We start from the raw sequence: 230,686 nt of genomic DNA, 5'->3' as shown, positions 1-230,686 counted from the left end.
GGAGCGTTGTGGTTGCTGCAACGTTGACTCAGTGCGCATGACGGCCCCCGTTGCTGTATTGCTGTTCAATATCACCGCAACCTTGCATCATCGGCCCAAAGTAGGGGTTTAATATGGTGGCCTGAGGCTGTAGCCAGCTTGCGCCCTCCCCGTCGCCTGCCATCGGACAAAAGGCCCGGTACCAGCCAGCCGCTAATATACCCTGCTCTGCCAGCTGCAACAGCGCCTGCACCTGCTGATAATAGTGTTGGCGTGCCTGCTCAAGGTCGTTTATATGCTGACTATGACCGGCGCCACGCTGCAACTGCGTTAGCTGTGGTTGCAAACTGTCAGGCCAGTCAACCCCGGCAATCGCTTGCTCAAAGGCAGCGGTGCCCTGCTGCCAGCCTGCCAGATCGTCCTCAGTTAAGGCCAGGTACAGTTGCTGATAAGGCTCCAGAATGGCTGTTTGTTGCTCAGCGCTGAGAGTAAATTCTTCGGCCTGAGCCGGTGTCGCCATCTGCTGCTCTGTTTGTTGCGCCGGTTTTGGCTGATGAGCATGCTGCGCATGGGGGTCGCCACTGCGGCCATCCGCAGCGAGCATACTGGGTAAACCGCGGATCTGCAGCTCGCTATCCAACCGGAATGCGCCCTTGCTTACCACCAGCTCACCTTCAGACAAACCACTCAGCACCTGATAGTCGTCAGCAAAACGCCGGCCCAAGGTTACATGCCGGCCAGAAAACTCTGTCGGCTGTTCCGGATGCTGCACATAAACTAACGAGCGTTGACCGGTGTGCAGCACTGCTGATGCGGGAATAAGCAATACGTCATCCTGCCTGTCAAGCAAGCTGGCACGGGCCAGCATACCGGGCAGCAGGCGGCCATCCGGGTTATCCAGCAGTGCCCGCACAGTGACCGTCCGCCGGTTACTATCCACTTCAGGTTCCAGTAGCAGCACTTCGGTGTTAAACGTTTGCCCCGGCAGTGCCAGGAATTCGACACTGACTGGCTGCCCCGGGCTGATAGCGGTAATCTGGTGCTCAAAGGCCTCCAGCTCCAGCCAAAGCTTGTCGAGCGCCAGCACAGTGAACAAAGGCTGGCCAGCACTGACATAAGCCCCTTCGTTCACCCGCTTTTCCAGCACCCGGCCGGAAACCGGCGCACTGATAGTTACGGTATCTTGCAGATCTTCACTTTCTAAAATACTGTCAATCTGGCTGGCTGGCACTCCTAGCAGGCGCAAACGCCGCCGCGCTGCTGCCAGCGTGCTGTCCGCTGGCAGGCTGGTACCTCTTGCCGCAGCCAGTTGTTTGGCCTGCACCAGCTCCTGTTGAATAACGATAAGATCCGGGTTAAAAATTTCCACCATTGGCTGGCCGGCGCTAACATCGACCCCGCTGGTATTAAGATAAAATTTGTCGATCCGGCCTGATGTCCAGGCACTAATGGTTTTTAAGCGGCTTTGATCAGCAGCCAGTTTTCCGACTAAGGCTATACTGCCCTCGGCCGGCTGACGCCGCACCGGGCTAAGCTCAGGTTGCAGCAGTGCAAAGGCGCGAGGGCTTAAGCGCACCGCACTGGCAGCATCGCTGGCACCCGAAGCAGGATTTTCTGACCTGTCGCTGGTTACCGGAATAAGCGCCATACCACAAATAGGACAACGGTCATCAGGGTTAGTGGAGCGCACGTGCGGGTGCATTGAACAGGTATACACCGTGGCTTGTTCAGCAGACGCAGTTAATTGCTGCAGTGGGCTTTGCTTTGTAGCAGGGCTTTGCTGGGCAGCGGCTGCCACAACATTGCTATGGAGAAATAATAATACTGGCAAACTGGCCAGCATGGCGCTTTTAACCGGGATAAACATAGTAAAACCTCTGCTTTTGACATACCAAAAATGACCGTAGCGAAAACGGCAGGTATCAAATCAGCAGCAGACTTTTACGTAAATAAAGGGGAACAGAGGGTCGCGGGGGGGGCGCCTGAGCAAACCAGTTATTAGCCGGTTCAATAGCCGGCCAGATATCAGCCGGATGCAGCCAGCTTACCAGCAATATTAATGCTGGTAGTGACAAAGGATCGAGTTGGGTGGCCTGAGTATCGCAGCCGGAGCAGTTATCATGCTGCGCGGTAAGTGGTGGCAGCTCTGTGCCATCAACACTGGTTGGCGGCAATTGACCATGGCACGGCGGCGTTGTCGCAAGCTGCGCGACAGACTGCTGCTGATGGTCAGTGGCCTCGGCATGTGCCTGATTCACTAAACCATCACACAGCAATAAACACCAGGACAAAGCAAGGCTGACCATCAACGGGATAGTCCAGTGCTTTTGCTGTTGTACCATAGTACTTAACATAATTTGCTTAACAGAAGTTGTTTAACATAAGTTTGCCAATGGCAATTGCCGCTAAGGTTACTCCCAGGCGGCAAATAAGTCAAAACTGCAATATAAGCTCAGTCGCTTAATTCCGCCACAAAACCCGGCTGCTGATACGCCGCCAACCGCTGCTCCAGTAAGCTGGCCAGCGCCAGTAATTGGGGCTCAGACCAGGGTAAACCCACCAGACTGACGCCCAGTGGTAGAATACCGCTATAAGTCGCTGGCAAAGTAATGGACGGATAACCCGCCACCGCCGCCGCTGTTGAGGTACCAAAATTGAAGTCGTCGCCGTTAACATGATCAATTGGCCAGGCCGGACCATAAGACGGCATAATAATCGCATCAAAACCCTGCTCACGCAGATACTTATCCAGCGCCTGTTCTGCTAATTTCCGGCTGTCAGATAATGCCTGCTGATAACTGGCCTTATCGGCTTCCAGATCGATGGCGGCGGCTTGCTCTAAATACTCCTGGCCATAAAATGCCAGCGCGGCTTGGCCTTGCACCTGGTTAAACTCCACAATTTCTGCCAGGGTGTCTCGCTCTGCAGGTACCTGATACGTCGTTAGCCAGTGCTCTAAATCACGTTTAAATTCATAAATTAATACTTTCAGTTCTGCCTGATACAATTCTGGCGGCAATTGCCAGTTATCAGTGCTGACCACCTCAATTCCGGCAGCATTCAGCTCTGCTGTCAGCTTATCCAGCATAGGCGCTAACGCCGCATCCTGTTTATCATATGCGCGCACCACCAGCACTTTCTTTGCAGTGGGCCGCTGGGCTGCCGCTTCAGTTAGCGATACCGCAAATTTATTTTGTGCCGCAGGCGTGGCTAATGCATCCAATAGTAATGCCGCACCATATACTGTTCTGGACATTGGTCCGGCAATGTCCTGGGCCTCAGCTATCGGGATAATACCCTCACCTGACACCGCACTGCGGGTTGGCTTTATGCCAACAATGCCATTAATAGCAGCCGGGCACATTATCGAGCCATCGGTTTCAGTACCGACAGCCAGCAAAGTTAAATCAGCAGCCACCGCGACGGCTGAGCCCGAGCTGGAACCACAAGGTGTATGGCTGAGTAAATGTGGATTGCGCACCTGGCCACCAAGCGCCGACCAGCCACTGGCTGACTTTTCCCCCCGGAAATTGGCCCATTCCGATAAATTGGTTTTCGCCAGAATAATAGCCCCGGCGGCCCGCAACTGACTCACCAATGCAGCGTCTGACGCCGTAAGGTGGCCCTGCAACGCCAGGGCGCCGGCTGTAGTCGGCATGCTGTCGTTAGTGGCTATATTGGCCTTCAGCACCACCGGTAAGCCATGCAATGCAGAGCGCAGCTTGCCCTGACGCCGCTCGGCATCAAGTTGCCGCGCCTGTGCCAGGGCATCCGGATTAATGTCACTGATTGCGGCTAACTGATACCCGGTTTTGTTATGCGTTTCAATTTGCTGCAGGTAATAGGTAACCAGCTGTTCACTGCTTAACTTACCACTGGTCAGCGCCTGCTGGGCAGCACTGGTGCCAAGCCAGGCAGGGTTAAACTCAGTTTCTGATGAGGCTTGGACGGCCCCTTGCGACCCAACAGACGAGGTATTTCCGGTACAAGCAACCAGTGACAGCAGTAAACTCAGGCTTAAAACAAAATTGCGCATTGGTATTCCCTATTCATCAGTAATAGCTAATCGTAACCGCTTTCTGGTAGTTGCCGGCACCCTTTTGTCGCACCCCACCGGCTGTTGTCCGCAAAAACTTCAACATCTGGCGGCGCTATCGATTTTGTTGACCGCCAGTAACGGCTGACCATCAGCTGTGCAGCATTCAGCGTATAAATAGCCCAGCAAGGACTCCACTACCTCAAACTGCAACTGACAATACAAGGTGCGGCCGTCGCGCTGCTGTTGCAATAAATCTACCTTGATCATTCGCGCCAGATGGTGCGATAAGGTTGAACCAGGAATATCAAGTTGTTGCTGAATATCACCGACACTTAGCCCCTGCCCGCCTGCTTTAACCAAAATACGAAATATTGCCAGCCGGGTACTATGCCCAAGTTCTGCCAGCCGGGCGGCGGCCAATTCAAGTTCCATTACTAACTCCTGTTACTACCGTTGTTCGTCAGAAAATATAATCATTCTATATTTATCGAAGCATGTTGACAATTCCATATAAATGGAAATAAAATAATTCCACATTAATGGAAATGTGTATGCCCAGCCGGGCTTTTTTATCACTCAATATTTCGATATTTGCGGAATATTAAAAATGAGGAGTTCTATCATGCTGGATATAATCAATCTTGAGCAAAATGCGCTTTACAGCAGCATCCGGTTTTTTGTCATCGTGTTCAGTGAACTGGTGGTGTTGTTCGTGCTGATCAGCATGCTGGTCAGCTGGATACAACATAAAATCCCCAAAGCACGGGTTAAGGCGCTTTTATCAGGTAAAAGTGGCTACTTGCTGGCCGCTGGTCTGGGTGCTATCACGCCTTTTTGCAGTTGCTCAACGCTGCCAATGATGGTGGGGTTATTGCGGGCCAATGCTGCTTTTGGCCCGGTCATGACCTTTCTGTTTACCTCACCACTGTTAAACCCGTATTTAATTGCCATGTTATGGGTAATTTTTGGCTTGAAACTACTGCTAATTTACAGCTTAGCCGTACTGGGGGTAGCTATCAGCAGCGGAATTTTTCTGCAAGCCTTTAATTTCCAGCGCTTTGTAACCTTACCTGCTGTTGCCAAAAGCTGCTGTGGCAGCAGTAGCACCGAACCTGCGATACAAGCAGCGAACCCCTTGTCACTAAAAAAATTACTACAACAAGCAATCAGTGAAACCCGCAGTTTTTTACCACACATTGCCTTGGGTGTGGCGGTAGGTGCAGTTATTCATGGCTACGTGCCGGCTTCATTGCTGGCAGGTTTAAGCAGCGCTAACCCCTGGTGGCTGATCCCTGCCGCAGCCCTGAGCGGCATCTTGTTGTATGTGCGGGCCAGTACCATGTTGCCACTGGCGGCAACCCTGGTCGCCAAAGGGGCCAGTTTAGGTAGCGTAATGGCGCTGACCATCGGCGGTGCCGGCGCCAGTCTGCCGGAAATGATTATTCTAAAACGACTGTTTCAGTGGCCGCTGATGATTGCCTTTGTGTTGGTGGTACTGGGTACCGCAATAATAACTGGTTTCAGCATTCAACTACTCCTTGACCAAGCCCTGGTCTGACTATGGCCAGCTGATTTTGTTGCTAACCCTTGACTCTGGAGTAAGCTCAAGGGTTTATACTGTGCACGTAGTCGTTTAAAGCGATAGCAGGAGCACTCAGATGAAGATTGGCGAGTTAGTTAAACGGCATGGGGTCAGTGTTGATACCATCCGCTTTTATGAAAAACAACAGCTGTTAAGCCCCAGCGCCCGCTCTGACGCCGGCTATCGCTTATACAGTGAAGACGACAGCCAGCGCCTGGCCTTTATTTTACGGGCAAAAAGTGTTGGGTTTAGTTTGCAGCAAATTCATGAATTGCTGCAAATTGAAGATAACAAAAGCCAGTGGCAATGCAGCGATGTCAAAGATAAGGTGCAGCAAAAAATCCGGGAAATCAGTGAGCAGCTGCGCGAGCTGCAGCAGTTTAAGCAAGCCCTGCAACAGCTCGACAACGCCTGTTGCGGCGGCAGCATCAGCGCCACAGAGTGCTCTATTCTGACGGCACTGGAGCAAGGCAGCGCTGTTAAACCCGAGCAACATAATATGCCCGCAACAACAGCAGGAGCATAACTGATGCTGGATTTTATAGATAACTTCTGGCAGCTGTTTGTGCTGTCCGCACCCTGGTTACTGGTTGGCTTGGCAGTTGCAGCAGTGATGAAGGCTTGGATCCCGATGGACTGGCTGCAGCGGCAACTGGGTGGCGAAGGCGTAAAACCGGTGGTAAAGGGTGCGCTGTTGGGCGCACCTTTGCCACTTTGCAGCTGCGGCGTTATCCCGGCAGCAATCCAGTTACGCCGCGGTGGAGCGAGCAAAGGGGCGACAGTGGCATTTTTAAGTGCCACGCCGGAAACAGGGGTAGACTCTATTTCAGTATCTTATGTGCTGCTCGGGCCGGTGATGGCGATAGTACGCCCGGTTGCGGCTATTATCAGCGCCATTACCGCCGGTTTACTGGTTGGCCGGGCCACTGAAGCGCCGGCGCCCGCTGATATCAGTAATAACGTTAAAAGCTGCTGTGCTGCAAAAGCAACGCCGATCAGTGAGCCGGTTAAGCCATCCTGCTGCAGCGCCAAGCCCAAGACAGCGGCAAAACCTTCGCTGTGGCAGCAGGCGAAAGAGGGCCTGCAATACAGTACTGGCAAGCTGCTGAGCGATTTCTACCTGTGGCTAATGCTGGGCTTTTTTTTCGCCGCACTGGTGCAAACTCTGGTACCAATGGACTCCCTGACCCGGTATGGCAGCAGTATCTGGACCATGCTGTTAATGGTGCTAATCTCCGTGCCAATGTATGTCTGCGCTACGGCATCAACACCTATTGCCGCAGCAATGATGCTGGTCGGAATCTCCCCCGGTGCGGCGCTGGTCTTTATGCAGGCCGGTCCCGCTACCAATATCGCCACAATTAGCGTGGTATACAAAGAATTAGGTAAACGCGCGCTGGCAGCATACTTATTCGGGGTCATTGTGATGTCGGTACTGTTTGGCTGGTTATTGGACCAGGGTTTGGCTTATTTTGATATAACAGTGCAGGGTGCCATGCAACACCAGCATTCCGTATTGCCTGGCTGGCTTGAACTGGCCGCGGCATTGCTGCTGGCCGGGTTAATTTTGCGGATAATCGGCCAGCAGCTTAGTCAGCGCTGGCTGCGCCATCAGCTACAGTAACAGCCCGTTGCCGTTGCGTTTATCGACACTGTTTCAACCACCGGCGGCTGACAAACGCCGGTGTGCCTGTTACCTTATATAACAGCACTGACTGTGACGATAAAGGATGTCCTATGCTAACCCTGCTTGCCCGAATTCTGAAAGTACTGAACTCTGAAGCCTCCCCCTGGCAAATTGGCTGGGGCATCGGCCTTGGCCTACTCGCCGGCTTATTGCCGTTTGGCTTACTGACGCTGCTTATCCTGCTGCTGGTGTGTCTGTTAACTGTTAATCTGGCTACCTTTCTACTGGTCTGGGGCCTGTGCAGCGGCCTGATGTTTATTTTTGGTGACTCGCTGGAAGCTGTTACCTGGCAATATGCGCAAAGCCCCGGTTTGTTGCAACTGCTGGCGCAAAGTGAAACCTTGCAACTGTTTCATTTACATCACACGCTGGTGCTGGGCGCCTTTGTCCTGGGCATACTGTTACTGCTGCCGGTTACCTGGCTGGGTACAGTATTGGTCAAGCAATATCGTGGCCGGGTCATGAGTAAACTGCAGCAATGGAAAGTGGTGCAGATGTTAAAGGCCAGTAAGCTGGTGCAACTGTATGAAAAATTAAATTAAGGAGCGTCAGATGATCCGTAAATCCGGTTGGTTAATTTTTCTGGCAATGCTGGCAGCAGTCCTGGCACTCGTTTATCTGTTTCTTGGCACCGCTATCCGCTTTGGCATGGTGTATAGCCTGGAAAAAGCAGTTGGCGCTGAAGTCAATATCAGTGATGTTTCGGTCAGCCTGGCACCGCTCACCCTTAACGTCAGTGAATTACAAATTACTGACAATGCTAAACCAAGCCATAACACCATTAGTTTCAGCAATGCCCGGGCCGCACTGGAAGTGTGGCCGGCCTTACTGGGCTATTATGTAATTAACGACCTGGCGGTCGACGGCCTGGCCTACGGTACTGAGCGCAGCAGTCCGGGCAAGGTATTTCGTGGCCCACATGCTGACCCGGCCGACAAAGTCGATTTACAGCAGTTGCTCAGGCTCGACTTACCTAACGCCGATGAACTTCTGGCCCGGGCAGATTTACAAACTGTTGGCCGCGGCGAGGAATTAAAGCAGCTTGCCGACGAGCAGCAACAAGTGCTGCGCGACTTACAATCACAGTTGCCTGACAAAGCGAAACTTGAGCAAATTCAGGCTGATATTAAAGCGCTGACCGACAGTAAAATTGCCAACCCCGCCGATTTAGCCGCTAAGGCAGCTGAACTGAAAAAACTGCAGGACACGCTGCGCGCAGAGCGCGACCAATTAAAGGCGGTGCAGCAGCAGCTTAGCCAGAGCCGTCAGCAGTTGCAGCAGGCGGTAACAGCCCTGCGTGATGCCAGCAGCAGTGACTGGCAGAAATTACAGGATCTGGCCAATATTGGTGAGAGCGGTCTGGCACCCATCAGCCAGATTTTACTGGGCGATTTCTGGGGCGAGCGGATTGGTCAGCTGGAAGCGGTGTATCGCCTGGCACGGCCTTACATTCCGGACAATTTACCCGGCAAAGCGCAAGGCGAAGAGCCTGAAGTCACGCTGCCCAACCGCATTCTGCCTCTGCCAAGCCAGCCCTACCCGGATTTCTGGATTAAAAATGCCCGGGTTAACTGGCTGATTGGCGGCGGTGAAGCCTTAGTAGAGCTGCAGGATATTACTGCCCAGCACCAGATCATCAACGCGGCAACCCGCTTTAATGCACAAGTAACCGGTTTGCCGCAGCTTTCACTGCTGAAACTGGATGGCGACTTCGCCGTACTGGAGCAAATGGTCACCAATGTAAACTGGCAATTGCAGGGTATTAATGTCGACAGTATGGCTATTGGCGGTGGCGATACCCGACTAGAGCTCGCTGGTGCCATGCTGAACAGCACGGGTAAGCTAAATCTGGTCGACAACCAGGTGCAGCAGCAGGCCCAACTGGTGCTGCAACAGGCCGAGTTTACCCCCAGCGACAATAAATACATGCAGCAACTGGTCACGCTGTTGAACCAGCAGGCAGAAATCCCTCTTAATTTAAACGCAACGGGTTTGATTAGTGCACCAGATGTTAGCATTCGCTCGCCGCTGGATAAACTGCTGGCTGATGCAGTACTGGGTGAAGCCAAAGCGAAAATTGCTGCGTTGCAAACAGATCTGCGCAGTAAGCTCGACAGCGAGTTACAACAGCAGCTGGGTGGCCAGAGCGACTGGCTGAGTATGTTGAATCAACAAGACAGTGCGGCCGAGTCGCTGGAGGGCAATATTGAGCAAATGCTGAACGCCAAACTGGCCGGCGTAAAAGAGCAGGCCGCTGACAAGTTAAAAGATAAGCTGCGCGACCGGCTTGGCGGTGGAGGTTAACAGCAGATAGCTACTGCAACAAACACTACCGAAACTGCCATTAAAACAAAAAGCCGCTATAAAGCGGCTTTTTTGTTTTTAATTAATACCTTACTCTTCGTCGTCATCCAGATCAAAGTCTTCTTCGTCGCCTTCAAAGTAAGTGCCCCAGCCGTCGTATTCCACACCGTGTTTGTGGGCCAGTTCTTCCAGTTTAATGGCATCAGCAACGATAGGGTCGACCTCCAGTGATTGCTCGCGAATGGCATCGAAAACCCAGGCACTGGCGCCGTCTTCAAATTCAACTTCTTCGGCGTCAGTGACTTCATAACCCAGTTTAAAGAGCTCAACGGCCAGTTTTTCCAGCTTGTTAAAGTCTTTGTCGTAGAAATGATGCTCTACGGTATAAAGCGCATCCGGATCGCTGCCATCTTCCAGCAACGCGCCTATGGTATCTTCAGTAAATTCCTGCCAGTTTTCCATGCAATTACTCTTTTGATTTGCTGTTTCGCGCAGTGTAGTCGTTGCCGAGCTCTTCATCAAGCTGCTGAATTTGTGCGGCCATCTGTAAGCGGATATTTTTGGCAAACTGACGCAGATTGTCTTCTTTGCTCAGCGGCGCGGGCGCGGCAAACTGGACGATAACCTTGCCGTTATTCCAGCGGTTAAGTTTGAACTGATCATGGGTGCTACTCATGGTTACCGGCACCAGCGGTACGTTGGCCTCCAGTGCGATATGAAAGGCCCCCATTTTAAAAGGTAACAGACCCCGGCCGTAACTACGGGTACCCTCGGGAAACATCCAGACTGAAATTTTGTGCTGCGATATCCGCTCGGCTGCGGCCAGCATGGTACTTAATGCTTTATTTTTGTCGTTACGGTCAATCATGATATTGCCGCTTAACCAGTATAACTGGCCAAAAAACGGGATATATTTCAGGCTTTTTTTACCAATGGTTACCGTACGGGGTAATACAGTACCACTGAGTGTGAATAAGTCGAGGTTGTTCTGATGGTTGGCAATAAACACATAGGGCTCACCAGCGACAATTGCCGGATCGCGCCGCACTTCAACTTCAATCCCCAGGATCCAGGCAACCTTGCCGTACCAACGACTGAACAGCGCGACGTTGTCAGGATGAAAAGGTCTGAACAAACAGACGATTAACCCTGCCACAGTACTGATAATAAAAAATAACGTCAGTAATATTAGACGAACAACCGCAATCACTAGCTGGCCCCTTTAGGATAAAAGGGGCACAGTATAGCGGCTTTAGCTGTCACTGCTGGTTTGATCACTGGTGGTTTCATCAGTTTGCTGGCTGTCGCTGGCCCCCTGCTGCACCTGCACTTCGTCAATCCGCTGCAAGCCGCGTGGCAGTTTGTTGCCTCTGCGGCCTCGCTCGCCAACATAGTGCTCTAAATCAGCTGTTTTCAGGGTCAGTTTACGCTTACCCGCTACCAGAGTAACGCCGCCCTCTGCCGGTACCACCGCCAGCTGACAAACGTACTCTTCCCGGCTGGCTGCCCGGGCTGATGGAATAGACATTAATTTATTGCCTTTACCCTTGCTGAGTTTCGGCAATTCACTGACCGGAAATACCAGCATCCGGCCTTCATTGGAAATACATAGTAATAAATCGGTCTCGGGCTGTTTCACCACCAGCGGCGGTAACACTTTAGCGCCAACTGGCAGGCTAAGCACCGCCTTACCCGCTTTATTACGGCTGAGTAAATCACTGTATTCGGCTACAAAACCATAGCCGGCGTCGCTGGCCAGTAATAATGCCCGCTTGTCATCGCCCAGCAGCACATGGTCGACCGTTTCACCGGCAACAATGGTAAAGCGGCCACTTAACGGCTCGCCCTGACCACGGGCCGACGGCAACTCATGCGCTTCGGTGGCATAGCTACGGCCACTGGAGTCGATAAACACCGCCTGCTGATTGGAACGACCGCTGGCCATCGCTTTAAAGGCATCACCGGCTTTATAACTCAGGGCATTGCCATCGACATCATGGCCTTTGGCACAGCGTACCCAGCCTTTTTCAGACAGCACTACCGTCACCGGCTCACTGGGTAGCAACTCTTTTTCACTTAATGCTTTAGCTTCACCGCGGGTGACTAATGGGCTGCGTCGTTCATCACCGTATTTTTCAGCATCGGCCAGTAATTCATCGCGAATAAGCTTGGTGAGTTTTTTCTCTGAGCCTAAAATACTTTGCAGTTTGTCCCGCTCTTTGGCCAGCTCGTCCTGCTCGCCCCGGATCTTCATTTCTTCCAGCTTGGCCAGATGACGTAATTTCAGCTCTAAAATGGCTTCGGCCTGGCGTTCGGTTATACCGAAAAACGCTATCAGCTCCGGTTTTGGCTCATCAAAAGTACGGATAATCCGGATAACATCATCGATATTTAGAAAGGCAATTAATAAACCTTCTAACACATGCAGGCGGTCTAGCACTTTATCTAAACGATATTGTAAACGACGACGCACGGTGTCACGCCGGAAGCTCAGCCATTCGCTGAGAATTTCCAGCAGGTTTTTCACCCGCGGCCGTTGATCCAGCCCCAGAATATTTAAGTTAACCCGGTAGCTGCGCTCTAAATCGGTAGTCGCAAACAAGTGTTGCATTAACTGCTCAATATCTACCCGGTTGGAACGCGGTACAATTACAATCCTCGTCGGGTTTTCATGATCGGACTCATCGCGCAAATCGCTAACCATCGGCAGCTTTTTCGCCTGCATCTGGCCGGCAATTTGCTCCAGAATTTTTGCACCAGACGTTTGGTGTGGCAGAGCGGTTAGCACAATGTCGCCGTCTTCCAACTGATAGACTGCCCGCATTTTGATGCTGCCACGACCACTTTGATAAATTGCGGCAATATCACTGGCCGGGCTGATAATTTCGGCGTCAGTCGGGTAATCCGGCCCTTTTACATACTGCATTAAATCAGTAACAGAGCTTTGCGGGTTGTCCAGCAATGCAGCACAGGCGTTAGCCACCTCCCGCACATTGTGCGGCGGAATATCGGTTGCCATACCCACGGCAATACCGGTAATACCGTTTAACAAAATATGGGGTAACCGGGCAGGCAGGACTTTGGGCTCTTCTAAAGTACCATCGAAATTCGGCAACCAGTCGGTGGTGCCAGAGCCAAGCTCGGATAGTAGTACCTCGCTAAAACGGGATAACTTGGCTTCGGTGTAACGCATGGCGGCGAAGGATTTCGGATCATCCGGCGCACCCCAGTTACCCTGGCCGTCTACCAAGGGGTAACGATACGAGAACGGTTGCGCCATCAGTACCATCGCTTCGTAACAGGCGCTGTCACCATGCGGATGAAATTTACCCAGCACATCACCGACAGTACGGGCCGACTTTTTGTATTTGGCAAGGTGCGACAGGCCGAGCTCAGACATGGCGTAAATAATCCGCCGCTGCACAGGTTTTAAACCATCGCCAATATGCGGTAATGCCCGGTCCATAATGACGTACATCGAATAATTTAAGTAGGCTTCTTCAGTAAAGCGGCGCAGCGGTAACTGCTCAACGCCGTCCTGGGATAACACCGTTTCTGTCATGCCGGTTCCTGTTATATTTACGCTAATTCGTTATAAATTCGGTCGTTAAAAACTAATGTAATTAAAGTGGTAAGTTGGTTTTTTTACGACCACTTTTATCGGCGCGCCGGGTAAATTGCCATAATACTATGCCCAGTAAAATCAGGGTTGTACAACCGAGGATCCCTAACCACAACAGCTGAATTTGCCGTTTGCGTTCCACTTCCTGCAAGCGCAGCGCTTTTAATTCATTCTCGGCCTCCAGCAAGCTGGTACGAACCTGTTGCCGTTCACTGTCAAATTCAAGCCGCATATGCTCCAGCGCCAATTCATTTTCTTTGTTTCGAAGCTGCTGAAAGCCATCAATAAAATCATGCAGGGCAAAGTAAGCTTTCTGGTATTGGTCTTGCTGCGCCAGTAACTCCGCCCGTAGTAATTTTATGGCCAGTGCCACATGGTCGGCCTGCTCAGCAGGTTGCCTGCTGGCTTGCTCCGCCAGCATCAGCTGTTGCATTGCCAGCGATGTTTGCTCTAAATCACGATAAATCAGGGCTTTTTCGTAATGGTGAGACTGCACGTGATAACTGGACTGCAAATTTGCTAAGTATTGCTCCGCTTTCTCAATATAACCGAGTGCAGCCTCAGTGCGGTTCATTTCAGCGCTGGTAATCGCCAGCCCGAGATAAGCGTGATACAAATTGACGTCATCATTTGCTGCCAGACTGCGTTGCAGCATCTGATTAAAATGGTCCAACGCCTGCTGATATTTTTCCTGATAGCTGTACGTCCGGGCCAGATTAAACAGTACTGCTATTTCGTTTTTAACCCAACCTAATTGCTGATATAACACCAGCGCCCGCTGCAAAAACTCCAGCGCATCATCTTCAAATGCCAGTGAAGAATACATCAGGCCCAGCTGGGCATTCACCTCTGCCAGTATTTCCGGGTCCTGCAGCAATTCAGCACGCTGATACACGTCTTTTAACAACGTCAGTGCCTGTTGATCATTGTTTTGTTCGCTCATGATTGCCGCCTGATTGATCTGGCCTCGCAGAATGAGCTTTTCATTATCAAGCAGGGTCGCTAAGGCGGTGCCCTGTTGATAATGCTGCAGTGCGTCGGATAACTGCACCTGCATTTCCAGCGCATAGCCCAGTTCGTACCATACTTCCACTTTTAAAGCCGATTCAGTATCCTGCAGTAACGCCATTGCCCGACGGGCAGCCTGTTGCTGTTGCTGATGTCGGCCAAGCGCACTGTACAAGGCAGCTTGTTGCCGCAACCAATAGGCCTTTACCGCATCTGGCTGACTGGCAAACTCTGGCTGACGCTCCAGCAAAGTAGCCAGGCTTTGCTCAGGCTGACGATGTTTCAAGCTATCCAGCTCCTGTAACCAGTCAGGGATTGGCTCCGCCCGAACCAGAGATACCTGGATCAGTAACAACAGCAGCAATAAGTAGCGGCAGATTTTCATCAAAACAGTTTCATATCCTTAATTGTGATGCGACTTCTTTGGCGCCGGCAAACCTGGCCCCAGCGCTAGGCAATCAGCGCCCGGTCCCCTTTTAACTCCAGCCAGTCCCGTCGATCAGTTGCCCGTTTTTTGGCCAGCAACATATCCATCAGCTCCATGGTCTGAGCCACGTCATCAATGGTTAGCTGCACCAGGCGCCGGGTATTCGGGTCCATCGTCGTTTCACGCAATTGCAGAGGGTTCATCTCACCCAACCCTTTAAAACGTTGTACGTTAACCTTACCGCGTTTTTTCTCAGCTTCAATCCTGTCCAGCACCCCGGTTTTTTCATCTTCATCCAGCGCATAATAAACGTCTTTACCAATATCTATCCGGTACAGCGGCGGCATCGCGACATAGACATGCCCGGCTGCTACTAACGTACTGAAATGGCGCATAAATAAGGCGCAAAGCAAGGTGGCGATGTGTAAACCATCTGAGTCGGCATCGGCCAGAATACAAATTTTGCCATAGCGCAGCCCGGTTAAATCCTGACTATCGGGATCAATACCTATTGCCACAGAAATATCGTGTACTTCCTGCGAGGCCAGGATCTGGCCTGATTCCACTTCCCAGGTATTCAAGATTTTACCGCGTAGCGGCATCACCGCCTGGAACTCCCGATCCCGCGCCTGCTTGGCACTGCCCCCTGCTGAGTCACCTTCAACCAGAAATAATTCAGTCTGGTTTAAATCCTGTGCAGAACAATCGGTTAACTTGCCCGGCAAGGCCGGGCCAGACGTCACTTTTTTGCGAATAATTTTTTTGGCTGCTTTTAAGCGTTTCTGGGCGTTATTAATACAGAAATCAGCTAATGCCAGCGCGATATCAGTATGCTCGTTTAACCACAGGCTGAACGCATCTTTAACTATACCCGAGACAAAAGCCGCACACTGGCGTGACGACAAGCGCTCTTTGGTCTGGCCGGCAAATTGCGGGTCCTGCATTTTCACACTGAGTACATAGCTGCAGCGGTCCCAGACATCTTCCGGCGACAACTTAATGCCACGGGGCAGCAAGGTGCGAAACTCACAAAATTCACGTAAGGCTTCCAGTAAGCCCTGACGCAAACCATTTACATGAGTACCACCCTGCGCGGTGGGTATCAGGTTAACGTAACTTTCGGTAACCAGCTCGCCCCCCTCCGGCAGCCACAATAAGGCCCATTCCACGGCTTCCTGTGAACCGCTGAAATTACCGACAAAGGGTTGCTCTGGTAGCGCAATATAGTTTTGCACTGCTTCGGCCAGATAATCTCTTATGCCCGCCTGATAACACCAGCTGTATTGCTGCTGGTTGGTTTTATCGTCAAACTTTACCGTTAAGCCCGGACACAATACTGCTTTGGCTTTCAATACATGCAGCAGCCGGCTGACTGAAAACTTTGGCGAGTCAAAATAGCTTGGTGTCGGCCAGAAGCGCAGGCGGGTGCCGGTATTGCGTTTACCTACCGAGCCGGTAATCGCCAGCTCGCTGACTTTGTTACCGTGCTCAAAGGCAATATCGTAGACATTACCGTCACGGCGGATGCTGACATCAACCCGGCTCGACAAAGCGTTAACAACAGAAATACCCACACCATGCAATCCACCGGAGAACTGGTAGTTTTTGTTGGAAAACTTACCACCGGCATGTAAGCGACACATAATAAGCTCAACACCCGATACTCCCTCTTCCGGGTGAATATCGACCGGCATACCACGACCATTATCGATGACCTCTAAAGACTGGTCGTCATGCAAAATAACCTGCACCAAATCAGCATGGCCCGCCAGCGCCTCATCCACGCTGTTATCAATAACTTCCTGGGCAAGATGGTTGGGACGGGTCGTATCGGTATACATGCCTGGACGGCGCTGTACAGGTTCAAGCCCGGTTAATACTTCAATCGATTCGGCGTTGTACAGTTGTTCTGTCATAGTTTTTATCACTGTCTGGTCACTGGGAGCCCGCGATAGCCGGCGGTACTAACTGGCAAAATTCAGCAATAGCCGGCAGATAATCGGCAAAACCGCTAAAGCTGTGATCGCCACCTTTAATCACCTGTTGCCGGGCTCCCCGATAATAGCTAACGGCTTTGCGGTAATCTAACACTTCATCACCGCTTTGCAACAGTACTAAATAGTTGGCAGGGTAGCGTAACTGCAAAGGCATCAGTTGCTCCAGCTCGGCCATGTGGCTTTGCTGAACGGTAAAGTGTTGCTGCAATACCGGATGATGATATTCCCCCAGATAATCTGCCAGTACCTGATGTGGTGCTACCGCCGGGTTAATTAAACAGGCCCGGCAATGATACCGCTCGGCCATAACCGTTGCCAGAAATCCACCAAGCGAACTGCCGATAATAGCGCGGGGCGGCGCTTTATCCATCGCTGCGGTTAACTGAGCCATGGCTTCCGCCGGAGTGTAGGCTAGATCAAGAGCGACAAAATCTGCAGAGGGATAGTGTGTTGTAAAGTACCGGCGGGCCTGCACTGCTTTGACCGACAGTGACGAACTGGCAAAGCCATGTAAATAATAAAGGGTCAAACGTAGTCTCTCCTGCTGTCCATGTTACGGACCTACGGTGATAAATTGCCAGTCAACCTGGCCATCTGCCTTAAATTGCCACTGACAATACATAGGCCCCTGATCCAAGGTATGCCAGCTGTCCTGCTGGCAAAACTGCACCGAGCTGGCCGGGCAACCCACCAGCTGAATAGCCTGATGCTGACTGCTGTAGGCATGATGGCAGTGGCCATGTGCCAGGCCCCTTACCCGGGGCTCGGTTGCCAGTAACTGCCAGAAAGGAGCAGCATCCTGCCAACCGTGCTTATCAATGGCACTGCCAAGCGGTAACGGGTGATGATGGCTGAACAACCAGAAGTGGCTGGCGCTGCTGGCGGCAAAACGTTCAGCCAGCTCGTTGCGCCGCACAGCCTCAAAATAGCCGGCCGGCGTATCCCCTTTGGTATCGAGCAACAGCAACTGCCAGCACGCTAATTGTAAACTTGTCGCATCAACCAGCGGTGCCTGACTGGTTAACCAATTTAGCTGGTTGTAGTCATCATGATTGCCGGGTAACACCAGTACCGGGCAACGCAGTGGCGCCAGCAACCGGGCCAGTAGCTGGTATGATTCAGCACTGTGATCCTGACTTAAATCGCCACTGAGAACCAGCGCATCCGGCTGCTGCTTGCTACTGGCAAGGGCCTTTATGACCCGCTCCAGATAGCGGCCGGGTTTAACACCCTGATACTCGCCGTCAACGTCAGCCAGCAGGTGACAATCGCTTATCTGCACTATCTGATAGTGCTGATAGTGCGCTTTATCGGCTAACTGCAACACTGACATTATTTGAGTTCCACCGCCGCTGCATTATAGCCCTGGCTGATGCATAACTTCAGCCAGTCGGCCAGTAACAGATTGATCTGGCGTTTCTCATCCGGTTGCATCATCTGCGGGTTGGGGTAAGGATAGCGTGGTGCAAACTTACGGTGGCGGGCCACCCTTACCACTTCTGCCAGCTGAGCATCATGGTACAACTGCACATCAAAACTGGGACTGACAAAGTTGCTGCCAGTTGACGGCTGGCCTTGCGCTATAAGCTCAATTTGTAACCGGGTAGTAAAAGGGCCGCACTCCAGCACGGTTAACTGATAACGCTGTTGCGGATTTATGGCAATAACCCATTGCAAGCCAGGCGCGAAGTCGGCTGGCAATAAGCGGTTCAGGCGGGCATAATTTCGCTCGCACAAACTGAGAAAATCCGGTAACTGCGGCTGATATTGCCGCGCTTTAGTCAACAGCATTATGACTCCAGGCGCTACGCACCTCGGTTAAATGTAAACTTAGCCACTGTAGCGCAATGACGGTGGCGGCGTTATCAATTTTGCCCTCTGCCAGCAATTGCAGGGCATCCGCACGGGACAACACCTGCACTTTAATATCTTCATGCTCAGCAGTCAGGCCATAAATGCCGGGAATAACGGGCCTGCTTAACTGGCCAAGATATAACTGCACCCGCTCGGTACTGCCCCCCGGGCTGGAAAAATAACTAAGCATAGGCCATAGCTCGCCCAGTTCAAGCCCGGCTTCTTCCAATGCCTCGCGCCTGGCAGTTTGCTCAGCACTCTGGTTGTTATCTATCATACCGGCAATAATTTCCAGCAGCCAGGGGCTGCGGTTGTCAATCATTGCCCCGGCCCGGAACTGCTCAATCAGCACCAGTTGATCAGTGTCTGGATTGTAAGGTAGCACAGCAACAGCGTGGCCCCGCTCAAAAATCTCCCGCACCATAGCGCTACTCCAGCCACCGCCATACAGTTTGTGGCGCAACTGACAACGTTCAACCCGGAAAAAACCCTGAAAAACCGTGCTTTTATCGATTACCTCTACATCTTGCGCTGCAAATGATGGATAATCATCGTTATTGACTCCAGACATGTCTGCCCTCACATTTTGTTACACTCTTGACGGTAACTTTACGGTTTAATCCTGACTTAGTTTACCGTAACAGGTTATCATTTGGGCAGTTTCCTTTAAGCCAGGACTTGGTGATTATGAAAAAAACGCTTTTAAGTACTTTAATTCTGTCATCGTTAACCGTATTCAGTGTTAGCGCTTTTGCAGAAAATTTAGCCACTGTTTATCAGCTGGCTACCCAGAAAGATCCGCAATTGCTGCGGGCCGAGGCTATTCGCAACGCAGCCAGGGAACGGATTGATATTTCTAAAGCCCGTCTGTTACCTCAACTTAACCTGACGGCCGGTTACAGTAAAAACTTTTCTGAGAGTCCGGAGTTCGTTGAGGAAGGTATCATTATCGTTGATTCCGAACGTACTGGCTGGAGTGCTGAAGTCAGCTTAAGCCAGTCAATATTTGACTGGACTAATTGGAAGGACCTGAACACCGCCGAAAAACTGGCGATGCAAAGCCAGACCATTCTGGATGCCGAAATACAGGGTTTGATTGTTCGGGTATCGCAGGCGTACTTTAACGTGTTAAAAGCGGTAGACGATCTTGGCTTTGCCGAGTCAGAAAAACGGGCAATTGAACGCCAGCTTGAGCAAACCAAGCAACGCTTTGCAGTAGGCCTTACCGCCATTACCGACGTGCATGAAGCCCAGGCTCAATACGACAGTGCGGTAGCACGGGAAATTTCTGCCCAGAATATGCTGGAAACTGCCCGCGAGACCCTGCGTGAAATTACCGGCCAGTACCATAACGAGCTGGCCAGTTTAGACACCGATAAGTTTGATACGGTGCAGCCCTCACCGGCGACTGCTGATGCCTGGGTGACTATCGCCGAAGAGCTGAACCTGAATATCAAGGCCAATAAACTGGCACTGGATGTTGCGCAGAATGATATCGAAAATGCTAAAGCCGGCCATTACCCGACATTAAGTCTGGATGCGGCCTATGGTTCGGGCAAATCAGAAACTGAAAGCACCTTTCGCGGCACCACCCAGACAACAGATTTGCCAAGACTCGATAACAGCCGGATCGGGGTAAATTTACGGGTACCACTGTACAGTGGTGGTGGCACCGTAGCCGCTACCGATGTGGCGCGGGCCAACTATGTTGCAGCCAGTCAGGATTTAGAACAAAGCTATCGTACTGCGGTGCGTCAGGTTCGGGTTTCGTTTAACGATATTAATGCCAATATCGCTACTATCAGAGCACTGGAGCAGGCAGTAATATCAGCTGAGAGTGCGTTAAATGCTACAGAAGCCGGCTTTGAAGTGGGTACCCGTACCATCGTTGATGTGTTGCAAAGTACCCGTAACCTGTTTGAAGCACGCCGTAATTTATCAGGCGCCCGTTACAACTATGTTATTGCTATTTTGTCGCTGAAGCAGGCTGCAGGCAACCTGTCTGAGCAAGACTTAGTGGCGATCAATCAGGCATTAACCGAGTAATGTTGCTTAAGGTTCACCGCAGACGCGGTGAACCTCTTACCAGTTTGGTCTTTTCTGGTGGTTTTTTTCCGTTACAATAGTCCCATTATTTTCTATTGAGACAGCCACTGTGGTTAATGCTCCCCGTTTTAGCTGGCATTTTTTGCTTCCCCAATACTGGTTATTATGGCTGGGCGTAGGTCTGATGTGGCTGATTAGTTGGCTGCCCTACCGGGTATTAATGCTGTTAGGTCGTGCCGTTGGCGCCTTGCTGTATAAGCTTATGTCCTCCAGACGCAAAGTTGCAGCCCGCAATATTGCCTTATGTTTTCCTGAAATGCCGGCAAAAGAACAACAGGCACTTTTAAAAGCAAATTTTGCCGAGTCAGGTAAAGCTCTGTTTGAAACCATTATTGGCTGGTGGTGGCCAGACTGGCGGGTGCGGAAACTGGCGCATTTTCAGGGTTATCATCATATCGAAGCGGCCCGGGCTGAGGGTAAAGGCGTGCTGTTGCTGGCCGGACATTTTCTGCATTTAGAAGCGGCCTGCCGGGTATTTGGTTTAACCCACCCCAGTGTTGGCTTTTACCGGCCCCATAACAACCCGTTAATGGACTATTTGCAGTACCATGGCCGCAACCGCGCCAATAAATATATGGTGGGCAAACGTGATGTAAAAGGGCTGATTCAGGCACTTAACCAGCAGGAAGTGTGCTTCTATCTGCCGGATCAGGACTATGGCCGCAACCGTGCTGAATTTGTGCCTTTTTTTGCCGTAGCAGAAACGGCGACCACCACCGGTACCCTGTTGTTCGCTAATGCAGCTAACTGTGTGGTGATCCCGGTCTATACTTATCGCCTGCCGGGCTATCAGGGGTATCAGGTCGAGGTATTACCGGCATTGAACAATTTCCCGAGTGGCGATGATAAAGCCGATGTCACCCGGGTGAATCAATGGGTTGAGCAAGCCGTGTTAAAACATCCTGAACAATACATGTGGTTGCACCGCCGCTTCAAAACCCGGCCACAGCCAGAGGACCCGTCGTTGTATAAAACAGAGACGCCCGCCAATGCTAACGGGAGGCAGTAACAATGTGGTACTGGGTACGCACCTGCATTATTCTGGGCGCGCTGGTAGCCGCCGGCTACTTGCTGCTAACCAAAGCCGATATGATTTTTAAGAAAGAAACCGTCAACACTGCGGCCCGCGGATTCAGTGAGTTCTACAGTAAAATCCGCGGCAACCAGGCGGGCAGTAACGAGCAGAGTGATTATCATATTACCCTGCCAGACACCAGTGGCCAGTTAAGCCGCAACCTGGCCCAGCGTGGCCGGGAAGTGATGCCGGCTGCTGCGACCTGGCAGGGCCTGGTTACTGACCGGCGGTTCCGCGCGGGTGACAGTTTAAAAACCACCCTGAGCAATTATGCCCGCAGTGAGGGTATCGAATTATATTGGACGTTGCCCCGCGATTATGTGATTAAACAGTATTTTCAGACCGATACCACCTTGCTTGGCACAGTGCATAATATTGGCAAAGCCATTGCCCCTGATTTTGCTGAACCGGTACTAACCTACTTTTGCCCGAATGAACGCGCCGCCGTCATCACTAACCGGCTTACTCCCTACCTGCAACAGCATTGTCAGCCTATTGTTAGTCCAAATCCAGGCTAATGGGTCGCAAACAATTGTTGCCAAACCTGCTCTACGGTAGCACGCGCTGTCGCCAGCCTGCTTTCGGTGGGCACTCTGGCCGGCGCCAGCGTCAGCCGATGGCCCCAGCCCCGCAGTAACTGATACGCTTGCTGTAATTCAGTCACCTGTTGTTTGGCAAGTAAACCAGCATCAGCAGCGGCAGCAAGAATGCGGATATTATCACTGAACCGGTATAACGCCGGGTATGCTTTGCCATGGGCAAGCACCAGATACTGGCTGATAAACTCCAGATCAACAATGCCGCCGCTACTATGCTTGATATCATCGTCCGCACTGCCATGGTGGCTGCGCAACTTCTGGCGCATGGTGATAACATCCTGGCACAACTGAGCGGGGTCGCGTTGCAGTTCAATAATGTCGGCCCGGATTTTATTAAAACGCGCTGCCATCCGCTCTGAACCAATAATTAACCTGGCCCTGACTAACGCCTGATGCTCCCAGGTCCAGGCTTCGTCACGCAGATACTGAAAATAAGTATCAATATGGATGGCCAGCAGGCCGGAATTGCCGGAGGGCCGCAGCCGGGTATCGATGTCGTACAACACACCACTGTTGGTGCGGGTCGTTGCCAGGTGCAAGACCCGCTGGGCTAACTTAAGATAAAACTGGCGCGAATCAATTGCCTTATCGCCGTTGGTACTGGCCAGGCTGTCGCAGTGATGGACAAACACCAGGTCGAGGTCTGAGCCATAACCCAGCTCCAGGCCGCCCATTTTGCCATAGGCGATAACCGCAAAACCACGATCCGCCTCGGTTGCGCCTTCCGGTAAGCCATAGCGGGCGGTCATTTGCTGCCAGGCCAGTGTTACCACCTGCTCCATCACCACTTCGGCCAGCCAGGTCAGATGATCACTTACTTGCATCAGTGGTAAGGCGTCACTAATATCAGCAGCGGCAATCCGCAATTGTTGTGCCTGTTTATACTGCCGCAAGGTTTCCATCAGCAGCTCTAAGTCATCTTCCGGCACCCGTAATAAATATTGGCGGAGCCGATCCTGATAATCAGCTTTATCGGCTACCCGGTACAACTGTTCCGGATCAATCAGTTCATCCAGTAACATCGGATAGCGGGCCAGCTGCTCTGCCAGCCAGCCACTCTGGGTGCATAACAGCACTAATTGCTGCAGGGCAGCCGGATTTTCAAACAATAATTCCAGGTAGGCGGTGCGGGTCATTATTTGCCGGAATACCCCCAAAACCCGGCTCAGTACTAAGCTGTCTGCCTGCTCTGTTTGCAATAAATGCAGCAAAATTGGCATTAGCTTACTTAAAAAATCGTGGCCTCTCGGACCGACACTGCGTTTCTGGCAATCCTGTCGAAAAGCATGGATATCTTCAATCATCGCCACGGCAGCAGACGGGTCAAGCCAGTCCAACTGTTCCGCCAGCTCTGTAGCGGGTAACTGGCTGCCCCACAACAAGCGGCCAACACCTAATTCTTCCTGCTCCGGGCTGTCTTCGTGGTCGATAACTAACTTAAACTGCTGATGCACCCGCTGCATGGCATCTGCCACCTGCTGCTGCAGGTTAGCCCATTTATCAATATTCAGGCATGTCAGCAGCTGCAACCTGCCAGTTTCATCGCCAGGCAGGGTTTGCGTTTGCTTATCGTCAATGCCCTGCAGCGCCTGCTCAACCCGGCGCAACAATAAGTAGTCCGTTTTTAATTCGTCGGCCTGGTTTGCTGACAGCATTTCATGCTGCACCAGGCCTTCCAGCGCGGCTAACAGGCTTTGCTGCTGCAGCTGAGGGATCCGGCCACCCCGGATCAACTGCAACGTCTGCACGACAAACTCTACTTCGCGAATACCCCCGGCACCCAGCTTGATATTGTCTACCCGGTTACGCCGCCGGTTCTCCTGCTCTATCAGCTGCTTCATTCGGCGCAACGATTCTATCGCTGAAAAATCGATATATCGCCGGTAAATAAAGGGCTTCAGTAACTTTTGTAATTCCGGTGCATGGCGTGGGTCCGGGTTCAGTACTCTGGCTTTAAGCAGAGCATAACGCTCCCAGTCACGCCCCTGCTCCTGATAATAATCCTCCAGGGCGGCAAAGCTCAGCACCAGCGGGCCGCTATCGCCAAATGGCCGTAACCGCATATCGACCCGGTAAACAAAACCGTCCGCGGTCGCCTGATGCAGGGCAGCAATCAGTTTCTGGCCAACTTTGGTAAAAAACTGCTGGTGCTCCAGCGTGCGGCGGCCGTCACGGGTTTCCCCATGACCAGGATAGGTAAAAATCAGATCGATATCAGATGAAAAATTAAGCTCTTTGCCGCCAAGCTTACCCATACCCAAAATAAGCATTGGCATAGCCACGCCTTGCTCGTCATAAGGTGTACCATTTTGTTGCTGTTGCAGCTGATACGCCCAGCGATATGCACTGTTAATCAGGCAATCTGCCAGAGCCGACACCCTGGCCAGCCCCTGTTCTGTGCTCTGTAGCTGATAGATATCGGCGGTCAGCAACATCGCCAGTGCCTGGTTGCGGTAGCGCCGCAAACTCCTGAATACCGCCGCCTCATCGGTTAATTCGACCCTGCTCAATGGATCGACCCACGGCTGTTTCAGCTGCTGCACCAGGGCGCTTTTATCCAGCAACAAAGCCGTCAGTTCTGGCTGCTGGGTTAGGGTACGGCCTAAAAATAAACTGGCTTTTAACAGGGTAATTAGTTGTTGCTGCTGTTCGGTGGCAAGTGCAGTACTGTTAAGCTGGTTATAGGCCTCCTGCCAATAACTGTCCGGTTGAGTCATGACTTCTCCTGGCCCGTTAACACACCACTTTGTTGTAATAATAACACCGACAGTGCCAGCAAGAAGCTGTTGTAAGCCTTAAGCTCAAAGACAACCACACCTTGGCTCAGCTGACCGGCCAGGGTAGACGCCTGTTGACTGTAGCCGCTAAATTGCAGAGTATTTAGCTCAGCTGAGAGCCGCTGCAAATAGTGACTGGCCTGTTCCAACAAAGGCAGTTGCAATTGCAACTCAGCCACATTCGACAGTTGTCTGTAATACACCGCTTCCACACATTGCAGGGCGCTCAGGTTAGCAATTAACCCCTGCGGTTCGGCGACCGGCATGCTCAGTTGCTGTTTGTCTGCCAGCAGATACCCCCGGGCCGCCTTACTAAGCCAACCGGTGCGCAGCGGCAATTTACTGATTAGTTGTTCTGCGACACTAAATAACGGATTAACATTACCGTTAAGCAGTTCCAGCTCAAGTTCAGCAATGGCTTCGGTCTTAGTGCCCGCGATCACATCGCCAGTATCATATACAACATCCAATACCGTACCATCGCAGGCTAGCTGCCAGCTGTGGCGGATAAAATCGGTACGGAATATTTCAGTCAATTGTTGTTGCAATGCCTGAATATCAGTATCAGCCGGCCAGATCTCCAGAGGAAAGGCCGCTAAATCGGGAACGATATCGGAGGTTGGCAGATTAAACTCCGGCCGGGCCTGCAGCGCGCCATGTTGCTGTCCGGCCAGTTTAATGGTTTGCTCAAAGCAGCCGTTTTTCAGGCGGGTACGCAATCCCATATTCTGACGACGAAACCAGTTATCCGGCGTATCATAATATGCGTTCAGTAGTGCTACCGGGCCGCTGTCGGTAATCCTGCCGCAGGAGGCTAACAATGCTGGCAGCAGATCACTGTGCGCAGGGGCCAATAAAAACTTTAATTCGAGCTCTATACTCATATCAGGCTATCCTCTATAGCAGGCTGCGGCCAGCCCGGCCAACTTTTACACTTGTCAAGTTGCTGACAACTCCCTATCATCCGGAGTATTGTGTTAACCCCTGCACAAGTGTAACCGTTGATTAGAATGGATTAGGATACCTATGTTTAGATTATTTCGCAGCTCTGTTTCCCGGATATTTTTCCTGCCGTTAATTGTAATGACCCTAAGCTGGCCAATACTGGCCCAGCAATCTGCAGAAGAGAGACCGGCTTTTATCAGTGATGCACTGTTTGTTTATCTGCATTCCGGCCCGGGCAATCAATACCGGATTGTCGGCACTATTAATGCCGGTGAGGACGTGACTTTTATCAGTGAAGACAATGACTATGCGCAAATCAGATACGAAGGAAATAAAACCGGTTGGTTACCCAAGGAATATATCAGTTATACCCCTGGCCTGGTGACACAACTGGAAACCCTTACTGAGCGCTTTGATAACCAGCGGACCCAACTGCAACAAGTAGAAGAGGAACGTAATAACTTAAGCAGCCAGCTCAATAGTGCCATTGTTGAAAGGGAAAATGCGCAAGAACAGCTAGCCCAGGCAAACCGTTCTTTTGAGCAACTGAAAGCGCAGCTGGAAGCAACCCAAACCAGTATCTGGCAAAACCCGATGGTGATTGGTTCGGCCATTTTATTAATTGGCCTTATTTTTGGCCTGGTTCTTCCTGCCTTATGGCCTAAACGTCGCGAAAGCGAACGTTGGATGTAAAACACTGAATTATCCCAGGCTGTCGTTAGCTTTCAGCGGCAGCCCGGTATCGCGTTTTACCTGCTCGATCACTACATAAGTGTGGTTTTTCACAACACCGGGCAAATCAACAATTTGTTCCAGAATAATCCGGTAAGCATCCATATTAGGCAAGCGTAACTTTAACAGGTAATCAAAGCCTCCCGCGACCATATGACACTCCACCACATGCGGCACTTTTAATACTTCATCTTTAAAGCGATCAAACACCGCGCTGGTCGTGTTATCCAGAGTAATTTCAATAAAGACGGTGGTGCCAAACCCCAGCATAGCGGCATTTAACCGCGCGCCGTAGCCTTCGATATAGCCATTTTTTTCCAGACGCTTTACCCGGTCGATGCAGGGACTGGCACTTAAGTTTACTTTTCTGGCCAGATCGACATTGGCTATCCGCCCCTCTTTTTGCAAGGTATCGAGAATATTCAGGTCAATACGGTCCAGGCTTTTGGGTTTCAACGGTAAAGTCATCAGAGCGGCTGTCAGGCTAAAAATGAATAGGCCGATTATATACTGATAATTATCAAAAATAACCAATCCGGCCGCTCGTCTGGCAATAACAAACAAAAACAACAAAGTTGCCAGCTTTTGCTATGCTTACAGCTAATTAAGTATAAAACGCTGAAGCAGTCCGCTTAACCGCAGGATCACGCCGTTTAACCGAAGCGTTAACGCCAGGTTAAGTCGATCAGCGTATAATCAACCTGAATTTTGGCATAGGTTAAAGCTGGCAATTGGATGGCATATCAAAAAGTTTCTGTCACTGAGCTGCAACCAGGCAGCTATGTTGTTGAAGTTGTAGAGCAACGCGGTGATATTATCGTTAAGCATGCTGGCTGGGTTCGCAGTCAGCAAGCTATTGCTCAGTTGCAAGCTAAAGGAGTACTGACGGTCCTGGTTGATCCGGCCAGATTTTTAGCCACAGACGACGCATCAGCTACCCCACCTGCCGAAAAACCAGCACCGCCACCAACTGAAACGGACACTGCGCCGGTACGGCATTTATTCGCTGACGAGTGGCCGCGGGCCGAAAAAGCGCTGCTGCAAAGTCAGCGGGTGCAGCAGTTGGTGCTAGACGCTACCCGCAGCCAACAACCCATTGATTTAATGTTGGTCCACGAAGTCAGTGCCGGTTTGTCTGATTCAGTAAGCCGTAATCAGGATGTTTTGTTATGTTTAACCCGGATAGCTGAGCAAAGCGACAGTTTGTTGCAACATAGCGTCAACTGCGCGGTTTATATCGCCGCCTTTGCCAAGTTTATCAATTTACCCAGCGATCGCAGCAAAACACTGATTACCGCCGCGCTATTGCATGATGTTGGTAAAGCCCTGAAACCTGAATTGATGAACCAGCCCGATGCAGCCGCCATCGGCACCAGCCTGGCCGCATTACAACGCAATAAAGACTTAGCCGGTCAGGTCTCGTTGTGGATCAGTCAGCACTGTGCTTTGCTTGATGGCAGTGGTTCACCGCCGATCAAAGGCGCCCAGATAGCAAAAGGCAGCCAGATGCTGGCTATCGTTAACCAGTATGAAAAACTGACAAACCCGGCCAACAGCAACCAAAGCCCGCTGGCAGCCTCGCGCTATTTACTAAGCCTGACCCCGTTACAGCTGGACACCGAACTGTTACAGTTGTTTATCAAGTGCATTGGCGTTTACCCGCCAGGTACCGTGGTTAAATTAACTACCGGCAAGCTGGCACTGGTGCTGGAAAATAACCCGAAGAAGCCCACCCAACCGAAAGTGAAGTTGTTTTACCACAGCGTGCACCAACACCATATTATTCCGAAGATAATGGATTTATCGCGCCAGCAGGAAGAGCATATTGAAGGTTGCGTCGATTTAAAAAAATATGGTCTGGATGTACGTAACTATCTGTAAACCAAAACAGATCATTTATAGTCAGTCAGTGCAGGCATACTGAATAATTCGTTATCCATTTTCAGCAATACAAAGTGCGGGGTAATTTCCTGCAACTGAATATCTGCAGTAACCCATTGTCCTTCCTGTAAGCTCTTACCATTGACTTTGATCCAGCGCTGAGCTCCCTGAGTGGCATATACGTGAGCTTCAAACCGCAGAGCTGGAATTTGTTGTTGCAGCGCGGGTGCCAGCTCGCTGATATCCTGTGCCGGAGCACTATTGCCACGCAGGGCAGATCTGGACTGGCGGTTATCCACCTCACTGGCCGCCATCGCTGAGGCAAAACGCTGACGCAACTCATCTGACACTTCAACCTCTGGCTGCGATGAAACAGCCGGTTGCGCTGCAATTTCACCTGAGTCTGGCTCTGATGACGGCGCAGTTACACTGACCACTTTAGGTTCAGCTTTAAACTGCTCCTGCCGGGGCCTGGATGACTTAACGGCAGGTTCAGCGCTCAACGCTGTCTCGGTTTCGGGTGGTACGCTTAACAGCGCGGCTACTATGGTACTGCGAGTGGCAACGTCAGGCTCGGCGGGTTCGGCTATGGTATCACTGGCAACTGGCTGGGGCGCGTTTGTTGTCTGCCACCAGCTGGCCAGGGCAAAGCCCAGTAACAAGGCCAGACAAAAACCCAGCAGCAGTGCCAGATTACGCCAACCATTAGCTGGTTGCGAAACGGTTGTCGCCGTGACCGGCTCTACCTGTTGTTTCAGTGCATCCATTAAAATTGACACCATTAACCTCTTAACTTCTTAGCCTTTAAACACGGGCAGTAAAACCATCGCCAGTAAAAACCCGACAACTATACCAGTGCAGGCCAATAACGGCCATAACCATCCTGGTAACGGTAACCTGGCGGCTGTATGACCCGCTGACTGGCTAAGTGGTAATACTTCTGTCGCCGCGCGTTGCACCTGCGCCGTCTCGACAATCGGCATTTGCTGACTGTATGCGGCCAGCATGGCACGATCAGCCAATAGATTAAGTAATCTCGGAATACCGCCACTATGCTGATAAAGCGCAGCAACCGCTTTCTGGCTGAAAACAGGCCGGCTGCAGCCCGCTACCTGCAAGCGGTATTTCAAATAGTGCTGTACTTCGTTTAAATCCAGCGGTAACAAATGATAGCGGGCGGTGATCCGCTGTGCTAACTGGCGTAAGTCGTTCCGCTGCAATAATTGTTGCAGTTCCGGCTGGCCAATTAATATAACCTGCAGCAATTTTTTGGTATTGGTTTCCAGATTGGTCAGCAGCCGCAACTGCTCCAATACCGCCGGCTGCAAATGCTGGGCTTCATCAATTATCAGAATGGTTTTTTTGCCGGCCTGATGATTTTTTTGCAAGCGCTGGGTAATTTTATCGCCCAGCAGTTTTAAACTGGCATCGGCTTTTTTATAACGGATTCGAAGTTCATCACAAATGGCAGCCAGCAGCTCCAGCTCCGACAATGTCGGGTTCAGAATAAAGGCTATATCAGTATTACTATCGAGTTCCTGCAGCAATGATCGCGACACGGTTGTTTTGCCGGTACCCACTTCGCCGGTCAGCAACACAAAACCGCCGGCATCACCCAGGCCATAGCGCAAATGAGCCAGCGCCTCGGTATGCCTTGTCCCCAGATACATAAAATCCGGATTCGGGGCAATGGAAAAAGGGGGGCTGGTTAAACCGAAAAAACCGGTATACATCAAAGCATCCTGCGTTAATAGCGCTGCAAATTAGACTGACGGCGCTATAATGGCAAAAAATAAGCAATCAGGAAAGCATGTGCAGATATATCTTGTTGGCGGGGCCGTAAGAGACGAGCTGTTAGGCTATCCATTTCATGAGCGGGACTGGGTGGTCGTCGGTGCTACACCGGAACAAATGCTGGATGCCGGCTATCAGCAGGTGGGGAAAGATTTCCCGGTATTTCTGCACCCGCAAACTAAAGAAGAACATGCGCTGGCCCGTACTGAGCGTAAAAATGGTAAGGGTTATACCGGTTTCAGTGTTTACGCTGCACCCGATGTGACGCTGGAGCAGGACTTACAAAGGCGCGACCTGACCATCAATGCTATCGCCAAAGACAGTGCTGGCCATTATATCGACCCCTATCATGGTCGCGCAGATATTGAGCAGAAAATACTGCGCCATGTCTCAGATGCCTTTGCAGAAGACCCGTTGCGGGTACTGCGGGTGGCCCGCTTTTATGCCCGTTATGCCCACTTAGGTTTCACCGTTGCTGACGAAACTCTGGCTTTAATGCGTAAGCTTAGCAAAAGCGGCGAGCTCAATACCTTAAGCCCGGAACGGGTATGGCAGGAAACGGCCGAGGCGCTAAGTAGCCAAAGTCCAGCCGCTTATTTTCAATTGCTTTATGATTGCGGCGCGCTGACAGCTTTAATGCCCGAACTGGCTGCGCTTTGGGGCGTGCCGCAACCGGAAAAATGGCACCCGGAAATCGACACAGGCATTCATACCTTGCTGGTACTCGAGCAAGCAGCAGCGTTGTCTGAGCGGCTGGATATCCGTTTTGCCTCCCTGGTGCATGACTTAGGCAAGGGGGTGACTAAAGCTGAGCTGCTACCCGCTCATCATGGCCACGAATACACTGGCTTGGCGCTAATTAACCAGCTTTGTCAGCGGCTCAGAGTACCCAACGATTGTAAAGAATTGGCGCTGCTGGTTTGTGAGTATCATCAACTGGTGCATAAAGCCCGCGAATTAAAAGCGGCAACGGTGTTAAAATTATTTAATGGTATTGACCTCTGGCGTAAACCGCAGCGGCTAGACGATATTCTGCTGTGCTGCACAGCTGACTTGCGCGGCCGCACCGGCTTTGAACAGGCAACGTACCCACAAGCTGACTATCTGCAACAACTGGCAAAGGCAGCACTGGCGGTTAATGTGCGGGAAATCGTCGCCAAAGGCCTGAAAGGTGAAGCGATAGGGGCTGAATTGCAAAAGGCCCGCTTAGCTGCCATTAGCGCAGCAAAACGGGCCTGGTCGAATACTTAGATCGAGTAATACCTTAAACCGCGTACCAACTAAGGAAAATAATCAGCCCGACCCCTAACAACAGCCGGTAAATCACGAAAGGTAGCATGCCCATCCGGCTGATAATTTTCAAAAAGAAGTGAATGCAGATTAATGCACTGATAAACGCCAGACCCATGCCCAGAAAGATAGCGGCTAAGTCAAACCGTTCCGGCTCAGCCAAAAGCTTGCTGGCCTGATAACCGCCACTTAATATAATAATCGGAATTGATAACAAAAACGAGAAACGGGCCGCACTGACTTTATCCAGCCCGAGCAGCATCGCGGCAGTCATGGTAATGCCCGAGCGCGAGGTACCCGGGATCAGTGATATCGCCTGCGCCACGCCGATAAATAATGCCTGGCGCCAGCTTAATTGTTCCATACTTTGTTGTTGCTTTGCGGTGGCATCTGCCCACCACAGCGCCAGACCAAACACAATAGTAGTTATCGCTAAAACCCAGGGCGAGCGCAGATAGCTTTCAATGTAATCGGCTGCCAGTAACCCGGCTAATCCGGCCGGAATTGTCGCCAATATAACCCACCAGGCCAGTTTACTGTCAGTGCTGTGCCGGCCACCAAGACTTTGCACCCAGCCCACCATTAAGCGGCCAATATCCTGGCGGAAATACAGCATTACGGCCAGTAAGGTGCCGACGTGTACCGCAACATCAAAGGCGATACCCTGATCCTGCCAGCCGAAAATGGCAGAAGGTAAAATAAGATGAGCCGACGACGAAATCGGTAAAAATTCAGTGATGCCCTGCAGAATTGCTAAAATGATGACTTCCAATGTACTCAATTAAATTCGCTCCAGTTAAAAGGCACAGGCCAGATCTTTTGTTTTGTTTTAGGGTAAGCTTGCCATAATTCGGCGTAGCGTTGCTGTGTCAGCGGATGAATAGCTGTCGGCGCCAGCTCGGCCATTGGCCATAACACAAAAGCATTTTCGGTAATTTCGCCGCGTGGCAGAGTAATGGGCTGCTGACAAATCACCTGATCATAAGTCAGTAGATCTAAATCGAGGGTACGACCACAGAATTTCTCCGCGCCACGAATACGACCATGGCTGTCTTCAATTTGCTTTAGTACCTGCACACAATCAGCAATGCTGAGCTCGGTATCGGTGGCCGCCACTAAATTATAGAAAGCATCGCCATTAAAACCGACCGCCTCACTTTCATACACAGACGACAATTGTACTTCGCCGAAGTATTGCTGCAGTGACAATACTCCGGCCCGGATGTAGTGGTCGCGGTCAGTATTGCTGCCAATGCTGATAAAAATGCGGGCCATCAGGCGTAATCCTGTGGCGGTGTCGCAACCGGTGCAGTGCGCACAATATGCACACCAACGGTTTGCGCCTTAGCAACTGCGCCGGGCTTGCTGACAGTCACTTCCACTTTGCTGGTGGCAAACTCCGCTAACAGCATAGCAGCAACTTTCTCTGCTACCGTTTCTATCAGCTCTATTGGCTCGGCGGTTATCAGCGCCGTTACTTTTTCGGCAATCACGGCGTAATCCAGGGTCAGGCTGATATCGTCTCTGGCAGCTGCCGTACGCTGGTCTGCTGTCAGCGCTAAATCAAGCAACAATCGCTGCTGAATGGATTTCTCCCAGTCATATACCCCTATGATGGTATCGACTTGTAGCTGTTTTATAAAAACTATGTCCATTCAGTTAAATCCGGATTGCGTTATTTTTCGTTTCAGGTAGGCTGGTCACAGTGGTAAAAAGCTAGCACACCTTTATCCTGCTGCCGTACAGCGAGATGCAATCTTATCGCAAAAACTGGTGCTGAGGAACCGTCGAAATGACCCTGCTGATTGTTATTATGATGTTCGCTGCCTATTTGCTGGGCTCGGTGTCATCAGCAGTGCTGGTTTGCCAGTTATTTCGCCTGCCCGACCCGCGTTTTCATGGTTCAGGCAACCCTGGTGCCACCAACGTGTTACGCCTCGGTGGGCCTGTGCCGGCGGTGCTGGTATTACTGTTCGACATTCTTAAAGGCACTATTCCGGTCTGGGGCTCGTATTTTCTGCAAATTGAGCCGGTATGGCTCGGCGCTATCGCCATTTGCGCCTGTCTGGGCCATATTTACCCGGTATTTTTTGGTTTTAAAGGTGGCAAAGCCGTTGCAACGGCCTTTGGTGCCATGATGCCAATTGGCCTTGATCTCGCTGGGCTGTTAATTGCCAGCTGGGTGTTATTGGTTGCGTTAAGTGGCTACTCATCGTTAGCCGCTATTATTACCGTGGCGCTGGCGCCGTTGTTTACCTGGTGGATTAAACCGTTATATACCGTGCCGGTGCTAATGCTAAGTATTCTGATTATCGCCCGCCACCGCCAGAATATTGTCCGGCTGTATCAGGGCAAAGAAAGCAAAGTGTGGGATAAATCCAAACGCATTCGCGAGTGATTCGTTAGCACGTCTAAAACAAACTTTTGTTTATAAAGACCAATCTCGTAAAGCAAGGTTGGAATCCCGCCTAACCGTCAGGGCTTCCGGTTGCAACTCCCGCCCTGGCTCGCCACAGCAACTATCTCGGGCTTCCTGCCCTCACCAAGCCAGCTAAAGCTGTTCAAATTCGTTCCAGACGAATTTGTCGCTCGCGCTAGCGCGCTCACTCAGACACTCTGTGGCGCCCAAGTCGGGATTCCAACCTTCAGCTAATAGAGCTCAGCGCAACTTATTTAAACCGGCGCTAACTCCTGCATTGGCCAGCGTGGCGTCACGCCTATGCTCAGGTCTTGCTGCTGGCCAGCCTTTAGCCGCTGGTAGCCAGCATAAGCAATCATCGCGCCATTATCTGTACAAAACTCTTTGCGCGGATAATACACCTCGCCACCGCGATGCTTTAACAGCACCGCCAGTTGCTCGCGCAACGACAAGTTAGCACTTACCCCGCCGGCAATCACCAACCGCTGATAACCGGTTTGCTCCAGTGCCCGCTCGCATTTAATCACTAAGGTATCTACCACCGCCTGCTGAAACGACGCGGCAATATCGGCCTGCACCTGTTCACTACTGCCCTCTTTGGCAATGACATTAGCAGCGGAGGTTTTCAGGCCGCTAAAACTGAAATCGAGGCCGGGCCGGTCGGTCATTGGCCGTGGGAACTTATATTTTTTATTGTCACCGGTTAACGCAAGCTTCGCCAGCAGCGGGCCACCGGGATAATCCAGACCCATTAGCTTTGCTGTTTTATCAAAGGCTTCACCAGCAGCGTCATCTATCGACTCGCCCAGTAACTGATAGCGGCCAATGCCTTCGACACCTACCAGCTGAGTATGGCCGCCAGAAACTAACAGCGCTAAAAACGGAAAAGGCGGCGGGTTGTCTTCCAGCATCGGTGCCAGTAAGTGACCTTCCATATGGTGCACGGCCAATGCCGGTTTTTGCCAGGCATAAGCCAGGCTGCGGCCAATAGTGGCCCCCACTAACAATGCACCGGCTAAGCCGGGGCCAGCGGTATAGGCCACGCCATCAATATCGCTGGCACTCAGGCCGGCTTGTTGCAAAGCTTGCTTAATTAATGGCAGTGTTTTTTTAACATGATCACGCGACGCCAGCTCAGGCACTACCCCGCCATAATCGGCATGCAGCGGAATTTGGCTGTACAGCACATGGCTTAATAGCCCTTTTTCGCCATCATAGACAGCAATAGCCGTTTCATCACAAGATGTTTCAATACCTAATACGCGCATCGCCTTCCCAAAATAATCATGTTAAAAAATCAGCAAATAGTAGGATCTGGCCGGAAACTTCAGGTACACTTGCCGGCCTTTAACGCGCGCATTGTAACGACTTCACCCTGTCAGAGCCAGAAGATCTGATTTAAGATCACTTATTCGCTTTACATTGGTAGGGGTTTTTGCGTAAAATGCCGCACCATTTTTAATCGTAATTGGTTACTGATAACCAAGTTTGACCGAGGTGAGAATTTAATGCCTGTTGTTAAAGTAAAAGAAAACGAACCCTTTGACGTAGCGTTACGTCGTTTTAAGCGCTCTTGTGAAAAAGCTGGCGTACTAGCTGATGTACGCGCTAAAGAATTTTACGAGAAGCCTACCTGGGTTCGTAAGCGCAAGAAAGCAGCAGCGGTAAAACGTCATGCTAAAAAGCTTTCTCGCGAGAATGCACGTCGGATCCGCCTGTACTAAGTTACAGTCAACCGGCGTTAACCTGCCCAACTGCACAATAGCGGTTCTGGAAAGCAGGTTCGCAATCAGGCGTCAGGCCGATATCTGCACACCGTGTTCTTTGAGCACGGTTTGTCTTTTTCTGGAAACCATATAAAGGACATTAGTGGCAGGACAAATACCCCGTCAGTTTATTGATGATCTGCTCGCCAGAACAGATATCGTTGAACTGATAGACCAACGCGTACCGTTAAAAAAAGCAGGTAGTAAAAACTACGCTGCCTGTTGCCCGTTCCATAACGAAAAAAGCCCGTCATTTACCGTCAGCCCCGATAAGCAGTTTTATCACTGTTTTGGTTGTGGTGCCCATGGCAATGCCATCAGCTTTATGATGGAGTTTGAGCAACTGGAATTTGTCGAAGCCATCGAAGAGCTGGCCAAACAGTTGCATATGGAGGTACCACGCGAGCAAGGCAAAGGGCCAGCACGGCCGGCGGCTCAGGCCGACGATTACAGCCTGATGCAGCAAGCCGCCGATTATTACCAACAGCAGCTGCAGCAGCATGCTAATGGCCCGGCAGTGCAGCAATATTTGCAAAAACGGGGCTTATCAGCACAAACCATCAGTGACTTTCAGCTGGGCTATGCACCCGATGGCTGGGACGGGGTATTAAAGCAGCTAAGCAATGGCAAACCCAGAGCCGTGCGCGAGCAGTTGATTGAGCTGAAGCTGGTTAACCGTAACGATAATGGCCGTGAATACGATTTTTTCCGTGACCGGCTGATGTTCCCTATTCACGATAAGCGGGGCCGGGTAATTGCTTTTGGTGGCCGCATTTTAAATGATGGTCAGCCAAAATACCTGAACTCACCAGAAACCCGCTTGTTTCATAAAGGCCGTGAACTGTATGGCCTGTATCAGGTACGCCAGCAACCGGGACATTTAAAGCAAGTGTTGGTGGTTGAAGGCTATATGGACGTGGTGGCGCTGGCCGAGCATGATATCCGCTTTGCTGTCGCTTGCCTGGGCACCGCCACCACCTCGGATCAGATGCATACCTTGTTTCGTTACAGCCCGAAGGTGATTTGCTGTTACGACGGTGACCGCGCCGGCCGCGATGCCGCCTGGCGCGCCTTGCAAAATGCTCTGCCGCAATTAAAAGATGGTGTAGAACTTAACTTTGTATTTTTGCCCGACGGTGAAGACCCGGATTCACTGGTACAAAAAGAGGGTAAAGCTGCCTTTATGGCGCGGCTAGAACAAGCACTGCCATTAAGCCAGTATTTGTTTGAGCATTTATTACAAGAGTTTGATGCCAATACTGACGGCGGCAAGTCGGCTTTAATGGCGAAAGGCAGTGAACTGATTAAGCAAATTCCCAGTAGTTTTTATCAGGAAACCCTGCAACAAAAACTGGATAATTTGTTAGGCCGGGCCAGCGAGCGGCTAAAACCAGTAAGTAACCGGCCACAAGCACGGCCAACACCCGCCAGTATCAAAATGACGCCGATGCGCCGGGCTATTGCCCTACTGTTGCAGACACCAGAACTGGTCAATGTGATGCCTCATGCGCCGGAACTGGCCAGTGCCGACATTCCGGGCATTAATTTGTTACTGGCCGTACAGCAGCATTTACTGGATAAGCCCGGGCTTACTACAGCGCAATTGCTGGAATACTGGCGCGATCTGCCAGAGCATGCCATCCTTTTGAAACTGGCAGCATGGCAACACCAGATAGAACCGGAGCAGCTGTCAGCCGAATTTCTGGACACGTTCCATTCAATTGAAGATCAATATCTGCAGCAACGGCTGGAAGCTCTGGAACGAAAAGATAAACTAAAACAGCTGACCCAGGCCGAACAACGTGAATATGTGCTGTTGCTAAAAGCACTGAAAAGCAAAAAACCGCGACCAGCAAGCTAACTCCGACTGGCTAGAAAAGCTTCGGTTTGTTATAATCGCTAGTTCGCATTTTTATATTAATCAACATTGGTGGAAGATAAGTCTCTATGGAGCAAAGTCCTCAGTCGCAGTTAAAACTCCTGATCATTAAAGGTAAAGAGCAAGGGTATCTTACCTTTGCCGAAGTTAACGATCACCTTCCACAAGACATTATCGACTCTGATCAAATCGAAGATATTATTCGAATGATCAATGATATGGGCATTCAGGTGTTTGAAAACGCCCCCGATGCCGATGATTTGATAATGTCCGATGCCTCCACGGATGAAGACGCCGCAGAAGAAGCCGCTCAGGCGCTGGTCAGCGTCGACAAAGAGCTCGGCCGCACAACCGACCCGGTACGGATGTACATGCGGGAAATGGGTACCGTTGAGCTGTTAACCCGTGAGGGTGAGATTGATATCGCCAAACGGATTGAAGACGGCATTAATCAGGTACAAACCTCGGTCGCCGAGTATCCCGAAGCCATCACCTACCTGCTGGAGCAGTGGGACAAATTTGAAGCAGAGGAAATTCGTTTAAGCGACATTGTTTCTGCTTTTATCGATCCTAACGAAATTGATGAAGCGCCGGTTATCGCCAGTCATATCGGCTCTGAAGTGCCGGCAGATAAGCAAGATGATGATAACGACGATAACGATGACGACGACAGTGACGACGATGCTGAAGCCGATACCGGTCCGGATCCGGAAGAAGCCCGGATTAAATTTGGCGAACTACGCAGTCAGTACGACGTTACTCGCAACTCGATCGAGCAAAATGGTCGTGAGCACGCCACCACCAAAGCTGAAATTGAAAAATTAAGCGAAGTGTTCCGCTGCTTCCGCCTGGTACCAAAACAATTCGACCGCCTGGTTAAAAACATGCGCGAAATGATGGACCGGGTACGGATCCAGGAACGGCTGTTAATGAAGCATTGCGTTGAATACGCCAAAATGCCGAAGAAAACCTTCGTTAAAGCCTTTACCGGCCATGAAAACTCCACTGCCTGGATCGATGCCGAAATTAAAGCCGGCAAAGGCTATTCTGGGCGCTTGGAAGAAATGCGCGAAGATTTGGTTCGCAGCGTTGAAAAACTGAAAAAAGTTGAAGAAGAAACCGGCTTAAGTATCTTTAAAATTAAAGACATTAACCGCCGGATGTCGATTGGCGAAGCCAAAGCCCGCCGTGCCAAGAAAGAAATGGTTGAGGCTAACTTACGACTGGTTATCTCTATTGCCAAAAAATACACTAACCGCGGTTTGCAGTTCCTTGATTTGATTCAGGAAGGCAATATCGGCCTGATGAAAGCTGTCGATAAATTTGAATACCGTCGTGGTTATAAGTTTTCAACCTATGCCACCTGGTGGATCCGCCAGGCCATTACCCGGTCTATTGCTGATCAGGCCCGCACCATCCGGATCCCGGTGCATATGATTGAAACCATCAACAAGCTGAACCGGATTTCCCGCCAGATGTTGCAGGAAATGGGACGTGAGCCAACACCGGAAGAATTGTCAGAGCGGATGCAAATGCCGGAAGACAAAATTCGTAAGGTGTTAAAAATAGCCAAAGAGCCTATCTCGATGGAAACCCCGATTGGTGATGATGAAGATTCGCATCTGGGCGACTTTATTGAAGATGCCGGTGGTGAATCACCACTCGACTCTGCCACCATGGAAAGCCTGAAAAACGCGACCAACGAAGTACTGGCCGGCTTAACCGCCCGTGAAGCCAAAGTACTGCGGATGCGCTTTGGTATTGATATGAATACCGACCACACGCTGGAAGAAGTAGGTAAGCAATTTGACGTAACCCGTGAGCGGATCCGGCAAATTGAAGCTAAGGCATTACGTAAGCTACGCCACCCTTCACGCTCTGAAGTATTAAAAAGCTTCCTGGACGAGTAAGCTTCGGCTGCATCAGCTACCCAGATAAAGGCGCCAGACGGCGCCTTTACTATTTATATCGGCTTAAAGCCTAAAAAAGCAGCAATTAACTGCACTTAGCCTAATAAGCCGGATGACAAAGCTAACAAAAGTTTTTATACTGCCTGCCGCTTTAAAGCACAAAGTTTTATGTGGCCCCATAGCTCAGTTGGTTAGAGCGCTCGACTCATAATTAGTGAGTCCATGTGGTACCATAGAAAAAGTTGGTTCAAGTTATAAAATCGTGGCCCCATAGCTCAGTTGGTTAGAGCGCTCGACTCATAATCGATCGGTCGCTGGTTCGAGTCCAGCTGGGGCCACCACTCCACTAAATACGCGGCTTCTAGCTGTGCTAAGTACCAAAATCCATCACTCTTACTAGAAAAATCGACTGGCTATAGCTGAAAAAGCTTGGGCTAGTAAATTATCTATGGTTTCAAGCACAACCAAAGCACCACGGAATACACCGGCTACAGCATAGTGTAAAAAGTCGTAAGGGCTTTATTCCACCTAGCAAAATTGGTTTTAATACGGAAAAGCTTTCTTGAACCCATAAAAAAAAGCAGCTAAACTCCAGTTCCCCAACTGTTAGTAGTTTAACTGCTTTCAGCATAAAAGCGGTGTTGAAACTAGTTTTCAATTACCGCTTTTTATTTTCCACGTCCACTACCATTTTTAGTAGGGTCTACGAGAATATATCCTTGCCCACTCGTTGGAGTAGGTGGCATAGGCTCACCACGAACTATCGTCCGTTCTTCACCTGTTCTGCCACCCCGTGGTCCTACTATTTCATATTGGCCTGAGCGTGGAGCACCTTGGCCCGGTTTAAGTCTATCAGTCATCAGCAATACCCCTTAAGGTGATGTTTAATTAAATTGCCACAACAAGTTCGTTATAGCAATACAGATAATAATACCAAAGCAATCCACTATCAAGTGATCTGGTACAAAAAGTTTCACCATAGCGAACTTTAAGCTATACTCGCAATCCGTAAGTGATGCGTGTTAGTAACTAAGAGGTGTACAGTGTTTGGTGAAAGGCTTCAGACTCGCCGAAAAATGATGAATTTAACTTTGGAGCAACTGGCGACAAAAGCCGGTACTACCAAGAGCTACATTTGGGAACTAGAAAACAAGCCAGATATCAAACCATCTGCAGATCTAGTTAACCGCTTAGCCAAAGAGCTTGATTGCACTGTTGAGCATTTGGTTCACGGTGATGGTAATGATGAAGATCAAGTTTTTTTCCGAGAATATAAATCGCTGGGTTCAGATACAAAAAACACATTACAGAAAATTCTAAAATCTCTTAAAGATAAGCCGAATGACTGAGATTCACCCAGCAAAAAAGGCGGCAATAGATCTTTTCAAAGCTTTCTCTTTGGGCAGATCTAGCAATGAGTTGTACCCTGTAGATTGTGAATTTATCGCGAAAAACCTTGGTATAGAAGTTATTGGCGAGAGCATGGCGGATGATTTCCAAGCATGCTTATACCTATCAGGGAAAGTCAAAGCAATAATTTATAACTCCGCCGTTTCTGTTTTGGGGAGATTGAACTTCACGATAGCCCACGAATTGGGCCACTACTGTTTACATCGGAATCTGGGGGATCGTAAATGTACTTTAGATGATCTTGATAATATCGGTAGCACTCCGCCCCACAGCCAAGATATTGAGAGAGAAGCAAACCTTTTTGCGGCTAACTTGCTCATGCCAGCTTCTGATTTTAGAACACAGCTAATGGGTTCTACAGCAGATCTTGAGTTAGTAGCATCTCTATCTGACAGGTACGGAACAAGTCTTCTTGCTACGCTTTATAGGCTTAAAGAGCTATCAGCCAAGCCTGTTGCTGTAATTATGGTAGATAAATACGATGCGATTATTTCCGTTTGGAAAAATCGTGGTTTTGAAGAATTGTATATACCGAAAAGCTACCAACTTGATGAACCTCTTCCATGCAACCGCACGCATACCGTTGCAAGTCCAGAGTATTTTGGCATTCGGCCAAACAACTGCCCTTTTGTTCTTTATGAGTCATCTATGAACTACAAATTTAAAGGTATGAAAATTGTTTTGCTTACTGGTGAGCCATATTAAATTGGGAATAGCTAACTTTCTGAACTCAAAATACCCATGCAACTCCATTAACGGGAAATAACGAGCACTACAAAAGCATAATTTAAATCAGAACACTGAAATAACTAGGGCTGATGGATTATTCATGTATCCTTACTGAGAAAATATGATGGTATAAATTTCACTACGCTTACTAAACGCTGATACTTAGCAACCATGCAAAGTAGCGTACAAATTTATTAATAGTTACATCAGTACGTTGTAAACTTCAGCAGCTAAGACAGTTGTAAAACCGGTTCTTAGAAGCTAAAGTACTGTATAAAAGAACAGGCATAAGAATTTAAGACATGAACCGGAAATATTCATTAGTTGAACTGTTTTGTGGCTGTGGGGGCTTTTCCTCGGTTTCGAAATGTCAGGTAAGTTCGAAACCAAGCTTGGTGTCGATATCAAGAAAGAAGCTCTGGTTTCGTTTCAGGAAAATCACGCAATTAAACCTGATGTGATCTGTGAAGATATTCGAGAAGTATCTGATGAGATCTTACTTAGTATTCTGGCAAAACAAGGAATCGGTGTTGGAGAATTAGATTGCTTAGTTGGCGGCCCTCCATGCCAAGGCTTTTCACAGATGAGACGACTGAGTTATCGCGATAAATCCGAAGTAGCTAAATTCAAAGGCTATAGTAAACTTGCTGAAGATCCCCGAAACGATTTGATTCTACGTTTTCTTGAAATTGCTGTTCTGCTAAAACCAAAATTCATAATTATTGAAAACGTTAAACAAGTAAAAAATCATGTTCTTAACGGGAAAGAAGGCGGATTTATAAAAGCAATCGAAGAAGTACTCGGTGAATCAGGCTATGACGTTACCCACTCAATACTTAATGCTGCACAATATGGTGTCCCTCAACTGAGAGAAAGAGCCTTTGTCATGGCCTCTCGAGTCACAAAAGCTTCTTTTCCAGAACCAACTCATTCTCAAGAACCAGACTTATTTAACACGTTGCTCCCATTCGTCAGTGTTGAAGACGCTATAAGTGATTTACCTGCTCCAACTTTGGACACAGACGAATTAGGTGGGAGCTCTCTAACAACTTATAAGTCTCAGCCTAGCAATGACTATCAACGATTGATGCGAAAAGAAACCTCAACTTTCCCGTATGGACACATAACCAGAAATTATTCCGAAAAAATAATTAACATTATTAAAGAAATGCCACAAGGTAAAACTTGGAACGAAGTCAGTAATGCCAAAGTTAATGATTACGAAAATCTCATTAGTTGTATAGTAAGTCAAACTGGACAAAGCAGAGAAGAAGTTATCAATGAGTTGATAGTTTCAGAGAAGATTAATCCAGTTTTTTACAAAAAATACTACTGGAGTGCTTACACAAGATTACATCCCCAGAAGCCAGCTCTTACAGTAACAGCTAACGCAAACTTTCTCGGCTCGGGGCCGTTATACACATCCATCTCAGGAACCGTGGTATAACAGCCAGAGAAGCTGCAAGACTTCAATCATCTCCTGATTCATTCAAATTTATAACAAGCGAAACTGATCTGAATTCAACAAATCGATTGGGGGTTGCAATCGATATGATTGGGGAAGCTGTGCCCCCACTACTTGCAAGCAAAATCGCGGAAAAAATTGCTAAAGAGCTTGATGCTCTGAATGAGAGCAGTCAACCAACAAGAAAAACAGCATAGCAAAGTTAAAACTAGCTACCTGAGAGTCACTATTGCTGATAGCTTGGCTCTCAGAATGCATTTTAATAATTCTTGTTTAGACGGATTTTCTTTTGGAATCAGAATATCCACGCATGAGCTTTCACCATCACTTTTTATTCCCGATGGTATGTTAAATTTATTAAGCAACTCTACACCACCACTCTTATTAAACCCTAAAGATAAAAAATTGACCGTTGATTTTTCTTCACCATCAAACTTATTAAGGGTTAGTTTAGTTGTTAGAGCAATATTTTGGAGTAGCTTATCTTGAACTACCCAATATGTCTTACTACCCCAACTTTCAGCAAGAACCGATTTAGCGAATAATTGCGTTGCCATTCGCCCCCAGACCTGTCTTTTATTAATGCCAGGGCACTCATAATCGTCACCATTCAGCATTTTTATATAAGCAGATTTTATATCAGTTCCTTTTTCTGTATTAGAACCGCTTGTACTAGCAGTCATCACTTCGAGAATTGGAAAACTCTGCAAGATCTGGAAAATACCTGAGAAAATCAGTATCTTTAGCTTTAGGTTCAATTAGCCTTACTTTTCTTAATGTGGTTTTTAATTTCTTTTTATCCTGCTCATCAGTTATTAATAGCTCTTTATACACATCTTGTAATGAAACGCTATTCTCACGAATCTTGCAGACAATATAGTCAAAATGATAATTAATTTCCGACTCATCATTAGAATATTTAAGATAAACCTCTGGCCATACACCAAGAAGATCACCCGATTTGAACCCGCAGTTGATAAGAATATCATTCTCGTATTCGCTCAATTGGTTTTTTATATTTACCGATCCATCAAGCAGCTTTGGAAAAGAAAATAAACGCCTTGGGCATACAATCCAAGGATCATCACCATAATCTACTGAACAAACAGCTGGGATTTTGGCGTCTGTAATTACTTTGCCATCGAGTATATTTAAAAATCTTTTTCACCTAGCTTTGTTTGATGCCTATTCCCACCACCATCACAAGGGCTATCACTCAATGGACATACCCCCCTTCTTAATAATTCAACAGTGTCTATGCTCGATGGTCTCTGACAAAAAACTTGGTGAAACTTTGGCATTCATTACTTCCTAATCACGGATTCGTTATAAGGTATAAGTATGCCCTTTAGGTAAGCCCCTGTAAATCAGCAGCTTTGATAGGCTTGTACGAGAAACTCTTAGGGAAAATATTAGCGCGCATCCATGTATCGGATGGATTTTCGATAGTTTTAACGTATGCAAACCATTTCTGTTGTTGGCTGTTGGCTCTTTACCCTATTGACCGGATAGTACCCATTATCAGTTCAGTAACGGGTTTCAAGATGGCAATCTACAAACGCAAAAACTCATCTAACTACTACTGTGAAATCACTATTAACGGCAAAACCGTTATCCGTAGCACCAAAACAGCTAAAAAGTCGGATGCTTTACGCTTTGAAGCCCAGTTACGTGAGCAGCTGTATCGGCAGGTGGTATTAGGTGAGCAACAAACTATTACTTTGGAACAGGCCATTTCTGATTATGCTAAATCCAAAGCTGGTTCGGTGAATGGTCGTAACCTTAAAACACAGATCACCACGCTACATACTCAACTGAACCGAGTGTACTCACTTAAAAACGGTTTACATGGCTTAAACGGTGGTCATTTAAACCGCTTAGTTGCACTTCGTCGGCAAGATGATGTATCCGATGGCACTATCCGCTTAATGTTCACCACGTTAAAAGGGGTGATCAACTTCACTAAATCAGCAGGCTATCTGCAACCAACTAATCTGGTTATCCCACGTTTAAAAGTCAGCAACCAGAGAACCCGAACCCTGTCAGATGCTGAAGAACAACGTTTACTGGCTATCCTGCAAACACATAAAAACCCAGATGATTACGATTTGGTGGTGTTACTGCTTGATACCGCAGCACGTTTAAATGAAATCCAGCAACTTACATGGGGTTCAGTAGATTTAGCAGCTGCTGAACTGCGTGTATGGCGCACCAAAACACAAACTGAATCACTATTAAAGCTTACAGATAGGTCACTGGCTATTCTGCAACGCAGAGCAGCAAGCAATCAGGGTTCGTCACTGGTGTTTCCATCAAAATCAGGTGGCATTCGTCGCACTACACCAAAAACCATTCAAAAGGCTTACAAACAGGCTGGCTTAGATGATTTTTGCACCCACAGCATTCGCCACAGCACAGCAAGTAAGCTGGTTAAAAACGGCATGAGCTTGTTTGCTGTATCAAAAATCCTAGGCCATTCCAGTATATCCATGAGTCAACGTTACTCGCATCTGGAACAAGCAACGGTAGCTGAGCAAGCCATGCAAATTCTTAATAACTGATACCGTGGTACTTGCTGCCAAGCTTCGACCACATTTTTAGTAAAAGTGCCGCCAAGCTTGGCTATCCCCCGTTTTCCGTAAGCATAAATAGTTGGAAAGTAACCGCATTGTAACGATGTAAGGAGTCCAGCAATGAGTGTTTTCAAACGAAATGGCATAGGTAATTACTATATCCAGTTCAATCATAACGGCAAAACCTACTGCAAAAGTTCAAAAACCAGCAATAAGCGCACTGCTGAACGCATGGAACGGGATTGGCGTGATGAAATTCACCGGATTGAAGAACTTGGTGAACGGCCACGCATTACCTTAAAAGATGCTTTAAACGGCTACGTTCAAAGCAAAGCCAATACAGGAAGCAGTGTGTATGCAAAAAACAACCTACCCGCTATCGAATCCAAGATGGATACGTCAGTGTTTATCGATGAACTACGGGATTGGGATTTAAACAAATTTAAATCCAGCCGTGAAGCTGATGGTATGGCACCCCAAACCATAAAACATAACCTGCAAGCTATTCGCAGTGCTATTGCATGGGCTAAAGATCATGGCTATCAGATTAAACCGTTAACCTTTCCCAAGTTAAGCTTAATAAGCACAGGTTACGTTACCTGTCACACGATGAAGAAGCTCGTTTACTGGCCGATTTAGATCCAAAACGTAAACGGCCATATCGCCCTGATTATGAGTTTCGTCCTGCTGCTGAAAACCGGATGTATCAGGATAACTACGATTTGGTGGTGTTACTGCTGGATACGGGTGCTCGTTACAGTGAAATAGCTAATATCAAGTGGTCAGCCATCGATCTGGAAAATGGAATAATCAACCTGTGGCGTCCTAAAGTTCGCAATGAGTCCATCATTTACATGACCAGTCGGGTAAAAGAAATTCTCACCCGTCGTTATTCAGATCGGGTAAGTGATGATCACCTGTTTACCAATCTGGATGGTCAGCAACGGGGTTATCAGTCAAAAGGTATTCGTTCTGCTTTTCAACGTGCTGGTATTACTGATTTTAAAATCCATGATTTGCGTCATACCTGTGCCAGCAGATTGGTACAGGCTGGATTATCCCTCTATGAAGTTGCCAGCATTTTAGGACATACGGATGTTTCAACCACACAGATATACGCACATCTAGAACGCAAAGATGTCAGCGCAAAAGCGCGTGATGTACTGGAAAACCTGCATCGTCTCACACAAGGAGAACTACAATGAAAGTCGATGATATTTTAACCGAAGATAACGGCTGGGAAGCAGTACGAAGATGGCTGGATAAGTTATTTGGCTTAACCACAGATTTACCCTCGAAACTCAAACGGGTAAAACAGGGCTTTGATGAAAAAACCGGAGAACACGTTATTTACTTGGAGTATCGTGCTAAAGCTCCGTTTCAACAGGCATTACCGAAACCCGCAAAGGTTAAGGCAATACCTGATAATCAACGCAAGAAAAAGTAAGCTACAACAGCATCCGAACTGCGTTACCAATGGCAAACTGTACGCCAGTTGCGTAACGGGTTCGGTCTGATACTTTACAGTACCATCCCAACAACACCCCGCCAGGTGTTCTGGCTTCAATCCTGTCTGGTAGCTCCCTTATACGTCCGATAATCTGGCCATTCGGATAACGGATTATTTGCTCGTTCATAGTGATACCTCCTGATGTTGTAGTACCACCATCCCGCTAAAAAGTTTTAGGGTCAACGCGTTGCCATTAAGGGTAAACGGTTTGATGCTTACCCCATCAAAACCAATGGAACACAAACCATGATTACCGATAAACACCTTACCGCAGAGCAAGTCATCCAGCTGTCAGAAATGGTCGCTGAATTGCTTAGTGGGCAAGCTTTAACCCGTGAAACAGTCGATGAACTCACTGGGATGCTGCTTGAAGATGTATCCGGTCTGGAATGTGTTTCTGATACTGAAATTAAGGAGATTACCAATGAAATCTGGCAACAACTTACCAGTAACTAAACCTGTTAAAGCTGATGTATCTGCACCTGCTGTCAATACAGATGCAAAAGCACCAGCTACTAAAATGGAACGGGCTACGGCTCTTTACAGCAAGTTACTGGCGGATGATCCACATATCCCCCGTAAAGATATTATTGATGAATTCGTCAAGCACTGTGAATTAACCCCAGCTGGTGCAGCTACTTACTACAGCACTATTAAAAAACGGGTTTCCAGTAAAAAGTCTTAAAATCTGTTCAGGCGTCCCATCGAACTAGGCAATACGTGGAACTATTACCACGTATTGTTTTACCTGCTATACAATCCAGATCCGCTAACTATTTTCACGGTGTTGGGTAACTCGCGAAATACCGTTCACACTGCATCGATGTTCGATACCACTGCTTCCTCGGATAGGATACTTTGTAGTCACGTTGATACCACATCTAAAATCGATTTTAACAGTGGTTGCTCACTGTCGTGATGAGCTATCAGCAAAAGGCATTGCATCGGCTTACAATCGTTTATAGATGTGGTTTATTCTCTGTAGCAGCTAACAGGCTCCACAGCTCTGGTTATAGCAATATCACTGTCGAAAACCTCTGGCATAGAAATGGCCATGGTGTTTCGCTCTATCCAGTACATCAATCTTACCAAAAGATCGGTCAAGTACCTTAGCTTCACACCTTATACATAGGTGTACTGGTCCATAGTTACTTTTAAAATACTTCCATGCTGGTGAACGCCACCTTTTGCACTCATGGCACTGCTCCCTGTCCATGGTTCTCCGGTTCGCTTTGGATTCCAGTATCAGCTTGGCTGACTTTGGTTCTTTAACTTTGGTACTCATTTGAAATCTCCAAATAGATTGATGTGTCAGAAAGCAACCCAACACGGTTACTGGATCTGCTACCACCAAACTCAAATTGCTTGGTTAAGTATCGTTCCAGCTTGTTGCTTCCGTCGTTGTAGTAGTCTTGTAGTAAGTAGTGGGCTATGTAGTACTGGCTGTTGTAGCGCTTCAGATAGTCCAACTGCTTGTTTAACAGCTGCTCAAACCTGTCATGCGTGGGTAAACAGTAATCATCAGCAATCAGTGTGTGGAAGTGGTATGTTTGCATTGCAGTGGTATATTCCTGCACTGCAAAACCGTTTAAATACGATAAACCTTTTTTAAAACGTCGCTTATAGATTGCTCTGTTCAGCTGCTTGATAAGCTTGTTTAATCGGGAAACGCATACAGGCTCAGGGGTAAACCTCGTAAACGTCAAAGTAAGGTGATATCGGGTGTTATTGGTCAATAACCAGTCAATCATTGCATTACGTGTAGTAGTAGCTGCTACCATGTTCATGTTCCATCAAACAATAGAATAACCAACGCACTACCGTTAACGGTGTGCATGAGTTATCTGTATTGTGGAAGCAACAGCAAGAGGACCCATTAAATAAAAACGTAATCATTGCTGCAGCTATGGAAAGGTAGATGCTGTTAAATCTTTAACATCTACCTTATTTATCATCTGAATTTACCTGTGTGCATTAACGTATAAAACAATGCTACAGGTGAAAATTGTGATGACTTCTAGATATGCAGTTCTGCTACAACAATGTTTTGAACCATCCGATTATCATCGTGAACATCACGATAGTAATCACATATAACGACGTAGGCGCAATCATCATTCCGTTTAAAATCCAGTTCCATTTCTGCAGGGTTATAGGTATAAAAGCCCGAGCTGTAACGCCCCAAGTATTCATACAGCACATCTTGAACGTGCTTGTCATGCGGTTCATACACGCGCTTATGATCATATCGTTCTATGCGATCAGCACCAGAAGCAGCAAAGTTAAAATTGTCGCATATTTGTACAGCTGTTAAATGACACGGATTTTCTGGATCAGTGTCATGTTCGAACATAAGGTCTAGCAAAAAGCCAGAAATAATCGGTACGATGCTACCGCCTAATACATAAGCATAGAAGCCTTCAAGTTCGTCTTGGGTTAGCTTGCTAGAGCCATCAGAAGAATGTATTTCATCAGCGAGCATAGCTTCTTTAGGGCTTTCATACTCCGATGGATATATTTCGATTACACCCTGTTCGAAAGCTTCTGAATCTGACCGCAAAATAAAACAAAGCATTTCATTTTCATTAGCTTCAGCAATTAACAAACCATTGTCATGACTTGTTGATACGATGGTTTGGTTATTTTTTTTAGTGAAAGGTATAGTTGCACTCATACGAGTAAGCTCCTGTTTTATTTAAATTTAAATTAATTTTTGTCTTAATGACGAACAGGAGTTTACTGGTGAATACAGAATAAAGCGCCGAGGCAACAAGCTCTTTGACAGTCAGTCTCTTTTTATGTTAGTGGCTGAGTGAGTAATATCCTTTAACGGCCAATAGATTTAATAGACAGGTTGTTTGTTGCTGATTGTAAAAAAATTTAACTTTTTTGCTGGAACTTCTATTTGTGATATACCCAGAAAGCTCATCACACAACTCTACAATCGAGAATGAACGTGGAACTTTGTTCTCACATTCGAAATCTGCAGGGGTTGAAACTGTTATAAATTTTTTAATCCAGAGCTTCTCTAAATTCTCTACGTGCTCTTTTTTTGTGTCTTCTGAGGTATAGTGCTGGGCCATCTTTTTTGCATTTTCGACAACATCATAATAACTTTGGCCATTATTATCTTTAAGTTTAGATAGCACTTTAGGGTCATTAAGCCAGTCATTAACATTTTTCAGCAAGCGCTTGAAGTAATCATCAGAAACCCCGATTAGTGCTGCTAACTCAGCTTGAGTAAAAAACATATTCTCATCGCCATCGTCATCGTCATAATCTGGTTCAAGGTCGTTAGGTAAAAACTCCCCCCAATACTTTCCATCGTATCGAAAGCGAGTAAAAGCTGATAACACAAAGCAGCAAAAGTATCTTTCTGATTCGGTGATCCCTATAAAATTGTAATTGTAAAACTCTAAACGTACTTTAAAGAGCATATACAGCGAATTAATAACGTTATATTCGTCTGAGCCCAAATCATCTAAATTCCACTTTTCGGGACACTTTCCAAGCAGCACGTAATCTTTTATTAGGTTAATGTTTGCGTAAATTTTCGAATCTAAAAAGCTTGGAGCTTCAGTGCCAAGGTAATCACTGAGATAAGAAGTTGTAGCCTTGTAGAACATTGCTGCCCCAACGATTACTTCTTGAAATATGTACTCACTGTTGTTGTTTATTAGAGGGTTTATCGTTATTCCACGGTATTTGTACATCAATGACTCCCCATCTGCTTGATTCACTATTACTTTTCTAGCTTTTAAAAAACGGTTTAGGGAATTCCATGAAACAACCTTCAGCCGTTAATTTCGCAAATTTTAAACACTTAAAAACTGAAATCTCAAACGAAAACAACGTAATACCATGAATAATGTGATAGGAATTTAAAATCGAACGACCGTTTCAAACATTGAAAAAAAATATACTGAAATAGTGATGATACCAATAGCTAAAAAAAATCAATTAATTAGCCGATGTGGAAAATGTGGTTAGACTCAAATCTTCAAACAGCATTTTCAAGGTCATTTATTAATCATTTACCGCGATTGGCGGCTAATTCGGTTACTCATAGGGAAATGCAATATTAAACAAAATGATGCAAAAGAAACAGTGTTGTTTCACACAGGTTTAATTTATGATTCATCATGGTGGTAAGAGTTGAGAGCAACCACATTGGTAGCTAATGGGGAGATGAGCAAAGCCATGGTAATACGTTACCAGTATAACGTTACACTGGTAACGAAACTGGTAAGGTAGCTAACCTGCATGGTGGTTAAAGCGCAGAAAATGCGGTGGTATTTGCTTGCAAACGGAGTCTCATAATCGATCGGTCGCTGGTTCGAGTCCAGCTGGGGCCACCATTTCAAGCTTCGCTTTCATGTTAACCCACAGCGGACTATTCCCTCTTGCAGCTAAAGCAGCTGCGCGTTCAACTCGCACAAAGCGCTGCTTTGTTACTGCGCTCGTTTCACCCAGCTGGGGCCACCATTTTTAAAGGCTTATCGTTTTACCCTACTTCCTGAAAATAGCCCAGTGCTACCTCTGTGCTACCGACATCGTACGACCTCTGCACTTTGTTTTTCAACCATACTTCTATTTGAGTAAATTCGATGTACCCAAATAATCCGCATATTGTGTTTACGCGAAAAGTGTTTTCATCCTTAATTCCGAAATATCGCTTATTAAGAACCTGGTTAAATTATCCAGCCAACGCAATTCGGTATGGCTCTAACTTTCTGACTAAACCCTAATAAATTACCACTCTCGGTAATGAGAACGCTTGTCATTTGCTTTCGCATAAATCATAATATCGCGCCTCAAGAACAATAAACGGAAACCTGAAAATGACGTATTGCGCCGGTAATAGCATCAAAGATACTGAACAAAACAGCAAACTTTTCCGTCACTCTCGCATTGTGGTGAGCGTTGCGTCTGCATTGAGTTTGTCGGGTATGACTTGGTCTGCCACAGCTCAAGAAACAACAGATGAAAGCGAAGTTGAAGTGGTAGTGGTGGTTGGAAATAAATACAGACCTCAAGAGACCTCCTCGTTAGGGGTTGATCTTGATATGAATAAACTGCCGGCGAGTATCGCCGTATTATCTGAAGATTTTATTAATAATTCGCAGACTGACAGACTCAGAGATTTACTGACATATGTTCAAGGCGTAACACTATCTGACGATGGCGGATGGACGGCTGATGGCATCATCATCAGGGGCTTTGACACTAATGGCCAGCTTTATTTCGATGGGGTTAAACAGGCCCCCCTGTCCATCCGGCCAAATTTCGCAACCATTGAACGGGTTGAAGTACTGAAGGGTGCCGCAAGCGCCGACTTTGGGGTAACTGAACCGGGCGGCGTTATTAATATTATCCGTAAAAAGCCGTTTAATGGCAGCAAAAGGAACCTTACCTTATCAGCGGGGACCTATGGTCAGCGCGAAGCCACTGTAGATATCAACGAATCCTTTATGGATAGTGGTCAGCTGCAGACCCGTTTTATTGGCTCTTACACTGAATCAGCAGAATGGCGTAAGGGCAGAAAAGACAACGACAGTATTTATGACTATGTGTTCGCCCCTTCCGTTCGTTGGGCATATAGTGATACTGGCAGTATCACGACCATGTTTGAACGGGTGTATCAGTCTGATCCTCAAGACCGTGGAATCATTTATGTTGAAGGTGCATTTGACGGTGGCTTTGCGCCGCGCGACTGGAGCTGGCATCAGAACTCTGGCGAGCAAGTTAACGAAATAGACCGCCTGACGTTTGAAATAGCAGACCAGCTTACAGATAGCCTTTCAATACGTGGTATGTATAGCATCACAGACTATCAATATATAAACCGTGAATACCGAAACGCAAATTCGGAATATTTTGGTGGCGATGCCAGTCCTTACAACCCCGATGGTATTACCTGGAATGGCAATACTACTATGGATGCGTCTTATGCTGTCTGGGATTCTGACTCTGATATCTTCAACGCCAAACTGGAATTTCAGTATGACACCTTGTTTGCTGGTATCGACAATTCCGTTATTGCCGGAGTAAGTCACTTTAAAACTGAACAAACTGGTAAGTTTTACGATGTTGAGGTTAACGGCAATACAACTGTTGATTTGTTCAATCCAGACCCTGACTCCCTGAGTACTGATGTCACTGTGTTGCCCAACGATCCTTACATTGGTGGTGTAAATATTGACGAGACCGGCTATTACCTAAAACTTTTGTCATCATTTTCACCACGATTCAGAACACTGCTAAGCGCCCAGTACTCCGAGTTCGAAGCAGACAGTTATGGTAGCCTTACCGGTAGTGATAACGTTTCTATCCGCATTGCGGGCTCTTACGACCTGACCGAAAGCCTGACACTTTTTGCTGGCTATAGCGACGCTTATCAACCACAAGGTGGGGTAACCAGAGCGGGAGAAGAGGTGGACCCGACCCATGACAAAAGCTATGAAATAGGCATTAAAGCGTCGTTGTTTGACGATAAGTTACTGTGGACCAGCAGCGTATTTCATACCAGAAGAAATGATATCGTTGCTTCAGACCCTACTAATGACGATGACTTGAATGAGTTCTTTGTTATCAACTTTGGCGAGGTTAAAATATCTGGCTTTGAATCCGAGTTTGCCGGTCGGGTGAACGAGCAACTCAATGTTCGCCTCGGCTTCTCAATACTTGATTCAGAGATTGTTCGCACCGACACAGGCCCCTTTGCCGGAAATGAATTTGCCAACACTGCGAAGTTACAAGTCAGTGGCTTTGCCGATTACAATTTTTCCAACTTTGCACTGCCTCAGTTAACCGGCACAATCGGTTTCATCCACATTGGTGAGCGCCAGGGCAACAGCGCTAACAATATACAGTTACCGGCTTATACTACTTTTGACCTTGGCTTAAACTGGCAGGCGACCGATAAGTTAGAGCTGTTTGTTTTTGGCAGTAACATTTTTGATGATACCGTTATTTTATCAATGCAGGACTCTGGCGCCCGGGCAGATCAGGTTGATGTCGGTAACAGAAGTTTATTCCGGGTAGGACTAAACTACCGCTTCTAACTACTATCAACATCAGCACAACCAGGCTGGCCAGTAATTTTAATGCACTGGCCAGCCTTTAATCAGGAGAAATAATGAAGTCAAAAAGCTGGTTTGCCATACACAGTTTTACCGGTGTTTTCGGCGGACTAATGCTTTTCATCCTCTGCTGGAGCGGGACTTTTGCTGTTGTGTCGTATGAACTCGACTGGCTCGCCAACCGCGATTTACAAGTTACCTCGCATACCGCACCTACCGACTGGCAGCAGCTATATACCGCTGTGCAATCAGCACACCCTGACGGAGCGGTGCGTTGGTTGGATGCGCCAATGTACAACAATTTCGCAGCTACTGTGGTGGTGGACTTGCCGCATCAGAACAGTGTACGGGTATTGGTTAACTCTGCTACCGGCGAAATTACAGGGAGCTCAAGCTACTTCACCATTCAGCGATTTTTCCGCAGTTTTCATATGAGCTTTTTTGATGTAGCAGGCGTTGGATACTGGATTGTTTATATTTTCTCTTTGGTTTTTTTCACTTCAATTGTGTCAGCGCTGTTTTTTTTCAGAAAGTGGTGGCGGCAGTTTTTCAGATTTAAATGGGAGAAAGGACCAAAATTGTGGAGTGAACTGCATAGGTTTTCAGGCGTCTGGAGCCTGTGGTTCTCAATCATTATTGCCGTTACCGGCATTTGGTACCTGATAGAGGCGAGCCGGGCGGAAATTGATGGCGTGTATGCGTATGCCGGCGATGCTGAGTATTCACTTAATGCCATACCCGGCCCTCACTCTGACAAGCAATTGCCCTTTCTATCACTGAACGAACTGGTATCTAAAACTGCCAAGGTGAGGCCCGATATTGCAGTCTCGCAAATATCACTCAACGCTGAGGCAGGCATTGTCACAATAATGGGTCGTACGGGTAATCCACTGATCCGTGACAGAGCTAATCACTTGGTTTTCGACTGGCGTACAGCTGAGATTTTACACAATCAAAAAGCCAGCGAACTACCCATTTACTGGATTATCTCTCATCTTGCCGATCCGTTGCATTTTGGTGATTTTGGCAGTTTAACTGTGAAACTTGTTTGGGTATTTTTCTCACTAGTGTTGTGTTTAATCGTTCTTACCGGAACCTGGCTTTATGCCAACAAAACCCTCCGCCGCTCAACAGGTATAAAGAATAAACTCAGTGTATTTACAGGTATTGGTTTTACACTAATCATCCTGCTGGCAGCATGTATCGCGGGTTGGAACGAGATCTTACATTATGGACCGCTGGTCAATGAAGTACGCCAATTTCCAGAAGTTACAATTGCCGTTTTTGCTATTTTATCTTCATGGACAATACTGACAGTTGCTATTATCGGCTTGTGGTGTGCTCTGCTGTTAAAACCAGAGCTACTGCTCTCTTATCGAAATAAAATTGCCTTGCCGGTAAATAAGGCTGTTAACTCAAATAATCGGTAAAACACTGCCACCCCACGCTAAGCTTTCGGCCATTAACAGCAAGGCGTCGCCGATGATGTCACCGCTTGATAAACAGGTAGGCCGTTGGCACCTGCAAAACCTTCACCAGCGCTACAACGGTTTTAAATTCCGGCGCATGCACTCCCCGCTCGTACTGGTTCATTCGCGCAGACGCGACAAAACGATCCATCCCGGCAAGAATGCCGAGCTGCTGTTGCGACAAGCCACGCAGAAGGCGGGCCTGTTTCAATCGTTTTGGCAAGGGCGAACCGTCAGTGTCATTATGTACCTATTTTATTAACGGAAACCCGAGCGCTTGCCAGGCTTTCATACCACCTAATAAATTACTGACATCCTTAAAACCTGCTCTTAGCAGAATACTGACACCCAAGCCGGCCCGATGCCCTACTCCGCAGGTCACGACTACAGGCCGCGCTTTATCTAAAGGTAACTCACTGAGTCTATCCGCCAGATAGCCGACGTAACAATGTACTGCACCGGGTATATGACCACTGTCAAACTCGTCAATCTCGCGTACATCCAGCACTTGCGGCTTGTTATCCATGTTATGCAACACCCCTGGAGTAATCGCGCCGCTATGCTCCACATCGCGCCCGGCGTCCCGCCAGCTTTCAAACCCGCCGGCTAAGGCACCACGCACATTATCCAGGCCGATATTACTTAAATGGCGGACAGCGGGGTCTACGTCATCATTACGATCTGTTACCAGATAGACAGAGCTATTGGCGTTACCGACCCAGCCACCAAATACCGGCAAGCCACCGAGCCAGATACTGTAGCTGTCTGGAATGTGGCCACCGGCGAAGGCTTCCGGCAAACGGGTATCGTAAATATGTGGGTTTTCTGCACCTTGTGCAAAATCAGCTACGTTCACTAAACCAACATCACCATCTCGCAGCTTGGGTGGCAAGCCTCCCTGCAAATTAACCTTCTCCATATGACGAAAATAGGGTGGCCGGGGCAGTCGTTCCGCTCCTTTCTTTTGGGCAAACGCTTTCCGCGACAGCGTAAAAACATCATTGTAGGTTTTTTCATCACCAAGCGTTGACCACGAACGCTCAGCCATGCCACTGCCGCAGACTGATCCCGGCCCATGGGCAGGCAATACTAATGCGGTATCACCAAGATCAGCCAATTTATTATGTACTGAATCATAAATGCGGCCGGCATTTTCCGTTGATTTGTCCTCATCCGGCAAATCTGAGCGACCTGTATCGCCAAAAAACAACGTATCACCCGTAAAAATCGCCCATGCTGAGCTGGCATTGTCGTCCTCATAAACGGCATAACACATACTCTCTGGCGTATGGCCGGGGGTGTGAAATACACGAACTAATAGCTTGCCGACATGAAAGGTATCGCCATCTTCTAACCTGACATCGCCATGGCCAAAAGTCTCAAATTTACCATTATAAATTTTGGCACCGCTGCGCTTTGCTAACCATGCCGAACCCATAACAAAATCTTCCTGGCGATGGGTTTCCACTATATGGGTAATCCGGGTTGCCATCTCCCGGGCCGTGTCCAGATATTTCTGCACATGCCGGCTGGGGTCCACCAACATCGCCTGCTCACCATCGGCCAGCAGCCAGGCATAATGGGCTATGCCCGGCGTTTCAATGCGTCGAAGCTTCATTGTCGTTGTCTCCTTATAAAAGTGTTTAGCCAATTTGCTTAAAGCGAGTTGATGCATAATTAATACCCATTGGTGGTGCTACCCTTCCAGAAGTGTCACGCTCAGCGGGGAAGCCACTAACCTGTTGAAAATATTATTATTAGTTAGCCGAACTTCATCGGTTATAAGATATCGGGAGAACGTTGAAATGTAATAAGCTGTAGTTCGTTATCCAGCTAAAGGTAATATTTACATTGCTAGGAATCAGCTTTACAGTCATTACTCTGAAGGGTTCTGACGATAAGGAACAACTATGAAAAAAGTGCTGCTATGTTTGTTGGGGTTAGTGACCCCCTTGTATGCCGCCGAAACAATACCTGACGATTTGGTGATTATTCAAAAGCCCATTATTTTTGATGACAAGCGTAAAGCGTTGACCCTGCAGTATATGCAGGAGCGCTACGGTATGGTGCAGGACGAGCCCACTATTGAACCGCGGATGGTAGTGGTGCACTGGACAGTGATCCCGACATTTGAAAAAACCTTTGCCGCCTTTAACCCGCCACAGCTGCCGGCTGCACGCGATGGGATCCGCTCTGGCGGCGATTTAAATGTCTCCAGCCAGTTTGTCATTGACCGGGATGGCACTATTTACCAGTTAATGCCCGAGACCACCATGGCCCGCCATACTATTGGCCTGAATTACACCGCCATTGGTATTGAAAATATAGCCGACGGCAACAGCCTGCCAATGACGGAAGCGCAGCTTACAGCCAATACCAAACTGATTAGTTACTTAGCAAACAAGTATCCGATTGAATATGTGCTGGGCCATAGTGAATATCACCGCTTTAGGGATACCAAATGGTGGAAAGAAACCGATGCTAACTATTTTACTGAAAAGAATGACCCGGATATTGCGTTTATGAACCGGCTACGCAGCCAGCTTAGCGATTTGTCACTTAAGCCGCTGCCCTGATTATTGCTATGCTTGCCGTTTTTTACGCCGCAGCTGTTTATCCTGGTACATCGCTGCGTCAGCCTGGCTAAGCAGTTTATCGCCATCGGTAGTATCACCAGGTTGCCATTGCACAACCCCCAGGCTTGGGCCCTGATAGTCCAGCGTCGTGGTGGTCAGAACAAAGTTGCCGCTGGTAGCGGCACGAATGCGCTTTACCAGAAGCTCTGCCTGCAGATCTGCCGGGCTACCGGCTGAGAACTGACAAAGCATCACAAACTCATCACCACCATGACGGGCGGCAAAATCGCCACTGCGCATCGCTTTGCGGATGCGGGTAGCAAATTCGCGGAGAAACTCATCGCCGGTTTCATGACCATAACTGTCATTAATTGCTTTAAAGCCATCTAAATCAATAAACAAAATAAAGAAACTCAGTTGCTGGCGACCAGCCCGGGCCAGTTGCCGGGCCAGTTCATCAAATAAATACCGCCGGTTTGGCAGGGCAGTCAGCGTATCGTGCTGCGCCTGATACTCTAATTGCTGATTAAGCATGGTAAGGGCTTTATGGTCGGCCAGTCGGCTGGCCAGTAATGATAACGAGTTGCTGATAGCCGACAGTAAAGCTTTGTTTTCAGCGCGGGCAGCGGTAGAGGGCGAGACCTGAACAAAAATAAGAGCTGCCGGGGTGTATTCTGCGAATACTTTAATTAGTAGCGTACTGTGGCCGGCTTGTAAAAACTCACTGAACTGCTGTTGCTTCTGCTCAGATATCTCAATGGGAATAAGCGTGCGGCGGCGGGTTTCTGCACTCAGTTCCGACCGTAACGCTTGCACTACTTCCTGCCAGTGCTGTTGCTGCGGACTGACAGCGACCAATTCGTCATCCACCAGATCAAAGGCTATCGCCTGACTGCAAAAGCCGCTTTGTAGCATGTATTCTGCTGTTTGACTGATGGTTAAACTAAGCGATTGCCCTGCCATACACAGTTCACTGACTTTGGCGAACAAACTTACTCTGTTCAGCTGCTGCTCGGCCTCTGTTGCCCGCTCTGCGGTAAGTTTTGCCTGATTCTCCCGGTTAAGCTGATGGGCGATTAAATCGGCGCACAGTTGCAACAGCTCGGGTAAATGCGCCATGCCCGCCAGTGCTACATTGTGCGAGCTGGCACCACATAAAGTACCAAAAATACTGCCGTCCTGATTCATAACCGGCACACTGATATAGCTTTTTAAACCCAGTTCGCGGGCGGCATCAGAGTCGCCCCAGCAGCCTGCCACATCTTCTGTGACAAACTGCATGCTTTCAAGTGCTCTTTTACACAGGGTATCCTGCCAGGGCACTGTCAAATCTTCAGGCAGTTGCAAAGCGCCGGCATTGTGGGCAATTAAAATATGTTGCACACCAGCAGTTTCATCAATGGCGGTCAGGTAGGTCGACTCGAGGCCGGTTATCCGTTGCAATAAGGCTAATAACGGCCGGGTTAAGCCTTCAACAGTGTTGGCTGTGGCCACAAACTGGGCAAGCTGCTCGAGTTGTTTGTCCATCAGAAATTCACTATCTTAGGAAATTACGTATAGCTAACAGCGTCTTAGCTAAGGTTAGTTGCAAAAAACTAAAACATCAATATTAGTCTGACTCCGGTTAAGATTTACCTGCCAACTGGTTGGCAAAATCGTGGTTTACATCACGATGGCCCGCCTCATCAGCGCGCACGGCAATAATTACCTCACGTAAGCGGGCATCTGTAGCCAAATCCCAATAATCAATAGCTACTTCGGGCGCTGCTATATTGTCAATGGTGCCATTGTCTACTTCTTCCAGGTAACAGCTATAACTGTATACCGCTTCTTCTTCAAAATATCCGACCAACCGGTGAGCCGTTTTTGCCGAAACAATATACAGTAGTAAAAAGCCGCTGAAAAACATCCCCTGGGCCATCAGGATCAGAAACCGCTCAAACCAGTTTGGTTTAGCAATTTTGATAAAAGTCATCAGATGCATCCGCTCATTTTCGGCTTCATCCAGCAGGGTACGGATCCAACCGTGATCGTCCTCCATCCGGCGTAAACTGCGCATATGGCGCAGCATGCCGGCAACCATACCCGGTACCCCGGCGACCGTTTCCAGAATAACCGCCCGGTGGCCATAGCGTTTGGCAAAAAAAGTATCGGCGCAGAAACGCAGCATTTTGGTTAGTCGAAAAGCGATGCGATCAGATAGGTTGACAGGTGTATGGTGACTGGCTAATGGATCATCTGTAGTGTCTGTATCAGGTGTGTTGTCGGCTGCTGCTGACATCTATTGCTCCCCGGTTAAACTAAATTATCTCAGTATGTTGGCATTAAACTTAACCCTTGCTGAGTCTGACTATTTGCCGTCGGCTAACAGCCAGACTCCGCCACAATTCAGGATACGTTACCGGCTTCAGCTCCTGGCGGGGATCCGCTCCAGTACAGCCAGCAGCAATTGCCAATACTGGCCAACAGTTTCAATATTAACCATTTCATCCGGGCCATGCGGATAACGGATAGTCGGACCAATCGAGACCATATCCATCTCTGGATACGGCTTTTTAAACAGGCCGCATTCCAAACCGGCATGAATAACCATAATCACCGGTTGTTTGTGGTAAATATCCTGATAGGTATCGTTGACGATTTTCATCACGGCCGAGTCCGGATCAGGTTTCCAGCCCGGGTAAGCACCACTGAAACTGACTTTAGCCCCCGCCAGTTCAGCCAATGAAGCCAGCATGGTTTCAACATGCTCGCGGCCTGAATCAATTAACGAGCGGATTAAACACAATACCTGTACCTGATCGCCAGCGGTGCTAATCACCCCCATGTTCAGTGAAGTTTCGGTAACACCCGGCACATCGTCGCTCATCCGCATCACCCCATTCGGGCAGGCATGCAGCAGGTTTAACAGTGCTTGCTGGCTGGCATCAGTCATTACCTGTTGCGGCAGGCTGGCTTCACGCAGACTGAATTTAATGGCGGGTTCTACTGCTGCTAATTCTGTTTGCACTAATTGCTCAAAGAAACTGATTTTCTGCTGCAGTAAATCAACTTTACTGGCAGGCAGACAAAGCGTTACCGCGGCTTCGCGCGGAATAGCGTTACGTAATGAACCGCCGGATATTTCACTGAGTTGCAATTGCAGCTCGCGGGCTTCAGTTACCAAGAAACGGGCCAGCAGTTTGTTGGCATTGCCACGGCCTAAATGAATATTGACCCCGGAGTGGCCGCCTTTTAAACCGCTTAAGCTGAGGGTAACCGCCTGACTGCCGGCTGGAACACTTTGCCAGCTTACCGGCACGCTGAATTCAGCATCCACCCCGCCGGCACAGCCCATATAAATCTCACCTTCCTGCTCAGAGTCAGTGTTGATCAGGATCTCAGCTTCCAGCACGCCAGGCTGCAGGCCAAAGGCGCCGGTCATGCCGGCCTCTTCGTCAATGGTTAACAATACTTCTAACGGCCCGTGTTTTATTTCACTGCTGCCTAATATCGCCAGGGCTGAAGCCATACCAATGCCGTTATCGGCACCCAGAGTAGTGCCGTTGGCCGTTACCCAGTCACCATCAACGTAAGCCTCTATCGGATCCTTGGTAAAGTCGTGAACTTTGTCAGCATTCTTCTGCGGTACCATATCTAAATGAGCCTGAATAACCACTGGCTTGCGGTTTTCCATACCCGCTGTAGCAGGCTTTTTAATAATAAGGTTGCCTACCTTGTCTTCAACCACACTTAAGCCAAGCTTGCGGGCCCAGTCCTGAATATGCTGACTTAACGCTTGTTCATGTTTTGACGGGTGAGGTATAGCACAAATTTGTTCAAACCATTGCCATAATGGTTGCGGATATAAAGCACTTAATGCAGCCACAAAAAACTCCTGAAAAGGGTTAGCTAAGCGAAAATTTGCGCCAGTTTAGCATAAGCGGTCCGCCGTGTTCAGGGCTGCCCGGCCCGAATAGTGCCGGGCCATTCGGTATTGTAAAGATGTGCTGCCATCGACTCAGGGCGGGCTTAGTTTATAAGTAATGCTGATAACAACAAATTCTGCCGGCTTAACCGGGGCAAAGCCAAGTTCGATAACCAGTTGTTGCAGATTAATATCCTTTTCGGTCATTGTCTCATTCAGGCCACAGCGGACAAAAAATGCTTCATTTTGCGTGACTCCCTGCATCGCTCCGGCCCGGAACAGGGTAACCAGAAAATTACTGATATTACGCCGGACAGCTTGCCATAAAGGCTGATCATTTGGCTCGGATTGGGCCCATTGTAAACTTTGAATAATACTCTGCTCGATAAAAATGGCGGTGCGTTTTACCGAAATATAACGCCACTCCTGGTCAGTCTGGCTGGCCAGCGTGCGGGCGCCCCACACCACCGTGCCTACCCGGGGCAAAGTCCGGATACAGTTAATACCCAGGGGGTTGAGCTGCTGCTGAATGCTATCATCAATGTTAAACGCCAGCCCGGTAATGCCCATTAGTTTAGCCGTCACACCGGCAGGGGCTTTCCAGACACCATAACGGGCGTCGTTACGACAGTATAAACCCGCAGCCACGGCAGCCGGCGGTATTGTCAGCGTACCTTTTGCCAGCGGGTTTGTGATGGTTAACCACGGATAATACAGCGCAGCAAAGCTGGATGCAGGTAAGCCCAGAATACTTGCACCCGCGGCGCTGCTAAGGTGTAAGTCAGCAGCTAACTCCAGTAGGAGCATACACTGACGCTGTTGCTGGCAAAATGTTAACGTGGCGCTGATCACAGCGTTACTTTGCGCATGTTTGTTACTCTGCCAATGCTGACCGGGCAGCAGTAACAGACTGTAATCATCCAGGGTGGCCAGGACCGTCTGGTAAAAGTGGCTGTAATCGTTTGCCGTTAAGCTGGCAACGTCATTGTCGTCGTTCTTGCTGGCCAGCCGGTAAATATAAGCGTCTTTGCCGCCATTGCCAAAAAAAGCCATAACAGCCAACGTCATCGGATCGGGTTGTGTATGCTGCTCTGCTGCAGTAGCGCGCTGAAACAGCTGCTGATATTCGGTAAAACTGCTGATAAGCACCGGCTGATTAACCGGGCCACTGGCAGCACAACCAACAAATACGACAGTGCTGGTCGATACTGCTGTAACAGGTTGGGGGCTGGCCGGTATTTCATTGACGTAAACACCGGGCCGGGTGTAATCAGGCATGGTTTTGCTTTCCAGAAGTGCAGGCTTAACGCTAAAGATAGTCAGTAATAGCCGCTTTAGCCATTACCCACTTTAGCCACTCGCGCGATAAACGGGCGGGTAATGGATATGCACTGGTACAGGGCTTTAGTTAACTGCTATGCTAGCGCCCGTCCGCTTAGCTGCCCTGTATAAGAGCCCCATGAAAATCATTATTAAAAGTTTATTAAAAGGCCTGGTTATTATCCTGCCACTGGTTATTACTCTGGAATTAATCCGCTGGCTGTTGCATACCGTTGAAACCGTATTAAACCCGATGTTACAACTGGTGTTGCCTGAGCGGTGGTACCTGCCCGGCATGGCAATATTAAGCTTTTTACTGGTCTGTATCGCTGTCGGCTACAGTTCGCGCTGGCCTAACTTTAACTGGTTCTGGCAGTTGCCTGGCAAGATTTTAATGAAGCTGCCCGGCACCAAACAGGTTTATGGCATGTTGCAGGACATTATTGACCTGATGTCAGGCAAAAACTTCACCGACGGCTCGGTAGTCATGGTCAAGCTGCCGTCATCCGAGATTGAGCTAATCGGTATTGTTACCAAGTACGGCGGCCAGCCAACTGACCGGATGTCATCGCTGATGCAGGAAGATCAGCTGGCGGTGTTTATTCCGATGGCTTACAACGTGGGCGGTTATACCATTATTATTCCGCGCAGTTGCACCCGCAACATTGATATGAAACCGGCCGAAGCATTGCAGCTGGTACTAAGCGGTGGCCTGGGCAGCGCCAAAGCACCGGGTAAAGGCTGGGAATAGTAGTTTAATTACCCTAACACCATCCAAAGCGCCACGCCAAACATCAGGCTGGCGCCGATGCGGTTTAAGTACTGCACCCGGTTGGAGCGGGTTAAAAATAGCGCCAAAGCTTTACCGCCGCTGGCGTACAGCAGCATCGATAAAAACTCCAGCAGCAGAATAATGCTGATCAAAATAACCAGCTGCGGCCAGAACGCCAGCTGGGTGTCGATAAAGGGCGGCAGCAGCGCCATATGAAAAGCCCAGCCTTTGGGGTTAGACACTGCGGTAATAAAACCCTGGCTAAACAGCGTGCGCCTTGGCAGCAGCTGCGGCACCATGCCGGCTGTTGGTATCGCCAGCTTACCTTTGGCCCGCCACATTTGCAGGCCAATATAAGCCAGGTAACAGGCGCCTATAATTTTAAACCACTGAAAAACGGCAGGGAATTGCAACATTATTGCCGCTACGCCCAGTACCGCCAGCATTGCTACCAATGCCACCCCCAGCATCTCGCCCCACATCATCCAGAAAGTACGGCGTACGCCCTGGCTCATACCCAGCGTCATTGCCAGCGTCATGCACATGCCCGGCGTAACCGACACAAATAAAAAGGTCGGAATAAACGCACCCATCAAAGCCAGATTAACCATAGCAACCTCTACTGCAAACTGGCGCTATTCTGGCTGATCGCCGAACCGCCGACAATAGCCTTAAGCCGCAATTTTAGGGCGAGTAACGCATGATCATTACATCAACCGTAAAGGCTGCTTGCAAACATCTCTCGCCGATCTGGTCGCCCGCCCTATCGGATTAAAAACGTTAAGACCCACGCAAGAAAATCGTGCATTTGATGTGTTAACAGAAAAATTCCATTGCGACGGCGGTAGAGCTAAGTTAGGGAAAGCTTTTTGAAGGCGTCGGCATGAAAATTTACCCTACACCAGAAAGTGAAAAGCCCCGATGATACTCACCGAGGCCGTGACGCCGACCGGGCACCCCCAATCCACTTGCCAAAAAGCATAGTGTTTAGTTGAATGTATTTCAACCGCTAAAACCTGAGCGATTCACGCGTTATATCCTCACCAAACCCGGCACGCAGTTCTTCCTGCTGCGGAAACTCATGCCAGCTTCCAGCCATATCGCAAACGGCTTGTGGAAAAGTGTTGGCTAAGCGCTGTTGAATTAGACTGGCCAGCCACTGGTTTTGTGTCATCTTCGCCTCGGCTGCAGCTTGCTTTAATTGCTGAATAAGCTCGTCATCCAGCTTAATAGTGATTCGTGTCATAGCTACCTCCAAACTTCCATTTAACAATAAGTATAACTTTGCATAATGCAGAATCCAGTCAAGCCAAACATTCGTTACTAGATAATTTCCGCAGACGCCAGTTCTTGCTTTTGCCGCTTCAAAGACATAAATTAATTACCATAATTTAACTTTTAAATCACAATGCAAAAATAAGGAACTAGAGCTATGGAACAACAATCTGTTTTGAAGGATGTTTTCATCTCAATGGGTGAACTTGAAAGGTATTTCGATGGCGCAGTACCAGTTAATTTGTGGCGCGGTCTGAACATCAAGAAAAACACTGCTCTATTTGATCTGATTGAAACCCCTCACAAAATGTCGAATGGCAGGATCCGTAAGCCAGATATCACCATTGAGAACGGTTGGGTTAAGGTTAAACATTGGCCACGCGGCATATCCACTTTTGATAAACCCGGAGTACCAAAGGGCAAGGACTGGGTACATTACATCATTCCTGCGGGAACACCGTTACCACGCGGCTTAGCGATTGTTAAAGACTCTTACAACGAAACCTTTATGGCAACTCACTACACTATTGCTCCTGCGCACGATATGCCTATAGCTACATTCAGAAATCTGCTAAGGTCTTTCGCAACTCAAATTGAAAGGATAGCAAAATGATTGAAATTTCAAACGCCGCTGCGCCTTTATTGGTGCAGGCGCTACGTGACGCGGTAAGGTACAACGAACAGCTATTAACTAGTGAAACCTTACGTGACCGCGCTGACTACGAAGAATATTTAATGGAAGTCAGTCAGCTATATGCTGAAGTTAAAGCGCAGTATAAACGTATTGAAGCTGATGTTGGTATAGCTCTGGACGATATTGTGTAGCAGCCTACAATCGAAATTAAAAAGCCGAATGTTTCCGGCTTTTTGATTTCAACGTGACCAGAAAATATTTCACCGATAATAGATTTCTCCCTCACTGTCCAATCCTCCCCCACTCTTTCGACTACGCTATGATACAGCCAATTATAGCGGCGCTTTGCTGCCGCTTTTGTTATAGGAGATTTGTTATGTCAGGCAATACCGTAACATTGCACCGGGTACTGAAAGCTACGCCAGAGCGGGTGTACCGCGCCTTTTTAGAGCCGGAAGCGCTGGTAAAGTGGTACCCGCCGCATGGTTATACCTGCAAAGTGCATAGCATGGATGCGCGGGAAGGTGGCGGCTACAAAATGGCCTTTACCAACTTTAGCACCGGCCACAGCCATAGCTTTGCCGGTACGTTTCTGCAATTAAAACCAAACGAGCTTATCCGGCTGAATGACCAGTTTGACGACCCTAACCTGGCCGGCACCATGCAGGTCACCATTCGCTTAAAGCCGGTAATTTGCGGTACCGAACTTAGCATTGAGCAAACCGGCGTGCCGGCGGCGATACCAGTAGAATTTTGTTACGCCGGTTGGCAGGAATCCTTGCAGTTACTGGCGTTATTAACCGAACCGGAGATACCGGATCAGGTTTAAACAATGCTGGTTTACGAAAAAAGCCGGCATTACCGGCTTTTTTGTATTTACTCAGTGCCACACCTGCGCTACATCAGCTGAATACCACCACCAAAGCTGCGGTAAATGGCCACCAGCCGGATAAAACTTTGCTGTTGTAATAGCGCCAGTTGGTCCCGGCTTCTGAGCAGTTCGCGCTCGGTGTCAAGCAAGTCCAAAAACTCACCTGTACCGGCGTTGTAACGCTGGCGGGCAATTTGCACCGCTTTGTTACTGGCCTGCCATTGCAACTCGGTGCTTAGTTGCTGTTCGCGACTTAAGTTATAGCTGTTAAGTGATAATTGCATCTCGTTAATGGCATTAAACACCTGCTGCTCAAACTGAGCCAGCGCCATTTGACTGCTGGCCTCGGCCTGGCGAATACGTGCTTTTACCGAGCCCAAATCTGCAGCCTGCCAACTGAGGGTGGGCGCGACCGACCAGCTTTGCGTGTCGCTGTTCAGGGCTAAGCCGGGGCCTGATATAAAGCCCAGAAAGCCACGTACCGACAGGTTTGGGTATAAATCAGCCGTTGCCACCCCAATCTCGGCAGTGCGGGCAGCTAATAAACGCTCGGCGCCTGCGACATCGGCACGGTAACGCAGATAGTTTTCACCCGCTACTATTGCCACCGGCTGACTTAGCTCGGGCAAATGTGGTACCGCACCCAATTTTAACTGGCCTGGCCGTTGCGCCAGCAGAGCCGACAAGGTGGCATCGGCCGTTAACAGTGCCACCCGATATGCCGGCACCATTGCTTGCACCTGATGCAACTGAGCGTCAATTTGCGCGAGCTCTAACTCGGATGCCATACCGGCATCCAGCCGGGCCAGCACGATAGTCCGGCTTTGCTGCAGGTTTTGCAGGTTTTGCTCGGCGACCACTAAGCGCAGTTGCGCGCCGCGGTATTCACCATAACTGGTGGCAACCTGGCTGATTAACTGCACCTGGGCATCATGCCATAAAATATCGGCCTGCTGCGCCTGCGCTTCCGCGGCTTCACTGGCACGACGTATTTTGCCAAACAAATCCAGGTCCCAACTCAAGCTGGCGCCGGTGCTGTAGCCCCGGGTGATTACGCCATCATCTACGGGCGACAAAGTGGCGTTTTCACTGGCCTGGTAACCCGCATCTAATGACCCTTTGGGCAGGAAATCGTCATTCGCATCACGAAACACCGCATAAGCCCGGTCGACGTTAGCCCTGGCTTGCACCAGGGTACGGTTTTCCACCAGGGCACGGCTAATCAGCTGGTTCAGGGCTGCATCATCAAATGCCTGCCACCAGCTTTGCAAATGTTCTGCCTGCTGGTACGGGCTGGTAAAGCTGATATCCGCTACCTTAGCCGGTGTTTGATAATCCGGCCCCACCGCGCAGGCACTGAGTGACGCTACCAACGCTGCGATGGTGGTAAGTTTCAGTTTATTACGCATGAGGTCTCTCCACAGTATCTGTTGCTATAGTTGTTGCCGGTTGCAGCGCCTTTTTCTCACCACGGACTTTTTCATCACCACGTTTGGCCAACATGTAATAAAACAGCGGGGTTAAGATTAAGCCGAAAACTGTAACGCCTATCATGCCGGAGAATACCGCCACCCCCAGCGCCTGGCGCATTTCAGAGCCGGCACCGCTGGAAAATGCCATCGGTACCACCCCCATAATAAAGGCGATAGACGTCATCAATATCGGCCGTAAACGCAGCCGGCTCGCTTCCAGAATAGCCTCCATCGCCTTCATGCCATGGTCTTGCAGCTCTTTAGCAAACTCGACAATTAAGATGGCATTTTTGGTGGCCAGCCCCACCAGCACTATTAAACCAATCTGAGTCAGGATGTTATTATCACCACCGTAAATCATTACCCCGCTCAGTGCCGATAACAGCGTCATCGGAATGATCAGAATAATCGCCAGCGGCAAGCTTAAACTTTCGTACTGGGCAGCCAGCACCATAAACACCAGCAGAATAACCAGCGGATAGATAAACATACCGGCATTGCCCGCCAGAATTTGCTGGTAGGTCAGTTCGGTCCATTCATAGGTCATACCGTTGGGCAGGGTTTCAGCCAGTATTTTCTCAATAGCCGCCTGGGCTTCACCGGTGCTGTAACCCGGTGCCGGGCCACCGTTAATTTCGGCAGTGGTAAAGCCGTTGTAATGCATTACCCGGTCTGGCCCGGCGGTGTCGGTGACATTGATAAACGAGCCCAGCGGGATCATCTCTCCCTGCAGGTTACGCACCTTCAGCTGAGCAATTTGCGCCGCATTTTGGCGGAACTGCTCGTCTGCCTGCATATTGACCTGATAAGTCCGGCCAAACTGGTTAAAGTCATTGACGTATACCGAGCCCATATAAGCTTGCAATGTCTGGAATACTTCATCCAATGCCACACTTTGCTGCTTGGCCTTGGTGCGGTCGATATCCAGATCCAGCTGCGGCACGTTAACCTGATAACCGGAGAACACACCAGCCAGTTCAGGCGTACCCCAGGCTTTTTGCATTACCTGCATGGTCACGTTGTACAGCTCTTCATAACCATGGTTGCCACGGTCCTGAATTTGCAGCCGGAAACCACCAATGGTGCCTAAACCCATTACCGGAGGCGGCGGAAAAATAGCAATAAAAGCATCTTCAATACCGGCAAACTGCTGGTTTAACGCCGCGGCAATGGCATTACCGGATAATGCTTCGCTATCACGCTCTTCAAAAGCATCCAGACCAACAAATACAATGCCGGCGTTAGGGCTGTTGGTAAAACCATTAATGCTCAGGCCCGGAAAAGCGATAGAGTTAGCAACGCCCGGGTAATCCAGCGCAATGCGCGACATCTCTTTTATCACCACTTCGGTGCGCTCCAGTGAAGAGGCATCCGGCAACTGGGCGAAGGCTACCAGATACTGTTTATCCTGGCCGGGTACATAACCGGTGGGGGTAGTAGCAAATTGCAGGCCCGTTACCCCAACTAACGCGATATACATGACGCCAACGATGGCGCCAAACCGAATAACCTTTTTCACCAACCAGCCGTAGCCGTTGCTTAAACGGGCAAAAAAGCGGTTAAACGGCGCAAATAACCAGCGGCCAAACAGCTTGTCGATACCACGGGTAAGCGCATCTTTTTTCTCGCCATGGCCTTTTAACAACAGGGCGGCTAACGCCGGGCTTAGCGTTAACGAGTTAATGGCCGAGATAAAGGTAGAAATAGTAATGGTTAGCGCAAACTGCTTATAAAACTGGCCGGTTAACCCCGACATAAAGGCAGTAGGAATAAACACCGCAGCCAGTACCAGCGTTGTGGCCACAATTGGCCCGGTAACTTCTTTCATCGCTTTTTGGGTGGCCGCCAGCGGCGATAAGCCTTCGCTGATATTACGCTCAACGTTCTCTACTACGACGATGGCATCATCTACCACGATACCAATCGCCAGCACCAGACCGTATAAAGATAAGGCATTGATTGAAAAGCCCAGCAGATGCATAAAGGCAAAAGTACCGACCAGTGACACCGGCACCGCCACCAACGGAATAATGGAGGCGCGCCAGGTTTGTAAAAACAGCACCACCACCAGCACCACTAACAGCACTGCTTCGAGCAAGGTTTTTACTACCGCGTCAATTGAACCGCGCACAAATACCGTGGGGTCGTACACAATGTCGTAGCTTAAGCCGTCCGGAAAGCTTTTCGACAGCTCGGCCATTTTGGCGCGTACATCGTCGGAAATCTGAATCGCATTAGAGCCTGACGCCTGGAAAATAGGCAGTGCCACGGCGTCTTTATTGTTAAGCAACGAGCGCAGCGCATAGTTAGAGGCGCCCAGCTCGACCCGGGCCACATCTTTTAAGCGGCTCAGCTCGCCCTGGCTGCCCACCTTGATAATAATATCTTCAAACTCTTCTACCGTAGCTAACCGGCCTTTCACGTTGATCAGCAGCTGAAAATCTGATTCGCCACTGGGCTGCGCCCCTAAACTACCGGCTGCCGCCTGTTGGTTTTGCTCACGAATAGCCGCGCTGATTTGTGCCGGCGATAACCCCAGTGCTGCCACCTTATTCGGGTCCAGCCAGATCCGCATACTGTATTCACCGGCACCAAACAATTGCACACTGCCGACGCCGTCAATGCGCGCCAGTTCGTCTTTAACGTTTAGTGCGGCATAGTTCGACAGGTACAACATGTCATATCGGTCGTCCGGCGAGGTTAAATGCACCACCATGGTTAAATCAGGCGATGATTTTTCGGTGACCACGCCCAGCCGCTGCACTTCCTGCGGTAAACGCGGCATCGCGCGGTCGACCCGGGCCTGCACCTGGCTTTGCGCCAGATCGACGTCGGTACCGATAGCAAAGGTTACCGTTAACGTCATCCGGCCATCCGAGGTAGCCTGCGACGACATATACAGCATGTTTTCCACGCCGTTAATGTCCTGTTCCAGCGGCGATGCCACCGTTTCGGCAATCACTTTTGGGTTAGCGCCCGGATAGTTAGCGGTTACCACCACCGTGGGGGGAACCACTTCCGGGTATTCAGTAATCGGCAGCTGAAATACCGCTATGGCACCGGTTATAAAAAATAACAGTGAAATAACTGCGGCAAAAATGGGTCTGCGAATAAAAAATTGCGAGAACATAATGCTTCCTTAACCCCGTCCCGGCGTTTTGCCGGCATTAACTGTTTCAGCTGCAATGTCGGCGTTGGCCGTCAATGCCGTGCTGGTTTGGTCCAGTAACTGTTGGGCCTGACGTAAACCGGCTATTTGCTCTGCCTGTGCCATATCCACCATTTTGGGTTCAATGTGCATATTTGGCTGCACACGCTGCAAGCCGTTAACAACAATTTTGTCAGTTGCCGTTAAACCTTCCCGCACTATGCGCAGACCGTTAACTTTTTCACCCAGGGTTACCGCCCGGTACTCCAGCTGATTATCGCTGTTTACCACCAGCACGAATTTGTTATTCAGATCGGTACCTACCGCTTTTTCATCAATCAGGATGCCGTCGTAGCTGGCGCTGCCTGCCAGCCGGATGCGGCTAAACATGCCAGGCAGCAAACTGCTGTCGTCGTTGGCGAAACTGGCGCGAATACGAATAGTGCCGGTTTGGGCATCGATACGGTTATCAACAAAATCAATATGGCCGATATAGCTGTAACTGTTGTCGTCGGCCAGGGCCATATAGACCGGGTTTGCTGCAGCATCACGGGTATCGGCGCGTTCACCGGCTTCGCTCAGACGGGCGTACTTCAGGTAGCTTTGCTCGTCGACATCAAAGTAAGCATACATTTTGTCGGTTGATACCAGGCTGGTTAGCTGGCTCTGGCCGGCATTAACATAGTTGCCTGCGGTAACCTGGGCATACGACACGCGACCGCTGATGGGCGCGCTGATGCGGGTGTAGCTTAAATCCAGTTCTGCACGTTGCAGTGCCGCCTGCACCGCCGTTACCGTAGCAGCCGTTTGCTGTTTGCGCGCTAACCGGCTGTCCAGTATTTCCGCAGAAATGGCACGCTGGCCGCTAAGCTTCTCTGCCCGGTCATAATCGTTGCCGGCCTGCACAGCCGCGCTTTGCGCACTTTGCAGTTCCGCTTTAAGCCGTGCCACTTCGGCGGCAAACGGCCGCGGGTCAATTTGCACCAGCAAATCGCCTTTGTTTACCAGCGCACCTTCTTCAAAGTGCACCTGCTCGATATAACCTGATACTCGGGGTACTAACGCGACCGTCTGTGGTGCCTGCAGCCGGCCGGTAAATTCATCCCATTCGGTGATCCGCTCATACACCACCTTCGCGACACTCACTGCAGGGGCCGCTGGTGGTTGGGCCGGACCCGACGCTTGCGGATTGCCGCAAGCCGTCAGCACCAGGGTCGCGACGCTTGCTAATATAAAATTTCTTACTGGGTTATTCCTGCTCATGGCGCTGCCCTCCAGGCTGTTGCATAAAAAATTAAAACATTTGTCAATTCTGTACCGCTCGGTAAATATATAGAACAGCAAAAAACTGTCAATCTATTTTTGTACCGACTGGTAAATAATTTAATTCTACTGCAGAAGAATTCGTTCTAAGGCTAAAACGGCACCGTTGCGGTGCTATGGATGCTATAACGCTGACAGAGACTATTGTCAGGCTATTGCAGCATTGTACCGGGCCGGACTAATGGGCTTAATGCCGGATCCCGGCGCATTCTTGCCTGAAACTCCGCCATAGCACACACATCGGTAATTTACTGAACGATAGCAACCGTTTAAGGGTCTTACTGCAATATATCAGCGATGATTAGTGGCAAGATATCTGTACTTAGCGGTAAATAACCCCTACTGGACAAGGGGTCTTTTGCTGTTTACTATATCAGCACGTTTTAATGCAGGAGCGGGTTTATGTCAGTAGTAAGTTGCACACCGAGTATGGGCCGCCCCCGGGCCTTTGACGCCGAAACTGCACTTGAGAAGGCACTGGACGTTTTTTGGCGCAAAGGTTATGACGGTACCTCGTTATCCGATCTGACCGAAGCGATGGGCATTAATAAACCCAGCTTGTATGCGGCTTTTGGCAACAAAGAACAGTTATTTTTAAAAGCGATAGAATTATATGAAAGCCGGCCTTGCTCTTTTTTTCTGCCGGCACTGGAAAAGCCTACCGCCTATCAGGTGGCCGAACATATGCTGTATGGCGCCGCAATGAATATGGCGGATCAAGCCCATCCGCAAGGCTGTGTGGTGGTGCAAGGCGCACTGTCTTGCAGCGAAGCAGCTGCAACGGTGAAAGCAGCCTTGCTTAACCGCCGCGTTGAAGGCGAACAAAAACTGTGTGCCCGCTTTGAGCAGGCCAAAATTGATGGCGACTTACCCGCCAATACCGATGCCGAAACCTTAGCCCGTTATTTAGGCACCGTGCTGCAGGGTATGGCTATTCAGGCTAATAACGGCGCCAGCTCTGAGCAACTGCGCCAGGTTGCTGAAATGACGTTACAAGCTTTTCCACGTAAAAGCTAACCCGGCGCCGCCTGCCTTAAACTCCGCACTTATTGCCTGATCCTCCAAAGCAGTGCTGCAGCAATAGGCAAAGCCGCAGCGGCTGCCTATACTGCGCTTATCTTCTACGCTAGGTGGCGATTATGACGGACGAACGCGAACTTCTGCGCCAGCAAATGCTGCAACCGGTGCTGGCTAAGTTAACCAGCAGCGGGGTCAACGAAAGTTGTATACCCGGGCTGAAACTCTATCGCAGTAATGCACCAACATCTGCAACGCCCACCCTTTATGAGCCCACACTTTGCCTGTTACTACAGGGCAACAAGCAAATATTACTTGGCGACGAAATGCTGCAGTACAATCCGCTGCAGTATCTGCTGGTACCGGTGATGCTGCCGGTTAGCGGTAAAGTTATCAGGGCCAGCAATAACGAGCCTTATCTGGGTGTCAGTGTCAGTCTGGATTTACGTGAACTGACCGAGCTGGTCATTGATTTGGGTGATAAAGTACCGCGCCAACCGGTCCCTGCCCGAGGCATCAGTATCGGCGACGCCGATCTTGATTTACTGTCGGTATTTCAGCGTATTTTTGCCTTGTTAGACCGGCCAAAAGATATCGCTGTATTGCACCCCTTGTTAAAACGCGAGCTGTTGTACCGGTTGCTGTTAAGCCCTGCAGGCAGCCATTTGCGCGAGTTTACGTTGCTCGACAGCCAGGCGAGCCGTATCGGCAAAGTGATTGATACGCTGCGTCAGCGTTTTAACCAGCCACTGCGCATTAAAGAACTGGCTGACGTCGCGCATTTAAGTGAATCAGCACTGTTTCAGGCTTTTAAAGCGGTAACGTCGATGTCGCCGTTGCAGTTTCAAAAACAGCTGCGGCTAAACGAGGCACGGCGCATTATGTTATATGAAGGTTTAGAAGCCGCCACCGCCAGCTACAAAGTGGGCTATGAAAGCCCGTCACAGTTTAGCCGCGAGTACAGTCGCTTATTCGGCGCCCCACCCAAAGCCGATGTGGCCCGTTTTCGCCAGACACTGTAAATTTATCGGCTGCGCTACTGTTTTAACCGCGCACAAGGCTTTAGAATCAGCAGCTCAATTCGCTGGCGCTGGCTAACTCTAATATGCAAAACACCCTGCTTTATCTTATTACTGTGCTGATTTGGGGCTCTACCTGGATAGCTATTGAGTTTCAGCTGGGTGAAGTGGCAGTAGAAGCGTCGTTACTATACCGCTTTGCATTATCAGCGCTGCTGATGTGGCTGTTTTGCTGGTGGCGGCGCTTACCCATGCGCTTTAGCGCTAAAGATCATGGCTTTATTGCCTTACTGGCCGTACTGAACTTTGCCCTGAACTACTTACTGATCTATCAGGCGCAGCAGCACTTAACCTCAGCGATGGCGGCTATTGCCTTTACCACCATGTTGCTGATGAATATTATTAATACCCGGCTGTTTTTTGGCAAGCCGGTCGCCAAGCGTATTTATTTTGGCGCGCTGATGGGTATCGTTGGTATCGCAGTGCTGTTCTACCCCGATTTAGATGGCCTCGATTTAACCAATGCCAGCCTGATTGGCTTAGTGCTGGTGCTGGGCAGTGCGCTTAGTGCCTCCCTGGGTAATATGGTTAGTGTACGTAACTCCCGCGCCGGCCTGCCAATAATGCAGGTTAATGCCTGGGGTATGCTGTATGGCTCGGTCGCCCTGACATTACTGGTATGGCTAAGCGGCACACCCTTTACCTTTAGCAGCAACCCGGTTTACATTGCGTCGTTATTGTATTTAGCGGTATTTGGCTCGGTTATCGCCTTTGCCACCTATTTTGCCTTGTTAAAACGTATGGGGCCGGAAAAAGCCAGCTACGTTATAGTCCTGTTTCCACTGGTGGCAGTAGTGCTCAGCACCCTGTTTGAAGACTTTGTCTGGACCGGCTACACCTTCGCCGGCTTTGCGCTGGTACTGGCCGGCAATGCCCTGGTGCTCACGCCCTTCGCCAAAATAAAAGCGTTGTTGTTTAAACCGAAGTTGCCGGTGCAAGCTATGCTGCCATAGCAGATTGTAGCTTGCACCAGCAGCTATTCATCAGCAGGCAGCAAGGTAAATATGGCTTCTACCGGCACGTCAAAAAATTGCGCCAACTTTAATGCAATCACCACTGAAGGGGTAAAACGGCCGGTTTCAACCGTACTTATGGTTTTTCGGGACACCCCTATCGCATCGGCCAGCTCTTGCTGCGACAACTTACTTTTGCTGCGCAGCTTAGCAATATGATTATCCAGCTCCTCATTCATCTTGTTCTGCCCTCAAGCCTAGCAATACTGGCAGCGCATAAGACCACATGCCCAAGCAGACAAGCGCTGCCGCATAGTGATTAAGTTCTATTGCGTTAAACCAGGCAGAGAAATCATCAATATCGGAAAACCCCCAGGTGGCAATCAAACAGAAAACTAACGCATTACAACTGTACTTGTAGCCCTTATGATTTAAAAAAGCACTAAACTCATCTTTAAAATCACCATACCAGAAGGCACGTTTGTTGCTGCCACCACTATATTTACTCACTTTAAACATTGTTAGCAGCAATATCAGTATTGCTAAAGCATAGAGACTCGCTACCAGGGTAATTACCCAGCTTGCTGCACTGAGTGTTTTTAACATTACATATAGAAAATCACCTGAAATCACCATTCCCAGCATTAAACAAAAAAACGCATTGTGTTTTAGCAGCAAATGCTCGCCTTCAGCTGCTGTTATTATTTTTTCCTTCATCGTTTTACTCCTAAAGCTGAACCAGTTGATACCCTAGGGTTTCATTTGACACCCTAGATTACCAAATGATACCTCAGGGTACCAATTAATCAAGCGATAAATTTAACAAAAACAAAGTGTCTTGTAACAAAATATGACAAATGGGTAGCGATCACTGTCGCCCCTGCCCGGTGCAGCCGTGATAGCAGCCTGGAGTACTCTGCTTTGTGATTAAACCGTCACAATACTTGTGGCAGATCAATCGCCTGGTTGATGGATGTTCTATAGTTCCACCATCAATATTCGCAAACGGTTTTTACAGCTACAAAATAATGGCATCGAACTCTGAACCGCAGGTTGCAGAACGCCCGGCGGTTAACCCACCTCAGTTATTCTGGCTTAAGTTGGTGATGCTGGTTGGCGTTGCCATGATAATCTTGGGTCATTTTCTGTGGGTGGGCCTGGAGCTGCCGCAGACCATGGGCGTGCCCGGCATCATCCTGGTAGCAGCATGCTGCGCTATCGGGCTTATCCTGTCGTTACCTACCAAAATTTACCTGACGTTGCTGCTGATGCAGCATGAAAGTGAGGTTAAAGAGACAGAGCAAACTGCAATAAGAAAAAAGACGGACTTATGAAAGCATAGCTTTAATAAAATCTGCAAATATGACCATCCATTAATTGCAATAATGAACCAGTCAGGCAGAATACCTGCAATTCCAACAATATGATTTAAAAAAGGATGTAATCATGGCATATGATTATGGCAGTGAATCCTTAGGGATCCGTAACCCATTTAAAGCCGAAGGCCTGCTTCGGGCAAGCCGTGGCTTAATTGTAAGTCTACTGGGCATTTACCCGTTATTACAGGTCGTTAGTCTGGTGCAACAGGATAAAACCCTGGCCTGGATATATGCTGCCGTAGGCTTCGTGCTGCTGGCCGGCGGCTTGAAGGCGCTGGGCGGTGGCATTGCTCAAATGATGCGCTTTTTTGTTGGCCGCAGCGTGCCTACCTCGCTGGCCCCTAACTTTAGTAAGTCTGAGCGGGAAACAGCCAAGCTGGAGCAGCCACATTATAAAAGCATTGATCTTGAAGAAATGCTGATGGGCCGTAAAAATAAAACCTTTGTTGAACCAGACGGCTTTATTTCCCGCTTGGTACATACCCTGGTTCCCAAACTGATTTTCTTGCCTTATCCGCTTCGCAATCTGGCACAACGGTTTGCCGGAGCGCTGATTGCCACGGCCGTTGCGCTGGTGGCCTACGCCCTTACCGCCTTTGTTTGTTTAACCGGGCTGGCCGGCGACACTGGCGATATTTTGCTGCCATTTTTCTCTTTTGTGCTGGTGGTATATTTAATTCTGAGCTGGCGTGGTGCCAGCACTGTTTATCGCCAGGCAGAAAAAAGCATCGAAACACAGGGCAACCTGAAGCTAGCCAAAATTATGGCCTTTGCCATCCTGGCGCCGGTATTGTTGGGGTTAGCCATTAACTTCCTGTTGCAGCAGCCCGACGTGCAGTACTTTGTCAGTGAATTACAGACCGCTGAACTACAAAGCTTCGCAGTGATGCCCCAGTTATTGCTGGTGCTGGTTTTTGGCGCTATCAGTGGTGCCTTTATTTTTCTGCTGCTCAAACAACGTACTGCCAAGGTGCAAGCGCAGACCAAAGTCTCTGAGTATCGTGCTAACTGGCAGGAAAATATTCACCCGCGCGAACTGTTTGTCAATATCGACAATATTGTAATGGCAAACCGGCGCTATATGGAAATACCCAACCGCGTCTACCGCGAACTGGCACCGAACCTGAACGAACAATCTGAAAGCAAAGGTGATTTTAATGGCGAGGTGATGATTGAAACTCAGCCCGCTTATGCGCCGCTACAGCATACCGCCTTGTTTAAACACTTACGGATATGGGCGACCATCACTGGCCAGCTGCTGCTGCTGATTGGCCCCTTTATTTTGTTTTATCTGCTGTTTGAGGCGCAAACCGTCCTGAGCCTGGTACGCGAATTTACTGCGCTGGCGCGGCCCGGTGATGCAGCAACCCAGAGCTTTGTGGTTAATCTGTTTAATGAAAGTCAGTTTATCTTAAGCCTGATTTTCAGCTGGCTTATTTGCCACAGCTTTGGCCGCCTGCTGGAAAACTTCAGCCACACTTTCTGGGCTGAACTGAATTTTGACTCTTTACTGGTGTATCTGAAATGCGAAGGAACTTATACCCAAAGTAAACTGACCACGGGTAAAGGCATTTACGACTCTACGTCATCGGAAAACTATGTCATGCGCTCATCGTTAACGCCCTGGGTCATCAGCTCACGTATCATGAGCAGTACTTTCGCAGACAGCGGCGCTAAGAATGTAGAGCACCCGCGGCATATTCTGGAAATGCAGGATAACCCGGAGGAAATGCAGGCGATAATAGATGATATTCAGAGCTTTTTATCAGCGCGTGAAACTATAGCCAACGTTAAAAATGCCCAGGATTTATCTAATACTGAGCAAATTTATCAGATTAATCAGCAGTCGCGTGCTATGCCGGTAACCCCGGACCAGGCCAGCCTGGCCAGCCCGCAACAAGATGCTGAAGCCAGCCTCAACCTGCAGGCTGAACCCGCCAAAGACTAAGACTGCCTAAGCTCAATTGCCCCGCTGCCGCCTATGCGGCATGCGGGTATTACTCAGGTAAATTGCACCGATTAATCGTAGCTGTCTGCCAGATGGTACACCTCACGTCGCCCTATCAGAACAACTGCGCCAGCGCCGTCTCCTGGTCCATTTGCTCGATCATAAAGGCCACCCGCTGCAAAAAGGCGTCGCGGCTGTCATCCGGCACAGGCTCTGCCAGCGGGATGTCAGCTGTCAGTGGGTTGACCGGCCGGTTGTTAACGTGCAGTTCGTAATGCAGGTGCGCGCCGGTTACCCGGCCGCTGGCACCGGATAGCGCAATGCGCTGGCCCCGCGCAACCTGCTGGCCAGGGCGCACCAGAGTCCGCTGCAGATGCAAATAACGGCTTTTGTACTGGCCATGATGCTGAATTTCAATATAACGGCCGGCAAACGGATGGTTTTCAACCCGGATCACCTTGCCCTCAGCTGCCGCCAGCACCGCAGTGCCGGTAGGGGTGGCAAAGTCAGTGCCGTTATGCGGCCTAACCCGGCCGGTGACCGGATGGAGCCGACGCGGATTAAAATCATCACTTACCCGGAATGTACGGGACAATGGCACCCGCATAAATGCCCGCTCTAAACTTTCGCCACTGGCATCATAAAACTGGCCATTATCGTGCAAAAAAGCGCTAAGCTGCTGGCGACGGTTAAACAACCGCACCCCTTCAATCCGGCTCTGACCGGTAGCTGTGTTGCCAACATAGTTGTCACTGCGCACCACCTGAAACCGGGCACCCGCCTGAATGTCGCGTGAAAAATTAAGCCGGTCGCGGAACAACTGATGTACCGTCACAATTTCAGCATCAGTCAGGCCAGCCTGTTGCGCCGACTTGTAGAAACTGCCGTTAATACTTCCTGCCAACGTGGTACTGTGCCACTCACCTGGATCAAGCAACTCCTGATAACTGAATTCGCCATCAGCTTCGCGCTGATACATTACCCGGTTGCCGGCGTGAACATACAGCTCCATAGCCTGCAACTGCAGCTTGTCATCCAGGGTGAAAGTCAGACTGTGCCCCGGGCGTAATACATCCAGTGCCAGTAAAGATTGATCAGCCGCCAATACCTGCTGCAATTGCTGCTGGCTGAAGCCCTGGCGGGAGAAAATCCGGCTCAGGCTATCTCCAGGCGCGATGGCATAATGACGTAGCCGTGCCTCCGCGGCTACACCACTGTGCATTGCGCTAGCAGCCTGTTGGACCCGCTGCCAGTTGGCCGCCAGTTGCGCAAGTTGCCAGTTGCGCCAGCCATCGGCCAGTAAACCAGGTATTGCCAAAGCAGTAACCGGAGCAGCAACCGGCGCTGAGCTGCTGCGCGGGGCCGGCCATAACAAAACAACCATCGTAAATAACATCAGTAACAGCATCGCCCGCCGGTGCATAACGGGAATAGGCGACAAGCGCAGAAGGCGTAAATTAAGCTGCGATCCATTGCTGGGCATGGGTTAGCACTCCATAATTAAGGTGTTTTGCTTGCAGTAAATAAATGAAAACATTGCTGCGGCTATCAGGGTAATTTCAGATAGGCCGCGGGATCCTGTTGCCGGCCATTTTGCAGTATTTCAAAATGTAAATGCGGGCCGGTTACCCGGCCGCTGCTTCCAACGGTACCTATTGGCTCGCCTGCGTTAATCCGCTGACCTGCTGTGACAGAAAAACTATCCAGGTGGGCATATAAAGTCTGGTAGCCATGGCCATGGTCAATTAGCACCACTTTGCCATAGCGGCTATTCAGACTGTCCGCGTCGGCAATTAATACTTTGCCGTTCTGGCTGGCGCTGACAGGCGCACCGGTTGCGGCTGCAAAATCCAGCCCCTGATGAGGACGGTTTTGTCTGAATGGATGCTGCTGCGCATAAAAAGAGCTTATCACCGGTTTTTCGACCGGTAGCAACCACTGCTGCGGCGGCTCGCTGTAACTAAAGGCCGCGCTGCTAAGCTGCAGCATTACTGCGCTGCCAGCAAACAAGCCAAAAAGCCGCCAGCGCTGCCAGGCAGATAAACCAGCAGGACGTTGAAACAGCTGCTGTAGCCGTTGCTGATAGAAGCCCTTACCCGCGTTGCCATGAATAAAGCCTGCTGAGAGACCAGACAACTGGCCAGAACGGCTTAGCTGCAAACAGCTCAGTAAGGTCTGGCCATACAGCGTTGCCAGCTCGGGTTGCTTAGCCAGCACTGCCTGATCCACCGCCAGCTCCATACTGCGGATAAATGCCTGTTCAATATGCTTCAGGGCCGGTATAAACCAGCAGGCAGCGACCAATATGCGCAATACCATCAGTTGCTGCGGATCGCGCCGCTGCAAATGCAGTAACTCATGCGTTAGCAGCAACTGGCGCTGTTGCTCTGTCAGTTGCCAGATATAGGCCGGTACCACTATGACCCTCTGCCTCCAGCCGGCCGTAAAAGGCGACACTGCGGCCTGCGTCTGGCGAAGTTCAATATTTGCTGGCAGCGCGGCCCGCTGCGCCGGGCTTAACAGGCTGGCCAGCGGCAAGGGTTCGGTCAGCGCCACCAACTGCTGTAATTTTTGCCATTGTACTTTTAGCCGCACCAGTTGCCCAAAACTTACCATTGCCAATAATAACAGCAGCAGTTCAGCCCAGTGCTGTTGAAAAAATGAGGGGGGCTGGTTAAGGGCCGGATGCGCTGGCTGAGCGTTAAGCGTTTGCATGGTAATGAACGTGTCCTGCAACAACACAGAGGGCACAACCCATTGCTGCTCCAGTTGCGGTAGCGGTAACAATGGCAGGAAACAAAGAGCCAGCAACCACCAGTAAAAAGCCGGCCATTGCTGCAGCTCAGGTATTTTTCTCAGTAAAAACGGACAGGCCCACCACAATAGTGCCGCCCAGACACTACACAACCCTAATGAAATAAGCAGTTGCTGGGCCATCTCAGTTGTCCTTGCTGGCCGCAGCCTGAGGGTCGGCAGCCGATTCCTGGGCTAACTTCTGCAGCAGCAGCTCCAGATCAGCTATTTCACTGGCATTAACCAATTTACTGTTGGCAAACATCGCCACCGGCAAGGGGCCGTTTATTTCAAACACCCGGTTAGCGAAATCCTGAACATAAGCCGCCAGGGTCGGCATTTTATCCAGCAATGCCGTGTAAGTGTTTTTATTGCAATGGATACTACAGGCAATAAATCCTTTAGCGCCCATCCGCTCCAGGGTTTTGCGGGTAGACGAATAGCCCCATCCCAGCACAGGCGCCAGCTCATCATGCAGCTCACGTGCAGTAAGCGGTTGTTTTAACCAAAGTAATTTAAGAATTTCCAGTTCTGGCGCCGTGGGCTGGTGCATAGCAAAATTGTCAGCTAATCATTAGGTGGCGCCAGAGTGCGACATTTGTCACAGCTGTGTCAAGCAAAATTTGCGACAATTGTCGCAGCTAATATAGGTGGTGTTAAAACGCTTGTCTGATCCGCAGAAACCGGGCGAAACGCGGTAAGCCGTTTTTGGTCAGACCGTTATAGCGGTAAGTCACCATAGCGCCAATGGGCGGCGGTGTCTGACGCAGTGCATCGGTTAAACCACTACCAATAGCAAAAGTTTTACCTTCTGGTGTTTTCACGACCAGCGCGCCCACCATCCCCCGATACTTGCCCTTACCCGGCCGGTAACCGATCACTTGTGCTTCACTGTCCTGATAGGTTTTCAGTTTTAGTAAATCACTGCTTCTACCGGTTTTGTATAACGCATCCTGATGATGCAGCATTAAGCCTTCGGCGCCGGCGCTTTCGAGCTCGCTAAGTTTAGCCAGAAGTGCTGCTTTATCTTTAATCCGAAACTGTGGCACTACCATTAAATAAGGGCTGTTTTGCTGCTGCACAATAGTTTGCAGTGCCTTACTACGTTCGCTAAACGTGCCTGCGGCATTGGGTAGTTCAAACAGGTAGTAACGAATTTGCTGCCATTCACTAGCTACCGCCTGCTGTTTACTGACAATACTTAAGGTATCAGCAAACTTATTGCGGCCCAGCCACAATTCACCATCTAAGGGGTGCTCAGGAAAACCGGCAATAAACCACTCTGGTGCCTCTATAATATTGCCGCCCCGGGAGATTAACTGCTTACCGTTCCAGAACGCCCGCACGCCATCGAGCTTTTCACTGACCCAATACTGCTGTACGTCAATGTTTTCCCGATACACCTCGGCCAGTAACAGATCAGGCTTAGTGGCAGCTGTAATCTGAATACTGCAGAGCGCCAGCACCAAAATTAACAATCTAATCACCATTCAGCATCCTTTTATTTAAAATTAAAAGTATAGTGAGTAACGCTGTCAGGGCAAGCGGTTAGCCAGGGGTTAATTCAGGACAGGTGTTAAATACGCCGGGCCAAGTTGGCGCATTTGCCGTTCAATCCAGACCACCCGCTCACGCAGATAAGGTGTTAACTGGCGTGGGTCGCGCTTGCGGGGGCTGGGAAGCAGTACAGCCAGGCGCGCGGCTTCATTTTTGCTCAGGTTGCGGGCTGATTTCGCAAAATAATGCTGGCTGGCGGCTTCTACACCGTAAATGCCTTTGCCAAATTCAGCAATGTTTAAATACACCTCTAAAATGCGTTTTTTGCCCCAGATAACTTCCAGGCTCACCGCCAACCCTGCCTCCATGCCTTTTCGAACCAGGCTGCGCCCTGGCCAAAGCAACAGGTTTTTCGCGGTTTGCTGGCTGATAGTACTGGCCCCTCGCAGGCTGCCACCGTCGTCTGATTGCTCAAGGGCGTCACTGATGGCAGACAAATCAACACCGAAATGCTCCGGAAAACGCTGATCTTCAGAGGCCACCATCGCCAGTGGCACATGCGCTGGCAGCTGATCAATGTTTATCCATTGCTGGCTTACCGGATAAGGGCTTTGCAGCATAAAAGAGGAGGTGGGAGGCGCAACAAACCGCAGTGTCAGCAGCAGGATCAACAACAATAGCACCATGCCCAGCACGACGCGCCACAGCACAAACCATGTCCAGCCTACAAAACCGCGTTCACCCTGAGTCATTCACTCTTTACCACCCGATGTCAGATTCCAGAAAAAAGCCGCTGTACGGCGCTGCCATTCGCAATATTCAAGCATTAAGCCTACCGTAGACTGAACTGTAAAAACAAAGATCCATACCAGCCGGCGCAGATAAGTTGATCACATTATCGTCATTAAATTTGCGCTTTTAATTCACACAGATTGGCTAGGGTAGCACTGCCGTGCAGTGAATCGGCTGTTAAATACGTTCCTTAATGCTGCTATTGTTAAACTAACTACCAAGGAAAATTTTATGCTCAATTTAAAGATCTTGCGCGGTCTTGGCATATCCACCCTGCATGTCGCCCTATTACTGAGCCCGGTGTTTGCCTTCGGCGATACTAACACCGTTCTCAGAAAAAAAGATAGCCAGACAAATATCAGTAGTCCTTCATTTAAAGTACCCGACAAATATGCTGTGCAGTTCGGACCCCGTCCGTTGTTTCTGGTTAACGATATGGACCCAAGCCCGCTGAAGGAGCGCCTGCAAAGCTGTAATACCGGCCGTAAGCTAAAAAAGACCCTGTTTTCCATTGGTCATCGGGGTGCGCCGCTGCAGTTCCCGGAGCACACCAGAGAGTCTTACGAAGCAGCAGCCCGAATGGGCGCGGGTATCATGGAGTGTGATGTTACCTTTACCAAAGACACCGAGCTGGTTTGCCGCCATTCCCAGTGCGACCTGCACACCACCACCAACATTCTGGCGATACCGGAGCTGGCAGCAAAATGCAGCCAGCCATTTACCCCGGCAGACCCTGCCAACGGTACGCCGGCAACCGCCAGATGCTGCACCAGTGACCTGACGTTGGCCGAGTTTAAAATGTTAAAGGGTAAAATGGATGCCTTTAACCCTCAGGCGACCACTGCAGCAGAATACATGCAAGGCACCCCGCCCTGGCGCACCGATCTGTATGCCAACACCGGCACCCTGCTTACCCATGCAGAAAGTATTACCTTGTTTAAACAACTGGGCGTTAAATTTACCCCGGAATTAAAAGCGGCAGAGGTGGCCATGCCGTATCAGGGCACCTATAGCCAGGCTGACTATGCCCAGCAGCTTATCGATGAGTATCGTGCCGCCGGTATAAAACCGCAAGACATCTGGCCGCAGTCATTCGATATCGCCGATATTCGTTACTGGATAGCCAACGAGCCTGCATACGGCCAGCAAGCTGTGTATCTGGATGATGCAAATACGCCTTTCGATCTACCTTCAGCGACAGAACTGCAAGGTTACGCCGCTGAAAATATCAATATTGTGGCACCGCCGATGTGGGCGCTACTGGAGCTGGATGAAGACAACCATATTGTACCCTCTGTTTATGCCCGTCACGCTAAAGACGCCGGGCTGGACATTATCGCCTGGTCGTTTGAGCGCTCCGGGCCGCTGCAGAATGGTGGTGGCTGGTATTATCAAACGGTCAACCCGGTTATTAATAACGATGGCGACATGCTGGACGTGCTGCACGTTATGGCGCAAGACGTCGGCGTAATAGGGGTATTCTCCGACTGGCCAGCCAGTGTCAGCTACTACGCAAACTGCATGGGCTTGCCCTGACCAGAGTGCGGTTAACGGCTACCCATTATGGGCAGCCGGAGTGGCGTTATCAGGCAGAGGCAGCAATCAAGGCTTGCTGTAAATCAGCCAGTAAGTCATCAATATGCTCAATGCCAATAGATAAACGCACCATATCAGCCGATACCCCTGCCGCAGCTAATTCTGTATCGTTTAGCTGGCGGTGGGTTGTTGCAGCAGGAATAGCAGCACAACTTTTAGCATCACCAATATTGACCAGCCGCAGGATAAGCTGCAATGCATCGTAAAAGCGGGCTGCTGCTTCCCGACCGCCATTAATGCCAAAGCTAAGAATACCCGATGCCTGCCCCTGCATGTATTTTTGCGCTAAAGCGTGGTCTTTATGCTGCGGCAAAGCAGCATATTTCACCCAGCCAATTTGGGGTTGCTGCTCAAGCCAACTGGCCACCGCCAGAGTGTTTTGATTAACGCGCTCAATACGTAAAGCCAGTGTTTCCAGACCCTGCAATAAGTTCCAGGCAGCCTGGGCACTTAACGCCGCCCCCATATTACGCAGCGGCACTACCCTGGCGCGGGCAATAAAGGCAGCATCGCCAACATCGCGGGTGTAACTAACCCCATGGTAAGAAATATCCGGCTCGTTTAATAACGGAAAACGTTTAGCATGTTCAGCCCAGGGAAATTTGCCGGAATCGACAATCAGGCCACCTATCGTAGTGCCATGGCCGCCAATGTACTTGGTCGCCGAATGCACTACTATGTCGGCCCCATGCTCAATAGGCCGCCACAAAAATGGCGTAGCAACAGTGTTATCAACAATTAAAGGTAAGCCATGGCGGTGTGCCAGTTCCGCCAGTTTTTCAATATCAACAATACTGCCAGAGGGGTTACCAATGCTTTCGCAGTATACGGCTCTGGTGCGCGCATCAATCAATTGCTCTATAGCATGGTAGTCGTCTTTATTCGCAAAGCGCACTTCAATGCCCTGGCGTGGAAAAGTATGCGCGAATAAGTTATAAGTGCCACCATAAAGCTCATTAATTGAAATAATATTATCGCCGGTTTCTGCAATAGTTTGAATGGCATAGGTAATAGCCGCCATGCCGGATGCCACTGCCAGTGCACCAATACCGCCTTCCAGCGCCGCTATGCGCTGCTCCAGCACCTCACAAGTAGGGTTCATGATGCGGGAATAGATATTGCCAGTCACTTTTAAATCAAACAAGTCTGCCGCATGCTGGGCACTGTCAAAGCTAAACGAACTGGTTTGGTGAATAGGTACGGCTACCGAATGCTGATTATCGGGCTGGTAGCCATGATGTAGTGCTATCGTTTCTCTTTTCATCGCCAATCTTCCAGAATAAATAGACTTTCATCAAAGCATAGCCTTGATAATATGTCAATCTACACATCTGGACGTCTAAAAACAGAGTTGCAGATAACCAGTGCGGCAACTTATTGCAGACAAGGTTATTGCTTGGTTAAAAGCCAGGCGACTTCTGTGGCCTGGCATTTTTTCTTTAAGCCACCGGGCACTTCACATTGCTCCAGGCAGTTAAGTTGATATGCATTGCTATAGAGCTTATGCATTTCAGCGCTATCGACTGAAAAAGGTGGCCCTGCCAGCTGCGCTTGATCATATTCAAAGCAAATAACCAGTTGCGGCGCAGCCTGGCTGATGGTTACCAGGTGCTGGGCATAGCGTTGGCGCATAGTATCTGGCAACGCCACCAGCGCGGCCCGGTCATATATAGCGGCAACCGGGCCTAAGGTGTCTTCTGACAATTCAAAAATATCGCCAACAAATACTTCAAGCATACCTGCACTGTAATGCTGTAATTTACCAACTGAGTTAATGCTCGGTGTTAGCCCCAGCTCAGCAAAGAGTTCTTTTACCGCAACTTCGCTGAGCTCCGCGCCAACTACCCGATAACCTCGGGCCAACAGCCAGTGACTATCCAGGCTTTTACCACAAAGGGGCAGAAACACCCGTGCTCCAGGTGTCATTGATAGTTGGTTGAAATGGTTTAGCAGCAACGGATTAGCTGCTGCCTGATGAAAGGCGATTTCTCGTTTCTGCCATTTTTGTTGCCAAAACTCCGGGTCCACATACCCTCCTGTTATTCACCAAACCGCTGAGGTTTGGCTGACTGATATTTCTGCTTTGAACCTATGCTAACCCCAAAACAGTGACACCGCTGCTTTTTATTTGCTGGCCTGCTCATGGATGGCATGGATGACAGCAAAATCGGTACCTTAATGCTCAGGAATATTGGTCGAAAACCTGCTGCCCGGTAAGCATCTTAGTTTCTTCTGCAAAAGAGTAGAACGCAGGCTTTTGGTCAATAAATATTTGCTCTGTCAGTTTCCAGTGGTCAGCATTATCAAATAGCCCTGCAGGAATAGCGTAATGGCCCTCTTTTTTCAGGCGATAAAACAAATGCGTGCCACAGTGCTGACAAAAACCCCGTTCTGCCCACTCTGAAGAATTAAACGTCGTTATTTGCTCCACCCCTGTAAACTCCACTTCAGTGCCGCACTCGACCGCAAGCAAAGGCCCTCCGCCCCATTTTCGGCACATTGCGCAGTGGCACACCCCAATATTATTGTTTTTTGTAGCCGCTTTAACACTAACCGCCCCGCAAAGACAGCTGCCACGATGCTCTGTTCTGGATGCCATAATTTCCTCCTCGATGTAGATAACGCTTTGCCTGTATGGCAGTGACGACACTAAGTAAGGACATTATAGGACAGAGCGGCAGTAGCGATTAATAAAGGACACAGCGTAGTGAGGTTGCAGCTAATGGGTAGCATTTAGCTGTTTTAGCTCCGCCCCTCAAGAATGGAACTTTTAGTTGACGATTGTTTATTTTTTGTTGAATATATGAAACTTAAAATGAATTCACTCTATTAAGCTCAAAAGGAAAGATTTATGACATTGGACGTTACCTATAGTAAAAGTAGACGCCTGCTTACTGTAAAACTCACCCAATCCGGCAAGCCCGAAGAAATTATTAAGATGGAAGCGCATTCCGGGGGGTGGGATGGATACAAGCCTCTGCCAAGAGGGAAATGGTTAATCGTAGAAAACCCTACCGGCAATCGACATTATTTTGGCTTGTTTTATCAGGACGGACGTGTAAACGATCAGTTCAAGCATGATGATGCCTGGCGCGATGGTATCCGGTTTGGTTTTCATGACGCCGTCGGCAGCCATGGTTGTGTCATGGCCAAAGCAGCACCGGGTCAATCAGTTTTTGACGCACACAAAAACTGGCAGCGTATCCAAGAGCTCATACGTACTAAACGTCCAAGAAAAGTAGTGAGCTACCAAAACAACGAAAATCCCAAAGTGAACGATAATACGAAATACCACGTTTCCAGCTATGGTAATTTGAACGTTGTTGAATAAGAGGCCGTTATGACATTTATTGCACCACGTGTTAGTTTTGCCATGCTGGCGGTACTAACACTGTTTACTGCATTTGCTACTAAAGTGCTGGCCGCAGACACTATTAACCTTGAAGTAGCATCATCCTGGGGCGAGCCGGAATTCAGCCAGTACACAGCGCTGAACCAAACCAATGAATGGCGCTACTCGCGCAACAATGCCACTTTAATTATCACTAAAGCACAGTGCCCACAGTGTAAAGCCATATCGCAGCAGGATATTGCGGAGCATAACCAAACAGATGCCACCGCCGTTATGCTGGAGCACAAAGCTGGCCCCGCTATGCTGCGCTTAAGCAGCAGCCGGAAAGGACAACTACTGCGCACCTTTCAGCTAAATAGCGCCGGTATGCACTATCAGTTTCAGTTGGGTATAAATAACACTATGCCGTTGGCAGAAAGCTTTGCCTTGGAACAAGAGTTTTTGGCCATGATTAACGGCTTTACAGCGGAGTAAGCTGGGTTATTGGCGAAAAGCAGTAGCGAATATGGGCGGAGCTCCTAGCAAATTTTCTGCCATCAGATTAATTAGCTGCGCCTCCCTTTTTCAAAAATCAATGTCACTGACTCTATTGATTCCTATTGATTCGCGTTAGCGCGTCCAGCCCGCAGGGCGATTTTACCTTGCTTTATTAAATACTTACGCACGAGTGCCACCATAATAGAGATGGTCAACACAGTATGCACTGCCTTTTATCTGCTTGATGTCACAGCCTGACCATATGCATGATTCATTGCTAAGGCCACCGCGATTTTGAATCATTTGTTCTTTTATAAGTGACTCACTGTCAAATGTTTCCCAGTTTTCAGATGAGGGAATTTTTACTGCATAGCAGGTTTGATATTTATCCCACTCATCTACTTTGTATAACAGCTTGCAATCGGGGCATTGCATTAACAAAACCCAATTGCCAACATCTAATTGGTCAAGCTTTGATTTAAAATCAGAGTGAATGTTGCTGATATCAATTAAAGAGGGTTGTTCTTTGCAATTGCACATAGCTTCCCTAGACATTTAACAGCTTTTTCAAAGGATCTGAACCCGCGAGTTGCACTGCGACGATCCCGCACGTTCCAAAATTTCATCCAGTCTATTGCGCAAATTGAATATAAATCAAGCAGTTTTATTCTGTAGCAAGTTCTGGCGTGCAGCGCCTGGCATTAATCAGCCTTAACAACTCTACCGTCGCCGTTGCATCATCCAATGCGCGGTGGTGGTTGGTGAGTTTTATATCGAAGTGCTGGCATAGGTTACCCAGGCTGTAGGAGGTAAGGCCGGGGTAGTAGCGGCGCATATTAACTACGGTGCAAAGCTGCGGCATGGCGAACGGCATCTCCAGCCGGGTGAATTCGGCCCGGATAAAGCTGTAATCAAATTTAGCGTTATGGGCGACAAATACTGCGCCTTGCAAGAATTCACTTAGCTTGCCGGCAATATCAGCAAATGTTGGTGCATTACTTACCATGGCGCTGCTAATGCCGGTTAAGCGGGTAATAAACGACGGAATATAACGCTGCGGGTTTATTAAGGTACTAAAAGTATCGAGTACCTCGCCGGCCTGCACTTTTACCGCGCCAATTTCGATTACCCTGTCGTTGCCTGCCTTACCGCCGGTGGTTTCGACATCCAGCACCACATAAACCCGGTTCGGGTCGACTATCCACTGCAGTTTTTCAATGCGGGCGTTAAAGCCGGCATTGCTAAGGGCTAATAGCCGGGCGAGCTGGTGGCGCTGAATTTTATCGCCGGGGGCTTTTACTTCAATAAACTCAAGCTGCTGGTCTTTAATCAGCAATAAGTCGGGGTAGCCGCTAGAGTGGCGCTGAAAATCCTGCGCCATGGCTCGCAGGATTGGCGAGAGCGCACTGCTGCCATCGGCGCTTTGCGGTGCAAACTGAATTAGTGGCAATAACTGCTCGGCTAAATCGCTGTGCCAATAAAACAGATTATTGGCTTTGCCATAGTGGGCGGTAATAGCCGCCAGTAGCTTACCGGTAGCATTGGGGGCAGTGAGCTGCTGAAGTTTCTGCTCTATTTCAGTACTAAATTGCTGATAAAAGCCGCCGCTGGTTAAGTTGCGGGGCCGGCGTTCAAACGGGTTATGCAAGGCGCTGTGCTCGTGCTCAAATAGCTCATGCCAGAACCAGAGGCCAAATAGCGCCAGCCATAGGTTATTTTCGCAGTGAAACACCGTATAACCCTGCTCGCGGTAATGGGCCATTAAACCCTGCTCGGCCTGGCCCAGATACAACTCGTCTACCCCGACGACGGGCGCGTCGTGCAATAACCGGGTAAGTTGTGAGCGCTGGATACCCCCTGCGGCGTTAAACTTGCGCTGGTAAAAATCTTCAGCAAACAGCCATTCTTCATCGCAGCTGGGGTCGGTCAGCAGTTGCGTTAAATACTGCTGGCACTGTTGGTGATCCCCTTGTGCATAATAAAGCCGTACCAGACGCTCGCTGGCTGGAAAGCCATTGCTTAGCTGGTAAAAGCTAATCGCCAAATCATTAAGCTTATAGTGCTCGGCCAGTTTCCCCAGCTGATAGCAGCGCTCGCTACGCTTGAGTTGCAACGCCTGATCTTCGCCGCCGCTATCTGTAGCTACAGGCCAGCTGTTTACTTCGCTAAGCCACTGGCGTAAAGCGGGTTCGGCGCTATCTGGCTGTTTTTTTAGCTGCTTGCCAAGCTCCTGAATTGCCGGTTTGGCTTTGGCCAGCTGATAAGCCAATAGCGCTTGAGGGGCTTCGGTAAAGCGTGGCTGAAACTGCTGTTTAAACTGGCCACTTTGTCTGATCCCTAAATCGCGTAAGGTAAATAGCGATAAGTTGGCTTCAATCCGGCCAAAATACAGGAAATACAGGTAATTTAAGGCGTCCTGCCGCTTTAGCACGACATAGCGCTGCGGCAGTTTATCGATAAGCAGCAGCCAGTTAACCGGCAGTTTTAATGCGGCGCCCAGTAACAGCGGCTTAGTCTGGCTTTTTTTAACTGCCGAATCAGCTGCGTATTGCGCCCATTGTTCCGCTGGCAGTTGGTTTTTGGCCAGCTGCAGCAGCTGCCACAGGGTGTCTTTGGTTAACCGCAGCCAGAAATCCGCTAAATCATGCTGGGTTAGCGGCGCCACAAAGCCTGCTGCGCTTAGCTGGTCCAGTACCGGCCCGCTTGCGCCAATCTCGGTGTAGTTTAGCTCGGCCTCGCTAAATACCTGGCCTTTACGGTTAAGCATACGCACCAGCAGCTGCTGGCCAGGTTCGCTCAGGGCAGTAAAGTCGTCGATAAAAGCGCGGCTGTCGCGGGTTAACACCGGCTGATAATGCCGGCTGACAAACTGCAGTAATTCGTTAAAGTGCTGCAGGTAATAACCGCTGTCGAGTTCAGGTTGGGCCATCTTGTTACTCAGGTTAAATTCAGGCGACTACTCTAGCCTGTTGCAGCCGCTGTTGGCTAACACTTCATGCCAATGGTAAGCTGCTGGCCAACGTTAAAGCTAATTTCAAGGAACCGTGCTTTATGGGTAATTTACTGACCATTCTGGTTATATTATTTGTCAGTCTGTTTGTAATAGTGACCCTGGTCGAGAAATTTGGCAAAAAAGCTGAAGATCAGGATCTCAGCAAATACTCACGCTGGATTTACCCGCTGATGGCAGTAATGCTGGTCGCTTACCTGATTAAATACTTTTTTATGTCTTAGCGGTTATTACTTCAGCCTTCGCCAGCCACGCCAGCTGCCTTTGTGTTGCCCGCCCGGCGCTGTTGCCACTGCATTACCGTTACCAGCAAGGCCGGTAAAAAGGTCAGCGCGATAATGGTAGAACAGAGCAAACCGGTCAGTACGATAATACCCACGCCACGGTACAGTTCAGTACCAGCCCCGGGAATCAAGACCAGCGGCGCCAGACCAAAAATAGTAGTGGTGGTCGACATTAATATCGGCCGCAAGCGGGTGGCTACTGCTGCGGTTACTGCTTCTATAACATTACAATCGGCTTGCTGCAGGTTCTTACGACTTTGATCGACAATTAAAATCGGGTTATTGACCACGGTGCCCAACAGAATTAAAAAGCCCAGCATGGTTATCATATCAAACGGCTGGGAAATACCCGGCAAGCCAACCAGATTAAGCAGATCGCCCAGGCCATTTATCAGCGCCAATCCTACCAGACCGCCCGCCAGCCCCAGCGGCACCGTTGCCAGAATAAACAGCGGATAGCCCCAGTGGGTAAAAATAGCGACCAGTAGTAAATAAATCAGAATAACGGCAATGGCAAAGTTGCCGCCCAGTGCCGCTTTGGTGGCATCGAGCTGATCAGCCGCCCCGGTGATACTCAGGTTAACCCCTGAGGCGACATCGCCGGCCCTTTGTAACTCTGGCACCAGCTCATCCTGCACCCGGGCCACTGCGGTTTCCAGGGCAACATCACGCGGCGGAATAATGTACAAGGTTACGGTTCGCCGGCCATCAACCCGGCGTAAACTGGCACTGTCGGCAACTTCGACTAAATCAGCCAGCGCGTTTAACGGCAGCACCGCCCCCTGAGGAGTTTGTACCGGCGCCTGGGCCAGTTGTTCCAGCTTCTGGTTAGTACCGGCGCCACTGAACAGAAAAATGTCTACCTTATCATCCAGCATAAAGAATTCATCGACAAAGGCGCCGTCACTTAGCGCCGCCACGGCAAAACCAAAATCGTCGGCGCTAATACCCAGTTCAGCCAGCCTGGCCCAGCGCGGCCGGATTTCAATTAACGGCTGGTCCAGCGACAGCGACGAGGGGTCAGAATTTAACTGCGGATTATCGAACAACTGCTCTGCGGCCAGATAAGCCGCTTCTGCTGTCTGATATAAATCGGCCAGCTCAGGGCCGGAAATATCCAGCGCCACCGCCCGGGTGCCCCCATCGTTACTGGAAATAATTGAGCCCCGGGCCGAGAATGCCCGCATACCCGGATATTGCCGGAACATGCTGGTAAGGGCATTCATCATGGGCTCGATATCCTCACCCCGGGTCGGTTCACTGAGTACCCAAATTCGCCCGACTGAGACGCTCAATGAATAATACTGCAATGACGGCAGCATAGTTTCACCGGAGGCAAACAGCTCAGGATCGGCATCTACGGCATCATTCAGTACGGCTTTTATCTCGTCGGCAATAACGCTCATTTCTGATAAGTTATAGCCGGGCGGCGCTATCATCTGGGAAAACGCTTTCGGCTCTTCCCCTTCCGGCAGGTATTCGGCGGGTGGCAGTAGGATCCAGCCGGCGCCCACGGTTAACGCCAGGGTGATAACTAACGTCAGCAGACGGCTTTTAGCGCTACTGACCAGCCTGGTGACCCCACGCAGCAACCTGCCGGGTTTATCATCATGTTCTGTGTGCGCAACCCCGGAGCCAAAACCCAGCCGGGCGATGGCGGCCGGTACCACAAACACCGCCACCAGCATCGAGGCAATAATGGCCGACGCAATGGCAATGGCGATATCAGAATACAGCTGGCCGGCTTCCTGCTCGACAAATAATATTGGTGCAAACACCAGCACTGTGGTCATGGTAGAGGCGAGTACCGCCGGCCACACTTCCTGCACCCCGTTAATCGCTGCTTCTAAGCGTTTTAAGCCGTTGCGCCTGGCCTGTTCAATGCTTTCCAGCACCACTATGGTGTTGTCGACCGTCATACCGATGGCAAAGGCAATACCCGCCAGAGAAATAACATTAATGGTGCGGTTAAACAGCAACAAGCCTAAAAAGGCGGCAATGGTACAGATAGGCACGCCAATAACGGCCACCAGAGTGGCGCGGGATGAGCGCAGAAACAGGTACATGACCAGGGTTGCCAGAACGGCGCCGAGGCCAAGGTTGGTCCAGACGTTGGTTATCGAGCTTTGCACATAACGCACATCATCGCTGACCAGCTTTAACTGCAGGCCGTTTGCTGCCAGCATGTCCTGATTTATCCGCTCCACTTCCGGTAGCATAGCGTTTTTAATGTCAATAACATTAGAGCCGCTCTCCCGACGGACCGACAAACTGAGAGTACGTTCACCGTCAGAAAACGACATGTCCCGCACTTCGAAATGATCCAGTTTAATTTCAGCAACATCTTTTAATACAACCTGGCTGTCGCCACGCTGCAGTATTATCAGGTTTTCCAGCTCGCTCAGATCGTTAAAGCGCCCTACCATCCGCAATAAATAACGTCGCTTGCCACTATCAATATCGCCGGCAGAGGCATCAGTATTGCGGTTACGAATGGCCTGCCGCACATCGGTCATGCTGATGCCGCGCTGTGCCAACCGGGCCGGGTCAACCAAAATCTGCACCTGCCGGGGCGCACCGCCACTAACCCCGATTTCTGACACCCCCTGCACCCGCTCCATCCGCGGCCGCACGTAATCTTCAGCGTAATCCCGCACCATATCCATATCCAGCCCCAATGGGTTGCCTGGCAAAGGCATTAAGCGGAAATACATAAAAGCATTACTGGAAAAAGAGCTGCTGAACAGCCGGGGTTGATCGACATTCTCCGGATAGGCATTAACCTGGCTCAGCGCATTACTGACCCGGATCAGTGCTTCGTTGATATCAACGCCAAAAGGAAATTCCAGCTCGATGGTTGCCGAGCCGGTTTCGGCCAGCGAGATCATCCTTTTCAGATTCGGCAGGTTACGCAGGTAGCGTTCCTGTTCAATCAGGATCTCTTTTTCAATATCCTGCGGCGTGGCCCCCGGCCAGCCGGTTACCACACTGATGGTACGCACTTCTAAATCCGGGATCATTTGCACCGGAATGCGCATGGCGGCGGCAATGCCCAGTACCGCAATAATTAATACCACTACGGCTAAAATGGTGCCGCGACGGATACCTGCTGCCAGCATAACTGCTCCTTAGTCCTGATCCCGGGTAACTTTTACCGGCTGGCCGTCACGCAGGGTTTCATTGCCCCGGATAACCACTGCCTCGTCCTCTGCCAGGCCATCGCGTACTTCCACGCCTTCACCACTGCGCCGGCCCAGCTTAACTAAGCGGCGTTGGGCGGTATCGTCCTTTACAGTAAATACACTGAAGGTGCCATCCGGGTGGCGTAATATAGCATCGGCCGGCACCACCACGTTGTTCTCGCCCCGGGTCGCCATATTAAAGGTGGCACTGGCTGATGTTCCTGGCAGCAGCTGCAGTTGTTCATGATCCTGCAGTTGCAGCCGCACCAGAAAACTGCGGGCAGCTGCATCAATAACCGGTACGGTGGCGATGATTTTGGCACTAAGTTCAGTGTCAGGCTGCATATCGCTGCGCACCTTAATTTGTTGTAATTGGTTCAGGGTCTGAAAATGCTCTTGCGGCATCTGGATATCTAAATACAGCGGGCTTAGTGCCACCAGCTCAAGCACCGGTGTCGCCAGGTTAACCCATTCACCGGCATCGGTCAGTTTTGCGGCAATAACGCCGGCAAAGGGGGCAATCAGCTTGTGCCGGGCCAGTATTTCCTGTTGCTGAGCCAACGCAGCCTCAGCCTGCTGATGTTGCGCAGCTGCCTGAGCCATATTGGCCTGGCGCAGTTGCAGCTCAGTTTGCGGGAATAGTTGCTCGGTGGTTAACTGCTCGGCCTCGGTTACCAGGCGTTGGGTTTCTGCCAGCTCTGCCGCTGTGACCTGGCTGGCCGCCTGTAGCTGTTTCAGTTGCTGGCTGGCCAACGCCGGGTCCAGCTCCAGTAACACCTGACCGGCGGTCACTTTGTCGCCGGCATCAACCAGCACCCGGGACACCAGACCATCGGTTCTGGCCGACAACCGGGCATGCTGCCGGGCAGTAAGGGTGCCAGTCAGGCTAAGCTGCTGGCCAACGCGTTGCTCAGAAGGCATAGCCACCCGCACTGGCACCGGCTCTTTGTTATCCTGAGCCTGCGCCGGCATTAGGGCCGCAGCTGACAGCACGGTGAGAGTCAAAAACGGTAGCCGGATAAGGCGGCAGCAAGCGACTATCCAATTTCGCATAAGGCATCCTTCGCTAAATAAGAACTGTTCTTGTTAAGCTACAGAGTATGGCGCAAAGCTGGCATCAGATCACTTTTTTATTGCCAGCTAAGCGGGTTTAAGCGGTAAAACAGGCTTAATTGCTGATAAAGATCGGGATATTGCGCCTGTAACTGCGCAGGCTGCTCAAAGAACACTTCGGAAATAACAGCAAAGAATTCGGCCGGGTTGGTCGCGCCATAGCCGTCGAGTAAACCGCGTACACCACTCGCCGTTTGTTGCTGCAGCTGGCCAAATGCCTGCTGCATCACTGCCGACCATTGCTGATAGTCACTGCTGCGGCTAAGCAGGGGGGCGCCGGTGGCCAGGCCTTTTTCCTGATCCAGCTGATGGGCAAATTCATGAATAACCACATTGCGGCCGTCGTTTGGCTGTGCCGCGCCCTGCACGGCATCGTGCCAGCTCAGCACCACTTTGCCCTGGCCCCAGGACTCACCGCTGAGCACCCGGCGCTGCTCACTTACCACCCCCGCTGCATCAGGGGCGGCGCCATGGACAATAAACGCAGCTGGATAAATTAAAATCTGCTGCAGCTTCGGGTAATAGTAGTCTGGCCGATTAAGCAGTAACAAGCAGGCCTGGGCGGCAATAGTGACCCGCATTTCATCGGTTACCGTAACACCGTCACAGCCAATAAAGGTTTTCTCGGCGATAAACACCTGGATATGCTTCTTCAGTTGCAATTGCAAATCGGCAGGCAGTGCCCGGAAGTATGGCATTCGTTGTCGCAGAATGCGCCGCCACTGCGCAGGGAATGGCTGTGCCGTTATCTGGCGGCGCCGGTAACGACGCCACGGTTGCTGCCCCAGGACAGCGCCGATTATCAGACCGCCCAGCAGTAGTACAATAAGGGTTGGCAATGTGGGGGTTCCTTCGCTTATGCTTAAGCCACTATGGCAGAATAACGGAACTGTTTGAATGGGGCTGCGTCTTAACCAATTCAAGCGGCGCTGGCCGCCCAACCGGAGTAGCTATGTTTAATTTGTTTAAAAACTTACTGGAAAAATCAAATTCTGACTGGCAAGGCAGTGGTAATACCCACCAGCAATGGCGCGATGCCGGGTTAACTGAGCAACAGTATCTGGCCGTGGTGTTAATGTTGCAGTTGTCACATGCCGACTTCAGTTCTGAGCAACAGGAACATGATGTGGTGATGCAATATCTGCAAACCGAGTTCGGCCTGACAGCGACGACAGCTGAACCGGTATTTGCTGCAGCCCTGGCCCAGGCAGGCGATGCCACCTGTCTGCATGGTTTTACCAGTAAACTTAAAGACTTGCCCTATGCAGAGCGGTTGGCATTGCTCGACCAACTCTGGAAAGTTGCGTTTGCGGACGGTGAGCTGGAGCCCAATGAAGAGGCGATGCTGCGGAAAATTGCCGATTTGTTGTTTATCCGGCACGGCGATTACATTCAGAGTAAGTTAGCGGTACAGCCAGCGAACTAAGCAAAAGCGCAGCAGGCTTTTACCGCAATTATTTTTCGTCCTTGCGGATAACCTCGCCTTCAATTACCCGGCTGTCGCGGTCGTGCTGCCGGTACCTGCCGTGCTGGCCGTTTTGTTGCTGCTCTGCCTGGCCGGCGTGCTGGCGCGCTGCTTCAGCAAAACGGCGCATTTTTTTGCGGTACCGGTAGACCACTACAGGGATAACCAGCCAGCTAAGCAGCAACATAAATAATAATATGGCTGCGGCAACCACCAGCATAAAGCCTAACACTATCCAGGCCAGCAGGCGCTGTAGCAGGTTGCCACGCTGACGCTGGGAAAACTGTTGCTGCCAGGCTGCAGCCTGCTGACGAAACGAAGAATTAAACATAGCCACTCCAAAAAAACCGGCACCATAATAAAGCATATCGCCCGGGCTGTCGCCCGCAGTACCGACAAATCGCCGCCGGGCAGCTTTCTGCCCAGCTGCGCCTTTAGGCACAGGCCAGGCTATTTGGTTCAATACCTGCTGCCTGGCGTTGCCTGCATCCGTGCCGGTTACTCGGCTTTGTTACTCTGCTTTGTTGCTCAGCGCCCAGCCAACAATCTGACCCCAGCCAGGCTCCTTACCGTACATTTGCATACCTCGCAGGAATATCCGGCCGGCAAGCCGGCGCATCCACCATAAGGCTGCCACTAATAACAATAACGACAACGCAGGCTGCCACCAGGGTAACTCAACCATGGCCATTTTAACCGGCATGGCGGCAAACGAGGTTAATGGCAGCCAGCTTAAAATGGTCATGGCGGTACCGGTCGGGCTGTCAATCACCAGATAGGTAAACAGCATCGGCAGCCAGGTAATCATCATTACTGCCCCTTTGCCACTGGTGTTGGGGTCGTCAATTGACGCAGCAATGGCGCCCATAAAGCAGGCGCTGAGCAATACGCCCAGTAACGCGAAAGGCACCAGCCAGGCCAGCACGCCCCAGTTTACCCAACTGAGGTTTACCCCGTTATCCCGTACCACCACGCTGACGACAATAAACACCAGCAGCATCACCAGCGCTGACGTCACCATCGCTTTCATTGCACTCAAACTGTGGCCCAGCACCTTGCCGTCCATCCATTGTTGTGGGGTAACGATGGCATAGAGTTGCTCCGTGACCCGCTGCTGCTTTTCGCCGGTAATACTGAGCAGCACCTGCCCAAACGCCGTACTCAGACCAATAAACAGTAAAATCAGCACCCCCAGCGCAATCATTTTCTCCGGGGTGTCTTTGCCCTTAAAGTCTTCGTCCAGATAAACATATTCAAGCGCCAGTGGTTGTTGCAGCCGGGTAAGCTGAGCCGGTGTTAACTGCAGCTCAGTCGCGTATTGCTGGCGGAAATAGTTATTAAGCTCGGTCTCCAGTTGCTGTTGCCACTTTTTTGCGGCCAGAGTATGCAGCACTACGCCCGGCTCAGCAGCCGTCGCCGGGCTGACCGTGACCACCCCGTGCCAGCTTTCCCCGTCTTTTAACTGCGCCAGTTGCTCTTCCAGCGCTATGGTCGGCCGTTGAAACTGAAACTGCTCCGTATTGCTGATACTGAACTCTGCCGGCACCGCTATCCGGTATACCTTGCGGCTTTCATCGGTAAAAAAGCTCCAGAGGGCGACAGCAGCCATCACTGCCATCATTAATAAATACGAGATAAGCTGCTGCTTCCATTTAAAGAACCGCAGAAACTCCCATTTCGCTACAATTATACTTTGCCGTGAAATCATGCCTGCTCCCTCAGCTGGTGCTCTGCCATTGCCATTAAATATAACTGATGTAAGTCGGCGCTTTGCATTTCTACCTGAGTCAGCTCCAGCTCATTAACCAGTCGCTTTAACGTGGCAGAAACACTTTGCTCTGCACTCAGGCGCAGCACAAAGCGGTTGGCAGTTAGAAGTTCGATATCAAGCTCTGGCAGCCACTGTCGTAATTGCTCAGCAGTTACCGGCCCGGCGCAACTGATATGGATCTGGCGCTGCGGCCCGGCCTGCTGCTGGATATCAGCCAGGGTGCCACTGAGGATCGCTTTGCCCTGCGCCATCAGCAGCATACGATCCGCTAGCTTCTCGACCATTGCCATTTGATGGGCACTTAAAATAACAGTCATGCCGCGAGCTTTTAACGCTTTAAGAAAAGTGACAACTTTTTCCTGATTGATCGGGTCGAGGCCGGAAAAAGGCTCATCCAGAATAACCAATGCCGGCTGATGCAGCACAGCGGCAATCAGCTGTACTTTTTGCTGATTCCCCTTCGACAATTGCTTTAAATCTTCCTGGCGACGGTCGGTCAGCTCAAACACGTCCAGCCAGTGCGCCATTTCCTTTAACGCGTGTTGTTTACTCAGGCCATGTAATTGTGCCAGATACAGCAGGTTTTTCTCGATACTCTTGTCTGGATACAAGCCCCGGTCTTCCGGCAAATACCCTAGCAAACGCCGGGGTACATGATCATAATGCTGGTCCTGATGGCTTACCAGAATACTGCCACTGTCGGGCCGGGTCATGCCCACCAGCATCCGGATAATGGAGGATTTACCTGCGCCATTGGGCCCGAGCAGGGCAAAAATATCCCCTGAATTTATCTGAAAGCTTACCTGGCGCACTGCGGCAACCGGGCCGTAATCTTTGCTGATCGCGGTCACAATTAACTGCATACTTTGCTCGCTACATGATGGTCATATCGCTAAATTAGCACTGTTGCGCCGTGCCAGCTAACAACAAATTGTTAGTAAATATGTAAGAGGTTGTTGAAGTTTTATCACCAGCTTAACTATTATCCGCCACCAATGCAGAATCTATTTGTCGCTAAGCCAAGACCTTGCTATGGTTATTTACATTCCCCGAAAAGCTTGCAGGTATTATGAAGTTAGCTTTATTCGTCAGCGGACTAGCTATAGCTTTGGCACTGCAATCATGCCTGCTTAACGCTGCCAGTTTAACGATTAATCTTAGCAACCAGCAACAACAGCCGCTGGCTGATGCTGTGGTGGAGTTACGGTCATTAACTAATCCCGAGCTTAAACCGCAACGCATTCAGGTCGCTCAGCAAGCATTGACCTTTGTTCCTTTTGTCAGCGCCGTTCCTGCCGGCAGTGTGGTGGAGTTTCCCAATCTCGATAAGACCCGCCATCATGTCTACTCTTTCTCACCGGCCAAACAGTTTGAAATTCAGTTGTACGCCGACAAACCTGAAGCGCCAATCACCTTCGATACCCCCGGCATTATTGCCCTTGGCTGCAATATTCATGATTACATGCAGGCCTATATTTACGTCAGTGAAAGTAACCTGGTTGCGGTAAGTGACGATGTCGGCCAGCTGAAGTGGCCTGATATAGCGCCTGGCGAGTATCAGCTTTATATCTGGCACCCCTGGCAGCTGGCTGACCGCGAACCGACGACTTTAGATGTAGTGATGCCGGTACAGACAGCAGCTTATACCCTTGCGGTGGATCTATCGCAGCAGAAGCCACAGGCGCCACAACGTGGTTTTGGCAGCAGCTGAATGTTTAATTCGCTGCGTAGTAAATGGATTAGCTTACTGATTGTCTTGCTCAGCCTGCTGATGCTACTTACCGGCTATGCGACATTAAAATCGATGCGGGCCAACTCGATGCAACAAGCTGAGTTGTCACTGGACGTTGCCAGCAAGGTATTTCAGCAGGCACTGGATAGCCGTGCTGCCCAGTTAACCAACAGTGTCAGCTTGCTGGCAGCCGACTTTGGCTTTCGCCAGGCTATTGCCACTGCCGAGCAGGCGACTATTGAATCAGTGCTGCAAAATCACGGCAGCCGGATCAACGCGCAGCTGGCCTTATTATTAACCCCTCAGGGTGAATTGCTGGCCAGCAGTGAGCCAATAGATGCCAGCGACATTCACCAGCTACTGCCTGCCACCCAGGGTTCGGATGCTGCGACTGATATTTTGCTGATTGATGGCCAGGCCTATCAGTTGGTGTTGGTACCCGTCCGCGCTCCGGTGATTATTGCCTGGGTGGGTATGGGATTTTTAGTCGATGTGCCACTGGCTGAGCAGATTAAAGGCATTACCGGACTGGACATCAGTTTTACTCAACTGGATAACCGCGCGAACCAGCAGCTGACCAGCACCCTGCCGGCAGAGATACAGCCGCAATTAATCGACAAGCTTAACAATATTATGCGCAATCCCGATGCGACCCATTTTGCTGCCGATTTCAGTTTTACTACCCGTGGAAAGGCGCTTGATAGCGAACAGCGGCTCTGGGCATTACTGCATATGCCCGATGACCGCTGGCTGAGCAGTTATCAGCAACTGCGTCGTCAGCTGGTCGAGATTTTTGCTTTTAGCCTGGTGTTGGCACTGGTTGCCGCCTTTTTGTTTGCCCGCAGTATCAGCAGGCCGTTAAGTCAGCTCAGTAATTTTGCCAGAGATATTGGCCAGGGCAATGCGGCCGTCCCCCCTGCGATCAGTCAGGATGAAATTGGGGTGCTGACCAGTACGCTGGTCAATATGCAACACAGCATAGCGGCACGCGAGCAACAATTGCGCCGGCAGGCCGAACATGACACCCTGACGGGCCTGTTAAACCGCCATGCGGTAGAGCAGCGGCTGCCCGCTATTTTAAAAGCGCAACCTGGCACCTTATTGCAGCTCAATATTATTCAGTTCAAACACATTAACGATACCCTGGGCTTGGCCAACGGCGACATCTTGTTGCAACTGTTAGCCCAGCGCCTGGGACATCATCAGCCTGCCGCAGCATTCTGCGCCCGCTTAAACGGTGATGAGTTTCTGATGTTATTTAACGAAAACCTGACCGAACAACAGTTGGTCGACCTGTACAACAGCCTGCAACCCGCTTATAACATTCAAAACTCATTAATAAATCTGAAAATTGCCATTGGCATTTACCCGTTTGAGTCTGGTCAGGTTTCAGCCAGTGAAGCGTTACGCCGGGTAGATTTAGCTCAGGAAAATGCCAGCCAGGCCGGCGGCGGTATAGCTTTTTATCAAAGCGGCCAGGATGAAACCCATCAGCGCGAGCTGACAATTATCCGCGATTTACCCGTGGCCCTCAGCAGCGGTCAGTTGTACGTGATGTACCAACCCAAAGTTGAGCTGCTATCAGAACAATGCCATAGCGCCGAAGCCCTGATCCGCTGGCAGCACCCGCAACTCGGTTTTATTTCGCCGGTGGAGTTTATCGCTACTGCCGAGCACTCGGGCAACATCGGCCTGATCACCCAATGGATGCTGAAAACAGTGGTAAAGCAACTTGCCGCCTGGCAAGCGGACTACCCGACCTTACGGATAGCCGTTAACTTATCAGCTGCTGATTTACTGGACCAGAATCTGCCGGAGCAAATAAGCAGTTTACTGCAGCAGTATCAGGTTCCCGCTACCGCCCTGGCGCTGGAAGTTACCGAGAGCGCAGTGATGCAGGACACCGGCAAAGTTATTGCCAACTTGAACACCTTAAAAGCGATGGCAATCAATCTGGCAATAGATGATTTTGGAACCGGCCAGTCTTCGCTGGCGTATCTAAAACAATTACCGGTTAATGAAATTAAAATTGACCGGGCTTTTGTCAAAGACATTGAGACCAATAGTAATGATGCACTTATTGTTAACGCCACAGTGAAACTGGCCCATGGCCTTGGTTTTAAAGTCACGGCAGAGGGTCTGGAGAATCTGGCTGGCTTAAGTTATCTAAAAGAATCAGGCTGTGACACTGTGCAGGGTTACTTTTTCAGCAAGCCGCTGGCTACCGCTGATTTCAGCCGATGGCTCACCAATTTTGCTGCCAAAGCAAAGCCAACAGCGGAGATTACTGAATGATACGACGGATGCTAGTGCTGCTACTGGCGTGTTTACCAGCCATAGCAACTGCCGGCAGCAAAATTATTGCCACCGGCGGGGTCACCACCATTGAGGGCAATGCCGGCGGCGGCATCGTGCCCTGGGCCGTAATCAATGGCTATGCCAGCAGCGATGAGTGGGCCCTGACCACTTTCGCCAGCCGGGTAGGCGTTAACGATTTCAGCCTGCAAAGTGGTGGTGTTGCGCTGAGTCTCGATAATAAATGGGAGCTGTCCTACGCCCGTCAACGTTTCGCGCTGGAATCTATTGGTGGCAGCTTATCGCAGGATATTTTTTCTGTGAAGTATCATCTGGCGGGGGAGTTACTGTACACCTCGATACCGCAAGTCAGTGTGGGTGTCCAACACAAACGTAATCTCGATTTCGACCTGCCTGGCGCGGTTGGCGCCGCCAGTGACAATGGTACCGACGTTTATCTGGCAGCTAGTAAAGTCTTGTTTCATCAGATTGCCGGCCGCAACCTGCTGCTTAACGGCACCTTGCGCGCCAGCAAAGCAAACCAGACCGGCTTACTGGGTTTTGGCAGTGCAGAAAATAACAGCTATCAGTTGTTATTTGAGGGTTCCGCCGCAGTACTTTTAAACTACAACCTGGCGCTTGGCGTTGAATTTAAACAAAAACCGGATAACCTGGCCTTTGCTGCTGAACAACATTGGCGCGATGTGTTTGTCGCCTGGTTTATAAATAAAAATGTCAGTCTTACCGGTGCCTACGTTGATTTGGGCAATATTGCTGGTCAGGGTTCGCAAACCGGGTATTATCTGGCGCTGGAGGCAACATGGTAAAACACAGCGGCTTAATCATCGCCTGCCTGCTGATGCTACTGGGTTGCAGTAGTGCAACCCAGCCGGCATTGTATCAGCGATTAGGCGCTGAACAGGGCATTGAGGCTATTGTCGATGGCTTACTTTATGAAATTGAACATGATGAACGGATTGTCCATCATTTCGCAGACAGTGATATTGGCCGTTTTAGGGCCATGCTGGCCGAACAACTATGCGATTTGAGCGGAGGCCCCTGCCAGTATAGCGGCAGTACCATGCAGGAAAGCCATACTGGCTTTAATATCACGCTGGCCGACTATGATGCATTAGTTGAAGGGTTAATAAAGGTGATGCAACGCCAGCAAATCAGCATTGCCGATCAAAACGCGCTATTGGCACTGTTAGCCCCCATGTATAAAGATATCAGTTACCGCTGAACTTGGGGAGCTTTTATCAGTCGGGCCGTCAGCCGCCGGCTTAAAGGGGCAAAAACAAATACCAGTGGAAACGCACAGGCATGGGCATACACATAGGCATTTAGCCAGGCACCGACAAAACCACTGAACCAGCCCAGGTTAATAAACGTCAGAATACCTGACATAAGAAATGCCATAAACCCCGACATAATAAATGCAAAAATAACAGCTTGAAATTTGGCTGGGAACATAACACCTCCAGATTGCAGGTGCGTATCATAACCAAATCAAATGAGGATTGCATGACCCGAATCGTATTTCTGGACGCTGGCTCGATGGGTGATACCGATTTAAGTCCGCTGCATTTGCCCGGCTGTCAGTTGAAATGCTTCGATAGCACTCCAGCTGAACAGATAATACCGCGGCTGGCGTCAGCCGATATTGCTATCGTTAACAAAGTACAGCTGCGCTCAGACGTGCTTAACGCCCTGCCTCAGCTTAAGCTTATTTGCGTCGCCGCTACCGGGGTTAATAATATTGACCTGTCTGCTGCGGCGGCCAGTGGTATTACTGTTTGTAACGTCCGGGGCTATGCTGACACAGCAGTGCCACAGCATGCGATGGCGTTGCTGCTTGGGCTAGCTAATCAAATCAGCAATTATCAACACACACTGGCCAGGGGTGAATGGAGCCGCAGCCCGCATTTTTGCCTGCATAGCCACCGCTTAACCGAGCTGGCAGGAAAGAATTTTGTGCTGATAGGTTATGGCGCATTGGGACAGGCAACCGCCAGACTGGCAACGGCTTTTGGCATGCAGGTCATCATTAGTGAACATGCTGGCCAACCGCATTGCCGGCCCGGCAGAGTCAGTTTTGAGCAGGCTCTGCGTCAGGCTGATGTACTGTCGTTGCATTGTCCATTAACGGCCGCTACCCACCAGTTGCTTAACCGCCAGCGTCTGGCATTGCTGCCAGACGGGGCCATAATCATCAATACGGCTCGGGGCGATCTGATAGATGAACCAGCCTTACTCGCAGAGCTGAAGACGGGACGACTGGCTGCCGCTCTGGATGTATTGAGTAACGAGCCCCCCGCTACCAGCCATATTTTATTGCAGCAACCATTGCCCAACCTGCTGCTCACCCCCCACATAGGCTGGGCCAGCCCGGCCGCCAGAGCCAGAATGACAGCACAGTTATCAGAAAATATAACAGCGTTTTTAGCCGGTAAACCGCTGCGCCAGCTATAGCGCGCCCGAGGCTTTCGGGCTACACTGGCACAAAAAAATGAACCATTACTAAACTATGTCAATTCGCAGCAATATAGTGCTCTGCGGACTGTTACTCAGCAGCCTGTTATTCAGCCACACAGCACAGTCAGAAGAGTTGGCTGAACGTTTACGCATTGCCTCTGAGAATTATGAGCAGGTTATCACCGAACTGCTTTCTGACGATGCGCAACGCAGTTACGCTGACTGGCTGGTATTGGCTCAGGCATATTTAACGGCTAATAATAAAGATGCTGCGCTAGCGGCGCTGTTGCAAGCCAGCGAACTGGCAACCGGCAATGAGCAACACGCTCATGTCGCCCTGCTGCAGGCAAAAGTGTACGGCATTTTATTCAGAGACACCCAGCATGCCATCAGCTATTTACAGCAGGCTGACACTTTATTGCACGCCAGTAACAGCATCACAGAACGACAACTGCACAGTGAAGTGCTAACCAACTTTGCCCAGGCTCACAACCAACTGGGTGATTTAGCAAAGGCCGAACAGTTTGCCAGCCAAAGCCTGACGTTGGCGCAAAGCCTTGACGACCCTCAGAAGGAGTTAGCAGCCCGGATTATGCTGGGCAGGCTGGCACTGCAGAACAATCGCTTTGGCCCAGCTCATCATCAACTGCAACAAGCCCTGCTGTTAGCCGATAAACTTAATGACGCTGACGCCCGGGCATCCATTCATTTCCGCTTAGGTATGGCGTTCAGGAAAATCGACGAACATCCTCTGGCACTGGAGCATATGCAACAGGCTGCCCGGCTTTACCAGAACCAAAGAAACCTCTCAAGCTACAGCTATGCCTTGGTTTATATGGCTGAAAGTCACCTTGAAAGTCCGGAAGGTATCGCTCAGGCCGAACATTACTTGCTGGAAGCGCTGGCAATAAGTGAGCAAATTAATAATGTCATGCGCACCGCCATCGTTAAACAAAGTCTGGGGCGGGTCAGTATGTTGCGGGGAGACAATCAACAGGCGGCACACTACTATAACGAAGCACTCCAGCAGTTCCGGCAGATAGGCGCGCAGACTTATGTTCAGGAAAGCGCTCTGGCATTAGCAGAGTTATCGATTTTACAACAGCAATTTGTGCAAAGTCAGCAGATCCTATCCGAACTCAGTCCAACTATGGATAACGCCGCAACCTATCTGCAGGCGCGCTACTACACGCTGCGCGCTCAGTTAGCCGAGCAGCAACAAGACTGGCAACAAGCTTATCAGTTTCAGCAGCAGGCCAGTAAGTTGCAATTTGCAGAATTAACCACAACCACCGCAGATAAACTGAGCGAGCTAAAAGATCAGTTAAGCCTGAGTAACGCCCAGCATCAAAGCCACACAGAGTTAATCCGACAACAACAAGGTCAGCAGCGCGAACTCTGGCGCTGGCAAGTCATTGTGTTGATATTAATGGTGCTTGTTACCCTCACCGGGTATGTTTCCTGGCGACAGAAAAAACGTTACAACCAGACACAATCGGTACGATTGGCATTTTTGCTGTCGCACAGTTGGAGCCGGTTTTGTGAACGGTTGCAGCAAGATGGCCGCAGTAAACAGCCCTTACATTTGCTTGCTATAGCATTACAGGACAGCCAGCAACTGAAACTTAATCAGGGAGAGGAAACGCTACGCCAACCGGTGCAGGCAGTATTGCAAAACCTGACAGACGTCCAACTGGCAGGGTGCTGTATTAACAGTGATGTATTATGGCTGGGCTACCGGGCCACTGCTGATGCTACCGCACGCTTTAGCCGGCAACTCGAACATGACATCCAACTGGCAATAGCACCACTGGCGTCTGAAAGCCGGCTGATCAGTTTACAACTGGATGTGGCTCAGTTACTGGGCCCGCGCTGGCAGCCGCGTGAGCTGACAACCCTGCGTGAGGCGTTCTGGCTATGCTGGAAACTTGCCAGTATGCAGGACGACCCGGCGCGCTGCTGGCAATTAGAGCTTACCACTGAGCAACCACGGCCGTGTGAATGGCATAGCAGCAATATCCGGTCGGATATGCTTAACGCACTGCAACTGGGCGCGCTTGTGCTGACATTAAACCAGGAACTGCTGCCGGCAAATTTAAGTGCGCGGCTGACTGCCGATCACGCTGGCATTGACGAGGAGTAAGTCATGGTTCAGGGCAATTGCCCGCTGATGATGTTGTAGCGGGCAGGTAAAAGCAACAGCACAAGCCTGCAACATCAGGCCGCTTTGGTTTTTGTTAAGCTCGCCGTATCGCGGGTCTCCCATTACGGGATGGCCAACAGCAGCAAAATGGCGTCGTATCTGATGCTTACGGCCACTGACTAAGTCAATTTCCAACCAACTGGTATCGGTCAGAGCATCATATGCCAATTGTTTAAAACGGGTAAGACAGGCTCTGTCGTCGAGGGGGATCGCTATTTCGCCGGCAGCCATTAACGCCGGGGCCAGCCTGCCTTTCACCTGTACCAGATAGGTTTTGCTTAATTGTTGCGCTGCAATCAATTTGCTAAAGGCCGCCGCGGCCGCTTTGGTATGGCCAATCAGCACCAGACCACTGGCCTCACGATCCAAGCGGTGTAGCAGAAAAACCGGCCGGTTGGCAAAGTGTTGTTCAGCAAATCGCAACACACTCAGGTGGTCGCCCCATTCATTACCTTGTGACAACATACCTGCTGGTTTAAACCAGATACTGTAGCTACGATAGTCGGCGATCAAACTGGCGGCAGGACAGCTACGACTCAGAATGTCGGTGTCATAATGCAGTTGTAACACCTGTCCTGCCTGCAATGCATATTGCGCCCGACGCAATCGTTTTACCGGCTTGGTCAGCAGCTGCAGCGCGCCTTTATTCATCGCATCTTTCAGCCGGCCTTTAGGCAGTTCCGGTATTGCCGCCGCTAAAATGGCAATAGCCTGGCCAGCAGCCTGAACCTCTATCCGGCGTGACAACTTCATACCTTTACTATTCCTTTACTTACAAGTTCAGCTGAAATTCAGCGCTTTAGCCTGTAATAGTATCAAATATTCAGGAGAGCTGCTTATGAAAACCCTAATGCAAACAGCCACCGCTTTATTGTTGTTTTTACCATTGCTCAGCTTTGCAGACAGCATCAGCACTGAACGCAGAAGCCAGCAGCACAGTGTGATGCAAACGAATAAAGTACAAAGTGCCGCAGTAACTCAGAGCTATCAGTCTGAAGTCTGGTTTCACAGTATTGATATCAGTCTGGCTCGAGACGATAACTACAATGGGTACTTTCACCAGCTATACGTTGAATTTGATGCTGATACTGAATATTCCTATCAACAGGTGTTTGCAGAGTTAAGCCTGACCCCCGATTATGGTACTGAACGGGTTTACTACACCAGTTCTGTGTTTGAGCTTTTCGGCGAGAGCAGCAATGACTGGCTGGGTATAGAAACGGATTTACAACATCAGTATCCGAGCAATTTTTACCTGTTAACCATTCGGATATTTGATGCCAATACCGGCTACTTGCTAGCGGAAGCGTCAGGTTATGATTTAAGTGCGCTGGATGCATTGACGCTGGAAGATTATCAACGCGATCAGATCCAGACCAGCAGCAGTGTTGAAGTATCCGCGGGCAGCGCTGGCATGGCGGTAGTGATGGCGTTATGCTTGTTACTATGGTGGCGCCGGGAGCAATATTGATTGAAACAGTTTTTTTTAGTTTTGTTATTGCTGGCACCGTTACTGCAAGCGAACCCACTTCGAATGCAGCAGCAGGTGGCAAACAACCAACGTTTATTCAGCTATCAGTTCCGGGCCGCTGAACAAGACATCAGTTTCCAGTTTTCCCTGCAACCGGCCAGTATTCAGCGCAACGAGAATTTAGTGCAGGTTTATGTACCCGATGTGCTGCAACAACAACTATGGCGGCAATTACAGCAAAAAGCGCAAGAGGCCGGCCCATATCAGGTGATACCCGGAGCAGGACAAGACTGGCAAAACGTTCAGGTGCGGCACTTTTCCCTCAGCAGCTCAGCGCGGGCGCAAACTGCCGAAACTGAACGGCTGCAGTTGCAACAGCAACTCCGCCAATTCAGCCGGCAATTTCAGCAACAATACTTAAATGATGCCAGTTATCAGCGGCTGAATATGCCTGACAACCGGCAACTGATTACCGTTGATCATCGTAAAATTATTGAACAGAGCGCCGCTGATATTGACCCGGCAGCCCAGACTATCGTCAGCCAGCTTAACCCAGCCAATCAACGACAGTTAGCAGCACTTTTACTGAACTGGATCCAGTTGATCCCGGCCCACCCGGCTGAACAAGCAGAATATGGCCACAGTTTTTCGCCTCCACTTCAGTTACTGCGCCAGCATCAGGGAGACAGCGCCAGTAAAACAGTATTGTTAGCGACACTGCTACGTAGCATTCTACCCAATGTGAAACAGGCTATTTTGTACTTGCCTGAGCGAACGATGTTAGCGTTGGCAATCCCCGCTGAACCTGACGAACTGACAGTCAATTTGCAAGGAACCGAGTACCTGATAGCCGACCCATCAGGCCCTCAGCCGCTGCCTCTTGGTGACGTTACAAAACTGCAAAAAGTATTTATTCTTAATCAGTTTTTTGATTATCGTGTGCTTTGAGTTGGCTTACTCTTTCAAATAAATCCTGCCAGCCATCAGGAATGCGTCGTACGCCGGCCTGCTCATTCGCCAATCTGTCAATGTGAATGGATAATCGCTGCAACGGTCCCATGATTTTCCGCTTGTAGCGCCTGGCCAGCAACCAGGCCAGTAGCAGAAGCACGCCAGCGTAACTAAACCAGTGCACCACAAAACTACTAAGACCCGCTTTAAGCACTGAGCCACGTTTATCAATCAGAGCCAGTGACCAGGGTAAACCAGCCAGTCGCTGAATTTGTAACTGGTATTGCTCCAGGTTGTCACCGTTAATATATTTAGAGCTGGCAATTAAATTACCTGCCTGATCCAACAGCAAAAAAAAACGCTCCGGATTATTTTTTTCCAGATTTGCCAGCAATGGTGCCAGCTCCAGCGCCAGCACAAATCGGCCTGTTTTGCGCTCGTTAACGTAAAATGGGACGCTCATTGCAGCTTGCTCAAGAATAAAATCTTTATAAAAGACCGGATTACGATCGTAGCCGTTTTCAGAACGTTGATAACGTTGCAGCCATTCTGCAAGCTGCTCTACGACATAATCAGACCATTTATGCTGACCATTGTAGGCGTAGCCTTGTTCAGATATATAGTACAAATCTTTCAGTGGGGTGATACTGGCTGGCGCGATGTCAAAATAGGGCTGCAACTGCATCAGCATCTGCAGTTCCTGACTAAGTGGCGCGCCATCGGCAGCAAGCTGGTGTAAAATCAGGTCGCCCGTAGTCAGTGACAATACCGGTATTTGATTTTCTGCAGGCGCTGCCAATTGAGTAGCAAGCTGGGCACGGGTTGTAACGGCCTCAGCGAACTGTAATACCGGGGTTAACTGAGCGTCCATTTGCTGGGCAAACATTTCAAGCTGCTGCTGATTGTGATGCTTGCTGGCGTTAAACTGAATTAAAAACTGGATAAAAGCAGCAATGAAACTGAGTAGCAGAATTACCAGTAAGGAAAATTTGACGGTTCTGTTATAGACCGTATAAGCGGGACTGGACATGCAACTCCTTTGCATTGCGATACTTTTTAATTTGGCAAATCCTAGACCATTTTTGCTGATAAGCAAACAGTGACGGGAGCTTTTTGCCCGCCGCCACTATCAAATTACAGGTTAGCCTCCGCAAAAGAGGCCAGCCGGCTGCGCACGACACCATTCAGATTAATGGTAGTACTGCCCTCAAAGTTTTTAAAGCGCTCAACTATATAGGTTAAACCAGAGGTTACCGCTGTCAGGTAATTACTGTCGATTTGCGATAAATTACCTGAGCAAATCAGTTTGGTACCCTCACCACAACGGGTAATAATCGTTTTTAACTGCGCAGCACTTAGGTTCTGACACTCATCCAGAATAACAATGGCGTTCTGAATACTGCGGCCGCGCATAAAATTAACCGACTTAAACTGAATATTTGCTTTTTCCATAATGTAATTAACGCTGGCATGCGGGTGCTCATCTGTTTTATGTAACACCTCCAATGAATCGGTAATGGCTGCCAGCCAGGGTGCCATTTTCTCCTCCTCTGTTCCCGGCAAAAAACCAATTGATTCAGCAATTTCAGGAGTATTACGGGTTACAATAACTTTATCGTACTGGCCTCTTTCGATAACCAGCTCCAGCGCAGCAGCCAGCGCGATCAGGGTTTTACCACAGCCCGCTGGCCCGGTCAGGATCACCAGATCCATTTGCGGGTCAAGCAACGCCTGCATGGCCATCGCCTGATAAATATTTTTCGGATGAATGCCCCAGGCGTGGCGATGCATCAAGCGCTCGTAACCAAAATCAAGAATTTTAATTTCATGCTCGCTGATAGCCAGCACCCGTCCGGCAAAAGTTTCTGCCTCGTCGATCAGATATTCGTTAATATAAGCATTGGGCAGTATTTTACGGCTGACGTAGTGCACAGTGTCACGGCCTTCGTTTTCACTGCGACACTCACCGACCTGGCTCCAGAACTCACCACTGAACTTAAAATAGCCCTTATAAAGAAAACGCACATCGTCAATAAGTTGGTCGGTGCGATAGTCTTCAACCTGTTTCAGCCCGGCACCTTTTGCTTTCAGGCGCATGTTAATATCTTTGGTAACCAGAATGACCTTAACGGGTCCTTTTTCCCGTTGTAAATAAAGCGCCGTGTTGATAATTAAATGGTCATTTTCCCCTCCGGGCAAACCGGGGATTTCATCCTTAATATGATGGTCATTAATAATAAATAAATGCCCTCCTCCCAGGTGTTCATTCTGGCGGGGCAATGCGACACCTTGCAGCATTTGTTCAGGAGAAGCGTCTCGCAGTACGTCTTCCAGCGCCCGGATGGCAACTCTGGCGTCTCTGCTAACGTCTTTGTTGCGGTCTTTTATATGGTCCAGTTCCTCAAGCACCGTCATCGGGATGACGACGTCGTGTTCTTCAAAGTTCAGAAAGGCGAAGGGTTCATGCAGCAGAATATTAGTGTCTAACACATAGATTTTTTTTTCTTTGCTTTTTTTTCGCGCCATACGCAGCTCCTTCAAACGAGACTAGGTTTACCTGTTATCCGTATTGTTGATGTCAGCTCAATGTAGCTTAATTAAGCATAGTGCAACTGCGCCGCTTGGCGCTGAATTCCTGAATTAAATATGTAATTCGCTGTTACGTTACTTTGCGACTGTATCGTGACAAAGGTATGACACTGCACAAAGACAAAAATAAAGCCGCCGCAGCAGATGCAGTTTTGGTCATTTACTAGTACCATGGCGCCCCGATTTTATGATGGTAACTGAGATATGAATTTTGCTTTGGGACAACGCTGGATCAGCGATACAGAATCTGACCTGGGTCTGGGTACTCTGGTCGGTATCGAGGGTCGGATGTTAACGGTATTGTTCCCAGCTAGCGGTGAAACCCGACAGTATGCGCAGGCCGAAGCGCCGCTTACCCGGGTGGTGTTTAATATTGGTGATGAAATAAAAAGTGCAGAGGGTTTTAGCTTAGTCGTCAGTGAAATTAAAGAGTCACATAACACATTGATTTATAGTGGCACCCGCACCGATAGTGGTGAGCAGACCGAGCTCAAAGAAACTTTTCTCGACCATTTTATCAGTTTCAACAAACCTCAAGACCGCCTGTTTGCCGGCCAGATCGATCGGTTTGATAATTTTACCCTGCGTCATCTGGCCAGACAGCAGCAGTGTAGTTTGCAACAGAGCACGCTGCGCGGTCTGCAGGGCGGCCGGATGAGTCTTATTCCGCACCAGTTGCATATCGCAGAGGAAGTGGCCAGCCGGCATGCCCCCCGGGTCCTGCTGGCCGACGAAGTGGGTCTGGGTAAAACAATTGAGGCAGGCCTGATTATTCATCAGCAGCTGTTATCCGGATTGGCCAACAGGGTGCTGATTGTTGTACCGGAGTCGTTGCAGCATCAATGGCTGGTCGAAATGCTGCGCCGGTTTAACCTGCATTTCTCAGTATTTGATGAAGAACGATGCCAACAATCTCAGCTGGATGTCAGTAATCCGTTTGATACTGCTCAGCTGGTACTTTGCAGCCTGGAGTTTATCAGCAACAACAAAAAGTGGCAGGAGCAGGCACAAAGCAGTGACTGGGATTTGCTGGTCGTTGATGAAGCACACCACTTAGCCTGGTCGCCAGAACATAGCAGTAAAGAATACCGCTGCATTGAAAGCCTTGCCCGGGACACTGCAGGTGTTATTCTGCTCACTGCCACCCCGGACCAGCTAGGTCAGCAAAGCCACTTCGCCCGTTTGCGCTTACTCGACTCAAGTCGCTTTTATGACTATCAGACTTTTATTGACGAGCAGCAGCAATATCAGCAAATTGCCACTACTGCGGCCGGGTTACTGGAAACCAGCCAGCTCAGTGACCAGCTGGCCAGTACCTTACAGCAACTTATCCATGAAGAAGATATAAGTCGTGAGTTGGCACTGTTACGCCAGCCAGAGCACTCGGCAGCGACCGCTCAAGCCCGGCAACATATTCTGGCAAAATTACTGGATCGGCACGGTACCGGCCGGATTCTATTCCGGAACAGCCGTTCAAGTATTAAAGGCTTTCCCGCCCGCCAGGCCCGGCCTGTCGCACTGGAGCTACCAGAACAATATCAAAACGCACTTAAAGTGTTTCATAGCCTTAACCATAACAAGCCGGTAGCGGAACTGGCGAACGCTAATCTGTTCCCTGAGCAGGTTTTTCAGGCATTTGAAGGCAGTAGTAGTCAGTGGTGGCAATTTGACCCGAGAATCGACTATCTGACGACTTTACTTAAACAGCACAAACCGGCCAAGTTCCTGGTAATTTGTGCTGCACCGGAAACCGCGCTGACAGTAGAAGAAGCCTTGCGTCAAAAAGAAGGTATCCGCGCAGCGGTGTTTCATGAAGGCATGTCCATTGTTGAACGTGACAAAGCTGCCGCCTATTTTGCGCAAGAAGATTACAGCGCTCAGGTGCTGATCTGCTCTGAAATTGGCAGTGAAGGCCGCAATTTTCAGTTTGCTCAGCATCTGGTATTGTTTGATTTACCGCTTAACCCGGATTTACTTGAGCAGCGGATTGGCCGGCTGGATCGGATAGGCCAGCAACACGATATTCAGTTACATATTTCCTATTTTAAAAACACCGCTCAACACGTGCTGCTGGATTGGTACCAGCAAGGCCTGGACGCGTTTGCGACAACCTGCCAGACAGGTCGGGCTATATATGAGCAGGATGGCGCTGCGCTGTTAAGTCTTCTGGCGGCGATGCATCCTGACGACAATAACGTTAAACAACTAATAGCGCATAGCCGGCAACAACATCAGCTTCTGCAGCAACAACTTGAACAAGGACGCGATAAACTGCTGGAACTTAACTCAGCCGGCGGAGCGAAAGCCCGGCAGCTGGCGGCAGATATTGCAAAAACAGATGCTGATACTCAGTTGCCAATGCTGATGTTTCAGGCCTGGGACTTGTTAGGTGTTAATCAGGAAGACCGTTCCGACACCAGTATAGTGCTAACACCGGCAGAACATTTACGTTGTGCTTACCCCGGGCTTGAAGACGACGGCGTAACCGTGACGTTTGACCGTGAAACCGCACTGGCGCAGGAGGACGTTCAGTTTCTTAGCTGGGACCACCCAATGGTAACCGGCACGCTGGATCTGTTGCTAAATGACAATCAGGGCAACACTGCGGTAGCATTACTGCCAAATAAAGCTCTGCCCGTTGGCAGCTATTTTGTGGAGCTTATTTATATTGTTGAAGCAAGCGCTCCTGCTCAGCTGCAGATCGGCCGTTATTTGCCAGCAACACCAATCCGTTTATTGCTCGACAAGACGGGTAAAGATTTAGCTAAGAAGGTCCCGTTTGATAACTTTAACCGTCAATTGAAACCGGTTGGCAGACAAACAGCCAGCAAGCTTGTCAATGCGCTGCAAAGCCTGATTCACCCCCTGTTGAACGGTAGTGAAGTTAATGCAATGGATCAGCTGACAACATTGCAACAGACGGCTTTGGCTAAAATGCAACAAGCATTGCAGACGGAACAACAACGGTTAACTGCCCTCAAGCAAGTTAACCCGCTTATTCGTCAGGAAGAAATTGATATGCTAAACAGCAGACAGCAGCAACTGACAGATTATATCAGTAAGGCACGACTAAAACTGGATGCGATCCGGCTTATTGTCGTCAGTCACGATTGACATGACATTGTTCTGTTATCAGCCCCCTCAGACGCCTTATCTGGACATCATCTACCAGGATGACGATATTCTGGTGGTAAATAAGCCCAGTGGTCTGTTGTCCGTCCCAGGTAAGGCCGCTGAGCATTGGGATTGCCTGGAGTATCGGGTTAAACTAGTGTTGCCGACAGCGCGAATTGTCCATCGTTTGGATATGGCGACTTCCGGAGTAATGGTATTGGCGTTAAATGCTGATGCTCAGCGCAATCTTAACCGCCAGTTTCAATTGCGCCAAACCCGCAAACAATATATTGCCAGAGTAACCGGCCGGGTAGTGGCTGATCATGGCACCGTATGCCTGCCGTTAATTTGTGACTGGCCTAACCGGCCCAGACAAATGGTGTGCTACCAGCGCGGCAAGGCTTCTGTTACGCATTATCAGGTACTGGATCGCAGTGCAGATGTCAGCAGGTTAATGTTAACGCCGGTCACCGGCCGTTCCCATCAGCTACGGGTGCATATGCAAATGATTGGCCATGCAATCCTCGGAGATAAGTTTTATGCCGACGCTGCAACATTTGCAGCAGCAGACCGTTTACAGCTTCATGCTGAATTATTATCGTTTCAACACCCTGCCGATGGAAAACCAAGCATTTTTTCAGTAAATTGTTCTTTTTGACTTCTTTTTACAAATATTAACCCCATATTCAGATAACTGGCTTATGATACTCAGCATATTGGGTTGCTAAATAACAAATTGCTGTACTATTTTAAATAAAGAACAAATTTTAATACAAAACGATTTGTAATATAGATGGCAGATTAATAGTTAACAGTAATAACAAACTGACTGTTAAACTGCTGGATTAATCTAAGGAGAAATGGATGAAACTTAAAATTACTGCTCTTGCTGTACTGGCTGCTCTGCCGTTAATCAGCACTCAGGCCCTGGCGCAAGCACCTTCAGCAGCGGAATTGGAACGCAAAGTATTTGGTTCTTTATTTGGTGAGTATTACTGGTCACATGAGAACAAGTCACTTTCAGCTGCCTGGGATAATGTTGAACACGGTCCTGGCATCGGTGCAGAACTGGGTTATCGGGTTAACCAAACCTGGGGGGTGCGGTTAGAGTACGCCAGACAACGTCTTGATTCACTAACGGGTGGTAGTATTGGTATAGATCGTTTTGGTGTAGATGCGATGTATCATCTGGCCAATACTAATTTCTATATTGTTGGTGGCTGGAAACATTTCGAGGGCAATGTTAGCTCAGATGCGTTGAACGTCGGTGTGGGTTATCGTTATTTTGTGCGTAACGATGTAGCGTTGTTCGCAGAAATGAACCGCTATGAAGGTATTAATAACGGTTCATGGTATGACGCAGGTATCAAATTTGGCGCCAGCTGGATATTTGGTGCAGAAGCGGCACCCGCACCAACCCCTGCACCTGCCCCGGCACCTGCTCCGGCAGAGCCTGCTGAACCTGCAGCGCCAGCGGACAGTGATAACGACGGCGTGACAGATATCAATGATCGTTGCCCTAATACTGCAGCCAACCATCAGGTTGACCCGCAGGGCTGTACCGTCTTTACAGAAGAAATGCAGCGGGTTGGTGATGTCGATATCGAAGTGAAATTTGGTTTCGATTCAGCGTCTGTTTCTGCTGATCAGCGTTCAGAAGTTATTCAGTTAGCAGCCTTTATGAAACGGTTCCCGGAATCAGAGGTTGTTATTGAAGGTCATGCTTCGAACATTGGTAACCCAACGTACAACATGCGCTTATCTGAGCGTCGTGCAAAATCAGTCGCTGACATTCTTACCAGCGAAGGTGTTGAATCGTCACGCATTACCTCTGTAGGCTACGGTGTAACCCGCTTACGGGTTGAAGGCAATACTCCTGAAGCGCATGCAGCTAACCAGCGGATTGAAGCAAAAGTAACAGCGAAAGTTAAAGAACCAGTATTACGTTAATTTTCTTACGCTTAACAAAAAACCGCCAAATTGGCGGTTTTTTTTATTGCCCGGACTGTTGGTTCCTGCTAGTTTTAACCGGTAAACTGCCAGTTGAGGATCAAAATCATGTCTATGCAAGCTATAAGTCGTTGCTGCGTTGTTGCCGCAGTATTAGCATGTGTTACCTTCCATGCCCGCGCTGATCAACCAGCAACATTGATTCAGACAGCTCACGTTTGTACCGATGAAGGCGAAACTCAGCGTTTGGCGATTAATGACCAGCTGCGGGAAATGGCCAAGGCACTAGCTGAATTCAAACCCACTACATTCTGTTTTATTATGCAGCCTTCGCTCGCAGTGCTTGTACTGGAGAAGGGTGACACTTACGTTAAATTCAGTCACGACTCGAAAGTGATGTACACCTTTCCGGAATACATTCATATTGACGATTCTGCTAACGTTATGACGGGCTTAGCCGATAACAGCCTATAGCACAGGTTGGGTTAAGCAGGTGGAATTTGAACAATAGGTATGTTTTCGGTATAACCTGGAGTGTACTCGCGTTCATATTGCAGGCAACTGCTGCTGCTCAGCAGTTGCCAAACATGCAACAGCTGTGGCAACAAGATTTGCAACGGCAATTACTTTCCACTGAGGTTGTTGAGTTAAGCACCGACGACGGTAACTTTATCGTTTTGCAACGCGAAGCGCTTACCAGTTTTAACAAAGGCACAGCTATTCTGGTACCGGACTGGGCTGAACACCCGGCAAGCCCCCATTATATTGACACCCTGCGCCAGCAACTTAACGATCATGGATGGCACACGCTGGCTATCATGGCGCCGCCCGCAGTGGAATTTAACCTTGAACAAAATGCCACTGACTACCAGCGACAGCTTGCAGAGCGGATGCTTGCGGCTATTCGCCAGGCCCAGTTACAGGGTGACAATATCATTGTTATTGCTAAAGGCAGCAACGCCGCCCTATTAAACCGGTTATATGCAGCTGAACAGCTTGAACCCCCTGCCGCCTTCATAATGCTGGGTGCCTATCTGGCTGACGTTAACCTGAACCGGGAGTTAGCGAACGATATTGCGGGGCAATCGATCCCAACACTTGATATCAGTCATTGGCGCGATAACCGTTTTGCCAATGCCAACCTGAAGCTGAGACAACAGTTGGTTAATCGTAACCTGAAAGCACAGTACCGGCAGCGACAGTTAACGGGTACCTTTTATGATGCAGATGTTCATGCCTGGGTCCTGAAAGAAATAACCGGCTGGTTAAACAGTATTGGTTTGTAATGCGGATTGCTTAGTGCTGGTTTTTCAGCAATTCATAAGCAGCCTGAATTTCCTGAGTCCGTTTTTTTGCGACATCAAGCATAGCAGCCGGCACCCCTTTTGCCATTAATTTATCCGGGTGGTGTTGTGCCATTAATTTCCGGTATGCTCGTTTTAACTCCTTTTCACTACAATCATTGGCAACACCCAGCACCTTGTAAGCATCCTGCACGGCATTGACGGCCGGTTTTTTACTATCCCGCTGGTTAAAACGTTGCTGCGCCCGATAGGCACTCAGCAGCTGTTCTAATTGCAGACGCGACACCGCCAGTTGCTGCGCGACCTGTTGCAACAATATATACTGGTCGTGACTCATCTCGCCATCAGCGCTGGCTATACCCAACTGGATCTCGATAAAATAGTGGATGACATCTCGCTGACGCCCGTAATGCTGAGCAAACGCCTGCAGCTGAGCCACTAACGGGAAGTTACTTGCCTTGCCGTCACGAAATGCTGCCTGTGCTTCTTGTTGCTGTGATTCATTCAAGCCAAGTTGCTGCATAAAGTGGCGGGCCTGACGAATGTGCGCCGGGGTGACCACACCCGTAGCTTTCGCAATATGGCCCATGGTAGCAAAAGTGGTATACATAAACAGACCTTGCTGCTCATCTGGTTCGTGAAACATACCTTTGAACCGCGCCAGATTTGCGCCCATTTTTATATCGAACCAATGCCCCAGAATCAGCCCGATAAATAACCCTGGTAGTCTGAGCAGCGCCAGACCAAACAAAGCGCCGAGAATTTTACCCCACAAAGTATTTACCTCTTAAAATGAACTACGCCGTTTCTGTCGCTCTAAGCTACTGAAACAGGTCAAAGGCCACAGTAAAGCCGCACTATATCGGATTAGCAGGAAATCTAAAATTGATTTATCATAGCGGGCTAATCTTATCGAAAAATATGTAAACGCCGGGGCAGAGAATACTGGATGAAAGTTTGGTTTACTGGAATAACTATCACGGGCTTGTTTTGTAGTCAGCTGCAAGCCAATGAACCTGTAATACCGATGTGCTATCAGCCACTGACCCAGCCTGCTGTCTTAGCCACTCTAGACCCGGCTGACAATGCCGTACGGATCAGTTCAGATGATGCTGACCTGCGTGGTAATCAGACGGCGCTGTTCAATGGCAATGTTGAAATTATTCATCGTGATACCTTATTAACCGCGCCCAGTGCCAGCTTCAGCCGCACTGAGCAACGTATCTTTGCTGATGGAGGTATTGAGTATTTCGATAAAAGCTTAAAAGTTTCTGCCAGTTCATTTATTGCCGATACAGTGGATGACAAGGCCATCATCAGCGATGCCCACTACCAGTTTCTTGCCCAGGCAGGCCGCGGTTATGCTGAGAACCTGCAGGCCAGTCCTGAACAAATCAGGCTGGATCGAGCACTTTTCACAACCTGTCCAATAAATGACAACAGCTGGTCTTTACATGCCAGCGACATAAAAATTAACGACGGTGAAGGCTGGGGCTCCGCCAGCAATGCTGTGTTCAAAATTAAAGATATACCGGTTCTATACCTGCCATACCTGACCTTCCCGGTAGACGAGCAGCGAAAAACTGGTTTACTTCTTCCCAAAATAGCCAGCTCGCAATTGTTGGGACTGGATGTTGAACTGCCCTACTACATTAATTTAGCAGAGAATTATGACCTGACGCTGACCCCCCGTTATATGAGCAAACGCGGTACTCAGCTTAAATCTGAATTTCGATACCTGACCACTGAGCATCAGGGTATTATGCAACTCGAATATCTTGATAAAGATAATGATAAACCAGCAAATTTTGGCAGCCGCTATCTCTCTCATTTAAGTCATCGCTCTGATTTAACAACTAACTGGCGCGGTTACATCGATTTTACTGATGTGAGTGACGATGCTTACCTGACTGAGCTTGGATCAGACTACACCAATCAAAGTGATACCCAGCTCTACCGGGAGGCCACTCTTGCGTATTATGGTGATAATATTGACAGCACGATAAGGCTGCAAGGCTTTGAAATTCTGGGTAATTTCTCTGATGCCTATAAGACTCTGCCAGAAGTACAGCTGAATTCCGCCAGGCCATTGCCAATTTTCAGGCCATTGGAATTGGTTTGGCAAGCCAGCTATGCCCATTTTAAAAATGATAATGCGCTGATTAGCTCTGCCAACAGACTGCACCTGGAACCCACGCTGCGCTTACCCTTTGTTACGCCCGCCCTGGAGTTTACTGCTGAAGCAAGCATGCTTTACACTTACTACCAGCAAACCGGCAACCTGCCGTCGGCACAGGTTGATACCTCCGTGCAGCGGACGCTGCCAAAATTGCGTTTATACAGCAGGTTGAATCTGGAACGTGAATATGACTGGTTCGGTGAGCCTGCTCTGCAAACCTTTGAACCGCAAATTCAATATTTATATATTCCGTACCGACAGCAAAATAATATCGGCTTATATGACACAACCCGGCTGCAGGATGACTACTATGGTTTATTCCGGCAAAACCGCTTCTCAGGTATCGACAGAATTAATGAGGCTAATCAGTTAACTGTTGGCTGGACTACCCGCTTTTATGACAATGTCGATAACGAGCTGTTTCGTTTTAGTCTCGGTCAAATCTTTTTTCTGGAAGACCCGGTGGAAAGCGCCGACAACCTGACTGAAACTCAAACGGCTACCGACTCGGTACTGGCAGCCGAAATGATCTGGCATTGGTACCGTAAATGGTACTTCAGTGCTGCAGCCCAATATGATATCGACGGCCGGCAAATCATCAAAAGTAACGCCAGTCTGGATTATCGGGGCAGCGAGAATACCTTATTGCAATTGAACCATCGATACAGCCGCGCGGTCTCAGGCTTAGAAATTCAGCAACTGGGTGTGCTTGGCACGGTGCCGCTGGCAAAAAACTGGCAGCTAGTTGCCAGTTACTATCGTGATGTCACAAATCATCGTATGATAGACGCCAATTTTGGCGTGCAATATGAATCCTGCTGCTGGGCAGTCCGGCTGGTAGCGAGGCGTTACATCGTCGCCAACCTCGATACAGGTATCGATAATGCTTTACAGTTTGGTGAGCTGGACAGTGGGCTCAGTCTGCAATTTGTATTAAAAGGTTTCGGCGATAAGGCCGGGTTTGGCGTATCAGACATGTTGTCAAATGGCATTTTTGGCTACCGCCGGCCATATTTACTAACTAATTAGTGTAGGAATTTATGAAGTTACAGCAAGTTATCTGTCTGGCTTTTATTAGCTGTTTAAGTTTTTCAAGTCTTGCGGCTGAAAAGGAAATTGATCGAATTGCCGCTATTGTTGATAACAGCGTGGTGTTGCAAAGCGATATCGATGACGTGGTTAACCGGGTAAAACGCAATGCAGAATCTCAGGGACAAACCTTACCTTCAGATCAGGCACTGCGCACTCAAGCATTAGAACGGCTGATTTTAACCAGTTTGCAGTTACAATTGGCAGAGCGGATGGGCCTGCAAATCAGTGATGCGCAGCTTGACGATACTATCCGCACTATTGCCCAGGATGAAAACCTCAGTATTGAGGCTTTCCGGCGTCAGGTTGAAGCAGAAGAAGGTGATTATCAGCGCTTTCGTGAGAAACTCAGAGATGAAATTATTACCAATGAGGTGGTTCGCGGTAGTGTTCAGCGGCGCATTTACATCAGCCCACAAGAGGTGGACAGCCTGCTGAAGCTGATGGAAGAGCAAGGTGCTGTCAGCGAAGAATACAATCTGGGCCATATCCTTATCGCAATTCCCAGTCAGGCAACGCCGGATGATATCAGTGCGGCCAAAGATCGTGCTGATAAAGTCATGGAGCTATTGCAAAATGGTAGTGATTTTAAACGGATTGCTATCGCGTCTTCTTCCGGCGGTAAAGCACTGGAAGGGGGTGAGCTTGGTTTTATGAATATAAACGAGATGCCAACCTTGTTTTCTGAGAGTATTCGCGATAAGAAAAAAGGCGATCTTATTGGCCCTATGCGCTCTGGTGCCGGTTTCCACATCTTAACTATTTTCGATATCCGCGGCGAAAATGTCGCTGAAATCCAAGAAGTGAAATCTCGTCATATTTTAATCAAGCCGTCGATTATTCTGAGTGAAGAACGTGCTCGCAACACGTTGCAGGAGTTTGTTAGTAAGCTTCGGGCTGGTGAAGCTGACTTCGCTGAACTGGCCAAGGCCCACTCCGAAGATCCGGGCTCAAAAATGAATGGTGGCGACTTAGGCTGGAGTGAGCCTCAGGTTTTTGTGCCAGCATTCCGGGATACCTTACTGCGCTTAGAACCGAATGAAATCAGTGAACCATTTCGAACAGAACATGGCTGGCATATTGCTCAGGTACTGGATAAAAGAGTGGTGGATGCAACCGCTGATAAAAAGCGTGATCAGGTATACCGGATGATTTATAACCGTCGCTTCAATGAAGAATCAGCGAATTTCCTTAAAGAAATTCGCGACGAAGCCTTCATTGATGTCTTACCGGAGAGTTAAATGACTCTGCGCATTGCCATCACCCCCGGTGAACCAGCGGGTATAGGGCCTGATTTAGTCGTGGCGCTGGCCCGCCAGGACTGGCCGGTAGAGCTGGTGGTGTGTTGTAATGCAACACTCTTAACTGATCGCGCTACTGCTCTGGGTATTGAATTAACGTTATTACCATACAATGACAAAATGCCGGCAAAAGCTCAGCGAGCCGGAACACTGACAGTCGCCAATTTTGACCTGGCTGAAGCCGTGCAATCTGGCGTACTGAATGTTGCAAATGGTCAGTATGTGGTTGATACCCTGCAATTTGCTGGTGAAAACGCTATCAGTGGTCAATTCGCGGCTATTGTTACTGGTCCGGTCCACAAAGGCATTATTAATAAAGCCGGTATTCCGTTTAGCGGTCACACTGAGTTTTTTGCTCATCAGTCAAACACGCCTTATGTGGTGATGATGCTGGCTACGGAAGGCTTACGGGTTGCCCTGGCTACTACCCATATTCCGCTGGCCTATGTTGCCAAAGCCATTACCCGTGACCGCTTGCTGAAAGTAATAACGATTCTGCACCATGACTTGCAGCATAAGTTTGCGATTAAAAAGCCGCGAATTTATGTCTGCGGCTTAAACCCGCATGCGGGAGAGGACGGCCATCTGGGCCGGGAAGAGCTGGACATTATCAGTCCAACCCTTGATGAACTGCGGGCACAGGGCATTGATTTAGTCGGCCCATTGCCTGCTGACACCCTGTTTCAGCCCAAGTATCTGGATGATGCGGATGCGGTGCTGGCAATGTATCATGACCAGGGTTTACCGGTACTTAAATACAAAGGTTTTGGTCGTTCAGTTAATATCAGTCTGGGCTTACCATTAATTCGCACCTCAGTCGACCATGGTACTGCATTAGATCTGGCCGGTACTGGCAAAGCCGACCCCGGAAGCTTATTTCATGCGGTAAATCAGGCCATCACGCTGGCCCAACAAGCGAATTAATTTATGACAGATAATATTCATCAGGGCCATCGCGCTCGCAAACGGTTTGGCCAGAATTTTTTACATGATCCCCATGTTATTGGCCGGATTGTAAAAGCCATAGCCCCTAAATCAACAGACGTAATGGTGGAAATTGGTCCGGGCCTGGGTGCACTCACGGAACCTGTTGCCGAGGAAGCCGGCAAGCTGATTGTTGTTGAGCTGGATCGCGATTTAGCAGAACGTTTAAGTCAGCACCCGACCCTGGCAGATAAGCTGACAGTGTATCAGGCTGATGCTATGAAGTTCAACTTCGCGGCCCTGCTGGCCCCTGGCCAGAAGTTAAAAATATTTGGTAACTTGCCATACAACATTTCCACGCCTCTGCTATTCCACTTATTCGAGTTTGCTGATCATATTGATAACATGCACTTTATGTTGCAAAAGGAAGTTGTTCAGCGCATGACGGCCAGCCATGGCAGTAAAACCTTCGGTCGGCTGAGCGTGATGACCCAATACTATTGCCAGGCCATTCCGGTAGTGGAAGTGGGTCCGGGCGCATTCACTCCAGCCCCGAAAGTTGACTCTGCAGTGGTAAGATTGCTGCCCTATCCGATTGCTGAGCGGGCAAAAGTTGATCCAGCCGTATTAAACAGGGTATGTTTAGAAGCCTTTAATCAGCGCCGTAAAACACTTCGCAATGGCTTTAGCAATTTTGCTACTGCAGAGCAGATAAGCGCTTTGGGTATAGACCCGACGATTAGACCAGAGCAACTGCCCGTTAGTGGCTTTATCAAGGTTGCGCAGTGGCTGGCAGAGCAGGAAAAAAACGATGAGTAAGCCGTTCGATATTCAGGTCAAAGTAGATAACTTTTACTTAGGTGCCCAGTCTGACCCTGCAGAAAAACGTTTCGTATTTGCTTATACCATTACGATTGAAAATCACAGCGAACAACAGGTTAAGCTGCTGAAAAGGTATTGGCTTATCACCGATGCCAATGGTAAACAAGCTGAGGTGTACGGCGATGGTGTCGTGGGTGAGCAACCTGAACTTGCACCCGGCTCCAGTTACAGCTATACCAGTGGCGCTGTGCTGGAAACACCGGTCGGCACCATGCAGGGCCATTATGAAATGATTAGCAGTAATAAGCAGACATTCAACACCCCTATACCGGTATTCCGGTTGGCAATGCCTAATATTCTTAACTGATGGCGACCTATGTTATTGGCGATGTTCAAGGTTGCTATGGCGCCTTACAGCGCCTGTTGGCTCATATCAACTTTAACCCTTCCTCCGATCAATTGTGGTTTTGTGGCGACTTAATTGCCCGCGGCCCGGACTCTCTGGCAACATTGAATTTTGTTAAGTCATTGGGTAGTAAAGCTAAATGCGTTCTGGGTAATCACGATCTGCACTTTCTGGCCAGCCATTTTGGGTTCAGCACCGTAAAACCCAATGACAAGTTGCAGTGCTTACAGCAGGCACCCAACTTGCGGGAACTTGTCGACTGGCTATTACACCTGCCTCTGATTTATCAAAGCGCGGATAAGCAACAGTTAATGGTTCACGCAGGTCTGTCTCCGGAGTGGACACCAGATGAAGCTGAAGCAGCAGCAGCTGCCGTTAGTGAACAATTAAAACATCAGCCGGAACAAATATTTGCTATCATGTATGGCGATTCGCCGGCCATGTGGCAACATGCTGAAACGGAACAACAACGCTGGCGGTATACGATTAATGCCTGCACCAGAATGCGCTTCTGTACGCCAGATGGCGCCCTGAGCTTGCAGGAAAAGGGCAGTCCATCCCAGCTAAACAACCTGGTACCCTGGTATGAGTTCTGGCGGACCAAACCCCATCCGCAGCTATTTTTCGGCCATTGGGCTGCGTTAAATGGCTATAGTCCGGTTCAGGATATACACGCCCTGGACACCGGCTGTGTCTGGGGTAACAGCCTGACTGCTTATTGCATTGAACGCCAGCAACGGTACAGTGTAGCCGGCATATAATGTCTGGTTTGGTACCCGCGCAACGAAACTGCTGATTAGAGTCTTGTTAAGCAGGAAATCTTAAGCTAAGGTGCTTAAAGAAAACACTTAAAGTGGGAGTTATTATGAAGTTAACTGTAGCGTTGCGGGTTATGGGTGGTTTTGCCATCATTTCCCTGTTACTGCTGTTTATTGGTATTACCGCTTATGTCAGCCTGAATAATATAAGTAACGCCACCACTGAAGTAAATGAAGTCTCCATTCCGGCACTGGAAAACAGTGCCACAATGAAAACCGAATTTGTAACGATGAGTCGTGCCAGCCTGCAGGGCTTTTATGCCACTACGCTTGAGCAAACGGCAGCCGTTAATCAGCGGTTCAATGAACGGCAGGCCGTATATATAGAAGCTGCCGATACGTTGCGCCAGGCAATAGACGAGCATCCGGAACTAAAAGCGGGCTCAGAGCAGGTTAGTGAAACCTATAACAGCTTTACCGAAGCAAGTACTAATCTGCAGCGCCGTTTAGACAGCAATATCCGGCTACGTACTACTATCGCCGGCAAAATTAGTGACCTGGAGTTCAGCGCCGATGACATGGCCTCGCTTATCCTGGACTTTACTGATATCCGAGATGTGCAGCGCCGCTTCCCCCGCGCCTATCAGGCAGCAACCCAGATTGAAACAGGTATCAATACCCTGATTAATAATGTCATCGATTTAAACCGTACTGAAACGGATACCACTGTCGCAACCGTTAGCAACGAAATTGCTTTCCGGCTACAGGAGTTGCGGGAGCAGGTTGCTATTATCCAGGAAGAGGCCGGCAGCGCGGTGACCATGACCGCAGATATCGCAGAGAAAGTGCAGGAAATATCTGGCTATTTAGAAGGAAGCGACGGTATCCCAGCATTAAAAGTACAATTACTGGCTGGAATAACAGATGCAGAAGCACAATTGACAACCGCCAATCAACTTACCCAAACAGGCATGGAACGGTTGAATACCCTGCTTAACTTAACCAGAAGTGCTGCAGCAGAAATTGAACAAAATGCTACCTCTGGGGTAAGTAATGCAATTAGCTGGATCTTTGTCGTTGTTATAATCTCTATTCTGTTGTCTGTATTTATTGCCACAGTCACCGTCAGGCGCATTGTTAAGCCACTGGCAGAAGTAAATACTATGCTGGGTATCGTGGCATCAGGCGATTTAACTAAAACACTAGACGCATCAGCAAAAGATGAATTTGGTGAACTGGCACGCAATGTCAACAAAGTGGTCAGTAACCTGCAACAACTTATTCAGGGTATTATTTCCCGCTCTACTCAACTGGCTGCTGCCTCAGAACAAACGTCAGCGATTACGGTACAGACAACTCAGGCAATTCGTGAGCAAAAATCACAGGTTACTCAGGCCGCTACCGCAACAACCGAAATGAGTAGTACCTCACAGGGCGTATTGCAAAGTTCAAATGACGCGCTGGCTGAAATTAAGAATGCCGATAAAGAAGCCGAGCGGGTTAAAGGCATTTCGCTGGACAATAAGAGCACTATTATTCAATTGTCCAAAGAGGTTGACCAGGCTTCTGTGGTAATTAACAAACTGCATAAAGACAGTGCCTCTATCGGCAGTATTCTTGATGTTATTCGTGGCATTGCTGAGCAGACCAATTTACTGGCGCTAAATGCGGCAATAGAAGCAGCCCGTGCGGGTGAACAAGGGCGGGGGTTCGCAGTTGTCGCTGATGAAGTGCGCTCTCTGGCCAGTAAAACTCAGGCCTCTACTCAGGAAATTCAGGCAATGATTCAGGTGCTGCAAAGCGGCGCACAAGCTGCAGTTGAAGCGATGAATAAAGGTAAGAAGCAAGCCGAAAACTGCGTTACTCAAACGGAAGTTGCCACCTCAGCCCTGGATTCTATAACCCATGCCGTGCACCTGGCACACGATATGAGTGAGCAAATCTCAGATGCGGCCAAGGAGCAGAATCAAGTGTCTAATGAAATTAGCCAGTTACTGGAGTCTATTGTTGCTATTGCTGAAGAGACTGCCTCAGGTGCTGAGCAAACCTCGGATTCCAGCCATGAAGTGGCAAGATTGGCAGAAGAGCTGCGCCAGTCAGTGGAGCAGTTCCGGGTGTAGTATGCATAATTAATCAGACAAAAAAAATCCGCTTAATAAGCGGATTTTTTATTATTTATTTGTTATTCGCCTGCACGATCTTTCAACGCGGCCAACAATGGTGAATCGGCAAAACCATTACTTTCAGCCCAGGCGATATCACCTGAATCAGCAACTTGCGAGCCGGGTAACTGCCGGACGATAAACTCACCTACGTCGGGTGCATTGCTTCTGAAAGCATGCCTGATTAATGGTTCACCATTACAAACCACACCATCGTAGATATTGCGCAGACGCAGACGGTAGTCACTGAGTACTTTACGTAAACGGTTTCTATCGTTTGCCGCAACATAGTCGCACATTGACGCCGCTAACTGCTGATCTGCGACAGCTACCGGTGACATAACAACAGCGGCACTTAACGCGGCTGTGCATAATAAGGTGGGCACCAATCTCATTTACTACTCCTCAGCTGGATCGTTAATCAGCATCTTAGCAATATGTTACAACCTGTGCAAATGCTGGGCAGCCTCTAATTGCGCTGTAATGTAATAAACTTATAAGGGTGGGGATTCACGGCATCGGCTGCATACTGTTGTTCCGCAATGAGTTGCCAGTTGCCAGCTGCCAGATAATCAGGGAAGTACGCATCACCTTCTGCGTCCAACTCAATTTCAGTTAAATATAAGATATCGGCAAATGGCAAGCACTGCCGGTAAATTTCTCCACCGCCGATAACCATGACTTCTGCACTGTCTGACAGTGCCGCCAGTGCCTGTTCAACACTGCTAAACCATTCTACACCTTGTTTGTTGTCTGGCGTGGTCCGGCTAATCACTATATTACGCCGCCCTGGCAATGGCCGGCCGATTGACTGGAACGTTTTCCGTCCCATCAACACCGGCTTACCCATAGTAACGGCTTTGAAATGCTTTAAGTCAGCCGGTAAATGCCAGGGCATCTGGTTATTTTTCCCTATGACCCGGCCTTTCGCCATTGCGGCTATCATCGCAGTTTTCATACTACACCTTAGCGCTGATATATCACTTCGACATCGTAGTCGTCATCATCAAAGTCATCATCATCATCCAGATCGTCTACCAACTCACTCGCTGCATCATCATGATAATCATCCCATTTGAAATGAACCGGATCAGCTATCTCAGTATCAACTTGCTCAGCAGGCAGCTCTTCTATATAACTCAGAATGTCAGCCGCTAACCGCTCAGTATTAGTCCGGCCAGCGGCGGAGATTTTAAACACCGGGCCTTGCCAGTCAAGTGCTTTTGTCACGGCAGCAATTGTCTCTTCCAACTCATCGTCCAGCACTAAGTCGAGCTTGTTAAATACCAGCCACCGCGGTTTAGCGGCCAGTTTGCTACTGTACTTATGTAGTTCCTGAATAATAGTCCTGGCATTTTCAGCGGGATCAGAACCATCTGCAGGCAGCACATCAATCACGTGCAATAATAAACGACAACGCTCCAGATGTTTTAAAAACTGGATCCCTAGGCCTGCGCCCTCTGCGGCACCTTCGATCAGTCCCGGAATGTCGGCAATTACAAAAGATCGGTGTGCTTCCACCCGGACAACGCCCAGGTTGGGCACTAACGTCGTGAACGGGTAGTCAGCCACTTTTGGCTTGGCTGCTGACACTGAGCGGATAAGGGTAGATTTGCCGGCATTTGGCAAGCCCAACAGGCCTACATCGGCGAGTAGCAATAACTCAAGGCGTAAATTCCGAATTTCACCAGGCGTACCATTGGTTTTTTTGCGTGGTGCACGGTTAGTACTGCTGGCAAACCGGGCGTTACCCAAGCCGTGCCAACCACCTTTGGCAACCATCAGCCTCTGACCATTGGTCGTTAAATCACCTATGACTTCGTCGGTATCAATATCTACCGCCCGGGTGCCGACTGGTACCCGCAGCTCCAGATCACTGCCGCGCTTGCCGGTACAGTTAACGCTACCGCCATTCTGGCCGCGTTCTGCGCTATGGTACTTTTCAAACTGGAAATCGACCAGGGTATTGAGGTTTTCATCAGCAACCAGGTACACGTCACCACCATCTCCACCATCACCGCCATTAGGGCCGCCTTTAGAGATAAATTTTTCGCGTAAAAAACTGATAATGCCGTTACCGCCATCGCCGGCTTCAACCCGGATTATCGCTTCATCTACAAACTTCATGTGTTGTGTCCTGATCCACTGTAATAACATAGGCGCATGCCATAGCCGCTAAGTATAACCCATGTCATTGTGAGGGGAGAAAATTTATAAAAAAACCCCGCACCAGGCGGGGTTTTTTCAATATAAGTTGCTTATTCGCTAACGATGCTAACGAATTTACGGTTGTGCTCGCCTTTCACTTCAAACTTCACTTTACCTTCAGTTAAAGCGAATAAAGTGTGATCTTTACCGATGCCTACATTGCTACCAGCGTGGAAACGAGTACCACGTTGACGCACAATGATGCTACCAGCTAATACCGACTCACCACCAAAACGCTTAACACCTAAGCGTTTAGACTCTGAATCGCGACCGTTACGAGTGCTACCTACACCTTTCTTACTTGCCATGTGTCGATACTCCTGTTACGCGCTGATGCTGGTAATTTTAACTTCAGTAAACCACTGACGGTGACCCATCTGTTTACGTGAATGTTTACGACGACGGAATTTAACGATTTTAAGCTTATCGCCACGGCCATGATTGACCACTTCCGCTACTACCTTGCCACCTTCAACTAAAGGGGCACCAATGCTGATATCTTCGCCATTGGCGATCATCAGCGGGGTAAATTCAATCGTTGCGCCGGTTTCTAAGTCTAGTTTTTCTAGACGAAGCGTTTGACCTTCCGTCACACGGTGTTGTTTGCCACCACTTTGGAAAACCGCGTACATAGTTAACTCCGTACAAGCCACGCCTACGCTCTGCACTTTTTAGATAGAGGCATCAGGGGCGTGTTTAATTCAAATCACAGGGCGCGAATTGTACGCAATTTCAAAGAGTGCCGCAAGCACAATTATAAAAAAGATCATCTGGTGGTGAAAAGGATCGAGATTCTCTTTATGCCGGCAGCCAGTATAGTGTAGAATTGCCGCCATTCTTGGGGTTCAGCAGTTATTTTTTCATGACGCTTGACGACATACGCCAGCTCAGTGATGCTGATATGGCAGCAGTAAACCAGCATATTTTTTCCCAACTGACTTCAGACGTTGCGCTGATTAACCAGTTAGGTATTTATATTGTTAATAGTGGTGGTAAGCGCTTACGCCCTTTACTTGCGGTATTAGCTGCCAGAGCACTTGGTTATCAGGGCAATAAGCATCTAAGCGTTGCCGCAATTATTGAGTTTATTCATACCTCTACCCTGCTGCACGATGATGTCGTCGATGAGTCAACCCTGCGCAGGGGCAAGCAGACTGCCAATGCCGTATTTGGTAACCAGGCCAGTGTGCTGGTGGGCGACTTTTTGTATAGTCGCTCGTTTCAGATGATGGTCGCACTGGATGATATGCGTATTATGCAAATTCTGGCTGACGCCACTAATGTTATCGCTGAGGGCGAAGTGCTGCAGCTGATGAATGTTAATGACCCTGACACCAGTGAGCAAAACTATATGCAGGTTATTTACTGCAAAACCGCCAAGTTATTTGAAGCAGCCACCCAGTTAGCCGCTATTATTGCTGAGCAACCTGAAGCTGTGGTGAACAGCATGAAATTATATGGCATGCATTTAGGCACAGCTTTTCAGTTAATTGATGACGTTCTGGATTATCAGGCTGACGCTGTTGAGCTTGGCAAAAACATTGGAGATGACTTAGCAGAAGGTAAACCTACCCTGCCGCTAATCCATGCCCTTAAACATGGCAGCCCTGTCCAGCAGGATCTTATTCGCAGCGCTATCACTGATGGCAACGGCATGGCCCACCTTAATGAGATCCTGACAGCCATGGAACAAACTGATGCTTTTGGCTACACTCGGGCCATAGCAGAGCAGGAGGCAGAAAAAGCCCGCCGGGCGCTCGATAACATCCCGGAGTCAGACTATAAGCAAGCATTAATAGCGCTGGCCGATATGGCGGTATCGCGCAGTCACTAGCTGTTTTATTATTTTCAAGTTATTAAAAAAGGCGCTTAACGCGCCTTTTTGCAGTATCAATACCACTTAGTTATTTTTAACAAACTCTTCGCCAAGGGTGATATCGGCTTTTAACGTGCCAAGCATATCATTCATCGCTTTTTGCTCGTAGCTGCTGAGCTGGCCGATTGGCAACAGCTTCTCTACGCCATTTTTACCAAGCACCAATGGCTGAGCAAAGAAACGCGCATGCTCGCCGTCACCTTCCACATAGGCATATTCAGTCACTGACTCGCCCTGCAAACCTTTGATCAGAGAAATACAGAACCGGGCAGCAGCCTGGCCCATCGACAGTGTTGCAGATCCGCCACCGGCTTTAGCTTCTACTACTTCCGTACCGGCGTTCTGAATGCGGTGAGTTAGTGATGCTACTTCCTCATCGCTGAAGCTAACACCGTCAACCTGCGACAGCAGAGGTAATATAGTCGTACCGCTGTGGCCACCAATTACTGGGACAGTCACTTCCTGCGGGTTTTTACCTTTTAATTCACCTACAAAAGTCTCAGCACGAATGACATCCAAAGTGGTAACACCAAACAGACGGCGGGCGTCATAAGTACCGGCTTTTTTAAATACATCAGCGGCGATAGCGACGGTGGTATTAACCGGATTAGTAATAATACCCACCAGTGCTTTCGGGCACTGCTCAACTATGGCTTCAGCCAGGGTTTTTACCACACCGGCATTAATATTAAACAAGTCAGAGCGATCCATACCCGGCTTGCGTGGCATACCGGCAGGAATCATCACGATGTCGGCGCCGGCTAAAGCTTTGTTTAAGTCTTCTTTGCCAAAACCTGTTACCGTTACTGCTGTCGGGATATGGCTTAAATCAACGGCTACACCCGGAGTAACAGGCGCCAGATCGTATAAGGCAAGATCGGTACCCGCAGGTAAATCTAATTTCAATAATAGCGACAATGCCTGGCCAATACCGCCGGCAGCACCTAATACGGCAACTTTCATGATTTTCTCCATATGTCAGGGTAAGATAAAACGCGCCAACAATACTGAACTGGCACGACAATTACAAACGGCTTAAGCCTAAAGTCTAAGCATTTTAGCGAATTTTCGTCTTGTTTACCTGACAAACTGTACTGATTGGCCGAATTTGTTACTATTAGCTGGCGTTCAACAACAAGAAAAGCCTCCATGACCAAACAATCAAAGCAGGAAGCCTTAATTCAGGCGTTTAAAGCAATACTGAAAACAGAAAGTTTCGGCTCACAAAGTGAAATTGTCGACGCTCTTAAGAATGATGGCTTTGACAATGTCAGCCAGTCCAAAGTCTCCCGCATGCTCAGTAAATATGGCGCGGTCCGCACCCGCAATGCCCGCCAGGAGATGGTCTATACCCTTCCCCCCGAATTAGGTGTACCCACTACCAAAAGCCCCCTGCGCCAGCTGGTGTTAGATATTGAACACAACGATGTGATGATCATCATCCGCACCAGCCCCGGAGCAGCTCAATTGATTGCCCGGTTACTTGACTCGGTAGGTAAAGCTGAAGGCGTACTGGGTACTATCGCCGGTGATGACACTATTTTTATTGCGCCAATCAGCGTAAAAAATATCAATTTTACGCTGGGGAAAGTCACTGAACTATTTGAAAAGGTATAACTGCCCGGCTAATGACTGTCGGGCCGGCACGCCATTTCCAGAAAGCTGAGTGAAGGTGCAAAAAACGCAGCGCAAAGGTCTGCATGGCAATAATCAAAAAATAAGTCGTATTGGCTTGCCGCTCGTTCCTGAGGTATCTGGCTGGCAGTTTGACAGCCTAACTGATAACCAAACTGCCGGCTGAAGCTATCAGGCTCGCTGGCATAACATACGCTAATTAGGCCTTGGCTGTTTTGCTCAGCAAAAGGCATATTTTGCATCAGCAGCAGCGGCGACCCCTCTTTGTTCCCTAGCCTGCAAGTTAGTGCATGGCTGTTTGGCTGAAGTCGGGGTGACGGCAGCAACGTTCCCTCTATTTTACTTATCCCTATTATTTCTTCCTGCTGGTTGATATCAAGTTGCTGCCAGTGAAGTAAATCATAATGCCAACGTTGTAAGTGCAAATAGCTGCCGGCGGCAAATACTGGCTGACTCATCGGATCAACCAGAGCTAACTGGCGCTTACGGCTGCCTTTGGGGTTTTGTGGCGAGTCAATAAAACCGGTTAAATCGCGGCCGTCCAAATAACGGAAACCCTGTAATTGCTCAAGTAAATCAACATCAGGTTTCAACAGCTGACGTATTTGCTGACACGCAATATAATTGACATCCAACCTGTCAGAGCGCACAACGATCAATAAATCGGCCCACACTTCAGCCAGTGCCAGGTTATCATTGCCAGCAAATGGAAAAGCTTGTAACTCTTGTGGCCGGGCCCCCGGGTACAGACTATCCCAATAATTGGCACCTATAGCAACGACACCCGTCAGTTGCGCTTCTGAGAAATGTTCAGCCAACCGGGCAAGCAATAATGGTACCCGCGCCAGCTTCTGTCGAAGCACAGCTTCCTGCCCTTCAGGCGCATTAAACAGCAGATAGCTGGCATGAAGATTAGCCTCAGCACATATGCCTAGTTGTTCTCTTGCCATTACCTTCCCTGAATCCCTGTTACTGATACAAATGCTATTGCTACTTTTTACTCTGAGACTGCAGTTGGAGACAAAAACCTGATTGCTGTGTGAGATATATCTCACAAACAGGTAAGTTTAAACGCTATTTGCTGCAGGGCTCAAACTAATATATTTCATTAAGGCTATGTTTTACATGGGTTATTCTTAAAATTTCACATTTTACAATATTATTACAGCAGGTTTATTTCTGAAACCAGGATCCCTGCGAGCGTCATTCGTTGCATAATAACCATGTCGACGGATGACAACTGACATGAAGTCAGTAAGATTTACAGGATGTAAATCAACGCTAGGATAGCACAAGGAAGGTTAAAGGACACGCTCCGGGAAGAGCCTAAATATCAGGATGATATTGCAGGAAGCAGCGCCAGGATGGCGGTTTTGTTAGCTTCACAAGCGCAAAATTACAGGGATGACCGCAGGACCACTCAGGATGAGTGTGCTATTACAAGGTAGTAGTAGTTAAGGACAGCAGGACCCGGCATGAAGCTGTTGGACACTCCGGGATGGAGCCAGGGACGACTTACTCAGGAAGAGTAACAGTACGGATTAGCTGAAACAGAACCGAAAGTGGCCGCGAAGTTTGCGGCCTTTCGCTTTTTTGGCCATTGTAAATTTACCGTCACCCGTCACCCGTCACCCGTCACCCGTCACCCGTCACCCGTCACCCGTCACCCGTCACCCGTCACCAACAAATGATATACCCAAAATAATTGACGCTGCAATTAGGCGGCAAGTAAGCGAGTGCACATGAGCATAGCTTGCCTATGTGATTGGGCCGAGCGAACGAAGGCAACAAAGCTGCAGCTTCAAGGACGAAGGGTATAAAAAAACCCTGCGGTAATTACCGCAGGGCGTCAGACTATAAGACAAAGGACAAGGATAGACGTAGTTTGGTGGTTTAGGTTCAGCTGGCTGATGCGCTACCTGAAATTACCGGTATTGCATCACCAACACGCTCCCGGGAAGTCCCACCGGCTCTTCCCAGGCTGCTTACTTTACCGACGAGACGAACTCAGGGTAGGCTTCAATACCGCACTCTGAGGCATCCACGCCTTCATATTCTGCTTGCTCGCTAACCCGGATCCCCATCACCAGCTTCAGCACATACCAGACAATAAAGCTGGTCACAAATACCCAGACAAAAATGGTCGCGGCACCAATTAACTGGCCACTGAAGGTACTGTCACTGTTGGTTACCGGCACCAGTAAAAGGCCTAGCAAACCGACTACACCGTGTACAGAAATAGCACCGACCGGATCATCAATTTTCAGTTTATCCAGGCCAATAATCGATGCTACAACCAGTAAACCCCCAATGGCACCGAATAACGTAGCTTGCAGCGGAGTTGGGGTAGACGGCTCAGCAGTAATCGCAACCAGGCCTGCTAAGGCACCGTTTAATGCCATGGTTAAATCCGCTTTGCGAAACAGGATTACTGACAGGATTAACGCAGCAACAGCGCCGGCAGCCGCCGCCGCATTGGTATTCAGAAACACTACCGCTACTGCATTAGCATTACTGATATCACCCAGTTTTAGCACTGAGCCACCATTAAAGCCAAACCAACCCATCCACAGCACCAGAGTGCCTAAGGTGGCCAACGGCATATTGGCACCCGGGATAGCATTAATTTTGCCGTCTTTACTGTATTTGCCTTTGCGCGCACCCAGTAGAATAACACCCGCTAATGCAGCAGAAGCCCCCGCCATATGAACAATACCTGAGCCGGCAAAATCAGAGAAACCTAAATCGCCCAGCGTATACAGACCAAATACGGCATTGCCACCCCAGGTCCAGCTGCCTTCCATTGGATAAATAAAGCCAGTTAATACTACGGCAAAAGCCAGGAAGGCCCATAACTTCATCCGCTCGGCAACCGCACCGGAGACAATCGACATTGCCGTAGCAACAAACACAACCTGAAAGAAGAAGTCAGACGCGCCGGAGTATACTGCACCGCCGGTAAAGCCATCTTCCCGCTCAGCAAAGCTGCTCAGAGTTGCATCCACATCGACGGTTGCAATTCCGCTTAAAAACCAGGTGCCATCGTACATAATGGCATAGCCACACACCAGATACATAATGCAGGCAATAGAATACAGCGCGACGTTTTTGGTTAGAATTTCCGTAGTGTTTTTCGAACGCACCAGGCCGGCTTCCAGCATTGAAAAGCCTGCCGCCATCCACATTACCAGCACTCCGCAAATCAGGAAGTAGAAGGTGTCCATGGCATATTGTAAGTGAAAAATTTGTTCTTGCATGACAGGGCTCCTTATATCGCTTCAGCGTCGGCTTCGCCGGTACGGATCCGTACCGCACGTTCCAGCTCATAAACAAAAATCTTACCGTCGCCGATCCGGCCGGTGTGAGCGGCTTGCTGAATAGCTTCAAGCAAACGGTCAACCTGATCGTCAAGTACGGCAATTTCCAGCTTTACTTTGGGCAGGAAGTCGACCTGATATTCGGCACCGCGATATAATTCGGTATGCCCTTTCTGACGGCCAAAGCCTTTTACTTCTGTTACCGTTAAACCTTCTACCCCAATGTCTGCAATAGCTTCGCGAACATCGTCCAGTTTAAACGGCTTGATGATGGCACAAACAAGCTTCATGATGGTTTTCCTTATGTACTAATCTTCTGCGATTGCATCAAGTACAAGAAAACCTTGTGCCACTTTTATTTTATCTTTTAATTACAAATAGTTGAGAAATTCCAGTTGGTTTTAAAACGTAGCTTCGCCCCATAATGGTGCAGCATTTCCCGCTGGCTGTGCAGAGTAAAATGCTGATGCGGTGCTATTGCGGCCACGCCATAAACTACTATGCTTAGCATTAGATAAAAACGTTATTCGCTGCCTCAGCATCCAAGGTTTAATTATGTACTTGGTCTTAAAACGATGCTGCTCACCAATGCTAGTTGTATTGGCGATGCTATCCCTGCCACTATTTTCTTCACAACTCACCGAGGTGCCAGACGCCTCGCGTTTTGCCCGAATTGATATTGAACAGGGTTTATCACAGACCACCGTAACATCGCTTGCTCAGGATCATGCCGGTAATATCTGGATAGGCACCCAGGGAGGCCTGAATCGCTACGACGGGTTTTCTATCACCGTATTTCGTCCAGAAGAACAACTAAGTCAGTCACTTAGTGATAATTTTGTAACCTCATTACAGGTTGATAAGCAGGGAATGCTGTGGGTAGGCACCCTGAATGGGCTGAACTACTTTAACCCTTCACTGGGTACTTTTGACAGCATCAGTCTGGTTCGGAAAGATAACGGTTCAGCGCCTTTAGTGCTGGCACTGCATCTGGATAACCAGCAGCGGCTATGGATTGGAACGAATCAGGGGCTGGCACGCTGGCATCACGCCACCCAACAAGTGGAATGGATCGGCGATCGTCTGTTGAATATTACCGCGTTATCGTCCGATTCAGCAGGTAATTTATGGCTTGGCACTCCGCGAGGCCTAATTCGCTATAACAGCAACAATGGTCAGTACATCTCGGACAATAACTTTCCATATCGCCAAGCCTCGGTGATGACCTTGTTTCATGATAAAGCAGACAGATTGTGGGTCGGCCTGGAGCACGAAGGATTACTGATGAAACAGGCGGGTTCCGACGGCTGGATTCCGCTTGAAATTACCAGCTATAACAATAGTTTAATTAGCAAAGAAATCCGTAGCATTACAATGGACAATAATGAGGATATCTGGGTTGGCACCCAGCATGGACTAAGCCGCTTGGTATTGCAGGACGGCCACTGGCGGCAACAGGTTTCTTACCACCACCAGCGTAACAACCCGGCCAGCCTCGGCAACGGTAAAGTCGCTGCATTGTTGCAGGATAAAGACGGCAGCATCTGGGTCGGCACCTGGAACGGCGGTGTATCCCGTCTCAATCAAGCCAATAACCTGTTTGTCAGTATCAGCCATGATCTGGCCTTTATGGACATCGCCAGAAACCCGGCAACCATTAGCCTGGCCAGCGATGACAATACTTTATGGGCTGGCACTGCAGATGGCTTGTTCAGCCTTAATTTGCTCAACATGTATTTTAATCTGACCAGCAGTAATAGCAATGGCTTTACTTTTTACTGTTCGTTGCGACGGGCTGATGAAATATGGTTTGGTCATGGCCAGGGTATTGTTGCTATTGACACTGCAACCGGCAATTACCAAAACGTTGAGTTGCCGGCGTCGGTGCCGCCAGGCCCGGTGCGCCGGCTTTGGGCATCGGACAACCAGCTATGGCTGGCAATTGACCAGTTCGGCCTGATTATTCTGGACGAAAAAAACCAAAAAACCATCGCAAAGCATCCATTTAGTCGCGCCATTACCTTTATTCAGCCTGTCGGCCAGCAATATGTGCTGGTAGGGTCCTACAGCGGCTTGTCCTGGTTTGACCTGACTGATGGCAGCTTACTGTTCGAACATAAACTGGCAACTCAAAATGCAGAGCCAACACAAAGCCTGCCTTCTGCGCCCATGGCGTATGTTGTCACTCCAGATAAACGCCATTGGCTTGCCACAAATGGTACCGGCTTATATGAACTCGTCATGTCAGGCTCAGCTATGGATCCGGCAACCGTCCGCTTTCAGCAATTTTCCGAGGCAGAGGGCTTAGCCAGTGGCCAGCTTAAATCTGCAGAGCTAGATAATGCAGGCAATATCTGGCTAAGCAGTGCCTTTGGCATCTCAGTTTTTAATCCTGAAACCAGCCGCTTTCGAAACTTTGGTTATCAGCATGGTACCCTGCGTCGCGACTATATTAATGCTTCCAGCAATGTGATGACTAACGGTGCCATCGTTTTTGGCGGTATGGATGGGTTCACCTTGTTTCAACCAGAACAGGTATTGGCGTATTCTGCCGGGCCCGTTGCCACACCAGCTATCCTGACTATTGAGGTCAACGGGCAAAACACAGCGTTGCCTGACGACGAATTGATCATTCCGGCGGGTGATAGCCGAAGCTTTCAAGTTGAGTATTCCACCCGCGAGTTTATTGAAACAGATCAGGTTCAGTTTCAGTACCGGCTGGACCCGGTTTCGTCTGACTGGATCATCAGAAGTGCCAATGGTCGCAGCGCCAGCTTTGAACGCTTACCCCCCGGCGACTATCAGTTCCGATTACGTGCCGGCCTGAACGAGTCTGGCTGGAGCGAAGAAACGCTTCTCAATGTCACGGTATTGCCGTTATGGTGGGAAACCTGGCTGGCGCGGGCGTTACTTGTCAGCTTGTTGCTGGCCATCATGCTTGCCATTCACCTGTTTCGGTTAAAACATCTGCGCAAACAACAGGAAGAAATGGCCTGGTTAGTCGAGCAGCGCACTGAGGCATTAAATGAGCGCACCCGGGCATTACAGGAATCAAAGAACAAAACCGAACAAACCCTGCTTCAGCTTGAATCGACAGTAAAAGAACTGGTTCGCACCGAAAAAATGGCCGCACTGGGCCAACTGGTGGCCGGTGTAGCACATGAAGTCAACACGCCTTTAGGCGTAGCATTAACAGCCAATAGTGTAGTCACTGAAGAAAGCCAGTTATTGCAGCAAAAACTCGCCAGTGGCAACATTCGCCGGCAGGAGTTAGATAACTACCTGAGTAAATTAGTGCAGGCAGGGCAGTTGCTTGACAATAACCTGCAGCGGGCCGCCCAGTTAGTTGCCAACTTTAAGCAAGTATCGGTGGACCTGACTGCTGATAACCTGCGCCAGTTTAATCTGGCAAAGTACCTTGATGAACTGCTCGACAGCCTGAGTTTAATGTGGCGCAATCGTAAAATCAGCCTGCAGGTAAATTGTGCCGAAGACATTGTTATGGACAGCTACCCGGGCACCATTGGCCAGATTATATCCAATTTCACCCAAAACGCCGTCGTTCATGGCTTTAAAGACCGCAGTAGTGGCGAGATAACCATCCACTGCTGCCGGCAAGGCGATCAGGTTGAAATGATATTTTCAGACAATGGGGCGGGTATCAGCACTGAGCACATTGAGCGAATATTTGACCCGTTTTTTACCACCAACCGTCATCAGGGTGGCACCGGCCTGGGCCTGCATATCGTATTTAATCTTATTACCCAGAAACTGGGGGGCAGCGTTAAAGTCAGCAGCACACCGGGCGAAGGCACCCGCTTTACGTTGCTGCTGCCATTAAAAGTGGCAGCAGATTAATCTGCCAGGAATTGCTGCCATTCTCGCAGCAGTTTCAGCAAGTCTTCCAGACCACACTGGCAGCTCATGCCCTGCTGGTCTAACTGCAAATCATCCTCAGCCAGCGCTTGTTGCTGACCGGTTTGCTCATCGACACTTTGGTAAAACAGGCTGTTATGGCTAAGTGTTACTTCACTGTTTTCGACTTCCAGCAAAAATTCTCGGCCCTGATACTGCATGCTTTGTTGGGGCTTTAGCGAACTCAGCTGTTGTAATAGTGGTAAATAGGCTGCGGCCTGCTGACCAAATTCATCCAGCAAAAAGCGGCCCAACACTTCATGCTCCGCTGTCAGCCGGATGCTGAACTGGCCGGTGTGGCGATTATAAATAAAGTCGTATTCCATACTAAAGTTCCAACAGCGCAGCATCTCTGCCACTTATAAGATCATCGGTGCCTGCATACTCTGCCGGGCTCGCCACAGTAACTACTGCGGATGTCCTACCCTTCGCAAGCCAGCAAAGCTGTTCAAATTCGTTCCAGACGAATTTGTCGCCCTACTGCCTGCGGCGCTCAGACACCCTGTGTCGCCCTAGCAGAGCATCCAGGACCGCTGATGCGGCGTGTGTTAAATTGTAGCTCTTGGTAATACATTAGCGCGCATAAAAAAGGCCTGCAGCTGCAGGCCTTAAGTATAACAGTTGCTATTACACGGCTTGCTGGATAATCACGTTATCCGCTTTTTTGGTGTACTGCGGCATCTGATGGAAGTTCAGATAACGATAAGTATCGGCCGCGGTGGCGTCGATTTGCTTCGCGTATTCCAGATACTCGGCTACTGTTGGCAGCTTACCAATAATAGAAGCTACCGCCGCCAGCTCAGCCGAAGCTAAGTACACGTTAGCACCCTGGCCTAAGCGGTTGGGGAAGTTACGGGTAGAGGTTGATACTACTGTTGAGTTCTCCGCTACCCGTGCCTGGTTACCCATACACAGCGAACAGCCTGGCATTTCGGTGCGGGCACCTACTTTACCGAAAATGCTGTAGTAACCTTCTTCGGTTAACTGTGCCTGGTCCATCTTGGTTGGCGGGGCAATCCATAACCGGGTTGGCAACTGGCCTTTGTATTTATCCAGCAGCTTACCGGCCGCACGGAAATGGCCAATGTTGGTCATACAAGAACCGATAAATACTTCGTCGATTTTGTCGCCGGCAACCTCAGACAGTAAACGCGCATCATCCGGATCGTTCGGGGCACACAGCACCGGCTCTTTAATATCGGCCAGATCAATTTCAATAATTTCGCTGTATTCAGCATCGGCATCAGCCGACATCAGCTGTGGATCCTTCAGCCAGGCTTGCATCGCCTGAATCCGCCGCTCGATAGTACGCACATCGCCGTAGCCTTCAGAAATCATCCACTTTAACATTACGATGTTTGATTCCAGATACTCGGCAATAGACGCATCTGACAGCTTAATAGTACAGCCAGCCGCTGAACGCTCGGCAGAGGCATCAGATAATTCAAACGCTTGCTCTACCGTTAAGTTTGGTAAACCTTCGATTTCCAGAATACGGCCGGAGAAGATGTTCTTCTTGCCTTTCTTATCAACCGTTAACAAGCCTTTCTGAATGGCTACGTACGGAATAGCATGCACTAAGTCGCGCAGGGTAATACCCGGCTGCATTTCGCCTTTAAAGCGCACTAATACTGACTCTGGCATATCCAGTGGCATAACACCGGTAGCGGCAGCAAAAGCGACCAAACCAGAACCGGCCGGGAACGAAATACCAATTGGGAAACGGGTGTGTGAGTCGCCACCGGTACCTACGGTATCCGGCAGTAACATCCGGTTTAACCAGCTGTGGATAATACCATCGCCCGGACGCAGTGCTACACCGCCACGGTTCATAATAAAATCTGGCAGAGTATGGTGAGTGTCTACGTCAACCGGCTTCGGATAAGCGGCAGTGTGACAGAATGACTGCATAGTTAAGTCAGCCGAGAAGCCTAAACAGGCTAAATCTTTTAACTCATCGCGGGTCATCGGGCCGGTGGTATCTTGCGAGCCCACGGTAGTCATTTTCGGCTCGCAGTATGTGCCCGGGCGTACGCCCTGCACACCACAGGCTTTACCGACCATTTTTTGGGCCAGGGTGAAGCCTTTGCCAGAGTCTACTTTCGCCGAAGGCCGGCGGAATTTATCTGACGGGCCATGCCCTAAAAATTCACGGGCGCGATCAGTTAAACCGCGGCCGATAATCAGCGGAATCCGGCCACCGGCACGCACTTCGTCAATTAATACGTCAGTTGCCAGGCTAAATTCAGCCAGCACTTCGCCGCTGCCATGACGGACAATCTTGCCTTCGAAGGGCAGAATATCGATCACATCGCCCATTTCCAGCTTGCTAACGTCAACTTCGATTGGCAGTGCGCCTGAGTCTTCCATGGTGTTGAAGAAGATAGGTGCAATTTTACCGCCCAGCACAAAACCGCCACCGCGTTTGTTCGGTACGTATGGGATGTCGTCGCCCATAAACCACAACACCGAGTTCGTCGCTGATTTACGTGATGAACCGGTACCTACCACATCACCCACATAAGCCAGTGGGAAGCCTTTTTTGTTCAGCTCGTCTAACTGCTTAATCGGGCCAACGGTACCCGGCTGATCCGGGGTAATGCCTTCACGGGCATTTTTCAGCATCGCTAACGCATGCAGCGGGATATCCGGCCGTGACCAGGCATCCGGCGCCGGTGATAAATCGTCAGTATTGGTTTCGCCTGACACTTTAAATACGGTAACGGTAATTTTTTCTGCCAGCGCTGGCTTGCTTTCAAACCACTCAGCGTCCGCCCAGCTTTGCACTACTTGCTTAGCGAAAGCATTGCCCGCATCGGCTTTTTCGGTGACATCGTGAAACGCATCAAAAATCAGCAAGGTGTGTGACAGTGCTTTAGCGGCAATAGGCGCTAACTTGTCGTTGTCCAGCAGGCTGATTAACGGCTGAATATTGTAGCCGCCCATCATGGTCCCCAGCAGCTCGGTAGCATACTCAGCATTGATCAGGCTACTGGTTGCCTCGCCGTTAGCTAGCGCCGCTAAAAAGCCGGCTTTAACATAGGCCGCTTCGTCAACGCCTGGCGGTACCCGGTTAACCAGCAGGTCAATTAAGGTTTCTTCTTCGCCTTTTGGCGGATTTTTTAACAGTTCAACTAAGGCGGCTACCTGCTCGGCATTGAGCGGTTTTGGCGGGATACCTTGCGCAGCGCGCTCGGCCACATGTTCGCGATATTGTTGTAGCACAGTATGATCCTCTTGGTCGTTGCCGGCAGTCTTGCTACTGCGGCGTCATTCTTAGAATGAATGGGCGAGATTATATAAAAATTCGGGCCAAATTGACATCAGGCCTTTTAACACGCCGCTTATAGTGGGTATAAATGGCATGAATGGGAAACCGGATGTTATATATTCTTTGTTATAGTGGTCAGACCTCAGTATGCTGAGGGTTCCGGTCGGCTTCGGTGCAAAGATACCGTGTCGCCCGTTGTCTGCAGCAGAGGTTAGAATCCTGAACTGGGCGCCACAGAGTGTCTGAGCAAATGCGCCAGCATTTGAGAGTTGCTGTGGCGAGCCAGGGCAGGAATTGTAACCGACAGCCCAAACACTTAGCTTGTCGCACAAAAAAGGCTGAACACCTAAGTGTTCAGCCCGTGCATTATAACAGATTTTTCTTACCCGATAGATTTACAGCTACCAGATTTTGACTCGCTGTTCTGGCGCGATATACATCGCATCGCCTTCTTTAATATCAAAGGCGGTGTAAAACTCAGGAATATTCGGCAACACACCAATAACCCGGTAATGGGCCGGTGAATGCGGGCCGGTGCTTAACTGGCGACGCAGTGCTTCTTCCCGGAACTTGGTGCGCCATACCTGGGCCCAGCTGATAAAGAACCGCTGTTCACCGCTAAAGCCATCCATTACCGGTGCTTCTTTACCGTCCAGTGATAAATTATAGGCTTTCAGCGCCACCGTCATCCCACCTAAATCACCAATGTTTTCACCCAGTGCTACTGCACCGTTAACATTAACGCCTGGCAGCGGTTCAAACTTGTTGTACTGGCCAATTAACTTGGCACCACGCGCCTGGAACTGATCTTTATCTTGCTGTGACCACCAGTTACGCAGATTACCCTCACCATCGTATTTGGCACCCTGGTCGTCAAACCCGTGGCCGATTTCGTGGCCAATCACGCCACCAATACCGCCATAGTTTACCGCATCATCCGCATCCATATTAAAGAATGGCGGCTGCAGAATAGCTGCCGGGAACACAATTTCATTGTTAACCGGGTTGTAATAAGCATTAACGGTTTGCGGGGTCATAAACCACTCGCCTTTATCGATAGGCTGACCTAATTTGGCCACCATCTGATCGTAGCCCCAGTGGCTGGCACGGATAAAGTTACCTACTAAATCATCAGCTTTAATTTCTAACGCGGAATAATCTTTCCACTTATCCGGGTAGCCAATTTTCGGAGTGAACTTGCTCAGCTTCTCCTGTGCAGCAACCTTCGTTTCCTCGGTCATCCACTCCAGCTCGTTAATCGAGATCTCGTAGGCTTTAATCAGGTTGGCCACCAACTCTTCCATCCGCGCCTTGGCTTCCGGTTTAAAGTGGCGCTCAACATACAGCTTACCGGTCAGTTCACCCAATACCTGATCTGACGCATCTACCGCCCGCTTCCAGCGTGGTTGCTGTTGCTCAGTACCGCTCAAGGTGGTGCCATAGAAGGCAAAGCGGCGATCAGCGAAGTTGCTGCTCAGCTTATCAGCATAGCCATGAATCGTTTTTAAACTCAGGTAATCCTGCCAGCTTTGTAAGTCAGTGTTCTCTACGACCTTGGCGAAACCGGCAAAGTAGCTGGGCTGCCGTACAATAATGTCATTCACTTCGGCTAATTTTACCTCATTGGCAAAGGCTGCCCAGTCAAAGTCACCCATGCTGGTATTCAGCTCAGCTACCGCCATTTTGTTGTAAGTTTTGTCGGCATTACGGTTATCTAACCGGGTCCAGTGGTGCTCGGCCAGCGCTTTTTCCAGCGCATAAACGCGCTCTGCAGCCGCTGCTGGCTCAGCATGGCCTGCCAGGCTGAACATATCGGTTAAATATTCTTGGTAATCGGCAATCAGCTTTAATGACTTTTCGTCATCGTTAAAGTAATAGTCGCGATCCGGCAATCCTAAGCCACCCTGGCTCAGATACACCGCATATTCGGTCGAGTTTTTCGCGTCATTGTTAATAAACCAACCAAACGGAATAGCAATACCATCGCGTTGCAGACGGGCAAATAACGCCGGCAACTGGTCTTTGTTTTCCAGCGAGCTAATGGCATCCAGTTGTGGCTGCAACGGGCTCAACCCCAGCTTTTCTATCGTTGCTTCGTCCATAAAGCTGTTATAGAAATGACCTAATTTCTGCTCGTCAGAGCCCTCTTTTAAATCAGTACGGGCCGACACTTCATCAATAATGGCTTTAACGGCCTGTTGCGAGTTATCGTTCAGAATATGGAAGGAGCCATAAGATGCTTTATCAGCCGGAATGTCGGTTTCAGCCAACCATTTACCGTTTACCGCTAAAAAGAAGTCTTCGCTGAATTTTACCGCCGGGTCAAAGTACTGGCTGTCTACCCCAGATACCCGCGGTGCTTGTTGTTGCGCCGCTACCGGCTCACTGGTTTTAGTAGCTGCTGGTTCGCTGCATGCGGCCAGACCTAATGCCAGCGCAACGCTGGCAGCAATAATACTGATTTTCTTCATTATATGTTCCTGAAATACGGGCATGAAATTCGGTTATAGTTATAGTGTCATTGCTATCTTAACGCTGCCGTCAGCCAAAGCCAAATATCTGTAACCAACAAGTTGTAACAGAATATATTGGGTATTCATTAACCCTTCTCGCAGGTGTAACAGCCCGGACTGCGCGGACAACTATTGCCCCGGGCACAAATTAACTGCGCTGGTTTTTGCAGGCTGCGGGCTACCCAGTTGATATTTAAAATATTGGCAACGCTGGTTAAAGAGGTCTGAATAGTTTTAGGGACTCTGGCACCGCCTGCGCTGTTTATACACAGCTGTTTCAGCTCGCTGGCCATGGCATCAGCATCGACACCCTGGGCCAGCAAAGCCGGGTTAAGATCAATACCGGCGCACAATACATGGTTATTACCGGCTAAATCGCTCACTTTGGTCGACTCACAACAGTAAATCCGCGGCTGACCGTTGACATCCAGCAAAGACAACTGGGCACTGCTGGCAACACCCTCGACATCAAACATCCGGAATACCGCCCAGTTCTGACAGGGATCTTCCACCTTGCGCATATTGCCCCATGGCAATGGTATGCCATTGCCGCGATACACCGCCTTTAGTTTGCCCGGGGTGTAGGCATCAAAGTAATGCCAGTGAGTGTACGGCGATACCGCAGTCATCCGCCGCATCGCTACTGACGCCGACACACCCGCCTGCTGATGGCTGCTGATTTCATAGCCCTGGCGGTCGAGTAGTTGACGAAACGGAAGTTTGGGACACAGCAGCGCGCCGGCAAAAAAGCTTGACTCAAAATCGCGCCAGGCGTGCAGCATGTCCTGCGGCTGCACAGCAGTCGACTGCGACATGTCATCGTCGTGGGTACCACCAACTGTCATACTGCTTTTTACACCGTCTTTGTTGTGTAGCACGGCATGGCCAATATGCACCGCCAGTTCATACTTTAAGCGCGTTGGAAATTGCTGCAGCAAGTGGTTTAAATGCAGGGTTGCCGGCGGGGTAAAAAACGAGGTGGCGACATTTTTTGACAGCACGCCTAACTCATCCAGTATTTCTTTTGGTGGCTCAGTAAACCAGCTTACTTTAACGCCAAGCTGTTTCAAAATAGCCATGAGCTGATCCACCGTTAATGGCATGCGCTTCTGGCCCACCTCCTCTGCCGCCCGCTCCAACTCAGGAAAATGATTCTGATGATGCTCCTGATGCGCCCGGATCAACAGCTGAGCAAACTGTTTGCCGCTGGTACCGGTTTGCGACAGCATCTCCGGAATGGCAATTTGCAGGATATCAGTTGAGAATAAAAACCCCGGTTCTAGTGCCATGCCGCTAATGCCGCCACGACTGCCCTTTTGCGGGGTTAAATCCTGGCCGTTATCTTCGCCATCTAAAAACCAGTCGAGGTCTTTTTGAAATACTTCGGCGATCACCTGCAGCATTTCAATGCCTGGGGTCCGTTTGCCGCGCTCTATCATCGACAAATATGACACCGACGGCGCTTGCTCCGGGTTCACCCGAATGCACCGGGTAGACAAGTCTTCCATGGTTAAGTTATTACGCTTTCTCAGGTTTCTGATTTTAGTTCCTAAAAAATGCGACTTTCTGAGCAGGCTTTTGTTTGCTTTCATTTTGTAAAATTCACACTGTAAAATTTTTATTGTGAAATTATGCTGATTTTTAGCCTAGACTAGTTTTTAACCGATAGCAACTGGTCTGCGTTCTAAGAAACGCGACTTAAACGAAGGCCCGGAATCCTGATAGCGCAGCCACAGAGTGTCTGAGCGAACGCGCAAGCGGCAGCGAGTTGCTGTGGCGAGCACAGCAGGAGTTGCGGGCCGGAGTGTTAAATAACTTTTTGTAAAAAGACCCGACAAAGATGAGGATAACAACATGACGACACTGGCCCCAACCCACAGCCAACACACGCCAAACCAAACTGCCTGGATGGCGACCGAGCTTAGCGTTATTAACCAGCTGAACGAGCGCCATGTAAAGCAGATCATGGATTACTCGAAAGGCTTCCTGGATAAAACCTTCCCGTTGGCACAAGGCTCACACAAAGATGTAGTGTGCTATATGGTGTATTTCCAGCACCTGCTGGCGTTCTTTGGCGATGGCAGCAAAAGCGGCCTGCAAAACCCTGGGCAGTTTGTAGCACTGAGTGGTCACCGGGAAGCGCCGGAATCACTGGTATTGGTAAATGAAGGTCGCCATGTGGAGCTGGTATTAAACCGCCACGGCGGCAACGGTGAAAAAGACTGCGCCGGCATTGACGATATCCAGCTGCAAGCCAAACAGGCCGGTGAACCCTGGTTCAGTATGCTGACCGGTAAACAGGTTAATAAAGGTTGCCAGAGTGAAAAATGCTTTACTGCGAAAGACGGCGGGCCTTATCAGGCCTGATGGTGTCTGGCGGAGTTGTCAGCGCGACTGCAACTGATATTTAGCCAGTAACTGCTGATATCGCTCACCGCGCTTAAATTTCGCCAGCGCCTGATTAAACTGCCGGCGCTGAGCAGCAGGCAAGCCCTGCTGTTTGCCAAACGCAAAGTAAACTTCAACAAAATCCAGTGCAGGTTGTAACATCAGCACCTCAGCGGCCGACTGCTGCAACAACGATGAGTGGGTAATAGTATGGGCCGAGGCCATCACTAATTTTACTCTTTTGCCCAGTAGCATCCGGAACAGCATATGATCTGACTCCACCAGATCGACCCGGGGAAAACGCATTTCATCTAAAACACTGCCATAAGAAAAATGCCGCACTGTCGCTACCGGTTCACTGCCCAGGCTGGCAAGGGTGCCATCAAATTGCAAGGGACAAGGATTGGCGCACAACAGCACTATGGGATCAATTAAATAGCTTTCGTCACTAAACTCAAATCGCTGCATCCTGGCCGGTGTCTTATAAAACACCGGAATAACATCAGCCTTACCAGTCTCTACATGATTAACTACCCGGCTCCATGGCAAGCGCTGAAACTCCAGCGTTAATTCCAGTTCGCTGGCAATGCTTTGCAATGTTTCAACCGAGAAACCGGTTAAATTATCGTCAAGCACATAATAATAAGGTGGGTAATCTTCGTCAGGAATAGCCACCCGCAATACCTGAGCATGCAAGTGGCTAAGCATAAAAAGCAGACAGAGCATCAGAAACAGGCAATGCAATTTAATTACCCGCTTTGTTGTCGATATACTGGAAACGCCAGTAACCACGAGCTTTGCTCCCTGCTCCTGTTATCCATTAACTATAGCTAATACTGCTGGATCTACAAGACCCAGCAGCCTGATGTAATTAGACATAATTCAAACAAAAAAACGTCAAAAAATCTTACAGAGACTATATAAACATATTCTAAATTGTTGTTTTTATAAACTATCTTAGTTGGCGTGTATCTTGCTGCTGTTAACATGAGTATCTAAAAAAGGAAATAACAATGAAAATGGCATTACTGCTTAGTACTTTATGTGTTAGCGCCTATGCAAATGCGGCATTAACTACCTATGAATTCAATAATGGCGACGATTTGAGTAACTGGACTACCGATCGTTGCGATCCGGCAAGCTTCACTATCGTCGACAACGAACTGTTGATGAGCATTGACGGTGCCGAACAAGCCAAATGTGGTGTTGAAACTTTTGGTCAGACCCAGGGAATGAAGCTGGATACCGGCATGTCGACATATCTGGCAATTGATATGTTTCTGGATAGCCAACATGGCCTGACTGACGAGCGTTTAGGAGGCATCTGGGGTGTCGCTTACAACCCGGCTGATGCCATCAGCTATTACCCGATACTGGAATCAGTAGTAAGTGACGGCGTTACAGGCGCGCAGGGATATGAGGGTAATCTGAATACCTTTTTTGCGCTGGATCCATCATTACTTACCTTAGATAGCTTTAATACATTTGCTTATCAAATTACTGATGGCTTTATTAATTATCTGGTTAATGGCAATCTGGTATTTACCAGTACCAGCGACAATCATGCATACTTTGGTGAAGTCATTTTGAATGCCAAAAACGATGGTAACTCGTTTAATGTTCGTTACGATAACCTTACTTTCGGCACTATGGCAGTTGATGTACCAGAGCCGGCTTCACTGGCGGTTATGGGCGCAGGTCTGTTACTGTTAGCAGGTGCGACCAAGCGCAAGCGCGCCAAATAAGCTGCCTGTTTTATAAAAAAGCGCCCTGGTTAAAGGCGCTTTTTTTATCCTGAATTTTATGCCTGACTACCGCTTACAGTTATTCAGCCAAGACCGGATAATCAGTATAGCCCTCTGCACCACCGCTATAAAACAGCTCTGGTCTTGCCGTATTCAGTTCAGCATCTTTAGCAAAACGCGCCACTAAATCGGGGTTAGCGATATAAGGCACACCAAAGGCGACAGCATCAGCATCACCACTAGCGATAAGCCTATTGGCACTACTTTTATCAAACTTTTCATTGGCAATATAGACGCCGCCAAACAACTGCTTCAGTTTCGGGCCTAAGCTGTCATCGGCTTGCGCTTCCCGGGCACAAATAAAGGCAATATTACGTTTAGCCAGGCGCTGCACCAGATAGCCAAAGGTATCGTTACGCTGTGAATCACCCATGCTATGCGCATCTGCTCTGGGGGCTAAATGCATGCCAACCCGGCCTGCCCCCCACACCGAGATGACGGCATCTGTCACTTCCAGCATTAGCCGGGCCCGGTTTTCAATGCTGCCGCCATACTGATCAGTACGCTGGTTACTGCCATCCTGCAGAAACTGGTCCAGTAAGTAACCATTGGCACCGTGAATTTCCACACCGTCAAATCCGGCCTTTTTAGCATTTTCAGCGCCCAACCGATACGCTTCAACAATGTCAGCAATTTCTGCAGTCGCCAGTGCCCGCGGTGTAACAAAAGCTTTTTTCGGCCGCAGTAAACTAACATGGCCGTCCGCTGCAATAGCACTGGGTGCTACCGGCAACTCGCCATCTAAATAGTGTGGATCGGAAATACGGCCAACATGCCACAACTGCAGCATTATCCGGCCACCCGCCTGATGCACAGCTGCGGTTACTTTTTGCCAGCCTGCTACCTGGGCATCCGACCAGATCCCAGGGGTATCCGGGTAACCTACCCCCATTGGCGAAACTGAGGTTGCTTCGGTAATAATCAACCCCGCAGTGGCACGTTGCTGGTAGTACTTTACCATCAGGTCATTTGGGACCCTGCCGGCACTCGCCCGGCAGCGGGTTAACGGCGCCATGATGATCCGGTTTGGTAGTTGTAACTCTCCCACTTGAATTGGGTCGAATAAATTGGCCATAACAGGTCCTGTTAGTGTGCGATTACAAGAATTAACGGCATCAAACGTACCGGTAAGCGACTTGGATCAATTGGTCTGCCTGTGCTAAAAAACAAGGGCCAACCGCCCCACATCGACCCTGTTGCATGTTAAACTCGCCACATTTCCTTACAGTTATCAAGTTGCTTACATTCACTGACGTAGGTATATTCCAGCCGATAAATGCCGTAATGCTGCTTACCGTTACCGCCAAGGATCGCTCATGTTTAAAAAGCTCGCTGCCTCCCCTGTTATTATTGCCGTGCTGTTAACACTGGCATTGTTACTCTGGTTACTCAGTGGTGATAACTACGGTGCCAAAGAGCAAGCACCGGCAGAGCAGCAGGCATCAGAACAAAAGCTGTCGCTGGTTGAAACCCGCTGGTCAGATGCAGAACCGTACCAGTTAACCCGGGTAGCCCAGGGTCAGGTGTTACCCTGGCGGAGTGTCAGCATTAAAGCGCAACAAGCCGGCACTGTCATGGCGCTACTGACCCGTCAGGGCGACACAGTGCAGCAAGGTGCCAGATTACTGCAGCTATCTGATGACGGTCGCAGTGAATTATTAGCCCAGGCCCAGGCAAACTTAACCCTGAAAAAGCAGGAGCTGGCCAGTGCCCGCACCTTGGGCAAATCGCAGTTTTTGTCTGAAACCGAGCTGACCCGACTGGAAAGTGAACTGGCCAGGGCCGAAGCTGAGTTTGCCAGTGCCCGTCTGGCACTGGCGCAGATTGAACCGGTTGCACCGTTTGCCGGCGTCATCGACCGACGCCATATTGAAGTAGGCGACGTGGTACAGGTTGGAACTGAACTATTGCAGTTAGCTCAGATAGATAAGTTAAAAGTCACTGCTCAGATCCCCCAGCAACATATTGGCGCCTTACAACCTGGCCAGCAGGTTAAGCTACGCTTACTCGATGGTCGGCAACTCAATGGTGAGCTGAGTTTTATCAGTTACGCCGCCGATACCGCTACCCGCAGTTTTTACGTTGAAGTGACGGTTGCGAATCCGGAACTGTTGCGGATTGCCGGTGGCAGTGCCACGGTTGAAGTGCAGCTGGAGCCGGTTCAGGCTCATTTGATATCGCCGGCACTTCTTAGCCTGAACAGTGACGGCCAGCTGGGTGTTTCTGTTGTGAATGAACAACAGCAGGTTGAGTTTTACCCGGTCCAAATAATTAGCGCTGACAACGAAGGGGCGCGGGTAACCGGCTTACCAGAGCGGGCGCAGATCATTACCCAGGGCGCGGGCTTTGTTAAACCAGGTGATAAAGTGCAGGTGGCAGGAGCCAAGCCATGAATGCCATTATTCAGGCAGCCATTGGCCGCAGCCGTGCCAGCTTAATGTTATTGCTGTTTTTATTTATTGCCGGTATTACCGCCTACCAAACCATACCAAAAGAAGCTAACCCTGACGTCGCCATTCCAATGATGTATGTGTCGATGTCGCTGGATGGCATCAGCCCGGAAGATGGCGAGCGGTTACTGGTACGGCCGATGGAACATGAGCTGCGATCGCTGGAAGGCATAAAAAAAATGACCTCAACCTCCAGCGAAGGCCATGCCTCGGTCATGCTGGAATTTGATGCCGGCTTTGATGCCGACCAGGCACTGGCTGATGTCCGGGTAAAAGTAGACGCCGCCCGCGCCAAACTACCCAGTGAAGCCGATGAGCCCACCGTCAATGAAATAAATGTTGGACTATTCCCGGTGTTATCGGTCGGGTTATCCGGCCCCGTTTCTGAAAGCCAGCTGGTGTATATCGCCCGCCAGCTGCAGGAAAACATCGAAGCTATCCCTGAAGTGCTGGAAGTAGACATTGGTGGCGATCGCGAAGATATGCTGGAAATTGTGGTCGACCCGCAAGTGCTGGAAGGCTACGGTCTGGATTACCAGCAATTGTTCAGCCTGGTGTCAAACAACAACCGGCTGGTCGCCGCCGGCAGCTTAGATACCGGTGCCGGTCGCTTCGCAATGAAAGTACCGGGCGTAATTGAAAACCTCGAAGACGTCCTGTCAATGCCAATCAAGGTCGATGGCGATACTGTCATTACCTTTGGCGATGTCGCCACCATCAGCCGCAGTTTTAAAGACCCGCTGGGTTTCGCCCGGATTAACGGCCAACCCGCCGTTGTGCTGGAAGTTAAAAAGCGCAGCGGTGCCAATATTATTTCAACCATTGAACAAACCAAAGCATTGATTGACCAGGCCAGTAGCCAGTTTCCTGAAGGCATGCAGGTTAACTATATTATGGACCAGTCAAAAGAAGTGAAGAACATGCTGTCAGACTTACTGAACAACGTGTTAACTGCCGTGGTGCTGGTGCTGATCTTAATTATTGCCACCATGGGTGTGCGCTCAGCGCTGCTGGTCGGCATCACCATTCCCGGGGCATTTTTTGCCGGTATTCTGATGATATTTGCGCTCGGTTTTACCATGAATATTATTGTGCTGTTTGCGCTTATTTTGGTGGCCGGCATGCTGGTTGATGGTGCCGTGGTGGTTAGCGAATTGGCCGACCGTAACCTCGGCGAAGGCCAGAAACCGAAAGAAGCCTGGGCCAATGCCGCCGGCCGCATGGCCTGGCCGATTATCGCCTCCACAGCCACCACGATAGTGGTGTTTATGCCGCTGTTATTCTGGCCCGGTGTGGTGGGCCAGTTTATGAAATATCTGCCAGCGACGGTGATCCTTTGTTTGCTGGCATCGTTATTTATGGCGCTGATTTTCCTGCCGGTAATGGGCGGCATCAGCCGGGCCAGGCCCGCAGCCCATAAAATCGAAGCCAGTCGGGCAGGTTTGGCTTACCGGCACCTGCTTGGCCGGTTATTACGCCATCCCGGCCTGACCTTGGCCGGACTACTGGGTGGCATGGCACTGATTTTTGTTGCTTACGGTAAATATAATCATGGCCTGGAATTTTTTCCCGACGTTGAACCAGAATCTGCGCAGGTATGGGTACGGGCCCGTGGTGATATGTCTATTTATGAAAAAGATACGTTACTTAAAACAGTAGAACAGCGCCTGCTGGGACTGGCTGAAGTAAAAGCCCTGTATGCCCGTTCGCTGGCCAGCGCCGACGGAGAACTGGCGCCCGACGTGGTCGGGACGTTGCAATTTCAGTTTATTGACTGGCATGAACGGCGCAAAGCAGCCGCCATTCTGGATGACATGCGCCAGCTGACTGACGATATTCCCGGGATTATTCTGGAGTTTCGTCAACAACAGGAAGGCCCTGCTGCCGGCAAGCCGATAGAGTTGCAGGTTAGCAGCAGTGAAGCCGCCGCTACCGAGCAGGCGGTGGAGCAAATTATCCGCCAGATGGAACAAATGGAAGGCTTTGTTGATATTGAAGATGACCGCAGCCTGCCCGGTATTGAGTGGCGGATAGAGGTTGACCGGGCAGCCGCAGCCCGCTTTGGCGCTGACGTGCTTACCGTCGGCAATGCCGTGCAAATGGTCAGTAACGGCTTACTCCTGGCCAAGTTCCGGCCGGAGTACGCCAGTGACGAAGTGGATATCCGGGTCCGGTTTCCGCAATACTGGCGCTCACTGGATCAGCTGGGTCGGCTGACCATTCAAACAGCGCGGGGGCAGGTGCCACTGAGTAACTTTGTAGAGCTGGTTCCTGCACCTAAAACCAGTATTATCAAGCGGATAGACGGTAATCGTGCCATTACTATCAAAAGCGATTTAGCGCCCGGCGCTCAGGTAAGTGAACGTTTAAAGGCGCTGCTGGACAGTGACATGCAGCTGCCCGACAATGTTAACGTCAAAACAGCCGGCGAAAGTGCTGATCAGCAGGAAGCGATGACCTTTTTAATGGGCGCTTTCGCTACCGCTATCTTTTTAATGCTGATGATTTTACTGGTGCAATTTAACAGCTGGTATCAGAGTTTACTGGTACTGTCGGCCATTGTCTTTTCCACCGCCGGGGTATTACTGGGCCTGCTGGTTAACGGTCAGAGCTTTGGAATTGTGATGGTCGGTATGGGCATTATTGGCCTGGCCGGCATCGTGGTGAATAACAATATCGTGTTAATTGACACCTTTAATCAGCTGCGGCAAAGCGGCATGTCAGCAATGGAAGCGGCACTTGAAACCGGCTGCCTGCGCTTACGCCCGGTTCTGTTAACGTCGGTAACCACCGTGCTGGGGTTAATGCCGATGGTGCTGGCGGTTAATGTTAATCTGTTGGAACCCAGCCTCGGCTTTGGTGCCCCCTCTACCCAATGGTGGACCCAGCTATCCAGTGCCATTGCCGGCGGCCTGACTTTTGCTACCTTGCTGACATTGTTTTTAACGCCCTGCATGCTGGTGCTGGGTGAAAAACTACACAAAAAAATACGCCATCAGTAAAAAGCCCCGCTCAGCACAGCTGAGTGGGGCTTTGACAACCGAGTAACCTGCTATTTTAATTGCTGCAGTAGTGCTTGCCATGGCACCAGTTTCAGGTTCTGGCCCTGCTCCGGCATCCGGTTACGGCCGTCCTGCACCACCAGTGCCCCCTGTTCAAAACCGGGGCCCAGCGAGCGGGTGGTAACGTCCAGGCCATCGGTTTCTGACGCGCCATCTATCCCCAGTTCCGGGTTAGTACCAATTCTGAAATGCAGCCGCTCAGCATAAGGCGGCGCGGCATCAAAAAGCAGATAACTGTCGTTACCCTGACTTGAAACCAGCAGATAACTGTTACCGTTGTGCTCCGCCAGCGCGATACCTTCAATATCATCAACCAGACGCTCACCGTCAACCCGCAATATTACCTCGCCGCTTGTTGCTGCATCTGCTTCGGCAGCAAAGCGCCAGATAGCCTGATCTTCTTCGCCGACAAACAAAATGCCGCGTTTATCATCCGTCACACAGCCCTCTGGTTGGCTGGGTACCTGCAGCGAGCGCACTAAAACGCCCTGCCAGTTTTGGCCATCGCTGCTTATCCGGTACTGTTCAATCAAACCAGATTTGTCGTTAACAAACACATAGTGCTGCCCACTGCGGCCACTTTGATACAGGCATAAACCATAAATTTCCGTCATCGCCGTTGCCACCCTCCCCGCGTTATACAGCAGGCCGTTAAGGTCAATGGCAAACATTTGCAGGCTGTTGTCGTCACGTAGGCTGGCCACGGCGAGGTCATGCGTCTGGCCCTGCCAGCGCAAATTATACCGCACATCAACATTATTTAAGCGGCCAACCGGCAGTTGCTGTACCCGCTGGCCCTGCATATTGTAAACATCCAGTCCGGCCCGCTTATCGGTACCCAGCAGCAGGCTTAACTCAGGCTGCTCAGGGTGATGCCATACGGCCGGGTCATCCATAACATCACCGCGCTGACTCGCTGGCTCGGTCTGTAAGGTTGGCATTAGCTGTACTACCGCAGCTCTGTTGCTGCGAGCGGACGTAGAGGGTAATGGCAGCGATAACTGCTGCACGGGCGCGGCATCCTCGCTGCTGACAAACAAGGTGGCGTTATTGGCTTGTATACGGACGGCAAGGCCGCTTGCTTCAGCAAGTCCCGGTACTTGCCGGGTCGATAATACCTCGCCGCCGCGGTTAAGATGCAGCACCCGGGCCGGTTGTTCTTCCAGCGCCAGCAAACTGCCATCCGCTAATAACTGCATTGCTTTTACTTCGCCCTGTAATTGGCCAAAAGGCGCATTAACCTGCACTAAACTGCGGCCTTCATCAGCCTCGGGCTCGGCCTGGTAACGCCAGATAGCCCGGTCAGCCTCGGCAATATACAAGGCCCCGCTAACCGGATCGGTGACACAGGCCGTGCTGTCGTAAGGTACATTTAATTCGCGGATAACCAGTGGCTCTGCCAGCCATTGCTGCTGTTGCTGCAGTAACAGCTGATCGGCACCACCGCGCCCACCCAGTAAAAACAGGCTAAGTTGCTGGTTTTCACTGCTCTGATAAAAGCACAGATCATCCACCACCCGGCTGCTAATTAATTGGCGCCGGAGTAACAGTAACGGCTCGCTTGCTTGCGGGTTCAGCTGCCACAAATGCAGGCTGTTATTATTGTCGTCCATCGCTGCCAGTAGCAGGCTGTCGTCTGTCAGCTTTTGTACAGTGAGCCGGATAAATGCCCCGGGGTAGCTACTGATTACCTCAGCATCTTTTGTCTCAGGGCTTTTTGTCTCAGGGCTCTGGCGCACGTGTAAGCCAGACTTATCGGTGAAAATCTGATATTCCGTGCCAGACAATTGCACTTTGTGGTAATGGCTGGCGCTAATGTCAGTCAGCTGTTGTACCGGCGCACTTTGCCCTGCCAGCTTTGCTTGCTCAAGCTGACAGCCACTAACCAGTGCTGCAATTGCCAGACACACTCCGCTCCGGGTAAAAACGTGTTTACTAAATCGCATCGTCTGCTTCCTTGTTTACCAGTTAGTGATCTGCAGGCCCAGCACCACGGTGCGGCCATACTGTTCATATTGGAAGTTATAGGGCTTGCGACCTGTATAAGCGTAGTAAGGCTCATCATTTAAATTAATCACATTAAAATACAGCTGCATACCGCGGCTGAATGTCCATTTACTGCTGAAATCCAGTTGCAGATGGTCATCGGCATACACGTCGTAGGCGGCGTCACTGACATCACCGACTTCCGCCAGATACTCAGATTTATAATTAGCGGCCAGGCGCAGACTCAGGCTGTCAGTCTCGTAGCCGATACTCAGGTTAGCCGTTTGATCTGACTGACTGGGCAGTGCCACTTCCCGGCGCAGCAAACTACCATCATCAAACCATTCGATATCTGCAGCAGAGTCGGTCAGGGTCAGGTTAGCCGATAGCAGCAGGTGATCCAGCCAGCTATCAAAACCCGCCAGCTGATGCACCGCATTTAATTCCACGCCATATAAGTCGGCGCTGCCGCCATTGACAAAGGTTTCGGCTTTGCCAAAGTCAGCATATTCGCCACGGCCAGCTAAATCAGCTTCGTAAATAAAGTTATCAATCTGCTTATAGAACAACATCGCCGACAGCACACCAAGCTTGTCAGCATAATGCTCGATGCCCAGGTCAAAATTATTGGAGGTCAGCGCCTTTAAGTCCGGGTTACCGAACGCGGCTTCCAGTTCGTCATCGTCGCGTTCCAGAATAAAGGCCGGTGCCAACTGCTCAAAGTTCGGGCGCACCAGACCGGTACTGAACGCCGCCCGCACGATACTGTTCTCTGCCAGGTTGTAGCGCCCGACCAGTGCCGGTAACCAATACCCCTCACTGCTACTTTGCTGGTTGGCACTAAACAGCTCTGTACTGTCATCATAACGGGTACCGACTGCGTCCCGTTTTTCATATTCATAACGTACACCACCCACCAGCTGCCAGTGCTCACGTTGCCACTTTGCCATGACATAGCCGGCACTGATATCTTCATCTACCTGGTAGTCGTTAATTTGTGACTCTACCTCATCAACAAAATCAGCGCGGTTAAGCCCAGCCACCAACTGATAAATAGCAGCACTGCTGACCGCGGGCCCGAGGTTACTCAGACTATAGTCCACCACGCCACTGGCATAATCGTTCATACTAAGCGCACTTATGCCTTGATCGGCAAAATCCTCAAACAACCAGACATCTTCGGCTGCGGTTTTTTCCCGCTGGCTGAATTTAATACCGGCTTTCAGCTGCATACTGCCGCTGCCTTGGATCCTTTCATGGCTAAGATCAAACTTAATATTGCGCTCGGTCTCTTTGGTATAGGTATCACCCATTTCCACTTCTTTTAACGCATAGCCTTGTGCCAGAAAAGCATCAGCCGGCGCAGTTAAGCGCAATATATTGCTGCCGCTGAAGCCAACACCGTCGTCAAACGCCTGTTCAAAGTCAGCTGCACCAATATTAAACGGGGTGTCTTCGTCGGCTTTGCTGGCACCACCTTCCAGTTGCCACTCCCAGTTGCCGGCTGTCTGACGGGTACCCAGCACCAGGGCTGCAATACTCTGGGTTTCTTCGCGCTGTTTTAACGAGCGCAGTACTTCCGCTTCGCCGCTGGCGCCGGCCCATTGCGGATCAGCAAATTCGACCACCAGCCCCTGGCGCTGTTCATTGTCACTAAAACGGCTATACAGGCTACGCAGGTAATATTCATTATTACTACCAGGGCGGTAATCCAGGTTCAGTGCCAGTCCCAACCGTTCCCGGCTGATGGTGTAGTCGCGCAGTTCAAACTCTTCCAGCCCTTCATCAAAATCCCAGCTGCCACCGGTCTCGACGTTTTCAGAGCCAAATTTGCGCTCGGCAAAACTGGCGGCAATGGCCATCCCCAGGCTGTCTGTTTCGCCACCGAAATCCAGTATTTTACTGAATACCCCGGACACTTTAGGGCTGGTTTTCGACTGTTGCTCGTTGTAGCCCGCCTCGGCGGTAAAAGAGTAAAAATCGTTGCTACGGTCAAATGCTGACAAGCTTTTTATTTCGACAGTGCCGCCGAGCGAGCCGGCGGCCATATCCGGGGTCAGGGTTTTATTGACTTCAACCGACTCCAGCAAATCAGACGGGATCACATCCAGCGCCACCGCTCGTCTGCCCGCTTCCGGCGCAGCCAGAGATGTACCGTTATAAGTTACTGAGTTGTAGTCCGGTGCCAGGCCCCGCACCCGGATAAAGCGTCCTTCACCCTGATCCCGCTCTACCGACAAGCCCGCTAATCGTTGCAGTGCTTCACTGACATTGCTATCGGGGAACTGCCCCATTTCATCCGCACTGGCCACGGTAACGATGCCAGCGGCATCGCGCTGGCGGTTCAGCGCTTTACTTAAGGCACCAAACTGGCCCCGCACTTCAATATGTTCAATCTCATCAGTCTCGGTGTCTGCCAGTAACGGGGCGGATAACGCGCCACAGGCCACGGCAATGGCAGATGCCAGCAAGGTACGACGATAGTTCAGTTTCATAACGTGCTCTCAGGTTGCAGTAGATAGTGCCCACCAGTCTGCCGTTGCTCTGTGACAAAACAGCGGGGGGTAACCGCCTGTGCTGCACGCTGCTGACCCGGGTCTTTACTGCGCAGCAAAGCCTGTTTACTGCTGGAATTTGTCATATCAATGTCATGCCTGCGCCGCAAAATGGTTGTTATTTGCCGGACAACTGTACTTATGTGGCAACAACACCGTTATAAACTGCTATCCAGCCTGCTGTTGTTACTCAGCGGCCTGCTGCTGGCTATTCATAGTGGCAGCGGCAAGCAAGCCAACGAGTTCGACTGGTTAGATATTCTGGGCGAGGGCACTACCTTGCTGGTGGCCTGTGGCTGGCTGGGGCTTATTATCAGCAGCCGACCAGCGGGGCGGGTTACTGAATGGCTGTATTACGGCAGTTTGCTGCTGGTGTACTCGTACTTTCTCGACTTACTGGACGAATTTATTCGTTATCCGGATGCTATCCGGCTGATGAGCTGGCTTGAGTCACTGCCGGCACCGGTCGGGATGTTAATTCTTACCTACGGTCTGGTCGGCTGGCACCGCGAACAACGGGCCATTAACCGCCAGTTGCAGGGCCGCGAGTTATTTTTACGCCAGCATCAGCTGATCGATCCGTTAACGCAACTCTATGGCGCTGCGTATTTGCAAGTTGTGCTGCAACGCGAGATTGAACTGCACCAAAGCCAGCACAAAGCGCTCAGTTTGCTGGTGGTTGATATCGATAACTTCAGTCAGTTTAATCGTCAGCATGGCATGGCAGCGGGCGATGCGTACCTTAGCCAGTTAAGTGAATTACTCAGCAGCCAGTTACGGCACAGTGATCTGGTGTGCCGCTATGCCGGTGACCGCTTTATTGCCCTGCTGCCCGACACTGCCGAGCCGCAGGCACAGATTATGGCGCAGCACCTGCGTCAGCAATTGCCACAGCTGGCTGACAGTAATAACGACCCGGCTACCACCGTCGTTGCTCTGGCCGTGCGACAGGGCAGCACTAAAGCGGCTTTTAAGGCGGCAGAGCAGGCGCTGGCACTGGCGAAACAGGCCGGTAATTTCAGTTACAAACCTGCCTGATGAACGCGCGCAGCTCTGGTTGTCACAATACGCCCGGCTTCGGCTATCAGGATAAAATACTGCTATTGCAGCACGGTAGCAGCGAATTGCTGGCACTGGCGCAGCGCCGCGGGGCGACGTTAAGCAAACTGCTTACCGGCACCCGCATATTCGAACAGGACTTACATAAGCCGCATGGCCGGCTACACCATGCCGACTGGCTTAAATTACTGCAAAACTGTCAGCAGCAGCTGAACAGTCCGGAGTTGCCATTTTTGCTCGGCAGCGCCATGTTGAACAGCCGTTATATTTCGCTGTGTCAATGTCTTCAGGCATCTGCAAACCTGCGCCAGGCGCTGGCTCAGCTATGGTATTTCCGACATCAGTTATTTCCTGCGGTATACGCGACCATGTATCCGCTGCCACAACAGCAAGCCATTACCATCGAGTTGCAGCCCGGCGTGGGGCTGGCAAACCAGCAACCGTTTATGATGACGGTGTTGTGTTCATTGCTACTGGATCTACTCAAGCAACAGCTCGGCACCACCGAAGGTATTAATGTGCAGTTGCAATCAGGATGCAGCGCAAAACAGTTGCAGGCTCAGCTGCATTGGGATTGTGCAGTTAACTTCAATCAACCCTGCGATAGCATCAGTATTCCGCTGTCATTGTGGCAACAACCTTTCAGCGACGCTGATCCAGAGCGTTTCAAAGCCGCCCGCCGCAGTTGTCTGCAGCTGAACCGCGTGCTGCCCCGCCAACGCGGATTGCTGGAACAGGTATGTCGTTTGCAACAACGGGCTTTGCCGGAACTGTTAAGTCATGAAGAAGTAGCAAAAGTGCTGGGGCTTTCCGCTAGCAGCCTGAAACGTCAAGTAAGTCAGCATCACACCAACTTTGCCCGGCTGCTGGATCAGGTCCGGCGCGAACAGGCCCGCCGTCTGCTGCAACAAGGGCAATACTCTAACCGCCAACTGGCACAACAACTCGGTTATTCCGATGAACATAATTTTCGCCGGGCTTTTAAACGCTGGACTGGCTTAATCCCTACTGATTTTAAAGGCTTATTCAATTTCAATTAACCGTGACTTTTTAAAGGATCTTTATGAAACCTGTTAAAACCCGTAGCTGGCAACAACTGTATCTGGTACTGCTAAGCACAATTCTGGCCGCGACACTTGGCGCTTGCTCGGTGGCAGAACCTGCAGCAGAGGCCACCGCTACCAGCAACACGACCAGCAACACGCCCGGCAAAGTACTCAGTTTCGCCGTGCTGGGAGATGCCGAGCCCAAACCTGAACCGCAGTTTCCGAATGTCGCCGCCGCAGTAGCCGACGTAAATCAGTTAAGCGAACCTTTGCAGCTGGATTTTGTGGTTGGGGTCGGTGATATTGCTCATAAAGGCACGCTTGTGCAGTACGACAATGTTACGCCGGTGCTGCAACAGCTGACGCTGCCGTTTTATCCGATTATGGGTAATGAAGAGCATGGCAGCACTGTTGAACGTTATCTGCACTACGTCAATCTGTGGAACGAGGGCAAGGTGACCATTAACAACCCGAGCTATGTGCTGGAGTTTGATAGTGTAGCATTGGTATTAGCCTCACCTGATCACGGCCGCGATTTTAACGACAGCGGGATCAGCTGGATGCAGCAGCAAATCAGCCAGCTGTATCCCAAGCCGGTATTACTGGTAGTGCACGGCGCCCAGGCAGGTGTCTATCCTGAGAATGCCGAAAAAGGCATTCATCACCCTGGTTTTAGCGAGATAATTGCCCAGCCAAATCTGGCCGCGGTAATTTCCGGAGACTTACATATGGATATGGACCGGGTTGCGCATTCAAAGCAACTGGGCAAGGTGCATTACCTGCATATCCCGGCGCTGGAACGGACTAAAATTCCGGATGAAACTAAGCACACGGCTATGTTCCGGGTGTTCCATATCGATAGTAACGGTCTGGTCAAGGTTGATACCTACCAGACCGGTGTAAAACAGCCACTGGCGCGACATGCCTATCAGTTTAACCTGACCGGCGACTCAACAGTCAATTCTCGGCACCGATTTTTGTACAGCAAACATTTGTTTGCAGCTAATAACCATCTGATGTCGACGACTGTCAGTGTCAACATGCTAAAGGTGCAAGTTCTGCCAACAGCGACAACTCAGAAAAAACTGCCCACTAAAGCCGTCAACGCCATGGCCAGCGCGCCCCAGAAGGTGACCCTGGCAGCGCCCCTTGATTGGCTGACGCACCACCCGCCCGCGCGAGCGGCCAGTGCCCCTAGCACCGCGCCAGAAACGCAACGACAGCCCGGCAACAGCATGGATCAGGAATTGCCCCGGCATTGCCCAGGCGACTCATTAACGGCAGTGCCGCCCCTATGGTAAAGCGTAACTTGCCGGGGGGAGAGTGCAGCCTGAATCGGACGGGCAAACGCTATTTGCTGAAATACCAATTTCGTCTCTGGCATGGGCGCCCAGCGCATCATGGGCCATCAGCTGTTCAGCAACGGTACGCGCCAGGTCAGGCTCAACACCTCTTTTGACATAAATCAAATTTCAGCGAGTCATTTTTTTTCCGACTGCGGGTTTTCAACCAGTGATACCCTCTCAAGTCCTGTTAAGATCAGCATGTTCAGTGTCCGCCTGCGAACTGACGAAACATACTCACCCGCCGCCACTGACATAGCCCCGGCCACCAGGCCGGCAACTCCGGCCAGCATCACACTTTGATGGTTTGTGTTGGCGGCAGCCACCCCAATAATTAAGCTGGCGGTAGATACAATACCATCGTTAGCGCCTAGGCACGCGGCACGCAGCCACCAACCCGGTGCGAGCGGTGCACGTGTTTATGGACCATATGTTTCTTTCATTACCGTTGTTGCTGCAACGCGAGCCTGGCTTGCTGAACATTGCTGCTTTTTTTCTGCGGATGCAACGCGATGATGCTATCGGCGCGTTCCAGCGCTGCGCTTGCCTGCTGTAATACCTTGTAACAATAAGTTTGCAATGCCCGCCCAGGTATCGATAATGTCAGGGTGGTCGGCATTTTTTCACCGCGCAGGGTAACAATTTGCTGATATAACTGTAGTGCGGCATCGGCTTTTTGCTGCGCCAGATAGGTATCTGCCAGTATTTGCGCTGCGGACTGTAGGTTGTGGGTGGGCTTCGCCCAGTTGTTGGGTTTTCTTGGTATAGGCATCCAGTACTAACTGCTCGGCCTCAGTAAATTGCTGTTGCTGGCGCAATAAGCGGGCAAGCTTCATCTGGCTTTGCAGTGTTTCAATATTGTCGCCGCCCAGCACCTCAGTGCGATTGGTCAATACCTGCCGGAACAAGCGTTGTGCCTCGGCATAACGGCCCAAACCACGATAGGTATCTGCCAGATTGTGTTGCGAGCGCAGGGTGTCAGGATGCAGCGGTCCCAATACCTGCTTAGCAAGCGCAATGTGTTGCAAAATAAGCGGTTCGGCCTTTTCATACTGTCCGCTTCCTTCATATAGCGAACCCAGCGTGCTCATGCATTGCAGTGTCGCAGGATGTTTGGCCCCATAAAGCTGTTGTGCTTTATCCAAGCACTGCAAGTAATATTGCTCCGCCTGACTATATTGCCCCAACCAATGGTAAATGATACCCAGTTGCACCAGTGAATGCACAATATCAGGGTGTTGCTCGCCCAGCAGCCGTAACCTGTCCTGATGCAAACGCAGCCACATCTGCTCGGCTTTTACTAAATCGCCGTTAGTATGATAAGCACTGGCTAAGCTGCTTAAAGAACCCAAAGTAAGCTTGTGCTCTTTACCAAACAACTGCTCTGCCAGTTGCAGGCTCTGGTAACGTAATGCCAGAACCTGAGCTGTTTTATATTGATCCTGATAAATATCAGCCAACGTCATTAATATCTGCCAATACAATTCGGTGTTGGTAAAGTGGTGTTGTATTGCTAATTGTTGGGCCTGTTCCATGTGGTGCTCGGCGTGCAGGTAATAAGCCAAGCGAGCGGTAAAGCGCCGCGGCCGGTTAATCCGATTGCACTGCGGCAGCCACTTCAGGTTGCTGGCTACGAGGCATGGTCGCTTTGTTCTGCCAGCTGATTGCTGGCCTCATCCAGCACATCCCGCACCTTTGGTTCGGCGCCCTGCGCTTCGTTAGGGTCGGCCTTGCCCAGCATGTTGGTAACAAATTCAGTTATTGCCAGCGCTTTGTCCCGCTGCAGCCTGGCGATGTCACGTTCTTGCTTTACCTGTTGCGCCTGTTGCCAGAAGGCGGCGCTAAACGCGGTAATACCACACAGAATAACCGCCGCCAGGGCTGCTGCTGGCGGTATTGCGCCGGACAAACGTCTGACAGCGGTACCACCAACCTGGCGGGCCGGGCCTGTATTGGATGTTTACCCAGAAAACGTTTTATATCATCGCTGAACGCCGTAACAGACTGATACCTTTAGCGGCTCTGGCTCGCAAGGCACGCTGAATAATCCAGCACAGGTCGCTGTTGGCGCTGTTGCCAACTAACTGCAATATCAACCCCAAGGCGTAAACATCACTCAGGGTAGAAAGTGCTTTGCCCTGTTGCTGTTCCGGGCTGGCGTAGTTCAACGTTAACCCCAGTTGCTCAGTAGCCGCGCAGCATCGGTGCTGGTGGCGCGGTTCAGCTGGCGGCAATACCAAAATCGAGTAGTTTAGGTTCGCCATCCTGGCTTACTAAAATATTGGATGGCTTGATATCACAATGCACCACCATTTTCTGATGTGCAAAAGCAACGGCAGCCAGCACTTTGACAAACAATTGTAACCGCGCAATCAGCGACAAGCTTCGCGAATCACAATACTGATCAACAGGTTCGCCCTTAACATATTCCATTACCAGATATGGCATACCTTCGGCTGTGGTTCCGCCATCAAGCAGGCGACTGATCGCAGCGTGCTCTAAATCGGCCAGGATCTGGCGCTCTGCTCTGAACGCATGCAGCAACAGTGGGTTTATCAGGGTGGTTGCCACCAGCTTAATCGCAACTTGCTTTTCAAATTGTTTGTCCGCCCGCTCTGCCAGATATACAGTGCCCATGCCCCCGCGACCAAGCTGGCGTAACAGCTTGTAAGGCCCGAGCATCTCGCCGCTCAAATCCTGCGAATGGGCCAACAGCGACGCGGCCTCTGAAGCCAGCATATCCTGCATCTGTAACGTATGGCCGTTACTGGCCAGCAATTGCTGCAGTGCATTGTAAAGTTCAGGGTTGTCAGCGCTAACCTGTTTGATGAAGTTGTCACGCTCAGCCTCAGGCAAGGCAATTGCCTGATAAAATAGCGGTTCAATCTGCAGCCACAACTGCTTATTCATTCACTTTTGCCATTACATTTCCTAAATTAGTAAAACCCTGCCTATAATGTAACCAATTAACAGCCTAGTAGAAAATAATCCTATGTCTATCGTTGAGGAACATACAAGCATTACTATTTTGCTGGGGCAATGGCGGGACGGTGATCTACAAGCCGAGCAACAACTCAGCCAGCTGGTGCAGCAAAAACTGCATCAACTGGCGGCAAAGTATATGCACCAGGAACGGCCGGGCCATACCTTACAGGCCACCGCCCTGGTCAATGAAGCCTTTATTGGTTTAATGCAGGCCGACGTCGATTATCAGGACAGGCTGCACTTTTTCAGGTTGGCTGGCAGTATTATGCGGCGAATTCTGGTGGATCATGCCAGGGCGCGCAATGCCGCTAAGCGTGGTGACGGCCTGTTACAAATAACCCTGAGCGATCATGCTCTGGCAGTGGATGACTCCAATAGTATTATTGGCCTGCATAATGCGCTGCAGGCATTGGCAGAGTTTGACCAGCAAAAAGCTGAGATTCTTGACCTGCAGTTTTTTGCAGGTTTAAGCCCGGAGCAAATTGGCGAGTTATATGGGGTGTCAGGTAAAACCATTGAGCGCAGCAGTAAGTTGGCCAAAGCTTTTATTCATCAGGCTATTTAAAGGCATTCTAACTTTATTTAAATTTTTTCTGTTTTGTTGTCTTTTTATCTAACCAAATCCGCTTACTTAACTAACGGCTCAGTTAAGTAGTCTGGCTGTACGCTTTGCCAATGCGGCAACACAGGTTCAGATAAACCCGGATAACATTATGAAACAGGTATTCAAGCATTTATTGGTAGTATTACAAAACCAGCCCGATGACAAACTGGTGCTAAGCAGAGCCTTAACGCTGGCGAAGCAGTATCAAAGCAAAGTCACGTTGTTTTGCTCAATGTATCAAAGCCGGGGGCAGGCCAACATCAGCGAACAGGCGGCGCAATATCAGCAACAATTGCTGCAGCACATTGCCGCCACACAGCCACTGACCCTGACGCCTGTTATCGATATTTGCTGGCAGCAACCGGCCCGGCAAAAAATTGAACAACTGCTCGCGGCCAGTGATGTCAGTTTAATTATTAAATTTCTGCGACCAAAACGCAGTTTACTGTCATGGTTCATACCTGATTTAGAGCATTATTTTATCAGCGACTGCACCTTGCCGGTGTGGCTGGTCAAACAAGCCAGCGCCAATGCTGAACTGAACATTCTGGCCTGCCTTGATCTGGACGATAACAGTACCCAGCAACATCGCCTGAACCACAGCATCCTGACCATTGGCGAACAAATCGTGCAACAGGACAACCTACACCTGCACGTGCTCAATTGCTATCAGGCCGACGACTACAGTATGAGCCTGCCTTACGACAGTAACCACGGCTTTGCACCACTGCCTGACATCCAGCAGCAACATACCCGTAAACTGGCGCCTTATATTGCAGCACATGACTTACCAGCAGATGTTATTCACCTGAGTGAAGGGCTGCCAGATAATGAGGTGCCAAAAGCCGTGCAGCACTATCAGTGTCAGCTGGCGATTATCGGTAACAGCCATCTGCATGATTTAAGTTCTGTACTGTTTGGTGACACAACCCACTACTTAAGCCGGCATACCCCCTGCGATGTGCTGGTGGTGAAACAGCTCAGCTAACCCGCCTGGTTAAGCTGCTGCTCTATATCCTCAAATGTGGCAGGCCGTGCAAATAAATAGCCCTGACCGAATGCACAGCCCAGCAACACCAGTTGCTGTTGCTGGGCCGGGGTTTCAATACCCTCGGCAATTACCTCTACGTCAATGGCCTTAGCCATAGCTAACATGGCCTTAACTAAACTGAGGTTTTGGTTATTGTCTAACGACTGGACGAAAGTTTTGTCAATTTTAATAAAATCAATAGGTAAGGACGTCAGGTAGGACAAGGATGAATATCCGGTGCCAAAGTCATCAATCGCAATTTTAATACCCGCTCTGCGAAACGCATTCAGGTTTTCCAGGATGGTCGGCGATTTATCCATCGCCACCCCTTCGGTAATTTCAAGTTGCAGGCACGCTGGTGCCAGTTGCAGTTGCTGCAGCTTATCCATAATAAACCGGAACAGCGTCGGGTCAGAAAAATGCTTGCTGGTAATATTTATTGCTACCGCTTGCGGCTGCAAGCCAGCCTGCTGCCACGTGTTGAGTTGCTGCAACACGACATTGATGACCCAGCAATCCAGTTTTTTGCCCAGATTCACTGCTTCAGCCACCGCAACAAATACATCCGGTGCCACTGTGCCCAGTATGGCATCGTGCCAACGCACCAGCGCCTCATAACCAATAAGTTGTTCAGTTGATAACTGGTACTTTGGTTGCAGTACCACACTGAGTAAATTATGTTCGAGCGCGCGTCGCAGGCCCTGCTCAATTTCAAGTCTTTTTGTTAACGCGCTATGGATGTCTTTATGGTATATCCGCATTGGTAAGCCTTGCTGCTTCGCATCGAACATGGCCGCTTCAGCGTGCTGAATTAGCGCTGACAACTGGCCAGAGTCGTCGGGACATAAGCTAATACCAACGCAAATAGAAGGGGCAATCTTTTCCTGGGCTAACCAGTAAGGTTCGGTATAGCTTTCAATCAATTTATGGACAAAGGGCAGTAGTTCGCTTCGATCTGCCAGTGGCAGTAATACAATAAAATCATCAGCACCGGGCCGGCAAGCGAGAGCGCCCTCGGGCAAGATGCTTTGCAACCGATGCGCCGCTTCAATCAGCATTAGGTCACCAAACTCATAACCATATTTTTCGTTAATAAGCCGGAAGCGATGGCAATCTATAAACAAGATGGCATAAGTGGCGTTCGGTTCAGCCCTTTGGTTAAACTGCTCTATTAAACCTTCTTTATTCAGCAGGCCAGTTAAAGCGTCAAAGCTGGTAAGAAACTTCGCATGGTTTTTTGCTTTGACCTGCTCGGTAATATCAATACCAACCCCTTGTATTTCATCCGATGTGTCAGCTTTACCGGCCAGGCTGCTGAAGGTCCAGTCAACCCAATGCACGGCGTTATCGGCGCCCAGCATCCGCACTGACAGTGAAATAGATTGCTCTTCAGTGCCCTGACGCAACTGGGTTAGCAGCGCCTCAACACTATGGCGTTCGTCAGCATGAATAAATTCAAAAATAGAGATGCCTAACATCTGAAACAATTGTTGGTTCAGTTGCCGGCTAAAGGCATTGTTAACGAACGTCAGACGGGAGTTTTTACTTAACCGGCAAATAAATTCTTTCTGATTCTGGACAATGTCGCGATAGCGCTGTTCAGCAGAAATAAGTCGCTGCAACACCGCTTTAAATTCTGACAAGTCATGGCACACACCTACAAAAACCCGGCCTTGTTCAGTAATCGACTCGCCGACAGACAGATGCATTGGAAATACGGTGCCATCTTTGCGCTGCGCCTGGACATCACGGCCAATGCCAATAATTTTTGCCTTGCCCGTGGTTTTATAATTGCGAATGTAACTATCGTGTTGGCCGGTATGCTGCCGGGTCATCAGCATACTGACATTCTGACCAATTACTTCTTGTTTTTTATAACCAAATAACTGCTCAGCGCCGCGGTTAAAGCTTTGCACTATACCGAATTCATCAATAGAAATAATGCCATCAACCGCCGCGTCCAGCAGCGCATGCTGTACCGACATTAAATTTAAATGGGCTTTGACGCTGGCCTGATAGGCGGTCAGGTCATGGCAAATACCGACAAAATAGCTTTTACCATTGGCGGTAGACTCACCAACAGATAAATGCATCGGAAATACTGAACCGTCCTGCCGTTTACCCTGCACATCGCGGCCGATACCAATAATTTTTGCCGGCTTTTTATCATTAACATAATTAGCCAAATAGCTGTCGTGCTCGCTATGAAAAGGTTCAGGCATCAACATCCGCACATTCTGGCCAATACACTCTGCTGCGCTGTAACCAAATAATTTTTCTGCTGACGGCGAAAAGAAACAGATCAAGCCCTTCTGATCAATTACGATAATGGCATCTACAGCCGACTGTACTATGGCATCCTGTAACTGGCTTAGCTCAAACGTATCCATACTTTAAGTAACCTTTTATATCCCTAGCCACACTATAAACAGACATCAAAATTTAGTGGTTTGTTGACAATTATCACAACTGTAGAAGCTGCAATCGCTTTTTGCCATCATAAATACCGAAAAAGGGGATAGACAAAGCATCGTTTCAGGGAAATTAGTTAAAAAATTAGGTGGTTGGCTTTATCCTGATTTTTTTAGTAATACGGATAATTAATTGCTCTACTTGTTTACCCGCTGCGTATACTGCAATCTTGAGTTGACCTTAATTAAGCCGGAGACATGTAATGATTAGCTACGTTACCCTGGGTGTAAATAATTTAACCGCCGCCAAAGCTTTTTATGGCGAATTACTGGGCGAACTGGGCGGCAAAAGCCTGTTGGATATGGGCCGTATCGCCTTTTTTGGTAAAAGCATGGCGCAGCCGATGCTGGCAATTTGCGAACCCTATAATCAGCAGCCAGCTACTGCGGGCAATGGTAATATGGTGTCGTTTCAACCCGGTTCCAAAGACAAAGTAGATGCGTTGTACCAAAAAGCACTCGCCCTGGGTGCCAGCTGCGAGGGTGCCCCGGGACAGCGGATCGAAAACACGTTTTACGGCGCTTATGTCAAAGATGCCGATGGCAATAAACTATGCTTCTGTCATTTCGGTTAGGGTTAACCGCTAATGCAGTTAAACAGCGATTTTAGTCAGCGGGTAGTAGTACTTCCGGCTGACTATAAATTTATTGCCTCGCCGCTGGCCGGTGTCAGCCGGATGATGCTGGACCGGGCGGGTGGCGAAGTGGCTCGCGCCACCAGTATTGTCCGCTACGACGCAGGCAGTGGCTATAGCAGCCACACTCACGATGGTGGTGAGGAAATTCTGGTGCTGGACGGCATATTTAGCGATGAACATGGCGATTATCCGGCAGGAACTTATTTACGCAATCCGCCCGGTACGTCACACAAGCCCTTTTCTGAAAACGGCTGTACCTTACTGGTTAAGCTATGGCAATTTGCAGCAACTGACACTCAACAACTGGCAATCAATACCCATCAGCAACAATGGCGCCCCGGTCTGGTCCCCGGCTTGTCGGTACTACCATTGCATGAACACAATGGGGTCAGTACGGCACTGGTACGCTGGGCACCGGATACCCAATTTAACCGGCATATTCATGTCGGCGGCGAGGAAATTCTGGTACTTGAAGGCTTGTTCTGCGACGAATACGGCCAATATCCTGCTGGTAGCTGGCTGCGAAGCCCCCGCTACAGCCAACATACCCCCTTTACTCAAGCTGAAGGGGCCTTAATTTACGTTAAAGTTGGTCATTTAGGCGCAGGTTTACTGGGCGATAAATTTATCCAAAGTGAACAGGCCACAGCACCATGAGCCAATATTTTAGCCAGGCGGACTTGTCGCGTATTATTGAAATGGCCTGGGAAGACCGCACGCCATTCGAGGCTATCGCGCAATTGTATGGCTTAAACGAACCCGCCGTGATTAAACTGATGCGCCGCGAACTAAAACCAGGCTCGTTCCGCCTCTGGCGGGCCAGGGTCAGCGGTCGCAATAGCAAGCACCTAAAGCTACGCAGCCCGGCTATCAGCCGGGCTTACTGTCCTACTCAATATAAACGCTGATGCGCAACAACTGAATCAGTAAACCGATAACCCCAGCTGCCCGGCCAGTTGGGTAATCATATGCATACCGCGGCAGGAGTTGCCAAAATTATTCAGCTTCGGGCTCCAGGCCGCTATAACGCCGTAATTTGGTACTATGGCGGCAATACCGCCCCGACACCACTCTTTGCCGGCAAGCCGACGGTAAACGCAAACTCGCCTGATTGATCATACATGCCACTGGTCGATAAAATGGCATTAACCCGGTGGGCATCCCGCCGGCTGCATATGCTTTGCTCATTTACCGGGTGTACGCCGCGGTTAGCTAAAAACAATAAACTAAGTGCCAGCTGTTTACAGCTCATTTCAATCGAGCATTGATAAAAATAATGGTCGAGCACATCCGGTACTTCAGCTTCAATATTGCCAAAGCTTTTCATCAGGTAAGCCAGCGCCGCATTGCGGTTGCCGTGCTCTTTCTCTGAATGATACACAGCATTATCTGCCCAAATTTGTTCGGTCATTGCCAGGCTGCGAATAAAGTTCAGGGCTGCGGCTTTACTGGCTGAGTAATGGCTGACCAGCATATCGGCCACAACCAGAGCACCGGCATTAATAAAGGGGTTGCGCGGAATGCCATGCTCCCACTCCAGCTGGACAATAGAGTTAAAAGGCTGGCCGGAGGGTTCCATATGCACCCGTTGCCACAGCGCATCACCTTTGCGGTTCATTGCCTGTACCAGGCCAAATATTTTCGAGACACTTTGAATAGAAAAACAGGTATCAGCATCACCGGCGCTATGCACCTGGCCATCAATGGTGGCCACCGCCAGGCCAATTTGATCAGGTGCTACCGCTGCCAGTGCCGGAATATAATCTGCCACTTTACCCTGTTCCGGTAACTGCCGTGCCTCTTCCAGCAAGCTTTGCAACAACAACGATAAATTAGAGGGTTGTTTAGGCGTACCTTCCATGATGCTCTCACTGGCTATGCAAAAGCAGATTGTCTCAGCTAAGTAACACTTTGCCAACCTTCGCAAGTTTTACGTCAACGCGTCAGGCAGAAAAAAACAATAGCTGCTGCAACAACGACTTAATAGCGTGGCTGAAAATAGCTCAAATTAAATCCAGCTTTAGGTTGATTTTTAAACAGCAGCTGCTTATTGTGAGGGCGTAGTAGAAGTAAAATAGATGAGGTAATAATGAAGTATACCCTCTACTGTACCCTGTTGTTATCAATAACAGCTGTGCTGTTTTCCCCGTTCACCAACGCCCAGTCCGGCAAGTGGTGTCAATCTGCAGATTCTGGTGCAACCTGTAATAGCTATGTTTCATATTTTGAAAACGGCGAAGTTTATGGCTATGGCGTTGATAACGATTCGTTTTACATCGCTACCGGTCACTGGCGCCGGCATGGCGACCAGTTCTGCCAAAATCTGACCTATAAAAACTTTGATATCGTTACCGAGTTACCTTATACCCCTGACGATCAGAATATCTGCAATAAAGTACTGGAGCAGAACGATAGCCGGGTAACAGTGCAAACGGAAGATGGTGGGGTTAAACACTTCTACCGGATCAGTAACACCCCCGATCACAGTATGACACCGGCTCCAAGCCACCTGGCGGACAACACCGCTAAAGTGAAGCCGGGCTTACTGGCGCTGAATGTGCCACCGGGTAAATTCGGGCTTTACCCGTTACCGCTGGAAATGGCGCCGGCCAGTGTCAGTTTCAATATGTCGCTTACGCCACTGGCGTCAGAGGATAAAAATGTAACCGCTTATGCCCATGTGCAAATTGGCGATCCGGACAATGACTATCTACGGGTATCATTACTGCAGCCCAAAGCAGCCGACACGGCGCTATTGCTGATTGAATACATCATGCCGGGCTACAAACCGTTTCGTAAAGCACTGGCCAGCGATATAGTTCCGGGTGAGCCGGTACTCATTCATTTAGCCTGGTTACCGGACGGCACTACTACCATAGGTTATAAAGACCAGACGGTGCAGTACGAGCTGCCACTGGAGCAATGGCAAAGTTACTTTATGGCGTCTAATACCCAAGCGACGTTTCAGCGCCTGCCTGATTGAGAACCGCAGAAGGTAATAAGTGCTTATAAATAACAAACACTTTCAGAATCAGTTTTTCAGGTTGCTATAGGATTAATTACTTATTATCTTTTAACTAAGATACTTCATGGATGAGCCCTCTGGTTTGAAAAACATTTTTGCTTGCATGCTGTTATTAACAGCAGAGACGCTTCTGGCTGACAGCCGGATCGGTAAATGGTGCGAATCTGATGATGATGGCGAAAGCTGTCATGGATATGTGTCCTATTTTTCAAACGGTGATGTTTATGCGTATGGAGTTTTTGAGGATATACTTTACATCGCTACCGGCGACTGGCGGCAAACTGAGAAACAATCTTGTCTTAATCTGATCTACACAATTTTTGATGTTTCAACCGAGCAGCCTTACCCTATAGATGAATACAACTTTTGCAATGAAGTAATAGCAATCAGCGCCGATACTTTTCGTTATCGTACTGAAACGGGTAGTATCGAAACGATGTACAGAGTCAGTGATAAAGCAGACCACAGCATGTCTCCATTGCCTCAGTATTTGGTTGATAACGCGGGTCAAGTCAAACCAGCCAAACTATCTTTGGACGTTCCTCAAGGCAAGTACGGACTTTATCCACTGCCACTACAACTGGCCCCGGCTAATTTAAGCTTCGTGCTATCACTTAATGCCAGCACACCACCTAACAATATCACCCGGGAAGACGAACTCCATAAATGGCTACCCTATACCTATGTCCAGTGGGGTGATCCTGATAATACTCATATGCGTGTGTCACTACATCTGCCACCAGAGAGCAACGGTCGGATCATACTGATGCTGGAATATCATCAACCAGGGCAACAGCCGTTCAAAAGACTCATAGCTGATGATATTGCTAGTGGCGAGCAGGTATTAATTCAGTTGGCCTGGCAACCAGATGGTACTACCACCTTAAGCTATAAAGACCAGACCTTGCAGTACCAGCTGCCGTTGCAGCAATGGCAAAGTTATTTTATGGCATCCAATACCAAAGCAACCTTTCAGCGGCTGGCGAATTGATCGTCGAACAATAACAATCAAAAAATATGGTCCTAATCATGGTTATGCTAATGTTTGCTCTATTTCGCCACTAAGCTTTAAGGATGATGATGCTGCGATCAATAAGTGCAATTCTGGTTTTGTTGCTACTGTATTTTTCGTATCAGTTATTCCGGGATGATCCACTGCTACCAGAAGCCCAACAATGGCTGGAAGTTACTAGTCAACAACCCGATTTAGATAACAACGCGATTATCTATCTGCTGGGCTTAAACCAGACCGGGGCCAATTACGCTGATGCTTTGCAACGTTATCAGCAAGCCCTGCAGGAAAAAACGTATCAAAGCAGCCCGATATACTACCCCGGACTACCGGGTTTAAAGACTTTAGACTTAGCAACCTTAGATTGTCAGCTGGCAATGCCAGATTGTCAGCAACTAATGCTGACTCTGCGCTCGGAAACTGAGGAAGCAATTAAACAATATCAGGCCAGCCTTGATGCATTTTATCAGCTGGCAAACTTCAGTAACTTTGCCAATTTAGACACTTTTATCAGCGAACCCGAAATTGAAGAGCTAAACAGGCTTTATCGGTTGGCAGCATACGAAATCTATTACTTAATTACTGACAATAAGCTGGATAAAGCTGCTTCAAAACTCGCGGCATTACTGAAAATTGAGCGGTCATTAATGCATAATAGCGCAGAAATGATCCTCCACGTGTTACCTATTGTTCATACCGAATCTTTATATCAGCCATTGATCGTAAAATTACATCAGGCAGGTTTCACAGAATGGGCTGTTTTCGATACTGCTCTAGCGCCTTTATCAAACACAGAACGATTAATGAATGTTGTCTGGCAGTATGAATTTGCGAATCAGGTGAATGCTATCCAAAATGCCCTTCAGGCACAAAATAACAACAATCTGAGTTATAAACCGAATATGACAGTTAATGTCCTTGCGAAATATTACCAACCATACATGCTAAGCGAAGATATTGCCCCAATGACATTACTTGCCGCCATAGAAAAGTCTGAGGAGCAAATAAAAGCGTTTAATGAAAAAGCAAAACTGGCCTCGCAGCAATGGCGTCACATGCTCTACAATTATCGTAATATTGTTGGATCTTTACTGGCTTATACCGCGACAGCTCGCTTTATTGAAATATTGACACCAAAACTTGAAATGGATCTGCGATTAAATTTACTTCATGCCATGGTGCATACAGCTTCAGCAGCTGATTTGAATACTGAACAATATCGCAACCCATACACCGGCGCCCCACCTTACCAGACAGACGGAAAGCTTTGTCATAAGCTGGAACAGGAAATCTGTGTGCCCTGGCCGCATGGCCAACAATAAACATTCACATCAACTGAGTAGTAAGCATGCAAGACCTGGTCTACCTTCGTCACTACTCTGATAGCCTGCAACAGCAGGTACGTCAGTTGCTGGTTGAAGATAAGCTGGCGGGCGTTTTACAACAACGCTACCCGCAACAGAGTCACCAGGTGCAAACCGATAAGGCTTTGTATGAGTTAACTATGGCATTAAAACGGCAATGGCTGAAAAGCAGCGAGCCACTGAGCAAGGTGGTGTTTGACCCGAAAATTCATGTCATTAACAATGCCCTGGGCACCCATAGCCAAATTAGCCGGGTGCAGGGCGGTAAATTAAAAAGTAAAAATGAGATAAGAATTGCAGCACTGTTAAAGCAATTGCCGTTGCCATTATTGCAAATGGTGGTGGTGCATGAACTGGCACACTTAAAGGAAAAAGACCACAACAAAGCCTTTTACAAACTGTGCCTGCATATGGAGCCGGCGTATCATCAGCTGGAGCTGGATTTACGCTTATATCTCACTTTACTGGAACAGCCGGGCCAAAGCGCTTAATTGGCGGTACTGGCCTGGCGCAATAACGCCGCAAACCGATTCAGCTGCTCATCGTCAAAACATGGCTCGTCAAATTTTTTCAGATAAGTCGGCGCCGTATCAAGATAGGTTACGTTTGCCGGCATCTCGGTTTTAAACTGGGCAAGCCGGCTAAAGGCAATAACCGAATGCACATGTTGCGCTAAAGGGGTGCCTTGCAGCTCTAAGTGATGCTTTATCGCTTCAACATGCTTAAAATTCTGATGTAACGGGTTCATAAACTGCTTTTTAGTACCAAAATACTGGCGCAACCAATTCGCCTCGGCTACTTCACCAAAAATACTGCCACGATACCCTTTCACCATAATGACAAAAATACCAAAGGGACTCAGCACCAGATGGTCTACTACCACCAGTTCTTCTTTGGCGGTCAGCAACTTCAGCTTGCGGAAATGGCGGTAGCCGCGGGCCAGACGCCAGCGCAGTAGCCGGTTTAATTTATACTCAGCAAAAATGCCTTTAAAACCCGGCAGGTTAAGGCCAAGCCAGTTGGTCAGTAGAAATACTGCCAGTAAAAAGGCGAAAATATTGGCAATAATCAGTGGCAGATTAGTCAGCAGCGTATTTAACAGGTTATCCGGCTGCCACCAGTCGCCAGCCAACGTTGGACTATCTGTCGGTATAACAACAGGCACAGGTAACATGTTTACCGGCAGATCGTCGGTCGCAGCCACTGCGGGCTCTGGTTCTGCCGGCTTCTCTTCTGCAGGTTCAGCTTGCAGCAGTTGCTCAGCTACTGCCGCTGGCGAGGCGACGGGCAATGCTGGCACCGTTGTCTCAGGCTGCGTTGTCCCGGCAGCAGAATCAGCAGAATTTAGCGGCGTTGGCGGAGTAATCTCTGTTACTGTGGTTTCCTGCTGCGTCTCTGGTTCAACTGGCTTCACCACCACGGGCTCAGGTTGCCGGGGTGCAGGCTTAGCGGGTACCGGCCGTTTTGGCTTATTGCAATTTCTATCATATTCGCTTTTGGCATTACGATAACTGCTGCTTTGCGGTATATGACTGAAACGTTGAACCTGCTGGTCCAGCAAAATACAGGCACCTTCTGAATACTGTTGCTGGCCCAAGGCCTGAACAGCTGTCAGCAATAACAGCGGTAAAAAATATCGCATCCAGCGCATAACGTGTCTCATCGTAATTGTTAACTGATGCTAGCAAGGGAATCATAATGCAGCAATAGCTGATTTATCCGGAAGGGGTTTACTGTTGGTAATTCATATCATTAGTCATTAAAACAACAGGGACCGGCTATGCGGCGAGCCGCCGCCAGTCCCTGCCTGTTTGCGTAGCCAGCTTAGTCGTTAATATTTACCGGGCCATTAATGGCATTTATTTTCAAGCCCCCCGAGCCGCTGTCCAGTATCGTCAGACCACCGGCACCATTAACATTAATATCGCCCGAGCCATCATCAATGGTCACCACACCGCCAATATCGCTGATGTTTAAATCTCCCGAGCCATCTTCAACGGTTACTCTGCCCTGTACCTGACGTATATCAGTATCGCCCGAGCCGTCCTCAACCACCAATGAGCCACTCAGCTGGCTGATAAATAAATTGCCAGAGCCATCGGTAATATTGGCATTGTTGCCACCCTGGATCCGCAAGGTTCCCGAACCGTCTTCAATAGTCAGATCGCCGGTAAGGCCGCGAATATCGGTATCGCCAGAACCCTCATCCAGGGTCAGCGCCAGGCGGGCCGGCACCTTCACCACCACATCGATATAAGGGCTGTTGCCATTGTACACACCACTGGCAAAACCGGCTTCCAGCACCGCATCGTTGCCACGGCGGACCAGCGATAAACGAATATCTTCACTGTCGTAATAATGAATGCTGGCTTGCAGCTCAATAAGCTCCCGCCCCTCTTCGCCGATTATCTCCAACTTACCGGCACCGGTGTCAGCCACTAACTGACTGATATCAGCGCCACTTAGGCTAAGGCTGCGTTCTTCATGCAACCTGTCGCCGGCATGGCCATTGCCAACATAGATCACACAACCACTTAACAGCACCGCGGCTGTGATACTGAGTATTTCGCTTTTCATATTGCGTCCTTTTTTCATTGTTATACCAAGCTTCTCGCGGGCCACTGAAGCAAAATAAATGCCTGAATTAAATTAATTTTAATATTCAATATGTTAGACTGAAACCACTCACCAGGCATGTAGCAAAACGCACTACTATCTGGTGAATTTGGCTAATTAAAAGCCGTCAGCCGAAGGCTTAACGGAACTGAAACCAGAGCCAGCCAATCACCAGCAACAATAATACCGCGCCGATCTGTTTTGAATAGCGCTGCCACAGTTGCAGTGCCTTGTCGCCGGCAAAATGCACCAGCAGGGCCAGGCCATAGTAGCGAGTGGAGCGCGAGATACCGACGGCCAGCAAAAAAAGTAGAAACGAATAACCAGTGGCACCAGCGGCGAGCATGGCAATTTGCAACGGTGTCGGAGTAATACCTACCGCCAGGATCGCTTTAAAACCATTGTCTTCAATTTCGCTGCTGAAGCTGTCATACGCTTCAGCGCCACCAAAAAAACTAATCAGGGTATCACCCCACTGCTCCATGGCCAGCACGCCCAGCCAGTAACCCAATGCTGCAGCAGTCAGATTACCGGCCAGCGCCACGGTGGCAATGGTCCAGCGCCGGCGGGCCTGGCTTAGCATCCACGGAATTAAAATGGCTTCAATCGGTATTGGGATGATCAGCGTTTCCGCCATCGACAGCATAAATAACAACGGCAGGGCATAGGAAGAACGGTCTAGCCGGTCCAGCCAGGTTTGGGCTGCCAGGGGATTATGTTTAGTCATCGTATCGCATCCGCCTCCTGCTATGGTGGTTTTTTGTACTTTATATTGCCTTTAAATTACGATAAATTAACATTTTTAGCAGCCGTTGCGGGACTAAATATGCATAATTTAATTAAAACCACCCTACTGGTAACCGGCATAGTGGCTTTCAGCTGTCAGGCTGCCAGCGTAATTACCCTGGAGAATCTGGACCGCTACCACGCCAGCTTTCCAGCTATCCACCAACTGGAACAGCAAGTTGAAAGAGAGCTGAGTGACTGGCAGCCACGGGCACACTGCAACTGGCAGCAACACTATCAGTCTATTCAACAGGCAGAACACTCTGCCGACTTTACCTCCCGGTTTGAGGCAATAATAAACCAACATGGCTTCAAATCGGGGGCGCAATATACCGAGCTTAGTGCCAAAATCACCCTGCCCTGGCTGGAAGAGGTTATTGCAATCTACAATCAGCAATTGCAAAACAACCCAGGCCGCTCAGCAGAACTGCAGCAGGACTTTACTCAGCAGTTAGCAATGCTTACACAAACCCGGGAGATCATTTTGTCCTGCCTGAGCGATGACGATAAAGCAGCATTAAAACAACACCAGCAAAAAATTACTGACATTATGACAACCATGCTCCAGCTCGATCAGGGGGATGACGAACAGGTTGACGAGCAATAAGCAGCCAGAACCATTTGCGTCAGGTTGTCAGTACACTAAAGGCAAACACGGTTGAAGATGGAGTCACTCACAAACAGAGACTGACAGTATGGCGAAAGTGATTTTTGTAAGCTATAGGTATGAGCATTCTGCAGTTGTTTCTTTATTGTTTGCATGCTTCTGAACGAGGTGGTTATGTATATCCCAAAATGGCTGCTTTCCGTGTTTATCATCCTGTTTTTATTGCTATTAAGTTGGACCTGGGCGCTGGTTATGCAGCGCAACCCACTGCCTTTTCCCGATCCGGGATCGCGTGTTTTTTCCACCCCCAGCGTTGAAGCCAAAGCAGCAGTAGTCGATTTACTGGCCTTGCACGGCATCGTTGAGCGTTTTCAGGCAAACAGCGATGGGGTGTTGCGCTCTATTATGTGGGACGGCACCATTATTAATCACCCCACTGCTGATGTGCTGAAAAAAGTAGCTAATGCCAGTTCCAGTATTGGCATAGTGGTAACCGATCCGGTGCAAAGTGCCGAAGCCGCAGCCATATTTTTACGCCAGAGAGGCTTTCAGGCTGAGGTGGTGCTGGATGTCGAACCGACCTTACCCATCGCCTTTGTGGTTACCGATGCGTTAAGCGGCACCGTACTGAATTTTCGTAAACATATAATCCACCTGCCCAAACCCGACAGCCTGAGTAACTAACAATATGAGGTTGTAATGCTTAACTGCGATCTACATGATTATGTGGAAATTGTCTGCCTGTACCATTACCCGCTTAAACTAACCCTAAGCTCCGGCGAAATAGTTACCGGTACAGCAGACACCACCAGCTACAACGACCAGCGACAGGAATGCCTGGTGATTATACATGCAGATACCAAGCGACTGGTGCTGCTGGACGATATTGTGCTGCTGCAGGTAACAGTGGCTAACCCGCATGTAAAGCATGTGAGGTTTAGGTAGGCAGCCGGTTGGAGAACGGCCAACCAACATTTTATTGAGCATTCGGGGTGCTAAAGAAAGACGAGCCCCTTACCCCCTCGGACACAAATTAATTAACATAAAAAGTTAAATGTAAATTTAGTTTGAACAAATAAGATGTCGCGTTTAGAATCCTTTAGATAATGTATGCCTATCATAAGGAATTTTTATGCTGACGGATCAACAGAAACGTTGTATGCAACGGGTGATTCAAGAAAACCAACACGAGGTTTGTGTTATTTCACCGGAAATGATGGATGAAATTGTAAATAGCCAGGCAGCAAGGGAAAATACTCAGCCCAAATCTTTGTGGGAACAAATAAAGGGTAGTATTGAGTTCGGCGCTAACTACCTCGCCTTAGGTGGAGATATGACTAAACTGGCGCAGCTCGGTTATGCTTTAGGAGGACTGGGGCAGGCCTATGTTAAATCATACAATGGCAAATCCTACATAATTCTCAAAGGCCACGCCGGGTTACGCAGAATACTTACCGGCACCCGCTATCTGGCAAATAATACTCAGGTAATGGCCCTGGGTTTAGGTAAGCATGCTGCACAAGCCGCTGTCAGATCGGGGGGAATTCTCACCGTTGTCCTGGTTGGCGCTTACCGAATCGCCGATTTCTTTTTAAGCGACGAGGCTACATTAACTCAGCTGATTGGCTACTTAGCCGTTGATGTTGTAAAAGTCGCAATTACCGCAGGTGTAGCCTGGGGCGCTATTGCGGTGGGCGCAGCCATAGGTATTGCGGTAGGCCCTATAGCTGCTGTGGTGCTAGTAGGTTTAGCATTAACTCCAGCCCTTAACTATTTAGATGAACGCTTTGGCATATCAGATAAAGTTGTCAGAGGATTAGAAGAGCTTTCTGAAAGATCACAGAATTACGCTCAACAGTTGCGCCGGGATTTACAGAACAGAGCATCACAAACTGCGTCACGTGCAGCAAAACCAGTGCTTGACTACATTGTTGATTCTGCGCGAAGAATTATTATTGATGCCGCTAAACATCAATTAGATCGCTTCCTATCACCAAGGTTGTATTAATGCAAAAAGATGAGAACGAACTGGCACCGTGGCAACTTGCCATGGGTTTGGCGTTGTTTGCACTGCTAACTGCTTTTGGCTTTGGCTACTTTGGGTACTACCTTCTGGTTTTACTAAATGGGCTGCTTGCTGATGCCGCAGCAGTAACTATAAACAAAGGTGCCTTTTACTGTTTAGGCGCAGCATTAATTGGCAGCATGTTATTGTATTTTGGCGGGCGCAAATTGCAGGGTAAAGCTGTAACGGCAAGGCAAAATAAGCAGGCGAGTCGGGTATTTTTTATCGGGCTGGGCCTGGCGATAATTTTGCCGCAACTTATTCACTTCCCTTCGGCCAGTTACCTGCAAGCACAGGGTTATAGCGAATGTGAGTTGCAATCACGTCAGTGGTTACACGATAAGGTAATGGTTTATACCAATACCCCAGAGCATTGCATTGAACTGGCGCGCGCCGACTGTGCGGAGTCTCCCGACCGACAAAAATGTCGGTTATTGCCACAGTTCAATACCAATAACCCTGTATCTGGTTAGTCGGTTAGATTTAAGCAGTTGCAAATGACTATTAACAAACCCAAAGCAGTTTCATACGGCATTGGCATTGCCGCCTTCTGCAGTTTGCTGGCGCTGGTATTGTTTTGGATGCTACAAAGCGACTGGGCCAGCCAACGTGATTTATTAATAAGTGACCAGCAACTTATTGTCATTAGCTATTCGTCAGGCTATATCCCTGGAGTAATTGCCGGCCTGGCAACACTTGCAGTGCTGTTTCTCGCACTGACATTGTTGTTGTTTGCTGGTAGTAAAGGCCAACAATACAAAAGCGGCATTATTAAATTCTGCACTGTTGCGATTTTACTAAGTTTGGTTGGTGTATTTGCGGGGAAAATGTTTTTTAGCAAAGGCTGGGATAACCAGGCAAAGCAGCAAGGTTATCAACCTTGTCCTGCCGGCACATTATTATCCAATCGCCTGACTTACACAGCCTGGGTGAAAAGTGAAACGTTGTGCTATAGCCCGGAAATCAGGCGTGTTATCAGCCGAGGTACGCCCGAGGAAACGCAACAAGTGGAACGGATGCTCCAAATCCAGTTAAAGCGACAATATGACAAACAGCAATGAAATATCAGCTAAAGAACCACATTTTCAGAAAATCTATCGGATTGCTTGTCTTAGCATCACTTGCCATGCTTTCTACCACCACCGCACGTGCCAGCATCACAGAACTGGAGCTTAGCTGTAACCTGATCCCGCTGGATTCAGGTTGGAGCTGCTGCATTATGACGATAAAGCTGAGCCGTATCCCTCTGGGCAATTGGTATTTGAATGCTGGCAATTTGAGTAACAGCGGGGGTTTTTAGCCCGGCAGCAGATTTACGGCGTTTGCACAGCAAAACTGGCAATTGTCAGAAACCGTCAATCAGTAGATCCAGGCCAGCTTTAATTTGTTGCCGATACTGCTGCAAAGTTATATCAGTAGTTTTTAAACGTTTAGTAGAAACAGTTGCAATATCAAGCAAATCGATAAAGTAAGCTTGCTCGTAAATCCGCACCGGAAGATGAAATGGGGTCAGCAGAGCCTGTGTATTCTTCGGCTTAATTACTGCTACCAACAAAGCATCAATCTCATGAAACAGGGTATTAGTAAGCACTACCACCAGCTGCTGATCGATACGGGCAACGCCAAATTGCTGCAGCACTAGATCTGCCCTAGCCGCTCAGCAAAGGTACCATGCTCTGCAATTTGTTGGTTATAAGTTGCGATGGCATCGGCACTCTGTGCCCGCCATAAATCTGCTTTCGCTTGACTCACTGCATCACGCAATGCCTGTTCCAGAACAACAGATGGGCTGATCTTCAGCGCCTTAGCCTCAGCCAGCAAAGCTGCATCGACAGAGGTATTACAAGCCGCTTTGGTATTCTGGCTCATGGCAAGCTCCAACCAGGTTAACTCGATTTACATTGCACAGAAGTATAGCGCAGATTTCTTGCGTATAAAAATTGCGCATAACAATCCCTTTCATTGATTCAAGTTAGGAAACCATGCAACTTTAAAGAAACAAAAGTTGAAGTACGACGTAAATCGATGAAGGAGAGTAAGATGCATGAGGCACTATGTACCTCATGCATCTATTTTCAACGCTATAATTTCACGTTAATTTTACGTGTTCACCTTACATGGTGTAATTAACACCCAAGAAGAATGTTCTTCCTCTGGGGCCAACAGGCCACGCTTCTTGTGTAACAAACGGTGATTTATCAGCGACGTTATTGATACCGCCAAATATCACGATATCATCGCTGTATGTATAGCTTGCATTAATATCGTGGATCACTGTACTGCCAAAGAAGCCATTACCCGGTTGGCCATATAACGGCGCATTGCCGTTAATGCCTAGTGAGCTTTCGACAGTGCCATAAGCTTGACGGCTCTGATAGGTGGTCTGCCAAGCAACATTGACGTCGCCACGTGTCCAGCTTAACTCAAGATTGCCCGAGGTTTTCGGAACCTGAATTTCTTCCAGAACGACGTTCACATCGTTCGGGTCGAGTGGATTGAAAAAGCGATTAAGCGATTCTTGTCGTGTACCCACTAAAGTGATACCAAAATCATTCTCTGCAACACTAAATTGATAGTTAACAGAAAAATCAATACCGTCGGCTTCAACACGTGCGAAATTCGAATCACCGGTAGTAAGGTCGTTTAAACCACCGTCAGCGCGTCGTGAGAATTGGTCACAGAAGCCTAGTGCAGGGAAGTTTTCTGAATCATAGCAACCATTGAGGATTTCTGCTGCGCCAACAGCCGCAATCGCATCTTCAATTTTCACATCCCAATAATCTAGCGTGACAGTAAGTCCTTCAATAAATGTCGGTCTAAATACTGCACCCAGAGTTATTGTCTCAGCTGTTTCAACATCCAGATCCGGATTACCGCCTTCAGTACCTGAGAAGCGAGCAGTCAGAGGGTTGAGCCAGATATAATTGCCGTCAGCATCAAGAATATCTTCGGTCGGTACACCTAAGGCTTGTAAATCTGCCACACAGTTTGCTTGTCTGAATGAGGTGCCTGCAGCGATGTTATTAGGATCACATGGATCTGTATTCAAGTTAATGGTGATTGGGAGTTGCGGATCGAACAATTCAGTAATGTTTGGTGCTCTTACAGCTTCCGAAATAGTACCGCGAATGTTTAAGCTCTGTACTGGGCTATAGGAGAAACCGAATTTCCAAGTTGTTGCCTGACCCAGAGTTGAGTAGTCGGCGACTCTGACTGCACCATCAACCGTAAACTCATAGGCAAATTCACGATCGAAAAATATCGGTAATCTGACTTCAAGGAACGCATCGATAACATCATATTTACCGGCGGTATTAAACTGTTTGACGTTGTCTATACCCGTGAGAAAGTTTAACCACGGCGATACATCGCTCACTAATGCCCCAGGGGTAAATGAAGTACCTTGCGGTAAAATGCCTAGCTCTAGCGGATCCAGACGGTTGTCACTGGATTCTTCGCGATATTCAAGGCCGGTTGCATAACCAATCGCACCATCAAGGAAACTTTCAAACACTTCAAATTGGCCGACACCGGTAAGTGAAATCACCGTTTGTTCAATCGTTAGTTGGTCTTGCTTGCGCGCAGTAATAAAGTCTTTCGCTGCTTGACTGATTGCACCCGCACCAAATGGATTTAATGGCGCACACTGACCATCGCCAGGTGTAAAGGTATAGTAGCGATCACTGAAGAAGTTACCGTCTGCATAGTTCACATTAAAGGCAAAATAGTCAATCTCGTAGGCTGCGTTCGGGTCGAGGTCAGAACGACAAACGGCTACGCCATTAGGGCCCATCACAGCGTCCATCGAAGCAAAAACCCTGTCCGTCATTTGGTCTGAGTAATCGGTGGTGTTTTTAAACCGACCGTGGTTAACCACAAATTCCAGTGAGTGATCTAAATGATAGTACCATTCCAGACCCGCAACAAAGCGCGTGGTTTCGCGGGTATAATTGGTTTCATCATCATCCCAGGTATAAGCATCTTGGGTAAGCAGTAACCCACCGGTTTGGTCCACAACCGGTTGTAATTGAGTGGGTATAAACGGGTTATCTGCTTGAATGAATAGCGTATCGTAGTATGAGTCATATTCTTCATAGAATGCGGTTTCAGCTTTAACGTATTTAGCTTCAAAAAACGCATTAAGGTCATCAGTTAGCTGATAGTTACCATTCAGGTTAACCACGGCCTTGTCTGTGGTTGGCATCAAGGTATCATTATCGAAGTTAAACTTCGCGCCATCACCACCGCTGCTTAATAAGCCATCGTAGATTGGACCGTCCTGATTGACCCGAATGCTGCCATCGGGGTTAGTTAACCAACAACCCGCCAGGAAGCTGGCTCTGCCACCTTGTGATTCCTGGCAGTCAGGAATGCCGTTATTATTGATATCGACATAGAGTACATCTCTACCACCAAAAGTCGGTGCGATCGAACCGTCATTAGACGATAGCCAGTAGCGCACGTCAGTTGCTAAGATACGTTGTGGGCTGTTGGGGTCATTTTCATCGTAATCTGGATTTGGTACTACGGCACCTAAACCGTTATTGCGCGACCAGCTGCGGTCGCCATGCAAAAGCTCTTCTTCTTTCTCGAGCGAAAGGGTTAATACAATATTGCCTTTATCATTATTAAAATTCTGACCAAATGCGCCGTCGAACGCGAAAGAGGAGCCACCGGCTTCTTCAGGTACCGCACCAACGACATTTAACTGAACACCTTCAAAATCATCTTTTAGAATAAAGTTAACTACGCCGGTTACCGCGTCTGCGCCATAAACCGCTGAAGCACCACCGGTAGTTACTTCCACACGTTCTACAAGAGCTCTGGGAATAGTGCCGACATCAACCGCTGAGGTGCCGCGGAAACCAGCTACATGACGACGACCATTGACCAGGGTTAGCGTCCGTGCGCTACCTAAGCCACGTAAATTGAGGGCGTTTGCACCTGTGTCAGTATTCTCTGCGGTAGTTGACGATATGAGTGCCGGGATGTCGTTAACAATGTCTGCCAGGTTCAGTTCACCAGAGCGGGCAATATCTTTACTATCAAGTGATTGCATGGGTACTGAAGACATCACATTCGGGTCAGATGGAATGCGAGAACCGGTAATGTTGATCACTTCAACCGCTTTCTCTTTTTCTTCCTGGGTTTCTTGGGCGTGCGCGATACCAGCCGTTATCATCCCCAATGTAGTTGCAATACATAATGATATCGCTGAACGCGCAAAGCGGGGTGGATTAAAGTGCTTATTCATGTGCTGCTCCTGAATTCCGCTGTAATAAGTTTTCTTCTTATTCTTAATCTTTTTTATTTTTGTTTATGTTTTGTTTAAACGATTATTAAAATGCTCAATGTTACAAACCATGTAAGCATGTTCTATGCCACCAGTGCCAATCGCAGTGCAGAGCAGATTAAAGCCACAAATCATCGGTTCAATAACAAAGACCATCACCATATCAGTGCAATTAGACGCTCAAAAATAGTGCAAAAAGTCTTTCACCAAGGCGAGTAGCTTAGTTAATTTAATATTGAGTCGTAAATATTTGATTTGATGCAATGCCGCTGAGTATTACAGGGGAAGGGGTAATTAATGCTTGTTGTCCGCGTCTGTGCCATTTTTGTTGAATATATCAATTAAATCAGCTAGTTGATCTTCCACTTTTCGCCACGCTCCAATGCCCTGGCGGTTTAACGGCTTACGCACTTGTTCGCTACTTGCTGTATGAATATTTCTTTTTATTTTGTGAAAAGATAAGCATTTTCGCTCAAACGGCACACCAAGTTTGGCTAACAATTTACGTACTTCGGCCTCGGGATCATTTACCAGGGATTCATATTCGAGCTTGTAAACCTTTGACGGTATTGCATTGTCCCAATGATCCATGAGCTTAACGTAGGCATTGTAGGCTGCAGCAATGTGGCTGAGGTTATAACTAAAATCTACGCCAGAATGAAAGTACTGCTTGTAAAGACTAAAACCACAATCCAATGGATTACGTCGAACGTCAATCACCATGGCATGGGGCAAAATCTTGTGAATAAAGCCGACTAATCGAAAGTTAAAGGGTTGCTTATCAATGAAAAACGAAGCGCTGCCAGTTCGGAAAAGTGCACTGTCCTCTAAGTAAGCGTTACCTAATTGGGACAGTTCTTCGGGACTCAGTTCGTCCAATGCTTGGGGTAAAGGTACGCCATAGCGCTGCATACACAGGGTTTGCGCTCGGCTCTCTATAATCGGCAAGGTCGGTTGCTCTAATGTTGCTTCGATAGCACTATGACTAGCCAGAATTTGTTCCACCAATGTAGAGCCTGAGCGCGGCAAGCCAACAATAAAGATAGGCGTAATGCGCTTTGTTACGCTATTTGCTTGTACACACAAATTCTTTGTTGTGTAGGTATTGGTGCGCGCATTAAATTCGTTTTCTAACAGGCTTGGTTCATAGTATTCAGACACGCCCAAAGCATTGGCTTGATGGTAATACGACATCATTTGTGTTGGACTCGACTGGCCTTCACTTGCTTTCGCTAATGCGAAGGCTGCGATGCAACGCTTTCGTTTGTCGAGATGCGTTGCGGCGACTATTTTGTTAATGTCTGCGCGCTCTATATCGGAAAACGCATAGTCTTTCATATCAGCCAAAGCCCACCATGCATCGGCATTGAATGGGTCGGCGACAAGACTGGCTTTCAACGCCGCGATCGATTCAGTTTTGTTGCCGATGATACGCAGAGCCTGGCCTTTGATGAGATCAATTTGACTTGCGCGTTGCGCGCTTTGGCCAACATAGCGGCGAGCGCGTTCGCACGCATCGAGCAAGTTGTCATACTGACCGTATTTAAGTAAGAGTCCAATTAAAGTCCACAGTGATTCAAACGTTTCATCTAAGACAACTAGCATGTTTGCCGCTTGTATTGCTTTACTAAAGTATCCGGCCGACGCATAGCTATTGGTTAGCATATTTTGCAAGGTTAGATCTGCAGGATTAAAACTGATCGCACTTTCCAGCAAAGAAACACTGCGTTCGGGGTCATGTTGTTTAGTCGCAATGTGCGCCAGTGTGCAAATCGCTCTGGGGTGCGCAGGATACTTGGCTAGCATCGTATTGGCAATTTGCGTTGCCTCACTGAAGGCTAGCTGCTGTAGCAAATTTTGAATTTGTTGAAAGCTTTGTATTAGCGGATCGATACTCTGAGCATGAACACTGGCTTGCACGGCTTGTTTCAAATCGCCAACTTCAAACAAACATCTACTCAGCAGTAACCAGGCTTGATATGAATCAGGTTGTTCGCTTATCAAAGCTCTGAGCGTGACTATGGCATTATTGAAGTTTTCTGCTTCTATCAGCTTTATTGATTCACTTAGTGTTGCTTGTTCATGCATAGAGCGATTATTTCCAACGTGTTTGAGTCGTGTTGAATATTAACCACTGGTAAATTGAGAGCAAGTCAAATATGACGTCAATACCTTCGTCTGTTAGCTTAGAATTACTCAAATTCTATGATATTAGCGCTGGCAGCATGCTGGGTTTATGCAGCCGGAAATCCTGAATTAACGCCGCGCGCTCTTCTATGGTTAAGGGCCGCATGCGGCCCTTATTGTTAATCATCAAAGTACCTCAATTAGTAGCCAAACCCAGCCGTTTAAACATACAAATGTTTAACCATGCATTAATTATGTGGTAACTTATATTTTTTTCGTAAAAGGAGATTACCATGGCTGATACAAATATTGATTTGACGAGAATGAACAACGAACGCCAAGAGTTGCACATCCTGTCTTTAGAGCAATTCTCTGTGATTGGGACAACGCTTAGTAATCACACCAATATGGATAACGCCAAGCTGGTTACGGGTATCGGTACGCAGCTTACGGATCTCCGTTTTGCAAATCAGCTTATCAGAGAACTAGGCCTTACAGGAAAAGCGGTTATTAAAGAGGTGCATGGCCAAAGTTATGTCATATTAAAAGGTCATCCTGGCCTGAGAGAGAAGCTTACAGGCACCCGCTATCTCGCTAGTAACCCTAAAGTCATCGACTTAGCTATCGGACAAAAAAGAGTCACCTCAGCAATGGTAACGGGCGCACGGCTAAGCATATTTATCTCTGTTCCTATGACAGTGTTGCAATTTCTTATCGATGAACAAAGCACATTGCTTAGACTGGTCGGAACAATGGCATCAGATCTGGTCAAAATCAGCCTGAGCGCAGTAGTTGCTTCGGCCGCAGGTATGGTTGCAGGCACCCTTACTACAGTTGCAGCTGGGCCTATCGTTGCTGCCATCGCGTTTGGCATTGCAACGGCTCTTACACTCGAATATTTGGACCGCACTTTTGGGGTAACTAATGCCCTGGTTAATGCACTAGAAAGCGCTAAGGAACGTACTTTCGGCGAGCTTGCAAGGCGGATAGTAAGGTTCGAGCGTAATTTAATTAACGACGCCGTCCGCCGCATGCAATTTAGATAACTTATGCGTCCAGGATTAAAAGTCACCTTAGTTATCCTGTTCGAGGCATTGGCCGTAGCCTTTGCCTTGTTCTTTTTCTGGGGAGTTCACCAACAATATCAAGCGATAGCACAGTCCGGATTAGTTGAAATCCAAAGCGGTACGGCATTTTTGTTACTGCCCCTGATCTTGCCAATATTGCATCTGATGAGTATTGCTGAGAAACACCTTGTAGCTGGCCACAAACTAGCTAAGTTCCGCAAAATGCAAAGCAGGCTTTTTATCTTTTTTGTATTAATGCTGCCCACGATAGGTTTCGGCATAAACCAGATGGTAATATCGCAGTTAAAGCAGCAGGGGTATCATGCTTGCAGTTTGGTGACACATCAAACTCGCTCTAGCTTTACAACCTACAGTAAGGACACCGCTTTATGTCCAAAATCATAATCGCTATACTTTTTGCATTATTGGTAACCACCGCAAATGCCAGCCAGACTAAGCTGAACCTCAGTTGTCACCTGATCCCGCTGGATTATCCCGGTTTTAGCCTGAATGACATTCAGGACAAGGCCATTTCGTTAACTGCTGCCGATGCTACCGCCAAGCCATTATTTAATGCAAATGACCATACTTTTATCGTTGGCGTTAGCCGCACTGATATTACTGATGTACCGTATATTTTAGATTTTTATCTGGAAATACAGCCGCCCACCCCGTCAGAACCAGCCAGGGCGTATAGCGCGTCTTATTTCAGCCCCGGAACAGGCAAACACCACGCCAGGTTGGAGCTGCTGCATTATGGCGATAAAGCTGAGCCCTATCCGTCGGGCCAACTAGTGTTTGAATGCTGGCAATATGAGTAACTTCGGTGGTTTTTAGCCCAGCTACAGATTTGCTGCGTACGCGCGGCAAAACTGGCAGTTATAGCGCTATCGGAGTAAACTTTAGCCACAGTGTGGAGGAAATATGACCCAGCCTTATTCCAACAGCGTTAAAGAAAAACCGGTGAAGTTTATGCCGCAAAAGCAAAACTATGAAACCAGTCTGCAGTACGAAGGCATGGCACTGAAAAAAGAAGACGCTAATAAGACTATTGAGCAACTCCATAAAAAGTATGCGCGATAAATACGGCGTACTGCATGATGTATATTGTTACCCCGATAGTGACGTATTAATAAACCTATTAAATATCAAAGATGCAGATCAGCTTGCTGAAGCTGAGGCCGCTTTTAGCGCAGCGCGTTACCGAAACTATCAATCAACAGTTACTTCATTGGATCAGCTTACGCTGGCCCACCTACAACAATTACATCACTACTTATTTCAAGATGTCTATTATGGGGAGGACAGCTGCGCACCGTTGATATAAGTAAGGGCGCCACACGCTTTTGCAATTGCCAGCGTATTAAGCCGGAAGCCGGTAAACTCATGTCATTCATTCCAGCACTTGAGCAGATTGACAACAAAGATGCTATGGCTGACGCGATGGCGGATTTATATTGCGAACTGAACATGCTACACCCATTTCGTGACGGCAACGGCCGGGCGCAACGCTTCTTTTTCGAGGAAATGGCATTTCTGCTGGGTTACGAAATTATATGGCCGCCCATATCAGAACAAGAATGGGTCGATGCCAATATCGCCGGTGTAAACCTTAACCTTGGGCCGCTAACGCACATCTTCCGCAAAGCTTTAGTGAGTTAGCTGCAACGTACTAAAACAAAGGCAGCAACCCTTAACATCTGTGGAAATGGTTATGAGTAACAAAAAAGCAGACAAACCAAAACTGGTACATAGTAAAGACGTTGAAGCTCGTCCTCAGCCGGGCACGCCGGAATTTGATGCCTGGCTACTTAAACGGGCCAAAGAGCGCGCTGAGAAGTATTTAACAGATGAGTACGATTTGGGTGATGATGAACGCGGCTTGTTAGCCGGTGGCTATGATCGTTTACTCATGTCAGATGAAGAGCTGGCCGAGGAAGAAGAAGCTATGGATCAAGCGCAAAAGCAAGAACGGCGTAAACACCTTAAGTCTGTTGATTCCAAGTGAAATTAGCTTTTACCGCTCTGACTTTTCTGGGCGGTATTTTGATCTACCCCTGAAATTAATTTCAACTTTCAAGGCCTGACCCTGAGCGTTCATTTTACCTTTGTTACAGTTGGTTCTGACCTTCAGGTTACAATTAGGTCCTCTCACTTAATTTACTGAATTATTTTAAACGATTAACTTCATTAAATTCTGCTTTTCAGTTATTTTGTCGACCGTCTGAAAGGCCTGTAGCTACAAACTTGGTCGCCACCGTAAAAAAGTTAAGATAACTAAATTGTCCAAAGGAATGGGGTTGTTAATGAAGAGTTTTGTTGTAGTTCTTTTTTTTGCTGCGTTACTGTTTGCTTGGTTTAATTCTAAAGAAGACCACTCTGAAGGTGAGGCGAACTGCAATTCAAATGCTTATATAGTAAACCATTTTCGGTACAGTGAGGGACGAGAAATGGGCAACAAAGCGAACATCAAGGAAATACCGTCACATTTACCTCAAAAATTCAGAACTTTCTTTGAGCAAGCCAGAAAGCTTCCGATAAATGCTACTGATGCACAGATTAAGTCAGTATTTCCATCGCGACCTGAAGTTAGCGACACTTTTGGTATAAAGTCTTTTAAATTAAGCAGTAAAGACGCTTTATACAATATTAATAAGTACGAGGGTTGTATATCCCATATCGACCTGTATCTCCAAGATAAAGTGGTCACTTCACTGACCCAAAGTAACCACCTCCCTTCCTCAGGAACGGCTTCAAAAAATCAACCAGAAAATAGCTGTAAGTATTCTGAACGTACCGGGCAGCAATTTAGCTATTTTAACAACGGTAAATATAGTGGGGACGCCAGATATATAGGGGTATTACCAGAATCGGTTTCAACATTGTTCAATGAATTTAAAAAATTTAATTACCGACGGGACAACTTGTACGCCATTATAGGTTCACCTGTTAGCGCTGGCACTCAGCTAAAGTGGCAAGTTAATGGTGTTGATCTGGGCAATATTGAAGCAGTTATGGAAACAGAAGAAAACTGTGAGAAATCCCTTACACTCTCGTGGAAAGATATAAAAGGAGAGCATCGCCTGCTGAAAGAAACGAGCTATAACAAACCGTCTAGCTAGTTGTGGCTGAAGCTCGTGCTCACTGTAACCACAAAAAATCTGTGGTTACAGATAAAACAACAAAGGCCGCAATTGCGGCCTTTGTTCATTCTACTTGCTCAGAAAAATTACTTTTTCTTGGCTTTCGGGTTTGGCAGGTCGGTGATTGAGCCTTCGTACATTTCGGCGGCCAAGCCGATAGACTCGTTCAGGGTTGGGTGAGCGTGGATGGTTAACGCGATATCTTCGGCGTCGGCACCCATTTCTACTGCTAAGCAGATTTCGCCCAGCATTTCACCGGCGTTAATACCAACAATAGCGCCACCTAAAATGCGGTGAGTTTCTTTGTCAAATATCAGCTTGGTGAAACCTTCAGTACGGGCAGAGGCGATAGCACGGCCTGAGGCTGCCCATGGGAAGGTAGCGGTTTCGACTTTTAAGCCCTGCTCTTTCGCTTCTTTCTCAGTAATGCCGGTCCAGGCCATTTCCGGGTCGGTGTAGGCGACCGATGGAATGCAGCGTGGGTCGAAGTAGTGCTTCATGCCAGAGATCACTTCAGCTGCTACGTGGCCTTCGTGTACGGCTTTGTGCGCTAACATCGGCTGGCCGATAACATCGCCAATAGCGTGAATGTGTTTCACGTTGGTACGCAGTTGCTTATCAACATTAATAAAGCCGCGCTCGTCTACATTAACACCGGCTTTAGTGGCGTCTAACAGGTTGCCGTTTGGCTTACGGCCAACTGCGACCAGAATTTTGTCATAACGTACTGCTTTTTCCGGTGCATTTTTGCCTTCAAAGGTAACGTATAAACCGTCTTTCTTCGCTTCAACCGCGGTAACCTTGGTCGACAGCATAATGTTGAAGTTTTTGCTGTTGTACTTGGTGTAGGCTTTAACCAGATCGGCATCGGCAGCAGGGACCAACTGGTCGGCAAATTCTACTACCGATACTTTAGAGCCCAGCGCCCGGTATACCGTGCCCATTTCCAGGCCGATAATACCGCCACCTAAAACCAGCATTTCGCCCGGAATATCTTTTAATTCCAGTGCACCGGTAGAATCAATAACCCGGTCGTCATCTTTTGGAATAAACGGCAGCGCTACCGGCTCTGAACCGGCAGCGATAATAGCGTGTTCAAAAGTAATTTTGGTATCGCCAACCTGTAAAGTGTTCGCGCCGGTAAATTTACCGAAACCATTAACTACCTTCACTTTACGCATTTTTGCCATACCGCCCAGGCCATTGGTTAACTGGCCGACAACTTTGTCTTTCCAGCTGCGGATTTTGTCTAAATCAATTTTTGGCTCACCGAAAGACACGCCATGCGAGGCCATATCGCGGGCATCGTCAATCACTTTGGCAACGTGTAATAAGGCTTTAGACGGAATACATCCAACGTTTAAGCAGACGCCACCTAAGGTGCTACGCGCTTCAACCAGGGTAACCTCTAAACCTAAATCTGCTGCACGAAACGCTGCAGAATAACCGCCAGGGCCTGCGCCCACGACTACTAACTGAGTTTTAATATCGTTGCTCATCGTATTACCTTCATATTTGTCCGGTTTTCTGACAGCTTTACTTTGTAGGGTACGGCTATCAGGCGAAAAAAAGTGGCGGAATTTTAACATCAGAGCCGCCGCTCTGTAACCATAGATCGTGCTATCAATGTAAAATTACGCCAGTTTTTGCTGGCGTAAGCCGGTTTTACATAATAATTTGCCGGATATCGGCCAGATAGCTGGCTAAAGTGGCAGTAAAGCGTGCCGCTAAAGCACCGTCAATTACCCTATGGTCGTACGATACCGATAACGGCACCATTAACTTAGGCTCGAACTCTTTACCGTTCCATTTCGGTTTAATTTCCGATTTAGACACCCCCAGAATGGCCACTTCCGGTGCATTAACTATCGGCGTAAAGGCCGTGCCGCCAATGCCACCTAAACTGGAGATGGTAAAGCAGCCGCCCTGCATATCAGCAGAACTGAGTTTGCCTTCCCGCGCCTTGGAGGATATTTCCATCAGTTCACGTGACAGTTCAATAATGCCTTTCTTGTTAACATCCTTAACTACCGGCACCACTAAACCATTTGGCGTATCCACTGCGATACCCAGGTGAATGTACTTTTTCATAATCAGGCTCTGGCCATCTTCCGATAGCGAGCTGCAGAAGGTGGGGAACTCTTCCAGTGCCTTGGCCACCGCTTTCATAATAAACACCAGCGGGGTGTATTTAACGCCCATTTTCTTCTTCTCGGCTAACGCATTCTGCTCTTTGCGGAAGTCCTCGAGGCCGGTAATGTCGGCTTCGTCAAACTGGGTCACGTGCGGAATGCGCACCCAGTTGCGGTGCAGGTTATTGCCCGACAGCTTTTGAATACGCGATAACGGCTTGCTTTCTACCTCACCAAATTTGGCAAAGTCGACCTTAGGCCAGGCAATTAAATCAAAGCCCATGCTATTACCTGAGCCTGAGCCACTGCCTGAAGAAGCGCCGCTTTCAGCCTGTTTTACCAACTGCTTAACATAGTTTTGCACATCTTCTTTCACTACCCGGCCTTTGCGGCCGCTGCCTTTTACCTTGGCCAGGTTAATACCAAATTCGCGGGCTAAGCGGCGGATAACCGGGGAGGCGTGAGCATAAGCGTTGTTTTCAACAAAGCCTTCGCCTTTATCGCTGCTGTCAGAGGATTTGTCGTCATCTTTGCTTTCGGCTTTTGGCGCAGCATCGGTTTTTGCTTCTGCTTTAGTTTCCGCTTTTGGTGCGTCGGCAGACTCTTCTTCGCCGGTATCATCAGCTTCGTCGCCAGCCGTTTCAAACACCATAATCAGGCTGCCGGTCGACACTTTGTCACCAACACTGACTTTAATTTCTTTCACCTTACCGTCGAACGGCGCCGGCACTTCCATGCTGGCTTTGTCGCCCTCAACGCTAAGCAGTGACTGGTCGGCTTTAACGCTGTCGCCTACCTTTACCAGAATTTCGGTAACTTCAACCGGATCGCCACCAATGTCGGGCACTTCAACATCTTTGCTGGCACTGCCGCCGGATTTTTTGGCCGCAGGCTTGCTCTCTTTTGATGGCTGGTCTGCTGCTTGCTTGTCATCTGACTTTTTGTCTTCCGACTTTTTAGCATCGTCTTTGCTATCGCTGCTGCCGGCATCACCTTCAAAAATCATGATCAGGCTACCGGTTTTTACCATATCGCCGGTTTTTACTTTAATTTCTTTTACCACGCCGCCTTCGCTGGCTGGCACTTCCATGGCGGCTTTGTCGCCTTCCACATTAATTAACGACTGGTCGGCTGCAACTTTATCACCGACCTTCACCAGTATTTCGGTTACTTCAACCTCATCTGCACCAATGTCCGGTACCTTAATTTCAATCGACATACGTTATCCCCTTACGCGTACAGCGGATTGGTTTTGGTTGCATCAATGCCAAATTTCTTAATGGCCTCGCTTACCACCGCTTTTTTCAGCTCGCCCTGTTTTACCAGTTCGGTTAACGCCGCTACCACAATATAACCGGCGTTTACTTCAAAATGACGACGCAGGTTCTCGCGGCTGTCAGAGCGGCCATAACCATCGGTACCCAGTACTTTGTAAGATATCGCCGGGATAAAGGCGCGAATTTGCTCGGCGTAGTTTTTCATATAATCGGTAGCGGCAATGGCCGGTGCCTTGCCCATTACCGTAGCCACAAATGGCGTTTTCTCTTTGGCGTCCGGGTTCAGCATGTTGTAACGCTCAACGTCCTGGCCATCGCGCGCCAGCTCGTTAAACGAGGTTACCGAGTAGACGTCCGACGCTACACCGTAGTCCTTACTGAGAATCTCGGCGGCTTTACGCACTTCATTAAAGATGGTGCCTGAGCCTAACAGCTGTACCTTGCCGCGATCACCATTGTACGACTCCAGCTTATAAATACCGCGGCGAATGCCTTCCTCGGCGCCTTTTGGCATGGCCGGGTGGTGGTAATTCTCATTCATTACCGTGATGTAGTAATAAATGTTTTCCTGATCCGGGCCATACATGCGGCGGATACCATCCTGCATAATCACCGCCAGCTCATAAACGTAGGTCGGGTCGTATGAAATACAGTTTGGCACGGTGCTGGCCAGCACATGGCTGTGGCCGTCTTCGTGCTGTAAGCCTTCGCCATTTAATGTGGTACGGCCGGCAGTGGCGCCCAACAGGAAACCACGGGCTTGCTGATCGCCGGCCATCCAGGCCATATCGCCGACCCGCTGGAAGCCAAACATCGAGTAGTAGATGTAGAACGGAATCATCGGTAAATCGTTGGTGCTGTACGAGGTGGCTGCCGCCACCCAGGACGACATGGCGCCCAGCTCGTTAATCCCTTCCTGTAATACCTGGCCACCGACATCTTCTTTGTAGTACGACACCACTGAGCGATCTTCCGGGGTGTACGTCTGGCCACCCGGGTTATAAATACCAATCTGCCGGAACAGGCCTTCCATACCGAAGGTTCGGGCTTCATCAGCAATGATCGGCACAATTTGCTTACCGATATGCTCGTCTTTTAATAGAATATTCAGAATACGGGTGTAGCCCATGGTGGTGGAGATTTCACGTTTTTGCTCAGTTAATAATGAGTCAAACGCCTCCAGCTCTGGCAAGGTTAATGGCTTGGTAAAGTTAGGCAGGCGCACCGGGGTGTAGCCGTGCAATGCTTTACGCCGGTCATGCAGGTATTGCAGCTCTGGCGAGCCTTTCGGCAGTTCAATGTACGGTAAGTCGGCTACCGCATCTTCACTGATATAATCTTCCAGCCCCAGACGCTTGCGCAGTTGCAGCACGTGGGTCATGTCCATTTTCTTCACCTGGTGGGCAATGTTCTTACCCTCAGCCGCATCGCCCATGCCATAACCTTTCACGGTTTTGGCTAAAATAACGGTCGGCTTGTCGGTGCAGTTTTGCGCCGCTTTAAAGGCAGCAAACAGCTTGGACGGTTCATGGCCACCGCGTTTTAACGCAAAAATTTCTTCGTCGGTCATATCGGCAACTAATGCTGCAGTTTCCGGGTAACGACCAAAGAAGTGCTTGCGCACAAAAGCGCCGTCGTTGGCTTTATAGGTCTGGTAGTCACCGTCAACCGTTTCATTCATTAACTGCAACAGCTTACCGGTGGTGTCTTTGGCCAGCAGTTTATCCCAGCCGCGGCCCCATACCACTTTAATCACGTTCCAGCCGGCGCCGCGGAATAAGCCTTCCAGCTCCTGAATAATTTTACCGTTACCCATTACCGGGCCATCAAGGCGCTGCAGGTTACAGTTAACTAAAAAGCACAGGTTATTCAGTTTTTCGCGGGCGGCAAAGCTGATGGCACCGCGAGATTCCGGCTCGTCCATCTCGCCATCGCCTAAAAAGGCGTATACGCGCTGCTCGGTGGTGTCTTTTAACTCGCGGCCATTTAAGTACTTTAAAAAGCGCGCCTGATAAATCGCCGCTATCGGGCCTAAGCCCATCGATACGGTTGGGAATTGCCAGAATTCCGGCATTAATTTCGGGTGCGGGTAGCTGGATAAGCCATTGCCATCGACTTCCTGACGGAAACCATCTAACTGAGCGGCGGTTAAACGGCCTTCAACAAAGGCGCGGGCATAAATACCCGGCGAAATATGGCCCTGATAATAGACTAAATCGCCACCGTCTTTTTCATTCGGCGCCCGGAAAAAGTGGTTAAAACAGGTTTCATAGAAGGCCGCAGATGACTGGTAAGAGGCCATATGGCCACCCAGTTCCAGCTCTTTTTTCGAGCCGCGCAGGACAATCATAATGGCGTTCCAGCGGATAACCGAGCGGATACGTCGTTCCAGATTAACATCGCCGGGGTACGCCGGCTCCTGCTGTGGCGGGATAGTGTTAATGTAGTTGGTGGTAACACCGGTTGGCATGTCCACGCCTTCTAAGCGGGCCTGCTCTAGCACTTGTTCAAGCAGGAACTGCGCCCGCTCAACACCTTCGGTGCGCACTACTGATTCCAGTGCTTCCAGCCACTCTTTTGTTTCCAGAGCGTCGATGTCATTCTTACTGACTTCAGACATATCGAGGTTTCCTTTGGTTGTTCACGCCCACAGGCGCATCAAATTTATAAGTATTAACCCTGCTGCGAACGCCGCAATGAACGCTCAATACGCGAGCGCTCTTTATCCAGTTCCAGCAGTGCTTCTTCAATAAAGGCTAAATGGCCATTGCTGGCCTGCCGGGCCAGTTCAGGCTGACGGCTAATCACCGCTTGCATCAGCCGGCGCCGGTGATCATTTAATTTTTCGGCTATACCATCACGCTGCTGCAGCGCCGCCAGATTTAAGCGAATGTTCTGCTCCGTTAACGGCGTTAAACTTCTGACCAGATGCAACAACACCACATTGTGCGAGGCTTCGGCCACCGCCAGATAAAACTGACTGACGGCTTTAGCTTCTGCTTCGGCATCCTGAAACTGCTGATTCAGACAAATTTCTTCGTATAAATTTTTGATTTTTTTATGATCGCTCTCGGTGCCACGCAGCGCCGCATAGTAGGCACAAATGCCTTCCAGCGCGTGGCGGAACTCCAGAAAATCAAACTGGGAATCCGGATACTGCGCCATTAAGCTAAATAGCGGGTCGGTTAAATCTTTCACCAGGTTATCGCAAACGTAGGTGCCGCCGCCCTGACGCCGGCTGACTAACCCCTTGGCTTCCAGTTTTTGAATGGCTTCACGCAACGACGGCCGGGATACCGCAAAGCGCTCTGCCAACTCGCGCTCTGACGGCAGCTTCTGGCCGGGTGCAAAACTGCCTTCCAGTAGCAAATGCTCCAGCTGGGTGACTATCTGATCAGACAGCTTTGCCGGCTTTATCTTTAAATCAGCCATATCGGGTTATTAAAATCCTTATTAAAGCGCCACCGGTAAATTGGTCTTACCAATATTATAAAGTGGCGACACGGTAGCATTTTTACGATAACAAGTAAATAAAGCAGAGATCCACAGCAAAGGCAAAATCAATTTTTTATTAGAGCATAAACTCGAAAAAATTCTATATTGACCAAGCTCATCAAATTGGTCTGACCACAAATCATAATGGGATAAAAAACGTCTGGCAGCAAAGCTGTAAATTAGCCGGCGTAACGCATACAATAGCCGCTGTTTTTTTAAAGGTAACAGCGGCGCGTGTCTGAACAGTTATTAGCCACATTAAAACAAGCTTTTGGTTACAGTGCCTTTCGCGACGGCCAGGCCGAAATTATTGATGCGGCATTAAGTGGCCGTGACAGCTTTGTGCTGCTACCCACCGGCGGCGGCAAATCGCTGTGTTATCAGCTGCCAGCGCTGCATTTGCCCCAGGTAACTATCGTCGTGTCGCCACTAATGTCGCTGATGAAAGATCAGGTTGACGCCTTGCAGGCCAACGGTATTGCTGCGGAATTTGTTAACAGTAGCCTGAGCCGCGAAGCGGTATTAGACGTGTTCGCCCGCTTACGCCGCGGTGAGCTAAAGCTACTGTATGTGGCACCGGAGCGCTTATTACAACCGGCGTTCCTTGACCGGCTATCTGACGTTGGCGTCAGTCTGTTTGCCATCGATGAAGCACATTGTATTTCACAGTGGGGCCATGATTTCAGGCCCGACTATATGGCACTGGCGCTATTAAAGCAGCGTTTCCCCAGCGTGCCGGTAATGGCACTCACCGCCACCGCCGATATTGCCACCCGGCAGGATATCGTGCAGCAACTCACCTTGCACAACCCCTGCATTTATACCGGCAGTTTTGACCGGCCCAACATTCGTTACACCGTGCAGGAAAAATTCCGGCCACTGGAGCAGGTGGTCAGTTATTTAAAGCAGCAGGAAGGCAGCGCCGGTATTATTTATTGCAGCTCGCGGCGTAAAGTCGACGAGCTAAGCGGCCAGCTCAGTGAACGTGGCTTTAAAGTGGCGGCCTATCATGCCGGCCATGACAGCGAGCAGCGCGGCCGGGTGCAGGACGATTTTAAACGGGATGATATTCAGATCATCGTTGCCACCGTGGCTTTTGGCATGGGGGTGAATAAATCCAATATCCGTTTTGTAATCCATTTTGAACTGCCGCGGACCATTGAAGCTTATTATCAGGAAACCGGCCGTGCCGGCCGGGATGGGGTGCCGGCCGAAGCGCTGATGCTGTTTGATCCGGCGGATATTACCCGGATGAAACGCTGGCTGGAGGCCGAAGAAAACCCGGCCCGGGCTGAAGTGGCCTGGCAACGTTTTCAGGCGATGGCGGCCTTTGCCGAGGCCCAGACTTGCCGCCGCCTGGTGTTACTGAATTATTTTGGCGAAGCCCGCCAGCAGCGCTGTGGTAACTGTGACATCTGCTTAAACCCGCCGCAGCAGTTTGATGCCACCGAGCTGGCACGCAAGGCGCTGTCTTGCGTTTACCGGGTTGAACAAAGTTATGGTATGGCCCATGTTATTGAAGTCCTGCGCGGCAGCCAAAACCAGAAAATCCGCGAACAAGCGCACGATAAACTCAGTACCTGGGGCCTGGGTAAAGATCACAGCCACGATTACTGGTTAAGTGTATTGCGCCAGTTGGTGCACTTTGGTTATTTGCAACAGGACATTACCCGCAATTCGGTGCTGCAGCTGTTACCGGCAGCCCGGCCGCTGCTACGTGGTGAAACCAGCCTGCAACTGGCGGTACCGCGCTTGCAGAGTAGCCAGAAAGTGCCCGCCAAACTGGGCAACCAGAAATATGACCGGACGTTATTTGCCCGCTTACGCACCTTGCGTAAACAGCTGGCCGAGCGCGACGATGTGCCGCCTTTTGTGGTGTTCAGTGATGCCACGTTAATTGATATGTGTCAGCGTTTACCGACCGACAACCCTAGTATGCTGGCGGTATCGGGGGTGGGTAATACTAAACTGAGCCGTTATGGCAGTGAATTTATTGCTGAAATCGGGGATTATCTGGCTACTCACGGCTAATGTTATATTTGTATAGCTAAAACGTAATTAATTAGGCTAAGCTACGGTTTAACGAATGCCGGGATCAGCCATACTGAGCTACGATTTCGCTATGTTAATTATTGTCCTGTCAACGGAGAGCGTCAGTGGTATCAGTAAAACCCTGGCTGTATGCCTTGCTGTTATGGCTTTGTAGCTGGCCATTGCTTGCTTCGCAAATTGAAAGTAACCGGCTTGGCGCCGATACCACGACGGCAAAAAGTAACATTCAGCACCTGTATTATCTTAGTGCCACCAGCGCTGTGTCGCTGGATGATATTCTGGCCGATCCGGCTTACACCCATAGTTTTCAGCCCGTACAGAGCGATAAACGGATCATGATCAGTGACAACAGACCGGTTTGGTTTAAAGCACGCCTGCGTAATACCAGTAAACAACCGGCCAGCTGGTTACTTGAATATAATTTTCCGATGGTCGATAAACTTGAGGTTTATCAGGTAAACCGGGCCAGTAAAGATATAGAGCTGCTGAACCGCACTGGCAATGACTACCCGTTTTCTGAACGCTCGCTGCCGTACCGGGGCTACATTACCGAACTGAACTTTGCATCAGAGCAGGAGTTCGACTTATACCTGAAGGTAGAAGATGCCGCCATTATTCCCAGTGATATTACCCTGTGGCAACCCGAAGCGTTTATCAGCGTGCAGCAAGGTAATGCCATTTTTGATGGGGTGCTTAGCAGTATTTTACTGATGCTGGCGCTGCACAGTTTTATTATGTTTAATCAGCGGCGCCAGCGTCAGCATTTATATCAGGGTTTGTTCTTCACCTGTTTTGCCATGGTGCTGGCCATCCTCAACGGCCTGGCTTTCCCGCTGTTATGGCCGGATAACCCGGCGATAAACCTGGCAGTACTGTACATTTTTGCCGGTTTAACCTTACTGTGCCTTAACCTGTTTATCCGCGCCAGACTGGAACAACCGTTGTCGTTTGTCTGGCACAAGGTGCACATTTTTAATAATCTGCTGACCCTGAGTTTATTGTTCAGCCCGTTGCTCATTGGCGGCGAATGGCGGTTCTGGTTGTTACTGGGCAGTATTATTGTGGTTATCAGCAGTAACATGTTACTGACCCTGCACTATGCCATTGCTGGCCAGAAAAACGCTCGCTCGCTGGCCCTGGCCTGCTTTTTCCTGCTGATGAGTGCGGCAATTCTGACGATGGCCCAGCTAGGGTATTTTAAACAGCTACTGGAGTGGCATTATCTAACGCTGTTGCTTATTTTACTGTGTATGACGGTCATTCACTTTAGTCTGGATCATATTCATGCTGAACTGACCACCGATCATGATTCATTACGAGAGCTGGCTAAATATAAAACGCTGTTTCATCAGGCGGCAGAGGGCCTATTTGTCGGTAATGCAGAAGGCCAGTTGCTGGACGCTAATCTGGCTTTGTTGCAAATTCTGGGATATCAGCAACTCAGTGAATTGCGACAGGATGTTGGTGGCAACGGGATGGCCCGCTTTTATGCCAACCCGAGTGAGCGTCAGGATTTTATTAGCCAACTGCATAAATTTGGCCAGCGCCAGGCCGAAATCCGGGGGTTACGGGCTGACCGCAGCCCGTTCTGGGCCTTACTATCTGCCCGGCTGGTACCGGCCACCGCCACAGAACCCGCTTTTATTCACGGTTCGGTTATTGATATCAGCAAGCAAAAGCTGGCTTACGAGCAGCTAAGTTATCAGGCAAATCATGACGCCATCACCGGCTTATACAACCGTCATTACTTGCTGCAGCAACTTACCCGCAGCCTGTATCAGGGTACGAAACGACACAGCAGCCTGTTATTTATTGATGTTGCCCAGTTTAACGATATTAACAACCGTTATGGCCACAATGCCGGCGACAGCCTGTTAAAACAATTGGGCCAGCAATTGGCGCAGAATTTAGCCCCTGCCGATATGTTAGCGAGGTTAGAGAAAGACCAGTATGCGCTGCTGTCGCCGGGTAAAAATGCCAACGAAGCCCTGGTTATTGCCTACCGTTTAATCGATCAGGTGAAGGGCTTTAATTTCAGCTGGCAACAACAGCAGTTTACCATCAGCATTAATATCGGTATCCGGGTTATTGATAATAGCCGCCAGGACAGCGACAGTTTTCTGATGCAAGCCGCTGCCGCGGCGGCCAGCGCCAGAGAGAAAGGCCAGAACCGGATCCACCTGTATACCGAGCCCATGGCAACCAGTTAGCGTGGCCTGGTTAAATATTTACCGCCGCCTCTTGCTGAGCCAATCCGGCTCAGCGTAGAATGATGCGGCGACAATCCGTCGTTTCTTTATTAAGCAAACCCCTTTATGTATTTCGTTCGGAGTCTGTATGCAACGGCTGCGTGAATTATCGCGTCGTGTTGAGGCTGTGTATGGCGAAATAGCGGAAACCTTCAGCAGTTATCAGCAACGCCTGGGCTTACAATGCCGCAGCGGCTGTGGTGAGTGTTGTCTGGCCCCGACTATTGAGGCAACCGTGCTGGAAATGTTGCCGCTGGCATTGCACTTGTTTGATCAGGGTAAAGCTGAACAGACACTGGATCAACTCGTTCAGTTAACTGCGCCTCAGGGCTGTTTTTTCTATCAGAAGTTGTCATTTGATGGCAAACAGGGTCAGTGCAGTGTGTACCAGCAGCGTCCCAGTATTTGCCGGATGTTTGGCGCCGGCGGTTATCGTGATAAAACCGGCCAGACATCGTTGTCTGTTTGTAAAACTATTAAAAGTGACAATCTGGCAAAGTATCAGCAAAGCTTGATTATGCTGCAGAGCGAACCACCACCGTTGATGATGCAAAGTAAAGAGCAAGTCAATGAGCTGGACTATCAGCTGGGCAATAAACATTACCCAATTAATGCAGCGCTGCAACTGGCTCTGGAGCAGGTATTGTTTAAAGCCAGCTACAGTTTTGAGCAAGACAACCAGCAAATTGCCTGACAGCTGTGGCCAGACAGCAGTTACCAGCCAAGTTGCAAAGCCAGGGCCGGTTAAAAGCCGGCCAGTACTACTTTGCCGATGGCTTTGCCGCTTTCCAGCAAGGCATGGGCCTGGCGTAAATTAGCCGCATTAATAATCCCGAAGGTTTGTTGTAAGGTGGTTTTTATCTGGCCCTGCTCTATCAGGCGGCTTAAGTCGGTTAGCAGCTGATGTTGCAAGTGCATATCGGGCGTAGTGAACAGCGACCGGGTAAACATAAACTCCCAGTGCAGTGAAATACTTTTCTGTTTTAACGGCATAATATCGATGCCACCGACCGGGTCATCAATCAGCGCCAGTTTACCCTGCGCCGCCAGCAATGTGACCAGCTCAGGATAATGCTGATCAGTATGAGTTAAACTGGCGACATGGCTTACCGACTCAATACCCAGCTCAGTTAATTGTGGTTGCAGAGGCTTGCTGTGGTCAATCACATAATGCGCTCCCAGCTCTTTTACCCAGGCTTGCGTTTCCGGCCGGGACGCCGTTGCCACAATACAAACACTGGTCAGTTTACGGGCCAGTTGCACCAGTATCGAGCCGACCCCACCGGCCGCGCCGGTAATTAATAACACCGGGCGTGGATATTTTAAACTGGACTGATCTAACTCGAGCCGGTCAAACAGTAATTCCCAGGCGGTAATCGCAGTAAGCGGCAGAGCGGCTGCCTGCTCATAACTCAGGTTAGCCGGCATGACGGCCACCAGCCGCTCATCCACCAACTGATACTCAGCATTCGAACCACTGCGGTTAAGCGCGCCAGCGTAATAAACGTTGTCACCGGGCTTGAACATTGTTACTTCGTCGCCACAGGCCACCACTTCACCAGCGGCATCCCACCCCAGCACTTTAAATTCACCTGCTGGCGGCGTTACCCTGCTACGAATTTTAGTATCAACCGGGTTAACCGACACGGCCGCTACTTTTATCAGTAAATCGCGACCCGAGGCTTCGGGCTGGGTTTGCTCTATATCCATTAAAGCTTCAGGCTCTGTAATAGCCAGAGAATGTTGGTAACCTACTGCTTTCATACCCTTTCCTTAATACGGTTTTGCTTGTTCAATGTTGTCAGTTGCAGCCGGCGGTGCCAGTATCACCCGATTACGACCGTTATTTTTTGCCTGATACAAGGCGTTATCAGCCTGACTGAGCAAGCCGTCAGGGCTGTGATGACCATCGATACTCACCGCTACGCCAATACTGACGGTAATATTCAGTGTTTTGCTGCCACTGACGATGGCCAGCTCTGCCAGTTGTTGCCGCAGCTTTTCGGCTACCTGCATAGCACCATCACTGCTGGTATCAGGCAATACTATGGCAAATTCTTCACCACCATAGCGGGCGACAAAATCTGCCGGACGCTGGAGCACGCTGGCAATACTTTGCGCTATCTGATTTAAACAATGGTCGCCCATTAAGTGGCCATGGCTATCATTAAACGCTTTAAAATAATCAACATCCAGTAGCATCAGCGCCAGACTGGTGCGTTTACGCGCAGCTAATTGCAGCTCTAATTGCAGTTGTTTATCCAGAAAACGGCGATTATAAACCCCGGTCAAACTGTCCAGCATCGTCAACTGATACAACTGCTCATTGCTGCGGCGCATGTTTAAATATAGCGTATTAATTTCCCATAGCAGCACGCCTAACAGCACTGTTGCAGACACTGTGCTGCTGACGCGGGCCGCGTACCAGCCAATACTGAAACGATTGCCAGCAAACAGGGTGAGGGTAACATCCAGTAAACTGGCAAATAACGCCAGGGTTAACCATACCGGCATCACACCACCCAGGCGACAACGCCAGGCCATGCAAGCCAGCGCCATAATATTCAGCACCCATACCATAATGGCAAAGGGACTATGTAAAAGTTGCTGATAACTGTTCTGACTAATTAACGCAGGCAAATGCTGGCTGTACCAGGTTGCCAGCAACGCAAGACCTATACCAAAGAGCAGGGCCAGAGCGACAAAATTAAACGCCCACAGTGGAGCACTGGCTTTGGGCACCCGTTTATTTTTAGCCAGCCGCTCGGTCAGTAATGCCAGTAGCATTATCGCCGGAAAACCGGCATGCCAAAACACCCAGATCCATACTGCACTCTGACTGCCGGCGTTCAGTAAACCGCTATCAGAAAACACCCCCGGAAACACCATTAGCTGAATGGCCACCAGCGGGATCAAAAACAGATAGCCACCGGCAATAACGCCGACATACCAGCGGCGATTACTGAGAAATTGTGAAATTAACAGATAGCCGGTAAGGCCTTCCAGCAAAATAATGCAGGTAGCATAAATAGGCAAAAAGGGCTTAACTTCAGGCAACACTATGTTAAGGCGGTTATGCAGTAACAGCGCAGCAAACAACATAATAGCGCCAATAACACCGGCCACTTTAATATGGCTCAGGTTTTGCCGCGTGTTAAACAAATCAGCCACGTCACCCCTTCTTTACAGCATCAGCTTCTAATTCGGCTCTGTAGCAAAGTGCTTTAATAAAAGTGCTTTAATAATAGCAGCCGCAAAATGCATTTAACATTAATGTTGACACCAAGCCTACCAGAAAATACTGCGCCAGCCACATTTTGGTTCTATTTATCCTGGCGTCGCGACTCAGATGCGAAGGTTATATGTTATGCCGATGCTCGCAGGCAAGCTTGTCATTAATCCGGTAAGATAACAGCCGTTTAATAGCCACGTCTGAGAGTGTTTTGCCAGAGTTCAGCTTATTATTTGCAGGGTCACAAATGCTTGCTGCCATCGCGTTTGGTAGTGGCATTTTTGCGTTCTGGCAACAGCAGCGCAGTGCTATGCTGAAGTTCTGGTTTATCTCGGCGGTAGTGAATGCCAGCCATTTTGCCTTACTGGGCCAGTATGAAGCGGCTTTGTTCGTTGGCCTGACGGCTATCCGCTTTCTGGTGGCCGCCATTCAGCCCCGCCAGCACTGGATGTTGTTATTTATGCTGGCCGCCACGCTTATTCTGTTAAGCACGTATAACAGCCCGTTGAATTTACTGCCTTATGCTGCCGCCATGCTAGGTACCTACGGCAGTTTTCAAACCAGCTTAGGGCGGGTAAGACTGTGCATGGCAGTGGGTGCCAGCAGCTGGATAATACATAATATTTTAGTTGGCTCGCCCGTGGCAGTAATGATGGAGCTGGCTTTTCTGCTCAGTAATCTGGTTGGGTTTATCCGCGCCCGCCGCATAGCACGCCAGTTGGTAACCCACAGCTAAGCCGTCAGCACTGAAAATTCGCCGCTGGTCGCATTAGCATACTATTTTTACAGCCGGCTCTTGCAGTTGCCACTAACTGCGCTCATTATCGATGGGTAACAAAGGGCAGATAATCTGGCCCTGATTTTAAGAGAATTATTACTGAGATGATGCGCTGGTTAACTGCGGCTGCCCTGCTAATGTACCTGAGCTTGCTGGTAACACCGCAAGTTGCAACGGCGCACGACCCTCGTTTATCACCGTTGGCTGACAGCCAGCTACAGGCAATAAGCCCGTTAACCGGCCAGGCAAGCCTGATCACTGAACAAGACAGCAGTGATGATAGTGACAACAGCCTGCCGCTTGCTACTGATAAGCTACCGTTATTGCTTAGTATTACTGGCAGCAGCCTGCCTGCAGCCGTTTTACTGCCCCAAACCAAAGCCGCCCACCCGGTGCGCGCCCCACCACTACATTCCTTAGCGTAAAACGTTTCCGGCATTATTGCCTTTGTAAAACTTTTTAGCAGCCAGCACGGCCTCTGCATGCTGGCAGTAAGGAATATCATGAAAACACTAGCTTTATTTTCAGTAGAACCGATTGACCATTTAGTACAACCCGGCCAGTTTGAGCAGGCCAAATTAACCTCTCCTGCCTTACAACTGGTCACTGACTTTAAACACAGTAAACCCGAGATGATTAGTGAAAACACCGCCGCCAGTGATGTGCTGGCGATAATGCAGCTGGAGCGCAGTAAGCTGAAACTGGTGGTAGATGAGCAGGGTGAGCTGAGCGGCATTATTCACCTGGAACAATTATCCGATCAGGCGATTATGCGCCGGGTGGCGCTGGGAGACAGCCGGCACGACATTAAAGTTGCCGATTTAATGCTGCCGCGGCAGCGGATTAAGGCTTTGGCCTGGCAGCAATTGCAACACTGCACCATCGCGGATGTGCTGAATACCCTGCAATCAAGCGGTGAGCAACATTGCGTGGTGGTGGACCGCGAGTCACATCAGATCCGGGGGGAGATAAGCGCACAGGATATCGCCCGCAGGCTACACCTGCCGCTGCATATCCGTCAGGCACCGACCTTTTTACAGTTGTTCGACAGCGTCAGCGCTTAAAACCGCTAACTGGTCGCGGGATGTTTGAACCTTAACGGCGAAACAGGTAGCTTAGCCGTTAAGGTTATTACAGCGAGAACATGCCCGTGAAACACACTTCGTCCGCAATTAAACTGTTAGCCAGCCTGCTGCTGGGCAGCGCCCTGCTTTTTGCTCTGCCAGCTAATGCCAGCACCACCGTTAGCCAGTACTTTGAAGCAGAGGATATTTTTGCGCTGGAGTACGCCAGCGATGTGCAGATATCGCCCGATGGCAGCAAAATTGTGTATGTCCGGGCCAGCAACGACATTATGACTGACAGCACCCGCACCAGCTTATGGTTGCTGGATGTTAAAAGCGGCCAACAACTCCCTCTGTTTGCCGATAACTTTAGTTATAGCCAACCGCGCTGGTCAGCAGATGGCAAAAAACTGGCCTTTATCGCCAATAGCAGCGGTAGCCGGCAAATTCATCTGCATTATCTGGCCGAGAATAAAACCGCCCAGTTATCGCGTTTACCGCAAAGCCCGGCTAATCTGAGCTGGTCCCCTGATGGCAAGCTGCTGGCCTTTACCATGAATGTCGCGGCCAGCGAAGCTGAGGTAAAACAGCAGGTTAAAAAAGTGAAAAAGCCGGCCGGTGCCAAATGGTCTGAGCCGGCTGTAGTATTAGACCGGGCCCGTTATCAGGCCGATGGCCAGGGCTTTTTAAAGCCACAATTCCGGCAGATTTTTGTGCTGCCGGTAACAGGTGGCAGTGCCCGTCAGTTAACGTCTGGCGACTTTCACTACGGTAGCGATTTAAGCTTTACACCCGACAGCCAGGCGCTGGTGTTTTCAGCCAATCTGGACCCGGAGTGGGAATTTCAGCCGCGTGACAGCAACCTGTACCGGTTAGATTTAGCCAGTAATGCGCTAAGCACCCTGACCACTATGGCCGGTGATGAGTCGGCCCCGGTATTTTCGCCCGATGGCAAACAACTGGCGTTTTTATGGCAAAGCAATGCGCTGGTGCCCTACAGCAACAGCAAACTAAAAGTGCTGACACTTAGCAACAATAGCATCAGCGATATCGCAGCAAATTTTGATCGCAGTATTGCCGCCAGCGACTGGCTAAGTAACAACAGCTTTGTGGTGCAGTATGATGACCGGGGCCAGCGTAAACTGGCGTCGTTAACCCGCAGTGGCAAACTGACTGAGCTGACAGCCAGTTTAGGTGGCGTGTCGCAACCGCAGCCTTACCTGAGCGGCAGTTTTAGCCTGTCTGATAACGGCGTGATCGCCTACACCCATGGCACCAGCCAGCGCCCCAGTGATGTTGCCGTGCTGCAAAAAGGCAAAAGCACTGTACTTACCGCACTGAATGAAGATTTACTTGGCCACAAAAAACTGGCGCAGGTGCAGGAGATAACTTACAAATCTTCGTTTGACGGTGAGGAAATTCAGGGCTGGTATATGACGCCGCCGGATTTTGACCCGGCTAAAAAATATCCTTTACTACTGGAAATTCATGGTGGCCCGCACCTGGCTTATGGCGCGCAATGGAGCGCCGAAATGCAGCGTTATGCTAAAGAAGGCTATGTGGTGTTTTACGATAATCACCGCGGCAGTTCGTCGTACGGTGAACGCTTTGCCTTGTTACTGCAGAATAAATACAGCTCACCGGAAGATTACGCCGACCATGACAGTGGCGTAAATGCGATGCTGGAACTGGGCTTTATTGATGAAAATAACCTGTTTATCGGCGGCGGTTCGGCCGGTGGTATTGCTGCAGCCTATGCCATTGGCTTAACCAACCGCTATAAAGCAGCGGCAGTAGTGAAGCCGGTTATTAACTGGCTGAGTAAGGTTTTAACCGGCGATAGCTACCTGTACCAAACCTTTCACCAGTTCCCGGGCGTACCCTGGGAAAACGTTGAGCACTACTGGCAGCGCTCACCACTAAGCCTGGTAGGCAATGTGCAAACCCCGACTATTCTGATCACCGGCGAGCAGGACCGCCGCACGCCGATTTCCGAGTCAGAGCAGTTTTATCAGGCGCTGCAAATTCGCCGGGTAGATACCGCCTTAGTGCGGATCCCCGGCTCGCCGCATGGGATCTCCAACACACCCAGCCGGATGATTGAAAAAGTCGAATATATGCTGGCCTGGTTTGAGAAATACCGTACGCCAAGCGAATAGTAAATTAAACCAAAGCAGAAAAAGGTCGAACAGGTTTACCCTAAGCCGACCGTTGAAGCACCACGGCGGACAAATTCGTCAGGAACGAATTTGAGCAGCTCCGCTGACCGGAAGGGCAAACTTCATGGATGAAGTTTATAAACGAGACCCCAGGGATGGGTTTACGGCGTGTCGGCGTGGGTAAACCTGTTTGGCCTAAACCCGGTTGATTCAATTAGCCTCAAAATAACGATCCAGTATTGCCAGCGTATCGCGGATAGTACCGATTCGCTGCTCAATAGCCGCATTAAGCGGCCTTATGCCAATTTTTGCCCCCAGCACTGTTAACGCTGCAGGGTTATTACAGGCGGCCAGACACTCATGCATGGCTTGCTCAGTCATCCAGCTGCCCGGCTCGCCGTGTTTTACCTTATAGCTGCTGCGGGGTGGCTGGTGGCTATCGCGCCAGGCGCCGTAGTCGCTGGCTTTATCTGACACCCCTGAGAACATTACACCGCTTAACAGCCCGGCCTGCTGTGCCGCCTGAATATGCTCAACAGCACCTTCAGGCCGTCGTGTTTCAAACACCGAGCGGCCCCAGTTAATGACCATGCCCAGCTGCTGGGCGGGTGGCAAAGTGCTGTTTAACTGGTGCAACACGTCCAGCTCGTCAGCCAGCGCCAAAAAGCCTTTCGACGGTGCGTGGCCTTCAACATAGGCATCGCAGTGCTCTATTACAATTTTCACGCCCTGCCAGTCCCAGCTCAGCATGGTCTGCAGCGATGCCATCAATGCTTGTTTAGACGAAGCCGCTTTATGCCGTGCAGGGGCCGTTTGAATTTGAATGGCCGCTACCGCCTGGCGGCCCAGATGAGCGTTCAGTTTAGCAATGGCCGCGCAGGCTTGCTGCATAAACTCCAGTGCAGCCTGGCGGCCGGCTTCATCAACTGAGGCAATGCCAAACTTGGGGTTCTGGCCCAGTGCATTCATAATGCCGGGAATGCAGGTAAACACGAAGTCCCAGCTCGGGTCGATATTGGCTAAAAACCAGGCGTCGTCATGTTGATGCAAGCTGCCCAGAAACGGATGCTCCAGGCCTTTAATATTGGGCAGGGCTTTTAGCTCATTGTAAAAAGCAGTTTCCAGTTCAGGGTCCCAGCCGCTGTGGTTCGGTGAGGCAGCATAAGCGCCAAGGTAATACTTCATAGTTTGGTTCATCCGTTTAGCAGGATTAGTCGTCAGGGCTGGTGGTATACCTGGGGCTGTTAATCATCAGGGCTATTCAGGGTAAACACCAGATGCTTGCGCATATCTTTCAGCACTATCCCTTTTTTCAGCATTAAACCACTCAGGCGCTTTTGCCAGCTTAACAGCTGCGGCTTTGCTGCCTCAAGCTCGGTTTCAGTGGCAAACTGCATTCGCACCAATAATGAGCCTGGAAAAGCCTCATACTCCAGACTAAACCAGCACTGCACTACACCAGACAGTTCTGCCTGGGCCTGCTGCTCTAACGCTGTTACGGCAGAAAGCACTGCTGCCTGTTGTTTAAGTTGTACTTTAGAGAGTTTTTTCACTAATAATCAGGCCATTAATCAACGATCAGCATAAGGCTGCAAAGTTTAACTGCAAACATCGCAATCGACAATTACCCTGCCATCTTGAGTTCGGACAGCAGGGTCTGAAGCACAGCTAGACGGCAGAATCCTGGGATACTATTTGCCGCGTAAAATAGCAAAAGCCCGCAATCGCGGGCTTTCGGGTATAAGTAAAAGATTATTGCACTGCATTCAGCGCATTAATTCTTCCTTTGCCGTAGAATGGATCTGTGCCAGCCTGTCCCAGGTCGTCTGCAGATTTTTCAAGAGCAGCTTTAATTTTTGCCGGACTTCTGCCAACGTCCTCCACCATCATCGCAGCTAAACCGCTCACGTGTGGCGCAGCCATGGAGGTACCACTCAAACCAACAATGAAAGAACTAGCCGTCCGGCAAACTGGAATGACCAGCGATGTATTAGAACAGGCAGCAAAAACCGAAATACCATTATTGCCTCCAGGCGCAGCAACGTTGATTGCAGAACGGCCATAATTGGTATAAGTAGCGGGGCTATCAATATTCAACCAAGGTCCATTGATACTCTCACTACTTTCAGGTCCGGTTGCCGACACACAAACAGTTGACGGCGTAGAGCAATAGGTTTTATAGCCGTTACCATCATGATCCATGTCGATTGCTGAGTTACCTGCAGATACTACCACCGTAACACCTTGTGCCCGAGCGTAGTTAAAGAACTTGTTAAGAAAGCCTACATAACCCTGAAACTCAGACTTACTGAAGGTTCCACCCAGGCTCATATTAATAATGTCAGCGCCGTTATCTATTGCATGTGCGAGCCCCATAAAAATGGCATCGCCCGGGCAGCCACCGTACACGCTGCACACTTTAACGCCCATCAGCGTAGTGTGAGATGTGACACCCGCTGCGGCTATTGCATTACTCGATATCGTAGAGGCTACGTGGGTACCGTGATAATGCAGGTCGGTGATCGGGTGCATACCTGGGAAGTAAAGGTTAACAAGTTCATCATCCTGCGGTAGAAATGAAGCCGAACGATCAAGGTCAACTAATCCGTCCAAATCTATGTGGGTATAGGCAATCCCCGTATCCAGCACTGCTACTGTAACGGCTGCTGAGCCCGTTCTACCCAGCGCCCAGGCATCAGCCACCTGAATGGCTTGTAAATTCCACTGCCGGGGAAAGAAAAATGCATTGGAGGGGTTGTCATTGTTTTCGATGGCCTGAAGTTCAACGCTACTGGTCGACCCCATCATGGTGTCAGGTAGATTAAAGGTAAAATTCGGAGCAATCTCATCGACCGAATTTAACAGCGATAGCTGACTGAGTCCGTCATCACTCAGCCCTTCAACGACGGCAAAGCCTGTCGCATCATGCCTGTAAACCACCTCACCACCGAGTGTTGCCACTGAGGTGTTAAAATTCTTGGCACTACCTTTTAGTAAAACTAAGTGACGTTCGCCAGCTTCCGCAATGTTTGCTGTAGCGGCCAGTAATAAGGTTCCAATGATAATTGCTGTTTTCATAAGTGTTCCTATTAAAATGCTAACCTACTTCGTTATTGTTTGTGGATTATTAAGGTTGTCATTGAACATCAAAATATTGATGACCCTTAAATATCTGCAAGAGCCAAGCCAAACATTAGAAATAACTTAAAATCATGCATTTACAATTGTTAACACTTTCGGGACAGCGGAATACTGTAAGGAATGCTGACAATTAGAATTAGACAGGCTGCTTACAATCACTTCCTTCAGGCTATATCTGTATCAACTAACAATACTGGCCAGCCACCCAACCGCTGGCCCAGGCCCACTGGAAATTATAGCCGCCGAGCCAGCCGGTGACGTCAACCACTTCGCCGATAAAGTACAAGCCGGGTTGTTGTTTGGCTTCCATGGTTTTGGAGGATAGGTAATCGGTGTCGACACCGCCGATGGTCACTTCGGCGGTGCGATAACCTTCGGTGCCGTTGGGTTTAAATACATAGCCATGCAGGCTATCGGCGAGCTGTTGAATACTTTTTGGGTTTAATGCTTTCAGCGGCTGATTAGTGAAAACCTTTAATTCCAGCAGTTTTTCGACCAAACGCTTTGGTAGCAACTTAGCCAGCGCGGTTTTTACTTCCTGCTCCGGATGGGCTTGCTGCTGTGCAGTTAAAAACTCAACTAAGTTGGTTTGCGGTGCCATATTGACGATAACGTTATCGCCGGGTTGCCAATAGCTGGAAATTTGCAGTATCGCCGGGCCGCTTAAGCCGCGGTGAGTAAATAACATATCTTCCGGGAACAGCGTGCCGTTAGCTTCAGCGGTAACAGGTAGCGACACGCCACTTATTTCTTCAAACACCGCCTTGTCACTGGGTTGCCAGGTTAATGGCACTAACGCAGCGCGCAGCGGCAGTACTTTTAAACCAAACTGCTCGGCCAGCTGAAAACCAAAAGCAGTGGCGCCTAAATTGGGCAGGCTTAAACCACCACTGGCAACGACTAAACTATGGCACTGCCGGCTTAGCTCTGGCGTAGTGACGGTGTACTGGCCATCGGCAAAGCTGACGCCGCTAATAGTTTGCTGCAGCGCAATTTGCACATTGGCGGCTTTGGCTTCGTTTAGCAGCATGTCCACAATATCTCTGGCACTGTCATCACAGAACAGCTGGCCGAGGGTTTTCTCGTGGTAAGCGATACCGTGCTTTTGCACTAAGGCAATAAAGTCCCACTGGGTATAGCGGCTAAGCGCCGACTTACAGAAATGCTTGTTTTGCGACAGGAAGTTTTCCGGGCTGCTGTAAATATTGGTAAAATTACAGCGGCCGCCACCCGACATTAAAATTTTGCGGCCTGGCCGTTTACCATTGTCCAGCAACAATACTTTGCGACCGCGTTTACCGGCCTCGATGGCACACATCAAGCCGGCAGCACCGGCGCCTACTATTATCACATCCCACTGCTGCATGCTTTACTGCCTGTCTGCTGAAAAATGGCTATTGTCGGCGACTGCCCTGTCATATGCAATTACTGGTAATTAAATAGTAAGGTTTAACCGGCTGTGCCGAAGCCACAGTCATTAAAATCAATATGCTTATGCAGTTTACTGCTAAGTAATAACTATTAATTATAAAAGTAGTCACTTAACTGTAATGCAGTGCTATCCGGGCCGGCTTGCACTGGCTGACTTGTTGCTTTTTTCGCCAAAACTAATAAAGCCCTTTTCCAGAAACAAACATAAAAGCGCGCTTATATCATTAACAGTTGTCACCATTTCGCGGATTTACACTTAGTTACACTTTGGTTAATAGTAACTTTGATGTTATCGCAGGTTTACGCCTTGCGCTCATCACTTCCAGGAATGTAGTTCTGATAATGACTAAAACAACAAGAGTGTACCCATGTATAAACCAAAATTTAAGCTTAGTAAGCTCGCCATTTTATGTATTCCCGCCAGTCTGTTAATGGCGCCGGCAATGGCGAATGATGATACTGATTACAGTAATGGCCCGGCCACCCGCTTTATTATCAAATACAAAGAATCTGCGACTGACGGCATGACCGAAGCACTACCGGCCAGTGTTGGCCAGCAGCGAAAAGCAGAGATCATGCAACGCCGTGCTGAGCGGTTAAGTAGCCGTGGTGGCGAAAATATGCGCTACGTGCGGCAAATGGCACTGGACAAGCGTGCAGTATTCCGCGCCGAGCGGCAGTTGTCGAAAAAAGAAACCCAGCGCATGTTATCGCTATTAGCACAGGATGATGAAGTTGAGCTGGTGGAAGAAGATCTGATCTTACGGGCCAGCTATACGCCAAACGACACCCAGTACAATAACCAATGGCACTATTACGAGGCCACCGGCGGCTTGCGAGCCCCTGCCGCCTGGGATAACGCTACTGGCCAGGGCGTCGTGGTCGCAGTACTGGATACCGGTTACCGGCCGCATGTTGATTTAAATGCCAATTTATTACCCGGTTACGACATGATTTCTGACGCCTTTATTGGTAATGATGGTAATGGCCGTGATTCTGATGCCCGCGACCCGGGTGACTGGGTGGATACCGGTGAATGCGGTAATGGCTACCCACCGTCGTTCCAGGGTTCCAGCTGGCATGGCACTCATGTTGCCGGCACCATTGCCGCAGTAAGCAATAATAACAGCGGTGTAGCCGGGGTAGCTTTTAATGCCAAAGTTGTGCCGGTGCGGGTGCTGGGTAAGTGCGGCGGCTATACCTCTGATATTGCCGACGGTATTATCTGGGCAGCAGGTGGCAGTGTCAGCGGTGTGCCAGCTAACCCTAACCCGGCGTCAGTGATTAACATGAGCCTGGGTGGTGGCGGTGCCTGTAACTCAGCTACCCAGAGTGCCATCAATGTTGCCAGAAATAATGGCGCTGTCGTGGTGGTTGCCTCTGGCAACGACAATGATAACGCCAACAACTACAACCCGGGCAACTGTGCCGGCGTAGTAAACGTAGCAGCGACTGGCCGTAACGGTGGCCGCGCCTACTATTCAAACTATGGCAGCTCTATTGATGTTGCCGCTCCGGGCGGCGCGATGAACTCAGCCAATGACTCCAATGGTGTGTTATCAACCTATAATACCGGCACAACCACACCCGGCAGCGATAGTTATGGTTACAGCCAGGGTACCTCAATGGCGGCTCCTCATGTTGCTGGTGTCGCAGCACTGATCAAACAAGCTAAACCTGCTGCCACGCCGGATGAAGTTGAGTCTATTCTGAAAAGCACTGCCCGCAGCTTTCCGGCAACCTGCAGTAGTTGTGGTACCGGCATTGTTGATGCCAATGCCGCCGTGCTTGCCGCCCAGGGTGACACGACAACACCACCGGCAGACAACGAGCTGGTAAAAGGGGTAGCAAAAACTAATTTATCAGGTGGCGCTAACTCAACCCAGTATTTCACTATTACCGTACCCGCCGGTGCAACCAATCTGAGCTTCAATATGGCAGGGGGCAGCGGAGATGCTGACTTATACGTGCGCTTTGGCAGCCAGCCGACCACCAGCGCGTATGACTGCCGGCCCTATAAAGGTGGCAACAGTGAAAGTTGCAGCTTCGCCAGCCCGCAGGCCGGTGTGTATCACGTAATGGTTCGTGGCTACAGTGCCTATTCCGGCGTGTCGCTGACAGCAGACTACACGGCAGCAGCCGGTGGTGGCAGCAATGGTGGTGGCGGTACCCTTGAGAACCTGAGTGCCACTACCGGTAACTGGTTGCACTACACCATAACAGTACCGGCTGGCATGGGTTCGTTAACGGTTAACAGCTCTGGCGGTACCGGCGATGCCGATTTATACGTGCGTCGTGGCAGCCAACCTACCACCACCAGTTATGATTGCCGGCCATACAAAAACGGCAATAATGAAAGCTGTAGTTTTACTAATCCACAGGCAGCGACTTACCATATCAGCCTGCGTGCTTACAGCAGCTTCAGCGGCCTGAAACTGGTTGTTGAATATAAGCCTTAAACGTTAGTTATGCAGCAAAGACCAAGGGCGCCATTGGCGCCCTTTTTTAGTAACCGAGCCACTGCGGCTCACTACAATTGCAGCCTGGCGTGATTACGGATTCAGTAACCGGTGCAGTTGCGCTTTCGCCAGCGGCTCATCCTGCGCGGCGGCCAGCTGGTAGTAATCGCGCGCTTTAATCAGATCGCGGCCCACCCCCCGGCCATTTTCATACATCCAGCCCAGATTATACTGCGCCGTTGCATAGCCTTGCTCTGCCGCCTGAGTGAACAGCTCTACCGCTTTTTTATCGTCCGCTTTTACCAGCCGGCCATTTTTATAAAACATCCCAAGTGCGGTCAGTGCCCGTGGCACCCTGGCATCGAGCGAGCGCTGATACAGCGCCAGCGCGCGGGCTTCATCCTGTGGTACGCCATAACCCTTTTCATACAACCAGCCCAGATGCGCCAGTGCCCGGCTATGCTGCTGATCAACAGCAAGCTGATACCAATATACCGCTTGCTTATCGTCCTGTTTTACGCCCCGGCCGGTTTCAAAACGTAATCCCATATTAAACTGAGCATCGGCATCGCCGGTTTCAGCTACCTTCTGATACCAGTACACGGCCTGCTGTTCGTCTTGTGGCACACCGCGGCCATTGGCGTACATAAACCCCAGGTTATACATGGCATATACTTCACCCTGCGCCGCGGCCTGCTGATACCAGCTAACAGCGGCGGCATCATCCTGAGCGGTACCGGTGCCATTAGCCAGGCGCAGCGCGACAGTATACTGCGCTATCGCCAGCCCTTGCTGGGCCGCTGCTTCAAACCATTGAAATGCCTGCGCTTCATCGACCGCAACGCCGGTGCCATTGGCATAACATAACCCCAATTGGTACTGAGCATTGGCCGAGCCCTGGCTGGCAGCCAATTCAAATAATGCTACCGCCCGGCTTAACTCTTCCTGCCGGCCACTACCCTGTTGTAATAACATACCCAGATAATAACTGGCGTCGCCGTCTTGCTGAGCAGCGGCCTGCTCCAACCATTCTTTAGCACGGGTGGTATTGGCCCGAATACCACGCCCCTGCAGATAACTGGCACCCACCTCACGCTGGGCTTCAGCTAAGCCCTGCTCTGCCGCTTTTAAAAATAATTTAAAGGCTGTATCGTCGTTTTTACTGACGCCGTTGCCATCACGATAAAGTAAACCCAGCTGATAGGCTGCCCGGGTGTGGTTCTGGGCCGATGCCTGCTGCAACCAGCGGGCCGCCTGCGCCATGTCAACCGCAGTGCCGCGACCATCGCTATAGCGGTTGGCGACGATAAACTGGGCATCAACATCGCCCTGGCTGGCCGCTTTCTCAAACCAGTTAAGCGCGGCGCGATCATCCTGAGTTACCCCGCGACCATTTGCATACATATAGCCAAGGTTGTACTGGGCCAGCACATGTTGCTGGTCAGCAGCCTGGCTATACCAGTAAACTGCCTGAGCATCATCTTTACTGACACCCCGGCCATTGGCAAACAGCAAGGCCAGATGATACTGGGCTGCTGCCATACCTTGCTCAGCTGCCGCAACAAACCAATTAGCCGCTTCGGTAAAATCGACCGCCACGCCATGACCATTAGCGTAGAGTGCTGCCAGATTATACTGGGCGTCCCGGTGACCGTTCTGCGCCAGTGGCAACCACTGCGCCAATGCCTCACTGTAATTTTCGCGATTAAACGCCCGCATGCCGGTATCAAAATTAGCTGAGCCAACATCAACTGAGCTGACATTACTGGTTGCCACTGGGGTATCAGCCCGGGTTTCCTGGGCGCTGCGCTCGGCAGCAGCATTTTGCTCACTCTGACTCTGATTGCTGGTTTGTGCTGCTGCCAGTGCCGCTGCCGGATTACTGGTGCCGAGCGTCAGTTCAGCAGTATTGCTAACCTGCGCCGGACGACTTGTCACGGCAGAGGGTGTTGCAACCCGTTGAGGTGCAGGCGCTGATACTACTGTTGCAGCAGCTTGTTCCGCCTTAAGCTGTTCAGCACCGCGCTCAATATCACGGCGGGCTGCAGAGAGCTCAGCAAAATCAGTGCTGTTTGATGCTGCCTGCTCCAGCCAGTACGACGCCTGCAATGGGTCCTGCTCCACCCCCTGGCCAAGAGAGTATGCCTTAGCCAGTTCAAACTGCGCAGCGGTAACGCCCTCCATCGCCAGATCCTGCCAAAGCTCTACCGCTTTAGCGTACCTGCCTTCCTGAAAAGCCGTTTTCGCTTCTGCCATTATTTCGGAATTATCTGCTGCTGCCACCAAACTGACTGCGAGCAATGCTGTTGTTATTATATTTAGCCGCATAGATGCCCCTCCGCTGCCTTAGTTATACCAAAGTTCAACAAAGACACCAACAGCTTAATCCATTATATAAGCGTTAAATAATGGTAAAAGCTGCAGCGAAAAGTGCGACAGAGCGCTAATTATGCGGGTTTAACGGCTAGTTTTGTTGCTGATAGCCATTTATAACATTTTGCCAGGCGCTGGCCTGCCAGTGAAAGGTACTGAGCTTTGCCTGTTCTTTATGCAGTGACCGTAGCAGCCGTTGCAGGTTAGATTGCTGCCAGCTGCCTGGTGGCCGACGGCGACATTTATCGAAGTCAATCAGCCAGACAGTACCTTTGTTATCCAGCAAAATATTGCGGCAGTTGAGATCAGTGTGATCGACACTGGCAGCATGCAACTTAGCAATGGCCACACCCACTGCTTGCCATTCTCTGTCGGACAGCGGCCGCTCATTACTGAGGATCGATGCCAGATCGCGGGCGCCGTCAATTCGTTCAATCAGTAAATCGGCGCGGTAACTCAGGCCAGTTTGCTGGTAACGCGCGGCGACAGGGGCAGGCACTGCCAGCCCTTGCTGGCGCAGCCATTGCAGCAAGCTGAACTCCTGCATCGCCCGGCTATACAGGACACTCTGATAGAAAAAACGGTCTTTGTTTACTTTGCCCGCCAAACCACCACGGTAATAATGGCGCAGTACTAACTGCTGCTGGTGCCCCTGATGTAAATGTTGAACAAACCAGGCGGTATTCCGGCCAGTTGAACTACCGGTTACCGCATGTTGTTGCTGCCACCAGCGCGGATCAAACTGCTCGGCACCAATATCATCGAAAAAATCCGCGCGGTACCAGTATAAGCTGCCGCCCCTGGCATGGCGCCGCACCTTGCCCAGACCGTCGCCGCCCAGTGCTGCTATAGCCCGGACACTGCGTGCAACTGCACCTTGCTGCGACTGATAAAACTGCCGGGCTCGTTCGCCCTGCTGCTGACGTAACGACGTATCAGCGAGCAGCGCCGCCGTATTCTGTTGTAACTGCGCAGCATCCTGCACAATACTCACCGCCTGGCGTTGTTCCAGCTGGTTGTAAGCATCGGCAAAATTAAAGTAGTGCGGTCCGGTTTGCACCGCTTTGCCAAAACAAATGGCCTCAAGCGGGTTATGCCCACCACGATTAATTAAACTGCCACCAATAAACACCAGGCTGGCTTGCTGATACCAGGCCAGTAACTCGCCCATGCTGTCAACCAAGGCTACCTCGGCACCCGCTGCCGGCGCACCGCCGCTACTCCGCCGCCATAATTGCAGCCCGGCACTAGTCACCAGTGCAGCGACTTTATTGAACCGCTCGGGGTGGCGCGGCACCAATACCAGTAATAAATTGCTGAACTGTTGCTGCAACTGGCGATACATGGCAATTAACTGCTCGTCTTCACCCTCATGGGTACTACCGGCAACCCATACCAGCCTTTCACTGAGCGCTGGCGCAAGTAGCGCACTTAATGCATCAAGGTTATCGGGCAGGCGCAGCTCAAATTTTAAATTACCCGCTACCTGCACGTTGCTGTGCCCCAGCGCCTGAAACCGCCGGGCACTGGCCTTATCCTGCGCCAGCAGCAAGCTAACTTGCTGCAACGCCGGTCGGGTCAGCCAGGCAAAGCGGCGGTAACCTCTGGCAGAACGTGCCGATAAACGGGCGTTGACCAGCACGGTTGGGATCAGCGCCTGATGGCATTGCTGCAGCAGGTTGGGCCACAGCTCTGTTTCAAGAATAACCATCAGTTGCGGCTGCAGATGGCTGATAAAACGCCGCACAGCACCGGGGTAATCGAAAGGCAGATAGCAGTGCTGCACAGTCTCTCCCAGTCGGCTGCGAATAGTCGCACTACCGGTTGGGGTGGTGCAGGTAACGGTAATAAGCTTGCCAGGATACTGCTGTTGCAACTGCTTAATTAACGGGATTGCGGCTATGGCTTCGCCAACCGAGACGGTATGCACCACGATGCCGCCGGCATTAATATGGCCAGGCAACCAGCCAAACCGCTCCATCAAACGCTCGCCATAGCGGCGGTCGCGCAGGGTACGCCAACCCAGATAAGCCAGTAAAGGCAATAAACCCAGGTACAACGCCAGCTGATATGCCACACGGCTTAACGCCTGAGCCATAGTAAAATCCTATATAAACTGACAGTAAGTCCGCGCTGCCAAAAGCGTTATGATGCCAAATATCAGCCGGCTACACCAAAAGAATCTGTTGCGATATCGGCTTTAATGCTAAACTTTTTGCCTTTGTAGCCGGTTAAACACCGTTAAACGCAACACCGGAGTCGTGCATGACCGCAGCCAAACAAGATTACCCCTCATTAGAGAAAGCCAGCCCGCTCGATACCTTTAAAGAAGTGTTGTTGCGCTTTGCCGCCTCAGGCTACTTTCCGGCAACTGCCTTTATCAAAAATCAGCCGGTCAAAACCGATTTACCGGTAGTGCACGACAATATTAAGCTGGAAATTGTAACGCACTGCTGGAACTACGCCCGTTTTTTTGTTTATCAGCTCAGCTCGCTGGTAAAGTATCCACCAACGAACATGCAGCTGCGTTTTACCGTGTTCTATTCGATGGAAGATACCGCAACGGCAGACTTACTGGCCCATTTCCAGACCATAAAGGTTGCTAATGTCGAGTGGAATTTTCAACCTTTAGCGACGCCATTACTATTGCGCCGGGCGATTGGCCGCAACCGCGCAGCGAAAGAAACTAAAGCCGACTGGGTCTGGTTTGCCGACTGCGATATGGTGTTTCATGAAAATTGCCTCGATACTCTGGAACAGCTGTTAAAGGGCCGTCAGGAAATATTACTGTTTCCTGATACCTTATTGGTTACGCCCTTGCTGACTGAAGCCGATCCGATGATTTCAGCCGGTAAGGACAAAACCGAATTGCTGGAGGTGGATAAAAGCAAATTCAAACCGCGTAAATTTGACCGGGCCACCGGCGCCATTCAGATAATACATGGTGAGGTTGCCCGCAACTGCGGTTACTGCGACGATTTAGCGGTATATCAGAAACCCAAATACCACTGGACCAAAACCTATGAAGACCGGGCGGTGCGATGGCTGCTGGGCACTCAGGGTGTACCGATAGCCCTGCCTAACCTGCTGCTTATCCGCCATGCCGAAAAAGGCCGCTATAAAGAAGACAGCAAAGTATCGGTTATTCGCAAAACGATCCGCCGGATAAAATCGGCACTTATTAACAAGTAAGTTGGCAATGTCAGAGCTGGCACGCTGGACTTAATTGTCCAGCGTAGGCTGGCCATACTCTTGCACCATATTTTTAATTTGAAAGTCATTTCCACTATCTGGTTGCTTGTTGAGCTGCCATAAAGTCACAGCCTTACTGCTTTTCCAGACAATCAGCTTTTTATTGCTGCCGGTGCGATGAATAGCACAGTTATTTAACGTCGCCATCCAATATAACCAGATGTCATCGCCATGCGGTGACAGGCGGCAAAATTTTTCAGCATTTGTTACATCCGGGTGCAATGCACCAGGTGGGAATAGGGCACCAGCACCGCTGGTAAAGAACAAGCGGTTATCCGGTCCACGCTGCTCTGTTTTCGCCTGCCAGAATCGGTAAGGTTGTAAGTTACCCTGGCTATCCTGGGTGATAAAGTGGGCCCGCAAGCAGACTACTTCCCGTTCGCCCCCCTGGTACCCTGCCAGTAACTCGGCCAGCCAGTCGTTGCGATAATAAATATCGTCATCAGCGGTGACATGGTAGGCATCAGGGTACTGCTGCAATGCTGGGATAAGCTTTTTGTACGACTTAATATCCTGCTCGACCAACTTGATAGTTAAGCCTTGCTGCTCAAGCGCTAAAACGTCCGATGGCAGCTGCTGGTAATCAGGCTTATACAGCCACAACACAACTTTGTCCGCGGCTATATGCTGCAGTAACAAAGATTTCAATGTTAGATGCAATGTCTCAAATCTTGGTGGATATGAAGTCAGATTGACTATCAGTTCACCCGCCAGTTTATGACGACGCTGAGTTAATGCTTCCCGCCGGGCCCATTGCTTAGTTAACACCGACTGAGCCGTATATTGCAGTGGGATGCCACCTAACGATTTAAACTTACGCTGCATATGACGCTTTAGCGTCGATAAAACTGACATACAAAAATCTCTTCAAGCAGCGTAATCAGTGACTATCAGCAACTGATCACGCTTTCACATATTACAGCGCCGCCAACATCACTTCAGCTTTACTGACTTCAAAGGTTTTCGGGGCTTCCACGTTTAACAAGGTTACCACGCCATTTTCAACCAGCATGGCGTAGCGCTGCGAGCGCACGCCGCCAAAATCACCGGTTTCCATGGTCAGGCCAACGGCTTTGTGAAAGGCGGCGCCGCCGTCGGCTAAAAATACAATTTCCTCGGCATTCTGGCTTTTGCCCCAGGCGCTCATGACAAAAGCATCATTTACCGCTGTGCAGATAATGGTATCCACACCTTTTGCTTTAATCTCGTCGGCCAGTGCAATATAACCGGGTAAATGGGCAGCCGAGCAAGTGGGCGTAAACGCCCCAGGCACAGCGAACATCAATACTTTTTTATTGGCAAAAATCTGGCTGGTGGTCGGGTTCATTACACCCTCTTTGGTCAGCTGTGAAAAACTGACTTCTGGTAACTTATCGCCGGTCTTAATCATACCTATTTCCCCTGAGTTTGCTTTCTGAAAGTAGTGAGCCCGTTGTTCCGTTAAATAGCAGCTTTTACATACACATCGAAACGGTTATTTTTACCGGTTACGGCCATAGTGGGCGCCTGGTTTGCCAGCCAGCTTGCATAGCCCGGCCGTTTTACCACCACCCGCTTTTGCGCCAGCTGCAATGCTGGTGCCAGTAAGCTATCGGCATCGTCATCGCTGCCGACCACCTCATGAAAGGCGCGCATTTCTTTTTTAACCTGCGCTGACTTTTCCCGGGCCGGAAACATCGGATCTAAAAA

At 49.5% G+C, this 230,686-nt stretch carries 212 protein-coding genes, 1 tRNA gene and 1 pseudogene (2 of these 214 only partly in view); 104 read left to right on the top strand and 110 right to left on the bottom strand.

Annotated elements, in window-relative coordinates; translation table 11 throughout:
* From KG631_RS10405 to KG631_RS10385, 5 genes are all read right to left on the bottom strand, one after another.
* Positions 1-39: the start of an efflux RND transporter permease subunit gene (locus KG631_RS10405; protein ID WP_213999568.1), read on the bottom strand. The gene continues 3,801 nt to the left of window position 1, outside the view; only the first 39 of its 3,840 coding nucleotides appear in the window; it begins with the start codon at positions 37-39; its stop codon lies off the left edge, out of view.
* On the bottom strand, positions 29-1,846 hold the full coding sequence (locus tag KG631_RS10400; RefSeq protein WP_213999566.1) for an efflux RND transporter periplasmic adaptor subunit: 1,818 nt from the start codon (positions 1,844-1,846) through the stop codon (positions 29-31). The genes KG631_RS10405 and KG631_RS10400 overlap by 11 nt, the downstream gene beginning before the upstream one ends.
* Positions 1,847-1,901: 55 nt before the next feature.
* A complete protein-coding gene (locus tag KG631_RS10395; RefSeq protein ID WP_213999564.1) occupies positions 1,902-2,333 on the bottom strand; it encodes a hypothetical protein in 432 nt (143 codons plus the stop codon).
* Between the two features lie 98 nt (positions 2,334-2,431).
* The gene (locus tag KG631_RS10390) at positions 2,432-4,015 is read right to left on the bottom strand and encodes an amidase (protein ID WP_213999562.1); all 1,584 of its coding nucleotides are present in this window, start codon (positions 4,013-4,015) and stop codon (positions 2,432-2,434) included.
* Between the two features lie 99 nt (positions 4,016-4,114).
* Positions 4,115-4,450, bottom strand: coding sequence for a metalloregulator ArsR/SmtB family transcription factor (locus KG631_RS10385; protein WP_213999560.1), 336 nt, complete (start codon positions 4,448-4,450; stop codon positions 4,115-4,117).
* A gap of 190 nt (positions 4,451-4,640) precedes the next feature.
* Here KG631_RS10385 and KG631_RS10380 point away from each other — a divergent pair, with 190 nt between their 5' ends.
* From KG631_RS10380 to KG631_RS10360, 5 genes are all read left to right on the top strand, one after another.
* Positions 4,641-5,576 (top strand): permease, encoded by a 936-nt coding sequence (locus KG631_RS10380; RefSeq protein ID WP_213999558.1) that lies wholly within the window; start codon positions 4,641-4,643, stop codon positions 5,574-5,576.
* 100 nt (positions 5,577-5,676) lie between these two features.
* Positions 5,677-6,126 carry a Zn(2+)-responsive transcriptional regulator gene (gene zntR, locus KG631_RS10375; RefSeq protein ID WP_213999556.1) on the top strand — a complete coding sequence of 150 codons (450 nt, stop codon included), beginning with the start codon at positions 5,677-5,679 and terminating at the stop codon, positions 6,124-6,126.
* Positions 6,127-6,129: 3 nt separating this feature from the next.
* On the top strand, positions 6,130-7,224 hold the full coding sequence (locus tag KG631_RS10370; protein ID WP_213999554.1) for an SO_0444 family Cu/Zn efflux transporter: 1,095 nt from the start codon (positions 6,130-6,132) through the stop codon (positions 7,222-7,224).
* A gap of 113 nt (positions 7,225-7,337) precedes the next feature.
* Positions 7,338-7,829: a TIGR03546 family protein gene (locus KG631_RS10365; protein WP_213999552.1), complete on the top strand. Its 492-nt coding sequence runs from the start codon at positions 7,338-7,340 to the stop codon at positions 7,827-7,829.
* Between the two features lie 10 nt (positions 7,830-7,839).
* The gene (locus KG631_RS10360; RefSeq protein WP_213999550.1) at positions 7,840-9,591 is read left to right on the top strand and encodes a TIGR03545 family protein; all 1,752 of its coding nucleotides are present in this window, start codon (positions 7,840-7,842) and stop codon (positions 9,589-9,591) included.
* Between the two features lie 90 nt (positions 9,592-9,681).
* On the opposite strand, the gene rraB is transcribed toward KG631_RS10360, so the two are convergent.
* The 9 genes from rraB to nudF all read right to left on the bottom strand — a co-directional run bounded on the left by rraB (position 9,682) and on the right by nudF (position 19,070).
* Positions 9,682-10,053, bottom strand: coding sequence for a ribonuclease E inhibitor RraB (rraB, locus tag KG631_RS10355; RefSeq protein ID WP_213999548.1), 372 nt, complete (start codon positions 10,051-10,053; stop codon positions 9,682-9,684).
* A 4-nt stretch (positions 10,054-10,057) separates the two neighbouring features.
* The gene (locus KG631_RS10350; protein ID WP_213999546.1) at positions 10,058-10,801 is read right to left on the bottom strand and encodes a 1-acylglycerol-3-phosphate O-acyltransferase; all 744 of its coding nucleotides are present in this window, start codon (positions 10,799-10,801) and stop codon (positions 10,058-10,060) included.
* A gap of 42 nt (positions 10,802-10,843) precedes the next feature.
* On the bottom strand, positions 10,844-13,153 hold the full coding sequence (gene parC / locus KG631_RS10345; RefSeq protein ID WP_213999544.1) for a DNA topoisomerase IV subunit A: 2,310 nt from the start codon (positions 13,151-13,153) through the stop codon (positions 10,844-10,846).
* Between the two features lie 61 nt (positions 13,154-13,214).
* Positions 13,215-14,606 (bottom strand): tetratricopeptide repeat protein, encoded by a 1,392-nt coding sequence (locus KG631_RS10340; protein WP_301003723.1) that lies wholly within the window; start codon positions 14,604-14,606, stop codon positions 13,215-13,217.
* Between the two features lie 65 nt (positions 14,607-14,671).
* Positions 14,672-16,564 (bottom strand): DNA topoisomerase IV subunit B, encoded by a 1,893-nt coding sequence (parE, locus tag KG631_RS10335; protein ID WP_213999540.1) that lies wholly within the window; start codon positions 16,562-16,564, stop codon positions 14,672-14,674.
* A gap of 19 nt (positions 16,565-16,583) precedes the next feature.
* The gene (locus tag KG631_RS10330; protein WP_213999538.1) at positions 16,584-17,174 is read right to left on the bottom strand and encodes a YqiA/YcfP family alpha/beta fold hydrolase; all 591 of its coding nucleotides are present in this window, start codon (positions 17,172-17,174) and stop codon (positions 16,584-16,586) included.
* A 24-nt stretch (positions 17,175-17,198) separates the two neighbouring features.
* On the bottom strand, positions 17,199-17,978 hold the full coding sequence (locus tag KG631_RS10325) for a metallophosphoesterase (protein ID WP_213999536.1): 780 nt from the start codon (positions 17,976-17,978) through the stop codon (positions 17,199-17,201).
* Complete coding sequence (locus KG631_RS10320; protein WP_213999534.1) at positions 17,978-18,436, bottom strand: DUF1249 domain-containing protein; 459 nt, start codon at positions 18,434-18,436, stop codon at positions 17,978-17,980. Before KG631_RS10320 ends, KG631_RS10325 begins: the two co-directional genes overlap by 1 nt.
* On the bottom strand, positions 18,423-19,070 hold the full coding sequence (gene nudF / locus KG631_RS10315; protein ID WP_213999532.1) for an ADP-ribose diphosphatase: 648 nt from the start codon (positions 19,068-19,070) through the stop codon (positions 18,423-18,425). The genes KG631_RS10320 and nudF overlap by 14 nt, the downstream gene beginning before the upstream one ends.
* Before the next feature lie 116 nt (positions 19,071-19,186).
* On the opposite strand from nudF, the gene tolC reads away from it, so the two are divergent.
* From tolC to KG631_RS10300, 3 genes are all read left to right on the top strand, one after another.
* Positions 19,187-20,545 carry an outer membrane channel protein TolC gene (tolC, locus tag KG631_RS10310; protein WP_213999530.1) on the top strand — a complete coding sequence of 453 codons (1,359 nt, stop codon included), beginning with the start codon at positions 19,187-19,189 and terminating at the stop codon, positions 20,543-20,545.
* Positions 20,546-20,654: 109 nt separating this feature from the next.
* Complete coding sequence (lpxL, locus tag KG631_RS10305; protein ID WP_213999527.1) at positions 20,655-21,614, top strand: LpxL/LpxP family Kdo(2)-lipid IV(A) lauroyl/palmitoleoyl acyltransferase; 960 nt, start codon at positions 20,655-20,657, stop codon at positions 21,612-21,614.
* Between the two features lie 2 nt (positions 21,615-21,616).
* Positions 21,617-22,198: a TcpQ domain-containing protein gene (locus KG631_RS10300; RefSeq protein WP_213999525.1), complete on the top strand. Its 582-nt coding sequence runs from the start codon at positions 21,617-21,619 to the stop codon at positions 22,196-22,198.
* Here KG631_RS10300 and glnE read toward each other — a convergent pair.
* Positions 22,195-24,996 (bottom strand): bifunctional [glutamate--ammonia ligase]-adenylyl-L-tyrosine phosphorylase/[glutamate--ammonia-ligase] adenylyltransferase, encoded by a 2,802-nt coding sequence (glnE, locus tag KG631_RS10295; RefSeq protein WP_213999523.1) that lies wholly within the window; start codon positions 24,994-24,996, stop codon positions 22,195-22,197. The genes KG631_RS10300 and glnE overlap by 4 nt on opposite strands.
* Positions 24,993-25,940, bottom strand: coding sequence for a CYTH domain-containing protein (locus tag KG631_RS10290; protein WP_213999522.1), 948 nt, complete (start codon positions 25,938-25,940; stop codon positions 24,993-24,995). Before KG631_RS10290 ends, glnE begins: the two co-directional genes overlap by 4 nt.
* Positions 25,941-26,082: 142 nt before the next feature.
* On the opposite strand from KG631_RS10290, the gene KG631_RS10285 reads away from it, so the two are divergent.
* Complete coding sequence (locus KG631_RS10285) at positions 26,083-26,694, top strand: TIGR04211 family SH3 domain-containing protein (protein WP_213999521.1); 612 nt, start codon at positions 26,083-26,085, stop codon at positions 26,692-26,694.
* 9 nt (positions 26,695-26,703) lie between these two features.
* On the opposite strand, the gene KG631_RS10280 is transcribed toward KG631_RS10285, so the two are convergent.
* Positions 26,704-27,201 (bottom strand): Lrp/AsnC ligand binding domain-containing protein, encoded by a 498-nt coding sequence (locus KG631_RS10280; RefSeq protein WP_213999520.1) that lies wholly within the window; start codon positions 27,199-27,201, stop codon positions 26,704-26,706.
* A 267-nt stretch (positions 27,202-27,468) separates the two neighbouring features.
* Between KG631_RS10280 and KG631_RS10275 the strand changes: the two genes are divergently transcribed.
* Positions 27,469-28,614 carry an HD-GYP domain-containing protein gene (locus KG631_RS10275; protein WP_213999519.1) on the top strand — a complete coding sequence of 382 codons (1,146 nt, stop codon included), beginning with the start codon at positions 27,469-27,471 and terminating at the stop codon, positions 28,612-28,614.
* Between the two features lie 11 nt (positions 28,615-28,625).
* Here the strand turns inward: KG631_RS10275 and KG631_RS10270 are convergent, their stop codons facing one another.
* Entirely contained in the window at positions 28,626-29,381 is a 756-nt protein-coding gene (locus KG631_RS10270; RefSeq protein WP_213999518.1) for a general secretion pathway protein GspB, read from the bottom strand.
* A gap of 30 nt (positions 29,382-29,411) precedes the next feature.
* Complete coding sequence (locus KG631_RS10265; RefSeq protein ID WP_213999517.1) at positions 29,412-30,347, bottom strand: AAA family ATPase; 936 nt, start codon at positions 30,345-30,347, stop codon at positions 29,412-29,414.
* A 79-nt stretch (positions 30,348-30,426) separates the two neighbouring features.
* Between KG631_RS10265 and KG631_RS10260 the strand changes: the two genes are divergently transcribed.
* Positions 30,427-31,659, top strand: a complete 1,233-nt coding sequence (locus tag KG631_RS10260; protein ID WP_213999515.1) for a multifunctional CCA addition/repair protein — start codon at positions 30,427-30,429, stop codon at positions 31,657-31,659.
* 13 nt (positions 31,660-31,672) lie between these two features.
* On the opposite strand, the gene KG631_RS10255 is transcribed toward KG631_RS10260, so the two are convergent.
* From KG631_RS10255 to folB, 3 genes are read right to left on the bottom strand one after another with little or no spacing between them, the layout of a single operon-like run.
* Positions 31,673-32,479, bottom strand: coding sequence for an undecaprenyl-diphosphate phosphatase (locus tag KG631_RS10255; protein ID WP_213999513.1), 807 nt, complete (start codon positions 32,477-32,479; stop codon positions 31,673-31,675).
* Positions 32,476-32,973 (bottom strand): 2-amino-4-hydroxy-6-hydroxymethyldihydropteridine diphosphokinase, encoded by a 498-nt coding sequence (gene folK / locus KG631_RS10250; RefSeq protein WP_213999511.1) that lies wholly within the window; start codon positions 32,971-32,973, stop codon positions 32,476-32,478. The genes KG631_RS10255 and folK overlap by 4 nt, the downstream gene beginning before the upstream one ends.
* On the bottom strand, positions 32,973-33,353 hold the full coding sequence (gene folB, locus KG631_RS10245) for a dihydroneopterin aldolase (RefSeq protein WP_213999509.1): 381 nt from the start codon (positions 33,351-33,353) through the stop codon (positions 32,973-32,975). Before folB ends, folK begins: the two co-directional genes overlap by 1 nt.
* 137 nt (positions 33,354-33,490) lie before the next feature.
* Between folB and plsY the strand changes: the two genes are divergently transcribed.
* Complete coding sequence (gene plsY, locus KG631_RS10240) at positions 33,491-34,096, top strand: glycerol-3-phosphate 1-O-acyltransferase PlsY (RefSeq protein WP_213999506.1); 606 nt, start codon at positions 33,491-33,493, stop codon at positions 34,094-34,096.
* 275 nt (positions 34,097-34,371) lie between these two features.
* Here plsY and tsaD read toward each other — a convergent pair whose 3' ends face one another.
* Positions 34,372-35,385, bottom strand: coding sequence for a tRNA (adenosine(37)-N6)-threonylcarbamoyltransferase complex transferase subunit TsaD (gene tsaD / locus KG631_RS10235; RefSeq protein WP_213999504.1), 1,014 nt, complete (start codon positions 35,383-35,385; stop codon positions 34,372-34,374).
* 240 nt (positions 35,386-35,625) lie between these two features.
* On the opposite strand from tsaD, the gene rpsU reads away from it, so the two are divergent.
* From rpsU to KG631_RS19220, 8 genes are all read left to right on the top strand, one after another.
* Positions 35,626-35,841, top strand: a complete 216-nt coding sequence (rpsU, locus tag KG631_RS10230) for a 30S ribosomal protein S21 (protein ID WP_019675131.1) — start codon at positions 35,626-35,628, stop codon at positions 35,839-35,841.
* A 145-nt stretch (positions 35,842-35,986) separates the two neighbouring features.
* On the top strand, positions 35,987-37,744 hold the full coding sequence (dnaG, locus tag KG631_RS10225; RefSeq protein ID WP_213999502.1) for a DNA primase: 1,758 nt from the start codon (positions 35,987-35,989) through the stop codon (positions 37,742-37,744).
* 86 nt (positions 37,745-37,830) lie between these two features.
* The gene (rpoD, locus tag KG631_RS10220; RefSeq protein WP_213999500.1) at positions 37,831-39,672 is read left to right on the top strand and encodes an RNA polymerase sigma factor RpoD; all 1,842 of its coding nucleotides are present in this window, start codon (positions 37,831-37,833) and stop codon (positions 39,670-39,672) included.
* Between the two features lie 264 nt (positions 39,673-39,936).
* Positions 39,937-40,013 (top strand) — tRNA-Ile (locus KG631_RS10215).
* A 702-nt stretch (positions 40,014-40,715) separates the two neighbouring features.
* Positions 40,716-41,021 carry a helix-turn-helix domain-containing protein gene (locus KG631_RS10210; protein WP_213999498.1) on the top strand — a complete coding sequence of 102 codons (306 nt, stop codon included), beginning with the start codon at positions 40,716-40,718 and terminating at the stop codon, positions 41,019-41,021.
* A complete protein-coding gene (locus KG631_RS10205) occupies positions 41,014-41,787 on the top strand; it encodes an ImmA/IrrE family metallo-endopeptidase (protein ID WP_213999495.1) in 774 nt (257 codons plus the stop codon). Before KG631_RS10210 ends, KG631_RS10205 begins: the two co-directional genes overlap by 8 nt.
* Before the next feature lie 358 nt (positions 41,788-42,145).
* Entirely contained in the window at positions 42,146-43,258 is a 1,113-nt protein-coding gene (locus tag KG631_RS10200; protein WP_301003720.1) for a DNA cytosine methyltransferase, read from the top strand.
* Positions 43,228-43,473 (top strand): DNA cytosine methyltransferase, encoded by a 246-nt coding sequence (locus KG631_RS19220; protein ID WP_213999651.1) that lies wholly within the window; start codon positions 43,228-43,230, stop codon positions 43,471-43,473. Before KG631_RS10200 ends, KG631_RS19220 begins: the two co-directional genes overlap by 31 nt.
* A 15-nt stretch (positions 43,474-43,488) precedes the next feature.
* Here KG631_RS19220 and KG631_RS10190 read toward each other — a convergent pair whose 3' ends face one another.
* On the bottom strand, positions 43,489-44,034 hold the full coding sequence (locus KG631_RS10190; protein WP_213999491.1) for a hypothetical protein: 546 nt from the start codon (positions 44,032-44,034) through the stop codon (positions 43,489-43,491).
* A 786-nt stretch (positions 44,035-44,820) separates the two neighbouring features.
* Here KG631_RS10190 and KG631_RS10185 point away from each other — a divergent pair.
* The 4 genes from KG631_RS10185 to KG631_RS10170 all read left to right on the top strand — a co-directional run bounded on the left by KG631_RS10185 (position 44,821) and on the right by KG631_RS10170 (position 47,296).
* A complete protein-coding gene (locus KG631_RS10185) occupies positions 44,821-45,837 on the top strand; it encodes a site-specific integrase (RefSeq protein WP_213999489.1) in 1,017 nt (338 codons plus the stop codon).
* Between the two features lie 132 nt (positions 45,838-45,969).
* A complete protein-coding gene (locus tag KG631_RS10180; protein ID WP_213999485.1) occupies positions 45,970-46,488 on the top strand; it encodes a hypothetical protein in 519 nt (172 codons plus the stop codon).
* Positions 46,489-46,550: 62 nt separating this feature from the next.
* Positions 46,551-47,054 (top strand): site-specific integrase, encoded by a 504-nt coding sequence (locus KG631_RS10175; RefSeq protein WP_213999483.1) that lies wholly within the window; start codon positions 46,551-46,553, stop codon positions 47,052-47,054.
* Positions 47,051-47,296 carry a hypothetical protein gene (locus KG631_RS10170; protein ID WP_213999481.1) on the top strand — a complete coding sequence of 82 codons (246 nt, stop codon included), beginning with the start codon at positions 47,051-47,053 and terminating at the stop codon, positions 47,294-47,296. The genes KG631_RS10175 and KG631_RS10170 overlap by 4 nt, the downstream gene beginning before the upstream one ends.
* A gap of 1 nt (position 47,297) precedes the next feature.
* Here the strand turns inward: KG631_RS10170 and KG631_RS10165 are convergent, their stop codons facing one another.
* The gene (locus KG631_RS10165; protein ID WP_213999479.1) at positions 47,298-47,486 is read right to left on the bottom strand and encodes a hypothetical protein; all 189 of its coding nucleotides are present in this window, start codon (positions 47,484-47,486) and stop codon (positions 47,298-47,300) included.
* Between the two features lie 119 nt (positions 47,487-47,605).
* On the opposite strand from KG631_RS10165, the gene KG631_RS10160 reads away from it, so the two are divergent.
* Together KG631_RS10160 and KG631_RS10155 are read left to right on the top strand one after the other, a co-directional pair.
* Positions 47,606-47,815 (top strand): hypothetical protein, encoded by a 210-nt coding sequence (locus tag KG631_RS10160; RefSeq protein ID WP_213999477.1) that lies wholly within the window; start codon positions 47,606-47,608, stop codon positions 47,813-47,815.
* Complete coding sequence (locus KG631_RS10155) at positions 47,784-48,044, top strand: hypothetical protein (RefSeq protein WP_213999475.1); 261 nt, start codon at positions 47,784-47,786, stop codon at positions 48,042-48,044. The genes KG631_RS10160 and KG631_RS10155 overlap by 32 nt, the downstream gene beginning before the upstream one ends.
* Positions 48,045-48,627: 583 nt before the next feature.
* Here KG631_RS10155 and KG631_RS10150 read toward each other — a convergent pair.
* The 3 genes from KG631_RS10150 to KG631_RS10140 form a co-directional block, all read right to left on the bottom strand.
* The gene (locus KG631_RS10150; protein ID WP_213999473.1) at positions 48,628-49,140 is read right to left on the bottom strand and encodes a hypothetical protein; all 513 of its coding nucleotides are present in this window, start codon (positions 49,138-49,140) and stop codon (positions 48,628-48,630) included.
* Positions 49,141-49,376: 236 nt separating this feature from the next.
* Positions 49,377-50,033: a hypothetical protein gene (locus KG631_RS10145; protein ID WP_213999471.1), complete on the bottom strand. Its 657-nt coding sequence runs from the start codon at positions 50,031-50,033 to the stop codon at positions 49,377-49,379.
* Between the two features lie 127 nt (positions 50,034-50,160).
* Entirely contained in the window at positions 50,161-51,099 is a 939-nt protein-coding gene (locus KG631_RS10140) for a hypothetical protein (protein ID WP_213999469.1), read from the bottom strand.
* Positions 51,100-52,308: 1,209 nt separating this feature from the next.
* Here KG631_RS10140 and KG631_RS10135 point away from each other — a divergent pair.
* Positions 52,309-54,423 (top strand): TonB-dependent receptor, encoded by a 2,115-nt coding sequence (locus tag KG631_RS10135; protein ID WP_213999467.1) that lies wholly within the window; start codon positions 52,309-52,311, stop codon positions 54,421-54,423.
* Between the two features lie 74 nt (positions 54,424-54,497).
* Positions 54,498-55,871, top strand: a complete 1,374-nt coding sequence (locus KG631_RS10130) for a PepSY-associated TM helix domain-containing protein (RefSeq protein ID WP_213999465.1) — start codon at positions 54,498-54,500, stop codon at positions 55,869-55,871.
* A 58-nt stretch (positions 55,872-55,929) separates the two neighbouring features.
* Here the strand turns inward: KG631_RS10130 and KG631_RS10125 are convergent, their stop codons facing one another.
* Positions 55,930-56,133 carry a helix-turn-helix transcriptional regulator gene (locus KG631_RS10125; protein WP_213999463.1) on the bottom strand — a complete coding sequence of 68 codons (204 nt, stop codon included), beginning with the start codon at positions 56,131-56,133 and terminating at the stop codon, positions 55,930-55,932.
* Between the two features lie 27 nt (positions 56,134-56,160).
* On the bottom strand, positions 56,161-57,528 hold the full coding sequence (locus KG631_RS10120; protein WP_213999461.1) for an MBL fold metallo-hydrolase: 1,368 nt from the start codon (positions 57,526-57,528) through the stop codon (positions 56,161-56,163).
* Positions 57,529-57,820: 292 nt separating this feature from the next.
* Between KG631_RS10120 and KG631_RS10115 the strand changes: the two genes are divergently transcribed.
* Positions 57,821-58,486: a peptidoglycan recognition family protein gene (locus tag KG631_RS10115; protein WP_213999459.1), complete on the top strand. Its 666-nt coding sequence runs from the start codon at positions 57,821-57,823 to the stop codon at positions 58,484-58,486.
* A 6-nt stretch (positions 58,487-58,492) separates the two neighbouring features.
* Here the strand turns inward: KG631_RS10115 and KG631_RS10110 are convergent, their stop codons facing one another.
* The 4 genes from KG631_RS10110 to KG631_RS10095 form a co-directional block, all read right to left on the bottom strand.
* A complete protein-coding gene (locus KG631_RS10110) occupies positions 58,493-60,013 on the bottom strand; it encodes a sensor domain-containing diguanylate cyclase (RefSeq protein ID WP_213999457.1) in 1,521 nt (506 codons plus the stop codon).
* Between the two features lie 97 nt (positions 60,014-60,110).
* Positions 60,111-60,767, bottom strand: a complete 657-nt coding sequence (locus KG631_RS10105) for an alternative oxidase (protein WP_213999455.1) — start codon at positions 60,765-60,767, stop codon at positions 60,111-60,113.
* Between the two features lie 126 nt (positions 60,768-60,893).
* On the bottom strand, positions 60,894-62,354 hold the full coding sequence (locus tag KG631_RS10100; protein ID WP_213999453.1) for a beta-Ala-His dipeptidase: 1,461 nt from the start codon (positions 62,352-62,354) through the stop codon (positions 60,894-60,896).
* Positions 62,355-62,486: 132 nt separating this feature from the next.
* A complete protein-coding gene (locus tag KG631_RS10095; RefSeq protein WP_213999451.1) occupies positions 62,487-63,671 on the bottom strand; it encodes a phage tail sheath subtilisin-like domain-containing protein in 1,185 nt (394 codons plus the stop codon).
* Between the two features lie 181 nt (positions 63,672-63,852).
* Here KG631_RS10095 and KG631_RS10090 point away from each other — a divergent pair, with 181 nt between their 5' ends.
* A complete protein-coding gene (locus KG631_RS10090; RefSeq protein ID WP_213999441.1) occupies positions 63,853-64,464 on the top strand; it encodes a DUF502 domain-containing protein in 612 nt (203 codons plus the stop codon).
* A gap of 8 nt (positions 64,465-64,472) precedes the next feature.
* Here the strand turns inward: KG631_RS10090 and KG631_RS10085 are convergent, their stop codons facing one another.
* Entirely contained in the window at positions 64,473-65,096 is a 624-nt protein-coding gene (locus KG631_RS10085) for a LysE family translocator (RefSeq protein ID WP_213999439.1), read from the bottom strand.
* A 398-nt stretch (positions 65,097-65,494) separates the two neighbouring features.
* Positions 65,495-65,731, bottom strand: coding sequence for a CopG family transcriptional regulator (locus KG631_RS10080; RefSeq protein WP_213999437.1), 237 nt, complete (start codon positions 65,729-65,731; stop codon positions 65,495-65,497).
* 186 nt (positions 65,732-65,917) lie between these two features.
* Here KG631_RS10080 and KG631_RS10075 point away from each other — a divergent pair, with 186 nt between their 5' ends.
* The 3 genes from KG631_RS10075 (at position 65,918) to KG631_RS10065 (ending at position 67,223) form a co-directional block, all read left to right on the top strand.
* The gene (locus tag KG631_RS10075; RefSeq protein ID WP_213999434.1) at positions 65,918-66,373 is read left to right on the top strand and encodes a hypothetical protein; all 456 of its coding nucleotides are present in this window, start codon (positions 65,918-65,920) and stop codon (positions 66,371-66,373) included.
* Positions 66,370-66,585 (top strand): hypothetical protein, encoded by a 216-nt coding sequence (locus KG631_RS10070; RefSeq protein ID WP_213999432.1) that lies wholly within the window; start codon positions 66,370-66,372, stop codon positions 66,583-66,585. The genes KG631_RS10075 and KG631_RS10070 overlap by 4 nt, the downstream gene beginning before the upstream one ends.
* A 185-nt stretch (positions 66,586-66,770) precedes the next feature.
* Positions 66,771-67,223, top strand: coding sequence for an SRPBCC family protein (locus KG631_RS10065; protein ID WP_213999430.1), 453 nt, complete (start codon positions 66,771-66,773; stop codon positions 67,221-67,223).
* Between the two features lie 68 nt (positions 67,224-67,291).
* Here the strand turns inward: KG631_RS10065 and KG631_RS10060 are convergent, their stop codons facing one another.
* Genes KG631_RS10060 through KG631_RS10050 form a run of 3 tightly spaced genes read right to left on the bottom strand, consistent with a single transcriptional unit; the run spans position 67,292 to position 73,148 of the window.
* The gene (locus KG631_RS10060) at positions 67,292-68,674 is read right to left on the bottom strand and encodes an efflux transporter outer membrane subunit (RefSeq protein ID WP_213999427.1); all 1,383 of its coding nucleotides are present in this window, start codon (positions 68,672-68,674) and stop codon (positions 67,292-67,294) included.
* Positions 68,667-71,867 (bottom strand): multidrug efflux RND transporter permease subunit, encoded by a 3,201-nt coding sequence (locus KG631_RS10055; RefSeq protein ID WP_213999425.1) that lies wholly within the window; start codon positions 71,865-71,867, stop codon positions 68,667-68,669. The genes KG631_RS10060 and KG631_RS10055 overlap by 8 nt, the downstream gene beginning before the upstream one ends.
* Before the next feature lie 9 nt (positions 71,868-71,876).
* A complete protein-coding gene (locus KG631_RS10050) occupies positions 71,877-73,148 on the bottom strand; it encodes an efflux RND transporter periplasmic adaptor subunit (RefSeq protein WP_213999423.1) in 1,272 nt (423 codons plus the stop codon).
* Between the two features lie 462 nt (positions 73,149-73,610).
* On the opposite strand from KG631_RS10050, the gene KG631_RS10045 reads away from it, so the two are divergent.
* From KG631_RS10045 to KG631_RS10035, 3 genes are all read left to right on the top strand, one after another.
* On the top strand, positions 73,611-74,225 hold the full coding sequence (locus KG631_RS10045) for a TetR/AcrR family transcriptional regulator (RefSeq protein WP_213999420.1): 615 nt from the start codon (positions 73,611-73,613) through the stop codon (positions 74,223-74,225).
* A gap of 122 nt (positions 74,226-74,347) precedes the next feature.
* Entirely contained in the window at positions 74,348-75,247 is a 900-nt protein-coding gene (locus tag KG631_RS10040) for an AraC family transcriptional regulator (protein WP_213999418.1), read from the top strand.
* A gap of 83 nt (positions 75,248-75,330) precedes the next feature.
* Positions 75,331-76,257, top strand: a complete 927-nt coding sequence (locus KG631_RS10035) for an EamA family transporter (RefSeq protein ID WP_213999416.1) — start codon at positions 75,331-75,333, stop codon at positions 76,255-76,257.
* A gap of 23 nt (positions 76,258-76,280) precedes the next feature.
* Here KG631_RS10035 and KG631_RS10030 read toward each other — a convergent pair whose 3' ends face one another.
* Entirely contained in the window at positions 76,281-76,496 is a 216-nt protein-coding gene (locus tag KG631_RS10030) for a helix-turn-helix transcriptional regulator (protein WP_213999414.1), read from the bottom strand.
* Positions 76,489-76,974 carry a hypothetical protein gene (locus tag KG631_RS10025; RefSeq protein WP_213999412.1) on the bottom strand — a complete coding sequence of 162 codons (486 nt, stop codon included), beginning with the start codon at positions 76,972-76,974 and terminating at the stop codon, positions 76,489-76,491. Before KG631_RS10025 ends, KG631_RS10030 begins: the two co-directional genes overlap by 8 nt.
* A 311-nt stretch (positions 76,975-77,285) precedes the next feature.
* Here KG631_RS10025 and KG631_RS10020 point away from each other — a divergent pair, with 311 nt between their 5' ends.
* Complete coding sequence (locus KG631_RS10020; protein ID WP_213999410.1) at positions 77,286-77,591, top strand: hypothetical protein; 306 nt, start codon at positions 77,286-77,288, stop codon at positions 77,589-77,591.
* A 112-nt stretch (positions 77,592-77,703) separates the two neighbouring features.
* Positions 77,704-79,584: a hypothetical protein gene (locus KG631_RS10015; RefSeq protein ID WP_213999407.1), complete on the top strand. Its 1,881-nt coding sequence runs from the start codon at positions 77,704-77,706 to the stop codon at positions 79,582-79,584.
* A 115-nt stretch (positions 79,585-79,699) separates the two neighbouring features.
* Here the strand turns inward: KG631_RS10015 and KG631_RS10010 are convergent, their stop codons facing one another.
* The 5 genes from KG631_RS10010 to mtgA all read right to left on the bottom strand — a co-directional run bounded on the left by KG631_RS10010 (position 79,700) and on the right by mtgA (position 84,626).
* Positions 79,700-81,067, bottom strand: a complete 1,368-nt coding sequence (locus KG631_RS10010; protein ID WP_213999405.1) for a peptidoglycan DD-metalloendopeptidase family protein — start codon at positions 81,065-81,067, stop codon at positions 79,700-79,702.
* A gap of 65 nt (positions 81,068-81,132) precedes the next feature.
* Positions 81,133-82,521: a peptidoglycan DD-metalloendopeptidase family protein gene (locus tag KG631_RS10005; protein ID WP_213999403.1), complete on the bottom strand. Its 1,389-nt coding sequence runs from the start codon at positions 82,519-82,521 to the stop codon at positions 81,133-81,135.
* A 1-nt stretch (position 82,522) separates the two neighbouring features.
* A complete protein-coding gene (locus KG631_RS10000) occupies positions 82,523-82,930 on the bottom strand; it encodes a BlaI/MecI/CopY family transcriptional regulator (RefSeq protein ID WP_213999401.1) in 408 nt (135 codons plus the stop codon).
* A 103-nt stretch (positions 82,931-83,033) separates the two neighbouring features.
* Complete coding sequence (locus KG631_RS09995) at positions 83,034-83,867, bottom strand: DNA ligase (protein WP_213999398.1); 834 nt, start codon at positions 83,865-83,867, stop codon at positions 83,034-83,036.
* A gap of 69 nt (positions 83,868-83,936) precedes the next feature.
* Entirely contained in the window at positions 83,937-84,626 is a 690-nt protein-coding gene (mtgA, locus tag KG631_RS09990) for a monofunctional biosynthetic peptidoglycan transglycosylase (RefSeq protein WP_213999396.1), read from the bottom strand.
* Positions 84,627-84,897: 271 nt separating this feature from the next.
* Here mtgA and KG631_RS09985 point away from each other — a divergent pair, with 271 nt between their 5' ends.
* Positions 84,898-86,202: a glycerophosphodiester phosphodiesterase family protein gene (locus tag KG631_RS09985; RefSeq protein ID WP_213999394.1), complete on the top strand. Its 1,305-nt coding sequence runs from the start codon at positions 84,898-84,900 to the stop codon at positions 86,200-86,202.
* 49 nt (positions 86,203-86,251) lie between these two features.
* On the opposite strand, the gene KG631_RS09980 is transcribed toward KG631_RS09985, so the two are convergent.
* From KG631_RS09980 to KG631_RS09970, 3 genes are all read right to left on the bottom strand, one after another.
* Positions 86,252-87,526: an aminotransferase class I/II-fold pyridoxal phosphate-dependent enzyme gene (locus tag KG631_RS09980; RefSeq protein WP_213999392.1), complete on the bottom strand. Its 1,275-nt coding sequence runs from the start codon at positions 87,524-87,526 to the stop codon at positions 86,252-86,254.
* Positions 87,527-87,651: 125 nt separating this feature from the next.
* Entirely contained in the window at positions 87,652-88,290 is a 639-nt protein-coding gene (tmpT, locus tag KG631_RS09975) for a thiopurine S-methyltransferase (RefSeq protein ID WP_213999390.1), read from the bottom strand.
* Positions 88,291-88,444: 154 nt separating this feature from the next.
* Complete coding sequence (locus KG631_RS09970; protein WP_365868745.1) at positions 88,445-88,912, bottom strand: GFA family protein; 468 nt, start codon at positions 88,910-88,912, stop codon at positions 88,445-88,447.
* 201 nt (positions 88,913-89,113) lie between these two features.
* Here KG631_RS09970 and KG631_RS09965 point away from each other — a divergent pair, with 201 nt between their 5' ends.
* Positions 89,114-89,593, top strand: coding sequence for a hypothetical protein (locus KG631_RS09965; RefSeq protein WP_213999387.1), 480 nt, complete (start codon positions 89,114-89,116; stop codon positions 89,591-89,593).
* Positions 89,594-89,602: 9 nt separating this feature from the next.
* On the top strand, positions 89,603-90,088 hold the full coding sequence (locus KG631_RS09960) for a hypothetical protein (RefSeq protein ID WP_213999385.1): 486 nt from the start codon (positions 89,603-89,605) through the stop codon (positions 90,086-90,088).
* Between the two features lie 183 nt (positions 90,089-90,271).
* Here the strand turns inward: KG631_RS09960 and KG631_RS09955 are convergent, their stop codons facing one another.
* Both KG631_RS09955 and KG631_RS09950 read right to left on the bottom strand, forming a co-directional pair.
* On the bottom strand, positions 90,272-90,646 hold the full coding sequence (locus tag KG631_RS09955; RefSeq protein ID WP_213999383.1) for a hypothetical protein: 375 nt from the start codon (positions 90,644-90,646) through the stop codon (positions 90,272-90,274).
* A 109-nt stretch (positions 90,647-90,755) separates the two neighbouring features.
* Positions 90,756-93,020 carry an exonuclease domain-containing protein gene (locus tag KG631_RS09950; RefSeq protein WP_213999381.1) on the bottom strand — a complete coding sequence of 755 codons (2,265 nt, stop codon included), beginning with the start codon at positions 93,018-93,020 and terminating at the stop codon, positions 90,756-90,758.
* A gap of 122 nt (positions 93,021-93,142) precedes the next feature.
* Here KG631_RS09950 and KG631_RS09945 point away from each other — a divergent pair, with 122 nt between their 5' ends.
* Entirely contained in the window at positions 93,143-93,325 is a 183-nt protein-coding gene (locus KG631_RS09945) for a hypothetical protein (protein WP_213999379.1), read from the top strand.
* Between the two features lie 11 nt (positions 93,326-93,336).
* Here KG631_RS09945 and KG631_RS09940 read toward each other — a convergent pair whose 3' ends face one another.
* The 3 genes from KG631_RS09940 to KG631_RS09930 form a co-directional block, all read right to left on the bottom strand.
* Positions 93,337-96,504 (bottom strand): efflux RND transporter permease subunit, encoded by a 3,168-nt coding sequence (locus KG631_RS09940; RefSeq protein ID WP_213999377.1) that lies wholly within the window; start codon positions 96,502-96,504, stop codon positions 93,337-93,339.
* Between the two features lie 9 nt (positions 96,505-96,513).
* Positions 96,514-97,620 (bottom strand): efflux RND transporter periplasmic adaptor subunit, encoded by a 1,107-nt coding sequence (locus KG631_RS09935; protein WP_213999374.1) that lies wholly within the window; start codon positions 97,618-97,620, stop codon positions 96,514-96,516.
* A gap of 77 nt (positions 97,621-97,697) precedes the next feature.
* Positions 97,698-98,519 carry a M90 family metallopeptidase gene (locus tag KG631_RS09930; RefSeq protein ID WP_213999372.1) on the bottom strand — a complete coding sequence of 274 codons (822 nt, stop codon included), beginning with the start codon at positions 98,517-98,519 and terminating at the stop codon, positions 97,698-97,700.
* Between the two features lie 113 nt (positions 98,520-98,632).
* Between KG631_RS09930 and KG631_RS09925 the strand changes: the two genes are divergently transcribed.
* Entirely contained in the window at positions 98,633-99,106 is a 474-nt protein-coding gene (locus KG631_RS09925) for a TerB family tellurite resistance protein (RefSeq protein ID WP_213999369.1), read from the top strand.
* A gap of 28 nt (positions 99,107-99,134) precedes the next feature.
* Here the strand turns inward: KG631_RS09925 and KG631_RS09920 are convergent, their stop codons facing one another.
* The 3 genes from KG631_RS09920 to KG631_RS09910 all read right to left on the bottom strand — a co-directional run bounded on the left by KG631_RS09920 (position 99,135) and on the right by KG631_RS09910 (position 101,779).
* A complete protein-coding gene (locus KG631_RS09920; RefSeq protein ID WP_213999367.1) occupies positions 99,135-99,476 on the bottom strand; it encodes a hypothetical protein in 342 nt (113 codons plus the stop codon).
* A 180-nt stretch (positions 99,477-99,656) separates the two neighbouring features.
* On the bottom strand, positions 99,657-100,853 hold the full coding sequence (locus KG631_RS09915) for an ABC transporter permease (protein WP_213999366.1): 1,197 nt from the start codon (positions 100,851-100,853) through the stop codon (positions 99,657-99,659).
* Positions 100,850-101,779, bottom strand: coding sequence for an ATP-binding cassette domain-containing protein (locus tag KG631_RS09910; protein ID WP_213999362.1), 930 nt, complete (start codon positions 101,777-101,779; stop codon positions 100,850-100,852). Before KG631_RS09910 ends, KG631_RS09915 begins: the two co-directional genes overlap by 4 nt.
* 206 nt (positions 101,780-101,985) lie before the next feature.
* Between KG631_RS09910 and KG631_RS09905 the strand changes: the two genes are divergently transcribed.
* The 4 genes from KG631_RS09905 to KG631_RS09890 are packed head-to-tail and all read left to right on the top strand — an operon-like array spanning position 101,986 to position 106,186.
* On the top strand, positions 101,986-102,627 hold the full coding sequence (locus tag KG631_RS09905; RefSeq protein ID WP_213999359.1) for a methylamine utilization protein: 642 nt from the start codon (positions 101,986-101,988) through the stop codon (positions 102,625-102,627).
* Positions 102,628-104,943 carry an EAL domain-containing protein gene (locus KG631_RS09900; RefSeq protein ID WP_213999357.1) on the top strand — a complete coding sequence of 772 codons (2,316 nt, stop codon included), beginning with the start codon at positions 102,628-102,630 and terminating at the stop codon, positions 104,941-104,943.
* A complete protein-coding gene (locus tag KG631_RS09895) occupies positions 104,940-105,770 on the top strand; it encodes a DUF3034 family protein (RefSeq protein WP_213999355.1) in 831 nt (276 codons plus the stop codon). Before KG631_RS09900 ends, KG631_RS09895 begins: the two co-directional genes overlap by 4 nt.
* Positions 105,764-106,186, top strand: a complete 423-nt coding sequence (locus tag KG631_RS09890) for a group 1 truncated hemoglobin (RefSeq protein ID WP_213999352.1) — start codon at positions 105,764-105,766, stop codon at positions 106,184-106,186. The genes KG631_RS09895 and KG631_RS09890 overlap by 7 nt, the downstream gene beginning before the upstream one ends.
* Here the strand turns inward: KG631_RS09890 and KG631_RS09885 are convergent.
* A complete protein-coding gene (locus KG631_RS09885; protein ID WP_213999350.1) occupies positions 106,177-106,416 on the bottom strand; it encodes a DUF2798 domain-containing protein in 240 nt (79 codons plus the stop codon). The genes KG631_RS09890 and KG631_RS09885 overlap by 10 nt on opposite strands.
* 51 nt (positions 106,417-106,467) lie before the next feature.
* Between KG631_RS09885 and KG631_RS09880 the strand changes: the two genes are divergently transcribed.
* On the top strand, positions 106,468-107,415 hold the full coding sequence (locus tag KG631_RS09880; protein ID WP_213999347.1) for a D-2-hydroxyacid dehydrogenase: 948 nt from the start codon (positions 106,468-106,470) through the stop codon (positions 107,413-107,415).
* A 76-nt stretch (positions 107,416-107,491) separates the two neighbouring features.
* Positions 107,492-109,561: a tetratricopeptide repeat protein gene (locus KG631_RS09875; protein WP_213999345.1), complete on the top strand. Its 2,070-nt coding sequence runs from the start codon at positions 107,492-107,494 to the stop codon at positions 109,559-109,561.
* On the opposite strand, the gene KG631_RS09870 is transcribed toward KG631_RS09875, so the two are convergent.
* On the bottom strand, positions 109,514-110,374 hold the full coding sequence (locus KG631_RS09870) for an RNA pseudouridine synthase (protein WP_213999342.1): 861 nt from the start codon (positions 110,372-110,374) through the stop codon (positions 109,514-109,516). The two genes, KG631_RS09875 and KG631_RS09870, sit on opposite strands and share 48 nt — an antisense overlap.
* Before the next feature lie 85 nt (positions 110,375-110,459).
* Here KG631_RS09870 and KG631_RS09865 point away from each other — a divergent pair, with 85 nt between their 5' ends.
* Positions 110,460-111,092, top strand: coding sequence for a choice-of-anchor H family protein (locus tag KG631_RS09865; RefSeq protein ID WP_213999340.1), 633 nt, complete (start codon positions 110,460-110,462; stop codon positions 111,090-111,092).
* On the top strand, positions 111,093-112,040 hold the full coding sequence (locus tag KG631_RS09860; protein ID WP_213999338.1) for a hypothetical protein: 948 nt from the start codon (positions 111,093-111,095) through the stop codon (positions 112,038-112,040).
* Here KG631_RS09860 and KG631_RS09855 read toward each other — a convergent pair.
* Together KG631_RS09855 and KG631_RS09850 are read right to left on the bottom strand one after the other, a co-directional pair.
* Complete coding sequence (locus tag KG631_RS09855; RefSeq protein WP_213999336.1) at positions 112,009-113,073, bottom strand: hypothetical protein; 1,065 nt, start codon at positions 113,071-113,073, stop codon at positions 112,009-112,011. The two genes, KG631_RS09860 and KG631_RS09855, sit on opposite strands and share 32 nt — an antisense overlap.
* A gap of 104 nt (positions 113,074-113,177) precedes the next feature.
* Positions 113,178-114,569 (bottom strand): PhoH family protein, encoded by a 1,392-nt coding sequence (locus KG631_RS09850; RefSeq protein ID WP_213999334.1) that lies wholly within the window; start codon positions 114,567-114,569, stop codon positions 113,178-113,180.
* 267 nt (positions 114,570-114,836) lie between these two features.
* Here KG631_RS09850 and rapA point away from each other — a divergent pair, with 267 nt between their 5' ends.
* The 5 genes from rapA (at position 114,837) to KG631_RS09825 (ending at position 120,982) form a co-directional block, all read left to right on the top strand.
* On the top strand, positions 114,837-117,746 hold the full coding sequence (gene rapA, locus KG631_RS09845) for an RNA polymerase-associated protein RapA (RefSeq protein ID WP_213999332.1): 2,910 nt from the start codon (positions 114,837-114,839) through the stop codon (positions 117,744-117,746).
* Between the two features lies 1 nt (position 117,747).
* Positions 117,748-118,404, top strand: a complete 657-nt coding sequence (locus KG631_RS09840; protein ID WP_213999330.1) for a pseudouridine synthase — start codon at positions 117,748-117,750, stop codon at positions 118,402-118,404.
* A gap of 206 nt (positions 118,405-118,610) precedes the next feature.
* Positions 118,611-119,696 carry an OmpA family protein gene (locus KG631_RS09835; RefSeq protein WP_213999328.1) on the top strand — a complete coding sequence of 362 codons (1,086 nt, stop codon included), beginning with the start codon at positions 118,611-118,613 and terminating at the stop codon, positions 119,694-119,696.
* A gap of 108 nt (positions 119,697-119,804) precedes the next feature.
* Positions 119,805-120,170: a hypothetical protein gene (locus tag KG631_RS09830; protein ID WP_301003718.1), complete on the top strand. Its 366-nt coding sequence runs from the start codon at positions 119,805-119,807 to the stop codon at positions 120,168-120,170.
* 113 nt (positions 120,171-120,283) lie between these two features.
* Positions 120,284-120,982 carry a DUF3530 family protein gene (locus KG631_RS09825; protein ID WP_213999326.1) on the top strand — a complete coding sequence of 233 codons (699 nt, stop codon included), beginning with the start codon at positions 120,284-120,286 and terminating at the stop codon, positions 120,980-120,982.
* Between the two features lie 10 nt (positions 120,983-120,992).
* Here the strand turns inward: KG631_RS09825 and djlA are convergent, their stop codons facing one another.
* Positions 120,993-121,775: a co-chaperone DjlA gene (gene djlA, locus KG631_RS09820; RefSeq protein ID WP_213999324.1), complete on the bottom strand. Its 783-nt coding sequence runs from the start codon at positions 121,773-121,775 to the stop codon at positions 120,993-120,995.
* 174 nt (positions 121,776-121,949) lie between these two features.
* Here djlA and lptD point away from each other — a divergent pair, with 174 nt between their 5' ends.
* From lptD to KG631_RS09785, 7 genes are all read left to right on the top strand, one after another.
* Positions 121,950-124,208, top strand: a complete 2,259-nt coding sequence (lptD, locus tag KG631_RS09815) for an LPS assembly protein LptD (RefSeq protein ID WP_301003716.1) — start codon at positions 121,950-121,952, stop codon at positions 124,206-124,208.
* An 11-nt stretch (positions 124,209-124,219) separates the two neighbouring features.
* Positions 124,220-125,509, top strand: a complete 1,290-nt coding sequence (gene surA, locus KG631_RS09810; protein ID WP_213999322.1) for a peptidylprolyl isomerase SurA — start codon at positions 124,220-124,222, stop codon at positions 125,507-125,509.
* Positions 125,510-126,493 carry a 4-hydroxythreonine-4-phosphate dehydrogenase PdxA gene (pdxA, locus tag KG631_RS09805; RefSeq protein ID WP_213999320.1) on the top strand — a complete coding sequence of 328 codons (984 nt, stop codon included), beginning with the start codon at positions 125,510-125,512 and terminating at the stop codon, positions 126,491-126,493.
* A gap of 3 nt (positions 126,494-126,496) precedes the next feature.
* Positions 126,497-127,312: a 16S rRNA (adenine(1518)-N(6)/adenine(1519)-N(6))-dimethyltransferase RsmA gene (gene rsmA / locus KG631_RS09800; protein WP_213999318.1), complete on the top strand. Its 816-nt coding sequence runs from the start codon at positions 126,497-126,499 to the stop codon at positions 127,310-127,312.
* Entirely contained in the window at positions 127,305-127,682 is a 378-nt protein-coding gene (gene apaG, locus KG631_RS09795; RefSeq protein WP_213999316.1) for a Co2+/Mg2+ efflux protein ApaG, read from the top strand. Before rsmA ends, apaG begins: the two co-directional genes overlap by 8 nt.
* Positions 127,682-128,482: a symmetrical bis(5'-nucleosyl)-tetraphosphatase gene (locus KG631_RS09790; protein ID WP_213999314.1), complete on the top strand. Its 801-nt coding sequence runs from the start codon at positions 127,682-127,684 to the stop codon at positions 128,480-128,482. Before apaG ends, KG631_RS09790 begins: the two co-directional genes overlap by 1 nt.
* Positions 128,483-128,586: 104 nt before the next feature.
* Positions 128,587-130,599: a methyl-accepting chemotaxis protein gene (locus KG631_RS09785; protein WP_213999312.1), complete on the top strand. Its 2,013-nt coding sequence runs from the start codon at positions 128,587-128,589 to the stop codon at positions 130,597-130,599.
* 62 nt (positions 130,600-130,661) lie between these two features.
* Here KG631_RS09785 and KG631_RS09780 read toward each other — a convergent pair whose 3' ends face one another.
* The 5 genes from KG631_RS09780 to rplU form a co-directional block, all read right to left on the bottom strand.
* Entirely contained in the window at positions 130,662-131,036 is a 375-nt protein-coding gene (locus KG631_RS09780; RefSeq protein WP_213999309.1) for a DUF3718 domain-containing protein, read from the bottom strand.
* 74 nt (positions 131,037-131,110) lie between these two features.
* Complete coding sequence (gene folA, locus KG631_RS09775; RefSeq protein WP_213999307.1) at positions 131,111-131,599, bottom strand: type 3 dihydrofolate reductase; 489 nt, start codon at positions 131,597-131,599, stop codon at positions 131,111-131,113.
* Positions 131,600-131,607: 8 nt separating this feature from the next.
* Complete coding sequence (gene cgtA, locus KG631_RS09770; RefSeq protein ID WP_213999305.1) at positions 131,608-132,768, bottom strand: Obg family GTPase CgtA; 1,161 nt, start codon at positions 132,766-132,768, stop codon at positions 131,608-131,610.
* Between the two features lie 131 nt (positions 132,769-132,899).
* Positions 132,900-133,157 carry a 50S ribosomal protein L27 gene (gene rpmA, locus KG631_RS09765; protein ID WP_097112939.1) on the bottom strand — a complete coding sequence of 86 codons (258 nt, stop codon included), beginning with the start codon at positions 133,155-133,157 and terminating at the stop codon, positions 132,900-132,902.
* 15 nt (positions 133,158-133,172) lie between these two features.
* A complete protein-coding gene (gene rplU / locus KG631_RS09760) occupies positions 133,173-133,481 on the bottom strand; it encodes a 50S ribosomal protein L21 (protein WP_213999303.1) in 309 nt (102 codons plus the stop codon).
* A 230-nt stretch (positions 133,482-133,711) separates the two neighbouring features.
* Here rplU and ispB point away from each other — a divergent pair, with 230 nt between their 5' ends.
* Positions 133,712-134,683: an octaprenyl diphosphate synthase gene (gene ispB / locus KG631_RS09755; protein ID WP_213999301.1), complete on the top strand. Its 972-nt coding sequence runs from the start codon at positions 133,712-133,714 to the stop codon at positions 134,681-134,683.
* 66 nt (positions 134,684-134,749) lie between these two features.
* Here the strand turns inward: ispB and mdh are convergent, their stop codons facing one another.
* Positions 134,750-135,688 carry a malate dehydrogenase gene (gene mdh, locus KG631_RS09750; protein WP_213999299.1) on the bottom strand — a complete coding sequence of 313 codons (939 nt, stop codon included), beginning with the start codon at positions 135,686-135,688 and terminating at the stop codon, positions 134,750-134,752.
* A 186-nt stretch (positions 135,689-135,874) separates the two neighbouring features.
* On the opposite strand from mdh, the gene argR reads away from it, so the two are divergent.
* On the top strand, positions 135,875-136,342 hold the full coding sequence (argR, locus tag KG631_RS09745) for a transcriptional regulator ArgR (protein ID WP_097112942.1): 468 nt from the start codon (positions 135,875-135,877) through the stop codon (positions 136,340-136,342).
* An 8-nt stretch (positions 136,343-136,350) separates the two neighbouring features.
* On the opposite strand, the gene KG631_RS09740 is transcribed toward argR, so the two are convergent.
* The 3 genes from KG631_RS09740 to glnK all read right to left on the bottom strand — a co-directional run bounded on the left by KG631_RS09740 (position 136,351) and on the right by glnK (position 139,967).
* Positions 136,351-137,310 (bottom strand): Dyp-type peroxidase, encoded by a 960-nt coding sequence (locus tag KG631_RS09740; protein WP_213999297.1) that lies wholly within the window; start codon positions 137,308-137,310, stop codon positions 136,351-136,353.
* Between the two features lie 1,035 nt (positions 137,311-138,345).
* On the bottom strand, positions 138,346-139,617 hold the full coding sequence (locus KG631_RS09735; protein ID WP_213999295.1) for an ammonium transporter: 1,272 nt from the start codon (positions 139,615-139,617) through the stop codon (positions 138,346-138,348).
* Between the two features lie 11 nt (positions 139,618-139,628).
* Positions 139,629-139,967, bottom strand: a complete 339-nt coding sequence (gene glnK / locus KG631_RS09730) for a P-II family nitrogen regulator (RefSeq protein WP_019675062.1) — start codon at positions 139,965-139,967, stop codon at positions 139,629-139,631.
* Positions 139,968-140,265: 298 nt separating this feature from the next.
* Between glnK and KG631_RS09725 the strand changes: the two genes are divergently transcribed.
* Entirely contained in the window at positions 140,266-143,535 is a 3,270-nt protein-coding gene (locus KG631_RS09725; protein ID WP_301003714.1) for a sensor histidine kinase, read from the top strand.
* Here the strand turns inward: KG631_RS09725 and KG631_RS09720 are convergent.
* The 4 genes from KG631_RS09720 to KG631_RS09705 form a co-directional block, all read right to left on the bottom strand.
* Positions 143,532-143,918 (bottom strand): YacL family protein, encoded by a 387-nt coding sequence (locus tag KG631_RS09720; protein ID WP_213999291.1) that lies wholly within the window; start codon positions 143,916-143,918, stop codon positions 143,532-143,534. The two genes, KG631_RS09725 and KG631_RS09720, sit on opposite strands and share 4 nt — an antisense overlap.
* A 301-nt stretch (positions 143,919-144,219) precedes the next feature.
* On the bottom strand, positions 144,220-146,817 hold the full coding sequence (gene acnB / locus KG631_RS09715) for a bifunctional aconitate hydratase 2/2-methylisocitrate dehydratase (RefSeq protein WP_213999289.1): 2,598 nt from the start codon (positions 146,815-146,817) through the stop codon (positions 144,220-144,222).
* A gap of 447 nt (positions 146,818-147,264) precedes the next feature.
* Complete coding sequence (locus KG631_RS09710) at positions 147,265-149,334, bottom strand: M13-type metalloendopeptidase (RefSeq protein WP_213999286.1); 2,070 nt, start codon at positions 149,332-149,334, stop codon at positions 147,265-147,267.
* 128 nt (positions 149,335-149,462) lie between these two features.
* Positions 149,463-150,968 (bottom strand): DUF3612 domain-containing protein, encoded by a 1,506-nt coding sequence (locus KG631_RS09705; protein ID WP_213999285.1) that lies wholly within the window; start codon positions 150,966-150,968, stop codon positions 149,463-149,465.
* Between the two features lie 262 nt (positions 150,969-151,230).
* Here KG631_RS09705 and KG631_RS09700 point away from each other — a divergent pair, with 262 nt between their 5' ends.
* The gene (locus KG631_RS09700; RefSeq protein ID WP_213999283.1) at positions 151,231-151,743 is read left to right on the top strand and encodes a malate synthase; all 513 of its coding nucleotides are present in this window, start codon (positions 151,231-151,233) and stop codon (positions 151,741-151,743) included.
* Between the two features lie 18 nt (positions 151,744-151,761).
* Here KG631_RS09700 and KG631_RS09695 read toward each other — a convergent pair whose 3' ends face one another.
* Positions 151,762-152,472 (bottom strand): transporter substrate-binding domain-containing protein, encoded by a 711-nt coding sequence (locus tag KG631_RS09695; protein ID WP_213999280.1) that lies wholly within the window; start codon positions 152,470-152,472, stop codon positions 151,762-151,764.
* Between the two features lie 305 nt (positions 152,473-152,777).
* On the opposite strand from KG631_RS09695, the gene KG631_RS09690 reads away from it, so the two are divergent.
* Positions 152,778-153,509, top strand: a complete 732-nt coding sequence (locus KG631_RS09690; RefSeq protein WP_213999278.1) for a PEP-CTERM sorting domain-containing protein — start codon at positions 152,778-152,780, stop codon at positions 153,507-153,509.
* 79 nt (positions 153,510-153,588) lie between these two features.
* Here KG631_RS09690 and KG631_RS09685 read toward each other — a convergent pair whose 3' ends face one another.
* Positions 153,589-154,644 carry an alkene reductase gene (locus KG631_RS09685; RefSeq protein ID WP_213999276.1) on the bottom strand — a complete coding sequence of 352 codons (1,056 nt, stop codon included), beginning with the start codon at positions 154,642-154,644 and terminating at the stop codon, positions 153,589-153,591.
* A gap of 241 nt (positions 154,645-154,885) precedes the next feature.
* On the opposite strand from KG631_RS09685, the gene KG631_RS09680 reads away from it, so the two are divergent.
* Together KG631_RS09680 and KG631_RS09675 are read left to right on the top strand one after the other, a co-directional pair.
* Positions 154,886-155,962 (top strand): efflux RND transporter periplasmic adaptor subunit, encoded by a 1,077-nt coding sequence (locus KG631_RS09680; RefSeq protein ID WP_213999268.1) that lies wholly within the window; start codon positions 154,886-154,888, stop codon positions 155,960-155,962.
* Positions 155,959-159,021 carry an efflux RND transporter permease subunit gene (locus KG631_RS09675; RefSeq protein ID WP_213999265.1) on the top strand — a complete coding sequence of 1,021 codons (3,063 nt, stop codon included), beginning with the start codon at positions 155,959-155,961 and terminating at the stop codon, positions 159,019-159,021. Before KG631_RS09680 ends, KG631_RS09675 begins: the two co-directional genes overlap by 4 nt.
* A 50-nt stretch (positions 159,022-159,071) precedes the next feature.
* Here KG631_RS09675 and KG631_RS09670 read toward each other — a convergent pair whose 3' ends face one another.
* Genes KG631_RS09670 through KG631_RS09660 form a run of 3 tightly spaced genes read right to left on the bottom strand, consistent with a single transcriptional unit; the run spans position 159,072 to position 163,708 of the window.
* Entirely contained in the window at positions 159,072-161,027 is a 1,956-nt protein-coding gene (locus tag KG631_RS09670) for a phytase (protein ID WP_213999263.1), read from the bottom strand.
* A gap of 15 nt (positions 161,028-161,042) precedes the next feature.
* Positions 161,043-163,562, bottom strand: coding sequence for a TonB-dependent receptor (locus tag KG631_RS09665; RefSeq protein WP_213999261.1), 2,520 nt, complete (start codon positions 163,560-163,562; stop codon positions 161,043-161,045).
* Positions 163,559-163,708 carry a hypothetical protein gene (locus KG631_RS09660; protein ID WP_213999259.1) on the bottom strand — a complete coding sequence of 50 codons (150 nt, stop codon included), beginning with the start codon at positions 163,706-163,708 and terminating at the stop codon, positions 163,559-163,561. The genes KG631_RS09665 and KG631_RS09660 overlap by 4 nt, the downstream gene beginning before the upstream one ends.
* A 55-nt stretch (positions 163,709-163,763) precedes the next feature.
* Here KG631_RS09660 and KG631_RS09655 point away from each other — a divergent pair, with 55 nt between their 5' ends.
* From KG631_RS09655 to KG631_RS09645, 3 genes are read left to right on the top strand one after another with little or no spacing between them, the layout of a single operon-like run.
* A complete protein-coding gene (locus KG631_RS09655) occupies positions 163,764-164,660 on the top strand; it encodes a GGDEF domain-containing protein (protein WP_213999257.1) in 897 nt (298 codons plus the stop codon).
* The gene (locus tag KG631_RS09650; RefSeq protein ID WP_213999255.1) at positions 164,660-165,721 is read left to right on the top strand and encodes an AraC family transcriptional regulator; all 1,062 of its coding nucleotides are present in this window, start codon (positions 164,660-164,662) and stop codon (positions 165,719-165,721) included. Before KG631_RS09655 ends, KG631_RS09650 begins: the two co-directional genes overlap by 1 nt.
* A 23-nt stretch (positions 165,722-165,744) precedes the next feature.
* Positions 165,745-167,028: a metallophosphoesterase gene (locus tag KG631_RS09645; protein ID WP_301003713.1), complete on the top strand. Its 1,284-nt coding sequence runs from the start codon at positions 165,745-165,747 to the stop codon at positions 167,026-167,028.
* Positions 167,029-167,207: 179 nt separating this feature from the next.
* Here the strand turns inward: KG631_RS09645 and KG631_RS18905 are convergent, their stop codons facing one another.
* From KG631_RS18905 to KG631_RS09615, 6 genes are all read right to left on the bottom strand, one after another.
* The gene (locus KG631_RS18905; RefSeq protein ID WP_365868816.1) at positions 167,208-167,402 is read right to left on the bottom strand and encodes a VIT1/CCC1 transporter family protein; all 195 of its coding nucleotides are present in this window, start codon (positions 167,400-167,402) and stop codon (positions 167,208-167,210) included.
* Positions 167,403-167,512: 110 nt separating this feature from the next.
* Entirely contained in the window at positions 167,513-167,689 is a 177-nt protein-coding gene (locus tag KG631_RS09635) for a hypothetical protein (protein WP_213999253.1), read from the bottom strand.
* A gap of 4 nt (positions 167,690-167,693) precedes the next feature.
* On the bottom strand, positions 167,694-168,605 hold the full coding sequence (locus KG631_RS09630; protein ID WP_213999250.1) for a tetratricopeptide repeat protein: 912 nt from the start codon (positions 168,603-168,605) through the stop codon (positions 167,694-167,696).
* A 95-nt stretch (positions 168,606-168,700) separates the two neighbouring features.
* Positions 168,701-168,979, bottom strand: coding sequence for a hypothetical protein (locus KG631_RS09625; RefSeq protein ID WP_213999248.1), 279 nt, complete (start codon positions 168,977-168,979; stop codon positions 168,701-168,703).
* A 67-nt stretch (positions 168,980-169,046) separates the two neighbouring features.
* On the bottom strand, positions 169,047-169,334 hold the full coding sequence (locus KG631_RS09620; RefSeq protein ID WP_213999245.1) for a hypothetical protein: 288 nt from the start codon (positions 169,332-169,334) through the stop codon (positions 169,047-169,049).
* On the bottom strand, positions 169,291-169,980 hold the full coding sequence (locus tag KG631_RS09615) for a serine/threonine-protein kinase (RefSeq protein ID WP_213999243.1): 690 nt from the start codon (positions 169,978-169,980) through the stop codon (positions 169,291-169,293). Before KG631_RS09615 ends, KG631_RS09620 begins: the two co-directional genes overlap by 44 nt.
* An 82-nt stretch (positions 169,981-170,062) precedes the next feature.
* Between KG631_RS09615 and KG631_RS09610 the strand changes: the two genes are divergently transcribed.
* On the top strand, positions 170,063-170,620 hold the full coding sequence (locus KG631_RS09610) for an ECF-type sigma factor (protein ID WP_213999241.1): 558 nt from the start codon (positions 170,063-170,065) through the stop codon (positions 170,618-170,620).
* A gap of 148 nt (positions 170,621-170,768) precedes the next feature.
* Positions 170,769-171,647, top strand: coding sequence for a universal stress protein (locus KG631_RS09605; RefSeq protein ID WP_213999239.1), 879 nt, complete (start codon positions 170,769-170,771; stop codon positions 171,645-171,647).
* Here the strand turns inward: KG631_RS09605 and KG631_RS09600 are convergent.
* A complete protein-coding gene (locus tag KG631_RS09600; RefSeq protein ID WP_213999236.1) occupies positions 171,644-174,079 on the bottom strand; it encodes an EAL domain-containing protein in 2,436 nt (811 codons plus the stop codon). The two genes, KG631_RS09605 and KG631_RS09600, sit on opposite strands and share 4 nt — an antisense overlap.
* Before the next feature lie 284 nt (positions 174,080-174,363).
* Here KG631_RS09600 and KG631_RS09595 point away from each other — a divergent pair, with 284 nt between their 5' ends.
* The 3 genes from KG631_RS09595 to KG631_RS09585 are packed head-to-tail and all read left to right on the top strand — an operon-like array spanning position 174,364 to position 175,706.
* Positions 174,364-174,735 carry a VOC family protein gene (locus KG631_RS09595; RefSeq protein ID WP_213999229.1) on the top strand — a complete coding sequence of 124 codons (372 nt, stop codon included), beginning with the start codon at positions 174,364-174,366 and terminating at the stop codon, positions 174,733-174,735.
* A gap of 12 nt (positions 174,736-174,747) precedes the next feature.
* The gene (locus tag KG631_RS09590; RefSeq protein WP_213999223.1) at positions 174,748-175,455 is read left to right on the top strand and encodes a cupin domain-containing protein; all 708 of its coding nucleotides are present in this window, start codon (positions 174,748-174,750) and stop codon (positions 175,453-175,455) included.
* On the top strand, positions 175,452-175,706 hold the full coding sequence (locus tag KG631_RS09585; RefSeq protein WP_213999221.1) for a TIGR03643 family protein: 255 nt from the start codon (positions 175,452-175,454) through the stop codon (positions 175,704-175,706). The genes KG631_RS09590 and KG631_RS09585 overlap by 4 nt, the downstream gene beginning before the upstream one ends.
* Positions 175,707-175,721: 15 nt before the next feature.
* Here KG631_RS09585 and glsB read toward each other — a convergent pair.
* A pseudogene (gene glsB / locus KG631_RS09580) lies at positions 175,722-176,659 on the bottom strand (glutaminase B).
* Positions 176,660-176,887: 228 nt separating this feature from the next.
* Between glsB and KG631_RS09575 the strand changes: the two are divergent.
* The 4 genes from KG631_RS09575 to KG631_RS09560 all read left to right on the top strand — a co-directional run bounded on the left by KG631_RS09575 (position 176,888) and on the right by KG631_RS09560 (position 180,690).
* Positions 176,888-177,781, top strand: coding sequence for a hypothetical protein (locus KG631_RS09575; RefSeq protein ID WP_213999219.1), 894 nt, complete (start codon positions 176,888-176,890; stop codon positions 177,779-177,781).
* Between the two features lie 106 nt (positions 177,782-177,887).
* A complete protein-coding gene (locus KG631_RS09570) occupies positions 177,888-178,814 on the top strand; it encodes a hypothetical protein (protein ID WP_213999217.1) in 927 nt (308 codons plus the stop codon).
* An 89-nt stretch (positions 178,815-178,903) separates the two neighbouring features.
* The gene (locus KG631_RS09565; protein ID WP_213999215.1) at positions 178,904-180,157 is read left to right on the top strand and encodes a hypothetical protein; all 1,254 of its coding nucleotides are present in this window, start codon (positions 178,904-178,906) and stop codon (positions 180,155-180,157) included.
* A 26-nt stretch (positions 180,158-180,183) separates the two neighbouring features.
* A complete protein-coding gene (locus KG631_RS09560; RefSeq protein WP_213999213.1) occupies positions 180,184-180,690 on the top strand; it encodes a YgjP-like metallopeptidase domain-containing protein in 507 nt (168 codons plus the stop codon).
* Here the strand turns inward: KG631_RS09560 and KG631_RS09555 are convergent.
* The 3 genes from KG631_RS09555 to KG631_RS09545 form a co-directional block, all read right to left on the bottom strand.
* Entirely contained in the window at positions 180,687-181,850 is a 1,164-nt protein-coding gene (locus KG631_RS09555; RefSeq protein WP_213999211.1) for an NERD domain-containing protein, read from the bottom strand. The two genes, KG631_RS09560 and KG631_RS09555, sit on opposite strands and share 4 nt — an antisense overlap.
* A 173-nt stretch (positions 181,851-182,023) precedes the next feature.
* The gene (locus KG631_RS09550; RefSeq protein ID WP_213999209.1) at positions 182,024-182,776 is read right to left on the bottom strand and encodes a DUF4097 family beta strand repeat-containing protein; all 753 of its coding nucleotides are present in this window, start codon (positions 182,774-182,776) and stop codon (positions 182,024-182,026) included.
* 178 nt (positions 182,777-182,954) lie between these two features.
* A complete protein-coding gene (locus KG631_RS09545; RefSeq protein WP_213999207.1) occupies positions 182,955-183,542 on the bottom strand; it encodes a hypothetical protein in 588 nt (195 codons plus the stop codon).
* A gap of 99 nt (positions 183,543-183,641) precedes the next feature.
* On the opposite strand from KG631_RS09545, the gene KG631_RS09540 reads away from it, so the two are divergent.
* From KG631_RS09540 to KG631_RS09515, 6 genes are all read left to right on the top strand, one after another.
* Entirely contained in the window at positions 183,642-184,208 is a 567-nt protein-coding gene (locus KG631_RS09540) for a hypothetical protein (protein ID WP_213999205.1), read from the top strand.
* Positions 184,209-184,382: 174 nt separating this feature from the next.
* Entirely contained in the window at positions 184,383-184,892 is a 510-nt protein-coding gene (locus tag KG631_RS09535) for a hypothetical protein (protein WP_213999201.1), read from the top strand.
* A gap of 15 nt (positions 184,893-184,907) precedes the next feature.
* Positions 184,908-185,153 carry a Rho-binding antiterminator gene (locus KG631_RS09530; RefSeq protein ID WP_213999195.1) on the top strand — a complete coding sequence of 82 codons (246 nt, stop codon included), beginning with the start codon at positions 184,908-184,910 and terminating at the stop codon, positions 185,151-185,153.
* A gap of 187 nt (positions 185,154-185,340) precedes the next feature.
* On the top strand, positions 185,341-186,216 hold the full coding sequence (locus KG631_RS09525) for a hypothetical protein (RefSeq protein WP_213999188.1): 876 nt from the start codon (positions 185,341-185,343) through the stop codon (positions 186,214-186,216).
* Complete coding sequence (locus KG631_RS09520) at positions 186,216-186,746, top strand: hypothetical protein (RefSeq protein ID WP_213999182.1); 531 nt, start codon at positions 186,216-186,218, stop codon at positions 186,744-186,746. Before KG631_RS09525 ends, KG631_RS09520 begins: the two co-directional genes overlap by 1 nt.
* 24 nt (positions 186,747-186,770) lie before the next feature.
* Positions 186,771-187,334, top strand: coding sequence for a hypothetical protein (locus KG631_RS09515; protein WP_213999180.1), 564 nt, complete (start codon positions 186,771-186,773; stop codon positions 187,332-187,334).
* A 284-nt stretch (positions 187,335-187,618) separates the two neighbouring features.
* Here the strand turns inward: KG631_RS09515 and KG631_RS09510 are convergent, their stop codons facing one another.
* From KG631_RS09510 to KG631_RS09495, 4 genes are all read right to left on the bottom strand, one after another.
* Entirely contained in the window at positions 187,619-187,912 is a 294-nt protein-coding gene (locus KG631_RS09510; RefSeq protein ID WP_213999178.1) for a CcdB family protein, read from the bottom strand.
* On the bottom strand, positions 187,912-188,142 hold the full coding sequence (locus tag KG631_RS09505) for a type II toxin-antitoxin system CcdA family antitoxin (protein WP_213999176.1): 231 nt from the start codon (positions 188,140-188,142) through the stop codon (positions 187,912-187,914). Before KG631_RS09505 ends, KG631_RS09510 begins: the two co-directional genes overlap by 1 nt.
* Before the next feature lie 244 nt (positions 188,143-188,386).
* Positions 188,387-191,527 (bottom strand): TonB-dependent receptor, encoded by a 3,141-nt coding sequence (locus KG631_RS09500; RefSeq protein ID WP_213999174.1) that lies wholly within the window; start codon positions 191,525-191,527, stop codon positions 188,387-188,389.
* Positions 191,528-191,860: 333 nt separating this feature from the next.
* Positions 191,861-193,654, bottom strand: a complete 1,794-nt coding sequence (locus KG631_RS09495; RefSeq protein WP_213999172.1) for a tetratricopeptide repeat-containing sulfotransferase family protein — start codon at positions 193,652-193,654, stop codon at positions 191,861-191,863.
* A 332-nt stretch (positions 193,655-193,986) separates the two neighbouring features.
* Between KG631_RS09495 and KG631_RS09490 the strand changes: the two genes are divergently transcribed.
* The 7 genes from KG631_RS09490 (at position 193,987) to KG631_RS09460 (ending at position 197,882) form a co-directional block, all read left to right on the top strand.
* Complete coding sequence (locus KG631_RS09490; protein WP_213999171.1) at positions 193,987-194,739, top strand: hypothetical protein; 753 nt, start codon at positions 193,987-193,989, stop codon at positions 194,737-194,739.
* Positions 194,740-194,742: 3 nt separating this feature from the next.
* A complete protein-coding gene (locus tag KG631_RS09485; RefSeq protein ID WP_213999168.1) occupies positions 194,743-195,165 on the top strand; it encodes a DUF1240 domain-containing protein in 423 nt (140 codons plus the stop codon).
* Positions 195,150-195,581 carry a hypothetical protein gene (locus tag KG631_RS09480; protein WP_213999165.1) on the top strand — a complete coding sequence of 144 codons (432 nt, stop codon included), beginning with the start codon at positions 195,150-195,152 and terminating at the stop codon, positions 195,579-195,581. Before KG631_RS09485 ends, KG631_RS09480 begins: the two co-directional genes overlap by 16 nt.
* A gap of 103 nt (positions 195,582-195,684) precedes the next feature.
* On the top strand, positions 195,685-195,843 hold the full coding sequence (locus KG631_RS09475; RefSeq protein ID WP_213999160.1) for a hypothetical protein: 159 nt from the start codon (positions 195,685-195,687) through the stop codon (positions 195,841-195,843).
* Between the two features lie 132 nt (positions 195,844-195,975).
* Entirely contained in the window at positions 195,976-196,422 is a 447-nt protein-coding gene (locus KG631_RS09470; RefSeq protein ID WP_213999642.1) for a Fic family protein, read from the top strand.
* A 52-nt stretch (positions 196,423-196,474) separates the two neighbouring features.
* The gene (locus tag KG631_RS09465) at positions 196,475-196,768 is read left to right on the top strand and encodes a hypothetical protein (RefSeq protein ID WP_213999157.1); all 294 of its coding nucleotides are present in this window, start codon (positions 196,475-196,477) and stop codon (positions 196,766-196,768) included.
* Between the two features lie 298 nt (positions 196,769-197,066).
* Complete coding sequence (locus tag KG631_RS09460; RefSeq protein WP_213999155.1) at positions 197,067-197,882, top strand: hypothetical protein; 816 nt, start codon at positions 197,067-197,069, stop codon at positions 197,880-197,882.
* Between the two features lie 107 nt (positions 197,883-197,989).
* Here the strand turns inward: KG631_RS09460 and lpdA are convergent, their stop codons facing one another.
* The 4 genes from lpdA to pdhR all read right to left on the bottom strand — a co-directional run bounded on the left by lpdA (position 197,990) and on the right by pdhR (position 204,744).
* Positions 197,990-199,402 (bottom strand): dihydrolipoyl dehydrogenase, encoded by a 1,413-nt coding sequence (gene lpdA, locus KG631_RS09455; protein WP_213999153.1) that lies wholly within the window; start codon positions 199,400-199,402, stop codon positions 197,990-197,992.
* 166 nt (positions 199,403-199,568) lie between these two features.
* Positions 199,569-201,254 (bottom strand): dihydrolipoyllysine-residue acetyltransferase, encoded by a 1,686-nt coding sequence (gene aceF, locus KG631_RS09450; protein WP_213999150.1) that lies wholly within the window; start codon positions 201,252-201,254, stop codon positions 199,569-199,571.
* An 11-nt stretch (positions 201,255-201,265) separates the two neighbouring features.
* Positions 201,266-203,932, bottom strand: coding sequence for a pyruvate dehydrogenase (acetyl-transferring), homodimeric type (gene aceE, locus KG631_RS09445; RefSeq protein ID WP_213999142.1), 2,667 nt, complete (start codon positions 203,930-203,932; stop codon positions 201,266-201,268).
* A gap of 53 nt (positions 203,933-203,985) precedes the next feature.
* Positions 203,986-204,744, bottom strand: coding sequence for a pyruvate dehydrogenase complex transcriptional repressor PdhR (pdhR, locus tag KG631_RS09440; RefSeq protein ID WP_213999140.1), 759 nt, complete (start codon positions 204,742-204,744; stop codon positions 203,986-203,988).
* Between the two features lie 297 nt (positions 204,745-205,041).
* Between pdhR and recQ the strand changes: the two genes are divergently transcribed.
* From recQ to KG631_RS09425, 3 genes are all read left to right on the top strand, one after another.
* The gene (gene recQ, locus KG631_RS09435) at positions 205,042-206,838 is read left to right on the top strand and encodes a DNA helicase RecQ (protein WP_213999137.1); all 1,797 of its coding nucleotides are present in this window, start codon (positions 205,042-205,044) and stop codon (positions 206,836-206,838) included.
* A gap of 125 nt (positions 206,839-206,963) precedes the next feature.
* Positions 206,964-209,069: a diguanylate cyclase gene (locus KG631_RS09430; RefSeq protein WP_213999129.1), complete on the top strand. Its 2,106-nt coding sequence runs from the start codon at positions 206,964-206,966 to the stop codon at positions 209,067-209,069.
* Positions 209,070-209,196: 127 nt separating this feature from the next.
* A complete protein-coding gene (locus tag KG631_RS09425) occupies positions 209,197-209,802 on the top strand; it encodes a YkgJ family cysteine cluster protein (protein ID WP_213999115.1) in 606 nt (201 codons plus the stop codon).
* Positions 209,803-209,852: 50 nt separating this feature from the next.
* Here the strand turns inward: KG631_RS09425 and KG631_RS09420 are convergent, their stop codons facing one another.
* Entirely contained in the window at positions 209,853-210,872 is a 1,020-nt protein-coding gene (locus tag KG631_RS09420; protein ID WP_213999108.1) for a zinc-binding alcohol dehydrogenase family protein, read from the bottom strand.
* Between the two features lie 9 nt (positions 210,873-210,881).
* A complete protein-coding gene (locus KG631_RS09415) occupies positions 210,882-212,279 on the bottom strand; it encodes an MASE4 domain-containing protein (protein ID WP_213999105.1) in 1,398 nt (465 codons plus the stop codon).
* 308 nt (positions 212,280-212,587) lie between these two features.
* Between KG631_RS09415 and KG631_RS09410 the strand changes: the two genes are divergently transcribed.
* The 4 genes from KG631_RS09410 to KG631_RS09395 all read left to right on the top strand — a co-directional run bounded on the left by KG631_RS09410 (position 212,588) and on the right by KG631_RS09395 (position 216,341).
* Positions 212,588-213,076, top strand: a complete 489-nt coding sequence (locus KG631_RS09410; protein ID WP_213999098.1) for a YgjV family protein — start codon at positions 212,588-212,590, stop codon at positions 213,074-213,076.
* A 146-nt stretch (positions 213,077-213,222) separates the two neighbouring features.
* Positions 213,223-213,543, top strand: coding sequence for a hypothetical protein (locus KG631_RS09405; protein ID WP_213999094.1), 321 nt, complete (start codon positions 213,223-213,225; stop codon positions 213,541-213,543).
* 78 nt (positions 213,544-213,621) lie between these two features.
* Positions 213,622-214,182, top strand: coding sequence for a CBS domain-containing protein (locus KG631_RS09400; protein WP_213999086.1), 561 nt, complete (start codon positions 213,622-213,624; stop codon positions 214,180-214,182).
* A gap of 80 nt (positions 214,183-214,262) precedes the next feature.
* Positions 214,263-216,341 carry a S9 family peptidase gene (locus KG631_RS09395; RefSeq protein WP_213999077.1) on the top strand — a complete coding sequence of 693 codons (2,079 nt, stop codon included), beginning with the start codon at positions 214,263-214,265 and terminating at the stop codon, positions 216,339-216,341.
* A 210-nt stretch (positions 216,342-216,551) separates the two neighbouring features.
* Here the strand turns inward: KG631_RS09395 and KG631_RS09390 are convergent, their stop codons facing one another.
* From KG631_RS09390 to KG631_RS09375, 4 genes are all read right to left on the bottom strand, one after another.
* A complete protein-coding gene (locus tag KG631_RS09390; protein ID WP_213999073.1) occupies positions 216,552-217,526 on the bottom strand; it encodes a DUF4862 family protein in 975 nt (324 codons plus the stop codon).
* Positions 217,527-217,585: 59 nt separating this feature from the next.
* Positions 217,586-217,894: a hypothetical protein gene (locus KG631_RS09385; protein ID WP_213999072.1), complete on the bottom strand. Its 309-nt coding sequence runs from the start codon at positions 217,892-217,894 to the stop codon at positions 217,586-217,588.
* A gap of 199 nt (positions 217,895-218,093) precedes the next feature.
* On the bottom strand, positions 218,094-219,419 hold the full coding sequence (locus KG631_RS09380; RefSeq protein ID WP_213999071.1) for a S8 family serine peptidase: 1,326 nt from the start codon (positions 219,417-219,419) through the stop codon (positions 218,094-218,096).
* Positions 219,420-219,666: 247 nt separating this feature from the next.
* Positions 219,667-220,848 (bottom strand): NAD(P)/FAD-dependent oxidoreductase, encoded by a 1,182-nt coding sequence (locus KG631_RS09375; RefSeq protein ID WP_213999070.1) that lies wholly within the window; start codon positions 220,846-220,848, stop codon positions 219,667-219,669.
* Between the two features lie 433 nt (positions 220,849-221,281).
* Here KG631_RS09375 and KG631_RS09370 point away from each other — a divergent pair, with 433 nt between their 5' ends.
* Entirely contained in the window at positions 221,282-223,372 is a 2,091-nt protein-coding gene (locus KG631_RS09370; protein ID WP_213999065.1) for a S8 family peptidase, read from the top strand.
* A gap of 93 nt (positions 223,373-223,465) precedes the next feature.
* Here the strand turns inward: KG631_RS09370 and KG631_RS09365 are convergent, their stop codons facing one another.
* Together KG631_RS09365 and waaA are read right to left on the bottom strand one after the other, a co-directional pair.
* Positions 223,466-225,700, bottom strand: a complete 2,235-nt coding sequence (locus KG631_RS09365) for a tetratricopeptide repeat protein (protein WP_213999063.1) — start codon at positions 225,698-225,700, stop codon at positions 223,466-223,468.
* A 136-nt stretch (positions 225,701-225,836) separates the two neighbouring features.
* Positions 225,837-227,843 (bottom strand): lipid IV(A) 3-deoxy-D-manno-octulosonic acid transferase, encoded by a 2,007-nt coding sequence (waaA, locus tag KG631_RS09360; RefSeq protein ID WP_213999057.1) that lies wholly within the window; start codon positions 227,841-227,843, stop codon positions 225,837-225,839.
* 167 nt (positions 227,844-228,010) lie between these two features.
* Here waaA and KG631_RS09355 point away from each other — a divergent pair, with 167 nt between their 5' ends.
* Positions 228,011-228,937, top strand: coding sequence for a glycosyltransferase family A protein (locus tag KG631_RS09355; protein WP_213999050.1), 927 nt, complete (start codon positions 228,011-228,013; stop codon positions 228,935-228,937).
* A gap of 30 nt (positions 228,938-228,967) precedes the next feature.
* On the opposite strand, the gene KG631_RS09350 is transcribed toward KG631_RS09355, so the two are convergent.
* From KG631_RS09350 to KG631_RS09340, 3 genes are all read right to left on the bottom strand, one after another.
* A complete protein-coding gene (locus tag KG631_RS09350; RefSeq protein WP_213999044.1) occupies positions 228,968-229,852 on the bottom strand; it encodes a hypothetical protein in 885 nt (294 codons plus the stop codon).
* 61 nt (positions 229,853-229,913) lie between these two features.
* Positions 229,914-230,387: a peroxiredoxin gene (locus KG631_RS09345; RefSeq protein ID WP_213999037.1), complete on the bottom strand. Its 474-nt coding sequence runs from the start codon at positions 230,385-230,387 to the stop codon at positions 229,914-229,916.
* Between the two features lie 50 nt (positions 230,388-230,437).
* A protein-coding gene (locus tag KG631_RS09340; RefSeq protein ID WP_213999029.1) for a class I SAM-dependent methyltransferase crosses the window boundary here: on the bottom strand, positions 230,438-230,686 show its 3' end. 504 nt of this gene lie beyond the right edge of the window; 249 of the gene's 753 nt are visible here — the last part of the coding sequence; its start codon lies off the right edge, out of view — the gene reads right to left on this strand; it ends in the stop codon at positions 230,438-230,440.

This window comes from Arsukibacterium sp. (assembly GCF_018402695.1).
In the GTDB taxonomy this organism is placed as follows: Bacteria; Pseudomonadota; Gammaproteobacteria; order Enterobacterales; family Alteromonadaceae; genus Alishewanella.
Note: the sequence above shows the minus strand (reverse complement) of the source record. Positions and strands in the feature narration are given on the sequence as shown.

Coding starts and splice junctions, on each gene's coding strand:
- KG631_RS10400 (WP_213999566.1), bottom strand. CDS start 1,846: ATGTTTATCCCGGTTAAAAGCGCCATGCTGGCCAGTTTGCCAGTATTA.
- KG631_RS10395 (WP_213999564.1), bottom strand. CDS start 2,333: ATGTTAAGTACTATGGTACAACAGCAAAAGCACTGGACTATCCCGTTG.
- KG631_RS10390 (WP_213999562.1), bottom strand. CDS start 4,015: ATGCGCAATTTTGTTTTAAGCCTGAGTTTACTGCTGTCACTGGTTGCT.
- KG631_RS10385 (WP_213999560.1), bottom strand. CDS start 4,450: ATGGAACTTGAATTGGCCGCCGCCCGGCTGGCAGAACTTGGGCATAGT.
- KG631_RS10380 (WP_213999558.1), top strand. CDS start 4,641: ATGCTGGATATAATCAATCTTGAGCAAAATGCGCTTTACAGCAGCATC.
- zntR (WP_213999556.1), top strand. CDS start 5,677: ATGAAGATTGGCGAGTTAGTTAAACGGCATGGGGTCAGTGTTGATACC.
- KG631_RS10370 (WP_213999554.1), top strand. CDS start 6,130: ATGCTGGATTTTATAGATAACTTCTGGCAGCTGTTTGTGCTGTCCGCA.
- KG631_RS10365 (WP_213999552.1), top strand. CDS start 7,338: ATGCTAACCCTGCTTGCCCGAATTCTGAAAGTACTGAACTCTGAAGCC.
- KG631_RS10360 (WP_213999550.1), top strand. CDS start 7,840: ATGATCCGTAAATCCGGTTGGTTAATTTTTCTGGCAATGCTGGCAGCA.
- rraB (WP_213999548.1), bottom strand. CDS start 10,053: ATGGAAAACTGGCAGGAATTTACTGAAGATACCATAGGCGCGTTGCTG.
- parC (WP_213999544.1), bottom strand. CDS start 13,153: ATGACAGAAACGGTGTTATCCCAGGACGGCGTTGAGCAGTTACCGCTG.
- KG631_RS10340 (WP_301003723.1), bottom strand. CDS start 14,606: ATGAAAATCTGCCGCTACTTATTGCTGCTGTTGTTACTGATCCAGGTA.
- parE (WP_213999540.1), bottom strand. CDS start 16,564: ATGACAGAACAACTGTACAACGCCGAATCGATTGAAGTATTAACCGGG.
- KG631_RS10325 (WP_213999536.1), bottom strand. CDS start 17,978: ATGTCAGTGTTGCAGTTAGCCGATAAAGCGCACTATCAGCACTATCAG.
- KG631_RS10320 (WP_213999534.1), bottom strand. CDS start 18,436: ATGCTGTTGACTAAAGCGCGGCAATATCAGCCGCAGTTACCGGATTTT.
- nudF (WP_213999532.1), bottom strand. CDS start 19,070: ATGTCTGGAGTCAATAACGATGATTATCCATCATTTGCAGCGCAAGAT.
- tolC (WP_213999530.1), top strand. CDS start 19,187: ATGAAAAAAACGCTTTTAAGTACTTTAATTCTGTCATCGTTAACCGTA.
- KG631_RS10300 (WP_213999525.1), top strand. CDS start 21,617: ATGTGGTACTGGGTACGCACCTGCATTATTCTGGGCGCGCTGGTAGCC.
- glnE (WP_213999523.1), bottom strand. CDS start 24,996: ATGACTCAACCGGACAGTTATTGGCAGGAGGCCTATAACCAGCTTAAC.
- KG631_RS10290 (WP_213999522.1), bottom strand. CDS start 25,940: ATGAGTATAGAGCTCGAATTAAAGTTTTTATTGGCCCCTGCGCACAGT.
- KG631_RS10285 (WP_213999521.1), top strand. CDS start 26,083: ATGTTTAGATTATTTCGCAGCTCTGTTTCCCGGATATTTTTCCTGCCG.
- KG631_RS10280 (WP_213999520.1), bottom strand. CDS start 27,201: ATGACTTTACCGTTGAAACCCAAAAGCCTGGACCGTATTGACCTGAAT.
- KG631_RS10275 (WP_213999519.1), top strand. CDS start 27,469: ATGGCATATCAAAAAGTTTCTGTCACTGAGCTGCAACCAGGCAGCTAT.
- KG631_RS10270 (WP_213999518.1), bottom strand. CDS start 29,381: ATGGATGCACTGAAACAACAGGTAGAGCCGGTCACGGCGACAACCGTT.
- KG631_RS10265 (WP_213999517.1), bottom strand. CDS start 30,347: ATGTATACCGGTTTTTTCGGTTTAACCAGCCCCCCTTTTTCCATTGCC.
- folK (WP_213999511.1), bottom strand. CDS start 32,973: ATGGCCCGCATTTTTATCAGCATTGGCAGCAATACTGACCGCGACCAC.
- folB (WP_213999509.1), bottom strand. CDS start 33,353: ATGGACATAGTTTTTATAAAACAGCTACAAGTCGATACCATCATAGGG.
- plsY (WP_213999506.1), top strand. CDS start 33,491: ATGACCCTGCTGATTGTTATTATGATGTTCGCTGCCTATTTGCTGGGC.
- tsaD (WP_213999504.1), bottom strand. CDS start 35,385: ATGCGCGTATTAGGTATTGAAACATCTTGTGATGAAACGGCTATTGCT.
- rpsU (WP_019675131.1), top strand. CDS start 35,626: ATGCCTGTTGTTAAAGTAAAAGAAAACGAACCCTTTGACGTAGCGTTA.
- rpoD (WP_213999500.1), top strand. CDS start 37,831: ATGGAGCAAAGTCCTCAGTCGCAGTTAAAACTCCTGATCATTAAAGGT.
- KG631_RS10205 (WP_213999495.1), top strand. CDS start 41,014: ATGACTGAGATTCACCCAGCAAAAAAGGCGGCAATAGATCTTTTCAAA.
- KG631_RS10185 (WP_213999489.1), top strand. CDS start 44,821: ATGGCAATCTACAAACGCAAAAACTCATCTAACTACTACTGTGAAATC.
- KG631_RS10180 (WP_213999485.1), top strand. CDS start 45,970: ATGAGTGTTTTCAAACGAAATGGCATAGGTAATTACTATATCCAGTTC.
- KG631_RS10175 (WP_213999483.1), top strand. CDS start 46,551: ATGTATCAGGATAACTACGATTTGGTGGTGTTACTGCTGGATACGGGT.
- KG631_RS10170 (WP_213999481.1), top strand. CDS start 47,051: ATGAAAGTCGATGATATTTTAACCGAAGATAACGGCTGGGAAGCAGTA.
- KG631_RS10165 (WP_213999479.1), bottom strand. CDS start 47,486: ATGAACGAGCAAATAATCCGTTATCCGAATGGCCAGATTATCGGACGT.
- KG631_RS10160 (WP_213999477.1), top strand. CDS start 47,606: ATGATTACCGATAAACACCTTACCGCAGAGCAAGTCATCCAGCTGTCA.
- KG631_RS10155 (WP_213999475.1), top strand. CDS start 47,784: ATGAAATCTGGCAACAACTTACCAGTAACTAAACCTGTTAAAGCTGAT.
- KG631_RS10150 (WP_213999473.1), bottom strand. CDS start 49,140: ATGGTAGCAGCTACTACTACACGTAATGCAATGATTGACTGGTTATTG.
- KG631_RS10145 (WP_213999471.1), bottom strand. CDS start 50,033: ATGAGTGCAACTATACCTTTCACTAAAAAAAATAACCAAACCATCGTA.
- KG631_RS10135 (WP_213999467.1), top strand. CDS start 52,309: ATGACTTGGTCTGCCACAGCTCAAGAAACAACAGATGAAAGCGAAGTT.
- KG631_RS10130 (WP_213999465.1), top strand. CDS start 54,498: ATGAAGTCAAAAAGCTGGTTTGCCATACACAGTTTTACCGGTGTTTTC.
- KG631_RS10120 (WP_213999461.1), bottom strand. CDS start 57,528: ATGAAGCTTCGACGCATTGAAACGCCGGGCATAGCCCATTATGCCTGG.
- KG631_RS10115 (WP_213999459.1), top strand. CDS start 57,821: ATGAAAAAAGTGCTGCTATGTTTGTTGGGGTTAGTGACCCCCTTGTAT.
- KG631_RS10110 (WP_213999457.1), bottom strand. CDS start 60,013: ATGGACAAACAACTCGAGCAGCTTGCCCAGTTTGTGGCCACAGCCAAC.
- KG631_RS10105 (WP_213999455.1), bottom strand. CDS start 60,767: ATGTCAGCAGCAGCCGACAACACACCTGATACAGACACTACAGATGAT.
- KG631_RS10095 (WP_213999451.1), bottom strand. CDS start 63,671: ATGCCTGATTACACCCGGCCCGGTGTTTACGTCAATGAAATACCGGCC.
- KG631_RS10090 (WP_213999441.1), top strand. CDS start 63,853: ATGAAAATCATTATTAAAAGTTTATTAAAAGGCCTGGTTATTATCCTG.
- KG631_RS10085 (WP_213999439.1), bottom strand. CDS start 65,096: ATGGTTAATCTGGCTTTGATGGGTGCGTTTATTCCGACCTTTTTATTT.
- KG631_RS10080 (WP_213999437.1), bottom strand. CDS start 65,731: ATGACACGAATCACTATTAAGCTGGATGACGAGCTTATTCAGCAATTA.
- KG631_RS10075 (WP_213999434.1), top strand. CDS start 65,918: ATGGAACAACAATCTGTTTTGAAGGATGTTTTCATCTCAATGGGTGAA.
- KG631_RS10070 (WP_213999432.1), top strand. CDS start 66,370: ATGATTGAAATTTCAAACGCCGCTGCGCCTTTATTGGTGCAGGCGCTA.
- KG631_RS10065 (WP_213999430.1), top strand. CDS start 66,771: ATGTCAGGCAATACCGTAACATTGCACCGGGTACTGAAAGCTACGCCA.
- KG631_RS10060 (WP_213999427.1), bottom strand. CDS start 68,674: ATGCGTAATAAACTGAAACTTACCACCATCGCAGCGTTGGTAGCGTCA.
- KG631_RS10055 (WP_213999425.1), bottom strand. CDS start 71,867: ATGTTCTCGCAATTTTTTATTCGCAGACCCATTTTTGCCGCAGTTATT.
- KG631_RS10050 (WP_213999423.1), bottom strand. CDS start 73,148: ATGAGCAGGAATAACCCAGTAAGAAATTTTATATTAGCAAGCGTCGCG.
- KG631_RS10045 (WP_213999420.1), top strand. CDS start 73,611: ATGTCAGTAGTAAGTTGCACACCGAGTATGGGCCGCCCCCGGGCCTTT.
- KG631_RS10040 (WP_213999418.1), top strand. CDS start 74,348: ATGACGGACGAACGCGAACTTCTGCGCCAGCAAATGCTGCAACCGGTG.
- KG631_RS10035 (WP_213999416.1), top strand. CDS start 75,331: ATGCAAAACACCCTGCTTTATCTTATTACTGTGCTGATTTGGGGCTCT.
- KG631_RS10030 (WP_213999414.1), bottom strand. CDS start 76,496: ATGAATGAGGAGCTGGATAATCATATTGCTAAGCTGCGCAGCAAAAGT.
- KG631_RS10025 (WP_213999412.1), bottom strand. CDS start 76,974: ATGAAGGAAAAAATAATAACAGCAGCTGAAGGCGAGCATTTGCTGCTA.
- KG631_RS10020 (WP_213999410.1), top strand. CDS start 77,286: ATGGCATCGAACTCTGAACCGCAGGTTGCAGAACGCCCGGCGGTTAAC.
- KG631_RS10015 (WP_213999407.1), top strand. CDS start 77,704: ATGGCATATGATTATGGCAGTGAATCCTTAGGGATCCGTAACCCATTT.
- KG631_RS10010 (WP_213999405.1), bottom strand. CDS start 81,067: ATGCCCAGCAATGGATCGCAGCTTAATTTACGCCTTCTGCGCTTGTCG.
- KG631_RS10005 (WP_213999403.1), bottom strand. CDS start 82,521: ATGGCCCAGCAACTGCTTATTTCATTAGGGTTGTGTAGTGTCTGGGCG.
- KG631_RS10000 (WP_213999401.1), bottom strand. CDS start 82,930: ATGCACCAGCCCACGGCGCCAGAACTGGAAATTCTTAAATTACTTTGG.
- KG631_RS09995 (WP_213999398.1), bottom strand. CDS start 83,867: ATGGTGATTAGATTGTTAATTTTGGTGCTGGCGCTCTGCAGTATTCAG.
- mtgA (WP_213999396.1), bottom strand. CDS start 84,626: ATGACTCAGGGTGAACGCGGTTTTGTAGGCTGGACATGGTTTGTGCTG.
- KG631_RS09985 (WP_213999394.1), top strand. CDS start 84,898: ATGCTCAATTTAAAGATCTTGCGCGGTCTTGGCATATCCACCCTGCAT.
- KG631_RS09980 (WP_213999392.1), bottom strand. CDS start 87,526: ATGAAAAGAGAAACGATAGCACTACATCATGGCTACCAGCCCGATAAT.
- KG631_RS09965 (WP_213999387.1), top strand. CDS start 89,114: ATGACATTGGACGTTACCTATAGTAAAAGTAGACGCCTGCTTACTGTA.
- KG631_RS09960 (WP_213999385.1), top strand. CDS start 89,603: ATGACATTTATTGCACCACGTGTTAGTTTTGCCATGCTGGCGGTACTA.
- KG631_RS09955 (WP_213999383.1), bottom strand. CDS start 90,646: ATGTCTAGGGAAGCTATGTGCAATTGCAAAGAACAACCCTCTTTAATT.
- KG631_RS09950 (WP_213999381.1), bottom strand. CDS start 93,020: ATGGCCCAACCTGAACTCGACAGCGGTTATTACCTGCAGCACTTTAAC.
- KG631_RS09945 (WP_213999379.1), top strand. CDS start 93,143: ATGGGTAATTTACTGACCATTCTGGTTATATTATTTGTCAGTCTGTTT.
- KG631_RS09940 (WP_213999377.1), bottom strand. CDS start 96,504: ATGCTGGCAGCAGGTATCCGTCGCGGCACCATTTTAGCCGTAGTGGTA.
- KG631_RS09935 (WP_213999374.1), bottom strand. CDS start 97,620: ATGCGAAATTGGATAGTCGCTTGCTGCCGCCTTATCCGGCTACCGTTT.
- KG631_RS09925 (WP_213999369.1), top strand. CDS start 98,633: ATGTTTAATTTGTTTAAAAACTTACTGGAAAAATCAAATTCTGACTGG.
- KG631_RS09920 (WP_213999367.1), bottom strand. CDS start 99,476: ATGTTTAATTCTTCGTTTCGTCAGCAGGCTGCAGCCTGGCAGCAACAG.
- KG631_RS09915 (WP_213999366.1), bottom strand. CDS start 100,853: ATGATTTCACGGCAAAGTATAATTGTAGCGAAATGGGAGTTTCTGCGG.
- KG631_RS09910 (WP_213999362.1), bottom strand. CDS start 101,779: ATGCAGTTAATTGTGACCGCGATCAGCAAAGATTACGGCCCGGTTGCC.
- KG631_RS09905 (WP_213999359.1), top strand. CDS start 101,986: ATGAAGTTAGCTTTATTCGTCAGCGGACTAGCTATAGCTTTGGCACTG.
- KG631_RS09900 (WP_213999357.1), top strand. CDS start 102,628: ATGTTTAATTCGCTGCGTAGTAAATGGATTAGCTTACTGATTGTCTTG.
- KG631_RS09895 (WP_213999355.1), top strand. CDS start 104,940: ATGATACGACGGATGCTAGTGCTGCTACTGGCGTGTTTACCAGCCATA.
- KG631_RS09890 (WP_213999352.1), top strand. CDS start 105,764: ATGGTAAAACACAGCGGCTTAATCATCGCCTGCCTGCTGATGCTACTG.
- KG631_RS09885 (WP_213999350.1), bottom strand. CDS start 106,416: ATGTTCCCAGCCAAATTTCAAGCTGTTATTTTTGCATTTATTATGTCG.
- KG631_RS09880 (WP_213999347.1), top strand. CDS start 106,468: ATGACCCGAATCGTATTTCTGGACGCTGGCTCGATGGGTGATACCGAT.
- KG631_RS09870 (WP_213999342.1), bottom strand. CDS start 110,374: ATGAAGTTGTCACGCCGGATAGAGGTTCAGGCTGCTGGCCAGGCTATT.
- KG631_RS09865 (WP_213999340.1), top strand. CDS start 110,460: ATGAAAACCCTAATGCAAACAGCCACCGCTTTATTGTTGTTTTTACCA.
- KG631_RS09855 (WP_213999336.1), bottom strand. CDS start 113,073: ATGTCCAGTCCCGCTTATACGGTCTATAACAGAACCGTCAAATTTTCC.
- KG631_RS09850 (WP_213999334.1), bottom strand. CDS start 114,569: ATGGCGCGAAAAAAAAGCAAAGAAAAAAAAATCTATGTGTTAGACACT.
- rapA (WP_213999332.1), top strand. CDS start 114,837: ATGAATTTTGCTTTGGGACAACGCTGGATCAGCGATACAGAATCTGAC.
- KG631_RS09840 (WP_213999330.1), top strand. CDS start 117,748: ATGACATTGTTCTGTTATCAGCCCCCTCAGACGCCTTATCTGGACATC.
- KG631_RS09835 (WP_213999328.1), top strand. CDS start 118,611: ATGAAACTTAAAATTACTGCTCTTGCTGTACTGGCTGCTCTGCCGTTA.
- KG631_RS09830 (WP_301003718.1), top strand. CDS start 119,805: ATGTCTATGCAAGCTATAAGTCGTTGCTGCGTTGTTGCCGCAGTATTA.
- KG631_RS09825 (WP_213999326.1), top strand. CDS start 120,284: ATGCAACAGCTGTGGCAACAAGATTTGCAACGGCAATTACTTTCCACT.
- lptD (WP_301003716.1), top strand. CDS start 121,950: ATGAAAGTTTGGTTTACTGGAATAACTATCACGGGCTTGTTTTGTAGT.
- surA (WP_213999322.1), top strand. CDS start 124,220: ATGAAGTTACAGCAAGTTATCTGTCTGGCTTTTATTAGCTGTTTAAGT.
- pdxA (WP_213999320.1), top strand. CDS start 125,510: ATGACTCTGCGCATTGCCATCACCCCCGGTGAACCAGCGGGTATAGGG.
- rsmA (WP_213999318.1), top strand. CDS start 126,497: ATGACAGATAATATTCATCAGGGCCATCGCGCTCGCAAACGGTTTGGC.
- apaG (WP_213999316.1), top strand. CDS start 127,305: ATGAGTAAGCCGTTCGATATTCAGGTCAAAGTAGATAACTTTTACTTA.
- KG631_RS09790 (WP_213999314.1), top strand. CDS start 127,682: ATGGCGACCTATGTTATTGGCGATGTTCAAGGTTGCTATGGCGCCTTA.
- KG631_RS09785 (WP_213999312.1), top strand. CDS start 128,587: ATGAAGTTAACTGTAGCGTTGCGGGTTATGGGTGGTTTTGCCATCATT.
- KG631_RS09780 (WP_213999309.1), bottom strand. CDS start 131,036: ATGAGATTGGTGCCCACCTTATTATGCACAGCCGCGTTAAGTGCCGCT.
- folA (WP_213999307.1), bottom strand. CDS start 131,599: ATGAAAACTGCGATGATAGCCGCAATGGCGAAAGGCCGGGTCATAGGG.
- cgtA (WP_213999305.1), bottom strand. CDS start 132,768: ATGAAGTTTGTAGATGAAGCGATAATCCGGGTTGAAGCCGGCGATGGC.
- rpmA (WP_097112939.1), bottom strand. CDS start 133,157: ATGGCAAGTAAGAAAGGTGTAGGTAGCACTCGTAACGGTCGCGATTCA.
- rplU (WP_213999303.1), bottom strand. CDS start 133,481: ATGTACGCGGTTTTCCAAAGTGGTGGCAAACAACACCGTGTGACGGAA.
- ispB (WP_213999301.1), top strand. CDS start 133,712: ATGACGCTTGACGACATACGCCAGCTCAGTGATGCTGATATGGCAGCA.
- mdh (WP_213999299.1), bottom strand. CDS start 135,688: ATGAAAGTTGCCGTATTAGGTGCTGCCGGCGGTATTGGCCAGGCATTG.
- argR (WP_097112942.1), top strand. CDS start 135,875: ATGACCAAACAATCAAAGCAGGAAGCCTTAATTCAGGCGTTTAAAGCA.
- KG631_RS09740 (WP_213999297.1), bottom strand. CDS start 137,310: ATGGCAAGAGAACAACTAGGCATATGTGCTGAGGCTAATCTTCATGCC.
- KG631_RS09735 (WP_213999295.1), bottom strand. CDS start 139,617: ATGCAAGAACAAATTTTTCACTTACAATATGCCATGGACACCTTCTAC.
- glnK (WP_019675062.1), bottom strand. CDS start 139,967: ATGAAGCTTGTTTGTGCCATCATCAAGCCGTTTAAACTGGACGATGTT.
- KG631_RS09725 (WP_301003714.1), top strand. CDS start 140,266: ATGCTAGTTGTATTGGCGATGCTATCCCTGCCACTATTTTCTTCACAA.
- KG631_RS09720 (WP_213999291.1), bottom strand. CDS start 143,918: ATGGAATACGACTTTATTTATAATCGCCACACCGGCCAGTTCAGCATC.
- KG631_RS09710 (WP_213999286.1), bottom strand. CDS start 149,334: ATGAAGAAAATCAGTATTATTGCTGCCAGCGTTGCGCTGGCATTAGGT.
- KG631_RS09705 (WP_213999285.1), bottom strand. CDS start 150,968: ATGAAAGCAAACAAAAGCCTGCTCAGAAAGTCGCATTTTTTAGGAACT.
- KG631_RS09700 (WP_213999283.1), top strand. CDS start 151,231: ATGACGACACTGGCCCCAACCCACAGCCAACACACGCCAAACCAAACT.
- KG631_RS09695 (WP_213999280.1), bottom strand. CDS start 152,472: ATGCTTAGCCACTTGCATGCTCAGGTATTGCGGGTGGCTATTCCTGAC.
- KG631_RS09690 (WP_213999278.1), top strand. CDS start 152,778: ATGAAAATGGCATTACTGCTTAGTACTTTATGTGTTAGCGCCTATGCA.
- KG631_RS09685 (WP_213999276.1), bottom strand. CDS start 154,644: ATGGCCAATTTATTCGACCCAATTCAAGTGGGAGAGTTACAACTACCA.
- KG631_RS09680 (WP_213999268.1), top strand. CDS start 154,886: ATGTTTAAAAAGCTCGCTGCCTCCCCTGTTATTATTGCCGTGCTGTTA.
- KG631_RS09675 (WP_213999265.1), top strand. CDS start 155,959: ATGAATGCCATTATTCAGGCAGCCATTGGCCGCAGCCGTGCCAGCTTA.
- KG631_RS09670 (WP_213999263.1), bottom strand. CDS start 161,027: ATGCGATTTAGTAAACACGTTTTTACCCGGAGCGGAGTGTGTCTGGCA.
- KG631_RS09665 (WP_213999261.1), bottom strand. CDS start 163,562: ATGAAACTGAACTATCGTCGTACCTTGCTGGCATCTGCCATTGCCGTG.
- KG631_RS09660 (WP_213999259.1), bottom strand. CDS start 163,708: ATGACAAATTCCAGCAGTAAACAGGCTTTGCTGCGCAGTAAAGACCCG.
- KG631_RS09655 (WP_213999257.1), top strand. CDS start 163,764: ATGTGGCAACAACACCGTTATAAACTGCTATCCAGCCTGCTGTTGTTA.
- KG631_RS09650 (WP_213999255.1), top strand. CDS start 164,660: ATGAACGCGCGCAGCTCTGGTTGTCACAATACGCCCGGCTTCGGCTAT.
- KG631_RS09645 (WP_301003713.1), top strand. CDS start 165,745: ATGAAACCTGTTAAAACCCGTAGCTGGCAACAACTGTATCTGGTACTG.
- KG631_RS09635 (WP_213999253.1), bottom strand. CDS start 167,689: ATGCCGACCACCCTGACATTATCGATACCTGGGCGGGCATTGCAAACT.
- KG631_RS09630 (WP_213999250.1), bottom strand. CDS start 168,605: ATGGAACAGGCCCAACAATTAGCAATACAACACCACTTTACCAACACC.
- KG631_RS09620 (WP_213999245.1), bottom strand. CDS start 169,334: ATGGCGAACCTAAACTACTCGATTTTGGTATTGCCGCCAGCTGAACCG.
- KG631_RS09615 (WP_213999243.1), bottom strand. CDS start 169,980: ATGAATAAGCAGTTGTGGCTGCAGATTGAACCGCTATTTTATCAGGCA.
- KG631_RS09610 (WP_213999241.1), top strand. CDS start 170,063: ATGTCTATCGTTGAGGAACATACAAGCATTACTATTTTGCTGGGGCAA.
- KG631_RS09605 (WP_213999239.1), top strand. CDS start 170,769: ATGAAACAGGTATTCAAGCATTTATTGGTAGTATTACAAAACCAGCCC.
- KG631_RS09600 (WP_213999236.1), bottom strand. CDS start 174,079: ATGGATACGTTTGAGCTAAGCCAGTTACAGGATGCCATAGTACAGTCG.
- KG631_RS09595 (WP_213999229.1), top strand. CDS start 174,364: ATGATTAGCTACGTTACCCTGGGTGTAAATAATTTAACCGCCGCCAAA.
- KG631_RS09590 (WP_213999223.1), top strand. CDS start 174,748: ATGCAGTTAAACAGCGATTTTAGTCAGCGGGTAGTAGTACTTCCGGCT.
- KG631_RS09585 (WP_213999221.1), top strand. CDS start 175,452: ATGAGCCAATATTTTAGCCAGGCGGACTTGTCGCGTATTATTGAAATG.
- KG631_RS09575 (WP_213999219.1), top strand. CDS start 176,888: ATGAAGTATACCCTCTACTGTACCCTGTTGTTATCAATAACAGCTGTG.
- KG631_RS09570 (WP_213999217.1), top strand. CDS start 177,888: ATGGATGAGCCCTCTGGTTTGAAAAACATTTTTGCTTGCATGCTGTTA.
- KG631_RS09565 (WP_213999215.1), top strand. CDS start 178,904: ATGCTGCGATCAATAAGTGCAATTCTGGTTTTGTTGCTACTGTATTTT.
- KG631_RS09560 (WP_213999213.1), top strand. CDS start 180,184: ATGCAAGACCTGGTCTACCTTCGTCACTACTCTGATAGCCTGCAACAG.
- KG631_RS09555 (WP_213999211.1), bottom strand. CDS start 181,850: ATGCGCTGGATGCGATATTTTTTACCGCTGTTATTGCTGACAGCTGTT.
- KG631_RS09550 (WP_213999209.1), bottom strand. CDS start 182,776: ATGAAAAGCGAAATACTCAGTATCACAGCCGCGGTGCTGTTAAGTGGT.
- KG631_RS09545 (WP_213999207.1), bottom strand. CDS start 183,542: ATGACTAAACATAATCCCCTGGCAGCCCAAACCTGGCTGGACCGGCTA.
- KG631_RS09540 (WP_213999205.1), top strand. CDS start 183,642: ATGCATAATTTAATTAAAACCACCCTACTGGTAACCGGCATAGTGGCT.
- KG631_RS09535 (WP_213999201.1), top strand. CDS start 184,383: ATGTATATCCCAAAATGGCTGCTTTCCGTGTTTATCATCCTGTTTTTA.
- KG631_RS09530 (WP_213999195.1), top strand. CDS start 184,908: ATGCTTAACTGCGATCTACATGATTATGTGGAAATTGTCTGCCTGTAC.
- KG631_RS09525 (WP_213999188.1), top strand. CDS start 185,341: ATGCTGACGGATCAACAGAAACGTTGTATGCAACGGGTGATTCAAGAA.
- KG631_RS09520 (WP_213999182.1), top strand. CDS start 186,216: ATGCAAAAAGATGAGAACGAACTGGCACCGTGGCAACTTGCCATGGGT.
- KG631_RS09515 (WP_213999180.1), top strand. CDS start 186,771: ATGACTATTAACAAACCCAAAGCAGTTTCATACGGCATTGGCATTGCC.
- KG631_RS09505 (WP_213999176.1), bottom strand. CDS start 188,142: ATGAGCCAGAATACCAAAGCGGCTTGTAATACCTCTGTCGATGCAGCT.
- KG631_RS09500 (WP_213999174.1), bottom strand. CDS start 191,527: ATGAATAAGCACTTTAATCCACCCCGCTTTGCGCGTTCAGCGATATCA.
- KG631_RS09495 (WP_213999172.1), bottom strand. CDS start 193,654: ATGCATGAACAAGCAACACTAAGTGAATCAATAAAGCTGATAGAAGCA.
- KG631_RS09490 (WP_213999171.1), top strand. CDS start 193,987: ATGGCTGATACAAATATTGATTTGACGAGAATGAACAACGAACGCCAA.
- KG631_RS09485 (WP_213999168.1), top strand. CDS start 194,743: ATGCGTCCAGGATTAAAAGTCACCTTAGTTATCCTGTTCGAGGCATTG.
- KG631_RS09480 (WP_213999165.1), top strand. CDS start 195,150: ATGTCCAAAATCATAATCGCTATACTTTTTGCATTATTGGTAACCACC.
- KG631_RS09475 (WP_213999160.1), top strand. CDS start 195,685: ATGACCCAGCCTTATTCCAACAGCGTTAAAGAAAAACCGGTGAAGTTT.
- KG631_RS09465 (WP_213999157.1), top strand. CDS start 196,475: ATGAGTAACAAAAAAGCAGACAAACCAAAACTGGTACATAGTAAAGAC.
- KG631_RS09460 (WP_213999155.1), top strand. CDS start 197,067: ATGAAGAGTTTTGTTGTAGTTCTTTTTTTTGCTGCGTTACTGTTTGCT.
- lpdA (WP_213999153.1), bottom strand. CDS start 199,402: ATGAGCAACGATATTAAAACTCAGTTAGTAGTCGTGGGCGCAGGCCCT.
- aceF (WP_213999150.1), bottom strand. CDS start 201,254: ATGTCGATTGAAATTAAGGTACCGGACATTGGTGCAGATGAGGTTGAA.
- aceE (WP_213999142.1), bottom strand. CDS start 203,932: ATGTCTGAAGTCAGTAAGAATGACATCGACGCTCTGGAAACAAAAGAG.
- pdhR (WP_213999140.1), bottom strand. CDS start 204,744: ATGGCTGATTTAAAGATAAAGCCGGCAAAGCTGTCTGATCAGATAGTC.
- KG631_RS09425 (WP_213999115.1), top strand. CDS start 209,197: ATGCAACGGCTGCGTGAATTATCGCGTCGTGTTGAGGCTGTGTATGGC.
- KG631_RS09420 (WP_213999108.1), bottom strand. CDS start 210,872: ATGAAAGCAGTAGGTTACCAACATTCTCTGGCTATTACAGAGCCTGAA.
- KG631_RS09410 (WP_213999098.1), top strand. CDS start 212,588: ATGCTTGCTGCCATCGCGTTTGGTAGTGGCATTTTTGCGTTCTGGCAA.
- KG631_RS09405 (WP_213999094.1), top strand. CDS start 213,223: ATGATGCGCTGGTTAACTGCGGCTGCCCTGCTAATGTACCTGAGCTTG.
- KG631_RS09400 (WP_213999086.1), top strand. CDS start 213,622: ATGAAAACACTAGCTTTATTTTCAGTAGAACCGATTGACCATTTAGTA.
- KG631_RS09395 (WP_213999077.1), top strand. CDS start 214,263: ATGCCCGTGAAACACACTTCGTCCGCAATTAAACTGTTAGCCAGCCTG.
- KG631_RS09390 (WP_213999073.1), bottom strand. CDS start 217,526: ATGAAGTATTACCTTGGCGCTTATGCTGCCTCACCGAACCACAGCGGC.
- KG631_RS09380 (WP_213999071.1), bottom strand. CDS start 219,419: ATGAAAACAGCAATTATCATTGGAACCTTATTACTGGCCGCTACAGCA.
- KG631_RS09375 (WP_213999070.1), bottom strand. CDS start 220,848: ATGCAGCAGTGGGATGTGATAATAGTAGGCGCCGGTGCTGCCGGCTTG.
- KG631_RS09370 (WP_213999065.1), top strand. CDS start 221,282: ATGTATAAACCAAAATTTAAGCTTAGTAAGCTCGCCATTTTATGTATT.
- KG631_RS09365 (WP_213999063.1), bottom strand. CDS start 225,700: ATGCGGCTAAATATAATAACAACAGCATTGCTCGCAGTCAGTTTGGTG.
- waaA (WP_213999057.1), bottom strand. CDS start 227,843: ATGGCTCAGGCGTTAAGCCGTGTGGCATATCAGCTGGCGTTGTACCTG.
- KG631_RS09355 (WP_213999050.1), top strand. CDS start 228,011: ATGACCGCAGCCAAACAAGATTACCCCTCATTAGAGAAAGCCAGCCCG.
- KG631_RS09350 (WP_213999044.1), bottom strand. CDS start 229,852: ATGTCAGTTTTATCGACGCTAAAGCGTCATATGCAGCGTAAGTTTAAA.
- KG631_RS09345 (WP_213999037.1), bottom strand. CDS start 230,387: ATGATTAAGACCGGCGATAAGTTACCAGAAGTCAGTTTTTCACAGCTG.